201 protein-coding genes (2 of these 201 only partly in view) are annotated in these 230686 nt (G+C 46.0%); 19 read left to right on the top strand and 182 right to left on the bottom strand.

The genetic code is table 11. The annotated features are described in order from the left end of the window. The 78 genes from MKY28_RS14485 to MKY28_RS14870 all read right to left on the bottom strand — a co-directional run. Positions 1-69 carry the beginning of an FtsK/SpoIIIE family DNA translocase gene (locus MKY28_RS14485; protein WP_340936270.1) on the bottom strand. Its footprint begins 2670 nt before the window's first position, so the window shows 69 of its 2739 coding nt (coding positions 1-69); its start codon is at positions 67-69; its stop codon lies beyond the left edge, outside the window. Positions 70-159: 90 nt separating this feature from the next. Next, complete coding sequence (locus tag MKY28_RS14490) at positions 160-390, bottom strand: YlzJ-like family protein (RefSeq protein WP_036609282.1); 231 nt, start codon at positions 388-390, stop codon at positions 160-162. Then, a complete protein-coding gene (locus tag MKY28_RS14495) occupies positions 387-1148 on the bottom strand; it encodes a ClpP family protease (RefSeq protein ID WP_036609439.1) in 762 nt (253 codons plus the stop codon). Before MKY28_RS14495 ends, MKY28_RS14490 begins: the two co-directional genes overlap by 4 nt. Before the next feature lie 233 nt (positions 1149-1381). Next, the gene (locus tag MKY28_RS14500; protein ID WP_036609284.1) at positions 1382-3061 is read right to left on the bottom strand and encodes a ribonuclease J; all 1680 of its coding nucleotides are present in this window, start codon (positions 3059-3061) and stop codon (positions 1382-1384) included. Positions 3062-3537: 476 nt separating this feature from the next. Next, positions 3538-4416 (bottom strand): 4-hydroxy-tetrahydrodipicolinate synthase, encoded by an 879-nt coding sequence (gene dapA / locus MKY28_RS14505; protein WP_036670403.1) that lies wholly within the window; start codon positions 4414-4416, stop codon positions 3538-3540. A 47-nt stretch (positions 4417-4463) separates the two neighbouring features. After that, complete coding sequence (gene dapG, locus MKY28_RS14510) at positions 4464-5684, bottom strand: aspartate kinase (protein WP_340936272.1); 1221 nt, start codon at positions 5682-5684, stop codon at positions 4464-4466. A 377-nt stretch (positions 5685-6061) separates the two neighbouring features. Continuing rightward, positions 6062-6658, bottom strand: coding sequence for a dipicolinate synthase subunit B (locus MKY28_RS14515; RefSeq protein WP_017689130.1), 597 nt, complete (start codon positions 6656-6658; stop codon positions 6062-6064). Beyond that, entirely contained in the window at positions 6655-7554 is a 900-nt protein-coding gene (dpsA, locus tag MKY28_RS14520) for a dipicolinate synthase subunit DpsA (RefSeq protein ID WP_338708487.1), read from the bottom strand. Before dpsA ends, MKY28_RS14515 begins: the two co-directional genes overlap by 4 nt. A 157-nt stretch (positions 7555-7711) precedes the next feature. Beyond that, a complete protein-coding gene (gene dut / locus MKY28_RS14525; protein ID WP_017689132.1) occupies positions 7712-8158 on the bottom strand; it encodes a dUTP diphosphatase in 447 nt (148 codons plus the stop codon). After that, a complete protein-coding gene (locus MKY28_RS14530) occupies positions 8118-9401 on the bottom strand; it encodes a M16 family metallopeptidase (protein ID WP_339188203.1) in 1284 nt (427 codons plus the stop codon). The genes dut and MKY28_RS14530 overlap by 41 nt, the downstream gene beginning before the upstream one ends. A 99-nt stretch (positions 9402-9500) precedes the next feature. Beyond that, the gene (locus MKY28_RS14535; protein WP_100529409.1) at positions 9501-10496 is read right to left on the bottom strand and encodes a polysaccharide deacetylase family protein; all 996 of its coding nucleotides are present in this window, start codon (positions 10494-10496) and stop codon (positions 9501-9503) included. Positions 10497-10671: 175 nt separating this feature from the next. After that, positions 10672-12774, bottom strand: coding sequence for a polyribonucleotide nucleotidyltransferase (gene pnp, locus MKY28_RS14540; protein ID WP_340936274.1), 2103 nt, complete (start codon positions 12772-12774; stop codon positions 10672-10674). A 259-nt stretch (positions 12775-13033) separates the two neighbouring features. Next, the gene (gene rpsO, locus MKY28_RS14545) at positions 13034-13303 is read right to left on the bottom strand and encodes a 30S ribosomal protein S15 (protein WP_017689136.1); all 270 of its coding nucleotides are present in this window, start codon (positions 13301-13303) and stop codon (positions 13034-13036) included. Then, entirely contained in the window at positions 13281-13415 is a 135-nt protein-coding gene (locus tag MKY28_RS14550) for a hypothetical protein (protein WP_268745224.1), read from the bottom strand. Before MKY28_RS14550 ends, rpsO begins: the two co-directional genes overlap by 23 nt. 47 nt (positions 13416-13462) lie before the next feature. After that, positions 13463-14401, bottom strand: a complete 939-nt coding sequence (locus MKY28_RS14555) for a bifunctional riboflavin kinase/FAD synthetase (protein ID WP_445670897.1) — start codon at positions 14399-14401, stop codon at positions 13463-13465. A 70-nt stretch (positions 14402-14471) separates the two neighbouring features. Then, positions 14472-15395 (bottom strand): tRNA pseudouridine(55) synthase TruB, encoded by a 924-nt coding sequence (gene truB, locus MKY28_RS14560; RefSeq protein ID WP_036670396.1) that lies wholly within the window; start codon positions 15393-15395, stop codon positions 14472-14474. Continuing rightward, positions 15389-16366 (bottom strand): DHH family phosphoesterase, encoded by a 978-nt coding sequence (locus tag MKY28_RS14565; protein WP_340936275.1) that lies wholly within the window; start codon positions 16364-16366, stop codon positions 15389-15391. Before MKY28_RS14565 ends, truB begins: the two co-directional genes overlap by 7 nt. 19 nt (positions 16367-16385) lie before the next feature. Then, positions 16386-16745, bottom strand: coding sequence for a 30S ribosome-binding factor RbfA (gene rbfA / locus MKY28_RS14570; protein ID WP_017689140.1), 360 nt, complete (start codon positions 16743-16745; stop codon positions 16386-16388). Between the two features lie 25 nt (positions 16746-16770). After that, positions 16771-19356 (bottom strand): translation initiation factor IF-2, encoded by a 2586-nt coding sequence (infB, locus tag MKY28_RS14575; RefSeq protein WP_338708480.1) that lies wholly within the window; start codon positions 19354-19356, stop codon positions 16771-16773. After that, complete coding sequence (locus tag MKY28_RS14580; RefSeq protein ID WP_017689142.1) at positions 19349-19678, bottom strand: L7Ae/L30e/S12e/Gadd45 family ribosomal protein; 330 nt, start codon at positions 19676-19678, stop codon at positions 19349-19351. The genes infB and MKY28_RS14580 overlap by 8 nt, the downstream gene beginning before the upstream one ends. After that, positions 19671-19976, bottom strand: coding sequence for an RNase P modulator RnpM (gene rnpM, locus MKY28_RS14585; RefSeq protein WP_036609307.1), 306 nt, complete (start codon positions 19974-19976; stop codon positions 19671-19673). Before rnpM ends, MKY28_RS14580 begins: the two co-directional genes overlap by 8 nt. A gap of 25 nt (positions 19977-20001) precedes the next feature. Continuing rightward, positions 20002-21099 (bottom strand): transcription termination factor NusA, encoded by a 1098-nt coding sequence (gene nusA / locus MKY28_RS14590; protein ID WP_338708478.1) that lies wholly within the window; start codon positions 21097-21099, stop codon positions 20002-20004. A gap of 123 nt (positions 21100-21222) precedes the next feature. Further along, complete coding sequence (rimP, locus tag MKY28_RS14595; protein WP_036609311.1) at positions 21223-21684, bottom strand: ribosome maturation factor RimP; 462 nt, start codon at positions 21682-21684, stop codon at positions 21223-21225. Between the two features lie 256 nt (positions 21685-21940). Continuing rightward, on the bottom strand, positions 21941-26260 hold the full coding sequence (locus MKY28_RS14600; protein ID WP_340936276.1) for a PolC-type DNA polymerase III: 4320 nt from the start codon (positions 26258-26260) through the stop codon (positions 21941-21943). A gap of 152 nt (positions 26261-26412) precedes the next feature. Beyond that, the gene (proS, locus tag MKY28_RS14605; protein ID WP_036670387.1) at positions 26413-27867 is read right to left on the bottom strand and encodes a proline--tRNA ligase; all 1455 of its coding nucleotides are present in this window, start codon (positions 27865-27867) and stop codon (positions 26413-26415) included. Positions 27868-27929: 62 nt separating this feature from the next. Next, entirely contained in the window at positions 27930-29201 is a 1272-nt protein-coding gene (gene rseP / locus MKY28_RS14610) for an RIP metalloprotease RseP (RefSeq protein ID WP_036609317.1), read from the bottom strand. A 113-nt stretch (positions 29202-29314) separates the two neighbouring features. Next, entirely contained in the window at positions 29315-30454 is a 1140-nt protein-coding gene (locus MKY28_RS14615) for a 1-deoxy-D-xylulose-5-phosphate reductoisomerase (RefSeq protein WP_338708476.1), read from the bottom strand. Between the two features lie 70 nt (positions 30455-30524). After that, positions 30525-31319 (bottom strand): phosphatidate cytidylyltransferase, encoded by a 795-nt coding sequence (locus MKY28_RS14620; RefSeq protein WP_340936280.1) that lies wholly within the window; start codon positions 31317-31319, stop codon positions 30525-30527. Between the two features lie 16 nt (positions 31320-31335). Next, entirely contained in the window at positions 31336-32103 is a 768-nt protein-coding gene (locus tag MKY28_RS14625; RefSeq protein WP_017689151.1) for an isoprenyl transferase, read from the bottom strand. Between the two features lie 89 nt (positions 32104-32192). Continuing rightward, the gene (frr, locus tag MKY28_RS14630; protein WP_100529402.1) at positions 32193-32747 is read right to left on the bottom strand and encodes a ribosome recycling factor; all 555 of its coding nucleotides are present in this window, start codon (positions 32745-32747) and stop codon (positions 32193-32195) included. Continuing rightward, entirely contained in the window at positions 32747-33475 is a 729-nt protein-coding gene (gene pyrH / locus MKY28_RS14635; RefSeq protein ID WP_211081635.1) for a UMP kinase, read from the bottom strand. Before pyrH ends, frr begins: the two co-directional genes overlap by 1 nt. 232 nt (positions 33476-33707) lie before the next feature. Then, the gene (tsf, locus tag MKY28_RS14640) at positions 33708-34358 is read right to left on the bottom strand and encodes a translation elongation factor Ts (protein WP_036609326.1); all 651 of its coding nucleotides are present in this window, start codon (positions 34356-34358) and stop codon (positions 33708-33710) included. A gap of 115 nt (positions 34359-34473) precedes the next feature. Further along, positions 34474-35172, bottom strand: coding sequence for a 30S ribosomal protein S2 (gene rpsB / locus MKY28_RS14645; protein WP_017689155.1), 699 nt, complete (start codon positions 35170-35172; stop codon positions 34474-34476). A 296-nt stretch (positions 35173-35468) separates the two neighbouring features. Continuing rightward, on the bottom strand, positions 35469-36095 hold the full coding sequence (locus MKY28_RS14650; protein ID WP_036670382.1) for an endolytic transglycosylase MltG: 627 nt from the start codon (positions 36093-36095) through the stop codon (positions 35469-35471). Between the two features lie 3 nt (positions 36096-36098). Further along, entirely contained in the window at positions 36099-36683 is a 585-nt protein-coding gene (locus tag MKY28_RS14655; RefSeq protein WP_036670381.1) for a hypothetical protein, read from the bottom strand. Between the two features lie 65 nt (positions 36684-36748). Further along, the gene (locus tag MKY28_RS14660; protein ID WP_036670379.1) at positions 36749-37069 is read right to left on the bottom strand and encodes a hypothetical protein; all 321 of its coding nucleotides are present in this window, start codon (positions 37067-37069) and stop codon (positions 36749-36751) included. A 52-nt stretch (positions 37070-37121) separates the two neighbouring features. Beyond that, complete coding sequence (locus MKY28_RS14665) at positions 37122-38531, bottom strand: DUF342 domain-containing protein (RefSeq protein WP_036609334.1); 1410 nt, start codon at positions 38529-38531, stop codon at positions 37122-37124. Between the two features lie 62 nt (positions 38532-38593). Further along, complete coding sequence (locus MKY28_RS14670; RefSeq protein WP_017689160.1) at positions 38594-39382, bottom strand: FliA/WhiG family RNA polymerase sigma factor; 789 nt, start codon at positions 39380-39382, stop codon at positions 38594-38596. Positions 39383-39397: 15 nt separating this feature from the next. Continuing rightward, entirely contained in the window at positions 39398-39841 is a 444-nt protein-coding gene (locus MKY28_RS14675; protein ID WP_253507499.1) for a hypothetical protein, read from the bottom strand. A 4-nt stretch (positions 39842-39845) separates the two neighbouring features. After that, a complete protein-coding gene (locus tag MKY28_RS14680) occupies positions 39846-40343 on the bottom strand; it encodes a chemotaxis protein CheD (protein ID WP_091031874.1) in 498 nt (165 codons plus the stop codon). Then, positions 40336-40956: a chemotaxis protein CheC gene (locus MKY28_RS14685; protein WP_100529443.1), complete on the bottom strand. Its 621-nt coding sequence runs from the start codon at positions 40954-40956 to the stop codon at positions 40336-40338. Before MKY28_RS14685 ends, MKY28_RS14680 begins: the two co-directional genes overlap by 8 nt. Positions 40957-40966: 10 nt before the next feature. Continuing rightward, entirely contained in the window at positions 40967-41428 is a 462-nt protein-coding gene (locus tag MKY28_RS14690) for a chemotaxis protein CheW (RefSeq protein WP_036609340.1), read from the bottom strand. Between the two features lie 41 nt (positions 41429-41469). Continuing rightward, on the bottom strand, positions 41470-43542 hold the full coding sequence (locus tag MKY28_RS14695; protein ID WP_036609342.1) for a chemotaxis protein CheA: 2073 nt from the start codon (positions 43540-43542) through the stop codon (positions 41470-41472). Positions 43543-43574: 32 nt separating this feature from the next. Next, positions 43575-45017 carry a chemotaxis-specific protein-glutamate methyltransferase CheB gene (gene cheB / locus MKY28_RS14700; protein ID WP_047842490.1) on the bottom strand — a complete coding sequence of 481 codons (1443 nt, stop codon included), beginning with the start codon at positions 45015-45017 and terminating at the stop codon, positions 43575-43577. A gap of 32 nt (positions 45018-45049) precedes the next feature. Continuing rightward, positions 45050-45937, bottom strand: coding sequence for a MinD/ParA family protein (locus MKY28_RS14705; protein ID WP_340020009.1), 888 nt, complete (start codon positions 45935-45937; stop codon positions 45050-45052). Further along, positions 45934-47286 carry a flagellar biosynthesis protein FlhF gene (gene flhF / locus MKY28_RS14710; RefSeq protein ID WP_076326818.1) on the bottom strand — a complete coding sequence of 451 codons (1353 nt, stop codon included), beginning with the start codon at positions 47284-47286 and terminating at the stop codon, positions 45934-45936. Before flhF ends, MKY28_RS14705 begins: the two co-directional genes overlap by 4 nt. Then, a complete protein-coding gene (flhA, locus tag MKY28_RS14715) occupies positions 47283-49316 on the bottom strand; it encodes a flagellar biosynthesis protein FlhA (protein WP_036609349.1) in 2034 nt (677 codons plus the stop codon). Before flhA ends, flhF begins: the two co-directional genes overlap by 4 nt. A 25-nt stretch (positions 49317-49341) precedes the next feature. Further along, positions 49342-50424, bottom strand: coding sequence for a flagellar biosynthesis protein FlhB (gene flhB / locus MKY28_RS14720; protein ID WP_179086416.1), 1083 nt, complete (start codon positions 50422-50424; stop codon positions 49342-49344). 23 nt (positions 50425-50447) lie between these two features. Continuing rightward, a complete protein-coding gene (gene fliR / locus MKY28_RS14725) occupies positions 50448-51236 on the bottom strand; it encodes a flagellar biosynthetic protein FliR (RefSeq protein WP_036609353.1) in 789 nt (262 codons plus the stop codon). 10 nt (positions 51237-51246) lie between these two features. Beyond that, positions 51247-51516, bottom strand: a complete 270-nt coding sequence (gene fliQ / locus MKY28_RS14730; RefSeq protein ID WP_017689172.1) for a flagellar biosynthesis protein FliQ — start codon at positions 51514-51516, stop codon at positions 51247-51249. Positions 51517-51541: 25 nt separating this feature from the next. Then, a complete protein-coding gene (fliP, locus tag MKY28_RS14735) occupies positions 51542-52297 on the bottom strand; it encodes a flagellar type III secretion system pore protein FliP (RefSeq protein WP_036609355.1) in 756 nt (251 codons plus the stop codon). Further along, positions 52294-52830, bottom strand: a complete 537-nt coding sequence (locus tag MKY28_RS14740; RefSeq protein WP_100529395.1) for a flagellar biosynthetic protein FliO — start codon at positions 52828-52830, stop codon at positions 52294-52296. Before MKY28_RS14740 ends, fliP begins: the two co-directional genes overlap by 4 nt. 11 nt (positions 52831-52841) lie before the next feature. Next, positions 52842-53207: a response regulator gene (locus MKY28_RS14745; RefSeq protein ID WP_017689175.1), complete on the bottom strand. Its 366-nt coding sequence runs from the start codon at positions 53205-53207 to the stop codon at positions 52842-52844. Positions 53208-53235: 28 nt separating this feature from the next. Further along, positions 53236-54510: a flagellar motor switch phosphatase FliY gene (gene fliY, locus MKY28_RS14750; RefSeq protein WP_036609358.1), complete on the bottom strand. Its 1275-nt coding sequence runs from the start codon at positions 54508-54510 to the stop codon at positions 53236-53238. After that, positions 54500-55498 (bottom strand): flagellar motor switch protein FliM, encoded by a 999-nt coding sequence (gene fliM / locus MKY28_RS14755; RefSeq protein WP_036609359.1) that lies wholly within the window; start codon positions 55496-55498, stop codon positions 54500-54502. Before fliM ends, fliY begins: the two co-directional genes overlap by 11 nt. Before the next feature lie 40 nt (positions 55499-55538). Further along, positions 55539-56000 carry a flagellar basal body-associated FliL family protein gene (locus MKY28_RS14760; RefSeq protein WP_036609360.1) on the bottom strand — a complete coding sequence of 154 codons (462 nt, stop codon included), beginning with the start codon at positions 55998-56000 and terminating at the stop codon, positions 55539-55541. Beyond that, complete coding sequence (locus tag MKY28_RS14765) at positions 56000-56221, bottom strand: flagellar FlbD family protein (protein WP_017689179.1); 222 nt, start codon at positions 56219-56221, stop codon at positions 56000-56002. Before MKY28_RS14765 ends, MKY28_RS14760 begins: the two co-directional genes overlap by 1 nt. 68 nt (positions 56222-56289) lie before the next feature. Then, positions 56290-57105: a flagellar basal body rod protein FlgG gene (flgG, locus tag MKY28_RS14770; protein ID WP_237175959.1), complete on the bottom strand. Its 816-nt coding sequence runs from the start codon at positions 57103-57105 to the stop codon at positions 56290-56292. Positions 57106-57186: 81 nt separating this feature from the next. Continuing rightward, complete coding sequence (locus tag MKY28_RS14775; RefSeq protein WP_370511413.1) at positions 57187-57516, bottom strand: TIGR02530 family flagellar biosynthesis protein; 330 nt, start codon at positions 57514-57516, stop codon at positions 57187-57189. A gap of 50 nt (positions 57517-57566) precedes the next feature. Further along, positions 57567-58124, bottom strand: coding sequence for a flagellar hook capping FlgD N-terminal domain-containing protein (locus MKY28_RS14780; RefSeq protein WP_047842480.1), 558 nt, complete (start codon positions 58122-58124; stop codon positions 57567-57569). Positions 58125-58143: 19 nt separating this feature from the next. Next, positions 58144-59532, bottom strand: coding sequence for a flagellar hook-length control protein FliK (locus tag MKY28_RS14785; RefSeq protein WP_340936281.1), 1389 nt, complete (start codon positions 59530-59532; stop codon positions 58144-58146). A gap of 39 nt (positions 59533-59571) precedes the next feature. Next, positions 59572-60513, bottom strand: coding sequence for a MotE family protein (locus MKY28_RS14790; RefSeq protein ID WP_340029919.1), 942 nt, complete (start codon positions 60511-60513; stop codon positions 59572-59574). A 43-nt stretch (positions 60514-60556) separates the two neighbouring features. Continuing rightward, positions 60557-61009: a flagellar export protein FliJ gene (gene fliJ, locus MKY28_RS14795; protein ID WP_036609364.1), complete on the bottom strand. Its 453-nt coding sequence runs from the start codon at positions 61007-61009 to the stop codon at positions 60557-60559. A gap of 11 nt (positions 61010-61020) precedes the next feature. Continuing rightward, positions 61021-62340 (bottom strand): flagellar protein export ATPase FliI, encoded by a 1320-nt coding sequence (fliI, locus tag MKY28_RS14800; protein ID WP_036609365.1) that lies wholly within the window; start codon positions 62338-62340, stop codon positions 61021-61023. Further along, positions 62327-63190, bottom strand: coding sequence for a FliH/SctL family protein (locus MKY28_RS14805; protein WP_036609366.1), 864 nt, complete (start codon positions 63188-63190; stop codon positions 62327-62329). Before MKY28_RS14805 ends, fliI begins: the two co-directional genes overlap by 14 nt. Further along, complete coding sequence (gene fliG, locus MKY28_RS14810) at positions 63183-64199, bottom strand: flagellar motor switch protein FliG (RefSeq protein ID WP_036609368.1); 1017 nt, start codon at positions 64197-64199, stop codon at positions 63183-63185. The genes MKY28_RS14805 and fliG overlap by 8 nt, the downstream gene beginning before the upstream one ends. Positions 64200-64210: 11 nt before the next feature. Next, positions 64211-65794, bottom strand: a complete 1584-nt coding sequence (gene fliF / locus MKY28_RS14815; protein ID WP_282321925.1) for a flagellar basal-body MS-ring/collar protein FliF — start codon at positions 65792-65794, stop codon at positions 64211-64213. Between the two features lie 137 nt (positions 65795-65931). Then, the gene (gene fliE, locus MKY28_RS14820; protein ID WP_282321926.1) at positions 65932-66243 is read right to left on the bottom strand and encodes a flagellar hook-basal body complex protein FliE; all 312 of its coding nucleotides are present in this window, start codon (positions 66241-66243) and stop codon (positions 65932-65934) included. Between the two features lie 58 nt (positions 66244-66301). Continuing rightward, positions 66302-66751, bottom strand: coding sequence for a flagellar basal body rod protein FlgC (flgC, locus tag MKY28_RS14825; RefSeq protein ID WP_017689191.1), 450 nt, complete (start codon positions 66749-66751; stop codon positions 66302-66304). A gap of 6 nt (positions 66752-66757) precedes the next feature. Then, on the bottom strand, positions 66758-67165 hold the full coding sequence (gene flgB / locus MKY28_RS14830) for a flagellar basal body rod protein FlgB (protein ID WP_036670359.1): 408 nt from the start codon (positions 67163-67165) through the stop codon (positions 66758-66760). Between the two features lie 981 nt (positions 67166-68146). After that, the gene (hslU, locus tag MKY28_RS14835) at positions 68147-69547 is read right to left on the bottom strand and encodes an ATP-dependent protease ATPase subunit HslU (protein ID WP_036609375.1); all 1401 of its coding nucleotides are present in this window, start codon (positions 69545-69547) and stop codon (positions 68147-68149) included. A 116-nt stretch (positions 69548-69663) separates the two neighbouring features. Further along, complete coding sequence (gene hslV, locus MKY28_RS14840) at positions 69664-70206, bottom strand: ATP-dependent protease subunit HslV (protein WP_017689194.1); 543 nt, start codon at positions 70204-70206, stop codon at positions 69664-69666. A gap of 26 nt (positions 70207-70232) precedes the next feature. Further along, positions 70233-71576, bottom strand: coding sequence for an FADH(2)-oxidizing methylenetetrahydrofolate--tRNA-(uracil(54)-C(5))-methyltransferase TrmFO (gene trmFO, locus MKY28_RS14845; protein ID WP_435303335.1), 1344 nt, complete (start codon positions 71574-71576; stop codon positions 70233-70235). A 56-nt stretch (positions 71577-71632) separates the two neighbouring features. Then, positions 71633-73732, bottom strand: a complete 2100-nt coding sequence (gene topA, locus MKY28_RS14850; RefSeq protein ID WP_036609379.1) for a type I DNA topoisomerase — start codon at positions 73730-73732, stop codon at positions 71633-71635. Positions 73733-73848: 116 nt separating this feature from the next. After that, positions 73849-74979, bottom strand: coding sequence for a DNA-processing protein DprA (gene dprA, locus MKY28_RS14855; RefSeq protein WP_340936285.1), 1131 nt, complete (start codon positions 74977-74979; stop codon positions 73849-73851). A gap of 244 nt (positions 74980-75223) precedes the next feature. Continuing rightward, positions 75224-76153, bottom strand: coding sequence for a succinate--CoA ligase subunit alpha (gene sucD / locus MKY28_RS14860; protein ID WP_074094556.1), 930 nt, complete (start codon positions 76151-76153; stop codon positions 75224-75226). A 63-nt stretch (positions 76154-76216) separates the two neighbouring features. Then, positions 76217-77377 carry an ADP-forming succinate--CoA ligase subunit beta gene (sucC, locus tag MKY28_RS14865; RefSeq protein WP_036609384.1) on the bottom strand — a complete coding sequence of 387 codons (1161 nt, stop codon included), beginning with the start codon at positions 77375-77377 and terminating at the stop codon, positions 76217-76219. Positions 77378-77620: 243 nt separating this feature from the next. Continuing rightward, positions 77621-78076: a MarR family winged helix-turn-helix transcriptional regulator gene (locus MKY28_RS14870; protein ID WP_036609387.1), complete on the bottom strand. Its 456-nt coding sequence runs from the start codon at positions 78074-78076 to the stop codon at positions 77621-77623. Positions 78077-78555: 479 nt separating this feature from the next. Between MKY28_RS14870 and MKY28_RS14875 the strand changes: the two genes are divergently transcribed. Next, positions 78556-80166, top strand: a complete 1611-nt coding sequence (locus MKY28_RS14875; RefSeq protein WP_338708463.1) for a YifB family Mg chelatase-like AAA ATPase — start codon at positions 78556-78558, stop codon at positions 80164-80166. A gap of 234 nt (positions 80167-80400) precedes the next feature. On the opposite strand, the gene MKY28_RS14880 is transcribed toward MKY28_RS14875, so the two are convergent. From MKY28_RS14880 to rplS, 10 genes are all read right to left on the bottom strand, one after another. Then, positions 80401-80952, bottom strand: coding sequence for a nitroreductase family protein (locus MKY28_RS14880; RefSeq protein ID WP_338708461.1), 552 nt, complete (start codon positions 80950-80952; stop codon positions 80401-80403). Positions 80953-81233: 281 nt separating this feature from the next. After that, the gene (locus MKY28_RS14885) at positions 81234-82430 is read right to left on the bottom strand and encodes a carboxypeptidase-like regulatory domain-containing protein (protein ID WP_340936286.1); all 1197 of its coding nucleotides are present in this window, start codon (positions 82428-82430) and stop codon (positions 81234-81236) included. Between the two features lie 60 nt (positions 82431-82490). After that, positions 82491-82652, bottom strand: a complete 162-nt coding sequence (locus MKY28_RS14890) for a paeninodin family lasso peptide (protein WP_133120486.1) — start codon at positions 82650-82652, stop codon at positions 82491-82493. Positions 82653-82972: 320 nt separating this feature from the next. Continuing rightward, complete coding sequence (locus MKY28_RS14895; RefSeq protein ID WP_100529387.1) at positions 82973-83371, bottom strand: YraN family protein; 399 nt, start codon at positions 83369-83371, stop codon at positions 82973-82975. Further along, entirely contained in the window at positions 83365-83676 is a 312-nt protein-coding gene (locus tag MKY28_RS14900) for an EscU/YscU/HrcU family type III secretion system export apparatus switch protein (protein WP_036609395.1), read from the bottom strand. Before MKY28_RS14900 ends, MKY28_RS14895 begins: the two co-directional genes overlap by 7 nt. After that, complete coding sequence (locus MKY28_RS14905; RefSeq protein ID WP_340936288.1) at positions 83673-85715, bottom strand: DNA ligase; 2043 nt, start codon at positions 85713-85715, stop codon at positions 83673-83675. The genes MKY28_RS14900 and MKY28_RS14905 overlap by 4 nt, the downstream gene beginning before the upstream one ends. A gap of 45 nt (positions 85716-85760) precedes the next feature. Next, entirely contained in the window at positions 85761-86462 is a 702-nt protein-coding gene (locus tag MKY28_RS14910) for a ribonuclease HII (RefSeq protein WP_340936289.1), read from the bottom strand. Positions 86463-86924: 462 nt separating this feature from the next. Continuing rightward, positions 86925-87788 carry a ribosome biogenesis GTPase YlqF gene (gene ylqF / locus MKY28_RS14915; RefSeq protein WP_047842466.1) on the bottom strand — a complete coding sequence of 288 codons (864 nt, stop codon included), beginning with the start codon at positions 87786-87788 and terminating at the stop codon, positions 86925-86927. A gap of 30 nt (positions 87789-87818) precedes the next feature. After that, complete coding sequence (gene lepB, locus MKY28_RS14920; RefSeq protein ID WP_047842465.1) at positions 87819-88439, bottom strand: signal peptidase I; 621 nt, start codon at positions 88437-88439, stop codon at positions 87819-87821. A gap of 304 nt (positions 88440-88743) precedes the next feature. Next, the gene (gene rplS / locus MKY28_RS14925; RefSeq protein ID WP_017689212.1) at positions 88744-89085 is read right to left on the bottom strand and encodes a 50S ribosomal protein L19; all 342 of its coding nucleotides are present in this window, start codon (positions 89083-89085) and stop codon (positions 88744-88746) included. Positions 89086-89434: 349 nt separating this feature from the next. On the opposite strand from rplS, the gene MKY28_RS14930 reads away from it, so the two are divergent. After that, complete coding sequence (locus MKY28_RS14930; protein ID WP_340936290.1) at positions 89435-90400, top strand: polysaccharide deacetylase family protein; 966 nt, start codon at positions 89435-89437, stop codon at positions 90398-90400. A gap of 3 nt (positions 90401-90403) precedes the next feature. Here MKY28_RS14930 and MKY28_RS14935 read toward each other — a convergent pair whose 3' ends face one another. The 21 genes from MKY28_RS14935 to MKY28_RS15035 form a co-directional block, all read right to left on the bottom strand. Further along, positions 90404-91651 (bottom strand): hypothetical protein, encoded by a 1248-nt coding sequence (locus tag MKY28_RS14935; protein WP_340936291.1) that lies wholly within the window; start codon positions 91649-91651, stop codon positions 90404-90406. A gap of 154 nt (positions 91652-91805) precedes the next feature. Next, positions 91806-92180 (bottom strand): VOC family protein, encoded by a 375-nt coding sequence (locus MKY28_RS14940; protein ID WP_340936292.1) that lies wholly within the window; start codon positions 92178-92180, stop codon positions 91806-91808. A gap of 187 nt (positions 92181-92367) precedes the next feature. Continuing rightward, complete coding sequence (gene trmD / locus MKY28_RS14945) at positions 92368-93135, bottom strand: tRNA (guanosine(37)-N1)-methyltransferase TrmD (protein WP_340936294.1); 768 nt, start codon at positions 93133-93135, stop codon at positions 92368-92370. Between the two features lies 1 nt (position 93136). Continuing rightward, positions 93137-93649 (bottom strand): ribosome maturation factor RimM, encoded by a 513-nt coding sequence (rimM, locus tag MKY28_RS14950; RefSeq protein ID WP_036609454.1) that lies wholly within the window; start codon positions 93647-93649, stop codon positions 93137-93139. Positions 93650-93950: 301 nt separating this feature from the next. Beyond that, positions 93951-94181 (bottom strand): KH domain-containing protein, encoded by a 231-nt coding sequence (locus MKY28_RS14955; protein ID WP_017689218.1) that lies wholly within the window; start codon positions 94179-94181, stop codon positions 93951-93953. 23 nt (positions 94182-94204) lie between these two features. Beyond that, complete coding sequence (gene rpsP, locus MKY28_RS14960; RefSeq protein ID WP_017689219.1) at positions 94205-94477, bottom strand: 30S ribosomal protein S16; 273 nt, start codon at positions 94475-94477, stop codon at positions 94205-94207. Between the two features lie 53 nt (positions 94478-94530). Next, positions 94531-95910: a signal recognition particle protein gene (gene ffh / locus MKY28_RS14965; RefSeq protein WP_017689220.1), complete on the bottom strand. Its 1380-nt coding sequence runs from the start codon at positions 95908-95910 to the stop codon at positions 94531-94533. A gap of 62 nt (positions 95911-95972) precedes the next feature. Beyond that, positions 95973-96323, bottom strand: coding sequence for a putative DNA-binding protein (locus MKY28_RS14970; RefSeq protein ID WP_340936295.1), 351 nt, complete (start codon positions 96321-96323; stop codon positions 95973-95975). A 262-nt stretch (positions 96324-96585) separates the two neighbouring features. Further along, a complete protein-coding gene (gene trhA / locus MKY28_RS14975; RefSeq protein ID WP_017689222.1) occupies positions 96586-97233 on the bottom strand; it encodes a PAQR family membrane homeostasis protein TrhA in 648 nt (215 codons plus the stop codon). A gap of 146 nt (positions 97234-97379) precedes the next feature. Further along, positions 97380-98393, bottom strand: coding sequence for a signal recognition particle-docking protein FtsY (gene ftsY, locus MKY28_RS14980; RefSeq protein WP_036609455.1), 1014 nt, complete (start codon positions 98391-98393; stop codon positions 97380-97382). Positions 98394-98500: 107 nt separating this feature from the next. Continuing rightward, positions 98501-102070: a chromosome segregation protein SMC gene (gene smc / locus MKY28_RS14985; RefSeq protein ID WP_340936296.1), complete on the bottom strand. Its 3570-nt coding sequence runs from the start codon at positions 102068-102070 to the stop codon at positions 98501-98503. 218 nt (positions 102071-102288) lie between these two features. Beyond that, a complete protein-coding gene (gene rnc, locus MKY28_RS14990; protein WP_036670338.1) occupies positions 102289-102993 on the bottom strand; it encodes a ribonuclease III in 705 nt (234 codons plus the stop codon). A 13-nt stretch (positions 102994-103006) separates the two neighbouring features. Continuing rightward, on the bottom strand, positions 103007-104245 hold the full coding sequence (fabF, locus tag MKY28_RS14995) for a beta-ketoacyl-ACP synthase II (RefSeq protein ID WP_036609459.1): 1239 nt from the start codon (positions 104243-104245) through the stop codon (positions 103007-103009). 177 nt (positions 104246-104422) lie between these two features. Continuing rightward, on the bottom strand, positions 104423-104656 hold the full coding sequence (acpP, locus tag MKY28_RS15000) for an acyl carrier protein (protein ID WP_024630176.1): 234 nt from the start codon (positions 104654-104656) through the stop codon (positions 104423-104425). Positions 104657-104808: 152 nt separating this feature from the next. Next, positions 104809-105558 (bottom strand): 3-oxoacyl-[acyl-carrier-protein] reductase, encoded by a 750-nt coding sequence (gene fabG, locus MKY28_RS15005; RefSeq protein ID WP_017689228.1) that lies wholly within the window; start codon positions 105556-105558, stop codon positions 104809-104811. A 249-nt stretch (positions 105559-105807) separates the two neighbouring features. Then, positions 105808-106749, bottom strand: a complete 942-nt coding sequence (gene fabD / locus MKY28_RS15010) for an ACP S-malonyltransferase (RefSeq protein WP_076249833.1) — start codon at positions 106747-106749, stop codon at positions 105808-105810. A gap of 25 nt (positions 106750-106774) precedes the next feature. Then, on the bottom strand, positions 106775-107764 hold the full coding sequence (locus MKY28_RS15015; RefSeq protein WP_036610885.1) for a beta-ketoacyl-ACP synthase III: 990 nt from the start codon (positions 107762-107764) through the stop codon (positions 106775-106777). A gap of 8 nt (positions 107765-107772) precedes the next feature. Next, positions 107773-108768 carry a phosphate acyltransferase PlsX gene (gene plsX / locus MKY28_RS15020; RefSeq protein WP_047842458.1) on the bottom strand — a complete coding sequence of 332 codons (996 nt, stop codon included), beginning with the start codon at positions 108766-108768 and terminating at the stop codon, positions 107773-107775. Continuing rightward, on the bottom strand, positions 108765-109313 hold the full coding sequence (fapR, locus tag MKY28_RS15025; protein ID WP_047842457.1) for a transcription factor FapR: 549 nt from the start codon (positions 109311-109313) through the stop codon (positions 108765-108767). Before fapR ends, plsX begins: the two co-directional genes overlap by 4 nt. Positions 109314-109685: 372 nt before the next feature. Then, positions 109686-109859 (bottom strand): 50S ribosomal protein L32, encoded by a 174-nt coding sequence (gene rpmF, locus MKY28_RS15030; protein ID WP_017689233.1) that lies wholly within the window; start codon positions 109857-109859, stop codon positions 109686-109688. A 67-nt stretch (positions 109860-109926) separates the two neighbouring features. Then, positions 109927-110433 (bottom strand): YceD family protein, encoded by a 507-nt coding sequence (locus MKY28_RS15035; RefSeq protein ID WP_339198889.1) that lies wholly within the window; start codon positions 110431-110433, stop codon positions 109927-109929. 463 nt (positions 110434-110896) lie between these two features. Between MKY28_RS15035 and hmpA the strand changes: the two genes are divergently transcribed. Both hmpA and MKY28_RS15045 read left to right on the top strand, forming a co-directional pair. Continuing rightward, on the top strand, positions 110897-112132 hold the full coding sequence (gene hmpA / locus MKY28_RS15040) for an NO-inducible flavohemoprotein (RefSeq protein ID WP_340936297.1): 1236 nt from the start codon (positions 110897-110899) through the stop codon (positions 112130-112132). A 290-nt stretch (positions 112133-112422) separates the two neighbouring features. Next, a complete protein-coding gene (locus MKY28_RS15045; RefSeq protein WP_340936298.1) occupies positions 112423-113655 on the top strand; it encodes a nucleotidyltransferase in 1233 nt (410 codons plus the stop codon). A 351-nt stretch (positions 113656-114006) separates the two neighbouring features. Here the strand turns inward: MKY28_RS15045 and MKY28_RS15050 are convergent, their stop codons facing one another. Continuing rightward, complete coding sequence (locus MKY28_RS15050; protein WP_340936299.1) at positions 114007-115047, bottom strand: SepM family pheromone-processing serine protease; 1041 nt, start codon at positions 115045-115047, stop codon at positions 114007-114009. Between the two features lie 314 nt (positions 115048-115361). Between MKY28_RS15050 and MKY28_RS15055 the strand changes: the two genes are divergently transcribed. Beyond that, positions 115362-116699, top strand: coding sequence for a nucleoside recognition domain-containing protein (locus MKY28_RS15055; protein ID WP_340936301.1), 1338 nt, complete (start codon positions 115362-115364; stop codon positions 116697-116699). Here the strand turns inward: MKY28_RS15055 and coaD are convergent. The 16 genes from coaD to MKY28_RS15135 form a co-directional block, all read right to left on the bottom strand. Beyond that, positions 116677-117183: a pantetheine-phosphate adenylyltransferase gene (gene coaD, locus MKY28_RS15060; RefSeq protein WP_085981453.1), complete on the bottom strand. Its 507-nt coding sequence runs from the start codon at positions 117181-117183 to the stop codon at positions 116677-116679. The two genes, MKY28_RS15055 and coaD, sit on opposite strands and share 23 nt — an antisense overlap. A 1-nt stretch (position 117184) precedes the next feature. Beyond that, positions 117185-117793, bottom strand: coding sequence for a 16S rRNA (guanine(966)-N(2))-methyltransferase RsmD (gene rsmD / locus MKY28_RS15065; protein ID WP_036609474.1), 609 nt, complete (start codon positions 117791-117793; stop codon positions 117185-117187). 302 nt (positions 117794-118095) lie between these two features. After that, entirely contained in the window at positions 118096-118530 is a 435-nt protein-coding gene (locus MKY28_RS15070; protein WP_100529374.1) for a hypothetical protein, read from the bottom strand. A gap of 129 nt (positions 118531-118659) precedes the next feature. Further along, positions 118660-118908 carry a hypothetical protein gene (locus tag MKY28_RS15075; protein WP_340936302.1) on the bottom strand — a complete coding sequence of 83 codons (249 nt, stop codon included), beginning with the start codon at positions 118906-118908 and terminating at the stop codon, positions 118660-118662. A 78-nt stretch (positions 118909-118986) separates the two neighbouring features. Further along, positions 118987-119292 carry a hypothetical protein gene (locus MKY28_RS15080; RefSeq protein WP_017689244.1) on the bottom strand — a complete coding sequence of 102 codons (306 nt, stop codon included), beginning with the start codon at positions 119290-119292 and terminating at the stop codon, positions 118987-118989. 170 nt (positions 119293-119462) lie between these two features. Next, complete coding sequence (locus MKY28_RS15085) at positions 119463-122510, bottom strand: glycoside hydrolase family 2 TIM barrel-domain containing protein (RefSeq protein WP_340936303.1); 3048 nt, start codon at positions 122508-122510, stop codon at positions 119463-119465. A gap of 157 nt (positions 122511-122667) precedes the next feature. Further along, positions 122668-123498 (bottom strand): carbohydrate ABC transporter permease, encoded by an 831-nt coding sequence (locus tag MKY28_RS15090; protein ID WP_036609483.1) that lies wholly within the window; start codon positions 123496-123498, stop codon positions 122668-122670. Next, positions 123491-124381, bottom strand: coding sequence for a carbohydrate ABC transporter permease (locus MKY28_RS15095; RefSeq protein WP_036610887.1), 891 nt, complete (start codon positions 124379-124381; stop codon positions 123491-123493). Before MKY28_RS15095 ends, MKY28_RS15090 begins: the two co-directional genes overlap by 8 nt. 141 nt (positions 124382-124522) lie before the next feature. Then, positions 124523-125806 carry an extracellular solute-binding protein gene (locus MKY28_RS15100; protein WP_340033018.1) on the bottom strand — a complete coding sequence of 428 codons (1284 nt, stop codon included), beginning with the start codon at positions 125804-125806 and terminating at the stop codon, positions 124523-124525. Between the two features lie 352 nt (positions 125807-126158). Then, the gene (locus MKY28_RS15105; RefSeq protein ID WP_101313428.1) at positions 126159-127928 is read right to left on the bottom strand and encodes a cache domain-containing sensor histidine kinase; all 1770 of its coding nucleotides are present in this window, start codon (positions 127926-127928) and stop codon (positions 126159-126161) included. A gap of 18 nt (positions 127929-127946) precedes the next feature. Then, positions 127947-129494, bottom strand: coding sequence for a response regulator transcription factor (locus MKY28_RS15110; RefSeq protein WP_127543821.1), 1548 nt, complete (start codon positions 129492-129494; stop codon positions 127947-127949). A gap of 271 nt (positions 129495-129765) precedes the next feature. Further along, positions 129766-132834, bottom strand: a complete 3069-nt coding sequence (locus MKY28_RS15115; RefSeq protein WP_445670898.1) for a X2-like carbohydrate binding domain-containing protein — start codon at positions 132832-132834, stop codon at positions 129766-129768. A gap of 404 nt (positions 132835-133238) precedes the next feature. Beyond that, positions 133239-134120 carry an SMP-30/gluconolactonase/LRE family protein gene (locus MKY28_RS15120; RefSeq protein ID WP_340936305.1) on the bottom strand — a complete coding sequence of 294 codons (882 nt, stop codon included), beginning with the start codon at positions 134118-134120 and terminating at the stop codon, positions 133239-133241. 12 nt (positions 134121-134132) lie between these two features. Further along, complete coding sequence (locus MKY28_RS15125; protein ID WP_036609492.1) at positions 134133-134798, bottom strand: SGNH/GDSL hydrolase family protein; 666 nt, start codon at positions 134796-134798, stop codon at positions 134133-134135. A gap of 84 nt (positions 134799-134882) precedes the next feature. Further along, positions 134883-135671 carry an alpha/beta hydrolase gene (locus tag MKY28_RS15130; RefSeq protein WP_036609494.1) on the bottom strand — a complete coding sequence of 263 codons (789 nt, stop codon included), beginning with the start codon at positions 135669-135671 and terminating at the stop codon, positions 134883-134885. Between the two features lie 143 nt (positions 135672-135814). After that, the gene (locus MKY28_RS15135; protein WP_101313423.1) at positions 135815-136648 is read right to left on the bottom strand and encodes an AraC family transcriptional regulator; all 834 of its coding nucleotides are present in this window, start codon (positions 136646-136648) and stop codon (positions 135815-135817) included. A 128-nt stretch (positions 136649-136776) separates the two neighbouring features. On the opposite strand from MKY28_RS15135, the gene MKY28_RS15140 reads away from it, so the two are divergent. From MKY28_RS15140 to MKY28_RS15150, 3 genes are all read left to right on the top strand, one after another. Beyond that, positions 136777-138804, top strand: coding sequence for a beta-galactosidase (locus MKY28_RS15140; RefSeq protein ID WP_340936306.1), 2028 nt, complete (start codon positions 136777-136779; stop codon positions 138802-138804). Between the two features lie 438 nt (positions 138805-139242). Next, positions 139243-140199: a helix-turn-helix transcriptional regulator gene (locus MKY28_RS15145; protein WP_047842441.1), complete on the top strand. Its 957-nt coding sequence runs from the start codon at positions 139243-139245 to the stop codon at positions 140197-140199. A 34-nt stretch (positions 140200-140233) separates the two neighbouring features. Next, complete coding sequence (locus MKY28_RS15150; RefSeq protein WP_340936307.1) at positions 140234-140920, top strand: AlkZ-related protein; 687 nt, start codon at positions 140234-140236, stop codon at positions 140918-140920. A 101-nt stretch (positions 140921-141021) separates the two neighbouring features. Here the strand turns inward: MKY28_RS15150 and MKY28_RS15155 are convergent, their stop codons facing one another. After that, positions 141022-142536, bottom strand: coding sequence for a UxaA family hydrolase (locus MKY28_RS15155; protein WP_340936308.1), 1515 nt, complete (start codon positions 142534-142536; stop codon positions 141022-141024). Continuing rightward, positions 142533-144050 carry a tagaturonate reductase gene (locus MKY28_RS15160; protein ID WP_340936309.1) on the bottom strand — a complete coding sequence of 506 codons (1518 nt, stop codon included), beginning with the start codon at positions 144048-144050 and terminating at the stop codon, positions 142533-142535. The genes MKY28_RS15155 and MKY28_RS15160 overlap by 4 nt, the downstream gene beginning before the upstream one ends. Before the next feature lie 141 nt (positions 144051-144191). Between MKY28_RS15160 and MKY28_RS15165 the strand changes: the two genes are divergently transcribed. The 3 genes from MKY28_RS15165 (at position 144192) to MKY28_RS15175 (ending at position 147941) form a co-directional block, all read left to right on the top strand. After that, complete coding sequence (locus MKY28_RS15165) at positions 144192-145118, top strand: helix-turn-helix domain-containing protein (RefSeq protein ID WP_083669770.1); 927 nt, start codon at positions 144192-144194, stop codon at positions 145116-145118. Between the two features lie 142 nt (positions 145119-145260). Further along, on the top strand, positions 145261-147249 hold the full coding sequence (locus MKY28_RS15170; protein ID WP_340936311.1) for a translation factor GTPase family protein: 1989 nt from the start codon (positions 145261-145263) through the stop codon (positions 147247-147249). Positions 147250-147263: 14 nt separating this feature from the next. Then, on the top strand, positions 147264-147941 hold the full coding sequence (locus tag MKY28_RS15175) for a tetratricopeptide repeat protein (protein WP_076326845.1): 678 nt from the start codon (positions 147264-147266) through the stop codon (positions 147939-147941). Positions 147942-148054: 113 nt separating this feature from the next. On the opposite strand, the gene MKY28_RS15180 is transcribed toward MKY28_RS15175, so the two are convergent. From MKY28_RS15180 to rpiA, 13 genes are all read right to left on the bottom strand, one after another. Further along, positions 148055-149116 carry a phosphotransferase gene (locus tag MKY28_RS15180; protein ID WP_340936312.1) on the bottom strand — a complete coding sequence of 354 codons (1062 nt, stop codon included), beginning with the start codon at positions 149114-149116 and terminating at the stop codon, positions 148055-148057. Positions 149117-149208: 92 nt separating this feature from the next. Beyond that, on the bottom strand, positions 149209-149835 hold the full coding sequence (locus tag MKY28_RS15185; protein WP_340936313.1) for a GDSL-type esterase/lipase family protein: 627 nt from the start codon (positions 149833-149835) through the stop codon (positions 149209-149211). A 204-nt stretch (positions 149836-150039) separates the two neighbouring features. Continuing rightward, a complete protein-coding gene (locus MKY28_RS15190) occupies positions 150040-153207 on the bottom strand; it encodes an MMPL/RND family transporter (protein WP_340019991.1) in 3168 nt (1055 codons plus the stop codon). After that, positions 153204-153662, bottom strand: a complete 459-nt coding sequence (locus MKY28_RS15195; protein WP_036609512.1) for a MarR family winged helix-turn-helix transcriptional regulator — start codon at positions 153660-153662, stop codon at positions 153204-153206. Before MKY28_RS15195 ends, MKY28_RS15190 begins: the two co-directional genes overlap by 4 nt. 219 nt (positions 153663-153881) lie before the next feature. Further along, positions 153882-154319 (bottom strand): GNAT family N-acetyltransferase, encoded by a 438-nt coding sequence (locus MKY28_RS15200; protein ID WP_036609514.1) that lies wholly within the window; start codon positions 154317-154319, stop codon positions 153882-153884. Between the two features lie 55 nt (positions 154320-154374). Continuing rightward, positions 154375-154560 carry a hypothetical protein gene (locus tag MKY28_RS15205; protein ID WP_211081698.1) on the bottom strand — a complete coding sequence of 62 codons (186 nt, stop codon included), beginning with the start codon at positions 154558-154560 and terminating at the stop codon, positions 154375-154377. A gap of 68 nt (positions 154561-154628) precedes the next feature. Next, a complete protein-coding gene (locus MKY28_RS15210; RefSeq protein WP_340019989.1) occupies positions 154629-155342 on the bottom strand; it encodes a class I SAM-dependent methyltransferase in 714 nt (237 codons plus the stop codon). 68 nt (positions 155343-155410) lie between these two features. After that, positions 155411-156364 carry an alpha/beta hydrolase gene (locus tag MKY28_RS15215; protein ID WP_340019988.1) on the bottom strand — a complete coding sequence of 318 codons (954 nt, stop codon included), beginning with the start codon at positions 156362-156364 and terminating at the stop codon, positions 155411-155413. A 36-nt stretch (positions 156365-156400) separates the two neighbouring features. Next, positions 156401-158098, bottom strand: coding sequence for an ATP-binding protein (locus MKY28_RS15220; protein ID WP_076326897.1), 1698 nt, complete (start codon positions 158096-158098; stop codon positions 156401-156403). Between the two features lie 15 nt (positions 158099-158113). Further along, positions 158114-159202, bottom strand: a complete 1089-nt coding sequence (locus MKY28_RS15225) for a cobalamin B12-binding domain-containing protein (RefSeq protein ID WP_076318470.1) — start codon at positions 159200-159202, stop codon at positions 158114-158116. A gap of 286 nt (positions 159203-159488) precedes the next feature. Then, the gene (locus tag MKY28_RS15230; protein WP_036670259.1) at positions 159489-159950 is read right to left on the bottom strand and encodes a MarR family winged helix-turn-helix transcriptional regulator; all 462 of its coding nucleotides are present in this window, start codon (positions 159948-159950) and stop codon (positions 159489-159491) included. Between the two features lie 15 nt (positions 159951-159965). Continuing rightward, positions 159966-160565, bottom strand: a complete 600-nt coding sequence (locus MKY28_RS15235) for a GNAT family N-acetyltransferase (protein ID WP_076318719.1) — start codon at positions 160563-160565, stop codon at positions 159966-159968. Between the two features lie 25 nt (positions 160566-160590). Next, a complete protein-coding gene (gene rpiA, locus MKY28_RS15240; RefSeq protein WP_047842431.1) occupies positions 160591-161262 on the bottom strand; it encodes a ribose-5-phosphate isomerase RpiA in 672 nt (223 codons plus the stop codon). Between the two features lie 510 nt (positions 161263-161772). On the opposite strand from rpiA, the gene MKY28_RS15245 reads away from it, so the two are divergent. Then, complete coding sequence (locus tag MKY28_RS15245) at positions 161773-163515, top strand: methyl-accepting chemotaxis protein (protein ID WP_036610901.1); 1743 nt, start codon at positions 161773-161775, stop codon at positions 163513-163515. 79 nt (positions 163516-163594) lie between these two features. Continuing rightward, entirely contained in the window at positions 163595-167269 is a 3675-nt protein-coding gene (locus MKY28_RS15250) for a non-ribosomal peptide synthetase family protein (RefSeq protein ID WP_445670923.1), read from the top strand. A gap of 115 nt (positions 167270-167384) precedes the next feature. Here the strand turns inward: MKY28_RS15250 and MKY28_RS15255 are convergent, their stop codons facing one another. The 3 genes from MKY28_RS15255 to MKY28_RS15265 all read right to left on the bottom strand — a co-directional run bounded on the left by MKY28_RS15255 (position 167385) and on the right by MKY28_RS15265 (position 169324). Further along, positions 167385-168005, bottom strand: coding sequence for a TraX family protein (locus tag MKY28_RS15255; RefSeq protein ID WP_340936315.1), 621 nt, complete (start codon positions 168003-168005; stop codon positions 167385-167387). Between the two features lie 77 nt (positions 168006-168082). Next, positions 168083-168613 (bottom strand): GNAT family N-acetyltransferase, encoded by a 531-nt coding sequence (locus tag MKY28_RS15260; protein ID WP_445670924.1) that lies wholly within the window; start codon positions 168611-168613, stop codon positions 168083-168085. 237 nt (positions 168614-168850) lie between these two features. After that, positions 168851-169324: an RbsD/FucU family protein gene (locus MKY28_RS15265; protein WP_036609525.1), complete on the bottom strand. Its 474-nt coding sequence runs from the start codon at positions 169322-169324 to the stop codon at positions 168851-168853. Positions 169325-169579: 255 nt separating this feature from the next. Between MKY28_RS15265 and MKY28_RS15270 the strand changes: the two genes are divergently transcribed. Together MKY28_RS15270 and MKY28_RS15275 are read left to right on the top strand one after the other, a co-directional pair. Beyond that, the gene (locus MKY28_RS15270; RefSeq protein ID WP_017689281.1) at positions 169580-170002 is read left to right on the top strand and encodes a MarR family winged helix-turn-helix transcriptional regulator; all 423 of its coding nucleotides are present in this window, start codon (positions 169580-169582) and stop codon (positions 170000-170002) included. Between the two features lie 30 nt (positions 170003-170032). Further along, complete coding sequence (locus MKY28_RS15275) at positions 170033-171373, top strand: MFS transporter (protein WP_340936316.1); 1341 nt, start codon at positions 170033-170035, stop codon at positions 171371-171373. 162 nt (positions 171374-171535) lie between these two features. On the opposite strand, the gene MKY28_RS15280 is transcribed toward MKY28_RS15275, so the two are convergent. The 4 genes from MKY28_RS15280 to yicI all read right to left on the bottom strand — a co-directional run bounded on the left by MKY28_RS15280 (position 171536) and on the right by yicI (position 179295). Continuing rightward, on the bottom strand, positions 171536-172837 hold the full coding sequence (locus tag MKY28_RS15280) for an MFS transporter (protein WP_340019982.1): 1302 nt from the start codon (positions 172835-172837) through the stop codon (positions 171536-171538). A gap of 82 nt (positions 172838-172919) precedes the next feature. Continuing rightward, positions 172920-175871: a glycoside hydrolase family 3 C-terminal domain-containing protein gene (locus MKY28_RS15285; protein ID WP_340019981.1), complete on the bottom strand. Its 2952-nt coding sequence runs from the start codon at positions 175869-175871 to the stop codon at positions 172920-172922. Between the two features lie 19 nt (positions 175872-175890). Then, complete coding sequence (locus MKY28_RS15290; RefSeq protein WP_340019980.1) at positions 175891-176901, bottom strand: phosphotransferase family protein; 1011 nt, start codon at positions 176899-176901, stop codon at positions 175891-175893. A 75-nt stretch (positions 176902-176976) separates the two neighbouring features. Then, a complete protein-coding gene (gene yicI / locus MKY28_RS15295) occupies positions 176977-179295 on the bottom strand; it encodes an alpha-xylosidase (RefSeq protein WP_340936317.1) in 2319 nt (772 codons plus the stop codon). A 172-nt stretch (positions 179296-179467) separates the two neighbouring features. Here yicI and MKY28_RS15300 point away from each other — a divergent pair, with 172 nt between their 5' ends. Further along, positions 179468-180388, top strand: a complete 921-nt coding sequence (locus MKY28_RS15300; RefSeq protein WP_340936318.1) for an AraC family transcriptional regulator — start codon at positions 179468-179470, stop codon at positions 180386-180388. 167 nt (positions 180389-180555) lie between these two features. On the opposite strand, the gene MKY28_RS15305 is transcribed toward MKY28_RS15300, so the two are convergent. The 20 genes from MKY28_RS15305 to MKY28_RS15400 form a co-directional block, all read right to left on the bottom strand. Further along, entirely contained in the window at positions 180556-181476 is a 921-nt protein-coding gene (locus tag MKY28_RS15305; RefSeq protein WP_340029990.1) for a hypothetical protein, read from the bottom strand. A gap of 386 nt (positions 181477-181862) precedes the next feature. Then, complete coding sequence (locus MKY28_RS15310) at positions 181863-183722, bottom strand: adenine deaminase (RefSeq protein WP_340936320.1); 1860 nt, start codon at positions 183720-183722, stop codon at positions 181863-181865. A gap of 309 nt (positions 183723-184031) precedes the next feature. Further along, positions 184032-186407: an RNA polymerase recycling motor HelD gene (gene helD, locus MKY28_RS15315; protein WP_340936321.1), complete on the bottom strand. Its 2376-nt coding sequence runs from the start codon at positions 186405-186407 to the stop codon at positions 184032-184034. Between the two features lie 244 nt (positions 186408-186651). Further along, a complete protein-coding gene (locus MKY28_RS15320; RefSeq protein WP_036670231.1) occupies positions 186652-187113 on the bottom strand; it encodes a hypothetical protein in 462 nt (153 codons plus the stop codon). A 180-nt stretch (positions 187114-187293) separates the two neighbouring features. Next, positions 187294-188361, bottom strand: a complete 1068-nt coding sequence (locus MKY28_RS15325; RefSeq protein ID WP_017689291.1) for an FUSC family protein — start codon at positions 188359-188361, stop codon at positions 187294-187296. A gap of 300 nt (positions 188362-188661) precedes the next feature. Continuing rightward, positions 188662-189333 carry an HD domain-containing protein gene (locus tag MKY28_RS15330; RefSeq protein ID WP_143781049.1) on the bottom strand — a complete coding sequence of 224 codons (672 nt, stop codon included), beginning with the start codon at positions 189331-189333 and terminating at the stop codon, positions 188662-188664. A gap of 52 nt (positions 189334-189385) precedes the next feature. Beyond that, entirely contained in the window at positions 189386-190825 is a 1440-nt protein-coding gene (locus MKY28_RS15335; RefSeq protein WP_036670229.1) for an NAD-dependent malic enzyme, read from the bottom strand. Positions 190826-191033: 208 nt separating this feature from the next. Then, positions 191034-193106 carry a beta-galactosidase gene (locus MKY28_RS15340; protein ID WP_036670227.1) on the bottom strand — a complete coding sequence of 691 codons (2073 nt, stop codon included), beginning with the start codon at positions 193104-193106 and terminating at the stop codon, positions 191034-191036. Between the two features lie 91 nt (positions 193107-193197). Further along, entirely contained in the window at positions 193198-194283 is a 1086-nt protein-coding gene (locus tag MKY28_RS15345; protein WP_081745916.1) for a glycoside hydrolase family 53 protein, read from the bottom strand. A gap of 32 nt (positions 194284-194315) precedes the next feature. Next, positions 194316-195194 carry a carbohydrate ABC transporter permease gene (locus tag MKY28_RS15350; protein WP_036670224.1) on the bottom strand — a complete coding sequence of 293 codons (879 nt, stop codon included), beginning with the start codon at positions 195192-195194 and terminating at the stop codon, positions 194316-194318. 29 nt (positions 195195-195223) lie between these two features. Then, positions 195224-196114 carry an ABC transporter permease gene (locus MKY28_RS15355; protein WP_017689297.1) on the bottom strand — a complete coding sequence of 297 codons (891 nt, stop codon included), beginning with the start codon at positions 196112-196114 and terminating at the stop codon, positions 195224-195226. 189 nt (positions 196115-196303) lie between these two features. After that, positions 196304-197989, bottom strand: a complete 1686-nt coding sequence (locus tag MKY28_RS15360) for an extracellular solute-binding protein (protein ID WP_076318458.1) — start codon at positions 197987-197989, stop codon at positions 196304-196306. Positions 197990-198112: 123 nt separating this feature from the next. After that, positions 198113-199741: a response regulator gene (locus MKY28_RS15365; RefSeq protein ID WP_076208977.1), complete on the bottom strand. Its 1629-nt coding sequence runs from the start codon at positions 199739-199741 to the stop codon at positions 198113-198115. A 73-nt stretch (positions 199742-199814) separates the two neighbouring features. Continuing rightward, on the bottom strand, positions 199815-201569 hold the full coding sequence (locus tag MKY28_RS15370; RefSeq protein WP_036609555.1) for a sensor histidine kinase: 1755 nt from the start codon (positions 201567-201569) through the stop codon (positions 199815-199817). Between the two features lie 300 nt (positions 201570-201869). Continuing rightward, positions 201870-202568, bottom strand: coding sequence for a hypothetical protein (locus MKY28_RS15375; protein ID WP_340936322.1), 699 nt, complete (start codon positions 202566-202568; stop codon positions 201870-201872). Between the two features lie 181 nt (positions 202569-202749). Beyond that, a complete protein-coding gene (locus tag MKY28_RS15380; protein WP_340019971.1) occupies positions 202750-204279 on the bottom strand; it encodes an ABC transporter substrate-binding protein in 1530 nt (509 codons plus the stop codon). Positions 204280-204412: 133 nt separating this feature from the next. Next, the gene (locus MKY28_RS15385; RefSeq protein WP_017689303.1) at positions 204413-205321 is read right to left on the bottom strand and encodes a carbohydrate ABC transporter permease; all 909 of its coding nucleotides are present in this window, start codon (positions 205319-205321) and stop codon (positions 204413-204415) included. 17 nt (positions 205322-205338) lie between these two features. Beyond that, the gene (locus MKY28_RS15390) at positions 205339-206325 is read right to left on the bottom strand and encodes an ABC transporter permease (RefSeq protein WP_036670214.1); all 987 of its coding nucleotides are present in this window, start codon (positions 206323-206325) and stop codon (positions 205339-205341) included. A gap of 180 nt (positions 206326-206505) precedes the next feature. Beyond that, on the bottom strand, positions 206506-208101 hold the full coding sequence (locus tag MKY28_RS15395) for a response regulator transcription factor (RefSeq protein ID WP_340936323.1): 1596 nt from the start codon (positions 208099-208101) through the stop codon (positions 206506-206508). After that, entirely contained in the window at positions 208094-209893 is a 1800-nt protein-coding gene (locus tag MKY28_RS15400) for a sensor histidine kinase (RefSeq protein ID WP_340936324.1), read from the bottom strand. The genes MKY28_RS15395 and MKY28_RS15400 overlap by 8 nt, the downstream gene beginning before the upstream one ends. 399 nt (positions 209894-210292) lie before the next feature. On the opposite strand from MKY28_RS15400, the gene MKY28_RS15405 reads away from it, so the two are divergent. Continuing rightward, a complete protein-coding gene (locus MKY28_RS15405; protein ID WP_340936325.1) occupies positions 210293-211735 on the top strand; it encodes a hypothetical protein in 1443 nt (480 codons plus the stop codon). A 219-nt stretch (positions 211736-211954) separates the two neighbouring features. On the opposite strand, the gene MKY28_RS15410 is transcribed toward MKY28_RS15405, so the two are convergent. The 5 genes from MKY28_RS15410 to MKY28_RS15430 all read right to left on the bottom strand — a co-directional run bounded on the left by MKY28_RS15410 (position 211955) and on the right by MKY28_RS15430 (position 216905). Next, positions 211955-212536 carry a DUF4269 domain-containing protein gene (locus MKY28_RS15410; protein ID WP_340936326.1) on the bottom strand — a complete coding sequence of 194 codons (582 nt, stop codon included), beginning with the start codon at positions 212534-212536 and terminating at the stop codon, positions 211955-211957. Between the two features lie 20 nt (positions 212537-212556). After that, positions 212557-212763, bottom strand: coding sequence for a YwbE family protein (locus tag MKY28_RS15415; RefSeq protein ID WP_026081155.1), 207 nt, complete (start codon positions 212761-212763; stop codon positions 212557-212559). A gap of 214 nt (positions 212764-212977) precedes the next feature. After that, complete coding sequence (locus MKY28_RS15420; RefSeq protein ID WP_051449686.1) at positions 212978-213766, bottom strand: polysaccharide deacetylase family protein; 789 nt, start codon at positions 213764-213766, stop codon at positions 212978-212980. A 66-nt stretch (positions 213767-213832) separates the two neighbouring features. Continuing rightward, positions 213833-214771: an aldo/keto reductase gene (locus tag MKY28_RS15425; protein WP_340936327.1), complete on the bottom strand. Its 939-nt coding sequence runs from the start codon at positions 214769-214771 to the stop codon at positions 213833-213835. Between the two features lie 109 nt (positions 214772-214880). After that, positions 214881-216905 (bottom strand): Na+/H+ antiporter, encoded by a 2025-nt coding sequence (locus MKY28_RS15430; protein WP_340936328.1) that lies wholly within the window; start codon positions 216903-216905, stop codon positions 214881-214883. A gap of 214 nt (positions 216906-217119) precedes the next feature. Here MKY28_RS15430 and MKY28_RS15435 point away from each other — a divergent pair, with 214 nt between their 5' ends. Further along, positions 217120-217419 carry a hypothetical protein gene (locus tag MKY28_RS15435; protein WP_047842412.1) on the top strand — a complete coding sequence of 100 codons (300 nt, stop codon included), beginning with the start codon at positions 217120-217122 and terminating at the stop codon, positions 217417-217419. A 98-nt stretch (positions 217420-217517) separates the two neighbouring features. Here MKY28_RS15435 and MKY28_RS15440 read toward each other — a convergent pair whose 3' ends face one another. Beyond that, entirely contained in the window at positions 217518-218000 is a 483-nt protein-coding gene (locus MKY28_RS15440; RefSeq protein ID WP_091032120.1) for a MarR family winged helix-turn-helix transcriptional regulator, read from the bottom strand. 271 nt (positions 218001-218271) lie between these two features. Here MKY28_RS15440 and MKY28_RS15445 point away from each other — a divergent pair, with 271 nt between their 5' ends. Then, positions 218272-219387, top strand: a complete 1116-nt coding sequence (locus tag MKY28_RS15445) for an FAD-dependent monooxygenase (RefSeq protein ID WP_340936330.1) — start codon at positions 218272-218274, stop codon at positions 219385-219387. Positions 219388-219504: 117 nt separating this feature from the next. Here the strand turns inward: MKY28_RS15445 and MKY28_RS15450 are convergent, their stop codons facing one another. From MKY28_RS15450 to MKY28_RS15485, 8 genes are all read right to left on the bottom strand, one after another. Next, entirely contained in the window at positions 219505-219732 is a 228-nt protein-coding gene (locus tag MKY28_RS15450; RefSeq protein ID WP_036670197.1) for a hypothetical protein, read from the bottom strand. Positions 219733-219947: 215 nt separating this feature from the next. Further along, a complete protein-coding gene (locus tag MKY28_RS15455; RefSeq protein WP_340936332.1) occupies positions 219948-222524 on the bottom strand; it encodes a beta-mannosidase in 2577 nt (858 codons plus the stop codon). A gap of 90 nt (positions 222525-222614) precedes the next feature. Continuing rightward, positions 222615-224201 (bottom strand): helix-turn-helix domain-containing protein, encoded by a 1587-nt coding sequence (locus MKY28_RS15460; protein ID WP_340936333.1) that lies wholly within the window; start codon positions 224199-224201, stop codon positions 222615-222617. Beyond that, positions 224198-225979 (bottom strand): cache domain-containing sensor histidine kinase, encoded by a 1782-nt coding sequence (locus MKY28_RS15465; protein WP_100529328.1) that lies wholly within the window; start codon positions 225977-225979, stop codon positions 224198-224200. The genes MKY28_RS15460 and MKY28_RS15465 overlap by 4 nt, the downstream gene beginning before the upstream one ends. A 30-nt stretch (positions 225980-226009) precedes the next feature. Continuing rightward, positions 226010-226864, bottom strand: coding sequence for a carbohydrate ABC transporter permease (locus MKY28_RS15470; RefSeq protein WP_340937946.1), 855 nt, complete (start codon positions 226862-226864; stop codon positions 226010-226012). A 36-nt stretch (positions 226865-226900) separates the two neighbouring features. Further along, complete coding sequence (locus MKY28_RS15475; RefSeq protein WP_036609591.1) at positions 226901-227782, bottom strand: carbohydrate ABC transporter permease; 882 nt, start codon at positions 227780-227782, stop codon at positions 226901-226903. Positions 227783-227883: 101 nt separating this feature from the next. Then, positions 227884-229197, bottom strand: coding sequence for an extracellular solute-binding protein (locus MKY28_RS15480; RefSeq protein WP_340936335.1), 1314 nt, complete (start codon positions 229195-229197; stop codon positions 227884-227886). A 257-nt stretch (positions 229198-229454) separates the two neighbouring features. Beyond that, positions 229455-230686 carry the 3' portion of an acyltransferase family protein gene (locus MKY28_RS15485; protein ID WP_340936336.1) on the bottom strand. The gene runs 862 nt beyond the window's last position, so only the last 1232 of its 2094 coding nucleotides appear in the window; the start codon falls outside the window, past its right edge; its stop codon occupies positions 229455-229457.

The raw sequence follows: 230686 nt of genomic DNA on the forward strand, positions 1-230686 counted from the left end.
GTAAATTTCATATTTTAAAACGCCACTAAAACCAGCGCCCTTTTTTTTCCTCTTTTTTCTTCTGGCCAAAATCAGGTCACCCCCAGAAGAATATTATACCATACAAATATAATCCGTACATATGTTCTTTTTCTGCTCAATTTGTCTGAATTCGTCGCGTTATGCTGATCCCAAGTTACCCGAAAGCGGAATGGTCGAACCGGGCATATTAGCAGGATTGAGATAGGCTTCAAGTGGACAATCCAGCAAACGTACGATAACGGCTTCATTGTCATTAACAGGTCTCACCTGCATCAATAAACCATTCATTTTGATCTCCCTCGTATCTTCGCCCTCTTTCCACATTCCCGACCAGAGTTGTTCCGGGGGCATCACTGTATATAATGTCATTGGGTATAACCTCCCGCTTGCAGAGTCTGTCTCTTGTCTCCTATGAGCTGATTTAACTGAGCAATAGCCTGTCCAATCCCGCCCACTGCATCCATTAATCCATGTTTCACTGCATCTGCGCTTCCTACAGCTGTACCAATATCCCGATTCAACTCACCAGTCTTAAACATCAGTTCTTTGAACATCTCTTCAGAGATATTCGAATGAGAAGTCACGAACCGAACAACCCTTTCCTGCATTTTCTCCATATACTCAAACGTTTGAGGTACACCAATGACAAGGCCGTTCATTCGAATCGGATGGATCGTCATCGTTGCACTTCCGGCAATCAGGGAATATGTTGAAGCTACAGCAATCGGTACTCCAATGCTATGCCCGCCTCCAATGACCACAGTAACCGTAGGTTTGCTTAGAGAAGCAATCATCTCTGCAATGGCTAGACCCGCCTCTACATCTCCACCTACCGTGTTCAAAATGATCAGAATACCTTCAATACGCTGATTTTGTTCTGCGGCCACCAGCTGTGGAATGATATGCTCATACTTTGTTGTTTTATTTTGTGGCGGCAAAATCAAATGCCCTTCGACCTGTCCAATAATGGTCATACAGAAAATATTCGACTCACCTGCCGGCGACTGTGTCTGCCCAAATTGCTGAATAGTCTCTGTCACGGGAGAGATGGCCTTTTCCTCCTGAATCGGAATTTCCGGTGCTTCAACTTCCGGTTGATTGGATCTTGACGCCTGCTTGTCATTCATACGTTCATTCATTTCAATAATCCCCTTCTCCAGAAACATTTAATGTATTTCCTTAGTATGGGGATTTTTCCAACTGCCTTATACCCGCTGCATCAAATTGCTTCACATATTGACGCTATTGCAGATCTTCCTGAAAACGCAAAAAAAGCCCCTTCTCTACGAGGAACCGTCCAATATTACTCGTAGAGAAGGGGCGACTGTGTGCCTGAATATATGTTTTTGTTTAGCTTATTTTAAACTTCCATAATGATTGGCAAAATCATCGGTCTACGACGAGTTTGCTCATACAGGAAGCGTCCCAGTGCATCTTTAACATTTGTTTTGAGTGAAGCCCACTCGTTAACGTTCTCACTCATCAACTTCTGCAATGTGCTGCTAACGATCCGGTTGGCCTCATCAAGTAGTCCTTCCGATTCACGTACATACACAAATCCACGAGAGATGATGTCAGGACCGGAAACAATTTTTCCATCCTGTTTGCTCAGTGTTACCACAACAACAAGGATACCATCTTGTGACAACAATTTGCGGTCACGAAGTACAATGTTACCCACATCGCCTACACCCAAGCCATCGATCAACACATTACCTGCAGTAACTTTACCTGCTCTACGTGCTGCTCCACCTTGAATTTCAATCACTTCACCGATATCCGTGATGAAAATGTTCTCAGGTTCTACCCCTACAGATTCAGCAAGAACCGCGTGGCGACGCTGCATACGGAATTCACCGTGGATTGGCAAGAAGAATTTCGGTTTCATCAGGTTGAGCATCAGTTTCAGCTCTTCTTGGCTACCGTGACCAGATACGTGGACGCCACTGTTAGCACCGCTGTAATGCACGTTAGCACCCAGACGGAACAGTTCATCAATCGTACGGCCTACATATTTTTCATTACCTGGAACCGGAGTTGCTGCGATAATAACAGTGTCACCTGGCAGGATGTCCACTTTACGGTGTGTGGAACGAGCCATACGTGTCAGTGCTGACATTGGCTCTCCTTGACTTCCTGTGCAGAGAATCACAACACGATCAGCTGCCATCTTGCCTACTTCTTCAGGTTCAATGATCATGCCATCCGGAATCTCAAGATAACCCAGTTCTGAAGCAATACCAACCACGTTCACCATGCTGCGTCCGATAACTGCAACTTTACGTCCAGTCACTTCTGCTGCATTAATCACCTGTTGGATACGGTGTACGTTGGAAGCAAATGTCGCTACAACAACACGTTGACTTGCTTTACGGAAGATATCTTCCAGAACGATACCCACATTTTTCTCCGATGGTGTGAATCCAGGTTTCTCAGCATTCGTACTGTCGGACAATAGCGCTAACACGCCATTTGTTCCAATCTGTGCCATACGCTGAAGATCTGCATATTGACCATTGACTGGAGTATGGTCGAATTTGAAGTCACCCGTGTGAACAACTGCACCTTCCGGTGTTTCGACACATACACCAACAGAATCCGGAATACTATGGTTAGTAGCGAAGAACGATGCTTTCAGAACAGATCCAAGTTGGATCTCGGAATCAGCATCAATCAGAATACGTTTTGTATCACCCAGCAAATTCGCTTCTTTCAACTTGTTTTCTACAAGTCCAAGCGTAAGTCTTGTTCCGTATACAGGAACATTCAGATGTTTGAGAACATATGGCAGACCACCAATGTGATCCTCATGTCCGTGAGTAAGAATGATTCCTCTTACTTTGTCACGGTTCTCAGTCAGGTAAGAAATGTCAGGGATGACAATATCAATACCAAGCATATCTTCTTCCGGGAATTTAAGACCAGCATCTACGACTACAATGTCGTTGGCGTATTGGATGACGTACATGTTTTTACCAATCTCGCCTACGCCGCCCAAAGCAAAAATCATCAGTTTATCGTTATTATTTTTCTTAGACAAATGAATCTAAACCTCCTATGGTAGTTGGACGTCGTACCTTATTATTTATTGTAAGTTAAGAAAAGTAGTCCATACATCACATACCCACCTATCGGGATGAATGCAAAAGAACACCTTTATTCACGATATTTGGAAGAAGTTCTTCGAAGTTATTCCCTTTGACCAACAAGTTGGAGTTGAAATTCCCTCTTAGCCGTTCCTTCCTTTTTCACCGCAAAGCTACACCACGAAGCGATGTCGCTTTCAATTTCAAAAAAATACCGCACCCAGTCACTTGACATCATTATACATGATTAAAAACAAAAAAAACAAGTCACTCTCTCGTTAACCTGTAGGTTTCCCCTTAGCAGTGGAAAAGAAACCTCACATTACTCGTAAAAAAAAGAACCGCAGCCTCTAGGAAGAGGAGCGGTTCTTTTGCTGATCTGAAGGATATTCCCATGATTAATAAAATAGTCCATATACAACCAAAATGATTACAAATTAAGCAAACCTTTGATATAAACCTGCTCCTCTTCCGTTGGCGGAATAAGGGGCAACCGTACGGAACCAACGTCTAGACCACGCAATGTCAGCGCATATTTCACCGCTACGGGGTTTGGTAGAGGCTGTGGACACTCAAACAGGCCTTTGAATACTGGGAACAACTGCTGATGAATCTGAGCAGCCTGAAGAGGTGCTCCGCCATAGAAGGCGTCAATCATTTTCTTCATTTCTGCCCCTACGACATGACTGGCCACGCTGACAATTCCATGTGCTCCAACCGCAATCGCTGGTAAGCCTGAAGCATCATCACCGGAATAAACTCTAAAATTTTCTGGAGCACTTGCTGCAATCAGCGTAACCTGCTCCATAGACGCACATTCCTTCGTAGCGACGATGTTAGGAATCTGTGCAAGACGAAGCGTTGTCTCTGCTGACAGGCTGGTTACTGTACGTCCAGGCACGTTGTAGAGCATAATTGGCAGCTTGGTGGAGCCTGCAATCGCTTCAAAATGTTTAAACAAACCTTCTTGGCTAGGTTTGTTGTAATACGGAACAACCAACAAAATGCCATCCACTCCGGCACGTTCAGCTTCCTGTGTCAAATGGATGGAATGTGCCGTGTTATTGCTTCCCGTTCCGGCTATAATTTTGCACCGACCGGCCGCATGTTTCACTGCAAATTCGAATAATTGAACTTTCTCAGTATCACTAAGTGTTGGAGACTCCCCTGTTGTTCCAGAAACCACAAGCGTCTCCGACTTTTGATCTACAATTAGATAGTCGATTAGACGTGCCGTTTCCTCCCAATGAATCTCTCCTTGTTCATTGAACGGAGTGACCATTGCTGTAATCAATCTTCCAAAGTCCAATTCGATTCCTCCTTCAAAACAGGTTTGGCTCCTCTAACTTCAGTTATTTACAAATGAAGTTCGAATGAGGCGTGAAGTGCCCTCAGGGCCTGAACCATATCTTCTTTTTTTACGAGTATCCAGATCGTTGTATTCGAATCTGCCGATTGCAGGATCTGAATGTCTGCCAGTGTCAAGGACTCCACGATTCGAGCCATGATTCCAGGTACACCATTAATGCCTCCGCCAATGACGGACACTTTGGCACAACCGGACAGGCTTTGTGGCTTGAGACCTATCTCCTGCAATACCTGTATGGCTTTCTCGGAATCACTGTCAAAAACCGTATAGACAACTCCCGAGGGGGTAACATTAATAAAATCAACGCTGATTGAATTCTCAGCCATGGTTTTGAACACTTTTAGTTGCAATCGATCTGCACCACCACCAGGCACATCCACCGTAATTTGCGTTACATTGCTCACGTAGGCGATGCCTGTTACATAACGGTCAACAATGCCTGTCTGCACATCCTGGAATCCTTCCGGATGCGTAACCAGCGTTCCCTCCGTGTCTGCAAAAGTAGATCTTACCCGCACTGGAATCTGGGATTGCATCGCAATCTCAACCGCACGTGGATGGATTACCTTGGCCCCGTGGTGGGCCATGTTACAGATCTCTGCATAACTCACAACAGTCAGTGGACGTGCATCCTCAACAATTCGCGGATCAGCGGTGAGTATCCCGTTCACATCTGTGTAGATATCCACCATTTCAGCACGTAATGCTGCACCGAGAGCTGTAGCAGACGTATCGCTTCCCCCACGACCCAATGTCGTGAAGTCTCCGTTCTCTGTCTGCCCCTGGAATCCGGTTACAACAACGACACGGCCAAGCTGAAGCTGCTCCAACACACGAACAGGACGGACATCCAATATCCGGGCATTCCCGAAATTGTCGTCCGTCACAAAACCTGCTTGTGCACCGGTCAGCACTGTAGTTGGAATGCCTTCATGTTCGAGTAAACTGCTCAACGTTGTCGCCGATATGATTTCACCACAGCACAGCAGTAAATCCTTTTCGCGTGCGGATAGTGCGTTTCCGTTCTGTGCAGCCCAGTCCAGCAACGTATCGGTCGCATATGGCTCGCCGCGGCGCCCCATCGCAGACACAACGATGACCAGACTCAATCCTGCTTCAAGTTCACGTTTAACATGACGGAGCACATGCTCTCTCGCCTGAACAGTGGAGAGAGACGTGCCTCCGAATTTCTGTACCATGATACGCATCTTTATTCCTCCATTTGTGTACGCAAGAAGACTGGACACGGGTCAAATCAACAAATGGATCACTCTAGGGAGCGTTCTGATGCGATAATTTCAGCATTTTATACGGCATTCCATGCCGCTCCTTATTTTCTGTAATTGTCTGGGACAATCGCAAATCAAAGGTCGCGGTTGTTATCGAGGTCATGATGCATACATTCACAATAGACCTCTCCCGCTTGCTTAACCTGTACTGCCCGCAAGCAGGAATGCCTTATAGACAGGAACGTGGACATAGTAGCTGTTCAATCCAGCATATTGTCCCCCATGATTTTCTTTGTCTCTAGAACCCTTCTTCATTTCTCCAAGCGTATAAACGTTGTCACCGAATCATTGTTCCATCAAGCCTGTGAAGAACGCTCCACAATCATCGGCTGCAACTGTTTGCCCTCAAGAGCACTCCAGCAAGCCTCTGGAATCAATTCCATTTTGGCGACTAACGAGTTTGGTTTTTTCACTGGATCGTCTTGCCCAAATGGCACAAAATACAAGTATTTAGCCACAAGCAATTTGGCGATATTCGCAGCATTCAAGCCCAGACCGTCATTCGTGGAAATCGCGAGCACAAGTGGACGCTGATTGCGCATCTGCGCTTTGGCTGCCATTAGCACTGGACTGTCGGTCATCGCATTAGCCAGCTTGCTTGTTGTATTCCCTGTGCATGGAGCAATAACCAGCACATCAAGCAGCTTGGAAGGCCCTAAAGGCTCCGCTTCAACAATTGTAGAAATGATATCATTACCTGTTATATCTTTCAACTGTTTTTGCCAATTTTGCGCCGTACCGAAGCGTGTATCCGTCGTCAGAACCGAATTCGAAATAATCGGAACGACGTTGGCACCTTCAGCTACGAAGCGGCTAATTACCGGCATAACCTCTTCAAACGTACAATGAGAACCCGTAATTGCATAACCTACCGTTTTTCCCTGCCAGTTCATGATTTAACCTCCCGTGCGTTCTGTTCTTCCAAAAGCAAACGGATCAACGCGTCGGCAATAATGCCGCCAGCCGTTTTGGGAGCAACAATGCCGGGGAGGCCTGGCGCAAGTAGCGCTTTGATACCGCGTTTGTCGGCATACCTGAAATCACAACCGCCAGGAGCGGATGCGAGGTCGATAATGACAGCCTTTTGCGGCATTCTGGACAGGATTTGTGCTGTGATTATCATAGTCGGTATCGTATTAAAAAGCAAGTCAACTTCCCCGGTCTGAGCGGCCAAATCCGTTGTCATGAAAGGCTTCCAGCCCATTATTGTAGCGCGGGCAGCATCCTCTTCCCGCCTGATTCCCACCCGTACATTTGCTCCAAGTCCCTGCAGTGTTTTGGCCATTGTGAATCCTGTTCGACCAATGCCAAGCACAATGCATTCCGAACCATGGATTGTGAAGTCCGTCTCCCGAATAGCTATGGCGATGGCTCCCTCAGCTGTTGGAATAGAGTTATAAAGTGCAATATCATCACGATCAAGTACTTCAACAAGTCGCAGCCCATTTTCAAGACTAAGTTCGCGCAAGAACGGCTTTGCCATACCTGTGAACACAATACAATGCTCTGGTAATGCTGCAATATGTTCCTTTTTCAAATAGATCGGTGTGTCACTGAATGAAGTACTTACTTTTCCCTGCTCATCGCAACCGACAACAGGCAGTACGAGTACATCTGCGGAAGCAAACACTTCATCCTCCAGTTCCTGGTGCTCGATCCCTGGAATGGAACGCTCTATTTTATCGAAACCCACCACACTTACCGTTGCATCCAGCTCAGCGCACTTTTGAATGACTTCAAGCTGCCGCGCATCTCCGCCCAGGACTACAATCCGGACTCCGGTCAGCATCGGGACGTCACTCCTTTCACCACATGTATGCCTTATCGTATGCAGGGGCCCACAGGGGGGTGAAAACAATAATTGCATTCCACCGTCCGTTTCTCAAATGTAAAAAAGAGCCGCCCCTGTCAGGGACGACTCTAAAGAATAGGTATATTTACGCTGCTTATTTCCCGGTATGACCGAATCCACCTTCGCCACGTACCGTTTCCGAAAGTTCATTCACTTCAGTCAATTCAACCGCAGGCACGGTCTGGAAGACGATCTGTGCGATGCGCTCTCCCCGTACAATTGTGAACGGTTCCTGACCCAAATTAATCAACAGAACTTTAACTTCTCCGCGATAATCCGCATCAATGGTCCCCGGTGTGTTGAGGCAAGTAATACCATGTTTGAAAGCCAGTCCGCTCCGAGGACGAATCTGTGCTTCCAATCCAGCTGGCATTGCCATCGCAAGTCCGGTAGGAATCAGCGTACGCTGACCCGGCTGCAATACAACATCTTCCTGAAGTGCAGCTACTACATCAAAGCCGGATGCCAGCTCCGACATTTTTTGAGGCAGTTTAATATCTTCATTGCCCGGCAGTTTCTGTATTTGAACGTAATGCAACAAAATCATCCCTTCTCAATCCAGCGATCGTCTTATCTGAAGCGCCAACCATAGCAAGTGCAAAAGGTTCAGCAAACATCAGATCAAGTACCGCGTTAATATCGTCCATGGTAACTTGCTCAATTTTGGCAATCATCTCATCCAGTGTATGGTGTCTGCCCAGCATGAGCTCGTTTTTACCCAGACGATTCATGCGACTGCCTGTGCTTTCCAAGCTCAGAATCAAGCTACCTTTCAGCTGTTCTTTTCCTTTACGAAGTTCATCTTCGGACAAGCCGTTAACAGCCAAGTCGCGTAGAACCTCTTTGGTCAGATCGAGCACTTCTTTGGTCTGTTTCGGTGCTGTACCCGCGTATATCGTGAAAAGTCCGCTGTCCGCATGAGAGCTATGATAGGAATACACGGAGTACGCAAGACCCCGTTTCTCACGAATTTCCTGGAACAGTCTGGAGCTCATGCCTCCACCAATGGCGTTATTCAGAACAACCATAGCGAATTGCAGCGGATCTCCGATTTTACAGCCCGGGAACGAGATACAGATATGATTCTGTTCCGTTTTCTTTTTGTGAAAGAGCTGTCCGCTTTGGAAGGCTGGCATCGTGACTGCTTCCGATACTCCATTTACATCAAAAGCACCAAAATGCTTCTCCATCAGATCGATTACACTGTCATCAATATTACCCGCGATACTAATGACCGTGTTCTCAATCGTGTAGTGCTCCTTCATATATGCACGCAGATGGCTGGAATCCATCACTTTGAGACGTTCTTCCGTACCCAGGATTGGGTATGCGAGTGGATGCTCACCATAAGCGGCCAAGGCCATCAGATCATGAACCATATCATCAGGCGTATCTTCATACATCGAGATTTCTTCCAGAATGACGTTTTTCTCCTTGATCAATTCACCATCATCCATTTTGGAGCGGAAAAACATATCAGACAATACATCAACCGCAATCGGCAAATGTTCATCCAACACTTTAGCATAATAACACGTATATTCTTTGGAAGTGAATGCATTCACGTTACCGCCAATCGCATCGAACTGCTCCGCAATCGCCTTGGCATCATAACGATCTGTTCCCTTGAATAACATGTGTTCAATAAAATGTGATACTCCGTTACTTGCAGGTTGCTCATTACGCGAACCTGTCTTGACCCATATTCCGAAAGACACAGAACGGCAGGTCGGTATCTGTTCCATGACAACTCTGAGGCCATTGCCCAGCTGAATTTTTTTCATGGTTGGCCCTCCTACATCTCTATAATTGCCTTGATCTCAAACTTGAAATTGAAATCGACATTTGGTTCCAACTGTTTGATATTAACAAAAAAACAACGTTCACTCAACCGTAGAGGTATTTACACGTTCCGAAGACAGCGTCTCACTTACTGTTCCGAGCACCAGACCTTTGGCCCGTATGGATTGAATCATGCCCTTTAAAGCTCCCGAAGAAGCAGCTGTAGGGTGCATTAGAATTAACGTTCCAGCCTCAGTATTTTTAGCAATTTTGGCAACAACGGCATCCGGGCTTGGCTTACGCCAATCCACAGTATCTACTGTCCATAACACGGTTTTCAGTCCCATGGATGAAGCAATGTCAACGGTCTTCTGATTAAAGTCACCGGATGGCGGAGCAAACCAACGATTCTCTACGCCCAGTGTTTTATGGAGCAGATCCTGGGTTTTGCTAATTTCCAGCTTGGCCCGTTCTGCGCTCAATCGACTCATATTAGGGTGAGAATATGCATGGTTGGACATCTCATGCCCACGTTTCTGAATTTCTTTGGCCAGTTCAACATTTTTGCTTAACCAACTTCCATCCAGAAAAAAAGTAGCCTTCACTTTCTCGGCATCGAGCGTATCCAGCATCGGTTTGATGTATTCGTTCCCCCAGGCCACATTAATCATAAAAGAAACCATCGGTTTGTTTGCATTCCCCCGATAGATCGGATGTGCACCCAAATCCTTAAGCTGAATCTCCGGCTCAATCTGACGGTAGACATACGCTATTTTGGTATTCAATGTTCCACTCAGCGCCTTACGGTATGTCGCTTCCACATCAATCTCCATGCCATTATAACCAGGAATCGCTTTCCATACCCGATCCACTCTGGCATTTACCGGAGCAATTTTCGTTTCAGCCGCTTTATCCCGAATCGCAGACAACAGCGCATCTTCTCCAGTTGCCTCCTTAAACATGTCAAAAGCATTTTGCGTACCTGGCCCATCACGGATCTCCGTAATGTATGTACGTACACTGCCAACTTGTCCGATCAATATGACCGCAGTCACACCCGCCAGAACAGCCGCCAGCTTTTTGGATTGGTTTCCCACAGCTCCATCCTCCCGCCGTCTTTGTCCCCATCATATGAGGACAAGGGCAAAAATATGAATGCTGAGCCATGGTTTCATCCTTGCTTTACGTATTTAAACGTTAAAAAAAGAGCCAGAAATTCACATTCTGTCTCTTCATTCAATCTATCCATTTATAACCTGTCGCTTCGGTATCCTAGGATTGAGCCGGAGCTTCAGCAGTCAAAACTGCTTTACGGGACAAGTTGATTCGACCTTGTGGGTCAATTTCTGTTACTTTTACCGTAATGGAATCACCGATAGCTACAACATCTTCCACTTTGGCAACACGTTCAGTTGACAGTTGCGAGATGTGTACCAGACCTTCTTTGTTCGGAAGTACTTCAACAAATGCACCGAATTTCTCTACGCGTTTTACTTTGCCGACATAAATCTCGCCGACCAATACTTCGCGCACAATACCTTCGATGATCGCTTTGGCTTTATCATTCATCTCTTGGTTAGAAGAAGCGATAAAGACACGTCCATCCTGTTCAATATCAATTTTAACACCGGTTTCTTCGATGATTTTATTGATAATTTTACCACCTGCACCGATAACATCACGGATTTTGTCCGGATTGATATGCATCGTTGTAATTTTAGGTGCATATTGTGATAACTGCTCACGTGGAGTTTTCAAAATTTCGTTCATTTTGCCCAAAATGTGCATACGGCCTTCTTTGGCTTGCGCCAATGCATCAGACAAAATTTGACGATTAATACCAGCAATTTTGATGTCCATTTGGATTGCAGTTACACCTTCAGGTGTTCCAGCTACTTTAAAGTCCATGTCACCGAGGTGATCTTCCATACCTTGAATATCACTCAGAATGGATACATGATCTCCATCTTTGATCAGACCCATAGCTACACCCGCAACTGGAGCTTTGATTGGTACACCTGCATCCATCATAGCTAAAGTGCTGGCACAGATACTTGCCTGAGATGATGAGCCGTTGGATTCCAGAACTTCAGATACCAAACGAATCGTGTATGGGAAATCCGTTTCGGAAGGAATCACTTTGGAAAGCGCGCGCTCACCCAGAGCACCATGTCCGATTTCGCGACGGCCTGGAGCACGCAATGGACGCGCTTCGCCTACGCTGAATGGTGGGAAATTATAGTGATGCATGAATCGTTTCGTTTCTTCAAGACTGATTCCGTCCAAAATCTGAACATCACCCAGTGCACCAAGTGTACAAACACTAAGTGCTTGCGTTTGACCACGCGTAAACAGTCCTGTACCATGTGCACGTGGCAACAGAGATGTATCACATTCAATTGGGCGAATTTCAGCAAGTCCACGTCCATCCGGACGAACTTTATCATGCGTGATCAGACGACGCACTTCTTCTTTGACGATATCGTGCAGAACTTCCTTCACGTCTTTGAACAATTCCGGACTTTCAATATATTTCTCTTCAAAGTGAGCAACGGTTTCGTCATTCACTACATCGATTGCATCTTGACGAGCATGTTTCTCGGCGATTTTAACCGCTTCGACCAGACGAGCGCTGGCGAATTCACGCACACTGCTGTTAACTTCAGCATTAACGGTACGCAACTTAACAGCCATTTTTTCTTTTCCAGCAACTTGCACAAGTTGTTCGATTACAGCAATAATATTTTGGATCTCATCATGTCCAAACATGATTGCTTCGAGCATCACTTCTTCCGGCACTTCGTTTGCTTCGGCCTCAACCATCATGATGGCATCTTTGGTTCCTGCAACGACCAGTTCAATATCACTGACTTCAAGCTGTGCAATCGTTGGATTAATGATGAACTCACCATTAATACGTCCAACTTTCACGCCACCAATCGGTCCGCTGAATGGAACATCCGAAATGCTCAATGCTGCTGATGTACCAATCATTGCAGCGATTTGCGGTTCGCAATCCTGATCCACACTCATAACGATATTCAGAACTTGTACATCATTCCGGAAGCCTTCCGGGAACAAAGGACGAATTGGACGGTCTGTCAGACGGCTTGAAAGAATCGCTTTCTCACTCGGTCTGCCTTCACGTTTAATAAATCCTCCCGGGATTTTACCTACGGCGTACAATCTTTCTTCATAGTTCACCGTTAATGGGAAAAAGTCCAGATCTTTCGGCTCACTTGATGCTGTCACGGTACACAATACCACGGTATCTCCGTATGTTACCTTAACGGCAGCATTAGCCTGCTTGGCCAAACGCCCGGTCTCAAGCGTAAGTTTTCTTCCACCAAGCTGCATTTCAACACGCTGTTCCATGAAACCCCTCCTTTTATTCGTTCCTAATTCAATGGATTCTGCATATTCACAGTATTTCCTGCTTGTCCTGCATTCATTAGCTATGTATGGATCTTTCAACATGCTAACCTGCACAACAAAAGCTCCTCACGGAGCCCCATCTACAAATATATGGCAACATGTTCATCTACAAAACAACCCGGCTGTAAGTTCCGCTTGTCCTTTTAGACAAAAGAATGACGGATAACAGCCAGGTTGATTTTGAAAACATGTACGATAATTAACGACGCAATCCGAGTTTTTCGATCAGTGCGCTGTAACGTTTAACATCTTTGTTTTTCACGTAAGCCAAAAGCTTACGACGTTGACCTACCATTTTCAAAAGTCCACGACGTGAGTGGTGGTCTTTCTTATGCGTACGCAAGTGGTCTGTCAAACTTGTGATGTTTTCCGTAAGGATAGCAACTTGCACCTCTGGAGATCCTGTATCGGACTCGTGAGTTTTGTGCTCGTCGATCAGTTGTTGTTTACGTTCTTGAGTCAATGCCATCCTGTTCACCTCCTTCAATATAATCGCCATTAGCCTCGTCACCGCCGGTGAGAGCAAGCAACCAAGCCAAGGTTAATGTTGCCTCAATCGACAACGTAGTACAGTATATCATAATTGCCTAGTTAAAGTAAATGTAAACATGCATTTAATCCTGAACCTTTAAGATAACAGGCGGCCGGCAGTTAATGCATCTTCACGAATCTGGCTAATCAATGCCTCAATGGAGTCAAACTTTCGTTCTGCACGAATATAGTGAACGAGCTCAACCTTTAGTTCCTGGTCATATAAGTGTCCATCAAAATCAAGCAGGTGCACTTCAAACGTAGGTTTCATCCCGCTTTCGTGAAACGTAGGTTTCACACCGAGATTCATTACCCCACGCAGTTCCTGTTCGCCATACTGCACACGAACAGCGTAAACACCCTTCGACGGGGTAACGTAATGATCCGTGAGTTCAAGGTTGGCTGTAGGAAATCCAATCGTTCGTCCACGCTTCTCCCCGTGAATGACGGTTCCTCTGATGCTGTAAGGTCGGCCAAGCCAATGACTGGCCTCATCCATCTCCCCACGCTTCAACAGGCCACGAATGAGAGAACTGCTCACTTTTTCACCATTTAACAAGAAAGGAGGAACGGTTTCCACCGTCATCTCTCCTTCTCCCAAAGTACGAAGAAGTTGTTCATCCCCTGCACCCTTGTGACCAAAACGGAAGTCAAAACCCACCACCGCTGTTCGTGTCTGAAGAGGAATCAACAAGTCGTGTACGAATTGTTGCGGCGTCAACCGTGAGAAATCCTCATTGAACTCCACCACATAGAGTACATCAACGCCCATTCCTGCCAAGATCTCTTCTTTATCTCTCAAGGGAGTTAAATAACCCTCGTAATCCCCTTTGCGCATAACTTCCTTCGGATGTGGATGAAAGGTCATGACCGCTGCCTGCATGCCCGTTTCCCGCGCAATGCGGACAGCTGATAAAATGACACTTGCATGTCCGAGATGCAGTCCGTCGAATTGACCAATCGCAAGCACTTGGGGCAGTGTGCTCAGCTCAGTCGAATGTAACGTCTGCGGATAGGTTAGCATTACGGTTTTCACAATCATTCACCTGCATTTCACTAGATAGGCCAAGCTAGAGCATCACCACAACTCCAAGCCCGAAACCTCTTTATTCCGGCAAAAAGACTTTAACTGCCCTCACCGTTGGTTTTAGTTCATCCCGCTCAAATATCCCCAGAAACGTACCATCCTGAGCATACAACCGCAGCAAACCAGGTTGCTCCACAGGCGGTTCCAGAAGACGTGCAGACAGTTTCTGACCTTGAAGTGCTCCTTTGGTCTGTTCTTCTCCAACCTTATGGGCCGGAATTGAAGCAATAGCCTCGTCAACAGGAATCAACGCCTCCGCCAAAGTCCCATCAGCCATAAGTTGTTCCACTTCTTCAATTCGAAGACAACGATCTGCAGAGATACCTGCCGATATCGTACGCTCCAGTTGAACCATGGTTGATGGATATCCAAGTTGCCGGCCAATGTCTACACACAATGTCCGAATATAAGTACCTTTTGAACATAAGGCCCGGAAGGATATATCGGTGGTCTCACCCTGAGTCTCAATCCCTGTAAGTTCGAGCTCATAGATTGTGACCTCACGGCTCTTACGCTCTACCGTCTTACCTTCACGAGCAAGTTCATAAAGACGTTTGCCGTCTACCTTTACCGCAGAATACATGGGTGGTACCTGAGAGATCGTGCCCAGGAACTGCTCAAGCACCTGTTGAACCTGTTCCTGTGTTACTTCCACAGTCGTTTCAGCCCGCTCAATAACTTCCCCTGTCATATCCTCTGTATCAGTAGACAGTCCCAATCTGAGCGTAGCCAGATATTCCTTCGGAAGCTCCTGCATATACTCCACCACACGTGTCGCTCGTCCAAGACAGAGCGGCAGAACGCCTGTAACTTGTGGGTCAAGTGTGCCCGTATGCCCAATGCGTTTCATTTTGAGAATGCGACGCATTTTGGCTACAACATCATGAGAAGTAAATCCCGCCGGTTTATAAACCGGAAGTACACCTTCAAATGGCTTTACCATTGTGAATTCACCTGCTTCAGTACTTTTGCGACAATATCATCAAGTCTGCCTTCCAGACGACATCCGGCTGCGAGCACATGCCCGCCTCCGCCAAAGGTCTGTGCTAGTGCAGCAACATCAATTTTACCAGCTGAACGCAAAGAAACCTTGACTGCATTCTCGTTGATGACTTTGAAAAAGATACCAACTTCCACGCCCTGAATGTTGCGTGGATAGTTCACTACCCCTTCAAGATCTTCATTAGCTGCTCCACAAGCCACCATATCATCTGGTGTAATAACAACCCAGGCTATCTTTCCATCATCTGTCATCTGCAGGCTTGATAGTGCCTGATTCAAAATCCGAACTTGCGGAAGAGTCACCTGTTCCAACAAGGTCTGGGCGAGATAGGGTCCATCCACGCCATGTTCAAGCAGTCTGGAGGCCGTTGTCATAACATTTGGGCTGGTGTTGGCATAGCGGAATCCACCTGTATCGGTAAGCAATCCTGTATAAACTGCCGTCGCAACATCTTTATCCCATGTTACTTGGAACAGGTTAAGAAAATCGAACAAGATTTCAGCCGTAGCAGCAGCATCTGACTTAATGATGTTGACTGTACCATAACCGTCATTTGTAGGGTGATGATCAATATTCAAGATAACAGCATCTTCTTCGAAATAATGACGTGTCAAACCTACTCTGGCAAAGTCTGCACAATCCACACAGATAACAGCTTTATATTTTCGCTGCGGTGGTTGTTCGGTCATGTTCACAATGTTGCCTGCTTCCCACAAAAATTGCATACGCCCGGGGATTTCACCTTCATTAATCATCGTGAATGTCTTACCCAGACATGACAGCAGCCAGCCCACCGTTACCGTCGAGCTGACTGCGTCACCGTCCGGCTGTACATGCGACACGACCAGGTAATCATCATGCTCCAGCAGAAATTGCTTTCCGGCCTGGAGCGCCTGTTCATAAGTGTGCATTGCCGTCTCCTCTATTCTGTTACTGGGATTCGTTCTTGTCGGAACCAATATCGCCAAGCAGCTTCTCAATTCGGCTGCCATAAGCGATGGATTCGTCAATCTTAAATATCAACTCGGGGACATGCCGGAACCGGATACGTTTGCCCAGCTCGGAACGCAAAAATCCATTTGCTTTTGCCAGAGCTTTGAGCGTGTTATCTTTTTGTTCCTGTTCACCGAAGACACTCAGATAAACTTTGGCTTGCGACAAGTCTCCTGTCACTTCGACTCCCGTTACCGTAATAAAGCCGATACGTGGATCTTTCAGTTCAGACTGGATGAGCAGACTTATTTCTTTCTTGATCTGCTCGCCCACTCTACCTGTACGAATCTTAGCCATTGTTGTTCACCTCATGCTTCCTTGCTTATCGTTGTACTGTCTCCATAATGAAAGCTTCGATAACGTCGCCTTCTTTGAGATCATTATATTTATCAAGTGTGATACCGCACTCGTAACCTTGTGCTACTTCTTTGGCATCATCTTTATAACGTTTCAGGGAATCCAGCTTACCTTCGTAAAGGACAATGCCATCACGAATCAGGCGTGCTTCCGCAGAACGCGTAATTTTACCCGAGGTAACCATACAACCAGCGATGGTACCCACTTTACTGATGGAGAACGTGCTCCGAACTTCAGCATGACCGATAACTTTTTCTTTGTAGATCGGATCAAGCATACCTTTCATCGCTTGTTCAATTTCTTCGATAACACTGTAGATCACGCGATGCAGACGAATGTCTACTTGCTCTTGATCTGCAGTTGATTTCGCCTGGTTATCAGGACGAACGTTGAAACCGATCACGATAGCATTGGATGCTGCAGCTAAAATGATGTCGGATTCTGTGATTGCACCAGCGCCGCTATGAATGATTTTCACGCGTACACCTTCAACTTCGATCTTCGCAAGGGAACCTTTCAATGCTTCAACCGAACCTTGTACATCACCTTTGATGATTACGTTCAGATCTTTGATCTCGCCATCTTTGATGTGCTGGAACAGATCGTCCAACGTCACACGAGTATGCGTACCCAGATCGGATTCACGTTGCGTGATCGAACGTTTGTCAGCGATGGAACGCGCTTTGCGCTCATCTTCAAACACCATGAATGGATCTCCCGCACCTGGAACTTCAGTCAGACCTGTGATTTCTACAGGTGTTGAAGGTCCAGCTTCTTTCAATTTGCGACCTTTGTCATTGACCATCGCACGAACACGACCGAAGCAGTTACCTGCAACGAAAGCATCGCCGACTTTCAATGTACCGTGCTGTACGAGGATACGTGCAACTGGGCCACGTCCTTTATCCAGCTCGGCTTCAATCACTGTACCACGGGCACGTTTGTCCGGGTTCGCTTTGTATTCGTTCACTTCTGCAACGAGCAGAATCATTTCAAGCAGACCTTCCAGACCCATTCTTTGTTTCGCTGACACGTTAACAAAGATGGTATCTCCGCCCCACTCTTCCGGAACGAGTTCATAGCTGGTTAATTCTTGTTTCACTTTATCTGGATCAGCGCCCGGCTTGTCAATTTTGTTGACAGCAACGATGATTGGTAGCCCAGCAGCTTTGGCATGGTTAATCGCCTCAATGGTCTGTGGCATAACACCGTCATCCGCAGCTACGACAATAATCGTCATATCCGTAACTTGTGCGCCACGTGCACGCATCGCTGTAAACGCTTCGTGACCCGGAGTATCCAGGAACGTGATTTTTTTGTTGTTAATTTCAACTTGATAAGCACCGATATGTTGCGTGATTCCGCCTGCTTCGCCATCGGATACATTCGTAGAACGAATCGCATCCAGCAAAGTAGTTTTACCATGGTCAACGTGACCCATGATCGTAACTACTGGTGGACGAGCCTGCAAGTCAGCAGCATCATCATTCTCTTCCAGTGTTTCGAAACGGTCATCTTCAAGCACAATCTTCACTTCAACCTCAACACCGAATTCACCTGAAAGCAGAAGGATCGTTTCGATATCAAGCTCTTGGTTGATTGTTGCCATAACACCCATAGCGATGAGCTTTTTGATAACTTCGGAAGCATCCTTATGGAGCAACTTCGCTGTTTCACCAACGGTCATATCACCACGAACGATGATTTTCTTAGGTGTGTTATCAATTTTCTCACGTTGTTGGTACTGTTGTTGATTTCTGTTGCGGTTGTTCTTGCCACCACGGTTACCACGGAAGTTACCGCCACGGTTGTCATCATAACGACGTCCACCGCCACCGCTGTTCGAACGGTTACCACTATTGTTGTTGCTGCCAGTAGTACCACCTGGGCCGCTTCTACGTTGGCCTTGTCCTTGGCTCTGACCTTGGCCACCGCTACGGTTGCCAGCAGTACCTGTATTACCACCGCTGTTAGGGCCTGAAGTTCTTACTTGACCGCCACCGCTGTTATTCGGACGTTGACCCGTTCCTTGCGGACGGGATGCAGTACTGCTTTGTCCACCTTGAGCTGGTTTTGGACGGTTAGTTGATTGTCCCCCTTGGCTTGAGCCTTGGGAAGAGTTCGTTCTGTTGCGACTGTCTTGGCCGCTGGGTCTTTGAGTGCCATTGTTATTGTTGGAATTTGGTCTATTGTTCATACCTACCTGCTTTTCCTGTTGTATTTTTGTTTGTACGGGACTACCGGATGGGTTGCTGCTAATCGGCGTGTTCACTCCGCCGGCCGGCTTGTTGCTGTCCACTGGTTTGTCACTGCGCACTGCCGAAGTAGCAACTGGTTTTGCATCGTTGCCTTGTTTCGAAGCAGCAGTGGATTTTATATCTTTAAAAAATTGTTCCACCTTACCGACTGAACCATTCTCCATGACACTCATATGATTGTTTACGGGAATTTCCAGCTTTTTAAGAATGGTTATAATTTCTTTACTACTCATATTAAGGGACTTCGCATATTCATAAACCCGCAATTTATCCTTGTTTTCCTGTTTACTCAATATACTCCACCTCCGACATTATACCGACTTGCTTGGAGATCATTTTTGCAAACCCTCGATCCGTTACTGCAAGAACAACACGCGTGTCTTTACCGATACTTGAACCCAGACTATCCCGGTCAAATCCGATCAACAGAGGAACCTTATAAGTTCCGCATTTATCGCGAAATTTCTTTTGTGTATTGGCTGAGGCGTCACCCGCAACAATAACCATTTTAGCTTCGGAAGAACGGATCGCTTTAAGTACAATTTCTTCACCTGTTACAAGTTTACCTGCACGCATAGAGAGTCCCAAATAAGACAGCGTTTTAATATTAGTCATGTTCACGCTCCTGTGCTGCTATGAATTCATCCTCAACCGCGATGAAGTCAGCTGCTAATTGCTCGTAAATTTCAGGTGAGACTTTGCCTTTTAACGCCCGATCCAAAGCCCGGTTTTTGAGTGCGAGCTTAAAACAGGACTCTTTGCCGCATAAATAGGCACCACGTCCGGATTTTTTGCCAGTCAAATCGATCAGCACTTCATCCTCTGGCGTTTTAACAATGCGAATCAGCTGCTTTTTGGGCATCATTTCTTGGCATGCCACACATTTGCGCAGCGGCACTTTTTTTGGTTTCATACGTCAGCGCCCCCCGTACTTTACTTTAGTCGACGGAGACGGAATCCTGATGCATTTCAGAAGAAGAATCTTTTTCTCTGCCGAATTCCTGTTCCGCCTGGCTCTCGCTCTTAATGTCGATTTTCCAGCCGGTTAATTTGGCTGCCAATCTGGCATTTTGGCCTTTGATACCAATTGCGAGGGACAGTTGATAGTCCGGAACGATAACCCGAGCCATCTTTTCTTCCTCAAATACATGAACTTCCAATACTTTGGAAGGACTCAGTGCATTAGCAACATATTCGTCTACCTTATCGGAGAAACGAACGATGTCGATTTTTTCACCGCGCAGCTCACCCACAATGGTCTGCACGCGCATTCCCCTAGGACCTACACAAGATCCAACTGGATCAACTTCCTCGTTGCGGGAATGAACGGCAATCTTGGAGCGGAACCCTGCTTCGCGAGCGACGGAGCGAATTTCAACTACACCGTCAAAGATCTCAGGCACTTCCAGTTCAAAGAGACGTTTCAAGAGGCCCGGATGGGTACGGGACAAAATGATTTGCGGCCCTTTCGTCGTATTCTCGACCTTGGTGATATACGCCTTAATACGGTCACCATGAACAAACTTCTCGTTCGGCATCAATTCGGTCAGCGGTAAAGCCGCTTCGATTTTGCCCAGATCGATGTAGATATTGCGCAAATCCTGACGCTGCACCACTCCCGTAACGATATCTTCTTCCTTATCTACGAAAGCGTTGTAGATCAGGCCGCGTTCGGCTTCACGAATCCGCTGGGTCACTACCTGTTTGGCAGTTTGTGCCGCGATACGTCCGAAATCACGCGGCGTAACTTCAATCTCCGCAATATCTTCCAGCTGGAAGTGTGGGTTGATTTCTCGTGCAGCAGGCAATGAAATTTCGGTACGTGAATCCAGGACTTCTTCCACGATCAATTTACGGGCATACACCCGAATAACTCCCGTATTACGGTTCATGTCAACACGCACATTCTGGGCCGTGTTGAAATTCCGCTTGTAGCTGGAAATTAGTGCAGCCTCGATCGCTTCAAACAGCACATCCTTGCTGATCCCTTTTTCCCGTTCCAATTCATTCATTGCTTCAATAAAATCCGTACTCATGAATGTTGATCCCCCTTTCAAACATGGCATCTCATACGTAAAACGGCGAAAGGCTCTGAACTCATGAGCACCTTGCCGTTATCGTGAGATGTGTCTTTTTCATTAATAAAGTGAACAAGGCACTTAAAACAAAATAGCTAGGCGCGCACTGGCAACCTTATCATAAGAAATGGCATGCTGTTTTTTGCCTGCTTCGATCACGAGTTCATCGTCATCAAAGGAAAGCAGCTTGCCTTCAAATTCCTTCAATCCGTTCACCGGCTCGTAGGTTGTAACAAAAACATTTTTGCCTACAGCTTTGGTAACGTCCTCAGGTTTTTTCAGTGGACGCTCCGCACCGGGAGAAGACACTTCAAGGAAATAGATGGTTGGAATCGGATCGTTCTCATCCAGCTTGGCGCTCAGCTTTTCGCTGATCAAGACACAATCGTCGATGTCGATGCCACCCTCTTTGTCGACATACACCCGTAAAAACCAGTTGCTGCCTTCTTTGACGTATTCGATGTCAACCAGCTCGAAGCCTTGTTCGTTCAAGTAGGGTTGGATCATTTCTTCCACGGTAGATTTAATGTTCGTTGTGCTCAAAACCAATAACCTCCAACTTAGGTTACACCAGCAAAAAAGCACTGGCAGATTATTCAATACCCAAGATTCTTGTATACCAAAGACTAAAGAGTGGGTTTCCCCACTCTTTAGAAATTCGTACTATCTCGTTCACTTCAAAAATTATAACATAGTCTGGTAATAGTGACAAGTAAGCGATGCTTCAGGCAGTTTACTTACTAATGAAGGAAAAATTACGTTCCCCCAACAATCGCTATGGCTAGATCCAAATTCAATCCTAGAAAAGGGAAAGCTGATTGCTCTCTGGCAAGCCACGGAAACATCCCATATTCGACAGGAGTTCAACAATGGTCTTACTTGCTTTCGACTTCTGCTGGAAGTCTTCCACTGACAGGAATTCACCATGATCTCTTGCCGCAGCAATATTGCGAGCTGCATTATCCCCGATTCCTGCCAAAGCTGAAAATGGAGGGATTAGTGTTTTTCCGTCAACGATGAACTTTGTCGCTTCTGAACGGTATAAGTCAATGGATTTCAGCGAGAATCCGCGTGCTGCCATTTCCAGACCCATTTCCAGGACAGGTAACATGTTTTTCTCTTTTGGAGGTGCCTGGAAACCTAATTGCTCAATTTCCGTAATTTTGCGATAGATCGCGTCATATCCCTGACACATCAGTTCGATATCAATCTCATCAGCTCGAACAGTAAAGTAAGTTGCGTAATATTCAATCGGATGATACAGCTTGAAGAACGCCGTACGTACTGCCGAAATAACATAAGCGGCCGCGTGAGCCTTCGGGAACATGTACTGGATTTTGAGACACGAATCAATGTACCATTGAGGCACTTTACAATTCTTCATCTCGTCAATCCATTCCTGTGGTAGGCCCCGTCCTTTACGAACACTCTCGGTAATCTTAAATGCCAGACTTGCGTCCATTCCCGTTTTATAGATCAGAAATAACATGATATCATCCCGACAACCAATTACCGTCTTAATGTTACACGTTCCGTTCTTAATCAGATCCTGAGCGTTTCCAAGCCATACCCCTGTACCATGGGACAATCCGGAAATCTGCAGCAAATCGGCAAAAGACGTCGGCTGGGATTCAACAAGCATCTGACGTACAAACTTCGTTCCCATCTCCGGCACGCCAAACGTTGCGACTGGCGACCTAATCTGTTCCGGTGTAACACCCAAAGCTTCGGTTGAGTTAAACATGCTCATAACTTTCGGATCATTCATCGGAATGGTCGTTGGATCGACCCCTGTCAAATCCTGCAACATCCGCATCATAGTTGGATCATCGTGCCCCAGAATATCAAGTTTCAGCAAGTTTTCTTCAAAAGCATGATAATCAAAGTGTGTCGTTTTCCACTCCGCATTAACGTCGTCAGCCGGAAACTGAACAGGTGTAACGTCTTCGACCTCGATATAATCAGGTACTACGACAATACCACCGGGATGCTGACCAGTACTCCGTTTCACCCCAGTACAGCCAGAGGCCAAACGATTCAATTCAGCTCCACGCCATTTCTTCTGATGATGTTCCTCGTACTTCTTGGCAAAACCAAATGCTGTTTTCTCAGCCACCGTACCGATGGTCCCCGCACGGAAAACACTCTTCTCACTAAATAGTACTTTCGTATAGTTATGAGCATGAGGCTGATAATCACCAGAGAAGTTCAAGTCAATATCGGGAACTTTATCTCCTTTAAATCCAAGGAAGGTCTCAAACGGAATATCCTGGCCTTCTCCTTTAAGTGTGCCACCACAATCCGGACACTCTTTCTCTGGAAGGTCAAATCCACTCCGAACACTGCCGTCCAGGAACCACTCGCTGTGTTTGCATTCTGAATTCACACAAATATAATGAGCAGGTAGTGGATTAACCTCGGATATACCCAGGAATGTAGCAACAACAGAGGAGCCAACCGATCCCCGCGAACCTACGAGGTAACCATCCTGATTCGATTTTTTAACCAAGCGTTCCGAGATCAGATAGTTGGCAGAAAAACCGTATTTAATAATTGGAATGAGCTCTTTCTCTAGTCGTGCAACGATTACTTCTGGTAATTCCTCGCCATAGATAGACTTGGCAGTGTCATAGCAGGTATTACGGATTTCTTCGTCCGCACCTTCCAGAATTGGAGTAAACAGTTTGTCCGGGAATAACTTAATTTCCTCAAAGCGGTCAGATAACTCTACCGTATTTGTAACAACGACTTCGTAAGCTTTATCTTGGCCCAGGAACTGGAACTCTTCCAGCATTTCCTCTGTCGTTCTGAAATGTGCATCCGGTTTACGTTGATCTTTGAGTGGACTAAAACCTGTAATTCCGTGAATGGTAATATCCCGATATAACTTGTCACGCGGTTCCAAATAGTGCACGTTACCTGTGGCTATGACTGGTTTATTAAATTTTGCACCTATATCGATGACTTTACGGATCGCTGTTTTGATTTCTTCGGGTGTAGCCACCAACCCTTTATCCACCAAATGCATATACATGGTAAGTGGTTGGATCTCCAGTATGTCATAGAACTCAGCGATCTCTTCCGCTTCTTCGAGCGATTTGTTAAGCACCGCTTCGAAAAACTCCCCTTTTTCACAGCCCGATATAATAACAAGGCCTTCACGCAAATTAATCAGTTTTGATTTGGGAATGCACGGTACCCGCTTGAAATGTTCCGTATGAGAGAGAGATACCAGCTTGTATAGATTTTTCTTACCGACATCATTCAATGCATAGATTCCACAATGGAAAGGTCTTGTATTCGACAAGTCGACACCTACATAATCGTTCAAGCGATCAAGCCTCGTTAACCCTTTCATCTGAGCAGCATCATTTAATAATCCGATCAGTATACCCGCGAGTGCAATCGTATCATCAATGGCACGGTGATGACTTTCAAGTCCAACCTTATATTTATCTGCCATCGTATTCAGACGGTGGTTCTTATTTTTTGGAAATAACAATCGCGCCAGTTCCAATGTATCAAGGACAGGGTTAGGTAGCTCTGGCAATCCAATTTGTTTCAGGGAAGCCTGAATAAAACCCATATCAAAACGTGCATTATGCGCAACAAGTACACCATCTCCGGCAAACTGTACAAACTCTCGGATAACAGGCTCCAGCTCAGGTGCATCTTTCACCATTTCATCATTAATATTTGTCAATTGCTGAATGTTGTAAGGAATGCGTTCATGTGGATTTACAAACGTCGCATACCGGTCGATTTCTTTACCATCTTGCATCTTCACAGCGGCAATCTCAATAATTTTGTTCTGCGTAACCGAAAGACCCGTGGTCTCGATATCAAATACAATGTATGTCGCTGTTTGCAGATCCAATGGCTGTGGAGCCAATACGACCGCAACGGAGTCATTCACTACATTGGCCTCAAGGCCGTAGATCATTTTAATCCCATTTTTCTTAGCAGCCTTGGAAGCCTCGGGATATACCTGCACCCCACCATGATCAGTGACTGCAATCGCCTTATGTCCCCACTCTGCTGCCATTTTCACGTATTTGTCGATTGAAGTTACAGCATCCATCGTACTCATCGTAGAGTGCAAATGGAACTCCACCCGCTTCTCTGGTGCACTATCTTTACGAGACGGCGGTGCTTTAACTTCAATCAGGTCCGAAGGAATCATAGCCAGTTCAGGAATTTGCATAAACCGGTCATATTCTACACGACCACGCACTTTCACCCATTTACCATTAGCCAACAAACTGAGAATTTTTACATCCTCTTTTGTTTTGGCAAACATCTTCATTTGCATGGAGTCCGTGAAGTCGGTCAGGTAGAAGGTAAACAACGTATTTCCGTTTCGCAATTCTTTACGATCCAGACCAAAGACCGAACCTTGAAGCGTGACCTTTTTCTCTTCATCCTGGATTTCCTGCATGGGTACTGCAGGTTCCTTAATGTCATAACCCATTTGTAAACGCAGATCACCCTGCTCCTCATCCACCGGGATTTCTGTGTCCACTTCACTCATCATCTTCTCGATGACTTCAAGTTCTTCTACACGTTTTTGGGCCTGGAACTGTTCCATGGCCTCTTTATTACTTCCCACTTCACCCACTTGCATCTTGATGCGAAGAGGTAGATGAAAGTATTTTTCATAGAATTTCGTAATAGCCTGATCAATCTGTTTTTTACGAGCCAATTCCATTGATGTTGCGTCGCTCATTGTCAGTTGTAGGAGATCCTCTTCACATTCAAAGGTTGTCCGGTTCATCCAACCATTTACAGATGGAATCTCACGGGTAACCCACTCCAGAAACAGATTCCAATATTCACTAACGATATCACCATTTTGTACTTGATCCGTGTATTTGAAGCCAAATGAAATTTTGGCGATATGATTCATTTTCTCTTGGATATGCAGGCAAAATGTGCGATAGATTGGAGCGGGTACCAACGTATCCTTTGCAATCAGAATATTCCAATCCCGATTACTTCGATTGGTCTCTACTTGTTCAATCCATCCATCCAAAAAATAGGGCTCTAACAGACCAGCCGGAAGCTCTGCCTGTTTCATCAACAACTCAAACCGTTTTCTTTTCTCCTCGAATCCGCTCATCGTGTTCCTCCTTGTACCCCCTTAAAGCATGAAAAGCCCCTGCATTCAAAAATGTCACCGATCCGAACTCGCACCGACTCATTTTATCCGACAGAAGCTCTCCATTCATTACTTAAACGGTGAATAAGTGCTTTTCGTCAAGTGATCCTGACTTAATACGCTCTTGCAAACACAACCGTGTGTTCTGCCTGTTCACCACAAGCCAGGCACGTATGCTTTTCTTCAGCAGGCTGGAACGGAATGTTCCGGCTTGTTGCACCTGTGACTTCTCTTACTTTATCTTCGCAAGTTTCCGAACCGCACCATCCGGCCAGTGTAAACCCGCGTTTATTTTCCATCAGTTCTTTCATCTCATCGAGTGTATCCACGGAGTAGAAGTTATCCGACATAAATGTGCGGGCACGCTCTAACATATCTACCTGGATCTGTGTCAGCATAGCCTGGATCTCTTCTACCAGGTTTGCTTGTTCTACCACTTTCTTCTCACCTGTGATCCGTGATACGAGTACACAAACGCCATTTTCCATATCACGTGGACCAATCTCTAGACGAATCGGAACACCGCGCATCTCGTATTCATTGAATTTCCAACCTGGGCGAACATCGCTACGATCATCCATTTTCACACGGACTCCAGCTTTTTTCAACTCAGTGAACAACTCATCTGCACGCCCAACAACAGCATCACGTGTTTTAGGAGGCCCAATTGGAATCATGACCACTTGAGTCGGTGCGACTTTAGGAGGAAGTACGAGACCACGGTCATCTCCATGAACCATAATTAATGCACCGATTAAACGTGTGCTTACTCCCCATGAAGTAGTGTAAGCCAGCTCCAGCACATTATTCCGGCTAAGATACTGGATTTCAAATGCTTTTGCAAAGTTCGTCCCCATGTAGTGAGATGTACCTGCTTGTACTGCACGTCCATCCTTCATCATGGCTTCGATCGAATAGGTATCCACCGCACCCGCAAACTTCTCGGACTTGGTTTTCTGACCCACAATTACAGGAATAGCCAAGTATTCCTCAACCACTTCACGATAAATCTGAAGCATTTTCATCGTTTCTTCACGTGCTTCTTCTTCCGTCTCATGCGCTGTATGACCTTCCTGCCACAGGAACTCACTTGTGCGAAGGAAAGGCAATGTTCTTTTTTCCCAACGAACTACGTTAGCCCACTGGTTGATCAGTACCGGAAGATCCCGATAAGACTGAATCCACTTGGAATACATGTGACCAATAATCGTTTCGGATGTAGGACGGATTGCCAGACGTTCTTCCAGCTTCTCTCCGCCAGCTTCCGTAACCCATGGTAATTCAGGGTTAAAACCTTCCACGTGCTCTTTTTCCTTTTGAAAGAAGCTCTCAGGAATGAACATCGGGAAGTATGCGTTGCGATGACCCGTTTCCCGGAAACGACGATCCAACTCATCCTTAATATGTTCCCAGATTTCAAATCCGTCTGGTTTGAACACAATACAACCGCGTACGGGTGCATAGTCCATGAGATCAGCTTTTTTGATAACATCAATGTACCAGCGTGAGAAATCCTCACCCTGTGGTGTGATTTCAGTCACGAACTGTTTATCATTTTCCTTTGACATAAGACTCCAGCGTCCTCCCATAACGACTATCTCTGAATGTCCAGAGCGTAGTCCAACCGTAATTATCCGTTAATTAAACGTAATATATCATTGTAAGTTACTGCCAGCATCAACACAAACAACATCGCAAATCCGACGAAATGCACCATGCCTTCGCGATTGGGATCAACAGGTCTGCCGCGCAGCGCTTCAATTCCCAAAAATACCAGACGACTGCCGTCCAGTGCAGGTATTGGTAGCAGGTTGAAAATCCCAAGGTACAGACTCAAAATCGCTGCCCATCTCGTTAACTGTTCAATCCCTTGTTTAGCAATTTGTCCTGTCACTTCAAATGTGCGAACTGGACCACCGATATCATCCATGTTGAACTGATTGATCAGATGTTTAAAACCTTCAAATATTATTTTGGTTGTATCAACCATGGCCACGCCTGAGACTTTAAATGTCTCTACAAATCCAACAGATCGGGTTGGTAACGTAGGTACAATTCCCACTTTACCGCCCTCTTGTCCTTCTACAGCACGTGGAGTAATCGTTATATTAAACGTATCCGAACCCCGGCGTAGCGTCCATTCCATCGGCTTGTCTTTGGAATCGGCAATCATCGACACCATTTTTTGTGAATCCGTACCAATTGCAGTACCATTGATGGTTTCGATAATATCGCCCTTTTGCAGGTTCGCCTCATCGGCTGCCCCACCTTCAAGCACTTCACCAATTACAAGATTTTTTGGATTTTCCACTGGAACTCCTGCCATCTGCGCATATACAGCAAACAGCACAAAGGCCAAAATAAAGTTCATGAGTGGGCCCGCAAAAATAGCCAATGCACGCTGTCCAACAGTTTTGCTGCCGAATTGACGATCTTTCGGTGCAATCTGCGTTTGTTTACCACGACTTACCAACATTGCTTGAGGATGAATACGATACTCCTGAATCTCTCCATCTACATCGAGTTGAAGCTTCAGCGCTCTCTCCATATCAATGGAGATGACTTCACCACGTATTACATTTTTACGGTTATCCAGCTGGTCCAGATAGATCATCTTCACCTGGTCATCCGCTGATCTTACCGCAATGGTCTGTCCTTCCTGGATCTCTACCAGTTCCGGATCTTCCCCTGCCATCCGTGCATATCCACCAAAAGGCAACAAACGCAATGTAAACTGGGTCTCGTTTCTTTTATATGAGAACAATTTGGGACCAAAACCGATCGCAAACTCCCGTACAAGAATACCGGCGCGTTTGGCAAAATAATAATGCCCCCATTCATGAACCGTCACGATGACAAAGAACATGAGCACCGTTAGAAATACCACTTGTATGGTTTCCAATCCCTATCCATCCTCCTTCACGGCACATACCGCAGTCTGTCCCTCTAGATTATCATTATTCTCTGATGCCGCACAAGAGAATCACTTCTTCCAATTTGTAATGAAAAAAGAGATTACAGACTGGCCGCAAGCTTACGGCTCTCCTGATCACAACGTGCGATCTCCTGCAGATCAGGCTCGTCCACATTGTGGTGTGCTTCCAGCACAGAAGCAATAATATCTTCTATTTTAAGGAATGAAATCTCTTTACGCAAGAAACGGGCTACAGCAACCTCGTTGGCTGCATTAAACGCCGTTGTTGCGGTTCCTCCCATTTTACCACACTCATACGCCATTCTTAAACACGGGAACCGTTCCATATCCATATCACGGAAATGTAATTTCCCAGCTTGAGCGAGAGACAGACGCTGTGCCGGTGATGGCAAGCGGTCAGGGTAAGTCAGTGCATATTGAATTGGAACTCGCATATCCGGATTCCCCAGTTGTGCGATGATGCTGGTGTCATCAAATTCCACATAAGAATGAATAACACTCTCTGGGTGAAGCAATACATTAATCTGATCATATCGAAGACCAAATAACCAATGTGCTTCAATGACCTCAAGACCCTTGTTAACCATCGTTGCCGAGTCTATCGTGATTTTGGAGCCCATTGACCAATTCGGATGTTTAAGCGCATCCTCTATAGTCACGTTCTTCAACTGTTCACGGGTAAGATCACGGAATGATCCACCTGAAGCGGTGAGCGTGATGCCTGTCAGGCGTTCTCTGTTTTCACCATTTAAACATTGGAATATCGCAGAGTGCTCACTATCAACGGGCAGTAAAGAGACTCCTTTGGCAGCCGCTCTTGTCGTAACGATATGCCCCGCTGTAACCAATGTCTCCTTATTGGCCAGTCCGATCTGTTTGCCTGCATCTATGGCAGCAAGCGTTGACTCCAATCCAACACTGCCCACCACCGCTGTAACAACCGTATGCGCATCGGTTCCTGCCGCAACTTCTACGAGTCCTTCGTTGCCATAAAATAGTTGCGTTCCTGCTGGCAAATGTGGAGCTATCTTCTCCGCCAGTTCTTTGGACCCCACTGATACTTTCTTCGGCCGGTAACGTTTGGCTTGTTCGATCAGCAGGTCTGTATTGCCTCCGGCAGCCAGTCCCTCCACTTGAAAGAGTTCTGGATGCATGTCAACTACATCCAGTGTCTGGGTTCCAATGGAACCGGTTGACCCAAGAATCGCAATTTTTTTCATGCTGCACCTCATCTTTAATTATCCAATGCCTACGGCGAACAATGCTGTTATCTCAGACTCATGTTCTTCTTTAGTAGGGCAGTAGCATTAGTATATGTACGAATGGAAAAACAACAATCCAGCTGTCGCACCGATCAAGAATGCCTCCATGCCCTGGGAGAAGACTGCCTGAATCCTTGATATTATATACACGTTTGTATGCAGACTGGATCAAGTCACCCATCTGACCTACAACTGCACAGGCAATTCCGATCACAATCGCTCTCTGCCAGGTAAGCAAACCATCTGATACTAATGCAAAAATAACAGAAGTAACAATTGCAATTACGATGCCACCCAGTGCACCCTCTATAGTCTTGTTTGGACTGATGGAAGGCCACAGTTTGTTTTTACCAATGAGTTTCCCTACAAAATAAGCTCCTGCATCACTGGCCCATATGGAGCCCAGCAACAGGAACGTCCAGAACAACCCATGATGCAGATGTCTGGATTCTGCAATGTAATAGAAACCGATCCCTATATACAACACGCCGAGGAAAAGCATGGCCACTGTATTCACGGGAACCTTATTTTTGGTGACAACCGAAGCTGTCATCAGTACAAGCATTACTATCCAGATGACCTGAAATAAGGATAGCGGTCTTGCCTCCCAAAGCATTTCCCAAGGAAACACAATGGCAAAAACACCAGCATATCCAATCAGGGCTACACCTGAAAAAGGCATCACCCCGGTCATTTTAACAAATTCATAATAACCGATGAGAGCCATAAGCAATACCAAACCATGGTACCAGGGTCCGCCCAGCATGCAAAAACCTAAAAACAACACACCTGCTATGATTCCTGTCGTTAGTCGCTGTTTCAACGGCTTCATCCTCCATCTATTTCAAACCGCCGTAACGCCTTGTTCTGCGCTGATATTCGGCTACTGCTTCAAGCAAATGCTTTTTGCCAAATTCGGGCCAGTATATATCCGTAAACCATAATTCACTATATGCAAGCTGCCAAAGCATAAAGTTGCTTAATCTCAACTCTCCGCTCGTCCGGATCAGCAGATCCGGATCAGGCATGTCAACCGTCAGCATATGTCTATCAATGAGTTCAGGTGTTATGTCCTCTGCCGATAGTTCCCCCGATTTCACCTGCAGAGCGATCTGTTTAACACAGTCCGTCATTTCACGACGACTTCCATAGTTCATTGCAAAGTTCAAAACGAGACCTGTATTATGTTCCGTAAGACGAATGGCTTCCCGCAAGGCATTAATGGTATGAGAAGGTAAATGTTCCTCTTGACCCATCATGCGAATGCGCACATTTTTTTCTATAAGTTCATCCAGCTCTATAGCTAGAAATTCTTGCGGAAGTCGCATCAGAAAATCCACTTCTTCTTTTGGACGCGTCCAGTTTTCTGTCGAAAAAGCGTACATCGTCAGATATTTGATGCCCAGTTCATCCGCCGCGATGGTCGCACGTTTGACCGCCTTCATGCCATTTTGGTGCCCGGCTATACGCGGGAGTCCCAAACGTTTGGCCCATCGTCCATTGCCGTCCATGATGATGGCGACGTGCTGCGGGATATTGTCCTCGGATATAGTCAGCGTTTCCTGCTTGTCAGCCCCATTCCACCACGACCGAACCCGTTTGATCATTCCTGTTCCTCCAAAATCCCTGAAGTTTCTTTATCTGAAGCTTGGAAAAAGAGACAAAACCCCACCGTATTGGAGGGGCTGCGCTTGTCTTACACTTCCATGATTTCTTTTTCTTTGGCAGCGAGTACCTTATCGACTTCAGCAATAAACTTGTCGGTCGATTTTTGGATATCATCTTGATGTCTCCGGGATTCATCCTCGGAAATATCTGACTTTTCCATTTTCTTAATGTCATCATTCGCATCACGGCGAATGTTACGAATCGCTACTTTACCTTCTTCACCGAACTTCTTCGTCAGCTTAACAAGTTCCGCTCTACGTTCTTCCGTCAATGCCGGAATAGACAAACGGATCATGCTGCCATCATTGGCTGGAGTAAGACCCAGATCCGATTTCATGATGGCACGCTCGATGTCACCCATGGAGGATTTGTCCCAAGGCTGAATCATCAGTGTACGGGAATCCGGAGTACTGATATTAGCGAGTTGATTCAATGGCGTCATTGCTCCATAATACTCTACCTGAATTCGGTCCAGAAGAGCTGGAGTTGCGCGGCCTGCACGCAAACTAGCCAGGTCACGACGCAATGCTTGAATTGCTTTTTCCATACGCTCTTCGGCATGTTGTTTAACCGCTTGTGGCATTAATCTACACTCCCTTTAACGATTGTTCCGATACGTTCGCCCAGAACAACACGTTTGATGTTACCTTGTTCCGTAATGGCAAATACGATCAACGGGATGTTGTTGTCCTTACAAAGCGAGGATGCCGTCGAATCCATTACACCAAGGTCTTTGTTAAGAATATCCATGTAAGTCAACTGATCAAATTTCACAGCCGTACTGTCCTTAAACGGATCTGCTGAGTATACACCATCAACTTTATTTTTGGCCATCAAGATAACTTCTGCTTCAATCTCCGCTGCGCGCAGTGCTGCTGTTGTATCCGTGGAAAAGAACGGGTTACCTGTACCTGCTGCAAAAATAACGACCCGGCCTTTCTCCAGATGGCGAATAGCTCTACGACGAATATAAGGCTCTGCAATCTGTTGCATTGCAATAGATGTCTGTACACGCGTAGGCACTTCAATCTGTTCCAAAGCATCCTGCAGTGCCAGCGAGTTCATTACTGTCGCCAGCATACCCATATAATCGGCAGTTGCACGATCGATGCCGTTTTCACTACCGGCAATTCCACGCCAGATGTTTCCGCCGCCACATACAATAGCAACCTGTACACCAAGTGCAACAACCTCTTTTACCTGTTGGGCAATCGACGAGATCGTAGCTGCATCAATACCGTAGCCGTTTTGACCGGAAAGAGACTCTCCGCTGACCTTTAAGACAACACGTTTAAATACTGGCTGTTCCAATTATTCACCCTCCACTTTGAATCGAACACGCTTGGTGTTCAACCAACAAAACTTCTCGCGCATGGCCTCCTGCTTAAAAAGAAAGGAACACAGTTGTGTTCCGCTCTTTTAGGAAAAACGTTTAACCGGTAAGGCACTGTTTTCCTGAGATATAAGGGAGTTTACGCTTCGAAGTTTCATCATTCTTATATCTTCGAAAATCAATTCTGCTCGCCGGTTTATAAAAACCGTCTTATTTGTTTACTTGGGACATAACTTCTTCTACGAAGTTGTCTACTTTTTTCTCAAGACCTTCACCCAGTTCGTAACGAACGAAACGACGGATGGAGATGTTTTCACCAATTTGGCTGATTTTTTCGTTCAGCAATTGAGAGATCGTTTTGTCTGGATCTTTAACGAAAGTTTGTTCCAGCAGGCAGTACTCTTCGTAGTATTTACCGATACGGCCTTCAACCATTTTTTCAATGATTTTTTCTGGTTTGCCTTCGTTAAGAGCTTGAGCTTTCAGGATTTCTTTTTCTTTTTCCAGCTCATCTGCAGGAACTTCTTCACGTGTAACGAATTTAGGATTAGCTGCAGCGATTTGCATAGCTACATCTTTAACGAAATCCTTAAATTGATCCGTTTTACCAACGAAGTCAGTTTCACAGTTAACTTCAACCAAGACACCAATGCGTCCACCAGCGTGGATGTAAGATTCTACAACGCCTTCAGTTGCTGCACGGCCTGCTTTGCTTGCTGCTGCAGAAAGACCTTTCTCACGCAACAATTCAGCCGCTTTTGTTACATCACCGTTTGCTTCTTCCAGTGCTTTTTTGCAATCGAGCATACCAGCGCCCGTTCTTTCGCGAAGTTCTTTTACTGCACTCGCATTAACTGCCATTATAAATTCCCTCCAACATTAAGTATTGTACGTTCACTCTAAAAAAAGGGCAGTGAGAGGTTATCCACCTGCCAACCACCCTTTTAATTTAGTTTATAACATATGTTCGAATCTATTAAGCGGAAGTTTCTTCGCCTTGGTTAGCTTCGATTACAGCATCAGCCATTTTACCTGTCAGCAATTTAACAGCGCGGATCGCGTCGTCATTACCTGGGATAACATAATCGATCTCATCCGGATCGCAGTTAGTATCAACGATACCAACAATTGGGATACCCAATTTGCGAGCTTCCGCAACAGCGATACGCTCTTTGCGTGGATCGATGATGAACAGGGCGCTTGGCAGGCCTTTCATATTTTTAATACCGCCCAAGAATTTCTCCAGACGATCTTTTTCTTTGCGAAGCAAGATTACTTCTTTTTTAGGCAATACAGCGAATGTACCGTCTTCTTCCCAAGCTTCCAACTGTTTCAAACGATCAATACGTTTTTGAATAGTTTGGAAGTTAGTCAGGGTACCGCCGAGCCAGCGTTGGTTAATGTAGAATTGACCAGCACGTTCAGCTTCTTCTTTAACAGAATCTTGAGCTTGTTTCTTAGTGCCCACGAAAAGAATTTTACCATTCTCTCCTGCGATTCCTTTAACGAAATTGTAAGCCTCTTCGACTTTTTTCACCGTTTTTTGCAAATCGATGATGTAAATTCCGTTTCTTTCAGTGAAGATATAACGATCCATTTTTGGGTTCCAACGACGAGTTTGGTGACCGAAGTGTACCCCAGCTTCGAGAAGCTGCTTCATGGAGATTACTGCCATCTTCACACACCTCCTAATATGGTTTTTATTGTGTCCTCCGCCGGCATCATTTTTCGCCAAGACTCTCCATAAGGAAAGCACCCTCAACAAAATTAGCACATGCGTGTGTTTTAACACCGTTATCTAATATAGCATAACTGACTGTCCGATGCAACAGTCTTTGAAGCTAAAATCTACTTTTCGTTTTTTTGCTAGTATCGAATCCTTTAAACTTGATATGTAACTCAGGCGCTAATTATTATCAAGCTTTGAAAATGTACCGTTTAATACGCAAAAACCGTCCTGTCCGAGCATGCTCAGTTTGACGGTTCTTTCGTGATTTTTGCGATAATGGATTTGAAACTTTCGCCTTTTTCAAGCGCATAGGTACCCACCTGGATTTTGGTATTGATTCGCTCAGCCTTGCCAGCCTTTATGAATGCTTGAGCATCATCTACGATTCCCGCAGTTTTTAGGTTTGCTGCAACGATCGCCAGACTGTTGCCTGAACGTACTTTAAATGATACTGTTGCGCCTTTCGGATTGCTTGGCGTTACAGGTTCTGTTGTCTTCGGCTCAGTTATCTCTTTCTGCCCTTCACCTTCACTTGCAGCAGGCTCTTGTGGCTTCTCAGGCTCGGTAGGTGTTTCCGTAGAGGTTGCTGTCTCTGGCGGTGTTGCTGTACTCCCCTGCAACTCACTGCTCTCCTGCTTTTTCTTTGCCACCCACTCTGCTTCTGTGTATAGTTCCTCTTCAGAACCGACCAACTTCATATCCAAGGTTTTCGCGGCCGTTTCAAGCTGTTCTTTGGTCATATTGGCAGTCTGCTCGGGGTCCAGATTACTATCCGACAATGCATTTTGTCCAACTGTGGCCAGTTGAAGCAAAACCGCACCAATAATCATGCCGCTCCCCAGACCAATCCATAAGGATCGCTTGTCCATGACTTAGCTTTCCTCCCGTTCTGCCAGTTGCAGTATTAACTGTACCTCACCTCGCTGAATGCCTGTCTGCTTGGATATGGCATCCATCGACTTACCTTCAGCATGTAGATTAAAGAGTTCTGCATATCGATCTTTAATCGATTCACGCCCAGGCAAAGATTCGACTTCACTAGTCTGTTGGTCTGCTTCTAACGCCTGCTGGGCCGCCTCTGCTTGTACACTTTTCACGAGCGCTTGTGCTTGCAAACCTTCGGAAGATTGTACGGATACATTACCGGAGTGTGGAACAGGTGATGCGACAGCTTCATTCTTTTTGCTCTGTTCCAGCTGATCCAACCGCTGCTGTAATTCCTGAAGTTGCAATTGCATACGTTGATCGGCTGCTGTCGCTTCTCCCTTCATTTCAGCCACACGTTGAATAAGAGCATCATTATCATTTTCGATCTCGGTCATGTAGTGCTCAAGCGTAGATTCCATCTCCTGCACCAGTTGATGCCCAGGCTCTTGCACCTTGTTTTTCCGTGGCATAATACAAGCGTAGGCGATGGCGCAGGCCCCTAATATGACAATAATGATCCATGGTGACAAATTGGGTTCTCTCCTTCTGATTCAACCATCGGTGCGCAAGACTGCATGTCCATAACAACCATTTATTATAAAGACAGATCTATGTGTTTTCCCTTGTAAGGGTGCTCTGCAGGTTTCACAGTTTCTTGAGCTTGAGACTGAACCGTCTCCTGTCCATCGGAACCACTCTGCTGATCTCCATCATGGTTATGCCCATCACGCACCGAAGTCTGTGAAGTTTCGTCCATTGCTTCACTTCGTTGCCTTGCTTCATTTGCTTCTTTCGACGTTTGCTCTGCCAAAAGATTCTGATCCGTAATCGGTCGCTGCTGGGCTTCACTTTGATAACGTCCCGCTTCACTTGTTCGTGGTACCGCAATCTGCAACTCCACTGCTTTGAAACTCATACGCTCACCTCACGGTTTCGAATGGATTTCTTCCTGTGCCTGAATGCTGTACTTAAACGTATGGAACCATCGTAATATCACCATCGTGATAATAAAATGAAATTCGACTCACTGGATCTTTAATAAATTTCGTGTATCTGCCGATAACTATTTTAGAGCCTCCATAAATCATCTTCAGAATATCAACACGAGCATTACTTGTATCTTCAAGTGCCTTTTCAATTTCAAAGATACGCATTTTCGTTTCTTCACTTATACGAAGAGCAGATTTCTGCGTAGCATTCAGCTTGATTCGCATCGACATCTTATCTGGAGTTAGTTGTCCAGCGGCAGCTAATTGATCCAGCAATGTCAAAGCTTTCTTCGTTTTGTCCAAGGAATCCATCTGCTCTCTGACTTCCTTGCGCAAATCATTGAGTTCGTTACGCAGCTTTGGTAGCACACCAACTTCAATGGAAGTGACCGTGGACATGCTGTTGCCCACAACACGCGCTGAGACGTTCTGGCCAGCCTGGATCGAGCCACCAACAATAAGACCCTTGGTTCCCGCACAGATGACACCGTGGCCAGCACGAATATTAGAATGCATAATACTTTGGGAAACCAGAACATCTTCACCGGCATCTACGTTGCCTTCTTGAATGAAAGTACATTTAACATTATGGCCTGCTTGTACCAGTCCTTTGTTATAACCAATAATACCACCGGTAATTTCGATTGAGCCGCCTGCTTCCAGTTCAGCTCCTTCGACACCTCCGACGACACGAATGTCACCTGCTGCTTTTACTTTAAATCCGGTAAGTACATTGCCTCGTATGACAACTGTGCCTACAAAGTCGATATTACCGTTATTGTAGTCAACGTCACCATTGACTTCATAAACCGGAAACACATTCAGTTTGTTACCGTCCGTTTTGGTAACCAGCCCATCTAGTGCAGCATACATCGCAGAACCATCCGGGTTAATCACAACGTTTTTCCCAACTTTAAACCGAGCTTCTTTTCCCGGACGATAAGGAATTTCCTCACCCGTTACTGCCCTGCCTGGTATGCCATCGCTAGGAGCGATCCGCTCTGCAATGATCTGACCACTACGGACATTGTTTAACCGGGTCACTTCTTTGTAATCGACAGTTCCATCTTCCGATTCCAGTGGTCGTCGTTCATTCGAATCGTCCATTCCAACCAGAACCTTAATGAAGCCATCTGTTCCTTGAATGGGAGCGACACCTTCTGCGATCTTGTATTTATCTTTCAAATAGGTTTCAGGGTTGTTCACAAAAAGTAATAATGCCTCTCGCGATACACCTTGTTTGATGCCCTTGTTTGCCACAAATTGTTCAAGTTCATCGATCGTGCAGGCAAAGCCTTCTTCCTCTTTGGAAAATTCAAGGTAGGCTGTGCATTTGTCGTCCGATAAAACAATGTTTAAACATTGTTCCAAAGCAGTCCGCTGTATCACCGCAATTCTTCCCCCTTTTAGACTTTCCACTCCCCAAACTCCAATGATATTACTTCTCTCTATTAATCTTTACGCATCAACAAATCTTTCTGTTTGTCCAACGTGCCGCGTAATCGTAATATTGCCTTGGAATGTAACTGGGATATACGAGACGGAGAAAGAGACATAACCTCAGCAATTTCACTAAGAGAAAGATCTTCGTAATACAAGAGTGAAACAACCGTTCTCTCTTTTACCGTCAACTTGTCAAGCCCTTGCACCAAAGCTTCCTTCAAATAAAACTCATTCACTTTATAATCCGGATTTTTGGCTTTCTCATCCACCATCAAAGACAGACGAGTCTCAGACTCTTCCTCACGAATTGGGTCCTCCAACGAGCAAAGTGACATGACTGCCACTTCCTGAAGCATATGTTGAAAATCTTTAGTGGATACGTCCAAGTACTCGCTCATTTCCTCATCACTAACAGACCTGAGATAACTTTGTTCCAGCTGTTGGTAGGCGTCTTCAATTCGCTTGGCCTTCTCACGCACAGAACGCGGAACCCAATCACCTTGACGCAGACCGTCAAGAATGGCTCCGCGGACCCTCCATGATGCATAAGTTTCAAATTGCAGACCACGTTCATAGTCGAACTTCTCCAATGCATCAATTAACCCCATAACGCCATTGCTCTCCAAGTCATCCTTGGGAACATTTTTGGGTAAACCAACAGCCAGTCGACCGGATACATAATTTACAATATGAAGATACTTTTCAATCAACGTTTTCTTGGCTTCAAGATCTCCATGTTCTTTCCACTTTTCCCACAGATCAGAATGGTTCAAATGTGAAGCTTTACGCTCGTTCAATTACTTTCACCCTCCTTATTTGTCTGTCAGGTGACGAACGGCCTGCGCCAATTCCTCCGGATCCTTGGTCCGGACAAGTTTAGGCGGATCCAAAGGGGCGAATCCCGTTGGAGCTTTCGTCTCAGATGGCGGAAGATCGTCCCCAGATGAAGCGTTCTGTCCACTCTTGAGCAAATCATTCAGCTCTTGTCCATCGTCTTCGATTTTAATGTCCACCTGTGAACCTCTTTGATCTTGAGCACTTGATGAATCATAACCATACCCATTTCCCTCGATCTGAGGGTTCAGCAGCAATCCCAATCCCCAGCGTAAACCATATGCAAGGACAAACCAGGCTACGAATCCGATCAATCCGCGAATTAAACTGGTCATCAGCACATTGCTGCTGTATGCTACAAAAAAAGTAAGAATAAACCCAACGATGCCTGCTCCAAGATTAATGCGGTAGTTTCCTATCATAGTCTTATAGTTCCTTTACACCCATTTGTACGCTTCGAATAGTCAAAAGTCCAGTTTCACAATCCATCTCAATCGTTCGTCCATAATTCCCACCCGTATCTTCTGCTAGAAGAGGGATATTGAGTTTTTGAAGCCACTCTCGACAAGAATCTGCATTCCTTGGTCCAATACGCATTGTATCTCCAGCGCCAGCAAAGGCAAACATCTGAGAGCCTCCGGCCATTTTAGACACAATACGTGAGCGAGAAGCGCCTAGTTTAATCATCTTTTCCAAAAGCTCAGGCAACGCCGTGTCCGCATATTTCGCAGTGTTCAGTTTCCCTTCACGGGCGATCTCTGAAGTAGGAAGCATGACATGCGCCATTCCAGCCAGCTTCAAATGTGGGTCATACATTGTTAATCCCACACACGAACCCAAGCCAGTCGTACGGATTACACCAGGAAGATGAGCGATGTTTAAATCCGCCATACCGACTTTAACGACGCTTTTGTCCTCAATCATAGCTCAGTGGCACCCCTAGCGATTCAAATATCTTTGCAAAGGATGGTGGATCCGGAATGAGGAAAAACTGACCCTCAACTTGATCTTCACCTTCAAAGAAAGATGTGTCAATCAACAATGCAGCGTCACCCATCTCGCCAAATTGCAGCAAGCCATAACTTAGAATGGCACCTGCCATGTCGATGGCAAGTCCAGGAACAGTTGGATACATAGACAACTTCGTGAAATCTGCCAGAGAAGAAAGATAGGATCCAGCCAAAATATTTCCAATCTCGGAAAGCGCTGATTGTTCCATATCTGTAAAATCAAGTCCTTCTTTCAGATCAAACCCGGCAAGTCTATTTAACAACATTTTAGCAGCCTCTGGTGTCATCATAAAGAAAAGATTTCCCGGTGCCTCGCCTTCTACACGAAGAAACACGGTAACCACGATGCGTTCATCTCCGCCCACTTTTTCGGCAACTTCTTCAAAAGGGAGCATTTGTACTGTAGGTACACCCATGTCAATCGGTCTGTTGAGGAGTTGAGACAACGCCGTTGCGGCGTTGCCTGCTCCAATGTTACCGACCTCTTTGAGCACATCCATCTGGAATACCTCAAATCGGTTGAACATCTCCACGGTACTAGCCCTCAACACTTTCCAGCTGTACAATCTCGCTTTTATTTAATACTTCGTTTAGGTTGAGCATGATCAACAAGCGTGAATCTTCCAATTTAGCAACACCTCGCAGGTATCTCGCTTTGACGCCGCCAACCACTTCTGGTGGGCTATCGATCGCACTGCTCTTGATATCAATAACATCATTGGCAGAATCTACGATAAAGCCAACTTGCATGTCGTCTACACCTACGATAACAATACGAGTCTGATCCGTGTATTCCGTTTCCGGAAGGGAGAAACGACCGCGTAGATCAATGACCGGAATTACAACACCGCGTAGATTAATAACTCCTTTTACAAAGGAAAGTGTCTTGGGAACACGGGTAATTGGCATCATGCGCTCAATCGTCTGAACCTTGTCTACCTCAATACCATACTCTTCGGAACCCAATTTAAAGACGATGACTTTCAACTCTTCTTCCATGTAAAAAACCTCCCTATTAAATGTAAGACTTAGCTCTATGCTTATTTAATAAATGCATTAGGATCAAGAATCAGGGCTACTTGCCCATCTCCGAGAATGGTTGCTCCAGAGATTCCTTCAATAGCAGGAAGATAGGTTCCCATTGATTTGAGAACAATCTCACTTTGTCCAATAAATTCTTCAACAGCTACGGCTGCAAGACGGTCGCCTTTGCGAATCACGACAATTTCTGTTTCCTGCTCATCAGCATCATTGAAATCCGGTACAGAGAATACTTCGCTCAAAGACAAGTACGGAATCAGTGACTCACGGAATGTGATCATTTTATTGCCGTGAATATTACGAACTTGCTCACGTTGTACAATGGCCGTCTCTACAATGGAGGACAACGGAACAGCATATTTCTCAGAACCAAGTCGTACAAGCATTGCAGCAATAATGGATAGTGTCAACGGAAGCTGAACAGAGAAGTTCGTGCCTTTGCCTGGAGTTGAATGAATCGTTACATTACCCCCAAGCGAAGTGATCTTCGATTTTACTACATCCAAGCCAACGCCCCGGCCAGAGATATCCGAGATAATATCAGCAGTACTAAAACCAGGTGCGAACAACAGCTGATTCACTTCATCATCACTCATTTTGGCACCTTGTTCTTCGGTTACAACACCACGTTTGATCGCGGTTTTCAAAAGCTTGTCGCGATAGATCCCTTTACCATCATCTTCAATTTCGATAAATACGTGATTTCCACTGTGGAAGGCACGCAGGTTTACTGTACCCATCTCTGGTTTACCTGCAGCTACACGCTCTGCAATGGATTCCACACCATGGTCAACCGCGTTACGCAGTAAATGCACAAGCGGATCACCAATCTCATCAATTACCGTACGATCCAGTTCCGTCTCAGCACCTGTAATCACCAGATCGATTTTTTTATCAAGTGTCTTAGCCAGATCACGGATCATGCGCGGGAATCGATTAAATACGGTATCTACCGGAACCATTCGCAATTTCAGTACAATATTTTGCAAATCTGTGCTAACTCGACTTAAATGAGCTACTGTATCGGATAAATCATTGTTGCCTGTTTCACTGGCCAGTTGCTCCAGACGTGAACGGTCAATCAACAATTCACTGAACAGGTTCATCAATACGTCGAGACGTTCAATATCCACACGAATGGTACGTGAAGGTGCAGCAGCTTGCTTCGGTGCAGCTGTTTTAGCTGGTGCCGTTGTGGTTTCTTCTTTGGGTACAGAATTCTTATCCGGCGAAGCAACCTCAGCTACAGCTGTTGGTGCGGGTGGCGCTTCAACTGTAGCTGCTACCTGATTGGCCATCTGCTGAAGAGTCTCCTGATCCAGTTGAATGAGCTTTGCACTTTCAATTTCAGAGATACTCATGATGCCTTCTTCCAGTTCGTGCGCTTCTTTAGTTGTTATGTAATACAACGAGAAACTGCGCTCAAACTTCTCCTGCTCGATATCCTGAACGGATGGGTAAGCCTTAACGACTTCACCTGAACGTTCCAGCATATCAAAGACCATATAAGCCCGTACACCTTTTAACTGGCTATGCTCGCTAACAAGCACATCCACGTAGAACACACGATGACCTTCGGCGATCGACTGATCCAGCACTGAATATTGGAATTCATCCAGCTCCACAGCCGAAGAGATTGAAGCGTTAGCCGGCTTGTTTGTTTCTGTAGCAGGTCCATTTCCGTTTGTCATTTCACCATTTTCAATGGCTTGAAGTGAAGCTACGATCGACGATACATCTGCTTTACCTTGTCCACCTTCGGTAATATCCTGAACCATAGTTTCCAAAGCGTCCAGACTCTTGAACATGGTATCAAAAATGTAATCCTGCATTTTCAACTTCTCATTACGAACCAGATCCAACACATTTTCCATTTTATGTGTCAGTGATGCCAAATCTTCAAAGCCCATAGTTGCTGCCATACCCTTCAAGGTATGAGCAGAGCGGAATATAACCTGAACTATGCCCAGGTCTTCCGGATTGCCTTCAAGTTGAAGCATGTTTTCGTTAAGCGATTGCAGATGATCATTAGACTCATCAATAAACATGGATAAATATTGGTTCATGTCCATTGTGAGGCACCTCCTCCGTGAGTTACACTCCGTTATTTCACTGCTTGAACAAGTTTAGAAGCAATCTCCTGCAATGGCAGAAGATGACGAACGCATTGCAGCTCTACAGCAGAACGCGGCATACCATATACAACACATGTTTCTTCATTCTCGGCAAAGGTTGATGTAACTCCGGCTTCGTATAATCTCTTCATCATACGTGCTCCATCACTTCCCATTCCCGTTAGCAAAACAAGATGCCTTTGTAAAGATGTAAACGGCAGAAGTGACTCAAACATCGTATCCACTGAAGGTCTATGGCCATTCACTGGTTGATCTTCAGTCAACTTCACGATAAACTTCCCGTCTGCTGTTTTGTTAACTTTCACATGGAATCCGCCGGGTGCTATATAGGCGGTTCCTTTTTTCAGAACCATGCCCTCTTCAGCTTCAACCACATGCAGTGGACTGAATGTATTCAATCGTTGAGCCAGAGAACGTGTGAAATTGGGCGGCATATGCTGCACAATAATGACCGGTGCAGGCAAATCAGCAGGCAACTGCTCGAGCAATGTCTTGAGAGCCCTCGGTCCACCCGTAGAACAACCTATTGCCACAAGTTTGTTGAATGGTCCTTCCAGCCCTCCTCCACCTTTGGGAACAGGATTAGGCTTGATTACATCCTTGGCTTTTGCAGAGGCAGAAGTTGCCGCTATTTGATCAGCTGCCACTCTAGCTGCATTAGGTAGTCGAACTTCCTTTGGAGTCTGTACTGGATTAGCTGACCTCACTGCTTTTTCTGCCTTCGTCCCCAAATTACGCTCAGCCTTTGGCAAAGGCTCCGGTTTATTCTCTACGCGACCTGGTTTTGAAGGTGACAATGGTTCAATTGGTTTCTTGGCTTTGGCCTGAAAGGCTTCAGTGCGCTCTCGAAGAGAGCGTTGAATCGTCTCGACAGGTTCGATCGTTTTTTTCACAGGCTCCGCTCGATCCCTAGCCGGCAGTTCTTTCTGTACTGGCTGAGTTGGGGGAGCAACTGCTCCTCGCAACATGTCTCTATTTTTCATGGATAACTCACGATCAGCTTTTCTTTTGATCTCATTCATCGCAGCACGCATGCGCTCAACCAAGGCTTTACCAACTTGAGCAATATCCTGGTCATGTGAAATAGATGGTTTGCGAATGAAGTCAAATGCCCCGGCTTCAAGCGCCATAATGGTTTCTTTCATACCTTGTTCATTGATACCAGAGAGCATAATCACAGGAACGAAAGATTCCTTCATAATTGATTTTAATGCATCCAACCCATTCATTTCGGGCATCTCAACGTCCATTGTAATAATATCGGGTTTCAATTCTAGTGATTTTTGAATCGCTTCTCTACCGTTTGATGCCGTTGCCGTAACCTTGAATTCCGGATCCGCTTGGATCAAATCCGTAACAATCTTACGCATAAAAGCGGAATCATCGACAACCAATACTTGATACGCCGCCATGTTGTGTCACCCCTGTTTCCTTTATTCAGAAATCATGTTGTTCGTTTAAGCCACTTATTCATAAATCCCCTGATTCCTGTCAAGGTTCCGGATCCCGGAGTTGCAGGTACAGCCAGATAACGAAGAGCAAGTTTCTCTATATCTTTAGAGGCTTTGGCATTCGGATAAGCCAGACTATAGGGCATTTGCCTTTTAACCGCCTTGACTACCTGGGCGTCTTCTGAAATATACCCAAGCAGCGGAATATCCGTCTGCAAAAACCGCCTCGCCACTCCAGCTATTTTTTCTGCCACCCGTTCCGCTTCTCGTTCGTCTTCCACCCGGTTAACGATCATCCGAAAGGGTGTAGCATTTTCCTGGCCGTGCATAACTTTGACTAAAGCATAAGCATCGGTTATTGAAGTCGGTTCAGGTGTAGTTATAATCAGGCATTCATCAGCAGCACCGATGAACTTCATATTCTCTCTGGAGAGTCCTGCCCCAGTGTCAAAGATGACATAATCCATTTCCTGGGCAATATCCTCGACTTGACTGGCGAAAAACTCCAGATCACGATCAGACAATGAGAACAACTCTTTCATGCCCGATCCTCCAGCAATGTAAGGCAAGCCACTGGCACCCAGTTGTATGATTTCCCTTATGGATTTTTGTCGGTACAACAGGTGGTAAAGATTATAGGAAGAAGACGTACCCATAAGAACATCAATATTAGCCATTCCAATATCGGCATCAAATACAAGTACCTTTTGCCCCAAAGCCTGCAATGCCAAGGCAAAGTTCAGTGTGAAATTGGATTTGCCAACACCTCCCTTACCACTGGCCACAGTAATGATTTTCGAGGATCGAATATCTCGCTCAATGCCTTCCATTTCCATTGGCGCGGAGACCATACTTCGAAGTGTAGCTGCCTGATCCTTCATTGTGACCATTCTCCCAGCAACTGTTTGGACAACGAATCTGCATCTGGTTTCAACAAATCATCCGGAACATTTTGTCCATTTGCCACATATGCGAGCTTGAGTGGAAAACGGTGTAACAAGTTAAATAGCGGACCGCAGCTCCCAGTCTCATCCATTTTGGTGAAAATCACCTTATCCAGTCCATATTTACTGAAATGTTCCGTGATCTGCACCATATCAGCACTTTTGGAAGTCATACTCATGACCAGAAAGGTTTCGCTATTCTCTACAGGAGCAAGCAAACTTTGCAGTTCTGAAACAAGTAATTCATTTCTGTAGTTTCTACCCGCTGTATCCATAAAGATCAAATCACAATTCTCTAATCGAGAAATGGCACGTTGTGTATCACCAGGCGATTGCACCACCTCAAGTGGAACATTCAGTATAGATGCATACGTTCTAAGCTGTTCTACCGCCGAGATCCGATACGTATCTGATGTAATGAATCCAACTTTACGCTGTTTTTTGAACATTTGTTCAGCAGCCAATTTTGCAATTGTCGTAGTTTTCCCTACACCGGTTGGTCCAGCTACATAGACGATTCGCGTGGTAGGAAGAATGCCTTCTTCAATACGTTGCTCCAAAAAGTGCATAACCTCAAGCTTCACTATTTGCTCTACATCTTGTTCTTTTAATCCATTCTCAGACCATTTTGCTTGAATTGAATCAAACCAGGATTCCCATACTTCAGGCCAAACATCTTGTTCTGTCAAACGTTCTCGGATCGTATGCAGTTCCTCTGGCACAGGGTCCGCAGAAGTACCTTGCTTTGAAAGCCTGGTCACCATCTGTTTAAGATCCTGCAATTCAGTCATTAACTTATCCTGCTGCAGGTCTGAACCTGTTGGCTTCGGAGCAGTTGTTGAACCCGAAAAATCCGCCCCTTGCGGTCGCGGTTTATGATCCGTGCTCGAAGAACCTGAGCCGCTGTCTATGTTTGAACCGATATTACGCGATTCAAACACAGACGGTGCAGCCGCAGATTGGTCCTGTACACTTTGATCAGCTGTATTCGTTGTCACCGACTCATCAGAAGCCGCAACAAACGAACGAGCTGTTTGCCGATAAGCCTCAGGTACAAATGCACGAGGTACAGGCGTGAATTGATTTTGTACTGGCTTTGTTGTTTGCTTGTTTTCTTCCTTATCCACTGCAGCTACAACTTCGATCCGTTTTTTGCGAAACATTCCCATTACACCGCCCACCTTAATCTCTTTGGTGGACAGAATAACGGCATCACTTCCCAGGTCTTTGCGAATTTGAAGCATAGCTTCGGGCATGGTCTCAACAACGTATTGTTTTACTCTCATAAGTTCACCACCCCGATACTTTGAATTTCAACATTCGGCTCCAACTCGCTGTAGGATAGCACAGGAATGTCCTGCATAGTACGTTCAATAACCTGACGCAGATACATCCGAATGGTTGGAGAAGTTAATACAACAGGTTGTTGACCTGATTGAATCAAACGGTTCACTTGTTCACTGAGCTTCTGATATACACTTTGTGTAGATACAGGGTCTAGCGCAAGATAACTGCCTTGATCCGATTGTTGCACACTTTCAGCAATTTTCTTCTCAAGACCAGGTCCAACCGTGATCACTCGAAGTGTCTCACCTTTCTGTGAGAACTGCTGAGTAATCTGACGTGAGAGGGATTGTCTGACGTATTCAGTCAGCACATCAGGATCTTTCGTATACGTACCATAGTCAGCCAGTGTCTCGAAGATGGTAACCATATCTCGAATAGATATTTTCTCACGCAATAACTTGGCAAGCACTTTCTGTACATCACCAATGGAAAGTAGAGAAGGGATCAGTTCATCCACAAGGGCAGAATAGTTCTCTCTGAGATTATCCACAAGTGCTTTTGTTTCTTGTCTTCCAAGTAACTCATGCGCATGTTTCTTAATCAGTTCCGTCAGATGTGTAGCCACAACGGAAGGCGGATCAACGACCGTATATCCTGCAAGTTCGGCTCTGTCTTTGGTTACTTCATCAATCCATAGTGCCGGAAGTCCAAAAGCAGGTTCCGTCGTTTCAATACCTGTCACAGACTCCTCATCATAGCCAGGACTCATGGCAAGGTAATGATTCAACAACAGTTCTCCGCCACCTACCACATTACCCTTGATTTTGATAACATACTCATTGGGTCTGAGCTGGATATTATCTCGAATCCGTATAACCGGAACGACCAACCCCAGTTCAAGAGCACACTGCCTCCGAATCATAATGATCCGATCCAATAAGTCCCCACCCTGCTGATTATCAGCAAGCGGGATTAAACCATAACCAAATTCAAACTCAATAGGGTCCACCTGAAGCAGGTTAATTACACTTTCAGGACTTCTAACCTCTTCAATCTGCTGTTCTTCTTCCAACTGTTCTTCCGCTACTTGTTTCAAATTCAGATTATTCTGCATACGCCACGCGGCATATGCCAACACACCTGCCAACGGAAGCGTAGTAATAACATGAATTGGTGTGAAGAAACCGAGCATGGCAATAACGAAAGCTACGATATAAATTAGTATTGGATATGTAAACAGTTGCCCCGTAATATCATCTGCCAGGTTTCCTTCTGATGACGCTCTGGTGACGATAAGTCCTGCTGCTGTGGAAATAAGCAGAGCCGGGATTTGGCTTACCAATCCATCTCCGATAGTCAGTACAGAGTACGTTGCCATCGCATCTGCGAAAGCCATCCCATGCACAGTCATACCGATAATAAATCCACCAATGAGATTGATCAGGAGGATGATAATACTTGCAATTGCGTCACCTTTTACGAATTTACTTGCTCCATCCATCGCTCCATAGAAATCGGCTTCACGTTCAATTTTGGAACGACGCTCACGAGCTTGTTGCTCGTTGATCAGACCCGCATTCAGATCCGCATCAATACTCATTTGTTTACCAGGCATCGCATCAAGGGTGAATCGGGCAGCAACTTCAGCTACGCGCTCAGACCCCTTTGTAATAACGATAAACTGAACGACAACGAGGATCAAAAACACGATAAATCCAATTGCAATTTGCCCTCCAGCAATCCAGCTACCAAAGGTAGCAACTACAGCTCCAGCATCCCCTTCACCAAGAATTAGCTTGGTAGTCGAAATGTTCAGAGCCAGTCGGAATAGTGTAGTGATCAACAGCAAAGCTGGAAAAATAGAAAACTGTAACGCTTCTTTGCTGTTCATTGCAACAAGGAGTATCATCAGTGCAATTGAAATATTGACGACCAGCAACAAGTCCAACAGCCAGGTTGGGATCGGAAGAATCATCATCAACACAATGCCAATGATACCCGCAAGGACAGCTATATCTTTAATCTTCAATGAATGTACGGCCTCCGATCCCCTTTTATTTCGTTCTGCCCTTTAGTTTATATACATAAGCCAGCACTTCAGCTACCGCTTGAAACAAATCGGCCGGTATAGCGTCACCAATCTCGGCTCTCTGGAACAATGCCCGTGCCAGCGGCTTGTTTTCCATCGTAATAACACCGTTTTCTTTGGCTATTTCCTTAATACGCAAGGCGACATAATCCTGACCTTTGGCAATAATCTGTGGTGCCTCCATCTCGGAACCTTCATACTTTAGCGCAACCGCAAAGTGGGTCGGGTTCGTGATGATCACATCCGCATTTGGCACTTCCTGCATCATGCGCTGCATAGCCATACGACGCTGGCGTTCCCGGATTTTACCTTTGATCAGCGGATCACCTTCCATTTTCTTGTACTCGTCTTTGATGTCTTGCTTGGACATACGAATCTTCTTCTCATGGTCATACTTTTGATACATGTAATCAAATATCGCAAGTATCATTAATGCCACTGCAATCTTGATACCAAGACTTAAAGTAATCGACGCAGCGAAATGTAAAATAGCATCCAATGAAAAATGAGAAAGTGAAGCAATATCTGACTGGTAGCCTTTAATTGTACTGTAAACGAGATAACCGATAAGCGACATTTTCAAAATGGATTTAGCAAATTCCACTAATGAGCGGAGAGAGAATATATTTTTGAAACCTTTAATCGGGTCCAGTTTCTCAAGTTTTGGCTTCAAACCTTCCCCTACAAGAAGAAAACCAACTTGCATGTAGTTAACGATCAAAGCAACCAGGAACGCACCCAGCAAAACGGGAGCGATCAATAACAAAACTTCAATGCCATAGCGCATCATAAGCGCCATCACATTCTCTCCGGTGATATCCATACTCAATCGATTGATGAAGATATCTGTAAACAGACGAACTATACGTTCTTTATAGAAATTGCTGAATACCATCATGATCAAAAACACGATTAGGAGAATGGATGCGCCAGATAGTTCAGCGCTTTTTACAACCTGTCCTTTTTTTCGTGTATCCTGTCTCTTTTTCGGGGTAGCTTTCTCCGTCTTCTCCCCTGAAAACAACTGGAGGTCGAGTTGAAGTTTCATCCGTGTCTTTTCCTCCGTTTCACTCAGCCGGGCCTTTGTCCAATGGTTCCAAGCAATTTTTCCATCGATCTGAATATCGCTTCGAACAATTGACTAAATACAAAGGAGAAACTGGGAACCAGCAAAAGCAAAATAGCAAGACCAACGAGTAACTTAAGCGGCAACCCAACTGCAAATACATTAAATTGAGGAGCAGTTTTGGCCAAAAAACCCAATCCAACATCCGTCAAAAACAACGCAACTACAATCGGAGCCGACATCTGAAAAGCCAGCATAAATGATTGACCTAAGGTCTGAATCAAAAATTCAGCAATACTTCCATCTGCCAACCGTAGGAAAAACACATTAGATAATGGTACCCACCGGTAACTGTAAACTATCGCATCCAGCAAATAATGGTGACCATTCATCGTTAGAAACAGAAGCATAGCAAATGCATACTTCAAGTTACCCGTAAGTGGAGCGGAAGCACCTGTCATTGGATCGTATACATTGGCCATACCAAAACCGATCTGTAGATCGATAAAGGTCCCCGCAGTCTGAACAGCCGTCATCAACAGATAAGCCACAAAACCTAAAAGCAGGCCAATTAGAATCTCTCTGATGATCAATAAGACATAACTCAGGTCTGTGGGTACGGTCTGGTCTATTCCGTAAATCAGATAGACAGATAATGTGACAAATGCAGAGATACCTATTTTAACTGAAGCCGGCACATTTCGAGCCGAAAAAACTGGCGCAGTTACAAAAAATGATGTGATTCGACAAAACATAAGCAGAGCGACAGGGAAACTTTGCAACAATGTCTCCATCTGCTAAAGCCTACCCTATGTATCTGTATAGATTATCGAGAATGTTAAACGTGAAATCGACCAAGATATTTAAGATCCAAGGTCCAAACAAAAGTACTGACAGAAGTACGGCAACAATCTTGGGCACAAAAGCTAATGTTTGTTCCTGAATTTGAGTTGTCGCTTGAAAAATACTGATTGCAAGTCCTACAACCAGAGCTAGTATAAGCATAGGTGCGCTGGCCAGCAATGACGTGTATACCGCTTTCCCGGCCAGACCGATAATAAATTCCGAAGTCATGACCGTCCTCCTTTAACTTTCCGGATCAAGTGTTAAAACTCAGTAACAGTGACTTGACAACCAGATACCACCCGTCCACAAGGACAAAGAGCAGTATTTTGAAAGGTAATGAGATCATGACCGGCGGAAGCATCATCATCCCCATTGCCATGAGTGTACTCGCGACAACAATGTCTATAACCAGAAACGGAATAAAAATCATAAACCCCATCTGGAATGCTGTCTTCAACTCACTGATTACATATGCCGGCACCATAACAGTAATTGGGATATCCTGATAGGTCTTTGGTTGTTCAGTCTGATTGTACTTCATAAACAGCAGAAGATCTTTTTCTCTGGTGTGACTAAACATAAATTTCTTCATGGGATCCGCTGCTTTTTCAAGTGCCTCGGTTTGCGTAAGCTCTCCCTGGAGATAGGGCTGAAGCGCTACCTGATTTATGGAAGACAACGTCGGCGACATAATGAAAAGTGTCAGAAATAGCGCCAAACCGACCAGCACCTGATTGGGTGGCATTTGTTGTGTACCCAAAGATGTACGTATAAAACCGAGCACAATTACAATCCGGGTAAAACTGGTCATCAGTACAAGCATTGCTGGAGCAATACTAAGCACTGTAATTAACAGAATGATGGACAGTGAACTCGTGCTTGGTGTCCCTCCATCACCGTTTCCAATCTGAATATCAATATTCGGAATGGGTTCGGCAAAGGCAACCGTTACAGATGCCAGACTGATAAGTCCTAATAAACAACACGCTAACCAAATCTTTTTCTTCATGAATCCCTCGACCGATCTGTAGTATTGTCTTTATCCAGGAGCTTTTCCATCTTCTCTTTACGGTTAGGCATCTGCCGAAGTTTGGATTCAAACATTTCGTGAAAAGAAGTTGTGTCCTCTAGTTCCATTTCCCGCGGCGGTTCTTCTTTACGGAAACGTTTTGTGAGCTTGGCAATGAGAGGTGAGAGATTTCCTTGTTGTGCAGCAGCATCTCGTTCGAAGGAATCAATGATTCTTTGGGCCTCTTCCAAATCCGAAACCTTATCTATCAACTGGATGTCTTCACCTACACCAAGCAGATATACACACCCACCAATTTCCATAATTTGCAACGACTTGTTTTGCCCCAGTCCAACTCCGCCCAGGGTACGAATTGTGCCGTGCCGGAACATTTGCTGATTCCTTTTGTTTAGAAAACGGATCAGATAAACAATAAGGGCCAGGATGACGGCCAGGACAACAATCACCCATACAAGCTGTAAATAATAATTACTTCCCACGCCAGCTCCTCCTGGAATATCACCCTGAGCCATCATCATGTCTCTTAAACGCCCAGTGTCTTGCTGATCGCTTCGATAACCCGGTCAGATTGGAACGGTTTAACGATAAAGTCTTTAGCACCTGCTTGAATAGCGTCGATTACCATCGCTTGTTGACCCATCGCGGAGCACATAATTACTTTAGCGTTAGCATCAATCTTCTTGATTTCTTTCAAAGCTGCAATGCCGTCCATCTCAGGCATCGTAATATCCATTGTGATTAGATCCGGACGAAGCTCTTTAAATTTCTCAATTGCTTGTGAGCCATCCTGTGCCTCACCAACAACCTCATATCCATTTTTGGACAAAATGTCCCGGATCATCATTCTCATAAATGCAGCGTCGTCTACGACTAAAATTCGGTTTGCCATCTTGATTCAAGTCCTCCCTAAATTGTGCTTATTGTAATTTCTGAATACGGTCCCATTGGCTAACGATATCTATAACACGAACACCAAAGTTTTCGTCAATAACGACAACTTCTCCCTTGGCGATCAGTTTGTTATTCACCAAAATATCGACAGGTTCCCCGGCTAACTTATCCAGTTCGACAATCGAACCCTGTGACAGTTCCAAAATATCTTTAATTTGCTTCTGGGTCCTTCCTAATTCTACGGTGACCTTAAGGGGAATGTCCATCAATAAATTCAAATTGTTTTCGTCTACCTGACCATACGCCCCATTTTGCAAATTGGCGAATTGAACTGGTTGTACGTTAACATTCCTATTTGGCATTCCACCGTAATGTTGAGGTGCACCATAAGGTTGCTGCGGTGGCATGCCATACGGCTGCTGTGGCGGCATTCCTTGAGGCATACCCATCGGGGCCTGTCCATATCCGTTATAGTCCTGAGCAGGCTGTTGTGGAGCCTGTGGAGCCTGTTGGTGCTGAACGGGCGGCTGCTCCGCAACCGGTGGTGGCGTTGCTGGTACAGCTGCTGGCGCAGGTTCAGGTGTTGATGCCACTGGTGCGCTGGCAGTTGACTCCTGAGCGCCTCCAATCAGCATATCTACCATGCTTTTGGCAAAATGTACTGGAAGCAACTGCATCAGATTGGAATCGATCAGATCCCCGATTAACAAACGAAATGAAACTTGGATAAGTGTCTCATCTGCTGGAAGATTACTTACACCCTCTCCACTCTCCAGATTGAGAATATCGATTCCCGGAGGGGAAATATTCACAAAACGATTAAAAATCGTGGACATTGAGGTTGCAGAGGAACCCATCATCTGGTTCATCGCTTCCTGTACTGCACTAATATGGATTTCATTCAGTTCTTCATCGACCGGATTTCCTTCTCCACCCAACATCAAATCAGCGATGACTTGGGCATCTCTCTTCTTGATAACAAGTGAGTTAATACCTTCGAATCCATCCACGTAATTCACATGAACGGCAACATGTGGCTTAGGAAAAGCTTCTTCAAACTGCGTTCGACTAATGATAGAAACTTTAGGTGTTGTAATATCTACTTTGAGGCCTAATAGCGTGGATAAGGCTGTTGCCGCGCTACCAAATGTAATGTTACCAATCTCCCCCAAGGCATCCTGCTCCAGCTCGGTCAAAAAATCATCAACCGTCTTTTCAGCGGGTTCCGAGCTGTTTATCGATTCCGATTGCCTGAGCAAAGCATCGATTTCTTCTTGGGATAAATAATCCTTACTCGTCAAATTCTTCAACTCCTTCGGTGACAATCTTGTCTATTTGCACAGCCACACGGTCTTTGATTGTCCCCGGACTGCCCATGTATTTCAGTTTGTCACCCACTTTTATGGAAAGTCCCTCATCAACTGGTTTGTTCAACGTAATGACATCGCCAACGGACAGACCCAGAAATTCTGCAATTGAAATTCTCGATTCTCCCAATTCCGCAACGATTGGTAACTTGGCTTTGTTTACACGCTCTTTTAGAGCATCATACTCCTCCGGAGCTCTCGTTTTCTTCTCCGAAACAAACCACTGATGAGTTGACAACCGTGACATAATAGGTTCAAGAACGACATGCGGTATACATAGATTGATCATGCCTGTCGTGTCACCAATTTTGGTACTGAGCGAGATCAGAGCAATGGTCTCATTGGGAGATACAATCTGCATAAATTGCGGATTGGTCTCGAGCGCTTCCATCCTTGGGGAGATATCCAACACAGTTTTCCATGCTTCCTGCAAACTTTCAAATGCTCGGCTGAATATCCGCTCCATGATGGTCGTCTCAATCTCCGTCATGGATGCGATCTTGGTTGGAGCAATTCCGGTTCCACCAAGCAGGCGATCCAACATCGCATATCCCACGTTTGGATGGACTTCCATCACCATTCGTCCCTGTAGTGGCTCCGCTTCAAAAATGTTCAATATCGTCATCTTAGGAATAGAACGGATAAACTCATCATAAGGCAACTGTTCGACCTGAACGACATTGATTTGAACGAACGTCCGCAGTTGGGCTGAAAAATAAGTGGTGAGAAAGCGTGCAAAGTTTTCGTGAATACGAGTCAAGCTTCTGATATGGTCTTTGGAAAAACGCACTGCCCGCTTAAAATCGTACGATCTGATTTTCTTCTGAGTTTCTTCCTTCTTCAATTCTTCTGCGTCCATTTCACCAGAAGAAAGGGCTGCTAATAGGGCGTCAATCTCATTTTGTGATAATACATCCACCATGTTCTCACCCCCTTACAGGTCTACAGCGTGTTCTGTTCATTTACATTGGCGCCATTACAAAAGCTGAAAAACTGGTGCTGCTCAACTTACCTTCAGGTAAAGCTTCATTAATTAGTCCCGTCAATCTCTCATTAAATTGTACGCGGCCCTTCGCTGTAGCCAGCTCCTCAGACTTTGTATCCGCAAACGTCTGAATGATAATAGGCTTCACTGTAATTTCTTTGATTTTCTCGAAATCTTCTTTGGCTGTTTTGTCTGACAACTTGAATGAGAAGCTGACAACTACAACATGATCCGTATCAGCCAAATTGGTTTTAATTTCTCCAAGCTCAGAGGAAACCTCTACAATCTCATCCGCAGTCATCTTCTTAGCTTCTGAGGCTGCCGCCGTATGTGTGTCGTCCTTATTCCCGTTCTGTCCTTGCATAAATACAAACACAACCACCACAATGAGTGTTATCGCCAGCAACATTGTTGCAAGCCAGGGCATCATTTTTTTCATCAGGATTCCTCCGTTTGCTGCACTTTAATAGTGGCTGCCTGAACCCCGATTTCACGGTTGTAATCTTTAATCTTGGAAATAACGTCAGCGGCTTTTTCAAGCACAATCAGTCTCTTTCCAGTTACCAGAGTAATATACGTATCCGGCGTCTCTTCCACAATTTCAACCATCAGCGCATTTAACCACATGGGAGAACCATTTAACCGCGTAACCGAAATCATGCTAAGCCCCCTTAATCAGAGTGGGAGGAGCAAGCTCCCCCACGTTTTAAAAATTCATTAATCAGTTATTAACGTTTCAGGTTAACAACTTCCTGAAGTATTTCATCCGACGTTGTAATGATTCGGGAGTTTGCCTGGAATCCACGTTGAGCTACGATCATCTCAGTAAACTCTCCTGTCAGATCCACGTTAGACATCTCGAGCTGTCCAGCAATGATTGCTCCTGTTCCGTCCTCAGCACTGTTCGCTGTTAATGGTTCCAGCGCCCCATCCGGATTCGCGTTTGCTGTCATACGGTACAAGTTGCCCCCAATTTTCTCAAGGCCTTCTGGATTGACAACTTTACCTATTCCAATCTGTGGACCCGCTTCGATGGTTCCGTCTGCCATGGTTTGGTTAATTGTTCCATCCTGACCTATCGTGAAGGAAACAACATCATCCGGTATCGTAATATTTCCACCACCGTTATCCAGAACAAACAATCCATCCGAAGTCAAAAGGTTACGTGCAGCATCCACATGGAAATCCCCTGCACGAGTCAGGTAAGGTACTTCCTGATCTTCACTCAAACGTACCAAGAAGAATCCATCTCCATTAATCCGAAGATCTGTTGGATTATTCGTTGTCATTGGGCTACCTGCCAGATGCAGCGTATCAATTGAACCTACCGTTACACCAAGACCGATTTGTTTCGCATTGACACCACCACTTGCATCGCCAGGAGCAGTTACCCCTGCCGTTGTTTGGCTCATAATATCTTTGAACATAACCCGACTGCCTTTGAAGCCAACCGTGTTTACGTTCGCAATATTGTTACCAATTACGTCGAGTTTTGTTTGGAAACCCCGCATCCCGGAAACGCCTGAGTACATTGATTTTATCATTTTTAAAAATCCTCCCAGTCTTCATTTGGTTACCGCATCAGTCGGTCAGCGGCATTCCGGCTCCCGAGAAGGGCCAGCCGGTTAAGAAATGATTACGGCACTATCAATCTGAGTGAACACATTATCCTTCATGCTCTCACTATCCATAGCTGTAACCACAGTACGATTTTTGACATTGACGATAAAAGCCATATCCTGCATTAAAATCAATGACTCTTTGGCTCCTTTGGCAGCAGCTTTGTCCAAAGCAGAACCAATCTGTTCCATTTGCTCAGTCTTGAGTTCAATACCACGCTGTTCCAATCGTTTGGCAGCATGATTGCTCAATTTCAGAAGGTTATCTTCCAGCACTTTTGCAAAAGGTTTTTCGGGTATAGCCAAAGCTTCTCCCGTTTTGGGTCTTTGAAGCATATTCGGTGTAATCGGGCCTGCGTATAATTGTCCAACCGTTATGCGATCACTCATATCGTTTTCCCGCTATCTTCCGTATCACCCGTTTCAGCGGATGATTCAACTTCCTGGCTCTCGTTCGTTTCAGGAGTTACATCCTGAACGTTCTGTACCGGAGTTTGACTCTCTTCTGCCTGTTTTGGATAATTCACCTGAATGATCTCATCCAGCTTAATCTCGTCGTTGCCCACTTTTGCGTATTGAACGCTATCTCTTACAATGATGGAATCTACAATACCCTGACGAAGAGTTCCGTTATCATCTTTATTAGAAGAAAGCCAACTTACCTCCATGCCAATCATACCGGATACAGCACCAAGGGACTGGTTCAATGTTTTAAGCTGCGTAGAAATATTGACCAGTTGTTCCACTGAGCTGAACTGTGCCATTTGAGCGATAAATTCCTTATCCTCCATCGGCTGCATCGGGTCTTGATTTTGCAGCTGGGTAATCAGGATTTTTAGAAACTGATCTTTACCCAATTCCTTTGTTGCGGCACTTGTGGTTGCTTTATTGGCTGCCGAATAGTTCGGCCAGGTATTATTCGTTGAAACAATTTCATTAGCCATATGCTCACCTCATTTCTGTTTAAGCCTCAGCACTAAACGTATCTCTCTGTAATTCATTTCCTTCGACTTGCTCGCTACGCCAGTTACGCAACTCTTCTTGAATCCCTGCTGTAGCTATAGCATCATCCGATTGTTCCTCACGCTCACGCGAACGGCGTTGTTGTTGAGAGTTACTTCCCGGCTGACGGCCTCCGTCCTGATACATCTGTGATCCGATTGAACTGTTCTGGGTAACCTCAAGTCGTTCCACTTGAATTCCCTGGGCTTGAAGTGAAGAACGCAGCTGCGTCATTTGTTGTTCAAGCATGTCTTTAGCCATCGTATGCTCAGTCATAAACCGTGCAACCAACTGCCCGTTCTGTAAGGTAATTTGAACATCCAACTTACCTAGATGCTCAGGCCGAAGTGAGATGGTCGCCTCGGAAAATCCTTTTTGCTGGACAATATCCAGCTTGTTAACAACAAACTGTGTCATTTCCTTCGCAAACTGTGATGTTTGCATTACAGGTTCAGCCGGTTTTCCTGCTGTTGTACCTGATGAACGCAAGGACAGCTCTCCTGCAGTAATGATGGTTGAGTGTTCCACTTCTCCACCTGCATTTGAAGCAGATGTTGTCTCAGCTTCAGCTTTCACCTGGGTTCCAGAATTCGCCACTGCCGCAACAAGAACTTGTGGTACGACCGAATCCTGTTTGGATGTTTGAAGCGAAGTACTTGGAGCAACTTGTGCAGTCTGATCCTTAACTGCAGTCAATGTATCCAGTATGGATTTCAGTTCAGTCCATCCTTTGTTACTAGTGGTATCCACTCCAGACTCTTGAAGCTGACTCTGCAGAGATTGTAACAAATGTTTGAATTCAGGAGCGTTCTTCGCAACGTTACTCTCAGGATCATTCATTCCAGCTACTAATTGTGTAAGCATATCTTGCAGAACAAAACGTACTGCTGCAGGATGCTGCGACAGTTCAATTGCGGGTACTGTTTTTACACTTTCCGCTCCGTTCGAAGACTCGTCGGAACCTTCTGCATTAGTACCTGAAGGATCACTTAATTGTGTATACATCTGTTGAATCAGAGTTTGCAAACCTGCAAGTAGAGCTGGGTCATTTTCCAAAGCTTCGTCAAGTGAATCCAAGTCCGTGAACAACGAATTCAGTATAGCCGTGATTGATGCCGCTTCTCCTTCTTCACTTGTAGCAAAGGAAAACACCAACGGATTGGCAGTTAAACTTCCAGTAGCGCTTGAACTATCACCTTCTGTGTTTCCTCCAGATAGCGATTGTGCAAGAGTTTGGAGAAATTCACCGCTAGCACCTACAGCTGAACCTTTCGATTGTGCTCCGGTTGTCTGACCTGTCCCCGTTGCTTTTGCAGATGCTGTGGATGCCATTTGATATACAATCGACATTTATTTTCACCTCCTCTCGGTTATACAGAGTAATCAGTTCTACTTGTTACCCATTAATCTGTTCAAAATTTTTGCAGTTTCAACCGAATCCTCTGAAGACATGTTCTCAAGCAATTGAGAGCGTGTTGCATCATCTACTGAATTCAGGATGGTCAATGTTTTGTCAGGACTTAACTTGTATGTTTCCAATAATAGCTTGGCACCACTTGAAGCAGACATCGAAGCAAATGTTTGACTAAGCTGGTTTTTATCCAGGTTTTTGCTTGTGGTTGTGGATGCAGTTGAAGTTGCTGTGGTTTCTTTCTTCAATCTGGATTGCAGCGCATCCAGCGCCAGATCCCCGGACGGTTTGGCATCCTTCATCATCATGGTGACATCGGCTGCCGTTTTCGGGTCCATCTTTTCAAGCACCTTGGTCCGAGCAGATGACTGCATGGCATTCAACAACAATACCATTTCCTCATTCGTCATATTTTGCAAAATCGGTGCAGCTTTGCTTGGGCTCATGTCAGCATACATTTTAGCCAAATCTTTGATTTGTTTCTGATAATCAGATTCCGTTTCGGGCGTTGCTGCTGTAGCCGTTTCATCCGCTTTTTCCGCATCATCCAACTTCTTCTGAAGGTCCGTGGCCTTCTTTGCTTCAGTTGTTGTCGCTTCCTGTGCTGCCTTGAGCTCTGTTTCTTTGGCAGTTACTTGGGATTTCAGCTTTTCGATTGTGGCTTCAGCACTTTCAACCTGCTGCTCACTCTTCTCCAGCTTCTCCTTCTCCGGATCCAGTACAGGATCAGGTACCCATTCCTTAACTACCGGTATCTTGTTGGCAAATTCAAACAAATTATTACGAATATCTACATTAAATAGCGTAAGTAGTACACCTAGCAATACCACGGTGAATACAATCGGGATAGAAATCATGAGAAACTTTTCCCAACCGCCTCCCGACTCTTTTTCCATGTCGCTATCATCTTTAACAGCCATCGTTTATTCCTCCTTCACGAGACAACTTCGCGTCCGGCTCACATCAATTCGCGCGTCCGGCTTTGGCAGCGAAGCGTACAGTAGCCATCTCGTCCAGATCGTTCTGTTCCCGGAGGAGCATCTCCTGCTGAAATTTGATTTTTGCCTTGTCTCTCGCTCCAAGCCATACTTTTTCATCAACCATCTTACCGTTCAGAAACGTCTGATTCCGTTGCACATTGACCTGAGCATGTTTAACATCACTGTTTTTGCGTGAAATGCACTCGTCAAGGTGATGTACATAACGCTGCATCTCCTGCAGACTGTTTACAGACGCTGTATTTTCCGTAGCAGATTGGATAATGCCGATCAGATTACTTCTATCATTAAGAAGTTGTATCAGATGATCTTCCTCCGTCTGAAGTTTACCGATCGCTGTGGATAACATCCACTCTGCCTGTGTTTTTTCATTACTCTTCAGGTCAACAACTTTCTGGAAATGATATCGAAATTTCATCGTTTACCCATTCATCTCCTTGCAAATTCAAGAATCAAACGTTCCTGTACTTCACTTAAAGTGACTTTCTCGTCGACTTTCTGCTTGGTAAAGTTCCATATACTATCAATCTGGTCTATCGATTCATCTATGGCTGCATTTGATCCCCGCTGGTAAGCTCCAATATTGATCAAATCTTCCGATTCTTTGTACACAGCCATCAAACGTTTCATATTATTAACGGCTTCCAACTGCTCTTCCGGAGCAATATCCTTCATAACACGGCTTATGCTGGCTAACACATCAATCGCTGGAAAATGACCTTTATTTGCAATGGATCGATTTAACACAATGTGTCCATCCAGAATGCCCCTTACCGCATCCGCGATTGGTTCATTCATGTCATCCCCATCGACCAAAACGGTGTAAAAGGCTGTAATCGAACCGGTAGGTCCTGTACCCGCCCGTTCAAGCAGTTTGGGCAAACTTGCAAAAACCGATGGCGTATATCCTCTCATTGCCGGAGGTTCACCTACGGCCAGACCCACTTCCCTTTGTGCCATCGCATATCGAGTTACCGAATCCATCATGAGCATCACGTTCATTCCACGATCTCGGAAATACTCTGCAATAGTGGTCGCAATAACTGCTCCCTTAATCCGAATCAGGGCAGGCTGATCTGAAGTTGCAACAATGACTACGGAGCGTTCCAGTCCTTCCGGACCCAGATCCCGTTCAATAAAGTCGCGCACCTCACGTCCACGCTCACCCACAAGCGCGATGACATTGACATCTGCTGCTGTATTACGAGCAATCATGCCCATCAATGTACTCTTACCAACACCAGAACCGGCAAAAATACCTACACGCTGTCCCTTACCTACGGTCAACAATCCGTCGATAGCTCTTACACCAACACCCATCGTTTCAAGTACACGCGGACGATCCATTGGATTAACCGGTGTATTGGAGGTAGAGTACATCGGCATTCTGGATGGAAGGAGGGAACCGTCCAGCGGTTGTCCAAGTCCGTCCAATACTTTACCGAGCAATTCGGAGCCTACCTGAACGCCGAGTGGTTTACCCGTACCTACTACATCGCAACCAGGACCGATGGATTGAAGTTCACCCAGTGGCATAAGCAGCACTTTGTTATCTCGAAACCCAACAACTTCGGCCTGAAGAGGCTTAGCCGATTTACCAGGATAGATATAACATACGTCACCGATACTTGCATCTGGCCCTTCTGACTCCACCATAAGACCAATGACCTGAGTAACTTTGCCGTTAATACGAACAGGATCGAATTGGCGCAAATGTTCCATATATCGCTGTGAACTAAGAACCTTCATGTTGATTTTTTCGCTCCTCATCCTCAAGTGCTATGCGGACCAGTTCTTTTTTAATCTCTGCAAGCTGTGTATCAATTCTCGCATCTACACTTCCAAACGAAGAACGAATGACACATCCCTTATCTTTGACCGTTGAATCAGGCAAAATCTGCAATTCTGCCTGAGAGTCAATGGACAGAGATAATTCTTCACGAGCTGCCTGTACAAATGTAAACTGATCAGGTGCCACACAGAGTGTGATCAAACCCTGCTCCCGTTTACGTGACAAACTCTGACGAATCAGTTCCAATGTATGATCGGGTTCAATGGTAAGTTGCTTATCAATGACTTTCTCAGCGATCCCGCAAGCGAGCTCCACGAGGAACGGTTCGGCTTCCTGAATGATCTGATCTTTAGCTACATAAGCTTCCTTGAGCACTTCCTGGGCTTCAATCATCATCTTTTCGATCTGCACCTGGAGATCCAGTTCAGCTTGTACTTTGCCTTCTTCAAAACCCTGTTGGAAACCTTGTGAACGAAGTGCTTCGGTCAGATGTTCATCCTGTTGCCGTTGTTCCTGCCACCAGCTGTCGATCTGTTCACGGGCCTCTTGAAGCATGCGCTCTGCCTCTTCTGAAGCTTCACGTACTTGCTTTTCTGCAAACTCCTTGGCATCTTCCAGCATTTCTGCGGTGAGACGTTGTGTTTCTTCGTCCACGCGTGCTTGAAGCGTTTCTGCCTCAGAACCTTCAGCACTATCACCGTATAATTCCGTTTCAGACTCCTCAGCACCACCATAATGATGATGATTTTCAAGTTTTTTACGGTCATCAACGGGTACATACTGGAAAGATTTAATCAAATTAGACAATGATATCATCTCCTCCACCGCGTGCGATAATGATCTCACCGGCTTCTTCCAATCTGCGTATCGTTCCTACGATACGTGTCTGAGCTTCCTCAACATCACGCAATCGCACAGGTCCCATAAATTCCATCTCTTCTTTGAATGTCTCGGACATCCGTTTCGACATATTCCGGAACACGGCATCCCGAACTTCTTCGCTTGCCACTTTGAGTGCCAGCTGCAAATCTGCGTTGTCGATATCCCGAATAATGCGCTGAATCGAACGATCATCCACATTGACGATATCTTCGAATACAAACATGCGTTTTTTGATTTCCTCTGCAAGCTCTGGATCCTGAATCTCGAGCGAGTCCAAAATGGTACGCTCTGTCCCCCGATCGACTCCGTTCAGAATCTGAACGATCGATTCGATACCACCCGCATTCGTGTAATCCTGCGTTACGGTAGAAGATAGTTTCTGTTCCAGAACCCGCTCCACTTGAGAGATAACTTCTGGCGAAGTACTATCCATAACAGCCACCCGGCGAGCGACATCTGCCTGTTTCTCTTGTGGCAAGGATGATAGAATCGCTGCTGCCTGTTCGAATTGCAGGTAAGACAGAACCAGGGCAATCGTTTGCGGGCTTTCATTCTGAATAAAGTTCAAAATTTGATTCGGATCTGCTTTGCGCGCAAAGTCAAATGGTCTGACTTGCAGCGTAGCTGTCAAACGATTAATGACTTCAAGTGCTTTTGATGAACCCAGAGCTTTTTCCAGGATTTCTCTGGCGTAATTGATACCGCCCTGAGAGATATATTCCTGCGCCAGACAGATCTGGTGAAACTCGGCCATGATCATATCCTTTTCAGAAGAATCAACTTTGCGAACGTTGGCAATCTCCAACGTAAGTTGCTCAATCTCCTCATCACGCAGATGTTTGAATATCTGAGCCGATACTTCCGGACCTAATGTAATCAACAATATTGCTGCTTTTTGTTTGCCAGTCAAACCTTGACTGCTTGCCTTTGCCAATGCGCTCACCTCTATTCGTCAGCCAGCCATGTACGCAGCAGATTGACGAATTCGTCTGGCTTTTTCTTGGCCAAACTCTCCAATTGTTTGCGCACCTGACTTTCGTTCGTTACACTGTCCAGCGTAATGGACGGGAACTCTGTTGCTATTGGAAGAGGAATCTCTTCTTCTTCGACTTCGTTTTGTTTGCGGCGACGGCGTACTAACAAAATAACTACCGCTGCGATCAATGCCGCTATGAGTGCGCCTCCACCCCACATCATCGTTGAGGAAAGCTGGAAACCTGTATTGTCTGCAGAGGCAGTCTGGAAGCCTTGTGACATAACTGAAACTTTCTTTGTCAGATCGGCGTCACTTATTATAGTGCCTGAGTCTGCCAGTGAAGCACGAACAATGTTAACCAAAATATTCTCAATTGCGTCCTGAACCGGTCCCTGTAATTCTGTTTCTCCATTCGGTGGTTCAACTGCAACGTTAATGGTTAAGTCTTTTACAGTATACGGACTGGAAATAATATCCTTGGCGATTCGATTAACATCGTAGTTTATAGTGCTTGATGATTCTTCGGAGGTAGAGTTACCGGTTGCATCAGATGATGGGTAACCCGGAACTTCCTCTTGCCCTGTGCCAGCAACACCACCTGTTGGATTGCTTGCGCCAGTGTAGCTCTTTTGAATCTCCTGCACACTGATCTCGATGCCTTTCATATTATCTACATCAACAGGTGTAACCAGATTTTCCTTACGTGTTTCTTTGTCAAAATTAAGTTTGGAGGCTACCAAAACATTAACTTTGTCTTCGCCTACAATCTGGGAAAGGAACTGCTTTACGTTATTACGGACATCGTTTTCAAACTTTTTCTGTAGTGCCATGTTCTCTTGAACTTCGGAAGACAACCCGCCACTGCCACCTCGGGCAGTTGGAATCAATTCTGCTTCATCTGTGTTTGTAATCGTGATGTTCTCAACAGGCAGATTAGGAATTGCAGTCTTAACCAAGTTAAAGTAGCCATCTACCGCTGCCTGATTTGGATGATAACCCGGTTTGAATTGGAGAGCTACCGATGCTGATGCTTTGTCTTGTTCTTCTAAACCAGCAAAGATGTTATCTTTCGGCATATTCACGAGTACTTTAGCATCCTGTATCCCTTGCATCCGCTGAAGTAACTGTTCAACTTCTCCGTTTATAGCATTGTTGTACTTTACATCAAACTCTTTATCCGTCATCCCGATGGGGGATGATGACTCCTCGAATGACTTATACCCTAATGAACCATTCTGAATAATCCCTTGAGATCCAACATTCACCTTTGCAATTGCAACACTTGTACTCGGTACGGATATGGTCTTGCCATCTGAACTTAATTTGTATGGAATGCTAGATGAATCGAGATAACTGATCACGCCCGCTGAATCACTTGCATTCAAATCTGTAAAAGCAACTTCATATTCCGTTTTGGACAATTGCATCGTGAGTACAACTGCAGCCAAAATCAGGAACAGGAAGGTGGATATAAATAATACTTTTTGCTTTTTGCTAAAACTATTCCAATACTGGGATGCCTTATCCCTGTACTGGGCGATTCTCTCATTCACTCTGTCACCCCATCCGAAACTTTGCTTAGTCTGTCCTTACTCAACCCTAGCCGTTTCATAGGTTGACGATCAGGAGCAGCATCGCAGCTGCTTTGTTGTAATGATCAGCGCTATTATCGAAGCGCAAGTAGGTTATTTTATAACTGCGTTCGCATAACTTCTTGGTATGCTTCGACCACTTTGTTTCGGACTTGAGTTGTGAGTTGTAGGCTTAACAAGGCCTGTTCTGAAGCAATCATCACTTGATCCACATTCGCTTTGCCGACCAAAAATTGATTCGACATTTCATGCGATTGAGCCTCCTGTGCTGCAACGGACCCTAATGCATTCTGTAAGTATGTACCGAAGCTCTGAATGGTTTCGGCTGGTGTAGAAGGCTTACTTTCGGTTGCACTCTTCATCTGTAGCGGTTGTATCCCCTGTATGCTAAACATGTTGTTCTGAATCATTAATGTCCCTCCCCTTCATTCCTGGTTTGTATTTTTCTTATTTTCATTTTTAAGCAGATTATCTTCCAATCTCCAAAGCTTTGGAGATCATCGCTTTGGTTGAATTCAGTGCTGTTACGTTTGCTTCATATGAACGCGAAGCAGAGATCATGTCGACCATTTCTTTCGCAATATCCACATTAGGCATAAATACATATCCTTCTGCGTTTGCATCCGGATGAGAAGGGTCATACACAGGCTTCAGAGGTGACTGATCCTCGCGAATCTCCGTTACTCTTACGCCATCTCCTGAACCGCTACCTCTCATCTGATTTTGCAGCATCGTACCAAATGACGTTTTATTCGGCTCAAGCACAACCATTTTACGTTTGTAAGGGACCGCTTCACCATTGGATACGCTCGCGCGCGTAGTCTCTGCGTTGGCAATGTTGGAAGATATTACGTCCATCCGCAACCGTTGGGCTGTCAGAGCTGAGCTACTGATACTAAAACTATTACTAATGTTCAATTTAGGTTATCTCCCTTCCACGCCAACACGCATGATTTTAATTTGTTCGTTCACTTGCTGAATATAAGCGTTATAACGTAACTGATTCTCCGCCAGAAGACTCATTTCTCTGTCTATATCGACATTGTTTTCGTTGTTATTCATGGAGGTTGACTGGTCCATATTAACTACTGGCGTGGGTACGGAAGAGGAAGGACCTATGACAAAATGCCTTGCATCAGTTACTTTACCCTTAAGAACAGGCATATCTCCATTCATTTGCCCTTGCAACATTTCTTCAAAAGAAACGTCCGAGCGCTTGAAATACGGGGTGTCGGCGTTCGCGATGTTGTCAGCAATTGTTCGTTGTCTGATATTGGACGCATCGAGTGCACCTTGTAATCTTTTAAAGCTGATATCGTTTAAAAGATTCACAATCTCCCTCCTCTCTTTAGAAGTTATGGAAAAAGATTGTATCTTTTCCCTTAAAAATTCTTATGTTTTTTTCGACAAAAACATTCGTCTTTACACGGTTTTCTAGGACTTAAGTAGAATTAACTCTGATGTTGTCGTATAACATAAGTTTCTTCGAGTTTGGGATTTATTACAATAAGAAAAAAGCCCTATCTTTTCTGAAAGACGGGGCTTTTTGTGTATTTTCTGCAAATTATGAATTTTTTCGTAAATGTTCGGGCCCAAAACAAAAGTATGTTAATACTCTCCCTTATTGTTCTTTAACATTCTTAAAATAAAAAAAAAAATTCGAGTCTCAGCATGAGCTTATAACGCCCGTAATTATGTATATTTCCGAATATTTCATAGTTGATAATGTTAGAATTTTTTGCTGTTATACTAAGGGTTTAAGGACAATATGATAGGTATACATACAAAGCTGTATATTAATCAATTGACAAATTATCTTTCAAGACTAAAGAAAACTCGTCTTGCCCACACAACACTTTCTTAACAATTAAGTGGGGTCTATATATTTTAATTTTAAGAAAACAATTAGTGGCTTCAAACTTTTCAACAATTCATCATTTTGCGCATTTACGCAACATTTACCAATCTGTCGACTAAACCGATGACCAGACTTGGAATAAGGAAAATTCATTTAATGGGAATCATTGGGTTTGGAATGGAAGAATAACTACCACTCCGATAGGTTTTAACTCCGGATACATGCGGCACAAGTCCTAGGTTTTGTCGATCCGTATAACAACCACACATCTTTTATCGGTTGTAACATCAAAATCCTTTAGATAGAAACAAAAATAAACGATATGCGTTAAGTAAGAGGGCCTTTGTGATTCGTTAAAGGATCGCTTCCCTTTGTCGATCACACAAATGTTCTCTACTCTCTTGCATACCGTTCATTTATAGCATCATCTTAACAACTACATTACTAGCCGCATGTTACAGGATATACTGGCTCAAATCACGATCAAGCGCAATATCATTTAATTTCTCCCGGACATACTCCGGAGTGATCACCATACGCTCCAGTGTAAGCTCAGGTGCCTCAAAGGATAAATCCTCCAAAAGCTTTTCAAGAATCGTATGCAATCGACGAGCACCTATATTTTCTGTATTTTGATTGACGGATTCAGCCAATTTGGCAATCTCGCGAATGGCCTCATCCGAGAACTCAATCTCAATATTCTCTGTGCGCAACAGATCAACATACTGCTTGGTCAGTGCATTTTGGGGTTCAGTCAGAATGGAAACAAACTCCTCCAGTGTTAGACTGCTTAGTTCCACACGAATTGGGAAGCGTCCCTGAAGCTCAGGAATCAAATCAGAGGGTTTGGCGACATGGAATGCGCCAGCTGCCATAAACAGAATATAATCCGTTTTGACAGGACCATATTTCGTCATTACTGTAGAGCCCTCTACGATAGGCAGTATGTCACGTTGCACACCTTCACGGGATACATCAGGACCACTACCGCGCCCTTGACTGGCGACCTTGTCAATTTCATCTATGAAAATGATACCTGTCTGCTCTGCTCGACGAATGGATTCTTGTGTAACATCATCCATATCGATCAATTTGCCTGCTTCTTCCTGGGTCAACACTTTGCGCGCTTCTTTGATGGCGAGCTTGCGCTTTTTCGTACGACGAGGTAAGAGGCTACCAAACATCTCCTGCATATTCATGCCCATCTGATCATTACCTTGTCCAGCAAACATGTCCATCATGTTAGGCGCAGTGTCTTCGACATCAATCTCAATGATGTCATCCTCCAGCTTGCCGGACAACAGATCAAACTTGATCTTACGGCGGCGTTCGGCAACCCCAGTATCCGGTTCTGGCTCATCCTGTTCCTGAACGTTGTTGCCATTATTACCAAAGATCATCTCAAAGGGATTACGCTGACTCTTGGACTTAGACTGTGAAGGAGCCAAAATATGTACAATTCGCTCATTGGCAGCTTCTTCAGCTTTGTCCTTCACTTTTTCAGTCCGCTCCAACTTCACCATCCGCAGTGATGTCTCAATCAGATCACGCACCATCGATTCAACGTCACGGCCAACGTAACCTACTTCAGTGAACTTGGTAGCTTCCACTTTCACAAATGGCGCACCTACCAGTTTAGCAAGGCGACGGGCGATTTCCGTTTTACCCACACCGGTAGGTCCAATCATCAAGATATTTTTAGGCACAATGTCGTCCTGAGTGTGCTCAGGCAAAAGGCTACGCCGATAACGATTACGAAGAGCTACCGCTACCGATTTTTTAGCTTTCTTTTGACCTACAATATACTTGTCAAGCTCTGCAACAATCTGTCTCGGTGTTAACGCTTGAGTATTCATATTGCTTCCCTCCTACCAGTATGTTGAATTTATTTTTCCTAACAAGGACAAAGAATCCCCTAGACGTCCTGGAGCAGATTACAGAATCATGCTCCACTACGGGAGATTTCTTTGGCTTATAACTCTTCTACAATAATATTATTATTGGTATATACACATAGCTCCGAGGCAATCTGAAGTGATTCACGCGCAATATCTTTCGCTTCCAGATTTACTGCATGACGTTTCAACGCACGCGCAGCAGATAAGGCAAAGTTTCCACCTGATCCGATAGCAATAACGTCATCATCCGGTTCAATTATCTCCCCGCCGCCTGAAATGAGCAGCATACCTGATTTGTCCATCACAATCAAGAGTGCCTCAAGCTTACGCAAGATCCGATCCTGACGCCAATCCTTGGCAAGCTCTACAGCAGCACGTTGCAAGTTACCATGGTGCTCCTCGAGCTTACCTTCGAATTTCTCAAACAGGGTGATCGCATCCGCCACAGAACCAGCAAAGCCAGCAACAACCTGTCCGCGGTACAAACGTCTTACCTTCTTGGCTGTATTCTTCATCACAACACTTTGGCCCATGGTCACCTGACCATCTCCTGCGATTGCAGCCTTACCATTATGACGAACAGCACAGATCGTTGTAGCATGAAATGACATATCCATGATATCAGCATCCTCCCACGAATAATTTATACGCGTTCCGGAACAGTTAGACCTTCTGCCGCAGCAAAACTGGTGATGCCATCCAGGGCACGCTGTGCAAGAGCTTCATTTTTTTCCTTTTTGTTACGAATCTTCGTTTCAAGCTTCGGCAACAAACCAAAGTTTGCATTCATTGGTTGGAAGTGCTTGAAGTCAGCCGTTGTAATATACTGAGCCATACTGCCAAGTGTTGTTTCTACCGGCAATACCACCAGTTCCTGCCCAAGTGCTGCTTTGGCTGCGTTCATGCCGGCAATAAGCCCTGATGCAGCAGATTCCACATATCCTTCTACACCCGTCATCTGACCTGCAAAGAACAGGTTTGGACGCTCTTTAAACTGATACGTCGGAAGAAGCAGTTTAGGAGAGTTAATAAATGTATTACGGTGCATTACGCCATAACGAACGAACTCTGCATTTTCAAGTCCAGGAATAAGGGAAAAGACACGTTTCTGTTCTCCCCATTTCAGATGCGTCTGGAAGCCCACCAAGTTATACAGGGTTCCAGCTGCATTGTCCTGTCTAAGCTGAACAACCGCATGTGGCAACTCTCCTGTATGAGGGTTAACCAGACCTACCGGTTTCATTGGACCAAACAGAGCCGTCTGTTTTCCGCGTTTCATCATCACTTCGATTGGCATACAGCCTTCAAAGTAAATTTCTTTCTCGAACTCTTTCAATTGAGCGACTTCAGCAGTAATGAGAGCTTCATAGAAGACATCAAACTCTTCTTCTGTCATCGGACAGTTCAGATATGCCGCTTCACCCTTATCATAACGGGAAGCCAGATACACTTTATTCATATCAATTGAATCTTTTTCGATGATCGGTGCAGCTGCATCATAGAAGTAGAAATACTCTTCCCCCATTAGTGCCTTGATTTGCTCAGACAATGCAGGTGAGGTCAACGGCCCCGTTGCAACAACAACGATGCCATCTTCCGGCAGAGAAGTTAATTCCTCATTCACCACTTCGATGAGCGGATGCTGGTGCAACGTGGATGTAATCTCACCTGAAAATCCATCCCGGTCCACAGCAAGCGCCCCACCTGCGGGAACTGCATGTTTGTCTGCTGATGACAATACGAGAGAATTGAGCATTCTCATTTCTTCTTTTAACACACCCACTGCATTGGTCAATCCATTCGCACGAAGCGAGTTGCTACATACCAGTTCTGCAAATTTATCCGTATGATGGGCTGGCGTTTTCACAACAGGTCTCATCTCGTATAATTTCACGCGTACGCCGCGACTTGCAATCTGCCAGGCCGCTTCTGTTCCTGCCAGCCCGGCACCAATAACGGTTACTTGTTGTTCATTCGTCAAAATCATTTACCCCCATAAAGCAATTTCATATTTCACTATAATTGTATTGATTCACATATATACTAATCTGCTGATTCGTCATCCGGTTCATCCACCGGCTCCTGATGATCACATGAAGTACACTGCAATCGTGCTCCCTTTTTGTTCCGCTTTTCAATCATTAGCGATCCGCAACTTGGACATGGTTTGGCTGAAGGTCTGTCCCATGAGACAAAATCACATTCAGGATATTTGTCACAACCGTAGAAAATACGTCCTTTTTTGCTACGACGCTCAACAACATGACCTTCCTTACACTTCGGACAAGTCACGCCGATATCCTTGATAATCGGTTTGGTATTCCGGCAATCAGGGAAGCCTGAGCACGCAAGAAACTTGCCAAAACGTCCGAGTTTATAAACCAGCGGTTTGCCGCACTTCTCACAGATCTCATCGGATACTTCGTCTTCAATCTCGATTTCTTTCATTTCTTCTTCCGCAAACTCAAGGCGTTTCTCAAAAGATTCATAGAATTCTGCGAGTACTTTGACCCAATCCTCGGAACCTTCCTCCACATGGTCAAGATCACCTTCCATGTTCGCGGTGAACTCTACATTCAGAATTTCCGGGAAAAACTCTTCCATCTGTTCGATGACCAGTTCACCCAGCTCAGTCGGCATGAATTTCTTTTCCTCTATCGCAACATATCCGCGCTTCTGAATGGTCTCCAGTGTTGGCGCATATGTACTCGGACGCCCTATACCCAATTCCTCAAGCGTCTTAACCAACCTTGCCTCCGTATATCGGGGTGGCGGTTGTGTAAAATGCTGTTTTGGCTCAATCTCCTGCTTCTCAAGCACATCTCCACTTTTCAACGGAGGCAGCAGACGATCTTCATCAGTTGTACCATCGTCGTTTCCTTCAACATATACCTTCATGAAACCTTGGAATCGTACCTTCGAACCTGCTGCACGGAAAATGGTGTCCCCCGCAGCAATATCTACAGAGAGTGTATCCAGAATAGCCGAAGACATTTGGCTCGCTACAAAACGTTCCCATACCAGTTTATACAACCGGAACTGATCGCGACTCATGAATGACTTGATTGAGTCAGGGTCACGCAGAATTGAAGTTGGACGAATCGCTTCATGCGCATCCTGAGCATTAGCTGCTTTTTTGGAATAGTTTCGTGGAGTCTCAGGTGCAAATGGCTCACCATACTTACCAACGATATATTCTTTGGCTTCTTCTTGTGCAGATGCCGCAATTCGTGTGGAGTCCGTACGCATATACGTGATGAGACCTACTGTGCCTTCTTTTCCAAGGTCTACACCTTCATATAGTTGTTGGGCGACCGACATCGTCTTGGAAGCTCTGAAATTCAATTTACGCGCCGCTTCCTGTTGCAGAGAACTTGTCGTAAACGGGGCGGAGGGGTTACGGCTCCGTTCTTTCTCTTTAACTTCCTTGATCGTAAAGTCTGCACCTTCGATCTGTTTCAGGATCGCTTGCACTTCCTCTTCACTGCCCAGCTCTGTTTTGGCCCCGTTCAGTTTATGAAACTTGGCTTCAAACGGATTGCCGTCTGCTGTCAGCTTGGCGGTAATGCTCCAGTATTCTTCCGGCTCAAAATCATCAATTTCATTTTCACGATCTAAAATGATTTTAACAGCCACGGACTGAACCCGGCCTGCAGACAAACCTTTTTTCACTTTCTTCCATAATAACGGACTAATTTTATATCCAACGAGCCGATCCAGAATACGTCTTGCCTGCTGCGCGTTAACCAAATCCATATTGATTTTCCGCGGCGTTTTGAACGCATCTTTGACCGCCTGTTTTGTAATTTCATTAAATACTACCCGGCAATCTGCCGTATCGTCCAGTTCAAGGGCATGGGCCAAATGCCATGCGATAGCCTCACCTTCGCGATCCGGGTCAGCTGCGAGATACACTTTTTTCACTTTCTTCCGTGCATCCTTCAGTTCTTTCAAAATTGAACCTTTGCCGCGGATCGTAATATACTTCGGATTAAAATCATTCTCTACCTCAACGCCGATCTGACTCTTTGGCAAATCGCGAATATGCCCCATCGAAGCTTTTACGATGAACTTGCTGCCTAAATATTTGCCTATCGTCTTCGCCTTTGAGGGCGACTCCACGATTACGAGTGCATCCGCCATAGGTTCATCCTCCTCTCAGTCATGAAACTGTCATGAAACTGTTTCTGTAAGCTTATGCATAGTTAATAACTTCTGCTAATTATATATTTCCACGCACTACGTAAGTTGTAGCTTCGTCATACCCTCGCGTATTTAGTGCCTGGTAATTGGCTAATCTGCTTTTTTATGATTAAAGATAACAGAACTGAATGCAAATGTCCAAAATCCCAACCAAGCAGCTCAACCAGTTGATCCAATGATTGTTCTCCCTGTTCCAACAGATAAATCACACGTTGTTCATCTGGAGAGAGCTTAACCTCAGCGAATATCCCTCGCCCGGAAGGCTCGGTTGTTTCGGTCGAACGTCCTCTATTGTAAGGAAGTTGTTCTGCATTTGGCAAGCCCAATCGATACTCTTCCAACACATCTGCTGCACAAGTGACCAATTTGGCCCCTTGACGGATAAGATTGTGTGCTCCCCGACTTTTCGGCGATGTAATAGGTCCAGGGACTGCAAATACATCCCTGCCTGCTTCAAGCGCAGCATCTGCTGTAATGAGTGAACCACTGCGAATGTCAGCCTCAACAACCAATGTTCCCAGTGTCAGACCGGCAATGATTCGATTCCGTTCCGGAAATAATCCCTGGCGCGCTCGCGTACCTGGTGGATATTCCGATAAAAGCAGCCCCGTCTCCGCGATTCGCTCAGCGAGACTTGTATTTTCGGGTGGGTATATATTATCAATCCCTGTTCCGAATACTGCAATCGTTTTTCCTTTTGCACGTAGTACTGCCTCATGACATACGCTATCAATACCGCGGGCAAGCCCGCTTACAATCGTCAGTCCTGCATTGCATAATTGCTCTGCCAGCTTTTCTCCAACTTTGCGCCCATACACGGTTGGCATACGAGTTCCCACCATGGCAATAGACGAATTGTGAAGCAAACTAACATCCCCTCGAGCATACATTACCCAGGGAGGCTGAACGGTTTCCTTCATTAATATGGGATATTTCTGATCCAGATAAGTAATAACCTCTATCCCCTGATTGTAAACGTGTTCTCTTTTACTCTCGATCCAGTCGATAGTAAATTGGCTAGCCAAGCGTGCAGCTTGATCTTTGCGCAAGCCTGCTGCGACCCAGTCGCTTTCCCCATAATTCAATAGTTCGGGTAGTTCATGTTGTCCCAGAATCAGTTTCGAGATTGTTTTCTTGCCAATGCCCTCCATCTCATGTAACCCAAACAAGATCCATCTTTCTTCCATACCATAAACCTCCCAAAGCGGGAAGAGATCTTCCCTCATATTGTGTGTTAAGTGACCACGGAATGCAAGCGTTTACGCAGATGAGAGACAATTCCTCCCCCTTTTCCCGTAAAAAAAACGCAAAAAAGCAACCCTTCGCCCTGTTCAAGGACAAAAGGTTGCTTACCTTTTCCGTAACCATAATAGTCGGTCTACCAGAAATAAATCATTTCCGAGCCGTTTCTTCTATTATAACGAAAAAGAATTAATGTGTCGTGCACAAATTCAAAATACCGCGTTCCTCAAGTACACTCACCAAAGTCGAACCCATCTCAGCAGGAGTTGGTGCTACTTTGATTCCACATGATTCCAGCTTAGCAATTTTCTCTTTGGCTGTACCTTTACCGCCAGAGATAATAGCGCCAGCATGGCCCATCCGTTTGCCTGGAGGCGCTGTTACGCCACCGATAAAGCCAACAACCGGTTTGGTCATGTTTTCACGTACCCAATCTGCAGCATCCTCTTCAGCTGTACCACCAATCTCACCAATCATGATGACCGCATGAGTCTGTGGATCTTCATTGAACCGTTTGAGGATATCAATGAACTCCGAGCCTTTTACCGGGTCTCCCCCGATTCCTACAGCTGAAGATTGTCCAATACCACGTGTCGTCAGTTGATGAACGGCTTCATAGGTAAGTGTTCCACTACGGGAAACAACGCCTACGTGCCCTGCCATATGGATGTAACCAGGCATGATACCGATTTTACATTCTCCTGGTGTAATGACACCTGGACAGTTTGGTCCGATCAGGACAGTATCTTTACCTTCCATGAAGCGGTCAACCTTGATCATGTCAAGAACCGGAATACCTTCTGTAATACAGATCACGAGGTCCAGCTCAGCATCAACAGCTTCCATAATGGAATCTGCTGCAAATGCAGGAGGAACGTAAATGACGCTCGCTGTTGCGCCTGTAGCTTCCTTCGCTTCCTGCACAGTGTTGAACACCGGCAGACTAGCTACTGTGCCGTCTTCCAACGTGATATCCACATTAGTTCCGCCTTTACCCGGTGTAACTCCGCCTACCATCTGGGTTCCGTAGTCCAATGCGCCCTTCGTGTGGAACATTCCCGTTGAACCCGTAATGCCTTGCGTAATGACTTTTGTATTTTTATCGATCAAAATACTCACGTTGCTTCACATCCTTACGGTTATTTTTCAATTCCCGGACAGCTCCGGTACTAAGGAATGAACTTATTTTACGAGGGCAACAATTTTCTGTGCACCATCGGCCATGGAATCAGCAGGAACGATATTCAGGCCAGATTCACCCAGAATACGTTTGCCAAGCTCCACGTTAGTTCCTTCAAGACGAACAACCAGCGGTTTGGTCAGGCCAAGCTGCTTCGCGGCTTCAACAACACCATTGGCGATAACATCACAGCGCATGATGCCACCGAAGATGTTAACAAAGATCCCAGCTACTTTGGCATCGGACAAGATGATCTTAAATGCTTCAGTCACCTTCTCCGTTGTCGCACCGCCCCCAACGTCAAGGAAGTTGGCGGGGTCTCCACCGTAGTATTTAATAATATCCATCGTTGCCATCGCAAGTCCCGCACCATTGACCATACAGCCGATGTTGCCATCAAGTGCTATGTAGCTGAGGTCGTATTTGGAAGCTTCGATTTCTTTTTCATCCTCTTCATCCAGGTCACGCAGTTCCAAAATGTCTTTGTGACGGAACAGGGCGTTGGAGTCAAAGTTTAATTTCGCATCTAGCGCGATAACGTTTCCATCTCCGGTAACAACGAGAGGATTAATCTCGGCAATAGAGCAATCTTTTTCGACAAATGCAGTGTACAGCGCGAGCATGAACTTAACAGCTTTGTTCACCAGTTCATTCGGAATCTTAATGCTGTAGGCCAGTTTACGGGCCTGGAACACTTGCAATCCAATGGCAGGGTCAATGATTTCTTTGAAAATTTTCTCAGGTGTAGCTTCAGCTACTTCTTCAATCTCAGTACCGCCTTCTTCGGAAGCCATCATAACTACACGGCCTGTGGCACGGTCCACAACAACACCCACATAATACTCTTTGCGGATATCGCATCCTTCTTCAATCAGAAGACGTTTCACTTCTTTACCTTCTGGTCCAGTCTGGTGTGTTACCAATACTTTTCCCAGAATTTCGGAAGCATAGGCACGAACTTCATCCGTACTCTTTGCCACTTTTACGCCGCCGGCTTTACCCCGGCCACCTGCGTGAATCTGTGCTTTGACAACAGTCACTGGACTGCCCAATGCCTCAGCGGCCGCGACCGCTTCATCGACTGTATAAGCAACCTTTCCGTTTGGAACGGTAACTCCATACTGTTTCAGTACTTCTTTTCCTTGATATTCATGGATATTCATTCTCGAATCCTCCTATCAACATGACTGCAACAAGGCGGGTTGGTAGACTAACAAAAGACAAATGTTGACTATTTTCACTCAAGCCCAATTCATTGTAACACGTTTTTAAAACGCTTTCCTTAAAAAACTAATGGTTAATAGACAGTATTTTGATATGAGTATGATCCCATATTGTGAATGCTTGGGTATATATGGAAAAAACCTCAGCTAAAAACTGAGGTTTCCTTGATGTAAAACTACATTTTATTTTTTGGCTGCGTTAGTGTTGGTTTCGTGAACTTTCTCCAGCAATCCTTTGAACTGACCCAGCAATGTTTCAAACTCTGTACTGTTCAAACACGCATCTCCCTGAATGGATTCAGGTATGGATAATGCCTTGTTCCGCAACTCACGACCCGAGTCGGTTAGTGTAATTAATACTTTTCGTTCGTCCTGAGCCGAGCGTTCGCGATTAATAAGTCCTGCTGACTGCAAACGTTTGAGAAGTGGTGTCAACGTTCCCGAATCGAGATAGAGAGCCTCCCCGATCTCCTTAACCGTACATTCTTCACGTTCCCATAAAACCATCAACACCAAATACTGGGAATACGTTACGCCAAGTACCTCCAGATAAGGCTGGTACATCTTCGTAATCTCACGTGAACAAGCATATATGGCAAAGCATAATTGGTTATCCAGCTTCAAACTGTCAGTCTGCATATGTCTTTCTCACCTGCCTATTGTGCAATCTATTCCTAATAATACGGGAACTATAGATCTATACTATCACAAAATAGAAAAAAAACAGAATAATTGAGCACAAATGATTTTACTATTCAATTTAATTATGATAAATTAGATTGTGTAAAACATAAATATAATTAGATAATCAACAGTTCATCCCCATGATTTAACAACAATAATAGATAAGTCCATCGAACAGATTCACGCCTTCTCGGGCAAAATTTAATAAACATAATGAAATTTTATACGTAACCATTTTCACCAAAGCTATTTAATGTTTTCCTTCCAGAAATAAAATTCAGGGATCAGGAAAGATGACTACAGCAATGATAATGACAGGTTGACTCCATGATTCCTTTTATATAAAATGCTTAGTAGAAGCTGAGGAAGCACCTTAATTCGTAGACTGGCCCGTATTATGCGGAGTCAAGAATCGAGTGAGGTGTTTCTTTGTTATGTACGGAAAATTGCATAGTGCATGTTTGTACGGAATTGATGGCGTTCTGATCGAAGTGGAAACTGATTTATCCAATGGTCTGCCACAGACGTCCATCATTGGTTTACCGGATTCAGCCATTCGTGAGGCCGTTGAACGTGTTCGTGCAGCGATTAAAAATTGCGGATATCAGTACCCTTTACAGCGGATCACAATCAATCTGGCCCCCGCTGATCTGCGCAAGGAAGGATCTTCCTTTGATCTGGCCATTGCTATTGGTTTACTTATGACAAGCGGTCAGCTTGTACTTCCTCCCCAGGAACGGACACTCGTGGTTGGCGAACTGGCGTTGGACGGTTCGATCAGGTCCGTGCCCGGCATTTTATCCATGGTGGATCTGGCCAAACGACAAGGCTTTACGTCCGTGCTCCTACCTTTGGATAACGTGGAGGAAGCGTCACTGATTCGAGGTATCCAGGTTTTTGGCATTCGTCATTTACAGGATATTGCTCCGGAAAACCCAGATCAACCCTCTAGTTCAGTGGGAATACCAAACAAATCGAATGCAGGACCAGTCGTGTTGAAAAATTATGCACACCTTGCTGCTCCTATAACTGATAAGACTCATAAGATGGCGGATAGGAAGCCAAGACAAACACCATTATTTGCAGATGACTATAGCGATGTTCTGGGGCAGCATCATGTAAAACGCGCGCTTATGATTGCAGCAGCAGGCATGCATAACATATTGCTCGTTGGACCGCCAGGCACGGGCAAAACGATGTTAATCAAACGTCTGCCCTCCATCCTTCCTCCTTTGTCAGAAGATGAAGCGTTAGAAGTCACCAAAGTATTAAGTGCCGCAGGCAAATTGAAAGAAGCGCCTCAAGGCCTGATTGCAGATAGACCTTTTCGCTCGCCTCACCATACAATATCCACTTCTGGTCTGATTGGAGGCGGTGGTATCCCAAAACCGGGTGAAGTGAGCCTTGCCCACCGTGGCATATTGTTTCTGGATGAATTACCTGAATTCCAGCGTCAAGTGCTGGAGGTATTAAGGCAGCCGTTAGAGGATCGCACAGTGACAATTAGTCGGGCACGGGCTGCATTCACCTTTCCGGCCCAGTTTATGCTTGCATGTTCCATGAATCCCTGTCCCTGCGGTTATTTGTCCGCTCATTCGGAGGAGCAACGCTGCATATGTAGTCCAGCCCGTGTTGCCGCGTACCGAGCCAAAATTTCAGGACCACTGCTGGACCGCATTGATCTTCAGGTTGAAGTTCCTCCACCAGGCGAGTGGCGCAAGTCTGCTGCTTCCCCTTCCTCTGAAGAAATGCAGGCAAAAGTGATCCACGCTCATCAAATTCAGGCTACACGTTATGCCAAAAGTTCGGTTCGTTGGAATAGCCAGCTTTCGGGCACGCTTTTGCGACGAACGATCCATCTCCCCCAAGAGGCAGAGCAGCTGTTAGAGCAAACGCTGCAAACGTTAAACCTGAGCATGCGTGCACATGATCGGATAATCAAGATGGCACAGACAATTGCCGATCTGGACCATGAAGGTGAAATTGTGACAGCTCATGTGGCTGAAGCCATCCAGTATCGTCAATTGGATCTTAATCTATTTTAGAAGCATATGGAGGAAAGAACAGGCCGATTTACCCAAAGGCAGTGAAATGGGCATGAAACTGCAGACATCAGAGGAAAATCGAGAAGGATTCCTTATGCAGATTCTACAATGCGGATACACCAACATGACAAAAAAACGTACAAGCCCTTCTCTTCTGTGAAGAAAGGTACTTGTACGTGGATTTCCCCTGTAAACGTAAGGGGATCTTATATAGCTAAGGTCTACAATAATTTATTATTCAAAAAGAGTGAGTTTGTCCTTGGCTGGTGTGCGTTCTTTGGCAGAAGGAATAACATCAGGGTAACCCATATAAATCATGCCTACAATCTTCTCTCCCGCCTCTATTCCAAGCGATTTGCGGAATTTGGGAGCGTACAAAAATGGCTTGGTCACCCAGAACGTTCCAATGTCTTCACTCCAGGCTGCAAGCATAAAGTTTTGAACCAATGCACTAACCGCAGCGAAGTCTTCGTCCCAGATATTCTGTCTTGGATCTTCTTCCAGCACAACAAGCATAACGGATGGAACTTGCATAATATTGGGTGAGAATTTGTTGTCTTCTCCCATTTCTGCATCAATAGCCTCCGCCAGTTTCTTCCGTCCATTTCCGGTAAACAACAAAAATCTCCAAGGTTCACGCAGTTTATGGTTAGGAGCCCAGACTGCCGTATCCAGCAAATCTATAATCTGCTGTGTAGGAACAGCTTCTTTTTTGAATTTTTTCACCGTACGACGGTTTTGAATCGCATTTCTGACTTCATTTGTTGTTTTCGTAGCTTTACTCATCGGCCGTACCTCCTGTTTATAAAATCATTTGCAACCGCAATAGTGATTCGCGGCCTTGTACATTCAATATAATTTCTTTATGACATAATAAAATACCAGTTTACCTTCTTGATTATACACCCATCTGATCACGAGATTCAAAGGGGAGGCAAAGGTCAGTACCGTTAGGGTCATTCCAACAGAAAAGACGACTCTGAATCTTGATTCACCACGAGGGATCATAAAGTCAGAACCGTCTTTTATTCTCATGTTATTTATTCACATATCATATCAACGAGTAATCAATCGTCGTAACTCTCCCCTTCAAACGTGCCATTCCCTTCAAATGTGCCATTAATAAAATCCATTTTGTTGTACTTCTCCTGGTTACCTGCAACATCTGTACTATAGTACTCTACCACCTTGACATCAGGGGCATAAAACTTAACAGGTCCTTCATAGTTTTTCCATTCTCCCCCGTTAATTCGATATTGCGTTGTTTTTACGCCCGAACCTTTGACTTCGTCTGTTGCCTGAAGTCTGAATGTAAATCCTTTGATGTATATTTTCCCGTTCACAGTATCTGTAATAGGAACTAATCTGTACTTGGTTACTGGAGGTGTAATATCTGCATCCTTCTTAAGTACGATATTAAACGTATTATGATCTCCTTTTACAAGAGTAACGCTTAGGCTCGTTTTTAGATATCCTGCTGCTTCTCCCGTTATCGTTCTAGCCCCTGTTGGTACGCGCTTTATTAAATAGTTGCCTTGAGCATCTGTTGTTGCCGAACCTCCAGCATTAACTTTAGCCCCACTTACTGGATTGCCCGACTCATCTACAACTTTTCCCCGCACGTGTGCCGCCTCTGCCAAAACAACATCCATTCTCAAGGTTCCTCCCTCCCGGACACCCAAGCGATCCTGTTCATATAACATATAATCATCGGCATCTACCCATATTGCAATGTTCGGATTATAGGCGTAATCAATTCCTGTAACCGCATATCGACCTTGCTGATCAGTTTTCACTATACGATCAAAGACACTTGTTACTTTTATACGAGCATCTGGAACCGGTCTGCCTGCCTGATCTTTGACTGTTCCTACAATCGTGGATGGCTCATAAATATGAAAATCAAGCTTTATTTGCTCTCCACCGGACAATCCGTAGGAGCCATAGTGTCTGTACGTCACATAACCCTCTGCTTCAACTACAAAAGTAATGTCCGTATTGTCTTCAACGGACTCTATAATATGATACCGTCCATTCCCATCCGTCTTCACGCTTTTCTCTGACGTATCCCCACGATAATTAAGCCAATACTTGACAGTAGCGTTCTGGACAGGTAATCCCTGACGATCAATAACTTTACCTGATACACTTGCCTGTGTAGACGGATCGGCTGCATAAGAAACTCCGGAATACATGATTCCAAACAAAATGAAACATAAAGATAGTGTACTTAGTCGAATGATCCATTTGATACTTGTCTGCATCTTCTCACTACACCTCACCATTTATTTTATTGATCAAACATTCCTCTTTAACTTCTTAAATTAACTGACCATAAGCTCAAGCTTCCAGAATTCTCCGTCCCAAACATATTGCCAAATCCCCTGTCCACCGTTCATGGTCTCGCTGATATCCAGCACTTCCATCCGAGGGCACTCCCATACTTGTTTTACTGTGTTGTTCGAAGTATTCTGAAACTCTTTCATACATCCCACCAACCTCTCTTTAAATTTCAACTTTCTTATTTTATTACAAATGATACATTTTGTATCTATAAATTTCTGAAATACGATGATTTTATTATCAATGCTCTATCCTTTGTTTTGTGATTTCATAGTTAAATCAAAAAAATCCGCAATTCCTGTATAAATAGGAACTGCGGCTTTAGTATTTTAACTAATTTTAAAACTAAAACGAATGCAAAGATAAGACATAATTAAACTTGTACCTCGAAATCACTGACCAACTCATATTAAAAAGATACAATTCGTATCAATTAATACAGTAGTAACTTCGATTGTAATTCTTAAAAAGCATTAACAATATGATTCACAGAGACAATTTCTCCTGCTTGATCAAGCATTACGGCAATTACATCAAAACGGATCTGAAGTTCCGTCTCTCCCGTCATTTGCAAATATACGGATGCGGTTGAACGTACCTGCTGCATTTTACGCATATCAACCGATTCCTGAGGTGTACCGTACTGAGCGGCTCCACTTCTGCTTCTTACTTCCACAAAGACAATCAGGCCCTCGCAGGAAGCAATGATGTCAATCTCACCGCTACGGCAACGCCAGTTCTGTCTAATGATCCGATAATCGTGCTCTCGTAACCATTGACAGGCAGCCTCTTCACCTAATCGGCCTTTCTGCTGTCGTGTGAGCTTTAATCCTGGCTCCTGACCCAATCTACGTTCTACCATGACTCATTTTCCTCACGTCCTGAGGCCATGCGATCTGCACGGTAGACGTACGTTAGCACCTCTGCGACCAGTTGATACAGTTCTGCCGGAATCTGTTCATCCAGATCCAACTTGGAGAGCACCTCCACAAGTGCTGCATCCTCCTGAACAGCCACGCCGTTTTCTCTGGCTTTATCCAGAATGGCTTCTGCCACTTTGCCGCGCCCCTTGGCTACAACAACAGGTGCTTCACTCTCTCCAGGGACATACTTTAGGGCAACCGCCTTTTTGGAAAGTAGGTCCGGTTGTGACGACTCGTCTTTCATACCTTCAAGTCCACCCCTTTGTATCGTTCAGGACTATAGTCCGAGGCCCGCGTTTTTCGTTCCGCGCCCGGTTCCTGGCCCGCAGGCCACGGTTCCGCCTTGAAGGTCAGCAGTTGATAGCCCAGCTTGTCCAATGCCTGATGGATCACCTCTCGTCCGCTCTCCAGAAGCGGTCCCATTCCTTCGCGATCATTTAATACACGCAGACTGACAATGTTATTAACCACATGGACATCTACCAAAGTAGGCCCAAGACTTTTCATGTCAAGATCAAACCATAGACGGCAGTTGGACGCATCCAGCTCTCCACGAGATCCACGACGTGATTGAATCTGAACAGACGCCGTTTCTTCCCCGTCCGGTCCAGTGATCGGAATAAACCAGTGCATCTGTGCAAATGTAGCACTGCGATCTGTTGTCAGCAATAACTGCTGACCTGTCAGATACTGCACGGCCTGTCCGGCGGCATCCTTAAGCGCCGCCGGTGCACCTTCGCTGCTGGCAAGTTGCAGCAGCAAGCCCTTCAGCGTGTCCGCATTTGCCGGACTCGCCGCATCCCCCACGCGCGGCTGCACTGCCGCGCCGTGAACGGCCTGCTGCTCGTGCTCCGCACCGAGCAGCTTCAGCACGCGCCCCACCCACGGGTCCCCCTCGTGGGTGACAGGCGCGTGCACTGCCGCAGCTCCCGCAGGTGCTGCGGCATTACCGCCAGCCGGCGGCGCATCAGCGCCGGCTGGCAACGGCTGCGGCACGCCTCCGGCAGCCGCAGCCGCCTGGCCGCCCTGCGATGCAGGGGCGGCCAGTGCTGCCGCACCAGGCTGTGCCGGTGCGGCAGTGGACGCGCTGCGCAGGGCGTCCAGCAGCGCCAGCAGCTTGGGCGCCAGCTGCGCTGCCGTAGGCGCTGCTGGCGCCGCCTGGCCTGCTACGGACGGCGTCCCCGTAGCAGCAGGCGTTTCAGCGCGGCCGTCAGTCCGCCCGGCCGCGCCTGTTTCAGGCTGGCCTGCACTTACACGGCCAGCCACAGATTCTGCTGCCGCCCCCGATGTACCCGGGCGGCTCCCAGCCTGCCCCGCGTCAGCCCCGCGCGGGCTCTCTCCAGGTATTCCAGTTCCAGACGGAATACCTGCACCCCCTTTGCCAGCCGTTTCAACGTTGCTGGCAACTGCCTTTGCCCCGGCTTCAGCATTTCCTGTGCCTCCGCCGGTCTGCACATTTCCTTTCACCGCAGTACCTGCATCCTCTGCCCCGCCATCCGTCATGGATATAGATCCTGCCAATGCCGCTTGTCCTTGTTGCGTTGACAAAGCAGGTGTTCCGGTTCCAGTCACCTGACGACCATTGCCTGATGCAGCCAATCCTTCTTCCGTCTGTGAAGCATTCGGTACAACAGGTGCACCAGCCACGACTGCTGGTTTCAACGTAGCAGATTGTTCTCCAAGCAATAGTGGTTTACCTGTTGTTTGAGTCAGCATCGTTTCCAACTGGTCAGCCAACCCGCTTAACAACTGGTGCAGAGGGGGGCCAAACACCGTCTGGTGTAATCCTTTTACTGTTTCCGCCGTAACCGGAAGACCACGCTGAAAAGCAATTCCCGTCGCCTGCACCCATTCTTCCACAGGGACCTGTGCAGGTTTAGCAGTCATCATATTCTGGACCATAGCCACATTATCCTTCGTTAGCGGCAATCCGCTACGCTGCATGGCAAGTAACAGCTCCCGGTTCCCTTTTGTATCCGGCAGTCCTACATCCTTAAGCAGGTTGTTCAGCGAAGCTTGTGGCAGCTCAGCAAGTGTACCCGTCATAGGTTTCATTACCGTTATGCCATTTTCACCTGGAGGTTGCACTTGAAGCAACGTGGTCTCACCCGGACGGAGTGGAGTCTCCAACTTGGCGCGCACTTGCACACCTTGAATCTGCAGAACTGCTTCTCCCCCATCATCGGATACACTAACGACGGAGCCACGAACCACCTGACCTTCCTTTAATTCAAGCGGTTTGGCATTGCCGGGCTTACTGTCTCCCATTAACCCCTTTATCATGGAACCGATATTCAAATCTCTCCCCCTCCTTTCTTCAAACCTGTGTTAAAACAAAGATTGCTGCTCTCCAAGCAGGTTGCCCAGAAAACTGCGCCGATGCATCGGGGTTGCCCCCAATGCCATAATTTGCTCCCGATGAACTTTTGTTGCATATCCTTTATGTATCGACAAACCATATTCCGGATATAACGTATCCCATTCTTCCTTACACAGCCCATCTCGCGTAACCTTGGCAATAATAGATGCCGCTGCGATCGATTGACTATTAGCATCACCTTTAATAATGGACAGTTGAGGTATATTCACATCCACCTTCTCAGCATCCACCAGCATATAATCAGGAGTTTCTACCAATGCTTCAACCGCACGTTTCATCGCAAGTCTCGCAGCCTGCTTGATGTTAAGCCGATCAATTGTCTCTGCATCCGCGTACCCGATACCTACCGCCAGCGCTTTTTCCATAATGATGTCATATAATGCATCCCGTTTTTTCTCCGTTAATTTCTTGGAGTCATTCACGCCTTCCAGGATGAGATCCTTCGGTAAAATAACCGCCGCTGCGACAACATCCCCAAACAAACATCCCCGTCCCACCTCATCAATACCAGCAATATGTTCAAATCCACTGTCCCAATACTCCTGCTCATAGAGCAACAGATCTCGAGGTTCACTGACTTCTTTTTTCTTCTTTGGTCCAATCGGAGTATCCAGTAGATTCAACCCGATCTCTTCATTATTTTCAACCATAACGCTCATCTCCTCTACCCACGCTTTTTCAGCATGCGTATAACTTACAACTTTTTATAATATAGACGTAGATCCTCTGTCTTTTGTTCTGTACAACCTGTCTCTCTCAGTAAAACTTTTCCTTGAGATTTACAATATAAAGATAGTGATGTCTTCATTTATCGGTATTTGATGGTTTAAATTGAATATATCAGACCTCGTCTAATTTAAATTGCACCACCATTTATCATAGCACGATTTAGATGCACCTGATATATAGGTCAGCCAATTCCATAAAGCGTACTGTTCTTCAATCCTCTTCCATTTTATCGTTTTCGACGTATGTTCCAGCTCTACTTCCGCGTTTGTATACACAAAAAAACGACCGCTCCCGGTAATCCGGTAACGGCCGCTTCTTTCGGCACTTGTATATATGAAATGAACAAATGAAGATAATGATCTTCATCGTGTAGAGTCCATTTTTTAATAAGGAGCTTCCATAGAGAAACGTCCCATTTTACCCGCTCGCAGTTCACGCAGAAATGCTCGTGATGCCTTTTCCAGATCAATACGTCCACCGCTTACAATGCAACCACGTATACGGCCGACTTGTTCCATAATTGCAATAACACTATCTGAATCATCTGCATCCTTGGAGAAATCCTGAAGTCCGTATCTCTCTTCCAAAGCGTCCCAGTAATAACGCATCAGGTAACTGATTCCAAAAAAGGCGATATCCTCTGCATTCAAAATTTCCTCTTTGATCGCACCAGTTACGGCAAGACGATAACCTACATTTTGATCTTCGAACTTAGGCCAAAGAATACCTGGAGTATCCAATAACTCCATTTCTTTGCCTACCTTGATCCACTGTTGCCCCTTCGTCACACCAGGACGATCTCCTGTTAACGCAATACTCCGTCCAGCCAGTCGGTTAATCAGTGTTGATTTACCTACATTGGGAATCCCTACGATCAACCCGCGAACCGCACGAGGATTAATCCCTTTAGCAATTTGACGGTCAATTTTTTCTTTAAGAAGAAGCTTGGCCTGCACGGGAATATCTTTAACATTGGTTCCCGTCGAAGCATCTACAGGAAAAGCGGTAATTCCTTCTTTTTTGAAATATTCAATCCATTCTTGCGTCACTTTTGCATCTGCCAAATCCGATTTGTTCAACAAAATCATCCGGGGTTTATCCAGCAATATTTCGTCGATCATTGGATTACGGCTGGAGACAGGCAGACGGGCATCCAATAGTTCGATGACCACGTCGATGAGCTTTAACTTATCCTGAATCTGGCGTCTGGCTCGAGTCATATGACCTGGAAACCATTGTATCGTCAACTTGTCTTCACCTCATTATTTACTTCAATTTCAGTGGTTGATCCACTTAATCTCACCGATCGGCCAGAAAATCACATCTGCACGACCAATAATATCTTTTAACGAAACATAACCGATCATACGGCTGTCTGTACTATTTGGACGGTTATCTCCCATGACAAACACATGACCTGCCGGCACTTTGCCATCAGGGAACTGTTCATTCGGGAAATCCTTCACGTTATAGGTTCCACCATTTGCTTCAGCTGCATCAATGGCTCCTTGAATATACGTTTCATCAACCTTTTTACCGTTAACCATCACGGTATCGTCTTGAACCTCAACGGTATCACCTTCTACAGCAATAACACGTTTAATGAAATCTCGACCTTCGGATGGTACGTGGAAGACGATAACTTCACCGCGCTTCGGTTCTCTGATATCATATAAGATTTCGTTGACGATCACACGTTCACCCGTTTCAAAGTTCGGCTGCATGGACGGACCGTCCACAACAAACGGTTTGAAGAGCAACCACCGAATGAGAATGACGAGAACTAATGCGATAACAATGGCTTTAAGCCATTCAACAATTTCATTTTTGGCTTTTTTGGATCGACTGTTTTTCTCTTCGGCAGGATTGCCCTGGTCATGTTGAACTTCTTGTTCCATTCAAGATCTTCCTCTCTTCACAGTACATGTTTATAGCAGTACACACATCCAGCATTCTGTATCGTTCCAATAACTCAATGGATGGATACAAAACATTCACATCAGTTATGTAATCTTACACCAAGCATTACAGTACATTTAATCCACAATTCAAATGTTATCAATAACTGATTTTACAAGCCTCCCGGACTATTCCCCGCATGTGTTGCCATACCATTTTACTCGGAAGTGTACCTCCGGTTCAACTTTTCCCGGACAAAAACGAAAAGGGCTTGTCTCCAAGCCCTTCCCGGTATCCGTTATATTAACGAATTTCTTTAATTCTCGCTGCTTTACCGCGTAGTTCACGAAGATAATAAAGCTTCGCACGACGAACTTTACCACGGCGAGCCACTTCGATTCTATCGATTTTAGGGGAATGAAGCGGGAAAGCTCTTTCCACACCTACACCGTAAGAAATTTTACGAACTGTAAAAGTCTCACTGATTCCACCACCACGGCGTTTAATCACAACACCTTCGAACAATTGGATACGCTCGCGAGTTCCCTCGATTACCTTAACGTGCACTTTCAAAGTGTCACCAGGACGAAAACTCGGAAGATCCTTGCGAAGTTGTTCTTGTGTAATCGCTTGAACGATATTCATCTATGACTCCCTCCTTCCATACAGGCGTTCATACTTCTTCCAGAGATCACCTTGTCTCCTTCATCATCCATAGAGGACCGCCGTATTCCACATAACAGACTTATTGTATCACGCAGCATATCAAAACACAAGAGAAATTAAACAAATGCCTATTGTTCAATCTGCCACTCTGAAACTCATCCATCACATGTTAACTTCATTCTAAAATACATTCTCCCGTATGGAAAGTGAATCAACGCTCTCATCTGCAAGTCAACCTGATACAGGAAAAAATACTGTAACTTCCAGTGTAGTAATATCGTCTATGATATAACTTATTGACCACTTTAAAAGGAGAATCCCAAGACTTATGAAATATTGGAAAAAGATCACACTTGCCCTACTCGCCATGCTCACATGCTCCATTACACTATATTCATATGCCGTAACTCACCCAACGAATGCACTGTCACACAAAGCCTGCACATCCTGGGACATAGTCAAACGCAAAGCATTCGAGCTGTCACACACTGACTTCTCTAACCAATCTGCGCTGGATCGTTCTACCTTCAGGATTGAACAAGGTACCGCTACAGAAGTTCCTGTGCTGATGTATCATTACATAGAGCCCAAACTGAATAATCACGAGACAGATAATAAATCCATCATTAATCTGGAGGATTTTGAGCAAAATATGAAATACCTGCATGATGAAGGCTACCGCACGATTACATTGAATCAGCTTGAACAATATGTTAGCGGGAAGATTTCCCTGCCACAGAAGTCCATTGTGATTACCTTTGATGATGGATACCAGAACAATTATACATTAGCTTACCCTGTGCTTCAAAAATATAATTTTCATGCCTCGCTGTTTGTCATAGGCAGTAAAATTCAAGATCAACCTTCGGTATTTGAGCCCGCCATTAACAGTTTCATCTCCAAGCCAGAGATGCAGGCAGCAACCGACGTATTTGAGTTCAACAGCCATACCTATAACCTGCATCATAAGGGATTTATGCGCTGTGGGAACAGCGTACCTGTCGGTCTGGACACCAGTCTTCTGGATGATGATATCCAGCAAATGAAGGAAACCGGAATAGACACACCTTATTTGGCCTATCCTTTTGGTTATACCAGCACACAGATGATCTACAAGTTACAACAACATGGATATCGCATGGCCTTTACCGTAAAGTCTGGATTTGTGCATCCAGGAGATCATCCCATGAGGCTGCCTCGCTTGACGGTCACGACAGGTACTGATTTGGCGACGTTGCTTCAACCCAAATCCAATCCGCAGAACGAATTACCTGCATCGGAGAATGATCAGTAAAATCTAGATTTTAACTTCACCGCCCGGATACAGAGTCGAGCTATACAGCCTTTTGAGCTGAGGCTTGGCTCTTTTTGCATCGGTAAGTGATAATGTCATCGGAGAGCTGGAATAAATCACTGCTTCCTCTGCGTCATAGATGATGATCTGTTCTTTCCCCGTCTGAACCAGGTCTGCATGTACCGCATATCCCTCTTTCGGGAATTCAGTAACCGTTTTCATATCTCCATCTACCAAAGAAGGCAACACATCTCCACCTCGGCGATACGCCAAAATATAATCGAGTCCACCTTCATCCCAGTTACATACAGGCTCTATAATGGTTAACCAGCCAGGAGTCGTGCGGTTTTCTTTCCATATTTCTTGCCCTGCGCTATCCAACATGAACATTCCATCCTTACCATTCTCATCCCCACGGACAATCCGGTCCAGACCTGCAATCTGTAAACCTATCATTCCAGTACAAAAATGGCCTAATGCAATATGCTGTGATTCAATCGAATCTTCATAACGCCACTTCTCATTACCATAGCGGTCCATCATGACCGTAACACTGCCACCGATAACAATCTCGACTTCCCCATCACCATCAACGTCGCCAAACCATATACAGTCAGCATGATCATCGAGATTATGACAAGACCATAACAACGTCCCATCATGATCCAGCATGTCATATCCGGCCATCACTTCATCTTTCCCATCTCCATCGATGTCATATACCCATGGAAAATGTCCCGGATTCCCTTCATGCTTCCATAACAAATTAAAATCATGGTCGAGTGCCCATAACGTCTTATAGCGGTCTTTCAGTATAATGTCCATTTTCTGCTGGTTACCCGTCAGGTTGGTGAGAATAATGCAGTCATGTGCTTCATCACCTGGCAGATCACGTGTTTCTTTAATCTCTCCGGTCCGGCCATCCAACACGAGAAATTGTTTGTCCATGACACACAATACTTCATTATTTCCATCTCCATCCCAATCTGCGACCTGAGCGGGATAGTCTGAACCCGGACCCCCTGCATCGGGATCAGGAGTTCCGACCTGCCATAGTAATGTTCCTTCCAGATCAAATGCAGTCAAACAACATACCTGATGTGGAACATACCGATCGTCTATACCCCCATCTGCCTGTACCAGCAACATTTCAAGTCTGCCATCCCCGTTTAGATCTCCCAAAAGCATTTTGCAGCGTTCTCCGGCTTGGCTAATATTTAGTCTGGCGATTTCATAAGGCTGAATGCTCATCATCTTCCTCCTCAGCTTATCGTTGTTATTCAAATCCAGCTGAGTTCACCATAAAGAAAACCCCTGTTTTTTACAACCCTATTATGTGGTCATGCAAAAATGTTCAAAGCTGCAAAAAAGTGCCTACATAATTAAACGATTTAAACGAATGATTTTAAGCCCACTCTAAAAACTCAAGACGATTGCCAAAAGGATCATTTATATAAAAACGTCTTACACCTTCATCTGCCCTTGCTTCGTCATCGACAATATGAATTTGGTTATGAATGAGATGATCACGCAACTGATCCAAATGTTGTACATGAAATGCTGGATGAGCTTTTGTAGCGGGAATAAAATCTTTTTGTACGCCAATATGCACTTGGTATCTACCACACTCGAACCATACACCACCCCGTTTTCTCAGAATTTCAGGTTTGGGAATCTCCGTCCAGCCCAGAACTTTATTGAAAAAATGACGTGCCTCCTCTTCACAGCCTTCTGGTGCTGCGAGCTGAATATGATCAAGACCAATAATATTGTAAGTCATTCATACACCGCCTTTGGTTTCATTTAGTGAAACTGAGTTTTAAAATATACCTCCATTTTATAGAATAACCCATTGAATATCCAGCTTTCTTTACAAAACACATAAGAAAAGCCAACCTTTGGTATCAAGGTTGGCTTTTTCAAACTCTATAAAAAGAAATATTTACGTGTTTATACGTTGCATATATTTACTCTGTACTATTTTTACGGTTTGAGCGTATCTTTTTCAACCAAATGCGTTCTTTGTCCGTCAAGTCCGCCGTTTCCAACATCTCCGGTCTACGTTCTAACGTACGAAGCAAAGACTGCTCTCTGCGCCATGCCTCAATGTTCAGGTGATGTCCTGACAACAGCATATCCGGTACTTTCATGCCCCTAAACTCGGGTGGACGTGTGTAGTGTGGATATTCGAGGAGTCCAGTACTGAATGAATCCGTCACAGCACTTGTCTCATTGCCAAGCACACCGGGTATAAGACGTACGATGCTGTCGATCGCAACCATAGCAGGTAACTCCCCACCCGTGAGTACGTAATCACCAATGGATAGTTCATCCGTCACGAGAAATTCGCGAATGCGCTCATCGTAACCTTCATAATGTCCACATATAAAAATCAGATGATCTTCCTGTACAAGTTCTTCTGCTTTTTTCTGTGTAAACGTCTCACCTTGCGGACACATTAAAATGATACGTGGAGCTTTCATGGTTGCCGCGGCTTCTCCGCGTTGCCCCAGTACATCTTCAACGGCAGCAAAGATCGGATCTGGTTTTAGCACCATGCCTCCACCCCCACCGTAAGGAGCATCATCGACCGTATTATGTTTATTTGTGGCATAATTACGGAAGTTGGTTGCACCGAGGGACACCAGCCCCTTCGTTTGGGCTTTACCCAGAATGCTTGCTCCGAATACGCCATCAAACATCTCCGGGAATAGTGTTAATACATCCACTTTCATGTTACAGCAGCCCTTCCATCAGGTGAATCTTCACTTGCTGCTGTTCGATGTCCACATCAAGTACTACATCATCAATAACGGGAATCAGCACTTCTTTACCTGCTGGCGTTTTGACAACCCATACATCATTGGCACCCGGAGTCAAAATTTCAGAGATAGTTCCAAGCGTTTCACCCTCTTCGGTGATAACCGAACACCCAACGATTTGATGGAAGTAGTATTCACCTTCCTCCAGCTCAGCGAGGTTCTCTTTTAACACTTTGGCCATACCGCCTTTAAACTTCTCTACTTCATTAATATTGCCATACTCTTTCAGACGAAGAATATACATATTTTTATGCAAACGTGCAGATTCCACGTTAACCATGACTGGATGATTATCTGGTGTAAAGAAAAACAACTCTGCATTTTTCGCGAAACGCACTTCTGGGAAATCGGTTATAGGCATGATTCTCACCTCACCGCGAATTCCATGCGTATTAACGATTTTACCTACATTCATAAACTCTGCCATACGTTCCTCCTACGAAATTAAATCAAACTAAACAGCTACTTCGACTCTCGTACGGTCGTTCCGGCGACGGTTCGTTCTTTCGATCGCTGTTACCCCCTCATTTTTCGAACTTAATTTAAAAGGTGAAAATGAGGTGATAAAGGCGAACGCTAACGCTTCTCCAGAATCGATCCCGTCCCCTGCACTGCTCCGAAGTCACTCATACCCAAAATATTTTAATTCAATATCTAATTCAACATATTAAGTTCAGCATGCACGAAAAGGGGCTAGGACATGCATCCTAACCCCCTTTCGTATATCTTTAAGATATGATATCAACGGTAACCCGTTTATCCATCTTAACTGCTGCTGATGTGACGACCGTACGAAGTGATTTCGCGATTCGTCCCTGTTTACCAATTACCTTCCCGACATCGTCAGGATGAACGGTTAACTCATAAACGACAAGCCGGTCTTTCTCAACCGTCCGAACCGTCACATCTTCCGGATGATCGACTAAAGCCTTAGCAATTATGCTTACTAATTCTTCCATAGATGACCCTCCGAATCAGCACTTTATTTAGATAATTTAGACTCGTGGAACTTCTTCATCACGCCCGCTTTGCTAAGCAAGTTGCGGACAGTGTCAGATGCTTGTGCACCGTTTTGAAGCCATGCCAATGCTTTATCTTCATCGATCTTAACAACAGCCGGTTGTTCAACCGGGTTGTAGTAACCGATCTCCTCGATAAAACGACCGTCACGTGGGGAACGGGAATCCGATACCACTACGCGGTAGAAAGGAGCTTTGTGAGCACCCATACGTTTCAGACGAATACGAACTGCCATTTGAAAATTCACCTCCTTCAATGAAATCTGTATATGATCCAGCTTCGCTTAAATCAACGGAAAGGAAACTTCATTCCTTTACCCATACCTTTAAGCTGCTTCATCGCTTTATTTTTACCGCCGCCTTTAGGTCCCATCATATCCGAGAACTGTTTCATCATGCGGCGCATCTCATCAAATTGCTTGATCAGACGATTTACTTCAGCCAGAGATGTTCCGCTTCCGGTAGCAATACGCTTCCGGCGGCTATGGTTGATCATGTCCGGGTTACGTTTCTCTTCGGTCGTCATTGAGTAAACGATCGCTTCGATCCGGCCCATCTGTTTATCATCAACCTTCAGATCCTTGGCTTGTTTCATCTTGCCCATGCCGGGGATCATATCCATGATCTGATCGATTGGTCCCAGCTTTTTCACTTGATCCATCTGCTCCAGGAAATCTTCAAACGTGAATTCTGCATTACGCATCTTCCGTTCCATTTCCTTGGCTTTATCTGTATCAATGTTTAATTGTGCTTTCTCAATCAGAGATAACATATCACCCATACCGAGGATCCGTGAAGCCATACGTTCCGGGTGGAACGGCTCCAAAGCGTCAAGTTTCTCTCCAAGGGAAGCAAACTTGATTGGACAACCCGTAACTGCTTTGACGGAAAGCGCAGCACCACCACGAGTATCTCCATCCAGCTTTGTCAGGACAACCCCGGTCAGATTAAGCTGCTGGTTAAAGTGTTCTGCTACGTTAACCGCATCCTGACCTGTCATGCTGTCTACAACAAGCAGTACTTCATCCGGATTCACTACGCTGTGAATCTGGCGAAGTTCTTCCATCAGTTCTTCATCAACATGCAGACGTCCAGCTGTATCGATAATAACATAGTCATTACCGTTATCTTTGGCATGTTGTAGACCTTGACGTGCGATCTCAACAGGGCTTGTCTGATCTCCCAGTGTGAATACCGGCGCTTTGATCTGCTCGCCAAGTACTTGCAACTGTTTGATCGCTGCCGGACGATAAATATCTCCTGCAACAAGCAATGGTCTGCTGTTTTGCTTTTGCAGCATTTTAGCTAGTTTACCCGATGTGGTTGTTTTACCAGCACCCTGCAAACCAACCATCATCAGCACCGTAGGCGGTTTGTTCGCTTTAGCCAGTTTCGCTTGGCTTCCACCCATCAAATCCGTTAGTTCCTTGTTAACGATGTCGATGATGACCATCCCTGGCGTGAAGCTCTCCATCACTTCTTTGCCAACAGCCTTCTCTTTCACCTTGGCGATGAATTCCTTGACCACTTTGAAGTTTACATCCGCTTCGAGCAATGCCAGACGTACCTCGCGCATAGCCTCGGCTACATCTTCATCAGACACCTTGCCTTTGCCGCGCAGCTTGCTGAACACATTCTGTAATCGGGTCGTTAATCCTTCAAATGCCATGATCCCACCTCCTTAAGCTTTAATACTGTTTTCAAGACCGATACGTTCCGCTCAGCCAATTATCATTCACTAAGCTGAGCAACGATATCGTGTATTTGTTTGTTGTTATCAATGGAGACGCCTGCGCGTTCCAATGCATTTTGCAAATCTTCAATATTGCGATTACGCCGTTCATGCTTTTGCAGCAAGCCCAGCTTGCTTTCGTAATTTTCCAGCACTTGTTCGGCACGCTTGATATGCTCGTATACCGCCTGGCGGCTGATCTCAAACTCGGCTGCAATTTCACCAAGTGAGAAATCGTCATGAAAGTAATACTTTAGAAAAGTCTGCTGTTTCTCGGTAAGTAACAATTCATAAAAAGCAAACAGCAAGTTAATCCGGTTTGTCTTCTCAAGCCGATTTTCTTGACTCACATCGGGGCACTCCCTTCGTCAAGGAAAAACACTTTACACTCTTGCAACGTTCCTAATAATACCTAAAACAAATCAGGTTGTCAAGCAAAAATACTTGTCACAATAAAAACAGCACTGATGATATGTTATTTCGATGTTTAACGGTTGGTTTATACCCTTTTTTACAACAAGCAAATTCGATCTGTATCTCTGCGATCCACCTCTATGTAGAAGAAAAAACGAATGCGTCTCAGTCCGTGGAGATGCATCCGTTTATGGTGTTCTAACGAAGTGGTGTCAGGTACAGCAGTACCATAAAGAAATGAAGAATACTGCCTGCTAACACAAAGAGATGCCAAATCGCATGGTGGTACGGAAATCCACGCCATACATAAAAGAGCGTACCCAGTGTATACATCAGGCCTCCAGCAACCAGCAACACAATGCCGCCTGTAGGAATGGCAGCCATAAGAGGTTGCCAGGCAATAACGATCAGCCAGCCCATCGCAATATAGAAAATCGTGGACATGAATAGAAACTTTTTCGTAAAAAATGCCTTAAAGATCACGCCGAATAATGCGATTCCCCAGATTATACCAAACAGGGTCCATCCAAGTGTACCGCGAACAGCAATAAACAAAAGCGGAGTGTACGATCCCGCAATAAACAAATAAATGGAAGAATGGTCGAAAATCTCAAATAAATCTTTCACTTTTCCATCTTTCCATGCATGCACGAGTGTAGAGCTTGTATAGAGCAGCAGCATGGTGATCCCGTAGATCGTGAAACTGACCACATGCCAAGCCGTGCCTTTCATACTTGAAAATACAATCAATATCACCAGTGCAGCTACACTGAGTGCAGCGCCGATTCCATGTGTCACCGCATTGGCGACTTCTTCACGGCGAGAATAGGTATACGTATTGGCCATTTTCAACCGTCCTTTCTAACCCTTTAACATTGCCTGCTTTATTCCTCCATTATACACGTATTGCCAGTGACATTACACGTGACACTTATCACGTATATCACTGGCAATACGGTTAACATTATTAATTCATTCTATTATTAATGATTCTAGGAATTAGCTTCCTCTTCTTCAGCACTTTCCGCTGGCTGTTCCTGGATTAATCCGGCGAACAAAGCATGCACAAATTGCTCCGAGTCAAACGGCTGCAGATCATCAATTTTCTCACCCAGTCCTACGAGCTTCACAGGCAAGTCCAGCTCCTGACGGATCGCAACAACGATCCCCCCTTTGGCTGTTCCATCCAGTTTCGTCAGTACGAGGCCAGTTACGCCGCTTTTCTCACCGAAAAGTTTGGCTTGGTTCAAAGCATTTTGACCTGTTGTTGCATCCAGTACCATCAGTACTTCATGCGGAGCATCCGGAATTTCACGCTGAATGACACGATAGATCTTGTTAAGCTCGTCCATCAGGTTCGATTTATTTTGCAGACGACCTGCTGTATCACAGAGCAGAACATCCGCACCCCGTTGTTTCGCTGCTTGTACCGCATCATACATAACCGCTGCTGGATCAGAACCAGATTGCTGTTTGATCACATCGACACCGGCACGTTGCCCCCATACTTCCAGCTGTTCTATGGCTCCGGCACGGAACGTATCTCCAGCTGCCATGATGACTTTTTTACCTTGTTGTTTAAATCGATGTGCCAGCTTGCCAATCGTTGTTGTTTTACCAACACCGTTAACACCAACAAACAAAATGACGGTAATGCCATCCGGGTTCATTTTCAATTCGTTATTCTGTTCACCGCGAAGAAGACCCGTCAGTTTCTCGGACAATACAGGCTGCAACTCAGCCGCATCCTCAATTTTGCGTTTTTTCACCTCAACGCGCAGGTCTTCGATCAGATTCATGACTGTATTCACACCAACGTCTGCTCCGATCAAAATCTCTTCCAGTTCTTCATAGAACTCTTCATCGATTTTTTTGCGACGGATTACGAGATCCGACACTTTTTCCACTAACCCTTTACGTGTCTTTTCCAATCCATCCTTAAACTGTTTGGTGACCGACTCCGTTTTGCTTGCAATGCTGTCTCTAAGCTTTTTAAAAAAACTCATAAAGCCCCTCCATCGTGTACATAATCTAAGCGGTTTTGCAAAATGCTCAATCTGAATGATTTTCAATGATTACAATGAGTTCGTTTGTCTCGCAGGTTTGGATCAGATCAGGCAATTACTGCTTCCTCATCTTCCAGTTTAACCGAAACGAGCTTGGATACACCGCCCTCTTCCATTGTAACACCGTACAGCACATCTGCCTCTTCCATCGTACCTTTACGATGGGTAACAACGATAAACTGTGTCTGTTCGGAGAATTCACGCAAGTACTGGGCAAAACGTACCACGTTAGCTTCGTCCAGCGCTGCCTCAACTTCATCCAGCACGCAGAATGGTACCGGTTTGACATGCAGAATAGCAAATAATAAAGCCATCGCCGTCAAAGCCCGCTCCCCACCGGATAACAGTTGCAGGTTTTGCAGTTTCTTGCCTGGTGGCTGAGCCACGATATCTATTCCCGTTTCAAGCAAGCGCTCCGGGTCCATCAGAACAAGGTCAGCACGTCCCCCGCCAAACAGCTTGCTAAACACGGTACCGAACTCACGGCGGATGGCATCAAACGTAATCTTGAATCGCTTCGCCATCTCGTCTTCCATTTCCCGAATAACCTGATACAACGTTGTTTTAGCTTCCACCAGGTCATTCTTCTGTTCACTCAGGAATTCGTATCGCTCATTGACTCGCTGGAACTCCTCAATCGCTCCCAGGTTCACATCACCCAGGGCGGATATACTGCGCTTCAGCTTCTGTACCTCTGCCTGTGTATGCTCCACGTCTTCCGGTACAGGATAACGCTCTTTGGCCAGTTCATAGCCCAGTTCGTATTCATCCGTCAGCTTTCGCAGTATATTTTCCAGCTCAACATCCAGCCGGTTCACGGAAATTTCCGTCTGTCGCGTCTGTTCTTCCACAGCTTTTAACTGCGTGCGCTGTTCCTTCGTTTCGCTCTCGGCAAGCTCAAGCTTTTTCGACAACTCACTTCGGGCAGCACGTTTGAAGTCCAGCTCTTGGGAAGCTTCCGCTTTTTTCAGCTTGTACTGGTTCAGATCTTCAATCTGTTTAACACTCTCGGTCTGTGTTTTCTTGAGATCTGCTTCCATTGAAGCCAGCAACGTGCGATTCTGACGAAGATCTTTCACCAGCGACTCCACTTCCCGCTCCAGACGTCGCAATTGTTCTCCATTGGAGAATCGCTCCTGATCAAGCTTGCCTTCGCGCACTTTCAATTCGGTGAGTTGGCTCTGCAATTCTTCCTTCGCGGATTCATTGGCTTTCCGAGCAAACTCAGCTGCATGAATGGCACGATGAGTCGCTTTTTCTTCCTCTTCAAGCTGCTCCAGCTTCTTCACAGCGACGATCCGAGCCGTATCCAGCTCTTTGATCTCTTCGGTAAAGCCGCTCTTCTCCTGCCCGGCAACGGCAACCTGTTCAAGCACATGGCGAAGCTCATGCTCTACCTGTTTCATTTCCATCGAAGCCTGCTGTTCTGCATTTCGGGTATCATCACCGGACTGACGAAGTTCATCCAGTTTGTCCTGACACTGTTCCAGTTGGACTTTTACATCATCCACACTGCGATGCAGTTTCACGATTTGATTTTCCGTATCCAAAATATCCTGGTCGAGTTGGTCCAGCTGCCGTTTCCGGCTGAGCAGACTCACATTTTTCTTGTGCTGGCTACCACCTGTCATGGAACCACCCGCATTGACCACGTCACCTTCAAGTGTCACAACCCGGAAACGATACTGACAGCGAGCCGCAATTTTATTGGCGACCTCCAACGTTTCGGCAATAATAACATTACCGAGCAAGCTGCCAATGATTGAAGCATATTTGGATTCGAATTGTACAAGATCAGCACCGATCCCCACAAAACCCTCCATACCTTCAATCATAGAACGTTCAGCCGCTCCAATGGCACGAGGACGAATGACATCCAGAGGCAGGAACGTTGCACGCCCCAACTGGCGTTGCTTCAGAAAAGCAATTGCCTGTCTGGAAACTGATTCATTTTCCATGACCACATGCTGCAAGGATGCTCCCATTGCTGTTTCTACCGCAAGTTCGATCTTCTCGGGAACTTTGACGAGTTCAGCCACAGCTCCATGAACACCGCTCAGCGTACCTTTACGTGAAGCCTTGAGAACCTCCTTGACACCCAGCATGAATCCGTCAAAATCATCCTGCATCTCTTTCATCGTATCGCGGCGGGAAACTTGAGCTTCACGCTTCTGTTCCCATTTACGGACCGTACCCCGACTTTCTTCAAGCAGCTTCTGCAGCGACTGGAGTCGTTCACTTTCCGTAATGTATCCACCACGTAGATCACTGATTTCTTTGCCCAAGCGAACAACATTTTTCTCAATGTCCGTTTTGCGACTCTCCAGTGTCTCTTTCTGCTCTTCCCATTTGCCTGATTCTTCAGCCGCGCGATTCATTCTGCGCTCCAGCGTTTCTTTCTGCTGATCCACATAACGAATTTCATTGCGTGTCTGAGCCATCTGATTCATCAGTTCCAGCAAATTGCCTTTGAGGCTTTCCTCTTGCTGCTGACTAATGCCACCTGTGACACCGATGAGTTTGGCTTCTTCCTGAGACAACTGATTTCTCACATCATTCAGTTCATGCTCAAGCTTGCCAAACTTCTCACGCAGTGCAAGCAGCTCGGTTTCCCGTTCGCGATGTCTCTCTTCACTGGCGGCAAGCGTTACTTTGAGCTGCTCCTGATTTGTTTGCAGATGGTGCGAGCGCTCCTTGAGCAATTCTCCAAGTCCTTCACTTTTCTCTGTCGCTTCACTGAATTGCAATAAAGCGGCTTGCAGTTGCTCTGTCTCTGTTTCCAGGATACGCAGCGCATTCCGATCATTTTCCAGCTTGGCATCATGCGTAGAGACAATCGCCGCCAGTCCAACCTCTTCCTGTTTTAGCGATTGCAGGCGCTCATTTGCCTTACTCCAGGACGCATGAATCTGTTCGATCTGGTACACATACATGGAAATTTCCTGCGATTTGAGCTGAGAACGAAGTTCCTTATAGTGGATCGCTTTCTCCGATTGTTCCTTTAGCGGGCCAATCTGATCTTCCAGTTCAGTCACCAGATCATGAATACGCAGCAAATTTTGCTCTGTCTCATCCAGTTTGCGCGTCGCATCCCGCTTGCGGGATTTATATTTAACGATACCTGAAGCTTCTTCAAAGATACCTCTGCGATCCTCTGAACGGGTACTCAGAATCTCTTCGATTCGCCCCTGTCCAATAATCGAGTAGGCTTCCTTACCGATGCCGGTATCCATAAACAACTCCGTGATATCCTTCAAACGACAAGATTGCTTGTTGATAAAATATTCACTATCTCCGCTGCGATGTACACGACGAGTCACCGTCACCTCACCAAAATCCAATGCAAGTGCGTGATCCTCGTTATCAAGCGTTAGCGACACCTCACCGAAATTAACGGCTTTCCGTGCGTCACTGCCTGCAAAGATGATATCTTCCATCTTGCCACCACGCAGCGACTTGGCACTTTGTTCCCCCAGAACCCAGCGGATTCCGTCCGATATATTACTCTTGCCACTTCCGTTCGGACCTACAACAGCCGTAATGCCACGAACGAACTCCATCTCCGTTTTGTCGGCGAATGACTTGAATCCACCCAATTCAATCCGTTTTAAAAACATAGGGTTTCTCGTCACCTCCTCTTGCAAATTTCAAGTATTGCATTCCAGCGCCTAACTAAATTGAACCAAAATAAAGTTCACTTATTTAGTTAACGATCAGGTAACCTTCTCCTGAACCTCTTTACAAAAAAAAGAGCAAAAAGCAGTCCGGCCGATTACTTCCGCCGGGGCGGACCCGCGGGCTGCTCTTTGCTCTTCGTTTGTCTATGCGCTATCGGTTAAGCTCCGGCTTCCGGAAGCTTCAGTCGATCAAGTGCTGCAGATGCAGCCTGTTGTTCCGCTTCCTTTTTGGAACGTCCTGTACCTCTGCCAAGTCTTTCTTGACCCATATGGACCTCCGAGACAAACTCACGTTCATGGGCAGGTCCCCGTTCCTCAACGATACGGTATTCCAAAGCTCCCATATTGTGATGCTGAGTAAGTTCCTGCAGTTCCGTTTTGTAATCACTCATTTGCAGCTTGCTGCCCAATACAATTAATGGGAAGACATGCTGATCAAGAAATGTCCGAACAGGCGCAAGCCCCTGATCCAGATACAATGCACCAATGAAAGATTCAAACACATCTGCCAGCAGAGCCGGCCGTGTCCGTCCTCCAGTTAGTTCCTCACCTTTACCAAGAAGTACATACTGCCCAAAACCCAACGCTTCAGCAAATTTGACGAGGGAAGGCTCACAGACAATGGATGCCCGCAGCTTAGTTAATTCACCTTCCGGACGGTTAGGATACAAATGATACAAGTACTCCGATACAGTCAGTTCCAGCACGGCATCGCCCAGAAACTCCAGACGCTCGTTGTCCTGATGCTGACTGAACCGGTGTTCGTTTACATAAGAAGCATGGGTAAACGCTTGTTTTAAAAGCTGCCTGTTGTCAAATTTGATTTGAAGTTTATGTTGTAACTGCTTCAGATCTTCACTCAAACGAACTAGCCCCTTATGCTTCAAATTTTTTGAGAATAATGGTGGCATTGTGACCGCCGAATCCAAATGAATTGGACATGGCAATATTAACTTTGGTTTGACGTGGAACATTTGGTACATAATCCAGATCACATTCCGGGTCCTGATTTTCCAGGTTAATCGTTGGAGCCAGTGTCTGATGTGTCAGTGACAATCCGCAGATAACCGCTTCTACACCACCAGCAGCGCCAAGCATGTGGCCCGTCATGGATTTAGTGGAACTCACGGCGAGCTTGTACGCATGATCACCAAACGCCTTTTTGATCGCAAGCGTTTCGGATCTGTCGCCTACAGGCGTCGAAGTTCCGTGTGCATTAATGTAGTCCACTTCTTCAGGCTCAATGCCCGCATTACGAAGTGCCATCTTCATGCAACGTGCTGCTCCATCCGGATCTGGTTCTGTCATGTGATGTGCATCACCTGTCAGACCGTAACCGATCACTTCACCATAAATGCGTGCACCACGTTTTTGAGCATGTTCCAGGGATTCCAGAATCATAACACCAGCGCCTTCGCCCATAACAAAACCATCACGTTCTGTATCAAAAGGACGGCTTGACTTCGCAGGATCATCATTACGTGTAGACATTGCGCGCATCGCACAGAACCCTGCAAGACCCGTTGGTCTGATTGTTGCTTCTGCACCACCACAGATCATGGCATCTGCATCACCATTGGCAATAAGCTTGAAGGAATCTCCGATGGAGTGTGTACCTGTTGCACAAGCGGTAACAACGTTAATGTTAGGACCTTTGGCACCAAGAGAAATGGACATTTGGCCTGAAGCCATGTTGGAGATCATCATGGGAATAAAGAATGGGCTTACCCGTTTTGGACCTTTTTGCAACAATGCATTATGTTGGTCCTCCCACGTACCCAATCCACCAATACCTGATCCGATGGATACACCGAAACGCTCTGCATCAATATTCTCGTTAATTTTCAGACCACTGTCTTCAACAGCTTTGAAGCCGGCTGCCACAGCGAACTGTACAAAACGGTCCATTTTGCGAGCATCCTTGCGATCCATATATTCTTCCGGGTTGAAATCCTTGATCTCGGCTGCAATCTGTGTCGTGTATTCACTAACATCAAACGCCTCAATCTGAGAAATTCCGGACTTTCCTGCCATTAAACTGCCCCAGAACGTTTCCAAATCTTTTCCGAGCGATGTCATTACGCCCATTCCGGTAATTACTACTCTTTGTTTCAAACCGAGTCACCTCTATATCGACTGCATTACGCAAGTATTTTGTGGGAATATCCGCAAACAGACATCTACTCAACCAAGATAGGCCTGTTTGAGTAGAGCAGCTTGCGGAATGAGAAAAACCAATGAATGATGAGAAGTCCCGCCTGTTCGAAAACATGTGCGGGACTAAAAATGACTTTAGGTATGAGATTGTATGTAGTTTACAACTTCACCTACGGTCGTGATTTTTTCTGCATCTTCATCAGAGATTTCCAAATCAAATTCATCTTCCAATTCCATGACCAATTCCACTACATCCAAAGAATCAGCACCCAAATCTTCTTTGAAAGATGCTTCAAGTGTAACTTCAGCTTCGTCTGCGCCCAAGCGGTCGACGACGATGCGTTTTACACGCTCCAATACATCGGACATCCGGTTCACCTCCTTCTTTGGTATTATACGAGAATCGCAGGCAAAATGCCATAGAAGACATATGCGGCTCCCGGCCGGGGAACCCGGCCTTTTTCCGGCATTTCGGATCGTCCAGCGCCTGTTCCCCGACTATTGTTCAAGTCCGGGAAGAATTACATGTACATGCCACCATCGACATGTAGCGTCTGCCCTGTCATATAAGATGAAGCCTGTGAAGCCAGGAAAGTGACTACACCGGCGATTTCATCCGGCTGACCCAAACGGGACAACGGAATACCACTTAGCATACCGTCCACCAGCTCCTGGGACAACTCTTTTGTCATATCTGTCTCAATGAATCCTGGTGCAACACAGTTAACTGTGATTCCACGAGAAGCCAGTTCACGAGCAGATGCCTTTGTCAGGCCAATGACACCTGCCTTGGCAGCAACATAGTTCGCTTGTCCAGCATTACCGAGCACACCTACAACCGAGGAGATATTGATAATTCTTCCCGACCGTTGTTTCATCATTGGACGTGTAACCGCCTTAAGGCAGTTAAACACACCTTTGAGATTGGTTTCAATAACCTGATCGAATTCTTCCTCTTTCATACGCATGATCAGATTATCACGGGTAATTCCAGCATTGTTCACCAGAATATCAACGTTGCCCCATGCTTCGAGTGTAGCTTTGACCATTTGTTCAGCTTCATCCATCAGGCCAACATTGGCTTGAAGTGTAATCGCCTTGACTCCTTTGGCACGAATCGCTTCCGCTACTTCCTCAGCTGCCGCTTGGCTACCCGCATAATTCACGGCTACGTTCGCTCCAGCTTCTGCAAGTGCCAGTGCAATACTGCGCCCAATGCCCCGGGATGCCCCGGTAACGAGTGCATTTTTACCTTCTAATGGTTTAGACATAATCATTCCTCCTTTCCCCAAATCTATATCAGTTCAACCAAAGAATGTTTACACTTGCCACTCCGATGACAGAATAAACTTCCGATCGCTGTTATCCCCAGATTTTTTTGATTCCCTTTTATAAAGGGAAAATCCGGTGATAGCGTATGCTTCCGATGTAGCTTTCTTTCAGAAAGCTTTTAGGCGAACACTCCGCTTCTTCAGGTTTTTTCTGTCCTCTCCGTTCTCGTGTAAAAAGTTTAGTTTAACTCATATAATTCCTTCTAATTCACTTGCCGTTGCTTCGAGCGTTTCAAGACTGTTCACATTGTACAGTTTTACGGTTTTATCTGTTTTTTTAATCAAACCGGTCAATACACTGCCAGATCCAATCTCGATGAACGTATCCACACCTTGCTCAATAAGCCATGTCACACTGTCTTCCCATAATACAGGAGAATAGACCTGAGCTGTCAACAAATCCTGAACCTGTCCATCCTCTGCAGGTCTTGCAGTCACATTAGCGACTACAGGGACCGCTGCCGGTGAGAACGTAACGGTTTTCAGTTTCTCTGCCAGCTTCTCAGCCGCACCCTTCATCAATGAAGAGTGGAACGGACCACTTACTTCCAATGCAATGGCGCGTTTACCGCCTGCTTCTTTCACTCGTTCCGCAACAGCAGCTACGCCTTCCTTCACACCAGAAATGACGATTTGTCCCGGACAATTAATGTTGGCAAGTTCAACCGCATGACCACTTTCAGATACGTCACGGCAAAGCACCCCCAGCGCTTCCCGATCCGCACCCAACACAGCAGCCATCGCTCCTTGTCCACCCGGTACTGCCTGTTCCATATACTGACCACGTGCCCGCACAGTGCTCACTGCGTCAGCAAACGAAAGAACGCCCGCTGCCACCAGTGCACTATATTCTCCCAGACTGTGTCCAGCCGTATAGTCAGGCTGAATTCCTTTTTCTTTGAAAGCTTCTAGCAAGGCAATACTTGCTGTCAACAGAGCCGGTTGTGTATTTGATGTCTGTTTCAACTCGGTCTCCGGTCCTTCAAATACAAGGTTGCTCAGCGAGAAACCCAATGTTTCATCTGCTGTGCGAAAAATTTCGGTTGCCGCAGGCACGGACTCATACGCGTCCTTGGCCATGCCTACAGCCTGTGATCCCTGTCCGGGAAATACAAATGCTATTTTACCCATCTCATTCATCTCCCAGATGTCTATTTTACCAAACGAGTACCGATGCACCCCATGTCAAACCGCCACCGAATCCAACCATCAGAACGGTATCTCCGGCTTTCATGCGACCTTCCTCCGCTGCTTCTACCAGAGCAAGCGGTATGGAAGCAGCAGATGTGTTTGCATACTTATCCACGTTGACTACAACCTTTTCTTCAGGAAGTTCAAGTCGTTGCATCGCAGATTGGATAATCCGAATATTCGCTTGGTGAGGAACAAACAGATCCACATCCGTACGCTCCATACCAGCCTTGCGTAATACCTCAATGGTAGCCGTCCCCATGACACGTACCGCAAACTTAAACACTTCACGACCGTTCATGTTGATGTAATGTTTTTTATTTTCAACGGTCTCTGCAGTAGCAGGCAGACGGGAGCCGCCGCCTTCCATCTGAAGAAGACTACCGCCCGCACCTTCTGCGCCGAGATCAAATGCTTTGAATCCGCGACCTTCCGGAACTTCACCAACAACTACCGCCCCTGCTCCATCACCAAAGAGGACACAAGTGTTACGGTCTGTATAATCCGTAATACGAGACAAGCAGTCCGCACCAATGACAAGTGCATTGTTGTACATACCGCTTTGGATGAAGCTCGTAGCACTAGCCAAACCGTATACAAATCCGGAACAAGCAGCCGACAGATCAAATGCCGCGGCACCTTTTGCACCCAATTTGTCCTGCAAGATGCAGGCTGTCGATGGGAACGAAGAATCCGGAGTAATGGTTGCAACAATAATCAGATCAAGATCACTGCCTGTCATACCTGCAGATTCAAGGGCTTTAATAGCCGCTTCATATGCCAGATCAGAAGTTGCCTGATCGGGTGCAGCGATGTGACGCTCTTTGATTCCTGTACGACTGACGATCCACTCGTCATTGGTATCGACCATTTTCTCCAGATCGCTATTTGTCAAAATTTTCTCAGGCACATATTTCCCTGTACCAATAATCCCTACTGGGCGCAAATTATTCATATCGTCACTCACTTCCCGCTAATTTCCTTAGATATGCTCTCTACCAGCTGATTCTGCACTGCAATCCGAGCTTGGCGCACAGCATTTTTGATGGCATTGCCATCAGCAGATCCATGACTTTTCACAACCAGTCTGCTCAAACCGAGGAGTGGCGCTCCGCCATGCTCCGTATAATCCAGCTTTCGTTTCAACCCACGCAGCTCAGGCATTAGTACAGCTGCAGCCAGTTTACTTTTGAGAGAAGATGAAAATTGTTCCTTAAGCAAGGCGAAAATGGCACCTGCTGTGCCTTCCAGCGACTTCAGCAGGATATTTCCTGCAAAACCGTCACATACAAGCACATCACAAGCACCAGTCAGCACATCACGTGCCTCAACATTACCGACAAAACGAATTGGGAGTTGTTCCAGTAAAGGGTATGCATGTTTGGTCAACTCATTTCCCTTGCCTGGCTCTGTTCCTACATTGAGCAAGCCCACTCGTGGGGACTCAATGCCCTGTACTTTTTGCCGATACAAACTGCCCATCAAGCCATATTGTGCAAGGTGCTCCGGTTTGGCATCCATATTCGCTCCTAGATCCAGCGCAAGCACACCTACATCATCAATCGTTGGAATCATAGGCGCAAGCGCCGGGCGTTCAATGCCTGCCATGCGACCTACAACAAGCAAACCCGCTGTCATGAGCGCTCCAGTATTGCCCGCCGAGATCATCGCGTCCGCTTCGCCCTCTTTCAGCATGCGGCCTGCGACCACCATGGAGGCATCCTTTTTGCGACGCACTGCTTTGACGGGTTCATCATCCGAACCAATAACTTCGGAAGCATGCCGGACCGTAAGATTGGCAGGTCTAACACCTGACTGACTCAAAAGAGGTTCCAGCTTGGCTTCATCGCCGATCAGGACGATCTGTGTATCCGCCCATTCCGTGGCTGCGGCAATCGCACCTTCTACCGTTGATGCAGGTGCATTGTCGCCTCCCATGGCATCAATGACGATTTTCATTCCAAATGACCTCCTTCTCCGCTGTCTTCTCCACCTGAATGGTAGATTACAAAGTTGCCTTGAAACACCATTTCTTCACCTACATAAGTGAATACTTCCACTTTGGCTTTGCCCTTTTGACCCGGAATCGATCTCACATAAGCCTTTGCAATACATTTCTCTCCCAAATGAACCGAACGGACAAAGCGAATGTCTGCTGATGCAGTCAACGCGATCTCGTCATTAATAATCGCTACAGCCAAGGAGTTGGCCTGTGCAAAGACATAGTGTCCGCGTGCAATCCCTGTTCTGGAAAACACGTGTTCTTCCTTAATCTCAAACAGGGAAATCCCGCTCTTATCCAGTTGCAGATCCACAATATCACCGATAATCTCATGCAAGGGCAACGAGCGTACCTGATCATACGAGAGCTCTGCCATCAGTTTCATCCGCTCCCGAAGTTCGGGTATTCCAAGTTCCAGCCTGTCAAGACGAATCGTCTGAATACTCACCTTCAATTGGCGTGTAAGTTCCTGATCCGTCACAAACGGGTTCTCTTCTATCATTCTGGTTAACTGCTGTTGCCTCTGTCTCTTCGGTACACGTTCGATGCCTGACACCCCCCGCTGTATCGTTTACGGAACCGTCCCGTCCGGCCAGTTCAACCATTCTTTCGTGTTGCTTCTATAGTTGCATCCCTGGTCACCAGGGTCGTTCTCAAACGGATTGTGGTTCATCTATATGTAACGTCAAATCTTAGAACCTGGTACTAAACTATAGTATATCTCATCCCGTGTCAAAAAGAAAGACTGGCCTAACAAAAACAATTCACCCTTCTAGTGCAAGGATTTCATGCTTGTTAGCTCACTCTACCTACACTCTCTAATCCAAAAAAAGTAGCACCTCATCGAAATGAAGTGCTACTTAATGTCCAACTATTATTGAGAGATGATCTCTCTTGCTTTGTACGTTCCGCACACTTTGCACACGTGGTGACTAAGTTTAAGTTCGCCACATTGTTCACATTTCACCATGCCCGGTACAGCCAATTTAAAGTGAGTGCGACGTTTGTCGCGACGCGTCTTGGACGTTCTCCGTTGAGGTACTGCCATTATTCCCACCTCCTTATCAAAATCAACCTTTGCAGGTAGTCTTAAAATGTTCGATTTTCAATCATGCTCATTTAAAAAAATCCTTGAGCCCTGCAAGCCGCGGATCAATAACCTCGTTATCACAACCGCAGTCACCTTCGTTCAGCTCATGGCCACACTTGGGGCATAACCCTTTGCATGTATCGCTACATAGCGGTATAAACGGAAGATCCAGCAGAAAAGCTTCCTCGGCATAACCCTTCAGATCAACGGTATCTCCATCCACATAGAGCGTATCATCGTCTTCGTGTAATCCCTCTGGCTGTTTTCCCTGCTTGAATTGCTCATGAAAATCAATATGAAAATGTTCATTGATTGGCTTGAGACAACGGGAGCACAACATGTCCACTCCTACAGTCAGCTTGCCATGAACATCCACAACGTCACCTTCTCTGAATTCTGCAGATAAGTCCGCAGTCAGCGGGGTAACGGCTGTGATATCTTGTCGGTTAGAAACCAGTTCCTTGATCTCCCACTGTTCATTAAACTTCAGGGGACCATCACTGGTAGCCACTTTGCGAAATGGCATTAACATTTCCATCACTCCAAACGAAACCAATTTCATAATTCGTATCAAACGTATCACGACAGTTATACAGGTCAAGCCTGCTTTTGTAAAGCAATAAATCCTGACTGTATGTATTCTGACGAATCTTCGTTAAAAGTATTATGAAATTGACTTAACAAACAAAAATCATTATACCGATTTTTCAAGACGTTTGTCAACACTTTTAACTTTACACCCTTTTTAAAAACACTGACCGCACAGACGTTTACTCCATCTGGTCTATTATAGACTCACTTTAAGATAAATCACAAGTCGTCATTTTAGTTGTAGTTCCTTGCAAACACCGGTCACATTTCGTTAACGTTTAGTGTGATCTATATCACATAGACCCGCTTGTCCCCTATCTATACTTGCTATAAACCGAAGCACGATCAGCTCCATGACCGATTTATTATCCAACTATTTCATATTATATCGGGAGGGAAAATGTATGTTAAGCGAGCACACAATTAGAGTCATTAAATCTACAGTACCTGTACTTGAAGTCCACGGCGAAGCGATCACACGCCATTTCTATGAAACGATGTTCACAGCTCATCCGGAACTACTGAATATTTTCAATCACGCAAATCAGAAACAGGGACGACAGCAAGCCGCCCTCGCCAATATGGTATACACCGCTGCCCTGCATATCGATAATCTGTCCTCCATCCTGCCTGCCGTCCGGCAAGTTGCACATAAACATCGCAGCCTGGTTATCGTTCCCGAGCAATATGTGATTGTTGGCACCTATCTGCTTCAAGCCATCAAAGATGTACTTGGAGACGCGGCAACGGATGAAATTATCACGGCGTGGGGCGAAGCCTATAATGTCATTGCAGACGCCTTTATCGGGATTGAACAGGACATGTATACAGAAGCGGAAAACCAGACGGGTGGCTGGGAAGGATTTCGTACCTTCAAGGTTGCCAAGAAAGTGCAGGAAAGTGAAGTCATCACGTCCTTTTACCTCGTTCCAGACGATGGTCAGCCCATTGCCAGTTATGAACCGGGACAATACATCAGTATCAAAATCAAACCAGAGGCACAGTCATTTACCCAGATTCGTCAGTATAGCCTTTCAGATACCCCGGGTAAACCCTACTATCGCATTTCCGTTAAGCGTGAGCGAGGTGTATTAGAGCGTCCTGACGGAGTTATCTCTACGTATCTCCACGATCACATTGAAGAAGGCAGTCTGGTGGAGCTATCCGCTCCTGCTGGGGACTTCACGCTGAATGCAGACGATAAACGACCTGTTGTTCTCCTGAGTGGTGGTGTCGGTCTAACGCCCATGATCAGTATGTTAAATACGCTGGTTAACTTGAATGAAAATCGCAACATTACATTTTTGCATGCAAGTCCCAATGGTCAATCGCACGCGTTCCGTGATCATTTGAACAGTCTGGCCAAACGTAATCAGGGCGTTAAAGCTTATTATTGTTATACTCAACCTGAGAATGCTGATCGTGAAAATGAGTATTTTCATAAGGAAGGTTATATGGATGCGGTCTGGCTTCGTCAAGTGATTGATGAACTGGATTCCACTTATTATCTGTGCGGACCGGTTTCGTTCATGCGGGCAGTGTATACGGAACTTCAGGCGCTAGGTGTTGCAGCGGACAACATTCATTATGAATTTTTTGGGCCAAAAGCAAGTCTGTCTCCCGCGCCGGAAAGTGTCTAAGCGTGCTGAGATTGTGAGATGTGATTAGCCTAACTTCTTCCTACATGTATAAGTGTATAGGTAAGTGTACTACTACGATGATTTATTAAGATGAAGAAGCCGTTCTCCGATTATCGAAAATGTGTAATATACAATAGATTTGCAGGCACAGTCTGACATCTGCTGATGTTGGATTTGTGCCTTTTTCTTGTCTGAATTGGTGCATGATTTGATCTAATACATGACATCCCCTATGATGGAATGGATGTTATACATACTCGGTTATCCAATCGAAAGGAGTACGTCTAATCATGAAAGCCGTAGGCGTTATTGTTGAATATAACCCCTTGCACAATGGGCATGTCTATCATTTGCAGGAAGCACGGCGGCTAAGCGGAGCAGACGCCGTTGTCGCAGTTATGAGCGGCCCTTTTCTCCAGCGTGGCGAGCCCGCCATCGTGGGTAAAAGGGCACGCACCGAGATGGCGCTGCACGCAGGCGCGGATCTCGTGCTTGAACTGCCGGTTGCGTACGCGGTCCAACCGGCCGAGTGGTTTGCCTTCGGTGCGGTCTCGCTGCTGCACCGCACCGGCGTTGTGGACTCGCTCTGCTTTGGCAGCGAGTCCGGCGACCTGGACAGCCTGCAGCGCATTGCGCGCGTGCTGGCTGTGGAGCCCGCAGGGATGCGCGAGGACATCGCGCGCCGCCTGCGAGAAGGCGCCAGCTACCCCGCCGCGTACGCAGGCGCGGCGGCGGCGCTGGCGCCCGGCGGCGTCGATGCTCAGGACGCCGCTGCACTGCTGGAGCAGCCCAACAATTCGCTTGGGCTGCACTACCTGATCGCGCTGCAAAGACTTGGCAGCGCGATCCAGCCCTTTACGGCGGCGCGTACCGGTGCCGCGTATCATGAGGCGACGCCCGGGCCGGGGGCGATCGCCAGTGCAACAGCCGTCCGCCGCCTTCTGATGGCGGACGGCCCCAACGCCGCCGCGCCATACGTGCCGGCGGCAACCCTTGCCATTCTGCATCGCGAATGGCAGGAAGGGCGCGCTCCCATACACTGGGAGCGCTTTGCACAGCCGCTGTTGCACCTTGCGGCCACCCGCCGTGCCTCCGAGCTGGAACGCATCGCCGAAGTCACGGAAGGCCTGGAACACCGGCTGAGCCGTGCACTCGCTCAGCTCCCGGAGCCTTCAGTCGAAGCACTCCTGAATGCAATGAAGACCAAACGATACACACGCACCAAGCTCCAGCGTATGCTCGCACACCTGCTCCTGAATCACACCAAAGCCGAGTGTTCACCAGAGCAATTGGCTGCCGGACCCGGATATCTCCGAGTCCTCGGATTTAATGCTCAAGGGCAGAGCCTGCTTAAACAAATGAAGAAAACCGCCTCACTGCCTGTTGTACTGAAACCGTCGACGTTCACACACAATCAACTTGAACTGGATATACAAGCTCAGGTTGCGTATGGGCTCGCTTGCGAGCATAAGGACACACGCAAGATGTTTAGTGACTACTATGAGTCGCCTGTGAGACTGTAATCCGCTTTTGACCATAAGCTTCATCTCTATAGAGCTTTTTATTCCATCATCAACCAGATCATTGATATCCACTATTCGACACTCAACTATATAATTAAAAAATCCCCTTGCTGCGCGCCGCTCAGGGCACCTCGCAACAAGGGGATTTCCTTATTCACTTCTCTTGTTCTCTTAATTCTTTTTCTCTTAAATCTTTTGGGTATCTCTACCCCTTTGGGTCTAGTGAGTCTGTTGATCTTCTCAAATCTCTTGATCACACTTCATTCCACTGTAATCAATTATTCCGATTTTATCCGTTCTTTATCCATCCGGTTCAACGTTGGCTCGATCTCTTCCCGCCCGTTTAAAATCCTATGATTTTACGGACAAGGATTTCAAATAAGCCAGCGCATCATCCACCGTGCTTACAGGCACAAGTTTCATTTTGGTGCCGATCTGTTCAGCCTTGGCTGCTGCTTCTTTATAGTTATCCTTCGGTACAAAGAAGATCTCCGCTTCTTTTCGATCAGCGGCTACAATCTTGTGTACTACACCACCAATGGCACCCACCACACCCTCCTTGGTAATGGTACCTGTACCCGCTATTCGATGCCCCTTGGTCAGATCTCCAGGTGTTAACTGGTTATAGATCTCCAACGTAAACATCAAGCCGGCAGACGGACCACCAACCTGAGTATCGGTGAAGGAGATCTGTTTGTCTGGCTCTTCAGCTTTCACCTTCTGAACCGTACCAATCATTACTCCGAGTCCCGGGCGGGTTTCACCCGTTTTACTGTCTTTTACCTGAATCAGTTTCACGTCCCGGCTAATGGTCTCTCCACCACGTTCCAGTTGCATTTCAACCGTATCTCCGACCTTTTTATCTTTTAACTCGGCAGAAAGCACCGTATTATCCGGCGTAGCTGTTCCGTTCACTCCCAGAATGATATCTCCCGGAGCAATGTCTCCTTCCGGTTTTGGATCTTCGGACAGTCCAAATACAAAGATATGTTCAGGTACAATAGAGTAAGGCACACCAGCCTGCTCATATGCAGCCTCCATTGCGGAGGATTGTGAGTCACTCATGAACCACACCTGTTCGGCAGAGTATTCCGCTTCGCTTTTGCCGCGCAGTCGGTCTTCCTTTTTATCCACTTGAGCATTTTTATTGAACAGAGAGGTTCCTAGCAAAAACACGTTGGCATATGTTGCCGACACGGTTGTCATCATGAACACACCGTGTTCTTCCTGGTCTCCGCCCTTAACGGTTACCATTGGTTTTACTTCATCTGCACTGCCAGGCATATATATGATATACGGCGTTGGCATGTACACGGCAACATAGACGACCAGAGCCACCACGATCACAAAGATCGAAGCTCTGAATCCGCCAGATTTCCGAATCCGATTCATCGCATGAGCCTCCGTTCTTTGTATCTCTATATAAGCTGAACTCTACACTAATCAGCAATCGTAATTCCACCTTGTGAATACTTCCATTCGTCGGTTAGATTCACGCTCTTTGTAATGCAGATACTCAGCTCATCTTGTTTAATCATTTTTTTCAAGTCTAACACTCTGGTCCTTGTGCATACAATGGTACAGGCCGGATAGGCCGCTGTATACAATAGCCTGTCCGGTCAAGGCCGAACCGCCCTTCGGGCGTCATTCGGCCGTCCATAACGATTCAGATGCCAAATCGGCGTTATCTGATATGAGGTGAAACGATGACATTACAGAGCGAGGTTAGAGATTCTGGCCCGTTACGAACGATAATCCTAAGTACCGGCGCTTTAATGTTGGTCATTGCGGTAGTTGCGTCCCCCAAAGAAGCGTTTGATGCCTCTATTCAAGGTCTGGATATATGGTGGAAAATCATCTTCCCTGCCATGCTCCCGTTCCTCATGTTATCCCAAATGCTCACTGCGTTTGGCTTCACCCACGCGATCGGCGCCTTGCTTGGACCGTTAATGCAACGCTGGTTTAGACTCCCAGGCAACGCAGGTCTGGCAATTGCCGTTGGCATGTGCGGCGGATTCCCCGCAGGAGCAGATGCGGTATCCCGTTTATTTCAGGATAGACAAATTACCGCCAAGCAGGCGGTTGTCCTTGCGGCGGCATCTCATTTTGCCAATCCAATGATGATCATACTGGTCGTTGGTGCTGCTTTTCTCCACCAGCCAGCGGCCGGATATTTTCTACTCGTGGTCCACTGGATCAGCGGTTGGATTGCTGCCATTCTTGCCACGCGTCTCCTGCCAGCACCGGGTAAACAGAAAGACAGGGTTGGCTCGACAGCCTTACAAGCAGATAAGAACTCTCTTGATTCTCAGCCTGCAAGTCCTGCAAGTTCCACAAGTCGCTCATCTGCCCCCCACCATGCTACGAACAAACGACGCAGTATATGGTCTGATATGATGATTGCAGCGAGGGAAGCACATATTCGTGATGGAAGAGGATTTGGCAAACTGCTCGGTGACACCGTATCCCAAGCTGTGCAGACCTTAATGATGACTGGGGGATACATGATCGGTTTTGCCGTATTTATCCGGTTGGTCTCCCTTTATCTGACTCCCGGGTCCTCTGCTGCGCTGTGGCCAGCCTTCTTCGAGCTTCACCTCGGCACCTATCATTTGAGCCAGACTTCATTAACACCCATGCTGCTCATGTCTCTACTTGCAGCCGTTCTGGGATGGGGTGGTTTATGCTCCCATCTGCAAGTCTCTGCTGTCTTGAAAACAACTGGTCCGGGCAGCAAATCGATGTTGTACTTTGCCGGAGTTCGTCTGACTCATGGATTCATCGCCTTTTTCATCAGTCTGTTCCTATGGATGCCGTTCAGCCGTTATAGCACAGAAGTCTGGACCACATTACAGACGAATGCAGAGCAAGACCTCTCGACACCATTCGGTTGGCTACTCATACATAGTCCAGGTAACACATACACGATCACCACCATTTGGAGCATCTTCCCTGCTGCATGCATGGGACTTGCGTTACTTCTTGCAGTCATGATTAGTCTATCAGGTCTTACCTTCTGGTTTAACCGCCGGTTTTCTCGCTGATTTTCTGACGGAGCGCAGCTTCCACTTCAGGTGAGACAAGATCTGTAACATCTCCATGATAATGAGCGATTTCTTTGACGATGCTGGAACTTAAATAGGAATACTTCGGATTTGTCATCATAAATATGGTTTCCGCATCCGGGTTCAACTTGCTATTGGTCGACGCCAATTGCAACTCGTATTCAAAATCAGTTACCGAGCGTATACCACGAACGATGACCTGAGCTTCCTTTTGCCGGACGTAATTGGCTGTCAGATCGCGGAAACTGTCCACTTCGACATTCGGTAGATGGCGGGTTACTTCCGTAATCAGTTCCTTGCGTTCCTCCACCGTAAACAGCGGATTTTTGCTCATATTGTTCAACACAGCCACAATGACGCGATCAAATTGCTTCGACGCTCTGGCGATAATATCCAGATGCCCCATCGTTACGGGATCAAAACTTCCAGGATATACGGCGATCCGTTCCTGTCGATGTATCATTTCAGTCATGAGGAGCCTCCTCTTCCGGTGTAATGGATTCTCCATCTTCAACTGCTTCTGGCGCATAATAATAGATGGATACTGCCGTCTCCCCATACAAAGCCTTGCGCGTTTGTTCAAACGGGCCGAATTGCTCAGGGTAATCATGTTTGGATTCATATTCAAGCACGATGGTTGCTTCGGGTTCCAGAAGTTCCAGTTCGTGCATGGTTAACATCAACTCGTGCCCGTTCTTCATGCGATATGGCGGGTCGAGAAACACCAGATCAAATGTTGTGCCTCGCTTGGCGAGTGCCTTCAATGCTCGACCTGCATCATTACGATATACGGCCGCCTGGTCTTCCAGCTTGGTTGCCTTCAGATTCATGCGGATGACTTCAATACTTTTCGATTCCAAATCAACAAAAACAGCCTTGTCCATGCCGCGGCTCAGCGCCTCAATACCGAGACCTCCACTGCCTGCAAACAGATCCAATGCTGTGCCGCCCTCAAAATAAGGACCAACCATGCTAAATAACGCTTCCTTCACCTTGTCGGTGGTTGGCCGCGTACCCGTGCCAGGAACAGCCTTCAGCGGCCTGCCTTTTGCACTCCCAGATACCACTCTCACTTGACGAGTCACCTTTTCTCTATGTAAGTTTATTGATACGACTATCGTACCACATTCGGGTTCGGTTTGAAAAATGTGCGGTCTTCATTTCCCTTGGAAAATTGTTGACGAATTGTTGACGCATATGTATAAAAAGGAAACAATCGGGCGATTCTATAATTATCGACATCACAAGTGTCGTAGACAACCGCGGAGAAGACTTACGTTTCCCCATAAGCTCTTCGTCCGGTTTCTCCTCTCCCATGAAAAAGAAGCTCTCGAAAGAGGGCTTCTTTTTGTTGTTTATGTTTTAATTTATTTTGCTAGTTATATTTTTCGTCAAATTCACTTATTTCTGCTTCTTCTTCAGTCTGCAACCATCCGATCTCCCTCAGCCACATGCCCATATCTGCGATAAACTCATTCACTTTTAAATGTTCAATATTGTATTTCTGGATCTTTTCACTTAAAAAAGCATAAAACTCATGGCTTAAGACATACCGTTGTTTGCTTTTGCTTAATGTCTTATAACGATCCTCGCTGACCACCAGATCAAAATAGATGACATTCTCCTTCTTCACATGTCTGACCGTCGACTTCCTCTCATATTCTTCAGGAAGACACCTGAAAACAAAGAAGAGTTCAATATCAACTATTTTATATTTGCTTTCTGCTTGATCAAAAACAGACTGCAACTCATCCGAAAGATTGGCAACCTGCGTTACACCTGAAGTATCCGTTGATTTTCCGAAGATCATTATTGAAATCCTCCCGTTCATTTTCACCATTCATAATCATACAACTAGAAAAGGTTGACTAGTGATGTAATCTCCGTCAACCTTTCCTATGTTCATCCTTCTTGTACCTTACCCCAACGTAGCAAGAGCTTACGAGTTCAGCTCTCGATGTTTCCGATTAGACCTTCGCAAATTGATCAATGGAATGATAAGTAAAACAACCGGCAAGAGAAGATTTATCGAACCCGTCTTAATCATCATGAAGGTAATAAACAACACGGCGAGCCAAGTCATAATCTCCGTCATTTCATATTTGGTTAACGTCAGCTTGAATGCTTTTTTCGAAATGAAACGAATCAAGAAATAAGCGATCAAGCTATAGAACAGGATCATTCCCAAGATAGCAACTAGGATTATGAGGTACATATCCACCATAAAAATCTCACCCGACCCTTATATCATTTCCTTAATTTTGCTTTACTTCTCTTCAACAACAATCGTTGCATTATAGATCACAACACGTTTCCCATTGAGATCAAATAATACTTTATTGCCGTATTCCGTATCTTCCACGTCAATCTTGCCATCATAGGTCTGAATCAATTCACCATTATTGCTGTACACTTTAACAACCCTCTCCAGGCCACCCGAGTTATTGGACCTCATTGTTTTGAGTGCACGTTCACCTGAAGCGGTATTGAAATACCATATGAAACATCCAACTATGATGCCCAAGAAGACCAACACCGTCACCCATATACCTGTCTTTGCTTTTTTACTCATCTTGAACCCCCCTCTTATGTTTCCTGTCTCGTACATTACGAGGTTGGAGAGAGAACGGTTTCATACCAAGCCTCCCAAGCTGTTCGTTGACATAACAAAACAGAGGCCTCCGATAGCGAAGACCTCTGTTCTTTATAGAATACATTCTTTATTCTGTATGATCCTTTTACTTACAGTGCACGAATGACAAATTCAAATGTCAGTTCGCCGTCCGAAGGGATCAGGTATTCCGGATGAACTGGAGCACCCCAGCTGTCATCACCACCAACACCCATTTGTTTACCCGCTACAGTCACGACCGTATAGTGTACAGGAGGCAATTCGTACGCATGTTGTGCATTCTCCAGCTCAAATGCCGTATATGGTGAGACATTCAGCTCAACCGGAGTTCCGGATGCTTCAATTTTGAAGCCACGTCCCGCGTTGTCTGTCAATTTGGCCCAACGTACGCCCGTACGGTTGCCTGATTCCTGTGGTACCAGATATGGAGCCATAGTATCAGCTACCTTGCTGCCATGGATACCCAGACGTGCGCCAAATGCGCGGTCTGCATAATTTTCTTCGGGTCCCATCGCAAGCCATTCCACGTTTTCGAAGTCAGGTGATGTTCTGAAGGATAATGCATGAATTGGCAGGTTTGGCAATCCGGCTGTACCTTTGTACGTATTATGCACACGTACACTTCCATCTGCATGCACGGTATAAGCCACTTTTACTTGTACATCCTCTGAAATGTTGAGCTTGTACGTGAACTCGATCCGGTATTGATCCGTTTTCTGTTCCGCTTTCCACTCTACAGAACGTGGCATCAAGCTCGCTGCATACCAGGCGCCCAGTTCGAAGCCCATCGCCATACCTTTGTCATTATCCGTCATTGCACGCCAGAAGAGCGGTGCAGGTGGTACAGCAATCGTCTCGCGACCGGACAATTTCAGGGAAACCAGTGTCCCAAACTGTTTGGAGAACAGCGCATGTGTCTTGCCAGCTCGAACACCGATGTTAACGTCACCTTCAATAACCTGTACATCACTTACAAGGTTCAGGTCCGTCTCGGCTGCATCATTTACCTGATCCTGTGTGAAAATAAACTGTCCAAATGCCACTTCTTCGCCTTTGTCAGCCCATATTGTAGCTTCTTTTAACACAAATGCAGTGTTCACAGCGTACTCGCCGCCCGCCAGAGCTTCTGCACCAAGCGGAAGTTTCACTACCGTCTCGCTTTGGGCATCCACGTTGACTTCCAATGTTCCACGCAGCACTTCATGTCCCTCGCGCTCCAGGCTGTATACCAGTTCCAGCGCAGATGTATCTGCGAACAGATTACCGTTCACAATTTTAACACCTTCACGATCCGGGAACAGCTTGATGTTCTGGTAAAGGAATTTAACCTCCTGCATTTTCGCAGTTACTTTACGGTCAGCATGGACGATCCCGTTACCACAGAACGAATAGTCTGATGGACGATCACCAAAATCTCCGCCATAAGCGAGGAATTCTTTGCCGTAACGATCTTTTTTATAAATGGATTGGTCGATGTAATCCCAGATGAATCCACCTTGATACATCGGATATTTGTCTTCCAACTCCGTATATTTGTGCATACCGCCAATAGAGTTACCCATGGCATGCATGTACTCACAGCTAATATAAGGTTTCGTCGGGTTTGCATTCAGGAATTCCTCAATGTCCGCCGGTTTGGCATACATGCGAGTCTCCATATCACTTGTTTCATCGAAACGGCGATCATGGAATACACCTTCGTAATGTACCAGACGTGTTGGATCAGCTGATTTGAAGTATTGGGATACTTTGTAGATGACTTCACCACCGTGTGATTCATTACCACAAGACCAGATCAGAATAGACGGATGGTTTTTGTCACGCTCCACCATGGATACAGCGCGGTCCATAACGATATCATGCCATTCCGGTTTGTCACCTGGAATAACCCATGAAGGCTCAACAGCACCAAGTTTCTGCCAAGATCCGTGTGTCTCCAGGTTCATCTCGTCAATAACATATAGTCCGTATTCATCACACAACTCATACCAAAGACTTTGGTTTGGATAGTGTGACGTACGTACGGCATTCATGTTGTTCTGTTTGATCGTACGAACATCCCACAGCATGTCTTCCTTCGTAACTGCACGTCCACGACGCGGGTTGAACTCATGGCGGTTCACACCTTTGAATACGATACGTTTACCGTTGATGTGCATCACTTTATCGATCATTTCAAATGTACGGAAACCAACGGCTTGAGGAACAACCTCAACCAGTGCACCCGCAGCATCATATACACGAATATAGAGACGGTACAAGTATGGAATTTCTGCGCTCCACAGGTTCACTGTACCGATATCTTCACGAAGACTTACTTGCCCATCGTTAACTTTGGATTCAAACGTTTTAACGGTATTGCCTTCACGATCACGAAGTTCAGCCTCTACACGTGCTCCTGCAACAGCTTTTCCTTCCAGTTTCAAATCTAGTTGCAGTGTACCGTTCGTATAGGACTTGTCCAGATCAGTGCGCACATGAACATCACGTACGTGTGCAGCAGGGACCGTATACAGATACACGTCTCTGAAAATGCCGGAGAAACGCCAGAAATCCTGATCTTCCAGCCAGCTGCCTGTGCTGCGTTGATACACCTCAACTGCGAGTTTGTTCTCTCCATCCTTAAGGAATGGCGTCAGGTCAAAATCAGATGGCGTAAAGCTGTCTTCCCCGTATCCTACGAATTGTCCATTAAGCCATACATAGAATGCAGACTCTACACCTTGGAAAGAAATATATACCGGATTCGACTCCCAACCTGTCGGCAGGTGGAATGTGCGAATGTAACTTCCAACCGGATTTTTATCCTGCGGCAATGCCGGCGGACGAATTTCGTTCAGTCCATCCCAAGGATATTGTGTATTTACATATTGAATCTGTCCGTATCCTTGAAGTTGGATATGCCCCGGAACTTCAATATCATCCCAGCCTTCACTGGAGAAATCGGATGTATAGAAAAACTCAGAACGGCTGTCTGGACGAATTGCATAGTTGAATTTCCACGTACCATTCAGATCATAACGCATGGACATCGCGCCTGAACCTACAGCCTCGTCCATTGTTTGGTAGTAACGGTGATCGGAATAGGCATGAAGACGGTTCACCTCAAATACACTTACGTCCCCCAACCAGTTGATATCTGCCTTTGTTGCTTTCATCGGCTCTCTCTCCCTTTAAAACGTTATAGTTTGACTTATTCAAGGTTTACGCTGGATTTCCTTTTGCTTTACATAAACAAAAAAGACAGAGGTACGCCATAACAGCGCCCTCTCTTCTTTCCTGCATCCGTCATTTGCACGGATTATGCTGTTTTCATTACTTCACGGAACCTACCATACCTGCAACAAAATGTTTCTGCATGATGAAGAAAACGATTGCTGTAGGCAGTGTTGCAATCACGATTGCTGTCATGATTACTCCGTAATCCGGAGAATAACCAGCACCCAGATTTGAGATCAACAGTGGAATCGTTTGTTGGTCAGGTGTTTGCAATACAATGAGTGGCCACAGATAGTTGTTCCAGCTACTCATGAATGTAATGATTGCTGCCGCTGCATATGTTGTTTTCATGGTTGGCATATAGATCTTCAAGAAGATGCCCAGTTCACTCAAACCATCAATACGTCCAGCTTCCAGCAAGTCTTTCGGGAACATTTTGGTGTTCTGACGGAAGAAAAAGATCAGGAACGCTGTTGCGATGGTTGGCAGGATCACTGCTGCCATCGTGTTGATTCCGATAACCGGTGCAACTCCCGAGATTGTTGCGAACATACGATACAGTGGTACCATGATCGCTGCAAACGGGATCATCATGGATAACAACAGGATATTAAACACAATGTCACGAGACTTCGTGCGATATACCTCGAAACCATAACCTGCCATGGAACCAATAAACAGTGCCAAGAGAGTGGAGACCACAGAGATAATCGCCGAGTTTCCGAGAGCCTGTACCAGATTTGTCGAATCAATCAGTTTGTTGAAGTTATCAATAAAAGCTGAACCGGGCAGTAGTCTACCCTTGGTGACATCGACTGATGCATTTGTTGAACTGACCAGCATCCAGAAGAAAGGGAAAATGGATACAAAGGCGACGATGGATAGGAACACATACGTGAAAATCCGTTTTGCTTTAGCTTTAGCCATTTTTATTATCACCTGCCACTTTAAACTGGATGATGGACAATACAATAATCAAGATTACGATGGAATACGACACTGTTGCTGCATAACCGAAGTCCGGTGAATATTTGAACGAAAGGTTGTAGATGTATTGTGAAATCGACATGGTCGCATTACCTGGACCACCTTTGGTAATATTCATGATCTCATCGAAGATTTGCAATGTACCAATCGTTGATGTGATGGACGTGAAAAGGATAATCGGTTTAAGCAAAGGTACAGTGATTTTGAAGAATTGTGTAAAAGCATTCGCTCCGTCAATTCTTGCAGCTTCATAGATCGATTGATCGATGTTTTGCAGGGATGACAGATAGAAAATCATGTTATATCCGGTCCAACGCCAAGTAACGGCGATTATGATCGTAATTTTAGCCCAGAACGGGTCTGTGATCCATTGAATTGGATCGCCAATAATGTGCAAGCCCATCAGGAATTGATTCACCATTCCATCTGGTGCGAACAGATATTTGAATACAACAGAGTACGCTACCAATGAAGTTACACAAGGCAAGAAAATCGCTGTACGGAAGAAGCTCCGGAAACGTAGTGTGCTGTCATTCAGCAATACGGAAATAAACAAACCAAGGATAATCATTACAGGCACTTGAATAATCAAGTAGATAAATGTATTCGATAATGCTGTACGGAACGTTGTATCAACTAACAATCTTTTGTAGTTAGAAAGGCCCGAAAATTCAAGATTGGCTCCTACACCAGACTTGAACGATAAGAGCAGCGCTTGGATCATCGGGTAGAAGTAAAATGCAACAATCCCGACAACAGCCAGCAAAACAAAAGCCCATCCAGTCAAATTATTTTTCTTTTGGAGACTGTCTCCTGTATTCATGGCTTTCACAGTATGGCTCCTCTCTCTCCATGGAACATGGGTAGAACCCACGGAGCCCCTCGCCATATCCGGTTCGACTTGCGCCGGACATAGGAGATGGCTCCGATGTTTCCTAGGGTTCTATAAGTTACCTTGGGTATCTTAGTTTAATTGTGCTTCAGCTTGTTTTTGTGCATCAGCCAGAACGTCATCGATTGATTTACCGTTCAGGAATGCTTGCATTTCTACAACGAGAATATCTTCAATGGCATATGTGTTGATACCATAGTTTACGCTTGGAATTTCTTTCGTCCAATTTGCAAAGTCTGTGAAGATTTTTTGTCCGCCGAAGTACTCATCTGCTTTGGCATACGCGTCACCATCAACTGCTGGTTTGTACGTACCAATTGCGCCGATGTTGTTCAACAGATCTTGATACAATTGTTTGTCAGAACCAAATGTTTTTGCTACAAAATCAGCTGCTTGATCTGCACCAGGAACGTTGTTCATAACATACCAAGAGCTACCACCCAAGTTGGATGCGTGAACAGAGTTTGCTTGACCAGCCATTTTCGGTATTGGAGCTACAGCCCATTTACCGGATTGGGAAGCTTCTTGACGTACAGATGGTGAGAACCAGTTACCTGTAGGAATTGTTGCTACGCTACCGTTATTGGCGTTGGCAACGAATTGACTCCAGTCAGAGTGCAATTTAACAATGTTGGCATCCATCATTGCTTTGTAAGTAATAAACGCTTCTTTCAGAGCAGCATTATTAGCAATGTCAGGTGTTTTACCATCTTCTGCGGAATACCATTTACCTGCAGTTTGGATCATCATACGAATCAAACCAAGGTCATTCGGGTCAAGAGAAAGAAGCTCTTTACCTGTTTTAGCTTTTACGTCTTTACCAATTTGGATGTAGTCATCCCAAGTGATGTCTTGCAGGTCAGCTGATTTGTAGCCAGCTTGCTCCAGCAGATCTGTTCTGTAGTACAAACCAGCAACGCCGGAGTCAAATGGTACTCCGTATTGTTTGCCATCAAACGCTGTTGGTCCGAGTTTGTAATCTGCAAAATCGGAAGCCGTGATACTGGAAGACAGATCTTTGAACGCATCAGGATATGCATTCAGGAAGCTTTGTGAACGATAGTCTTCAATCAGTACTACGTTTGGAAGACCGCTGGCAGTTCCGGAGTTAAGCCCCGTGTTCAGTTTCTGAATGATATCAGCTTGAGCGTATTCAATGATGTTAATTTTCACATCAGGATTTGCTTTTTGATATGCTTCTTTTGCTGTTTCCATTGCAGCTACGTTAAAAGCTTTGTCCCAAGCCCAGACCGTAATTTCGTTTGTTTTTTCGTCACCACCACTAGCGGATTTACCTCCGCCACCGGATGAACATGCGGACAACAGCAGTACTGTAACGAGCATCAATACCCACATTTTTTTCAAAACATTCAACTCCCCTTCGACCTCTTTGTGTGTAATTTGTTTGCGTTTTCTGAAAGCGGTTGCTTTCGATGTATACATCTTATCATTCCCAAATCGCGTTTCGTTAGTAATAATTTTGTACGGATTTGTCATCTTATTGCCACAATGAAAACCTTTACAGAAACCGTTTGCATTAAATTTGGTTTTTTGTAATTTCTTTTGATTTTGTAATTTCTTGATCTTGAAATAGTACAAAAATGATTTCACCCGCTTTACCTCTGGCACGTAAAAATCCCCCGACTCTGTAGAAAACAGAAGCGAGGGATCTCGATTTTAAGTGTATTTAATCGAATCGGGGTTCGATTCAACTCGTGATTAAAGGCAGTGTAACAGTGACTCTCGTTCCTTCCCCAACCGTACTCATAATGGTGACACCATAAGGTGAACCATATAATAACTCAATACGGTCATGGACATTGCGAATACCGATACCACTGAATAGTTGACGATTGTTCTTTGGATTGGGCAACGTTTCTCCCATGACAAGTCCTTCAATTCCATCCCCGTTGTCCATAATCTCACAGATGAGTGATTCTCCCGCTCTGGAAACCATGACATGAATCGTACCCGTTTCTTTCTTGATGAATCCATGGAAAAATGCATTCTCGATAAACGGCTGGATCACCAGTTTGGGTACATGATAGTGTGTACAATCCGGAGCAACGTAGAAAGCTGCTTTAATCCGGCCACCATATCTGACGTGATTAATGAAGACATAATTTTTCAAATTCTCGACTTCTTGTTCCACTGTAACAGTCTGACTCACATCACTGATCGTATTTTGCAGCAATCCAATTAATGCATTAATCGTCTCCGCAGCCCTGTCTTTGTTGCCTTGTTGCACCAGAACTTTGACAGATGCAAGTGTATTGTACAAGAAGTGAGGATTAATCTGACTCTGTAATGCCGCAAGCTCTGCATTCCGTTGTTCATGCTGTGTCTGTACTAACTGATCCACATAATCATGCAGTTCATCAAGCATGTAATTGTAAGCATGACCAAGCTGCCTGCTCTCGTAGCTTCCGCTCACCGGAATATAGTTGTCCAGATCACTTTTTGTAATGTTGGACATCTGCTTCACAAGTCTGCGCAGTGACTTGGTAATCTGGCTGGTGATGAGAAACACAAGGATGAGTGCCCCCACAACGATAGCTGCACAGATCAGGGCAACCGTCTTCATGTCGATAAGTTGACCCATCGCCAGATCCTTATCCACTACATTGACAATATAAAACCGATAGAACGGTAAATACTCGGATAACACAACGCTATCCTGATCCATCACACGAGCATTAATACTTCTCGGAGAGTTGTTGTTCATATCCCGGGCATACGATAGCAAATCCAGCTGAGTTGTTCCGATCCAGTCTTCACGATTCGATGATACAATCTCACCTTTTTCATTCATAATGACCACATCATTGCCACGACTTGTAAAGCTGCTGTAAAATTGCCGGAATATGTCTTCTCTCATCGTGACATAGAGCGTACCGTATATCCGGCTGCGTGTTCGGTCCGTCAACGCTTTCGTCGCAGAGATCATCTGCTGACTCCCGAGCGTTGACTCGTTTTGGTAAACATCAAAGATAAGACGACTCGGCGTCTCAGCTGCTTCCATCGTAATTGGCTCCTGCTTCAATTCATCCACGGACAACTGAAGGTGAGCACGATTCGTGGAATAGCTCCGTCCATTAATCCCGATAATTGTTATCCCAACTTCGTAGGATTCTGTGATGGATTGAATTCGATCCATCGTTTCCCTCATATTATAGAAGGATTTGGCCATCGTGAGGGAATCGGCATCTCCTTCGGACAGGAATCCTCGGATCGATCCACTCTGCGTCACATTATTCGATACGGCAGCAATGGCCTCATTAAAGGATTCAAAATTTGTTTTGATCTGATTAAGCACCTTGGAGTTTGTGATACTGAACGTCTCAGTAAACAGATTGGTTGACATGTGAATGGTCGTCCATAAGATGAGTACAGAAACGAGGACAATACTGACCACCATAACCAGAAACAACTTAGGAAACAATCCGAGACGAGATAATTGGTTCATCCATTTCTTCATGATCTTATCCTTCTGACTTTATGCCCAGAATTTGCGCCGGTATCGGCTTGGTGATAATCCGGTGAATTTTTTGAACACTTTGCAAAAGTAACTATGATCGGAATAACCTACCATACTACTAATCTCAGAGATCGTTACATCATCGGATCGGAGCAATTCCTCGGCTTTTTCTATCCGAATTTTATTTAAGTATTCATTAAATCCTTCTTTTTTGTGAGATGAGAAATAACTGGATAAATACGATGGATTAAAATGAAAGTGCTTTGCTACTTCAGCAAGCCCGAGCGGCTGATCAAAGTGCTCATGCATGTAATCCAGCAACATCTTCATGTTGGGATCACTTCGTTTTCCACCCGCACCAACGGTGCACTCCTGAACTTCCGTCATGAATTGATCAAGCACGGTCATGACTTCGTCCAGACTCGAAGCGCCGTCCACATTTTTAAAATACGTATATTTGCTCTCTTCCAGCCCGGCAGACTGGACATCCATATCCGCGAGGGTAATGGTCACGTTAAAGATCAAGTTACCGAGAAATGATTTGATTTCAAAAACATCGGCAATATAATCCCGTCCAAGTGTTTTTGCATGATCCTGTAAATACTCCCTTGCCGCTTCGACCCGGTTACGCTTCACATGCTGCAAAAACATATTCACATTAAACTGGTAACCTGCGGAATGCATTGGAGGCAGTTCACCATACACCAGGATTGGTCGATCCTTATAATAGAAACGATATTCAATCAGCTTAATCAGGCGTTCCCGGTAAACAACACCCATCTGTTCAAATGAAGTAAAGCTTTCACTAAGCACCCAACCAGGACTGTCTTCTCCTGTTGCATTTTCACTGGCCAACTGTCTGATCCGTTCAAGCATCCATTCATCTCTCGCAGGATCGACATTAAGAAGCATCACAGGTAATGTACCCTCTGCGGGAACCATTGCACATTCTACTTCAGGCAGATCACAGCGGAGCTTGGACTCAATCTGCTCCTGATCCATCTTCAGTGGATTCCCTCCAGCACCCACGGGTTTATACACCAGCAAGCGAAAGGATTCATACGGAAAGGTATCTCGAATGATCGGCATTTCGCTATCTTCATCCAGTGTAAATCCGGACAGCATCTTCTCCATCAGTTGCCCAAGTCTCCAGCCATCGTGCGACGGCTCGAACTGTAGCTCCGGAATTTTACCCGCTGTTCGTTGAAGGACCTGCAATAATTCATTTGTATCCAGCTTGGGTTTCAGTATATAATCGGCTGCCCCGTGCTGAAGCGTTGAACGTACATACTCGAATTCACTGAAGCTGCTAAGTACAATAACTTCAATCTGCGGATTACTGGCTTTTAGTGTACGGACAAACGTTTCCCCATCCATGACAGGCATGACAATGTCGGTGATCACAATATCCGGTTTTAACAGGTTCACCTGCTGTAATCCTTCTTCACCGTTGGAAGCTTCACCCACAATGATAAATCCTTCCGCTTCCCAGTTCATATGGTGCTTTATGCCCTGTCTTACCAGAAACTCATCGTCAACAATCAGCACCTTGCACAACCGGTTCATGATCGCGACCCCCTTGTCTAATCTTTCCTCTATATCTGTACAGGCTATACCAACTATTATATATCGGTTATAAACACTTTCCAGTGTTAGCGGTTACATTAATTCTAAATTAATTGTACTTCTTTTTATATCCTAAAACGATCCTTTAAGCAATGGTAACTATCTATAGTTTACACTATATTTCGACAAAATAAGAAGCCCCGACTCGCCATTTGATCATCTGGCGAATCAGGACCCCTATTTCAATCCTTTATTTCGTTAAATCACTCACTTATGGTTCAATTCCCCATTGGAGATTTCCCGCGATATAACCGGTGACTTTGGACCAGTCCGTATAGGAAGTCTGACTACCTGCAAAAGAATAATCATCCGTTTGCGTATAGTTGGTCCAATTGTTCTTGGAGATGCGCGTATGGATTTCCGTACTTTGTCCTGCATTCAGAGTTCCAGCAGAAGCTGTGAATCCAATCTCAAGCACGTGGTCAGCACCTGTCCGAACCGGATTGAGTGCACTGAACGTGCCTGTTACATTCGCACTGCTAGCAGTCGCCCAGTCAGCGAAGAAGTTCTGAGGCTGTTCACCGTTTATCGTGTAATAATATCTGATTTTCACATCAGAAAGATTCAAGGCTGTAGTACCTGTGTTTGTCAGTTTAAATTTGGGACTAATCGAGCTGCCCGTCGCTGAAGTGTTGCTGTTAAACATCTCAATGCGTATGGTTCCAACAGGTGCAGCTGTCGTGTCTTTAATGAGCAGATTCAAGGTCGCAGGAGCACCTGCGCTGAATTGAAAGGTTAGCGTCGCTGCGCCATTGGGAAGTGAAGCCAAGTAGTTTTTACTTAATACGACCTCATTGCCTGTCAACGTGTAATCTGCACCTGAAACCAGCGTTGCATTCCCGTTGCGAATGGATGCAAGTGTATTGCCGTTAAGTGTTAACGTGACTGGAATATTAATCTGATTGCCTGCTTTGCGATCAAATTCGGCTGTAACCGGTGTAATCACAGAGTTGGTCACTGGAGTACCTCCGCCATTGTTACCTCCAACACGGTCAGCATACAAAATTCCGCGGCCATTTGTTCCGAGATATACTCTTCCATACAGACGCGGATCACCCGTAATTGTGGTTACACGAGCATACTGATGCTGATCATCATTGATACGAGCCCAATTGGCACCACCGTCATCGGAGCGGAAGAATCCACGTGTTCCATCGATCTGCGCAACCGTGTATAACGCAACAACGCTCTGCCCAGGGGCGGCTTTACCAAATCCGATACTGTCTGCTTCCTCTACATTGGCAAGCTTTGTGAATGTCGCTCCTGAATCCGTGGAATGCCATAATCCGTAAGGACCTTCTTCCTCACTACCACCTGCAAACCAGAGTTCGCCTTCAACACCTGGAACGGCATCCAGATCGACATTTCCTTCCATTGGAAGTCCGGTCGCAGATGATGCCGTGAAAGTAGCACCACCATTCACACTCACATAGATTTTACCCGCTGCAAATCCATAAAATTTGTTTGGATTGACACGATCCGAAATCACTTTTGCCTGTGCAGGTATCCCCGTACTTACCGTCCAGGAATTGCCGCCAGTCGAATAATGTACGCCTTTATCTGATGTGCTCCATACGAGTCGGTTACCATTCGCAGAGATGGCTACGGTCCCTCCTCCGGTTGTGCCGGCAGGTTCTGCATTGGCCTTATACCACGTAGTACCTCCGTCACTGGACAAACCCATGGATTTTGCATTGGGATCAGCAGCATAATCTGCTTTACCTACGCGAACCATCGTATTTGGACTTAACTCTGCAAAATCCAGACTTTCTGTGGAAGGATAGTTCGGGCTCGTAAAGATGGTAGCTGGAGCCTGGTCCAGATTGTTATGACGGAATCCGGAGACATCTCCCAATCCGCTTATCAAATGTGCACCACTTGGCGGGCTGACCAGATCCAGTACGGCAATCTCCTCAACCCCCTTCGCCATCACTGAAATATTGATTTTTTCATCATCATCCCAGTCTGTCAGATTCTTCGTTCCATAGATCGTAGCACCTGTTCCATACATCATGCGATCCGAATCAAACGGATCAATCTCCAGATCACCGATCATCCAGCCCAGTTTTGGGGTTGTTTCGGGTGGGGCAGGATTGGTGCCAAATGTGAGCCATGGCGCTGCCGAAATATCCTGTGTATAACGTAACTTCCGGTTCGGATATCCTTCAAATTCCCATATGCGTGTCCATGTCGCTCCGCCATCTGTACTCCGGAACAAGGTGGCATCCGGCCACCAGGAATTTAATGTCGCAACCATCAATGTACCGGGATTCTGTGCATCAACAGCCAATCCGCCATATCCAAAATAATTATCCGTGCTACTGCTTGGAACAGGGCTGATGTTGGTCCAGACACCTGTAGACGTATTCAGTTTCCACACGTCACCTTTTGCCCCATCATAGGGTCCAACACCATCGCTGTACGTAATATAGAGGCTTCCGTCTGAATCAAACACACCATGATGCGGAATATAACCTGTAGGTTGACCAGCAACAGCTGACCAAGTCAGGCCGCCATTTGTGCTGCGATATACGCTTTGATCTTTATCCGCAACACCCACATAGATTGTCTGGGTTGCTTGCCCTGCCGAACCTGTTGTTTTGTCAAATGTAATCCATGCCAGACCTACGATGTCACTGGTATATTCATTCGAAGGATCTTGCACATAATTTCCCGGATTCGGGAAGCTTGTGACTTCGTTCCAGGTCACACCGTAATCGGTACTTTTCCATAACCCATGACCACTTCGTGCACCGAAATACAGAATACTGTTATCATTTGGGTCCACGGTCAGGCGTTCTCCCATTGAACGTCCCGGCATGTTGCCGCCCACTTTGAACGGAAGTGTTGTGGTTTGCCATGTATCTCCCCGGTCCGTAGAGCGCAAGATGGAGCCATTATTTTGGTCCCACGAATTCGTATACGTCCCAACTGCCATATACACCCGATCGGGATCAACCGGGTCCGTAGCCAGTGCGTCCACACCATTCTTGTTCCAGTCATCCCAGCCGACAAAATCCGTTAAGGGTATCCACCTCTCGTCAGCCGCATTCCAGCGATAGGCTCCCCCGATATCTGTACGGGCATAGATCAGATCCTTTTCCGACTCGTTGAAAATAATGCCCGGTACAAACCCGCCTCCTGCACCCGTCACCACATTTTTCCACTCATAGGCTTCACTTGGTGCCGCCGCTGTTGTTCCAGCAAGTCCTCCCAGCGAGGCGGTTACTACAGCAACCGTCAGGCTCATCATTCGCAATTTCCCCATAAACGTTCTCATATTAACTTATCCTCCTCTTCTACTTCGTTACTGCATTTCGGTCTATCCCCGCTGTCTCATCGTGCTGATGATGGCGTGCCAGACGAATCAATGCATCCCTTGATACAAGAAGCCTCACCCCCTTCCAGTCATATTGTTAAGCGCTTACATAATTGTTCTTGATTCGCGGTTATCTGGATAATACTTTCAATAAATAACATTCGCTGGCAATCTCCAAACCCCTCTGTCGAAATTCCGATTTTTGTAAAATATTTTCAGTGTTTAAACAGGTTTATACAACAAAAAAAGATGCTGTTAGAACAGCACCTTTCGACATTTTATATAAGAGTAAAAAAATGGAATCGTTTCTTTCCTGGCAAACCAGGCAGAGGTTCACTAAGGTTCACTACATAATTGGCACCTGTTTATTGCTGGCTACCATAAGCGTGAGTCTCCTGCCCTTTAACGCCCGGTCTGATGACAAAAAGTGAGCCCGCATCCGGTGTCTCTTTTAAACGTTCTTCCTTAATCCCTATACGTGCTGTTGTAATGTATAACTCTTCGAGATCCGGTCCACCAAAACAGCAGGATGTTACCTGATCTGCCGGCACCTCGATCTGTTGCAACAATTCTGATGTATGCGGGTTCCAACGAGTGACTCTTCCTCCGCCCCAGTGCGCAACCCACAGCATGCCCTCACCATCAACCGTCATCCCATCCGGAAAACCGAATTCCTCCGGTATGTGAATGATACTTGTCCGATTTTGTATCGTACCTGCCGTCAGATCAAAATCAAACCGGTCAATAGAACGTGTCGGGGTATCAATGTAATACATGGTCTGCCGATCCGGACTCCAGCCCAGACCGTTGGATGTAGACACACCTTGTACCATTGTGCGAACGGGTTGCCCTTGCTCCAAACAATACAATGATCCGGCTTTGCTCTCATTATTCATGCTCATCGTGCCTGCCCAGAAGCGACCCTTCGCATCACATTTTCCATCATTAAAACGATTGGTATCCTTATCTTGTTCAGGGTCTTCAATAGCCTGCAGCTCACCCGTAAGCAAGTGATACGTATGGAATCCACTGCGTAAAGCAACCACAACTTCGTCACCACGATAGGGAACAACAGCCCCGACATGTTCACCGACATCATAAGCCTGATCCTGCCCTGTAGCTGGATCATACACATGCACCTTGAAGCTTTCAATATCTACCCACAACAATCGATTGTTCTCCGCATCCCAGCTTGGACCTTCCCCCAGTAATGCCGGGGTTTGTAGTGCTACAGTTACGTCGCTCATGCCCTCACGTCCTTATTCAGATTTGACGCCGCCTGACCATTCGAATCCGATGGCATCCAAGAATGCTTTGGACAATACCATATGGCCCGTTGCATCCGGATGTACCCGGTCATAAGTCAGCACAGACGTATAGAAATGATCCCAAAATGGAGCAAATGCAGCCTGTGTATCCACATACACCGCATCATACTCACTCGCTACCCTGCGTACCGCTTCTCCGTAGATATCCATCGTTGCCCGCATCGGGTCTTCCGGATTGGCCTCAAGATAATAAGGCGTCATTAGTACCAGACCTTTCAGGTTGGGACGAACCGAAGCCACCAGTTCACGCAATGTGGATTCGTATTCTTCAAGAAACACATGAGAGTCTGTTGACAATGGATTGTCGAACTGACGCCATACATCATTAATGCCGATCATGATCGTCAGCCAGTCCGGTTTAAGGTCAAGCACATCACGATCCCAACGCTGTTTCAGATCACGAATCGTATTTCCACCATTACCCACATTCTGGACACGCAACATCAATTCCGGATAGATGGACCGCAAGAGGGCATAGACTTGCGCTACGTAACCATGGCCCAGACCTGAACTGCCTTCGCCTACAGGATGTTCCCGACCACAATCTGTAATCGAATCCCCGATAAACAGAAGCTTGTCATTTTTTTGAAATTTCATCGTCATTTTCTCCTTCGCTCCAAGGCGCTAATATACGGATTACTCGATTGGTTAGGACCGTTCACTTGCTATCAGCCAAAAAAATTACCAGCCTTGATTCTTGAGCCATGTGAGACACAGATCTGACCATACCCGAACCGCGTGGTTGTCCTCAGCCAATCCAAGTCCATGTGAGCCTTTCTCAAAAACGTGCAAGTCATAGGGGATGCCATGCGCACCCAATGCAAGTGCGTAACGCAAGCTATTCTCTACAGGCACTGCCTGGTCATCGCTGGTATGCCAGATGAACGCTTCAGGAGCATCCGCTCTTACCTGTTGCTCCGCACTGAAAGCCTTGATCTGCTCGGCAGAGGCGTCCGACCCAAGCAAATTCTCACGGGAACCGGCATGTCCATAGGACTCCATCGTAATGACCGGATAACAGAGAATAACTCGGTCCGGGCGTGAACTCTGGCGTTCGATGAGGTCCTCATGATCCGGTTGTCCCTCGTCATACAGCGTTCCCAGTGTTGCTGTGAGATGTCCGCCTGCGGAGAAACCAAGTACTGCAATCTTGGCAGGGTTGATGCCATACTGCTCAGCATGAGCACGAACATAACGTATGGCACGCTGACCATCTGTTATCGGTGCAGGATGCTGGTGAGGCGCCACCCGATAATTCAGGACAAATGCACTTATACCTGCACGGTTCAACAATTCCGCTATTGGAGCACCTTCATGATCAGCCAAAAATCCATAGCCGCCCCCTGGACATACAATGACAGCGCTCTCGGAACCGGGCTGAATAAATGGAATCAAATGTGGCATCTCGTCTTCATGACCCTGGGCTGCATAAGGTGCAGCATGATCCCATAAGGGTATAGTTGTTGTCATCTTCAATCATCCTCTCCAAGTAGAACGGATACATGGGTCCGTTTAAACGTTTTCGAATCTCAGGAATCGATACCATCATAACGGTAATGACCCTAACGCATCAATACCTTCCTGGCATCACTTTTTGATCATTTGGGTACATGTTAGTACAAATTACGGAACTGTTCAGGAGTCACCCCCTCAATCCTGCGAAAAGTTGCTACAAAATGGCTTGCATCTCGAAACCCTACCCTAACTGCAGTCTCCCTAATCGTCAGGGCGGTATCCCCGGTCATGATTTCCTTGGCTTTGCGAATGCGCAGCAAAATGAAATAACTGTAGGCTGTCATGCCAAAGGACTGTTTGAACAAGGTGTTCAGATGTCTGGATGAGATCCCCGTGACGTCAGCCATATGTTCGAGACCAATCTCAGGATTCGCATAATGCTGTTCCATGAATGCAATGAGCGGAGCGAGTCTCTCCACGGCATGAGAGATCGAAGACCGATTGCCGGTCATGCCATGTTTTTTGAGCAAAATCAGAAATCGATATATATCCGCTGACGCCTCGAGTCCCGACAAATCCTGATCACTTCTGATCGAATCCAGCACTTCCTGGCCGTAATCATTGAACGGACTGCTCTGCTCCCACTGATGCAACGCTGCTTCACCCAAACTAAGTGACTCCAAGATTGCCGGACACTGGGAACCGCCAAATGTAATATAGAATGTCTCCCACTCTCCTTGGGCGCGCACATATTCATGCGGTTCATTTGGCGGCAGCAAAATACCTGATGCTTCCCCCAGTACGACCGTGGACCCGGCAAACTTGAATTCTCCGGCTCCCTTTACTGTCTGAAGCCAATGGTAACAGGGATACCCCACAGGTCTGGACACCTTCTCCTGATTGCCGTTATAACCTAGGCTCTCAATATAAAGGGGCAACGGCTGATCACGTGATGTCATGAAATATCGTTGATGTCGGGGGGAGATAAACATGGGATGCCTCCTTGGGTACAAGCTGAAATACACTTCCTTATTCTTATATGAGTCATTACTTTTATTATATTTTAAAAGTCATATGTATCATATAGTATAGGATTATTCTTATACAAGAGGTGAACACATTGATTAGTAACAAACTGCCCAAAATGTTCTACGGGGGCGATTATAACCCGGAACAGTGGGATCACGAAACCCACCTTGAAGACCTGCGCATGTTCCAATTGGCAGGCATTGATATTGCCACAATCAACGTATTTTCATGGGCACTGATTCAGCCTGATGAAGTTACTTACCGTTTTGAAGAACTCGACCAACTGATTAATCGTTTACATGAAAACGGTGTCTATATATGCCTTGCAACAAGCACTGCTGCCCATCCGGCCTGGATGGCGAAGAAATATCCAGACGTGCTTCGTGTAGATGCCGATGGACGCAAACGCAAATTCGGTGGGCGCCATAATTCCTGTCCCAACAGCCCGACCTATCGCAAATACGCTGAGAAGATTGCGGATAAACTGGCCGAACGATACAAGGATCACCCCGCGGTTCTCGTATGGCACATCTCCAATGAATATGGCGGTGAGTGCTACTGTGACAACTGTGAGAAAGCGTTCCGCGTGTATCTGAAAGAACGCTATCAGACTCTGGAACAGGTCAACAAAGCATGGAATACGAATTTCTGGGGGCATACCTTCTACGATTGGGACGAGATTGTATTACCGAGTAACCTGAGCGAACATTGGGGTAACAACAATTCAACGTTCCAGGGAATCTCGCTGGACTACTCTCGCTTCAACTCCGACAGCATGCTGGATTGTTATCTGTTGGAATACGATGCAATCAAAAAACATATTCCGGACTCCGTCGTTACTACCAATCTGATGGGATTCTTCAAGCAATTGGACTATTTCAAATGGGCAAAATATTTGGATATTGTCTCCTGGGACAGTTATCCTGGTCTCGCCACTCCTGTCAGCTTCACGGCAATGGCTCATGACCTTATGCGCGGACTGAAGGATGGTCAACCGTTCATGCTGATGGAGCAAACACCAAGTCAGCAGAACTGGCAGCCATATAACTCACTGAAACGTCCAGGTGTCATGCGTCTGTGGAGTTATCAATCTGTTGCGCACGGAGCCGATACCATCATGTTCTTCCAGCTTCGTCGCTCCATCGGTGCCTGTGAGAAGTATCATGGTGCAGTTATTGAGCATGCTGGGCATGAGAATACACGTGTATTCCGCGAAGTCGCTGAGCTGGGCAAGGAATTGCAGATCCTTGGTGATACCACGCTGGATGCATCTGTTGAATCCAAAGTAGCGATTGTGTTCGACTGGGATAACTGGTGGGCCATCGAAAAATCAAGCGGACCTACGGTTGCCCTGAACTATGTGGATCAGATCCATAAATACTACGCAGCCTTCTTCCGCCGCAACATACAAGTAGATATCATCAGTGTGGATACGGATATGAGCAAATACGACATTGTCCTTGCCCCTGTTCTTTACATGGTTAAACCAGGATTTGCCGCCAAACTGGAGAAGTATGTTGAAGCAGGTGGAACATTCCTGACGACCTTCTTCAGCGGCATTGTTAACGAGAACGATCTCGTGACCACAGGTGGATATCCGGGAGAACTTCGTAAACTGCTCGGAATCTGGGTGGAAGAGATTGATGCCCTGCTGCCTGAGCAAAAGAACCGCATTGTCCTCAAAGAAACCTACGGTGATCTTCAAGGAGAGTATGGCTGCGGCATGCTGTGTGACCTGCTGCACAGTGAAGGAGCCGAAGTCATCGCGGAGTATGGAGACGACTTTTATAAAGGCATGCCTGTTGTGACACGTAATACCTTTGGTCAAGGTGAAGCCTGGTACGTTGCATCCGACCCGGATGAGCGCTTCCTTGATGGTTTGCTGGGACAGCTTGCAGCAGCCAAGAACGTAGAATCCTTGCTTGAGACACCAGAAGGTGTTGAAGTAAGCGCACGAACCAAAGACGGCAGACCCTACCTGTTTGTCATGAACCATAACGCAACCACACAATCCTATGATCTGGGAACAACTAAGGCACATGATCTGCTCACCAATCGTGAGCTTTCGGGAAGTGTTGAGATTGAAGCCCGTGGAGTGCAATTGCTCGAAATGAAATAAGCGATTTCGCTTAATTGAAATCATTCGGAATAATATAATGTGATAGAAATTCCCGCGATACAAAGTGTCACATATTCATTCCTTTTATACTTGTTATTGTCTTCAGCGAGGATATTGGTATAGATTTCAGACCTTTATCGTCTTCTGTAAGCCAAAAGCTGCTACTTCCCGTATCCGTCTACACCGGATACGGGTTTTTGGCATGATCTGTGGTCTTTTTGATAGAAGGAAATATCAGTATGCAAAGCGAATTGGACGAGAAACACATTTTAACAAAGCCTGCCGGAACATGCTTGTGAATCTTGATGCTGATCCATTATAAAATAATGAACAGTTGAAAAATTGGTGACACTCATGATGTCACTTATTCGTTGTTACAATAGAAATATAACTACGACATCACTTTCCGGCGGCGCAGATCGAAACGGAGTGGCTGACATGAACAGAACAAATCGGCTTGCTGCCATTGTAATGGCATTACAGCATGGTCACGAAACGGCACACTCATTAGGTGAGAAATTTGAGGTTTCCCGTCGCACGATTCTTCGGGATATTCAATCCCTCTCCGAGATGAATGTGCCCATTATTGCCATTTCCGGTCCGGGAGGCGGTTTCAGTCTTATGGAGGGTTACGTATTACCCCCATTACAGCTGGACCCGGTAGAAGCAGCGACGCTCTTATTCGCTCTTGAAGGTCTAAGTCGCTACGCCGACACACCCTTTCATGAGAAACGCTGGACCCTGATGAACAAAGTTAAGGCTATCATTCCGGATGATATTATGTCGCGAATTGATCCCATGCTCAAACAACTGCATCATCATATTCCAGACCGCAATTACATTCTTCCTCATCTGGACGCACTGCTGGCATGTATACCCGAACACGGGTGGCTTAGTGTGCTGTATCGCTCCGCATCACGTCAGCGTTGGTTGCATATCTGTCCCACACGGGTATATGCTTCCTCTGGCTTCTGGTACTGTGAAGCATATTCCCTCGAACATGTTGAACAACGTCTGTTCCGGGTTGACCGAATTATCGAAGTCAAAGCGATCGAACCACAGGATGCACAGATGCTTAATGAACAGGCAGAGCAACAGCAGAGTAAGCCGATCCCTCCAGAACAGCCGCCAACCCTGGTTAAGGTACAACTGAGTTATCGGGGAATGATTGAAGCTGAACAGGACGAGCATATTGGTGAAAAGATGACTGAAATTGCCCCGGATCTCTGGGAATTATCATTCCTTTGTCCACCAGGGGAATGGGACTGGGCCGTACGATTCTTTTACCGATTAGGACGTGAAGCCGAAGTGATTGAACCTCTCCAACTTCGCAGTGAGATTCGTCAGCATGCCGAGGAAGTGAGCCGGAGATACCTTGCTTCAACCAAGTCGTAGCTTGACTACACACAAAAAGGAGCCTACTGATATCATGACATATGAAACCGTTATAACGTACGAAGAAGCAGTACAGCGTATCCAGTCTATAGGGCTGCTGCCTCTGGCACCACTATTTGCCGATTATCCTTCTCTGTCATCGTTAACCCCCAAAGAACATTGGCACAAGGATGATGAATTCGATCCTTGGTTATGGCGTTCACGCCTGGCTGAAGAGGGCATTGCTGCATATGGAAAATTTATCAAAAAGAAAGCGCTTCTTGTCTCATCTGAATACTTCCCTTGGGTACACCGACTGCTTGCCGATTCCAGAACTATCAAGGAACAGTATGAAGCGGGTCTACTCTCCCGTGAAGCGTTCAAACTTCATGCGTTAGTTGCAGAACAAGAAGGCATCGATGGACGTGCCTTGCGATCACAAGCCGGTTTCGGGGCAAAAGAGGACAAAAAAACATTTGACCGTGGACTTCTGGACCTTCAGGGCTGTGCAGCCATTGTGATCAGTGGCACCAAAGAAAAAGAAGGGCTCGCAGAAGGCAAAGTCGCCTGGAACAGCTCCGCATACGAGACTGCTGGTCACTGGATGGAACGTCACGGCATTAAGCCATATGAAGGCAGCATAGAAGAGGCACGTGAACTATTGATTGTGCAACTACAACAACATGCTTCACCTGCAGCATTATCAAGCATCTCCAAAGTGCTTGGCATCCATGGAATCTAAATAAAGCCAATCCCGGTTGTAGTGCAAATTTCAACCGGAATTGGCTGTGGTTCACCCTATAATGTAACCCAGACGATCAACAGCCCCCATCGACAATGGATTTAGAGAATTACGCCATCCTTGAATATGGCAATCTCCCGGAATCCATGCTGCTCACTAAGTGTGTGTGACCGTCCTGAAGCAATGTCAATCAGCTGGCTGAACAGCTGCACTTTCACCTCATCCATCGTCTGCCCCTCCAACAGCTGGCCTGCGTTGAAGTCAATCCAGTGTTTTTTGCGATTCGCCAGATCGGATTGGGTCGCAATCTTAACGGTAGGTACCGGACCTCCGAAGGGAGTCCCCCGCCCTGTTGTGAAGAGCACAATATGTGCACCCGCCGCAGACAGTGCCGTTACAGATACCAGGTCATTACCCGGTGCTTCTACAATGTTCAGACCGGTTTGAGTTACACGTTTGCCATAACGTAGAACGTCGACTACGGAAGAACGTCCTCCCTTTTGCGTACATCCAAGTGACTTTTCCTCTAGCGTTGTGATGCCACCAGCCTTATTCCCAGGTGAAGGATTCTCATAGATGTTCTGGCCATGGTTCACAAAATATTGCTTGAAGCCGTTCACGAGGTCCACCAAATCGTGAAACACCTGCTCATTGGCAGCCCGGTTCATTAAGATCGTCTCCGCACCAAACATCTCCGGAACTTCCGTCAGAATAGCCGTACCCCCGGCAGCAACCAGCATATCAGCAACTGCACCGACCAGTGGATTGGCTGTAATGCCAGATAAACCATCGGAACCGCCACACTTCAAACCAATTTTGAGTTTACTGAGCGGAAGCGGCTGCCGTTGTTCATGTTCAGCGATCTCCACAAGTTCTTCCATCAGTCGAAGCCCTTCCTCAAGCTCGTCATCCGTTTCCTGTGCTTTGAGAAACCGTACTTTGCCGCGGTATTCCGGAGCAATACACTCACGGAATTCATCGACCTGATTGTTCTCACAGCCCAGACCGATGACGAGCACGCCTCCTGCATTCGGATGCTCCACCAAGGAGGCCAGCAACTGCTGTGTATACTTCAGATCATCACCAAGCTGTGAACACCCGAATGGATGCGGAAAGTGAAATACACCATCTACCCGGCTTCCAAACTGGGACTGCCCCATACGTGCCAAAGCTTCACACACTTTATTGATACATCCAACCGTATTCACAATCCAGATCTCATTACGAATACCTGCGTCACCATTGGGGCGCAAATATCCATCAAATGAGCGCAGATGTTCCGGAGGCATGTCCGTCTGAACCTGCGCGCCCGGCTGATACTCATATTCAAGCAATCCGTGCAGACCCGTCTTCAGGTTGTGACTATGAATCCAGCTTCCCTGCTCAATCTGCTCTTGGGCAATCCCGATGGAGAAACCATACTTCATCACATCATCACCTGGTGCCAGCGTATGCACAGCAATCTTATGCCCCTTCGGCACGTCATCGAGCAATGTAAAGGAAACACCGTCTGGCAATGTAATACGTTCTCCTTTGGCATAATCCCGAAGCGCTATAATGACATCATCCTGTGGTTGAATGGCAATCCAGTCATTGATTGTACTTGTTGTGTTCATTTCCCTTCACCTTCCAACAATCCGATTTCACGAACAAGTGCTGCACGCAGCCCTTCTCTTGCATCCAGATTTTCGCCCCAGATCAGGGTATCCGACAACACAGCCGCTACTCGGTTATCCAGTTGCTTCTGATTCCTGTTAAGCGTGTCATAACCTTCCCAGTGTGCAGCCAAAGCAGCCAGGACATCCGGGTCATCCCGCAGCAAAATGTCGTCCCCATTCAGTCGTTGTGCCTTGTAACCTTCTGGCGTATTTACCGGACGGTAGAGACACAATAATCCAGCAAACCCTTGAATTAAACGTTCTGGCCACCTTCCCTGATTTTGCTCGTAAGACAAAAGTGTAGGCAACACACGAACCTTGAATTTACCAATCGTATTCAAAGCAATATCTTGCAATTTGTGATCAATATACGGGTTAAGGAACCGTTCGAACACTTCTTCCGCATACTGGTCCAGCTGATGATCGGGCATATCCAGAGCAGGGACGATCTCCTGATGTACCGCTTCCCTGATCCATGTGCCAAAATGTGGATCTTCCATCGTTTCTCTCACATGTTGCTTGCCTTGTAGAATGCCGAGGGATGACATTAAGGTATGTGCCCCATTCAAAATACGAACCTTGCGTACCTGAAAAGGCTTCAGATCTTTCACCCAATGTACATTGAGTCCTGCCTGTTTGAGTGGAAGTTTTTTGTCCAATGATTCATCACCCTGAATGGCCCAGAAATGATATGGCTCTGCCGTATTAATCAACTGGTCCTCATACCCCCAGCGATTCGTCAGGGAATCGGCTTCCTCCTGGGTCGGCGCACCTGTTACGATTCGATCTACCAGATTATTCAAGAAGTGATTATGGTTCTCGATCCATGAACGGAAGCCATCCGAATACCCATAATCCTCACTATGACGGAGGACACAACTGCGCAGCACATCCCCATTGCCTTCAAGCAGCTCGCATGGCAGATGAATCAAACCTCTGGATGGATCACCATCAAATTTCAAATATCGCTGATGCAGGAAAACTGTTAATTTCCCCGGAAATGATTGGACGGGTTCACCCTCGATATAGTCCGCATACGTATATTTCAATCCTGATTCGGTTGTATTGGAAATAACGAACTCAAGTGAAGGCAGTTCCGCCAAGTTCAGAAAGGCATCCCATTCCTCATACGGATTGATACACTGTGAGAAAATGGAGATCAACTCTGTCCGCTCAACCGGCTTCCCTTGAGACAGCCCTCGTGTAATCATCGTATATAATCCATCCTGATCACGAATCTGCTCCAGCTTGGCTTTGCCTCCCGGTCGTGGTTGGGTAACAGCTACACTTCCATGGAATTTGCCTTGTCTGGCACTCTCATGAAGCATCCAGTCTGCAAATCCCCGCAAGAAATTACCTTCTCCAATCTGCAAAACCTTCACGGGACGCTCCATAATCTCCTTGCACTTGCGCTGACCATCGCTCCCCAGTAAATTCAGCTTCAACCTTGGCCGTTTCGTGCTTGCCGACATGGACACTCACCTCATCGATTATTTGTACTGTCGGAATGCAGCTCGAAGGCTCTGCACCCTTTTATTGTAAACGCTTTAAATTCATTGTATCATCAATAAAAGGAAATTAAATTGCTTATATTGCGGTAAATATACTCTCTCATGACCAGGTATAACATCTCGTTGAAGACGATCGTCTGGAAAGGAGTCTTTATGGAACGTTCACCTGTTCGTACGACTATTCAAGCAGAATCCGGTATTCCGTTCCGCCTGGTGTACAGCGATACCAAATCCCCTCAGAACGAATTGCCAGATCACCTTCACGACTGGCATGAAATTATCTATGTATATCGGGGTCAGGGAAGCATCTTTATTGATACGGGACTTGAGAATATGCAAGAAGGAGATCTGTTCATCATTCCTGGCAGCACGGTTCATCGAGCCTTGCCGGATGCAGGCAATCCTGTCACATCTTCCGCATTGTTCTTCAGCCCGGGATTGCTGGCATCCACCGCCGGAGGTGCTGCTTCTTCTTTGCTAAGCCTGTTTGAACGTTGTCGTAAACAACGTGTGTATAAGAGGCATCTGAACACAGAGGAGCAATCACAGGTGGCTGCCCTCATTGATGATATTCAGACCGAATTCCAGCTCGGTCATCATCTAAGCGCACATGCGGCCCTGTTAAGGCTGCAACTGTTACTCATTTTTCTGGAACGTCTGGAAGCTGCAGGACCTGCGAATCCGGGTAAATCCGCTCCAGGTCCCTCATGGCTCTCTTCTACGATCTCTCATATTGACGATAACCTTCGGAATGGCCTGTCCCTCCCTGAACTGGCGCAGCACGCCTCTGTATCCCCTGCCCATTTCAGTCGTGCCTTCAAACGATACACGGGAATGACTCTAACGGATTACGCATTAGCACGAAGGGTCATTATGGCGAAAGAGCATCTGGTGCAAGGTGATGAGACGATGGCAGCCGTTGCTGATGCTTGCGGGTTCGACAGCCTGCCCCATTTTTACCGTCAATTCAAAAAATTAACCGGTACAACGCCCGCAGCATACCGCAGAACCATGAACAGTTCTCGTTAAAATAGAACCCGACTGGAACATAGGTGCCTGGGTCTAATCATATATATCCACATATTCTTCCATATGGAAGATGTGGTATGATAATCTGGATTATTACTTGTCGGAAACATTGCATTCCGTTGTCAGAGGAGCTTAGCATTCCATGTTAAACGAATTGAATCGCAGGAATATTGGTATCTTCGCCCATGTGGATGCGGGGAAAACAACCACCACCGAGCATATGTTATTTGAGAGTGGTGTCGTCCGCAGTCCGGGACGTGTAGATGACGGAACAACAGCCACAGACTCCCTGGACATTGAGAAAGAACGTGGCATATCCGTTCAGGCAGCCATGACCTCTCTGATCTGGAAGAACACCATCATTGACCTCATTGATACGCCTGGTCACATTGATTTTAGCTCCGAAGTAGAGCGAACGCTACGGGTAATGGATGGCGCTATTCTCATTCTGTCGGCAGTAGAAGGCATTCAGTCCCAGAGTGAAGCCATCTGGCATGCCCTTCGTTCACTTCGCATCCCAACCATCATTTATATTAATAAAATGGATCGGATTGGCGCGTCTGCCCCAGCGGTAATGGAGCAGATTCGTTCCACCCTGTCCCCTTTCGCATGCGAAATCCAAACGTATCAGTTCCACGAAGATTCATTTCATGGCATCGACTCGCTATGGAACCCGAATCAAGATTCTCTGTCAGATGGCACACCTTCCATTCCAGGTCTGGTCGAGATACTTGCCGAGCTGGACGAAAAGGTCATGGAAGCCTACATCCAGGAGACTCCGTTATCACAAAGGGATCTGAATGAAGCATTCCTGCGGTATGTGCATCAGGGTGAGATGTTCCCTGTGTGTTATGGGGCTTCCGGCAAAGGAATTGGCGTCACGGCATTGCTGGACACGGTCCTTGCATTTCTGCCTCCACCTGCACAACCAGTGGACTCTCCCGTATCCGGTGTTGTGTTCAAAATTGAACGTGACCGTACGATGGGCCGCACGGCATACGTCCGTATGTATGGTGGCAGCTTACACAATCGGGATACCATCCATAATTCGACGCGGGAGCTTGAAGAGAAAGTGACGCAGATTCGCCGTATGGATGGACGGAAATGGGCGGATACCGGTGCCGTTCACGCGGGGCAGATTGCTGCGCTGTATGGACTGAGTGACACACATGTGGGTGACATTATCGGCAATCCTGAAGGTGTACCTCCTCTGCCACAGATGGCTGTGCCTTTGCTGACCGTACAAGTACATGGCAAGGACCCGGCACGTTACCCCGATCTTGTCGCAGCATTGCAAGAGTTGACGGATGAAGACCCCTTACTCGACCTGCAATGGTTGCCGGAGGAACGAGAACTGCATCTCAAGGTCATGGGAACCATTCAGCTTGAGATTTTATCCAGCCTGTTGCTGAGTCGTTTCGGATTGGATGTCGTGTTTGATCCGCCATCCGTCATCTATAAGGAGACACCACGTACAGCCGGAGATGGTTACATCGCTTATACGATGCCTAAGCCCTGCTGGGCCATCCTTCGCTTCAAGATTGAACCTTTGCCTCGCGGAAGCGGTCTGATCTATGCCTCAACCGTAAGGACAGAAGATCTGCTGTTACGTTATCAGAATGAAGTTGAACGACGAATTCCGGAAGCCTTGTCTCAAGGTATGCTCGGTTGGGAAGTAACCGATCTGCGCATCACGCTGGTGGAAGGGGAACATCATGTCTGGCATACACATCCGCTGGATTTTGTTGTAGCCACGCCTATGGGAATCATGGATGGATTGTCGAGAACAGGTACCACGTTGCTGGAACCCCTTCTTCAGTTCCGGCTGACGGTCCCGGAGGAATACGGCGGTAAGGCCCTTAGTGATCTGGTACATATGCGGGCAACCTTCGAAGCCCCCGTCATTGGTAGCGGACGTTGTATTATTGAAGGAGTTATGCCTCTTGCCACCTCAATGGATTATCCGGTGAAACTGCGTTCCGAGACAAGCGGCCGCGGAGTGCTTACGACTTCGTTTGCCGGATACCAAGATTGTTCTGCGGATGTGAATCATACGCGCAAACGCAGAGGAGTTAACCCGCTGGATCAATCGAAATATATTTTAAGTGTACGAAACGCGATTACATCATAAATGGAGTTGAATCTGTGCTTATTAAATTTCTTATCTTTGGCCTTTTATGGCGGATTGTAGGTAATCCGTTCATTGCCATCCTCATTTTACTCGTTATACTGTATTTCCTGGATCGTCGTTACGTTGGGGTGTTCCCAAGCTTCACGAAACCTCTCAAACGTATGCGTAACATCTCCCGGCTTCGGCAACAGCTTGCCATGAGTCCCAATGAAGTTTCCTCCAAGCTGGAACTGGCTCGCCTGTTAATTGAGCGCAAGCGTTACAGCGAGGCACATGCGTTATTGCTTGAACTGGAACGCCCATACGAGCAATCGGCTGAGTACTGGGAGGCATTAGGGACGACTGAGCTTCATCTGGGTAACATCGAAAAAGGCGAACGTCATATTTTGCAAGCCCTCGAGATCAACCCCAGAGTTAAGTACGGACGCCCGTACCTAACCCTTGCTGGAGCTTTCAAAGATACGCATGAGGACAAAGCGCTGGATTATGTGCATCAGTTTCAGGAGATTCATTCCTCTTCCAGTGAAGCTTATTATCTGCTCGGCTCGGTTCACCGTTCCCTCGGACGCAATTCAGACGCGAAGCAGGCTTACGAGCAATCGTTAAACGTTTATCGTTCGTTGCCCAAATACAAAAAACGTCAGGAGCGCCGCTGGGCTGTCCGCAGTTGGTTCCGCAAACGTGGATTGTAATGTCATTCGCTATACGCTGTAATCTTCATATATCACTTTTCTAACCAATAAAAGTGCACTGATCTCTGCCCTCGTATGAGCAGTACCAGTGCACTTTATTCTTAATAACGATATTAATACACCAATATCTCACGCAGTCGTTCTTCATGAAGACGCATCCAGTCGATCCGCTGTTTGAGCTTCACAATCTGCTCCACAGCCACTTCCGGCTCATCTGTACCCTCGAACATCCGACTGATGAAATGCATGACCACATCCAGACTACGCAGTAAAATCAATCGAGGTATAGCCAGCAACTCTTCCGGTTTCAGGCTGACCTGTTCCCGAAATCCCCTGATCAGTCCCTCCTGTGCCTGCCACATCCAATCTTCACTCTTGTCCATGGTAAGGAAGTCAGACATCGGAACAGCCAGCTCCATTACCCGCAAATCCCATGTCGCAAATTCAAAATCCAAAATGGCACAGATTTCACCATCCTGCTGATCTACCAATACATTCGAGGCATTCACGTCCCCATGAACCAATTGATGCGGCAGATATTCCATACCCCGCAGGGCTTCAAACAGATCTGGCAGCGCCTCTCTCAGTTGCTTCAACTCATTTGCACATGCGGCCAATTGCTCCGGCGGCGATGTGCATAGCTGTAATAATCGTTCTGGTGAACAGAGCGGATACGCATCCTGAATTCGATAGTATGGTGGATACACAGGTTCAAGTGGTATATCCAGCGTAGCCATAACAGAAGACAGGGCCCCCGCCGCTTTACCGAGCCCTATCAAATGATCTGGTGTGTGCCAGATGGGATTGACGCCTTCCCTATAATGAAACAGAGTCACTATTTTGGTATGACCAGTGAGGGTATCTTTTACAGGAAGGAATGTACCTCCCTCACCAGATAACCGCCTTACAGGTGAAGGTGTATCAAGCTTAAAGTTCGAACGTTGAAGGGCTGCCAGCACCTCGTGTTCAAAGGTGATTTTCATCGGATCATTATGTGTTTCATATTGTCTCATGACGTAATTAGTCCCGTCTACATGGAGCATGTAAGTAGAATTATTCATCCCACCCTTTCCACGCTCGCCTTTCCAGTCCGATGTGAAACCATATAAGGCCAACACTTCGGATATACGCTGCTGCTCTGAAGGATGGAGGGAACCGGAATCGATGTTTTGCACCAAAAATTAACCCCTTTATCTCACAAAATGGAACTGTCTTTTATTTATCTTAAAGGAAGTCCATCGCTTGGTCTAGTTCTGTTCCAAAGTGATCAAGAGAACGGGTAATATCCCGTCCGATTAAGCTGCTCCGCAATGACACGATACCCTCTTGCATTAGGATGTACTCTATCCCAGAACAACAGTTCACGTTCACGACCTTCGAACCTGTCATAGACCTGAGCACACGCATAGTTGCCTGATCCCGCTCCATTCAGAAACGAATTATATTGGCGCACCCAGTACGCAGCTTCCGTCGCTTGTGGATACGGGTTGTACAATCCGATGGATCGGACCATATACTCATGGTTGCCCTTTAACTGCCGAATGTGCCGCATGATCTGAGATACATTACTGCGGGTTTCTCCAAGCACCTGTGTCATTTTGCTGGCATTTAGAATGCCATTACTTGCTTTGAACGTACGAATCAGATCATTCCCGCCAATGGATATGGTAATGATATCCGCTTCACGGAGCGATTGCCGCACTCGGGGATGCGAAGAGATCATCTGCAACATTTCCCCCGACGTCAGTCCATTCACGCCCATATTTTCCATGGATACAAACGTACGAACATTCATTTCTGCCATTCGCCGATATAAAGGAACAAAGCCGGTGCCCAGCAACGCTCCTGTACCTACCGTTAATGAATCTCCTATAGCCACATATCGATATACCATCCCGTCGCCCCTCTCTGCTGTGATTTCTCTGAACAATAATGAACTGCTCTATATCTTATGATGGGTGGCAAGACAAGGCGCGGGATGGTGTCCTTAGGCATGCACCTTTCTTTTGCATAAAACCATATTTCTTCTTCTGTAGAGGTAAAAAAAAGAAAAAAGCCCTGCCGCATAACGCGGCAGAGCCTGATTCATTGCAATGCATTACATGCCTATGGTCCGATCCGAATCAACGGAATCTGATTGTTCCTTGTTCGGGAACGGCCACCAGTTGGCCCGGCCAAACATCTTCACCATCACTGGGACGAAGAATGGCAGGAACAGCAGAGAGTACAAGATCAGTCCGCTAAGGACTACTGTGGCAATCTGCATCATCGAGAGAACACCGGATGGATACATCGCAGCAAATGTACCGCTCAGAATGACTGCGGCAGATAGAATAACGGTGCCCATGTTTTTCATCGCGTACAACATCGCATCCTGTACTTTCATACCTTTGTTCTCATTGAAACGGTCCATCAGGAAGATGCTATAATCCACACCAAGTGCAATCAGCATAACAAATCCGAAGAACGGAGTAACCCAGCTAATGCCTGCGAATCCGAGGATATTAACAAAGATCACTTCGGTTAACGCCATCGATGTGAAATAAGCCAGTAATAAGGAAACAATCAGATACAATGGCATAATGACCGAGCGAAGCAGTACGACCAGAATAATAAATGTGCCTGCCAGCATCAGCATTACAGTACGTGTATAGTCGTTATTCGAGATCTCCTGCAAATCTGCAAACGTGCTGGTAACGCCACCTATGGCGATATCTGCTTTTTCAAGTGTACTGCCTTGTACCGCGCGATGTACTGCCGCCTCAATGTCAGGAACACGATCAATGGCTTCTGTTCCGTATGGATTTTCGGCGAGAATAACATCAATCGTCATCGTTTTCCGATCTTCAGACAGATACGTATCAAATACCTGTGTGAAGTCTTTGCTGTTCAGTGCTTCTTCAGGAACGTACCAGCCTGCCAGATCGGAATCTGGTGAATTTTGCAATTGCGTCAGGTAGTCCTGCGCTGAATCCAGTCCACCGGATACCTGTTTAATACCATCGACACTTTGATTCAAGCCATCTGTCAGTTGTGTCAGCTGACCACTCAGATCCGAGAAGCCTTGCTGAATTTTCTCCTGACCACCCTGAAGCTGGCCAAGTCCATCCTGAATGGAAGGAATTTCACTAATCACTTTACCCTGACCATCCGCAGCCTGTTTGAGACCGGATTGCAACTGACCGATTCCCGTTACAATCTGGCCCAGGCCATCGGCAAGCGCCTTTTGTCCGGCTGCTGCGGAGGCAAACCCTTCATTGGCCTGATTAATTCCAGCAGCGGCTTCCCCAAGTTTGGTCTTAATCTGACCCAAACCTTGAGCAAGCTGCGCTGTGCCAGAACCTGTTTCTCCAATCGTACCTTTGATACGCTGGTAATCAGCATCTTGCTGCAATTCAGGATAACGCTCTTCAAGTGCTGTGAAGGATTCGGACAGACTGGTTAGAGCTGTTGAAACCCCGTTCAGCTGTTGTTCCAGTTCGCGGGTCCCATCCCCCAGTGCAGCGACCCCTGCTCCCGCCTGACGATAGGCTTCAAGCAACTGATTGTTCGCCTGCGCAAGCTGATCTGCACTCGTTTTGGCTTGCTGAAGTCCGGCTTTCAGATCACCCGCACCTGCGGAACCATCACGAATACCTTTTTCAATCTGCCCTAGTCCCTCACTGAGTTGCGTGATACCCGATTGCAACTGGGAGGTTCCTTTGGTAAGTTCACCTGCTCCATCAGCAGCTTCTTTTAACTGTGGTTCATTTTTACTTAGCTGACTGCTGGCTTCACTCAGTCCATCACGGATTTTGTCCAGACCCGTCTTGCCTTCACCCAGTCCATCCGATAATGTTCCCACTTGCTGTGTAACTTCAAAATCTTTAATCTCATCACCCGTAGGTCGTGTCATACTACGGACACCAGAGACTCCGGCTACTTTCTCTACTTCCCGGCTAATTTTCTCGGCAACGGCCATATACTTTGCATTATCCATCTCTTCATCGTTCTGGATGACGATCTGACCCGGCAGTGATTCACCCGGACCGAAGCTGTCAGAGATAATGTTAAATGCTTTTACGGAATCATATTTCTCGCCAATCTCATCGAGACTGTTGAACGACAGTTTGCCATCGTAGGTTGCCAGAAGAGGCACACAGACAGCTGCAACGATGAGCAGCGCAGCCCATGGACGTTTTAGTGAAAAGCGACCAGCTGCACCATAGATCTTGCTCTCGGCATGTTCAAGTGAACCCTTCGACGGCCAGAATAACTTCTTGCCTAACACCGCCATGAAGAATGGCACGATGGTCACCAAGGCAAGCATCATCACTGCAATACCTACAGCTACGGCAACCGCAGAACGGTACAACATAAACTGGGCAAATCCGATCGCAATGAATCCAACCAGCACAGCTAGTGCTGAGAAGAGTACCGTTTTACCGGCAGTACGATAGGTCGCAATGATGGCATCCCACGTATTCTCATGATGAGCCAGTTCTTCCTTGAACCGACTGATCAACAGGATGCAGTAATCCGTACCAATCCCAAACATGACGGCGACCATAAAGATCTGTGTAAACGTGGATATCGGGAAGTCCATCCCATCCACCAGAAATGCAACAATCTGTTGCGATACAATGTAACTGATCCCCACCGTCAGTAGCGGTACAAACGGAGCTACAAACGAACGGAAGACCAAGAACAGAATGAGTAAAATAAAGACAACGGTAATATATTCCGATTTCTTAAGCCCCTCTTGGGAACTTTCAATGGTGTCCTCATCAATCAGACCTTTACCGGTTATGTAGTGCTCCACATTGACGGACTTCAATGCTTCATTCAGGTCTTCCCGCATTTCCTTGACCGTACGATCTCCCTGATCAATGGATAGCGATGTTAGAATCGTTTTTCCGTCAGCTGAGATCATCTTCTCGGACAGTTCAGGCTGAGAGAAAGGTTCCAGAATGGACAGAATACCGAGCTTCTCCTTGTCGGCCTCCAATTGCTTAACGGCCTTCTCTGCCTCTTGTTTCCCCGTGGTGCCCAGCCCATCGGGATTATAGAATACAAGGGCGATCTGGCTCCCCTGTTGTTCTCCTTTTTGTGCTGCAGCTTCATTCAGAATCGCTGCTGCCTGGGTGGAAGAGTACCCTTCCGGAACCGAAAACTGTCCCTTTTCCCGAATCAGTTCACTCATGTTAGGGGCGGTAAACATCAACACGGCAGCTACAACAACCCATAGCCCCATTAACCACCATCTTGCTTTTAGTATCGTTCTCATTCGTTCTCCCGTCCTCCTTCATGCGATAGCAAAGCTGCAAGCTTCTCAAAAGATTCAATGAAAATTCGGACTTCTTCCGGTTTAAAATGAACCAGATACGGCTCCAGAATCTGCTGTATTTCCTGTTCTGTTTCCCTGTATACCTGTCGTCCGGTATCCGTCAGTGTCAGATATACAACGCGGCGGTCACGTTCATCCCCGGCCCGATGGACCAGATCGCGATCCACCAGCTTGTTGACCAAAGCGGTAATGCTACTCTTACCTATACACAGAAGCTCTGCAAGATCAGAGGGCGTGCAGAAAGGTTTCTCTTCAATCAGACGAAGTGCGCAGAACTGATCGGTCGTTATGGTCTGCCCCACTTGTTCGCGTATCCGCGTATCAAACCGCTTATTGACCATAAAGGAAGCATCCAAATAGCGGTTCACCAAACTTTTTGCATCCGGTGTACTCATTCTTCATTCTCCTTTCCCAAATCTATATAGTTCACTTAACGAACTATTCTTCTGTGAAACTATTCTATAATGAAACAATCTTACAAAGCAATACTTTTTTCCTGCTTTTTAGATGAAAACGACAAAAAAACAGGACGTCCGACTCAGCTCATTGCCAAATCCAACATCCTGTACTGATGATAATCCATATATTTCTTAAAGTAATAAAAGGTCTCTGTGCTACTCTTCGTCCGTATCTTCCTCTTTTTCAAGCACACAACGGAATCGCTCCACACCTGGGTATAATTCACCCAGACTATATACCACAAACCCCGTATTCCGATAAAACTCGACGGCTTCCAACTCGGTCTCCGCAATCAGTCTATCGGGATTGTATGTTGCCAACAGTTGTGAGATCATACCACGTCCATAATTTTTAAAGCGGTTTTCAGGCAAAACCGAGATATGATGAATGGTAACCTCACTTGTTCCTGTCTTCTCATATCCAATCAGACCGATCAATTGTCCCTCATCTTCGTAACCGCCCATTTGCAATTCGTCTTTCTCTACATATTGTTGCAACGCACGGTTCAAGTGATCCGGATCAGGAAAAACCGAGTAGGACAATAGTTCCTGTACTTCCGGCTCCTGTATGCGTGATTTCAGATTAATTAACACCTTGATTCCTCCTATACCTTGCTTGTTTCCGTTATCGTATTGTAGTCGTTAGCCTCTAAAAGTTCAAGTCGTGTGCCGATTCAGCTCCGATACCCTCCAGCACATTTTGCTCAGCATTGGTATCGTGATAACGGTTGCAACCATTCTTTTGCACATAGGATAAAATCTTCCCGTTCTGATCTGCGACAGCCACACGCGTGTGGCTCCCTCCTCCATCCATCCCTATTACATATGTATTCATCCTTAACCATCTCCCTTCCGACCACACATTAAGATTGCCGGGTCCATTGTCAGGTCCCGGCAGAGAATTTATTGCTTTTGCACAGCGAAACGAAGCAGTTCACAACGAAATTGTGTCGGTTCATCATACTTTTCCTCTTCAATCGTCTGTGTAACGTGTTCCTGAAGCAGAATATTCCAGCCTTTGTAGGCATCCTCCAGTATAGCAATCGCCTCGGCTGTGGGCAGGTTCAGTTCAATTAATGGTTTAATCTCCTTGCCTGTATTGATTTCTTTCTCCTCCACATTGGTACTCATCGTAATACAATGAATGCCCCCTGTACGAGTTCCGGCCTGTAACCGGTCTATCGCTTCCATGAAGGCTTGCTTATTTGAGACATGTTCCAGACAAGAACAAGCAGCGATATAGTCAAAATAGTTTGGTTCCACAGCATAATGTTCAACATCTGCTTTCACTGCCTGCACGATATGATCAACCTGATATTCTTTCGCATACTTGCGAAGTCCGTCTACGGCCTCATCCAGTAAATCCACACCGATGACTTCACTCTTCGTTTTTACAAGGCGCTGTGCAATCGGTATCGTATGCCTCCCCACTCCGCATCCCAGATCGAGGACACGCAACTCCTCCTTGTGAGCAAGTAAGCGTTCCAGCATATCCATCACCATAGGCACGGGCCTCGACATCCAGGTACCAGAGGCGAATAATTCATTATTCTGATAGAAATTGGAATGATAACCTTCCTCTGCTTTTCGTGCAGCCTCAAATTGTTCGTTTCCCATCAAGATACCCCCATCGTTTAGTAAATGATTTGCATCTTCTACTTAATACCCAGATTGTCACAAAAAAATCAATTAAAAGCAGGTGACAGATTTTTCTTCATAAAGGATTCCAGTGCCGCCTCATATCCGGTGCGATCGACTTGAAACGCTGTGCCATGACCGGCACGGGGGACGGTCAGCAATTCCTTTTTGGTTGGGCAGGCTTCATACAACCTGTACACCATTTCCGTTGGTACAAACGTATCAGCCTCTCCGTGGATGAATAACACGGGAATGTTAACTTTGGCAAGCTGCTTGAGAGCAGAAGCCTCTCTAAAGGAATACCCTGCTTTCCACCGGGAGATCAGACTTGTGACAGGTATAAACGGAAATGCAGGTAGCTTGTATAATTGCTTCAACTGGAACGTCAGTTCTTCTTCCACGGATGTATACGCACAATCAGATACAATCGCTTTAACCTGAATCGGCAGAACTTCACCACCTGTCATCAGTACGGTTGCTCCTCCCATGGATATGCCGTGCAATATGATTTCCCCTTGTGTACCCACTTTTTCAAGCACCCAGTTGGTCCACTGGACATAATCCTTCCGATCTAACCAACCAAAACCAATGATATCACCTTCACTCTGTCCATGACCTCGATCATCTGGCATGAGTACGTTATAACCATGCTTTTCCGCATAAAACCGGGCGAATCCAGCCATTTCTCTGCCTCTCCCCGAATAACCATGTGCCAGAATAACCGTCTGATTCGACCCTTTATTGGAACCGAGCCATGTACCATACAGTTTTAATCCATCATGTGATTGAAGAGATATCTCTTCTGTAGGCTGAGCATCCAGCCACTTCAGGTCAGAAGCACTGCTAATGATTTCATTGTCCGGTTCAGGCATCAGATTTGGATTATCTACCAAAAACGTTTTTGGCGTACGGCGAATGGCCGTTTTGAAAAAATAAAGCCCTCCTGTCCACAGAAGTGCAAGAACGATCAGTACCAGTACTGCAAGTACGTAGAATAACATGAACGAGCCCTACCCTCTTTCCTTATTAAGATATATTCAATCTTTACTTACTCGTTGCAGTGCTGCACATGCTGCTTGATAGGCGGGTAACAAAGCATCCAGCAAAGGTTCTGCTTTCCGTGATTGACCTTCCTTCGCGAACTGCTCTATCTGAGCAAACAAAGTTGATAAATAACGAATCCCTAGGCTCAAACTCCCTGATTTCAGATCATGGGCTACCTCGGTTGCAGCAACATGGTCACCGGACACAATATGTCTGCGCAGCACCTCAATCTTGCCAGGTGTATCGGTACGATACATGTCCAACAACATACCAAGGAGTGTACGATCGCCATCGGTGTTTAATTCCGCAATCTCATGTACGATGCTCATATTTAGTACCTCGGTCGGTTCGGAGGATTGCTGCCACTTCTCGATCATCTTACTCAAAATTTCCAGCGTGAAGGGTTTGCCAATAAAGTCATTCATCCCGGCTTCCATACACTTGTCTTTCTCTCCCTGCATGACATTACCTGTCATTGCAATGATTGGTGTGGTATGGCGCATTTCATCCATTTCTATCGAGCGGATTTTGCGTGTTGCCTCCAAACCGTCCATCACTGGCATCATATAATCCATGAGAATCAAACTGTATTTTTTGCTGAGAAAAGCAGCTATTGCCTCTTCCCCATTCACTACAGCGTCCACTTGGGTTATTCCCAGTTTTTTGAGCTGCAACATAACAAGCTGCCGGTTGATGACATTATCATCGGCCAGCAATACAGATACAGAAGGAGCTTCATCATCCATATCCTGCCCCTGATGCTCTTGAGCGGAAGCAACAGACTGGTTACCGTCTTTCTTACCAAGTGTAAGTTCGAACCAGAATGTTGATCCTTCACCCTCCTGACTGTCTACTCCAATCTGACCTTCCATCAGTGTAACGAGCGACTTGCAGATCGATAATCCAAGGCCCGTTCCTCCATACTCACTTGAGCGTCCTCGTTCAGTCTGCACGTAGGGTTGAAATAACTGGTTCTGATCTTCTTCCGAGATACCAATCCCCGTGTCTTCGACTTCAAATCGGATCATTTGTGTAATCTCATCATCTTTCATAAGGGCGACTCGTATCCGCACTGTACCTTCTGATGTGAATTTGTTCGCATTCTGAATTAGATTGATCAGTATCTGTGTAATCCTCGTTGAATCCCCTTCAAGAAGGGTAGAGATTCTGGGGTCACAGTCTATCGATAACTGATTTCCGTTCTTTCTGACTTGGGGTTCGAGCAAACGAACAATATAGTTTATCGTCTCTTGCAGATCCACTTCTCCCAGTTCAAGTCGCATCTGACCCGCCTCAAGTTTGGACAGATCCAGAAGATCCTCAATCAGCTTAAGCAACAGTTTGGTAGCATCCTGTATAACGGAAACGGAATTCTCCTGTTCTTCAGACAATGGAGACAGCTTCAGCATCTCAGCCATCCCCAATATGCCATTTAATGGCGTACGAAAATCATGACTGATGCCTGCAATAAATGCGATTTTTGAATCACCTGCGTCTACTGCTTGCTGACGTGCAGCTTCAAGACTGTTATTGTTCTTTGCAAGCAGACGCTGGAGTGTCACCAGTTCATTATTCATATCCGAGAATTCCGTAAGTATCCGTTCCTCTTGCTCTTTACTCCGGATCATCTGATCTGATAACTGCTTAATCGTTCTGCGTAGCCTCTGTATCTCTCCGCTCTCATTAGACATCACAACATCCCTCTCCTAATCCCTAACCATATCAAGATAATTACATGTAACTGGCTGAGACAGTAATTGTTCTGCAACCGCTATCGCTTCATCGGCTCCTGGAGCATAACCGTCAGCTCCTATCGTTTTCCACAACTCCTGATCAATATTAAAGGGATATCCCCCCACCATAATCTTCACATGTGCCGTTGCCGGATGATGACGGATCAGATGAATCAACTCTTTGGCCAGATGAAGGTGATACGTCATCGTAACTGAAATCGCAACAACATCGCCCTGATGCCGCTCTATAGCCTCTATGACACTTCCATTGGGAACATTGGCTCCCAGATAGTGCGTATCCCAACCTTCCATCTCGAACACATCTGTGAGCATACGCAGTCCGATCTCATGTTGCTCACTGCCTACACAGGTAGCCACTAGTTTTTTATCCTGACCCGTATGAATCAGCCAGCGGGAATAAAGACGTGATATGAATGACTGGGTCGTTGCCGTACAAAAGTGTTCTTGCCCCACACTGATACGATGGCATTGCCACAATCGTCCAATTTCATATTGGGTGGGCTGAAAGATATATCGATAAATATCTCGAATTGTCACCCCGGCTTCTAACTGGGCTTCAATGATCTCAAAGGCTTCTTTCCGTTTATTCTCAAGCAAGCACTGTAAGTACGATTGCGCGGCATCTCCATATGGCATGGATTCGTTGATGTAACCCGCTTGTGACTCCATATGTGTTGTTCTATATATTCCCATCTCCAGATACTCGAGCAGAAGTGCCTTTGACGGATGGTCAAATTCTTCTTCCAATGTCTCTTTGATCAGATTGAGATTAATCGCCAGGTCTTCTGGTGATACCTTATAACCCTCAAGTAGAACTTTCAGCCAGGCAATATAATGAGTAAACAGACCTGGACTCTGTACGAGCGTACTTTCTGCCAAATAGTTCAAGCTATACTCCGAATCCTGTTTGGTTCGCATTTTTCCATTCTCGCCAAATCGCTCAAGTAAATCGGGCTGTCTGAGATACTGTTTCTCCGTTATTTTATCAGCTAAGTTCGCAGATTCTTGGAGCAAACGTTCTCCTGCTTCTTGATGACTCATAGATGCACCCCTCCTCATACCCGCATCACACTCAATCTTCATTCGTGACTAATCCAGAATGAGATTGATGTTAGCTAACTTGCAATCGGGATAGGTTCTTCTACTTGATCCAATCCATCCATTCCGCTCTTAATCGTTATGTTCCATTATACATGAACTTTCGATAATCATGTTTTACACACGATGAATGTATAGAACAATCTTCCTATATTATGGAGGGCCTTGCAAGTCAGTCAGCCAGTATATACCTGTACTTTTCAAGATCCACAAAAAAAACTGACCTGCGTTATGAACGCAAGTCAGTTTTCCCTTCTGCCGCCAGTCCCAGCTTCTTCAACATCTTAATCGCAGCTACTTTCTCGGAAGGGTCAAGTCCTTCCAAAGCATCAATGATGACCTGATGGTGTTGAGGAAATATCTGTGTGAACAATTCTCTTCCTTCCTCGGTTAACTCAGCGTAAATGACACGCCGATCTTCCTTGGATGGTCGACGAAACAGCAGATTTTTATTTTGCAACTTATCTACAACATACGTAATATTACCACTAGACATTAACACCTTTTCACCAATCTTTTGCAATGCCTGTGGTCCCTTATGATATAACAAATCAAGCACACCAAATTCTGTCGTATTCAGTCCGTGACTCTGAATGTCCCGATTGGAACGTGAGGTCACAGAATTGTAGGCCCGAACAAGAACCACGAATAATTGTAAAGACAGTTCCCGGTTGTCCTCCGTGTTCAGCATTTCAATAATCCTCCATCAGTTGTTTACATTTCGGCTCGTATGAGGGGCCAGCTTCTGCTCCCACTCCTCACGGAGCATCCCCATACGAATTGAATCATAGTACTGTCCGCGAACGATACGACACTTCCGCATTCGCCCCTCCACCTGTAATCCGGCTTTCACAGCCGCACGCATCATACGTTCATTACCAGACCAAGTAGTCAATCCAACCCGAACCAAAGGCATCTGTTCGAACAAATGACTTGACCACATGACAAGTGAGCGTGTGCCAACCCCGCGTCCCCACTCGACAGATCTGTATATTACAATCCCCATTTCCAGCCACATGGATAACTCATCTTCTATGTAATAGCTGATTGTACCCACAATTTGTCTGTCGGATTCAATAATACGGATTGATACGGGTCTGGAATCGCCTGGATCTACGTCCATACGTTTGAGCATACCTTGTTCAAAACTTTCATAACTTTCGTGTTTAAGTGGGTAATAGGGTGCATCCCATTGCTTCCATTCAGGTACGTCATCACTGTAGATCAATTCATAGAGTTCTTTCAGATCCTGTTTCTCCACACACCTGAGTACAAGTTCACCATCAACGATTGGCAGTTCTTTCATACGATGAAAATCACCCTCTTCCATATTAAGAACGATGAAGCTCTTCGATACTTCCATCCGCATTGGCAAGAATGACTGTACTAGCCATATCAACAAATAGTCCGTTATCAACAACACCTGGTAACATATTCAATTGAACATTAAGGTCCGCAGCGTGATCAATCGCCTCCAAGTGGCAATCTGCTATCAGGTTTCCGTTGTCTGTCAGATAACGTTGCTGTCCATCCATCCGCCACTGTGGTTGACACCCCAATTTTTCGAGCGCCTGGAAGGTCCACTCAGAAGCAAATGGAACCACCTCAACTGGAAGCGGGAATTTCCCCAACTTTTGCACGGCTTTGCTGCCATCCGCTACAATAATCAATTTGTCACTATTGGCCGCCACGATTTTCTCACGCAAAAGAGCCCCGCCCCCCCCTTTAATCAGGTTAAATTCGGGATCAACTTCATCAGCACCATCAATGGTCAGATCCAGACGTCCAATCTGGTCAAATGGGACGATGGGAATCCCCCATTCACGGGCAAGCTTGTCCGAAGCCTCTGAAGTGGCAACCGCTTGAATGTTCAATCCATCACGTACCCGCTCACCGATCCGGCAGATGGCATAATAAGCTGTTGAACCTGTACCCAATCCAACCTTCATTCCATCTTCAACATATTCTGCCGCACGCTCTGCTGCTATCTGTTTAAGATTCATCTATAAACCCCCGCTGCTCATAATTTGAGAAATGCATATGTAGTTATTATAGATAAAACCGCTTCCGATGTATATCCGTGCCTTCTGTTGCATCTCTGCCATCATATTTTTGTTTTGTTGAAGGATGTATTTTTACCCACCATGTTATAGAATACAGAATGAAGCTAAAAAATGGGAAATTTTAAAATAAACAGTTCTAAATACCTATAAACCATCTGATATGTCCATAAATACGTAAAATATTAAAAAAAATTTAACGATACTATTCAATTTAACGACATTTTATACGACATATTAATTATAGATGTGTTTTAATAATTAGACACCTATGGTTCATACGGTACATAAGTCTCTACGAAAGCGACTGATAAACCAAGACCATGGTCGCATAAATTTCCTTTGGAGGGGATCACGGAATGATCTAGTTCACTGTACCAATGCAACCCTAAAGTTTCTTAATTTAAAGAAGATCAGGAGTGGAATTTAGTGAAATCATTAAGTTGGAAAAGCATGTCGTTTTTCTCCAAAAATTTGTTACTCTCATTTACCAATATCGTTATCATCGGGGTAGCACTTATCGCAAGCAGTTACTATTTTCAAAAAACAGTTCTTGTTGAACAGCTGCATGGACAGGTGGAACAAATTACCAAAAAATGGGCTGAAGATATCAATCCTGCCGAGGTACAAGCTGCTATTACGGAAGGTAGCTATGATGGAGCAACACAAACGAAATTACGAGCGTATTTCGATGAGATGCAAGAATATTATCCTAACATTGCACAAGCCTACATCTTCGGTGTTGAGCTCGGTGGCGATAACAAGAGATTAACTTCCCTTGTAGCGATGCCAACCAACCTAAGAGAGGCTTTTCAAAGTGAGAACGTAAATATTGGTGACATGTATGAGCAGCCGGTCGTTGTAGCCAATGCACTGAAAGAAATGCTTAATACGGATCGCCCAACATTCACAACATTTTATTCCGATGATTTCGGAACATGGACAACCATTGCATATCCAATCAAAGACAGCAACGGAAAGATTTTCTCATATTTTGCCGTTGATGCAGATGCATCAGCCGTACCCGCGGGACTAAACTCCTTGCTCAAAAACGGAATTATCATCCTTGTGGCCTTCTTGCTGTTATTCCTGATTATCCAATACCTTGTAGTTAAAAACACACTTTCCCCTATCCGTCACTTGATCAAAGGAATTGATGACGTAAGTCGGGGTAATTTGAATGTCAACATTCCGACAGGCAAAGACGATCTGGGACTCGTTAACGAGAAGTTCAACACCATGGTTCGCAAAATCAACGATACTATCGTTAAAGTGCAAATCACGTCACAAGAAGTAAATCAGTCTGCCAAAGAGCTATATGAAGTTTCCGAGCGCAACAGTGAGAATGCAGATTCTATCAATAATAATGTAACTCAAATCACTTCCAACATTCGTTCACAGGAACAGGCAACCCGGGATAGTGCACGTGCCATGTCCGAGATGGCTACCGTAATCCAGACGATTGCCAGCAGCTCGGCAAGTGTAGCGGATGAAGCCTATGAGATGGAACGTCGTTCGCAACAAGGTAACAGCGTTGTCCGTCAGGTGTCTGAACAGATGAATCTGATTACGGAATCGGTTAAGAATACCGCTTCTGCCATTGAGGTTCTGGAGAGTCGTTCACAGGAAATCGGCGATATTCTCAATATCATCTCGGGTATCTCCAGCCAGACCAACTTGCTTGCTCTTAATGCTTCCATTGAAGCAGCTCGTGTTGGTGAAGAAGGAAGAGGATTTGCAGTTGTTGCAGGTGAAGTACGCAAACTTGCCGAGCAGTCTGAACAAGCAACCAGCCAGGTTGGCGTATTGATCCAAGAGATTCAAGCTGGAATTAAACAAGCTGTACGTGCAATGGAACAAGGTACGTCAGAAGTAGATACAGGACTCAGCGTAGCCGATCAAACAGGACAACTGTTCGAAGATATTTTAGAAGCAGCGAAAAAAGTATCTAATCAGATTCAGGAAGTATCAAGCGCGACAGAAGAAATCTCTGCGGGTACGGAGGAAATGACCGCTACAGCGGACGACTTGTCTTCAAGCGTAAGCAAGACAGCAAACAGCAGTGAACAAATTTCCTCATCTGTTGATGAGCAAAAAGCATCTTTGATAACACTGGTAGACTCCTCCACACGCCTTAACAGTATGTCTGAGGAACTCCAAGAATTGATCTCTCATTTCAATGTAAGCAAACAATAATTCAAATCCACAAACATTCGGTTTGAACCAAGGAGGAATAACTGAAGTGATTGAAAACCAACCATCTTCTTCCCATTCCATGGAATCTAGCTTGCCAGTTTTGCAGATTCCACTGGATTTTGGGCGACGTCAACAATCATTCTCTTATCAGTCTGCTCAAATCACATTACATGCTTCTCTGAGCCGTGAACTTAAACAGAAGTATGGAGAACAGATGGTGTACCCGGTACTCCTCTCAGCTTATGCAGCCTTGTTATTCCGATTGTCAGCTGAACAGGAACTTGCCATAGGTATACTCTCCCCCGATCAGGCAGGTTCCTATCTTTCATTACAGATTCAGGGGAAATTGACCTTCAACCAACTATGTCATCAAGTTACAGAGCAGCTCAAGATTGAATACACGTTGCAAAACGGTGGATACCCTGAATCGTTTTTTATGCTGAATAGTGTACAGTTGCCTCAAGCTCCTCAAATATTAAATTGGAACGTTCGAGATGATCAGAACATGCTCATCCTCGATCTGTTCTATGATAGTTCATTATTGAAAGAGTCTACCGTGCTGAGATATGCAGAATATTATCAGACTCTTCTACTCGCTCTTGTGCGTGACGGTGAGAAAGCAATCGGTACGGTAGATATTCTTTCCGCCTCAGATCGATTGCTTTACCGTGAAATGAATGATACTTCTGTTCTCGAACCAGAGAATCAAACGGTTCATGGCTGGTTCGAAGCAACGGCAGCGGCATATCCGGATTCACCAGCGATAACATCGCCATCCAAAAGTTATACGTACAGGGAATTGAATGAACGAGCTAATCAGGTTGCACGTGTTCTGTTATCCAATGGATTGAAGAAAGGTGAATTCGTCAGTATCTTTATGGATCGAAGTCTGGAGACGATCATCTCCCTGCTTGGTATTCTGAAGGCAGGTGGTGCGTATGTTCCGATCGACCCTGAGCATCCACAAGAACGTAACAGTTATATCGTGGAAGATACGGCATCCTCCTTCGTGCTGACAACGGAGGCTTCTTATGCCCAAGCTTCCAGCTTGTTCTCCAGTATAGCTACGGTCCGTCAGATTCTCGCTGTGGATGGTCGTTTAGCCGGATTTGCTGCAAGTAACCCCAATCTGGATATTCAGCCCGATGATCTTGCGTATATTATCTACACGTCAGGGTCGACCGGTAAACCCAAAGGTGCACTGATTGCCCACCGGGGTGTAACCAATCTTGGCAGTGTGGTTCAGCGTGATTGTGACATTCAACCAGGTGATGTATTAACCCAGTTTGCTACATACAGCTTTGATGCATCCGTGTGGGATACCATTGGCGCCTTGTTCTATGGAGCAGAATTATATCTGTTGTCTGCGGAAGAACGTGTATCCGTTGAAGAATTCGCAAGTGCAATTGAACGGACAGGAACAACCATCATTACGATACTGCCTACGATTTTCTTCAATCAGCTTGCTTCCTACTTATCCGATGAAGGTTTCCACAAGCTGGCCAAAGTCAGGATCATTACTGTAGCCGGAGAAGCGTTATATGGTGAACAGGTTCGTGCCTTCCAGCGCAAATTCGGAAACCAGATTGATATTGTTAATGTGTACGGACCTACCGAATGTACAGTAGCCACAACTACTCACCGCATCAGTGAGCAGGTTCCCGAACATGTGGTGAACATCCCTATCGGTAAACCGATTCATAACTACAAAGTATACATTGTAAATGAAGAACAACAGCTCTGTCCGGCAGGTGTACCTGGTGAGGTATATATTGCTACCCCTGCATTGGCCAAAGGTTATCTGAATCAGCCAGAACGTACAGCGCAAGCATTCATTGAGAATCCGTTTGCGATAGGTGAGAAAATCTACAAGTCTGGCGATATTGCCAAATTGCTGGATACCGGGATGCTGGAATATGTTGGTCGCAGTGACTCTCAGTTAAAAATTCGTGGTCACCGGATTGAGATCGGGGAGATTGAAGATCACTTTGCACGGCTTGATCAGATCCAGAACGTTGCCATCATTCCGAAAAAAGAATCCGATGGACAAAATATGCTGGTTGGTTACTTTACATCGAAAGATGGCAGTACCCTCTCTGTTATGGACATCAAGGCAGAACTGACGGAGAAACTTCCTTCTTATTTTGTACCAAAGTGGATCTGTCAGCTGGATGAAATGCCGATTGCACCAACTGGAAAAATCAATCGCAAAGCGATGGTATCCCTGCCTCATGTGGAACGACATGAAGATCGCCCTGACCGGGTCATGCCTGAGACGGAGACGGAATCCATTATCCTGGACGCATGGAAAGAAATCCTTCAGCACGATGACTTCGGTGTCGAAGACAGTTTCTTCAATATCGGTGGGGATTCACTCCGGGTCATTCATGTACTGGTCATTCTGAAGCCACATTATCCGCAACTGAACATTGCCGACTTCTTTGCCGAGAAAACAGTCCGCGCTCTCGCTCGTCGTGTGGAAGTATTGTCTCTCAGTGCAGCAGTAGTTACGGATTCAGTGGTGACCGAAGGTATGATTACACAACTATCCGAACACCCTGTGGAGCTAACATCCCAGTTGGGTTATCCGCTCATTCGTGAACCTGAGCATGTGTTACTGACCGGAGCGACTGGTTATCTGGGCTCTCATGTGCTGCAACAGTTAATTCTGAATTCCAGTACACGAATCTACACCCTTGTTCGTCGACCTTCCAATGGAATAACTGCAATGGAACGTTTGACTAACGTGCTGGAAGGATATTTCGGCAAACAACTGACTGACCACCTCTCCACTCGCGTGGAGATTATTGAAGGGGATCTCGAACAACCTAATCTCGGTCTGTCCGATGAACAAAGGGCTTATGTTCAGGATCGAATTGACCGTGTCATCCACTGCGCTGCAGACGTACGTCATTTCGGCGATGCCGATCAGTTCGCCAAAACAAACGTGGAAGGAACGGTCGCATTGCTAGACTTGATTCGTAGCAAACCAGGTGCTTCCTTCCACCATGTATCCACGATGGGTATTCCGGAAGATCTGGCACTCAGCGGACAATGGGAATCTTCCCTGCAATATGATCGGTTCCCGGCTGACTTGCATGTGGACAACCTGTATTCGGACAGCAAGCTTGAAGCCGAGAAAGTGCTCATGATTGCGGCAGAGGAAGGTGTACCTGTCAGCATCTATCGTGCAGGTAATCTCACTTGCCACTCCGAAACTGGACGCTTCCAGTCCAATATTGATAGCAACGCCTTTTATCGTATGATCAAAGCGATGTTATTGCTCGGCAAGGCTCCTGCGGCTGACTGGATGGTTGATTTTACACCGATCAACTATGCAAGTGAAGCTATCGTTCATCTGGCCTTACGTCAGGATACCGCTGGTCGTGTATTCCACATCTGTAATCCGGAGCCCATCCGTTATGATGAGCTGATCCGTTCTGTGAATCGGGCTGGTTACGAAGTCGAGACGCTACCATTCGCGGATTACACACGTTGGTTGTTCGATGCGAGCATCAGCAAAGAGCCGGAAGCTCTTCAGTTGGCTATTGCACAGCTTGAAGGCGACGGTGCGAAGGATTCAGCATATGTCTATGCTTGCCCTGTCACCACGGCTTATGTGGAACCTGCCGGTATCTCATGTGCAAAAACAGATGATCGCTTCATCTCCGCCATGTTAGACTACGCCGTTCAGATTGGATATTTCCCGTCTGCAATCCGGCGCCATAACGGCACTTCTACAGCGATGGAGTAAGTTCACTTTATCATTAACATTTAATTAATAAATAAGGTCACACAAAGAGAAGCCATCTATCGTCATTCACTGACGATAAGATGGCTTCTTTTCTTCGCATTTTTAGGTCATTCTTTTAGACCCATCGGATAATTGCAATGATGGCAAGATGCGCTGGATAGAAATAACGCCAGACCCAACGTGGCCCCTTCATACGGAATCCCGCTTGGTAATACTGAGCAATAGCAATGCCGGCGGTTGCGAGCACACTATACATTTGCACAGAGCTGTTATGCAGCAGAAGATATAGTGCATTTAACAAGACATGTGCCACGACAAGTACAGGACCCTGGAAATAACGGAATAACAGAACCAATAACAACCCGTACATCCCGTAATCCATTTGGCTAATTTCCATGAACCACCCTGCTCCAATTACAATCGGAATCGCCAGTAGTTTGGATGGCAATTTATCAATAACGAATAATACCAACAGGGCTGACCACAATGTCCATACCACGTTCAGAGAATAATGATTAAACGCAGCCATGAACGGCACCTGTGATATGATCGCGATCCAGAACAGCCGCCATATGTATTTTTGTACGTCTCGTGTATGTTTATAACCGACATACACTGCAAAAGCATAGATTGGAAAAGCGATACGGCCTATGATCCTCAACTCTATAATATGTGGAAAAAAGACAGCCCCTATATGATCAATTAACATCGTGATCATGGCAATCCACTGCATCATGTTGCGACTCCCCTCCCTTGTTGCCGACGACACGAGTGTGCCATTCATTCATATAGTGAGTCTTTTCGAGCAACCTCTTATACATTAAGTTCATAATACATGAATTTGGTATCCTGTGCATATCCTTCGGATTCATATAAAGCTTGCGCTTGTTTGTTACTTAACTCAGTTGAGAGTGATATACGAAGAACTCCTCGCTCAGATGCCAATTGCTTGGCTGCTTGCAAGAGCTTCCTGGCAATGCCTTGCTGACGATAATCCGTATGCACATATAGATCATTAAGCACCCAGACAGGCCCCATCGATACCGAACTGAAACTGGGATACAGTTGAACGAATCCAGTACAAATAAAGCTATTCGAGAGTGATCTACCGTTATTTTCATCTGTCCTATGATCACTTTCCGCATCTGTTTCTGCTACCATAATCACCGATTCATGGCGTTCCATTCGTTCTCTAATATACTGACGTGCTGCCTCAATGTCAGCATTTTGATTGTAGAACATCCTGTATTCATTAAACAATTGTCCCACTTCGTTACTATCAAGAAGACCCGCTTGTCTGATTCGGTGTTGCATTTTACTCAACTCCTCTGGGATGGAGACCATCGTCTCCTCGTTTGTATTTCTTTCAATTGTAAAACAGTCCTTCCCTTTTCCCCATTCATCATCTGCATCAAAGTTTGTAGTATCTTGAGCAGTGAGCTGACATTCGTTCATGCGCGTTTCCAGATTGCATCCTGCTTATCTAGTCCATGCCAATTCTGTACGTTTTGTTATATTTACTTCGTATTGGCAAAAATAAAAAGGCGACCAAAGCATCCACTGCTCCGTCGCCGTAATTATTCAGTTCGATTCAGCATTCTGCTGTTCCTGACCAGGATCAGCATCGGGGAAAATGACACCTTTCTTCAAAATCAGATTGGCATATTGCGCTCGCTCACCAGTTGCAACAATCACATAGGCATTCGAAGCACGTTTATAAAAATCAAATCGCTCTTCATGATCAAAAGCATCCGTTATGCCTTCATATTCTTCAATCAACCGGCGATAGTCTTCCCATATGATCGGGATCACCTGATCCCCTTTCACGACCTGCATGACAGCAGCGGGACGCTCAGCATAGGTATCCAGTGGATATAATTGCAGGATGGCATCCAACAGTTCAACAACTCCCAGTGCATCACAGCGTACCAGTCGCTTGGCATGACTGGCTGCGGGGAAATTGCCATCCGCCAGAACCAACTCGTCTCCATGGCCCATTTCGGACATGATTTTGAGTAACTCTGGAGGTATTATTGCGGGTATATTCTTTAGCATACACAGCTCTCCTTGGTCATCTCCAACATTAGTTAGAGCAAATTGGTTTTCTCCATTCTTCAAGCACGCCAGATATCGATTTGATAAAAGCGGTTTCATCACTATTCTAACAGTATTTTTGGATCATTGTACAGCGCACACGTACGTTCGATATGAGAATATTTCATTTTGACAAAAATACTTGTTTGACATATAGTTGTTATAACAACTAATTTATTGGGACATTTTATTATGGAAGCGAGGTCTAGCAATCACATGGACTATACACTGGAACAATCTGTTGGATTCATGCTGGGTTTCACACATCGTAAAGCTGTAGCTTTACTTGCGACGCGATTCAAACCTTATGATATTACGACAGAGCAATTTTCTGTTCTCTTTAATGTTGACCGCGGTGAAGGTGTGAATCAGAAGGAGCTCGCTGCACGTGTCTTCAAAGACCAACCCACCACTGCGCGGATTATTGATCTGCTTGAGAAAAAAGGCTGGGTAGAACGCCGGACCAGCGAACAGGATCGCAGAGCCTATCTGTTATATCTCACCACGGAAGGCAAAGCGTTAATTGATATCCTCGTTCCGATTGAAAGAGAAATGAATAAAGAACTTGCTGAAGGTATATCCGAAGACCAGATGGAAGCTTTTAAACATACTCTTTCCCTCATTAACCGCAACTTGTAATGAATCACAACTCAGGGGGAATACATCATCATGAAAGAACAATCTACACAAGTTAGACTATGGACCACCGATTTTATTCTGCTGATGCTGTGCAACTTCTTGTTGTTCTTGCAACTGCACATGATTGTCTCTCCGCTTCCGTCCTACGTTCAGGAGCGATTTCACGCCAATGCATTTGAAGTAAGTTTATTCACCTGTCTGTTTGCATTAAGTGCCATAGCAGCCCGTCTCTATTCCGCGAAAGCACTGGAGAAGGGCCTTCGTAACGCCATGATCTATATAGGCCTGTCCGTAGCCCTACTGGCAACGCTCGGCTATTATTTTGCTGCTGGTATAGCTGTGCTCTTGTTGCTCAGAATGTTGTTTGGTATCGGGTTTGGTATGAGCAGTACCGCTTTTCCAACGATGGCCTCGGACATTGTGCCCGTCAAACGAATGGGTGAAGGTATGGGTTACTTTGGTCTATCGACTAGCCTGGCTATGTCTATGGGGCCAATCATTGGGGTTACTCTGCTCCAAGGTGCTGGATTTGTAACCCTGATGTTATGTACTGCGGGTGTACTCGCTGTGATCTATCCACTGAGTTATTCACTGACACGCAAAAAAGCAGTCAGAACCGATAACAGTACAACCATCATGCCACAAGCCACAACAAGTGCTTCAGGGTCCAACCCAAAGCAGAAGACACCTTTCAACCGCAAGCTGATTCTGCCCAGTGTGCTGAATTGCCTATTATCCATCACCTATGGCGGGCTTGTCGGATTCATCGTTTTGTATGGTAAGGAAGCCAATCTGGCCAACCCTGCGCTGTTCTTTTTGTTCAATGCACTCGCCGTGTTATTGGTTAGACCATTTGCAGGACGGATCTATGACAGTAAAGGGCCAAAAGCACTGCTCATTCCAGGGGCAATATTCGTTGCTGTCGGCCTCATTCTGCTCTCGTATGCAACCTCCATGTCCCTCCTGTTCATTGCTGCCTTTATCTACGGAGTCGGTTATGGTTCCATGCAGTCGTCTCTGCAGACCTGGATGATTCAAGTTGTATCTCCTACTCAACGGGGTATGGCTAATGGTATGTTTTTGAACTCGCTGGATCTGGGTATTGCGACCGGTGCTCTTCTTCTTGGCGCCATTGCGGCCATAACCAGTTATACCGATATGTATCGATACTCCGTGATGTTTATGATTCTGTTCTTGCTTATATATCTGATTCAGGGAAAACGAAGCGGCAGCTTCTCCATTGAACCTCATGCTCTGCTCGCTCATACTCATATCAATGCAACGGAACCACCTCAAGTTCAATCCAAGAATTCAGAATCTGGAGCCGGCAACACCGAAACTAACCAGTCGAATAAAAGCAAACACGAATGATTGGTTTAGGTCATTCTACTCATAGAAACGAGAAACGCGTTTACACCGAGAAAGCAAATTCATCCGCTTTCTTAGGCGTAAACGCGTTTTTTTATTGGCAACAGATCTGAATGTTAAACTTAAGACAGCATGGAAATGAACGCAGTGTACAGCACCGTCTATCTAAAATGGACTTTTCTTGCGACCTATGGGAGCATACCTTCTACTCGTCTCGATCACATCCATAGATGTTTCATCCTCTTTCTGCTTGCTTCCTGAAGTAGGCTGATCTCCCTTATCCGGTTTAACTGCAAATAAGGTGAGTAATCCGCCCACTGCGCCAGACGCAGCGAGCACACCAAAAAGCAGGAAATGATGAGAACCGATCAACAAAGAAACGACAGGGGGACCGAGAGATACCCCAATGAATCGCATGCTGCTGAACAGAGCCGTGATTGTGCCCCGCTGTTTTTTGTCCACGCCTTCTGTAATCAAGGCATCCAGACATGGTAACGTTGCACCTATTCCGGTACTTCCCAATGTGAAAAGACCTACTACAACATAGATATTATCGAATAAACCTATAATGCCCAGCGATACCGTCAGAAGCGCAAGTCCTGCGAAGCCAAGCCATTTCATTCGCGTTTTGTTCTTCCCAATCCACTTCCCTGCCAGGAAAGAAGACAGACATAACGCTGCCAACGGAATCGCAAGGACAAGTCCTTTAAGTACACCTTTCAGGGCAAATTCGCTCTCCAGCGTTTCGGATAGATAATATAACACACCAAAGATGACAAACATGCAAATACCGCCGATTGCAAACAACGCATACAACCAGCGTCCCTTTTCTTTTAATACGTCCCGAATGGATGCCACAAATTCCGTAAAGGTGGGAGGCTTTTCTTTTTTCCGGGGAGTCTTCACCAGGAAAATAACAAGGACCAGCGAAAGCACACAAAGTATAGGAATAGCCATGAATGGCGCATACCAGAACCAGACTGCCAGCGCTGCACCCAGAATCGGACTTATGACTTTACCAAACGTATTCGAGGTCTCAATGATACCCAGACTTTTACTTACTTCATTCTCATCATTAAACATGTCCCCAACCAACGGGATAACAATAGGAAATGCGCCGGCAGCACCTATTCCCTGCAATAACCTGCCACCCAGAATGGTCCAGTAGGCTATGTTTCCGTTCAGCATCCATGCTGCCACACCAGCGACAGCACCTCCGACGGCTGCAATAACGAGGCTGGGAATGATAACTGCTTTTCTGCCAAAACGATCCGACAAGTACCCTGCAAGAGGAATAAGCAGGATGGCAACCACAGCGTAGACTGTAATGAGCATACTGACCTTAAATGCAGATACCTTCAACTCACGTTCAATCTGTGGCAGGATCGGTATTAGCATGGAATTACCCAAGGTCATAATTAAAGGGATGGAAGCAAGTGCGACGAGGTCCCACTTTTTATCGTTCATACCACAACCACCTTTACAGATTCTACACACAACAGCATTATTGTGCTTGTTTCGGAGGTTGATTATTCAGGACATGCTACAACTACAACAATCTAAAGTGCCGTAACGCTGCTCCACCTTTGAAGATAATATATAGCGCATTCACCTTATGTGGCGCCTCAAGCAAACACTGAACTGTTGTCCACTTGATATCTTTCCCATTCACACTGCCTCCAGGTCCAGAAACTTCACACACACCGAGCAGTTCGCCCTCCAGTCCTTCGGAACGAATCTCCAATCTGCCCTCTTCCCCAAAAGCTGCCACTCTGGCTTCAAATCCTTGTATTTCTTGAACAGCATTATGGTTGAAAGCAATCCAAGACGACTGCTCCTCTCGATATAAAGCTTCCTCCGGAGTGATTGCCCGAACTGCCGAACGTCCTTCCAGACATTCATCCAGTAGAACACCTGCACAAGCATCGTAATTCTCGGCAAAGGTAAGCAAGTGCAGCGGGCGATCAGGAATCGTCTCACCTTCAATTTTAATATCAGCCGACTGACGTATATCTGCGGAAGAACGCCCTGCCAGGATGGCCCAGGTCGCGGTCTCCAGGCAGTATCGATCTCGGGTAACATCCCATAGCGCAAGCTTCTGAACAGGAACTTCGAAACTTATCGTAACACACGTCCCTGCTTTGACTTGAACACGACGGAAAGCAAGCAGTTGCTTCTGAGCACGTTTCACTCGGGAGGTATATGAAGATCCATAGATCTGAACAACTTCATCACTGTCACGTTCACCCTTATTGTGTACCTCCACCTCAATCTTCAATTGATCTGTGGTGGTGGATTCTCCCGAAGCACTGCGACTTACACGAATCGCTTCGTATTCGAATTCGGAATACGTCAGACCATGACCAAATGCATATTGAACCGGTCCTTCATGATACATATAAGTCATGCCATTCTGAATGATGTCATAATCCATCATGTCAGGAAGCTGTGATTCGTCTTCATACCATGTCATGTTTAATCTGCCTGCCGGGGCATAATGACCTAACAGCACATCTGCAAGCGCGTTCCCCAATTCCTGACCTGCATGTGTCATATAAACGATTGCGCGGGCAATACCTTTCAACTCCTGCAAGGCAAATGGATAACTGCCCATAATGACAACCACTGTATTGGGATTGGCTTCACACACGGCTTTGACAAGCTCGACCTGACTTTGCGGAAGCAGCAAACTTGGGCGGTCAATTTCTTCTTTGCCGTTGATATATGGGCTGTTGCCAACAACAACGACAGATGCCTGACTGCCACGTGCAGCTTCTACGGCTTGTTGTATTCCGCTGGTCACAATATCAATATTGAATGCAGAAGGTCTCTGTGTATTGCCTGGTGATTGACTTGCGTGTCCAGAGTCACCAACATCATTCGGATTTGTACCTGTAGCTGTAGTTTGTTCTCCTTGTGGCCGGAGTGGTGATACAGCAGATTGTCCCTGATATTCGCTCAGTCCAACAGGGATACCGTTCCACGTCCGCAAGGTGTTACTTCCATCCGTTAGAGGATCTATGCGAACAACTTCCTTTACAAACCAGCCACCAATCTCCGGTGCGTTTGCCTGATATATGCCTTGCTCGGTTAAGCTAACGTATCGATTATTGTTTACACTTCTCAGCGTATGACTTCCCCAACCCCAATCCTGATGTTCAAATTCGACGGCTGTAGGTGCACTGGCTTCCGGTACAGCGACGAGTGTACCTTGCGCACCAAGAGTTACAACTTGTCCGTTTGTTGTCTTCAGCTGAATACGGTCATTCCCATCCACATAGGTCACGTCTGCTTCAGGTAGGCGATTGCGCAATCCATCTAGGACGGATACTCGATAAGGCAATGTGCCACTGTACCAATCGGTATAGACAACATCCGCAAGTGGCCCAATCACACTGATTTTCTGCAACACTTCTGGCTGCAAGGGAAGTAATCCATCATTTTGGAGCAAAACAATCGATTCGGTAGCGGCACGATAACTAAGTTTGGCATGTTCCGGTGCACATAATACCGACTCGGGAATAGACGCATATGGATTGAGCCCGGACTGATCGAGTTGTCCAAGTCGCATTCGCACACCAAAGATGTTGCGGATCGCTCTGTCCAAATCAGCTATTTTCAACAGATTCTGGTCAAGAGCCTCCTCCAGAGCAGATACAACAAGATCAACTTCATCTGTAAGACAATCCACTCCTGCCTTCAACGCACCTGCTGCTGATTCGGCATGACTGGTATGATAACCATGATAATTCACAGTCTGTGACAGGTCTCCACCATCACATACAATGAAACCTGGCATCGCCCACTCACCCTTAACCACATCATTCACATATGGACTTTCAATGGCAGGTGTACCATTGATGGAATTGTAAGCTGTCATCATGGACAAGGCTCCACCTTCCACAAATGGTGTCTCAAATGCTTTCAAATAATATTCCCGCAGATTGCGCGGATCGATGCTGGATGAACAATTCAGCCGATCTTTCTCATTATTATTGGCAAAAAAGTGTTTCAATGTCGCGACCATTTTCAGATAAAAAGGATCATTTCCCTGCATGCCTTTGACGAGAGCCGCCGACATTTCTCCCGTGAGGACCGGGTCCTCGCCATATCCCTCTTCCGTTCTGCCCCAGCGTGGGTCACGTTCCAGATCAACCGTTGGTGCCCATAATGTTAACCCGTGAACTTCAGGATTACGGTGATGATATGCCCTCGCTTCATCGCCAATGACTGAACCAATCTCCCGCATGAGCCTTGTATTCCAGGTACTTGATAGACCGAGCGGTTGTGGAAATACCGTTGCCTCCCCTTTCCATGCAACCCCGTGGGCAGCTTCGCCCCCAACGTTGTAGGCTGGAATGCCCAGTCTTGGTACAGCTGCTTCGCGTGTAGGAATTAGTCGGATCTTCTCCTCCGTTGTCAATCGTGCAATCAGGTCATCCAACCTTTCCTCAAGTGAAAGTGACGCGTCCCACATCGGGTATTGATGATACTCCTTCATCCTTCATTCCCCCTGCGAATTAGTTAAGTCCAAGTTGCTTCCATTGCTGCAGTAAATCCAGCGTGCGCTGGCGATACTTCTGACCATCTTCAGGTTGGTTGACCTGATGTTCATGAACGTAGGCATTAAAATACGAAGACAGTATTCGGTACGCAAGCCTGCGTGCCTGTCCTTCAGCGGATGAGTCCAGTGGACGATCATATCCTTCATGAAAAGCCACCGATTCTGTCGACAATATGGCTTCAAACTCCCTGTCGGCAAACATGGAACGATCTCCGTCAATGATGGCCGCAATGTTCAGCTCACCATTTTCCTCATGAACAAGTACATTTGCTTCCCACAGGTCATTATGAACGAGTACCGGACGGGTCACTTGATCAAATAAGTCTTTATTTTTGATGAATATAGCTGCAATCTCTTCTCCCACACCTGACATATAATCGGCTTGTGCCGCTTTAAGTGCCGTTTCTTCTGCAAAAGAGTGCAGCACCTCGGACCATTGATCCGAGCCTTTAATCGTCCCATCACCCTGCGGCCAGCCAAACGAAGCACCCTCGACCTGATGCATGATGGCGGTATAGGCGCCAAGCTGATGGTACAATCGCTCTTTGTCTATATCTGAAATCGATGCGTGATCCAGCTGCTTACTCGGGATAAACTCCATAAACATGTACGTTCTTGGAATGATCGATCCGCTGTCATCACAAGCGATAATGTTGGGAGCAGGAATGCCTGCCTTACGGTAATATTCATACACAATCGGTTCAGCCGCCATCATCGTACGTTCAAACGAAAATAGGGGATCACTCGCAGAACCAGCCGTCATCTCACCCCGCTCTGGAGCCAAACGTAAAATCACATCCGTATAGGATGTATGTTCAAGGTGAATCCGATAGGTTGTATTAAAAAGTCCACCTTGCAGGAGACCAAACTCCTTTACTTTGGTATCGCTTCCAAAATTAATTTCTACCAGATGATGCAGCATCTCTGCTGATATCGTGCAGTGCAAACCGGAATTCATTGTACTCATTTCATTCAATCTCCTATCATCGTAGACAAACAGACGGCACCTTTCGGCACCGTCCTTTTCTTTTACTATATCATTTTACAGTTGGATTGTAAGCGCGTTTGCGCCTGTTGCTGCTGTAACAACAACACCATTTGCACCAGACACTTGGGAACCACCTTCAACGCTGGATACACTTTCAATACCGCGAAGCACGATGTTCCAAGATTTACCTGCACCTTCAGCACGAACATCCAGCACTGATCCATTACGTGTAACGTTAACTGTCAGCTCCTGTTCAGCCGCTTGGTTCACAACGACCGCTTGAGCCGTTTGACCATCAGCCAGTTCGAACAAGTGCAGGGACACATCATTTGCAAAGTCGTAATCCGGTTTACTATCCACAGCACCCACAGCGATCAGACTGTTTGGCTTAATCATCATTGGCAGTGTTTTGAAGTCATGGTTTTCACTGATCCAGCGTCCACCTTGTACTTTCGCTCCTGTCAGATAGTTCGTCCAAGTTCCTTCAGGCAGGTAGTAGCGCACATCGCCTTCCTTATTGAAGATTGGAGCCACCAGAATTGAATCACCGAACATGTATTGCGTATCCAGGCTGTATGTTGTTGGGTCCTCTGGGAAGTCCAGCAGCATCGCGCGCATCATCGGAATACCTTTTACCGTTGACTCCACCGCAGAATTGTACAGGTACGGCATCAGGCTGATTTTGAGTTTGGTAAAGTCACGAACAACGTCCACGGATTCCTCGTCAAACAGCCAAGGCACACGATACGAAGTGCTTCCGTGCAGGCGACTGTGTGAAGATAACAGTCCGAATTGTACCCAACGTTTGTAGACATCAGGGCTCGCTGTGCTTTCAAAACCACTGATATCATGGCTCCAGAATCCGAAACCGGAAAGCCCCAGTGAGAGGCCACCACGAAGTGATTCAGCCATGGATTCATACGTGGAGGAACAGTCACCGCCCCAGTGAACCGGGAACTGTTGACCACCTGCTGTTGCAGAGCGTGCAAACAGGGCAGCTTCGTTTTTGCCAATCTTCTCTTCAAGCAATTCAAATACAGCTTTGTTATAGAGCTGTGTATAATAGTTGTGCATTTTAACGGGATCAGAACCATCGAAGTACACAACATCTGTCGGAATTCTTTCGCCGAAGTCAGTCTTGAAGGAATCTACACCTTGATCCAGCAGGACTTCCAGCTTGCTCTTATACCAGTTCACAGCATCCGGATTCGTGAAGTCAACCAGAGCCATACCTGCTTGCCACATATCCCATTGCCATACGCTGCCATCCGCTGTTTTCACCAGATAACCGTTCTCCATACCTTCATCGAACAAGTATGATTTTTCTGCAATATATGGATTGATCCAAGCACAGATTTTAAGGCCCTTTTCTTTCAGACGTGCAAGCATGCCTTCCGGATCCGGGAACATCGCTTCATCCCATACAAAATCAGACCATTGGTATTCCTTCATCCAGAAGCAGTCAAAATGGAATACAGACAACGGAAGATCACGTTCAGCCATGCCATCTACAAAATGGTTAACCGTTGCTTCGTCGTAATCCGTTGTGAATGACGTTGTCAGCCACAGACCAAAAGTCCATGCCGGTGGAAGCGCTGGTTTACCTGTTAATTTCGTATAATTATCAAGTACATCCTTTGGATTGTCACCGCCGATAATGAAGTACTCCAACGTCTCGCCTTCTACGCTGAACTGAACTTTAGATACATTCTCGGATGCAATCTCATACGATACGCGTTCAGGATGGTTTACAAATACGCCATATCCTTTATTGGACAAATAAAACGGAATATTTTTATAGGACTGCTCACTGCTTGTACCGCCGTCCTCATTCCAGGTATCGACGATTTGACCATTCTTAACAAACGGTGTGAAGCGCTCACCGAGTCCGTAAACGTATTCACCAATACCTAGATCAAGCTGCTCCCGGAAGTACGCTTCCTTGCTTGGACCTGTAATATAACCGGCAGCTCTTTGACCGCTACCTGTAATCCGTTTTCCTCCATACAGGAAGCTAATATCCCAACCGTTTGTTTTGTCGATTTGAACTTCCAGGTTGCCACTTTTCAAAACAGCACCTTGTTCATTTTTTGAGATCTCAACGTTGGCTTCTTGTGTGTTAAGCTCAAATACAGGCCCTTTTTTCACTCCGCCTTTATGGTGATTCAAGGTTACACGAATAACGTTAGGCATTGGTGAGCTATACGTTGCTTTCAGCAATGTACCGTTCAACGTGTCGCCTTTGGAACGAATATATTTAGTTGCCGCATATACGGTTACAGAATTATCTTTTTGCACAATATCACGAATGTCAGTCGGGTTTTGAATCTGGTACCCTTCACGAGTCATCCAGAATCCATCAGTAAATTTCATGTTTTCTTTCCCCCTTTGGTTATATTATAATAATATTGATATTAATAACGAATTTCTTCTCTTATTTTGACCAAATATATCACAATTTTGATAATAAACATCCGATTCTTGAATATCATCACCAATCTATGGAAACGATTACATTAATAATGATACAAAAGGAGAATCTGATATGGAACGTGAACGATTACGGGAAGACCGGATTCACGGCAATGCCATGTATCCCGTCAGTGTGTACCCGGATATTCAACAACTGAACGGGGATAGCATTCTGGATTGCCATTGGCATGATGAGATGGAGTTCACCATGGTGACCCAGGGCTGCGCCGTCTTTCAGATCGATATGAACACTGTTGAGGTTCAAGCTGGAGAAGCGATCTTCATCAATCGAGGCGAGATTCATGCGGGGTATCTGAAGGGCGATGTGCCCTGCGTATTCTCTTCCATTGTATTTAATCCCGAGCTGCTTGGCAGCCGTACCTTCGATACGGTCCAAGAGAAATTCATCGGTCCACTGGTACGCAAAACGGTGATTCCCCCCAGTCATATCAAGGCAGATGAGAACTGGGGACAAGAAATTCTGGATCTCCTGAAACGCATATTTGTAGACCATGCTACCCGAACCGAAACGTGTGAAATGTCAACAAAAGCGTACCTGTACCTCATATTTGCCCGAATGTTCGAACATATGAGACCTGCTCCGCTCAAAGGCACTGTGGCTACAGGGAGTCATGACAAGGTAGAGCGCCTGAAATCCGTGCTCGGTTATATCCACAAACGTTATCCTGAACCATTAAAGCTGAAAGAACTGGCCGATGAAGCCAATATGAGCGAAGGACACTTCTGCCGTTTCTTCAAACAGATGGTACAGAAAACCCCGGTTGATTACATTAACTATTACCGCGTTCAACAGGCCTGCGTTCAGCTTGAGAATACGGATCACAAAATTGTTGATATCGCCATGGATGTGGGTTTCGAGCATCTAAGCTACTTCATCACTACATTCAAAAAGCATAAAGCTACTACACCTTCACAGTATCGCAAAATGTTCTATGAGAACGTAGGAATGGAATCTGCCCTGGTTCAGGTGTAATAGAAGAAGGTGCTCACAGCTATTCAGCTACAAACACCTTCTTTATCTTCTTTATCAACTTTACTGGGAACGAGTGAGGTAACGATCTGATCTGAGCCACACTGGCTCAGTTAGAACTCATCTCATTCGCTGCTATCAGCCTTACGCTTTGAAGCTTAACATTGGCCTCACTTTTTCAGTGTCTTCCATGAAGTGTACTCATGTACTGAGAAACCGTTAAAGGACGCATGTACTGAAGCCATTTTTTCGACCAACTTTAATTGTGCTTCCATATAAGCAGATCCCTCTTCATAAAAAGTAATGAAGTCACCTTCCTTGCTTTGCTTTGTTTCCACGGCGATTGAGATCGTCTTGCCAAGCAGAGCTGCTTCCGCAAGTTCATCCTTCGCTACACTATAGATTGCAGCAGCTGTATCGCGGTAAGCCATAATGGTGATCGAATCAAACTTGCGGATCATCCAGCTGCTAACCGCCATCGTTGAACCCGGAATTTTGTAGTTATCCAGCCAGAAAGGCAGATCAGCCGCAACCGGCATCTTCATCCGTGATGCTCGCTCAACAATGTACTCCACATTGCCTTGCCACTGGGTAATTACACTGGCTTGATTGATTTTCCATTGCGGGTGCACATGTGGTTCAATATCCAGATGAATACCAGCAAATTTCTCATTGGACAACGCCTGCGCCTGATATGCCTCGATCCAGTCCAGGAAAGATGCAATCTGCTCCCGACTTTCCGTCAACCCCCACGCTGATCTTCCATCCATGACGTCAACCGCAATGTTCTTGGCTCTGGCCTGACGGATAAAACTTTTATAATCAGGAATTTTTACATCCCGGTTCATCTGCAGATAGATCGTATTGATCTTATTCGCTGTAGCGTAATTTAACACCTCTTGAGGATTGCTTCGAATCTGGGTTGTGTCCCACACCCACGTCGCTCTTACCGGCACATCAAGGTTACCATGAATCGTTTCATAACTATCCACAGAACCAATGGCAACGGCTTTCGAAGAACAGGCTGTGCTCGCACACAAGATCAAACAACTCAGTAATAAGATAAAACGGTAACCCCTTTTGCTTTTCATATTTGTACACTCCCTCTGAAGTTATCAGCTCTGACGTGCAAATCTGGATGAAATTGTGTCGTTTCATATTCATTTAATGGATACTTATTAGGTACGACGAATTCGGATTGCTTTTATATGCAATATCATCTTTAAGACTTACGACGAAAGAATCATATAACTATATTTCGGGAATTCGCAGTTCTGTATGTATAGTTCAAAAGTCACAATTATTTATTATTTTCAAATTCAATCCTTATTCCAGCATGACTTCAGTCATTATTGCCATATGTACACCAAGCTCCAGAAGACCTAGAAAGCGTTTTCTCTCAAAACACACCAAAAAACCGCCCTAAGGCGGCTTTATATTGGAACCCTATTTAATGATGTCTAGTCGACATTCCCGTTCATTCATTACCCGATGGAGCTACAGGTGTATTATCAACCACTTCATCGAAAAGAGACACCAGTTCAATACCTTCTGCCGAGATCCGCACAAGCCCCTTGTCGGACAAACGTAATTCTGGAATCACAACCAGCGCGAGCAACGAAAGCGTCATGAACGCATTATTCAACGTACATCCTGCGGACTGTAAAGCTTCACTGACTGCTGCCGATTGGGCTGCAACGACTTCGAATGGCTCGGTTGACATCAAACCTGCAATCCGTAGCGGGAATTCGGTTACACCTGCTGCCGTTACCACGGCGACCCCGCCCTGCATACGAATGACGCGATTACCGGCTTCGGCCATTAGCGCATCATCATTACCGATAATCAACAGGTTGTGACTATCATGAGCAACCGTCATCGCAATCGCTGCAGGTGATGTGAAGCCGATGCCTCCTACAAGCGCTACCGCTCGATTCCCGGTTTGTTTGTGACGCTCCAATACCGCAATTTTGCATACTTCCCCTGAAGTTGAAACCACAACCTTGCCGTTCTCTACGGTAACAGGCAGGTGTTTCTCCTTTGTATCCACATGGTTCTCTGTCACATGAATGATTTTGGCACCAATGATCCCCTCTACAATCGGTGCAGCCAATTCCAGATCTTCTGGCTGAATATTAGCTTCTAACTTCACCGTGTTCAGCGCTTCCTCCGGGTAGGTGAAGCTGTCCCAGACCGCCGTCATTTTCCCATTCTCCGCTACAACTTGCCCGGCAGCAATCGTCATGCCCACACGTACATCCGCCAACCGGCCGTCCAGCAGAATAATATCGGCTATATTGCCCGGAATAATTGCACCAATGTCGCGCGCAACACCAAAGCGCTCAGCCGTGTTAATGGTTGCCATCTGGAAAGCCGTAACCGGCTTAACCCCTTGAGAGATTGCGAGACGAACAACAAAATCCATATGTCCTTCTTTGAGCAGCGATTCAGAACTTCGGTCATCGGTCACCAGCATCATCCGGCGTGTATCCAGACCAAGCTCAGTGCAGGCTTTGATCGTCTCAGCCACATCATGCCATGCCGAACCTTGACGCATCTTCGCGTACATTCCGAGTCGCAGACGTTCAACCACATCTTCCTTGGTCACACATTCATGATCCCCTGTAACGCCACTCGCTGCGTAGGCTGGCAGACGCCAGTCATCTGCAGCCCAGGTGAAATGACCGTCTGCCACTTTACCTGCCCGGAGGGTCGCCTGTATCTCACCTATCATCGTCTCATCCCCATAGACCACCCCAGGGAAGTTCATCACTTCACCAAGGCCAATCATGTCCGGACCCCAGGAAAGAGCCTCAGCTACCTCTTCAGGCCCGATATAAGCACCTGTTGTCTCCAATCCTGGATGCGTGGAAGGCACACAGGAAGCCACCTGCATATAAGCTGCCATCGGTGTGGTCCGCGCTTCATCCAGCATTAGTCTCAGACCTTTGAGTCCAAGTACGTTCGAGATCTCATGTGGGTCAAAGAAACCTCCGGTCGTGCCTGAAGGCAATACCGCTCTCGCAAACTCGGTTACTTTCATCTGTGTACTTTCGATATGGCAGTGTCCATCCAGCAGACCAGGAGCGATATACTTACCGTTTGCTTCAATAATCCGGGTATGTTCTCCGATGGTGTGGCTTACATCTTTACCGACATAAGCGATTCGAGCTCCCTGTACAGCTATGGACATCTCAGGCAAAATCTCACCCGATATCACGTTTACCAGCGTACCACCCCGAATGACCAAAGTCGCCGGCAAATCTCCCCGTGCTGTAGCGACCAGATCCGGTACACAATCGGCCATAAGTGGCCGTTCAAAAGATGATTTGTTCATTTTGTTGCCTCCTTTAATAAACGATCCAAAAAAATATATTGTTACGATTATATGAGTCCGGACCTCATGTGTAAAGAAAAATCACATCCATTGTCCTTGAATACAAATTATCAAGTCATTTTTATCCACGGGACCCAATCCTTACGAATTCACGTTAGGTATTTTTATCAATACAATCACTTATATGGCTGTAACCTCATCACGTATAATTCCCTCGCTAAGCTAGCTTCTTCCCGATATATGTATCATATACAGAAAAACTCCCGTTCCATTGAACGGAAGCCTTCTTTATGCATATGAAGTGTTATGTCAGTCCACTTGCGCAGTAGACACCTTGCCAAGATCATACTGTTCTTCCGACTGGGCGGTAATGAACGGACTTGGTGTGCCCACGCAGTAAACGTGCAGCAGATGCATCGCTCGTGTGCAAGCCGTATAGAACAACTTGCGTTCATGCTCCTGAGCATACTGCTCCGCAGAGCCGTCATAGATCAGGACAGCATCGAATTCCACACCTTTGGCCAGATACGCTGGGATGACATGAACACCCTGCTCAAAAGCCAGCGTCGTTTTTTTGATTAACTTCGGTGCTGTGGGCAGCACCTTACTCAATGCAGCATGTACGTCTCTGCTCTCTTCGGCGGTTTTACAGATAACTGCAACCGATTCGTACCCTTCCTTAATCAAGTGCTTGAGGTCTGTCGTGATGACATTCATATGACGCTCTGAATCAGAAGAAACGATCACTTTAGGTTTCTCACCGCTGCGGTTAAATGGAATAATCTCTTCCCCACCAGGCACCATGCCACGTGTAAACTCCACGATCTCCCGGGTAGATCGATAACTTCTGGTCAGCTCAATGACTTCCGTGTTGTCTGGTCCGTACAGGTTAGTCAAGGGTCCTGTTCCACTAAGTACTGAAGAGTGGGCATAGATTGCCTGATTAAAGTCACCAAGTGCTGTTATTTTCGCCCGTGGGAACAATCTCTTCATAAATGCCAACTGAAACGCAGAATAATCCTGGGCTTCATCAATAATGACATGACGAATATTCGAGTTAATATGGAATCCAAGCATAAGCTCACGCAAGTACAAGTATGGCGTAATATCTTCATATGCCAACTCCTGAAGCTTCAATCTGCGTAAAGTCATCTTACAGATTTCATCCCATTGAGCAGGCAGCGCTTCATCACCCAGTAATCGTTCCATCTGAGCCTGATCGTTGAATAGATGTGCATATAATTGTCTTATATCAACGAATCGTAAGGACTTAATCCATTTTCGCAACGGTTTGAGTCGGTCACTGACCACCATACGTGCCAGAATCCCTCTTTCCTGCTCGAAGTCATTAAACGTATGGGTCTTTCCTTTTTGCTTGCGCTTCAACCGTTGATACGCACGTTGCAGATCCTCCGGCTCCATCAGATCAAGCTGCTGATCAACCCAAGGCGCATCCAGTTCACCTTTTCCAAAGGCAGACAGTTCTTTCAGCATCCAGTCCCGTAACAGCTCCAGTCGACTCACCAGCTTAACGGATGACTCAAAACTGTAGAATTTCTCAGCCATAGCCTCTGACGTGACAATCGCTCGGCCCTGGAAGCGAACCGGCTTGAATTTCATGCCACCTGACAACATACTTTCCTTATAACGTGTAATCACCTTGAGGAACGTTTCGGACGACTTGAAGCGAATGCTGGACATGCGAACATCGTAATCGGGATCTTCCGTCCCCGTAAGTACATATTCAAGCTGAATAAACGGATCTTCCAGTTGATATTCACGACCCAAACGGCGCTCCAGATACTCCTGGAAGGTCGTTTGCAACATGTTTTCCTCCCCAAGCTCAGGCAGTACCGTGGAGACATAACTGTTGAACATTGGATTTGGTGAAAAAAGAACCATCTGATCCGCTTGCAGATGCTCGCGGTATTTATAGAGAAGATATGCCACACGCTGGAGCGCCGCGGATGTTTTGCCACTGCCGGCTGCGCCTTGCACAATGAGCATACGTGTCCGGTCATTACGGATAATCCGGTTTTGCTCCTTCTGAATGGTCGCTACAATACTCTTCATCTGTGCATCCGAAGTTCGACTGAGCACGGCCTGCAACAACTCATCACCAATCGTAACCCCTGTGTCAAACATAAACCGGATACGACCATCCCGAATGACAAACTGTCGCTTCATCTCTATATCACCGCTGATCTCCCCACTGGGTGTATGATACGTGATTGGACCCGGTGCTCCGTCATAATACAGGTTGGAGATTGGCGCACGCCAGTCGTAGACCAGAAAAGATTCTTCCTTCTCATCCAGCAACGATGCAATGCCGAGATAAATGCGTTCTGCATTTGCATATCCATCTTCTTTGAAATCAATGCGCCCAAAATACGGTGAATGATGCAGTCGTTTCATTTTATCCAACGCAGCCGCTGTATTGAGATGGCTACGCTCCCGATCGGACAATACCTGTGACTGCTGCCGCATGCTGGTTGAAGTCTCCCCGACATCATCCGCTTCGCTAAAGTTCATCGTGACTTCGTCCCAGAAGTCTTTTCTCATGCCAACCACTTCGTCACGAAAGGAACCAACTTCATCTTCCAGCGTTGTGATCTTGCGTTCAATCTGATCGGTCACGGTGTTGACCCGTTGTTGTTCCTCATTCCATTGCTGATCTGTACTCATATGTTAATAGCCCCTCTTTCCCCGGATTGTGTCCTCAAAATCCCATTTGACAAGCCCGAAAAGGCAATGGTATAATTATTAGAAAGTAAACATTTTAATTATATGTTAATTAGTTCTAATTTTCTGAAAACCATTTTTTATTGTACCAGTGACAACGTCCCGATGCAAGCGGAGGCGTTTTTTGTTGTTTTCTTCTTCATTATTACCCAATCACCGGGTCCTCAACTGACCTAGCTACTCCTGCCTACTTTCGTAATTCTTCAATTGTCTCTTTCCAGCGTGTAATTGCTCCAAGTTCATCCTTCAATTGAAAGGTTATTCCTGAAGTGATCTCCGCATATGGCGCGTGATCCACACGTACCTGAAGCACTTGTGCTCCAAAACGATCTCTCGGATGAACAGCCCCCTTCATCTCAGGCAGCCGTTCTACTTCTATACGGATATGCAGCAATCGATGTCCTTGAACCGCAATCAAGGTAGCCTTGCCTGTTTTGCTCATGTTCATACTGGTCTGTGTACCTGGCCATAGAGCCAGTCTAAGCTGATGCGGATTTATCGCAATCACTTCCCCCATACTGATCATCGCCTGATGCGGCCACTGATCCTCAGATACAGTTAGCAGTTGCATGGCTTCATGCTGTTTATGCTCCAGATTTGTCCCACTCAACCATTCCATTAGTTCAGCGTCCAATTCCTCTATAATCATGTCTCTATCCCTCAGTTCGTTAATATTCATTCATTCGCTTCAGCCGTATGTATGACAAAACAACCCGGACACGATTGTCCGGGCTATGTTGTAACTACATTGTATATGATCGCCAAGCAGGTACGCAATTCGCACGTAGAGAGGTTGTTCAAAAAGTCTACTTTTGATTACGAATCATGCCTAAGGCCACTTAAGCCAATTCAAAATTTTGTCCTGTGATTCTTTGTCTTCACTGGCGCTATGCACATGTTCGGCAAGTCGATTCAAACGTTCCAACTGATATCCATAATCATAAATGGCAGCAGCCACGATAGACAATCGTAACATCCCTTCCTTGTCGATATCAAACTGGGTGATCGCCTGCTCCATGAAACGGTCATTATCCAATACAAACTGTGCGGCCTCTTCCCCATTAGGTTTCAGCTTATCCTCGAACTTGAGCAGTGCATGCTCATGGAATTTGATAACCAGTTCAAGATGTGAGTCAAAAAACTGATCCATGGCCGTTGTCCGCGGTGCCTGGAAATAGTGGCGTTCCACCGAATCCAGCACCTCGTACCCTTTTTGCAAACTCAGCAGCATTTGTTTGTAGACCACCATCTGACGAGTTTCGCTGAATTTCGAACGTTTCATCTTTTTCTGTTCCTCTTCGAACAAGTTATACTTGTCGGACAAAGACTTAATGGAACCGCCCAGGTTACTTTTCTCCTCCCGGAATACAACTTCCTTGATCTCATCCGAGATCGAAGTTCGCAGAAGCAACGACATACCGCTGAATACACTATGGATCTGCTTCACGAACTGAACCTTCGGTTTCGGAGGAAATACCGTAATGTTGATGAGAAACGCCGATACAATACCAACCAATGTCAACAGAAAACGATTGAGTGCAAAATGCCAATCACCCGAGGCTTCCATAATGGATACAACCGTGACCAGTGTCAGGCCAACCGTCTCACCCATATTCAATTTAAGACAGATCATGATGACAAGTACAATAATTAATCCAACGGCGATTGGCTCATTGGACAACACCATGCCCCCCACCAGGGCGACAATAGCTCCCAGCGTGGTCGTTTGCAATTGATCCAGGAAGTATTTCCAGGAACGATAGATGGAAGGCTGCATGGCGAATATAGCCGCGATTGCGGCAGGCACGGGAGATTGCGGGTTCAAGAACAGGCTGCTTAGGTACAAGGCAAGCGTGACCGCGATCCCCGTCTTAAGTACACGTGCACCAAACGACATGGTGATGCCCCCTCCTCTTTACCGAACCTGAAATTTTACATTTGATAATCATGTTCATTATTACCCCATATTTCTTTTTTTGCCTGAATTCATTCAGGAGAACGATTTATTGTACCATGTAAGGTCTTCCGTTGCCATGTCATAAGTCAGAGGTATTATGAAATTGATTCCTTTATGTATGTTAATACACATTATTAACCCAAAAAGAAGCAAATCTTCAAAATGGATTTTCACCACTTCAAAGATTCGCCTCTGTTACTTATGATACCTCTGTGGAATGCTCATGCTTATTATGCCTGCCTAACGGTCCGTGCCCTCCCATTCCCTTTTGAACTGGTCCACAAACTGCACCATATAATCATGACGCTGTTCCGCCAGCTCCTTGCCATAGGAGGTATTCATCAGATCCTTGAGCTTGAACAACTTCTCGTAAAAGTGATTTATCGTTGTGCTACGCCCATTGCGATATTCCTCACGGGTCATCTGCTCCCGTGGGGGAAGGGAAGGATCGTACATCTCGCGCCCTCTGGCGCCTGAAAAGGCAAAGGTTCGCGCAATCCCAATCGCACCCAATGCATCCAGTCGATCCGCATCCTGTACAACCTGTGCTTCAAGCGAGCTGACTGCAGCACGCTGTCCTCCCGCATATGAGATGGTGCTAATAATACCCACAACCTTATTACGTATATCCGGGTCAAGAGGCTGGGTATCCAGCCAGTCATTCAGTTTGGCCATCCCGGCTTCCAAGCTCTCATTCAGCTTCTCATCCGGTACATCATGTAATAATGCAGCCAGTTCGCAGACAAATGGATCTGCACCCATACGGTGAGCGAGTTCAACCGCAAGTGCGGTTACCCGTTCAATGTGCGGCCAGTCATGACCATCACTATGCTTGGATGAGTCCCCTTGAACAAAGGATCGGGCGGCGCGCAGAACAGCCTCTCCTGCCGTTATTCCATCTATATTATGCATGTGCCCTAATTCTTGCAGATTCCCACCAGGTTGAAGAGGGTTCTCTGACATCTTACGATTCCCCGCCTTCACGGGCCTGTTCACGAGGAATACGTCGAGCTACACCCGTCTTAACAGCTGCTTCAATTACGCGACTGCGCATCGATTTGACTACTTTATCATTGAACACACTCGGAATAATGTAATAACGTGTACGCTCTTCGTCGGTAATGGCCGAAGCAATCGCTTGCGCGGCTGCCAGCTTCATTTCTTCATTAATTTCGGTGGCTCGGCAATCCAAAACTGCCCTGAACATACCCGGGAAACATAACACGTTGTTGATCTGATTCGGATAATCGGATCGTCCTGTTGCCATTACAGCCACAATGTCTTCCACCAAGGCAGGCATAATCTCAGGTACCGGGTTTGCCATTGCAAACACGATTGGATCTTCTGCCATGGTCTGCACATCTTCGCGAGTTAACAGATTCCCGCGGGACAGGCCAATGAACACATCGGCTCCACGAATGACATCACGCAGCGATCCAGTCTCCAGTTCGGGATTAGTACGAGCTGCATAATCACTCCAGACTTCATTCTCATAGGTTTGTGTCCGTACAATCGCACCCTCACGATCGACACCTATAAGCCGGCTGGCTCCCGCTGACAATAATATATTGCTGCACGCTACACCTGCTGCACCGATGCCACAGACCACAATCTTCACATCTTCAATGGACTTGCCCACCAGTTTGAGTGCATTGATCAGACCGGCATATAACACAACCGCTGTGCCATGCTGGTCATCATGAAATACAGGAATGTCCAATTCCTCATTCAGACGACGTTCAATTTCGAAACAACGCGGTGACGAGATATCCTCCAGATTAATGCCGCCAAAACCAGGTGATATCGCTTTCACAGTACGTATGATTTCCTCGGTATCCTGTGTGTCCAGGCAGATTGGGAAAGCATCCACACCAGCAAACTGTTTGAATAACATCGCTTTACCTTCCATGACAGGCATCGCTGCACGGGGACCAATGTTGCCCAGTCCAAGTACCGCACTGCCATCAGATACGACGGCTACTGTATTCCGTTTAATTGTCAATGAGAAGGCTTTGCCGGGTTCTTCTGAAATGGCTGAACACACACGAGCCACATCCGGAGTGTACACACGTGACAGATCTTCCCGGTTTTGAATCGGGGTCTTTGGTGTTACTTCGATCTTACCGCCCAGATGAAGCAGGAACGTCCGATCCGATACATTAATAATGGATACACCTTTAAGCTGGCGCACCCCTTCTATAATTTTACTGTTATCTTGTGCATCTGTAACTGCGACCGTCAAGTCGCGCACGCTTACATCCTGATTGGTGGAAATCACGTCGATGGCAATGATGTCTCCCCCAGCTTCCGAGATGACCGAAGCCACTTCGCCAAACTTGATATCCTTAGTTGTCATTTCCAGTCGAATAATAATGCTGTTACCATCCAGATTTCTTTGATTCATTTCCATTCCTCCCAGACTGAAAGTCTTGAGTTACATGTTACGTGTTTGTCTTCGCTACGCGGACACGTTTATCCTTTATCTTGTCCAGAAAAAGTGGTTCAACAGCCAAATGCATAAAATTAAAAAAGATGCCCTGAACACCAATGCAGGCGTTCAGGGCACTCTTTGTCTATCCTAACTCCGTTTATAAAGTAAGGATGAACCTATATTATTTTCGAGCAGTCGGTCTGCGCAGAACACAAATGTCATATGGCTTCAAGCTGAGACTTGCTTCCACAGCATCACCACTGAGCAGATCGGTATAGGACTGTCCATCTAGTTTAACCAGCTTCTCATCTGGCGTGTAGTTCTGTACAAACACATAATCTGCTGTACCATCTGTACGCGTATGTGCCGTTGTTCCGGCAGGCAGCTCGGTTTCAAGTCCACGCTCAATGTTCAGGTCAGCGATAAGCTTCGCATAGAAATCATCATAGAATGGTGCTTTCAGACGTGTCGCTACGTAATATGCTTTTCCTGAACCCAACTGGTTAACCGTCAATGCCGGACGTCCGGCATAAAAGTCAGAACGGTACGTAGCCAGGGACTTCGCGCCTTCGAGATGAATCAGATCACACAGTTCAATTGCATCATACGCTGTATTGAGCTGAAGCTCATTGCCCTTCTCAGGGATAATTCCGTTCAGATCACGATCATGCAGTCCGTCAATTTCCTCGGACCAGATGCCAAGTGTCTTACGCAGCGGGCCTGGGAATCCACCCAGGAAACACAGATCGTTTTCGTTAACAATACCAGACCAGTAAGTTGCTACAAACGTACCACCTTGTTCTACAAACTTCTCAATACGTTCCCCGACACCTTCACGTACCAGATAGAGCATTGGAGCAATCAGCAACTTATACTTGGACAGATCTGCATCCATATCAATTACGTCTACAGCGACTCCCTTTTTCCAAAACGCTTCGTAATGCTCTTCCACCGTCTGCTCATACTTCACACCGATATTACGCGGACCCTGGGAATCATTAACGGCCCAGCGGTTTTCCCAATCAAATATGATTGCAACTTCTGCCGGAACCGCTGTTCCTACAATAGCTTCCATGCCTTCAAGAGCCGTTCCTACGTCGGTGACATCTTGGAACACTCGAGTGTGTTCCGTTCCTACGTGGTCTACCACCGCACCATGAAGTTTCTCACTGGACCCACGGCTTTTTCTCCACTGGAAGTACTGAACACTATCGGAGCCGTGTGCCACAGCCTGGAGAGAAGAGAGCAGATGCATGCCAGGTTTCTTCAGTTTGCTGACATCTTGCCAATTCGTCGAACTTGGAGTACTCTCCATCAGCAAGAACGGCTGACCGCCTTTGATGGAACGAACGATATCATGCATCATCGCGATCCGGGATGCCTGTTTCGCGTCGTCATCTGCATCATGCCAAGTCGGATAACTGTCCCAAGAGAGGAAATCCAGAATATCAGCGAACTTCCAATAGTTCAGACCGCCATAGAATTCCATCAGGTTGGTTGTGACTGGCAGATCAGGATTCTGAGCTTTTAATGGTTTCGTTTCATGCACGATAAAATCAGCTGTCTGATCCGTAACGAAACGGCGCCAGTCCAGATTCATTGCGTGTACCTGTGTCTCACCGTGTGGCGCCGGAGATTCCACTTGACTCCAGTCTGTAACCGTATGGCTCCAGAATGTGGTCCACCACGAATGATTCAGTTCATCGAGTGTTTTATACTTCTTCTGAACCCAACCACGGAATGCTTCCTGACAATAATCACAATGACAGTCTCCGCCGAACTCGTTCGAGATATGCCAGCCAATTACAGCCGGATGATCCGAATAACGTTCTGCCAGTTTTGTGTTGATCGCAGTAACCTTCTCACGGTATACCGGGGAAGTATAACAGTGGTTGTGACGGAAACCATGCAGATTGCGGACACGCTTCTCGGATACACGGAGCACTTCCGGGTACTTCGCGGACATCCAAGCAGGTCTGGCACCACTTGGTGTAGCGAGGAATGCATAGATACCGTTTGCTGCAAAACGATCCAACACCTGATCCAGCCATTCAAACGTGTATACGCCCTCTTCCGGCTCAAGGGATACCCACGAGAAGATACCAATGGACATCACGTTACACTTGGCAAGCTTCATCAAGCGAATATCTTCTTCCAGAACTTCAGGATAGCGGAGCCATTGCTCCGGGTTATAGTCTGCGCCATGCAACATGTGCGGGGCTTTGGAACTTACAGGTGGAAATTTGTATGTCATAAGGACAACTCCCTTGCTTTAATTACTGTTTTTTTAGTTTATATACGATAACGATAACAACGACTTCACAGACGATACGTATTACGCTAGATTACACGTATGTCACGACATCTGATTCTTCAACAGTAGCAAGTGCTGTAAACGATTCCAACTTGCGACCTTTAAAATCAAACATGGTGAGGTTGCCCCAGTTATTCGGATGACCGACGGACCATTCTTCTTTACTTGGTATCCAGGCAGGTTCCCAATAATAGAATCCGTGACCCAAACCACCAGGAACTTCGCGAATAATCTGCAATAGATCCTTCAGATATTTGGTCTGTCCCTCTACACTTGCAGGGTATCCTGGTAACAACATATCTTCCTGATTCAAAATCCATTCAATGCCTTCCGGCTGCTCCAGCGTCCATGGATAAGCGGTTTCAACTACATTGATCGGTTTGCCATAACGCTCAGCCAGATCATGCAGATTGTCACGTAATGCGTCGAGTGTGCCATGCCACCAAGGGTAATACGAGAGACCAATGATATCAAACTCCACACCCAGTGCTTCAAAGCGATCGTAAAACTTGCGGCTCTCGGCGTTATCTCCACCACGATCAATATGTATCATAATCTGAATATCCGCGTCAACGGATTTGACCGCAGCAATTCCGTACTTCACAAGACCTGCAAAACGCTCCCACTGTTCATCCGTATCATGCTCTTCTCCACCGACACGTCCCTCATTCCATAACATGCCTGGTGTAATCTCGTTGCCCACCTGCACCATGTCCGGAAGCGCATCGTGTTCCTTCAACGTTCTCAGAACGTCAGCCGTATACATGCATACCGCACGTTGAAGCTCTTCATAGGACAGGTGCTCCCATGCTTTCGGCTTCCATTGATTGGCTGGATCAGCCCAGCGATCAGAATAATGGAAATCAAGCAAAAATTTCAAGCCCTGTTCCTTGATCCGTTTGGCTACCTCCACCGTCCGCTCCAGATTGCAGAATCCACCAACAGGATCATTCCAGATTCGAAGTCGTATCGCGTTAGCGTCATTAATCTTCAGGATGGACAGCAAGTCTTGTTCCTTGCCATCCACATCACTATAACTCCCGCCATGCTGTTCGATTTCATCCATAAAGGACACATCCATTCCCAGAATGAATGTCTTTTCCGTCAAGTTGCTCACTGTATCAACCTCCATTAATTTGGGGTACAGGCTCAGCCTTTAACTGAGCCCAACGTCATACCTTTGACAAAGAAACGTTGCAGGAAAGGATACACAATCAAGATCGGTGCACTTCCGATGAAGATCTGAGCTGCCCTTACCGTAGTTTGAGAGAGAGCTTCCATTTCTTTTGGATTCATGCTCATGCTACTCATATCACGTCCAATAATGACCGTTTGCATAAATGTAGCAAGTGGGTAATCCTTGGCGTTATTCATGTAGAGCAATCCATCAAACCAGGAATTCCAGTGGAACACCATACTGAACAATGCAATTGTTGCAATGGACGGCATCGAAATGGGAAGGAAGATCCTGAACAATGTTCTGAAATGGTTAGCTCCATCCATGAGCGCCGCTTCCTCCAGCTCTTTTGGAATACCGCGGAAGAAGTTCAGCATCAGAATGACAAGGAATGTGTTAACTGCTCCTGGGAGCACCAGTACCCAGAAGGAATCCATCAACCCGATCTTCTGGATAACCATGTAGAACGGCACCAGTCCCCCGTTGAAAATCATACTGAATACAAAAATCCAGGAGTAGATCGTTCTGCCTTTGAATTCACTATTCTCTTTGGACAACGGATACGCCGCCAGGAACGTAATCAGCAAGGTAATAGCTGTACCGATCACTGTACGTAGAAGTGAAATCCAGAGCGAGTTCAAGAAAATTGGATTGTTCATCGTTTTTTTGTAAGCCTCAAGTGAAAAACCTACGGGCCAGAGATTGACCAGATTGGCATCGGCAGCAGCCTTTGTACTAAAGGATACTGCCAGTACATGAATCATTGGTACGATACACATAATGGCGACCAAAATCAGAAAGCAGGTATTGACTATATTAAACACGCGATAAGGCAATGATTTATGATACATCGTGGTCCCTTCTTTCTCTGTTCATTCGTTTAGAATATGCGATATCCAGCGTATTTTTTGGCTAAGCTGTACGATACAAGAATCAAGATCATACTAATAACCGATTTGAATAATCCGATCGCGGTTGCAAAGCCCATCTCACCATTCTGCATTGCGGAACGATATACGAATGTATCAATGATGTCACCCGTTTGATATACGAGCGGGTTATACAAGTTGAATATCTGGTCAAATCCGGCATTCAGTACGTTACCAAGCGCCAGTGTTCCTACAACCATCAACATCGGCACAAGCGAAGGGATTGTAATGTGCAGTGTCTGTTTCCAGCGTCCTGCTCCGTCAATCTCCGCTGCTTCGTACAACGCTGGATTAATTCCGGCAAGGGCAGCCAGAAAGACAATCATGTTATAGCCAAATTCTTTCCACACATCTGTCAGAATGACCGTAGATCGGAACCAACTGTTGTCTCCCAGGAAGAAATATGGCCCAAGTCCAAAGGTTCCCAGAACCCGGTTAACCAAGCCGCCTGTTGACAACAGATCTATCAAAATCCCGCCCAGAATGACCCAGGACAAGAAGTGAGGTAAATATACGAGTGTTTGAATCGTTCGCTGTACAGCCATCTTGCGAACCTCATTCAAAAGAATGGCAAAAACAAATGGAACAAATAAATTGAAAATCAGTTTAAGTACAGCAATAATTAATGTGTTCCAGATGACCTGTAAGCTGTCTTCACGTTCAAACAAATATCTAAAGTTGTCCAGCCCAACCCATTCAGAACCGCTAATCCCAAGCCATGGCTTGTAGTTCTGGAACGCCATAATGATTCCGCCCATAGGCACATAACTGAAGATAATCAGAAAGATAATGGCTGGCAACAGCATAACGTGGAATGGCCAAGTGCGTTTCAAAGTTCTCATGATTGCTCCCCCTGTATTTCTTCCTACTCAAGTACTCCCTGAGTGGCTTATAATGCGATTATATCAACCTTTTACGGGGTCCAAACAGCACATAAAAGCAATATAAATGGCACAAATTCAACCACTTTGCCTCAGCTCTAATAAACAAAAAAAGCGCCCAGACGTTAGTCGTCTGGGCGCTCCTTGTAATTATTTTTTCACACTGTCATACCATTCGTTAACCTCTTGCGTAATTTGGTCACCGCCACCGGATTTCCACGTTTGTACAAAGGTATCAAACGCATCAACCGGATTTTTGCCATAGATAATTTCGTTAAATGCTTGATTCTCGATTTTGTTCAAATAGTCAAGCTTGGATTTCATCGTCTTTGTTGTCGGACCTGTGAACATGTTCTTGAAGGAAATTTCTTCTTGGCTCAGCAACACTTTCGCTGCTGCTGGAGTCTCTTTACCGTAGTTGACAGCAACATCTTTTTCAAGCTTGGTTTCCGGCTCTTTGCCATTGGCCAAATTCATCAGAGCTTTCATCTGTGCATCTGGAATACGAGCACCGTCACGAACAAGCAAATAACGTACAACGTTCACGTATCCACCTTCGATCTCGTCAATCGGCATTTGTTTCCCATCTGCATCCAATTGATAGTCATAGCCTGCAAACAGACCGTTGTCATACTGGCTACCCGGAGCCGGGTCAGCATAATTGTCGAACAGGTAGTTCTGATACGTAAAGAATGCTTCTGGGTGCGCCATATCTTTTTTGATCAACGTAACACCATTAACGAACTGTGTCCCGTGACGCATCGCTTTGCCTTCAGGACCAGACGGAATTTCAATTGGTTTCCATACGGCACTCGGTACATTTTTCACTGTATCGAGAAGTGGCCATCCACTCATCCAGTAAGGTCCTGGAATAATACCCGCAGTTCCTGCAACTGCTGGCTCTGCTGTTTTGTTCTCATCCCATAGAGCTGCTTCCTGCGGGATATATCCTTTTTTGAGCCATTCGCTCAATTTGGTCAGACCTTGCTTCATACCCGGATTGATGGAGCCATACTCCAGCTTGCCGTCTTCCCCCAGATTCCATTGGAACGGCAATGTTCCATATGCTCCGAAGATCCAAGATGGGTCTCCCATCCATGTATTCATGGAAGTTTTGAAACCAATGCTGAGCGGAGTGACTTTATCAGGAGCCAAGCCGTCAGGGTTATTATTTTTGAATGCTTCCATCACTGCTTCCAGTTCGTCGATGGTTTTTGGTGCCTTCATGTTCAGCTTATCCAGCCAATCCTGACGAATCCAGAGCAAGTAATCATTGTTGTAGGCATAGTCCAGAACAGGGATACCCATTCTTTTTCCATCACGACTATACTGGTTCCATACGTTTGGATCTTGTTCAATTGCTTTTTTCCATGTGTCCGAAGCATATTTATCGAACAGTGGCCCTACTTCTTGATACATTCCAGAATCAATCAGATCCTGAGCAAGCAGATTATCACCTACGTTTACAATATCAGGCATTTCCTGTCCTGATGACATCGCAAGACGAAGCTTGGTTGCAAATGCTCCATTTGTGTCTGTTACTGACCACAACGATTTGATTTCAATCCCGAATTGCTCTTTGGCCCACTTGGTTGCCACGTTATTTTCCATGGATTCGCCATTTTTAAATTTCAGCTCTGGATCGATTCCCCATGCTGTAGTAATAGTAACTGCCGGATCATATTTCTCTTTGTATTCGTTTTGGGTTCCAGATGTACTTGGTGTTGCACTATCTCCGCCCCCACTGCCTCCTGAACATCCTGCAAGAACGACAGTTAGACTCAGCGTTGTAGCGAGAAGCGTCAAGAATCTCTTTTTTGTTGATTGCGCTCTCATGTTGTTCCCCCTTAAATCGTTTTGGTTACCCTTTCATTATAGGCTGACCAGGCCTTTGAGCCTATGATACGAAATCAAGATTTCTGCACCTTTGCCAACCTATATTCTGGAATGTTGTTGAAATTATGCCTGATCCCGAAATTCATTTGGTGTCATACCATAATGTTTTTTGAACATTTTGCTGAAATATTGCGGATTTTGATAGCCAAGTTCACTCGTAATCTCGTATATTTTTTTGTTGCTATTCTTAAGCAGATATAGAGCACGTTCCATGCGCATACGAATCATGTAGTCCCCAAGACCTTCCCCAGTCTCTGCCTTGTAAATTTTCGATAGATATACAGGGTGTAAATATACCTTGTCCGCAATCATCTTCACCGACAGATCCTGTCCTGTATCTCTTGTCACCAGCTCCTGAACCTGCTTGATTACATGCCTGCGGCTCTGCACACCTTCCTGATCGGACAACTCTTCCTGAAGCTTCGCCAGCATCTCGGTAGCCCAACGCCGCAGCTTCTCGGGGGATTGAATCAACTGATGAGCAAGGAGCAGATCGAATCCCGCATGATCAATCTCATGCACCAGATGCCCCTGTTTATGGGCGATATACATAAATGCATTAGTTACCGACAGATACATCTCATACACATGTTCTCTGGACAATCGTACCTGTTCTGCCGCGTCAAAGACCGTGTTCAGCTTACGGGCTGCCGCTTCCCATTGCTTGGTCTCAAGCAATTGCGGAAGTACAGGCGGTTTGTACAGCTCTTCGAGCGCCTGCGTTGCATCATTCTCCGGTCTTTTGCTGAGTGCCTGATCCATGTCCATATATATAATTTTGTGTTCTTCCGGTCCTGAAAGGACAAGCGAACCCAGACTTTTTCGATAAGCTGCAGTCAACTCATTAAAGGGAAATGACGGTGTAACTACCATGGACAGATCTCCCTGTAAATATCGAATGACATGCTCACGGAAAGTTTCAGCTGAGATTCTCAACGTCTCCAAGTCCATCTGCGGAGCTTCGATCTGATCTTGATTCTGCAAGAACATAACCAGACACTCATGGGGTCCGCGACCAAACCACACGTTAAATTGCTCTCCAAGTACTTCCTCTGCAATATTACCTACCGCAAAATCCATCAGATCCAGAGACTGCTGGTCCATTGATGAGAAACGTCCTGTAAGGCGAATCAGCATCATCACAGCCGATTGTTCTGGATCGATATGAATCTCATATTGTTGCAGTTGTTCCCGAAGTGCCCGCGCCGTGATCTCACGCCCCAGCAGCAGATCATGCATGAGATTTTCTCGTAAAATTTTATAGTCAGACTTCCGACTGTATAAAAGCCGGTGATATTTATCGAATTCATCCCACTCATCGCGAAGAGACGTAATGGCTGCCGACACCGACCCCATAAACTCATCATCGTTTACGGGTTTCAGGATATAGTCCGCTGCCTGCAATTGAATGGCTTTTTTAGCATAATCAAAATCACTGTGACCCGTTAGTAAAATACAGCGGATATGAGACCAGCGCTTGCTTACCTCTGCAATGAGATCCAGTCCTGACATGCCAGGCATGCGAATATCGGTAACCACGATATCTACTGCATTTTCCTCCATAATCTCCAACGCTTCCTTACCGGATGCGGCACGCAGCACGGTCGTTACTCCAAGCTCTCCCCAGGGGATCGTAAGTTCCAGACTTTCTGTTACGTATGTCTCATCATCTACCAGTAATATATCAATCAAATGATTCACTCCCTATTTCGTTCATTCTGCAAATGGATTCCATCGTTCATCTTGCGCTACACATTCCAAGTGCTTATCCTTCATTCTCCAGAAGAAACTCCTGTTCGGCAGGCCATGACAGCGTAACGCGTAATCCACCAAGTTCCGATTCCGTTACATCCAGTCCTGCCTGCTCCCCATATCGAAGCTGGAGTCTCTGATTCACATTCCACAGGCCACAGCCCATCTCCTGATCCATCGTTCCCCTGAGCTTATTCAGAAGCGCCTCACGTGCCTCCTGTGTCATGCCTTGCCCATCATCTTCAACCACAAGAACCATGACACCGCCCTGTTTTTCCCCGGATACTCTTATTTCTCCAGCCTCCGCGTCCGCTTCGATACCGTGAATTACCGCATTCTCCACTAGGGGTTGCACGATGAGTGGCGGTACCTCCTGTCTTAACATCTCATCAGACAGATCAATCTTGTAATGAATGCGGTCCATACGCATCCGTTGGATCTCCAGATAACAGCTGACAAATTCAATCTCTTCTGTCAACGGTACCACGTCCCGCTCCTGTCTTGTCGTATACCGATAATAGCGCGATAGATTATGCGACATCGCTACAACAGCGTCCATACGCTTGAGTTTCGCCATACTCGTAATGAAGGAGAAACAATTATAGAAAAAGTGCGGGTTAATCTGCGATTGCAGCTGCTTCAACCGAGCTTCACGTACATGAATCTGTTCCAGGTAAACGTGTTCAAATAACTGCTGGATCTGCTCCACCATCAAGTTGAAACGTTCGGACAGGAAACTGAATTCATTGCGGCCCTTTGGCTTAATCCTCACGGAATAATCCTCCTGCTTCAACCGCTGGAACCCTCGAATGAGTTGTTTCACTGGTACCTGCACCTGTACATAGAACAAATACGCCACACCAAAACTCATTAACAACAAACAAATCATGGAAGAATAGAACAGCATATTGGATTGATGAATGGGCTTCAGAATATCTGATAGCGGCATATAGTCCACCAAATACCAGCCTGTTGTACTGGATTTCACAGTGTTGACCATATATGGCTCGTTCCCGATCACTACTGTACGATTATCAACGTCCTGAAGTTTATGGATGGACAGTTCTTCCATCAACTGATTCGTTAATGAACGATCTGAAGTCCGGTTATAGATAACACCCGATTCTTCACGGAAATAGAAGGGGTCATGCCTGCCATCGTCTTTGAATTTGTCGAGCATATCCCGGATGTTGTCACTATCAAACTCCAGTTTAATAATCGTTTCTGCATTATTAGCCGGGTCTTTAATACCGTATGGAGATACCGTAATCCAGCTAAACATGAACCGATCATCTTCCCCATCCTGAATTTTGCGTACATCCCAGCCGGAAATGATATTTTCCCTTAGCGCTTCTTTATCGTAAGAACGTGCGTCCCTTTCGGAAACCACCCTGCCCAGCGAAGGAGAATACAGATATAATTTCGTGGCCCAATTGGATGAGCTTTCCTGAATACTCAGCTTATTCTGAATACGTTTGACCAGGTTGATCGCATCCAGATCAAAGTAGTTACTGTCCGCATAGATTCGCCGGAAGCTGCCAATATCAGGATCATGTATGAGCAGATTCGGCCAAGAGGATAACAGTTCGATGTGTGTGTTCACTTGATTTTGGAAAAATTCAAGCTGGTTACTATTCGATCGATTCAACTCATCTCTGAGAACAGCTGTTGTTTTATGATTGGAGTACCAGTACAAAAGCACTACAGGAATCAGCATAATCAGAATAAGAATGACCATTTTGGAAAACAGGTTTGTCCGATATGACATCTTTTCATCTCACCTTGTCTTAATTTGTCGTGACATTAATTGTAATGATGTAAGCGCTAAAGACAAACTATTTTTTTTGAGACAAACCGATTCATTATCTAGCGTAAGCGTTACCAATTCAAGGGGGAAGGAGATAAAACCAATATTTCTGCACTAAATGCAACTTCCACGCACAAAAAGAGCCAGCGATTAGCCAGCTCTCTATCTAATTTCAGTATATATCTTTAATCGTTCTATTCAACTCAAACTTTATTCCACTTCTGTTTATGTAATTATTCTTTTTTTCTATGAAAATATCAACTATGGAATATCATAATCAAATACCGTATTCGCTCCATCCACGCCTACATCCAGCACAATATCCATAAGTTTCCCATTGACGAACAGAGGGGATTCCGCTTTCCCGTAAAACTCCAACTTGCCTGTAAACGTTCCATGGCGTTCAATCTCAACATGTACGGGCCTTAATTGGACAGACTGCAAGGCTTCCAATAGGGGATCGTCCTTAAACTTATAACTGCGTGCGAGATCAGGCAATAACACGGCGGATACGGAATCTCTGCCGTAATTTTTGAGTGTCAGATCACAGGTTGCTCGGGTCTCACCCGTTTTCAGCACGTTAAAGGTACAAGAGCTTGCATTCTGTACATAGGATACCGCATTAATGCCTGAAGCTCCCCACTTGGCTACATACATGAATTTATCTGTCATGTACGAATAACTGAGAACGATAGCGATAACTACGATCCATAACCCCTTTGCAAGACCGGGGAATGATTTTCCAATCTCTTTGCGAGTAAGGTAGAATCCACACGCGAATATCCCCAATCCGAGGAAAAGTGTGATATGAACTCCACTCAAGTAAGATGTAGTATACGGTGATATACCTATTGCTGACAGCATGGTATCTCCAACAGAAAAACCAAGATGATGGTTACATGTAAAGATGATAGCAAATAGCAATAAAGCCCCTGAGAACACAAGTCTGGTTCTCGACACACGAACACCCCCTAATCAACCACCTTATTATATCATATTTTTCCTATTTATGATTAACAATCCAAATCAAAAAACAACAATAAAAAGAACGTCTTCGGTTGTTCACCGAAAACGTCCTCCATTTTCACCGCTGACAAGAGCTTGTAATAACACAGGTCTCTCTGTCATGGCTAACGATCATTTATTGCTTAGACAAGAATGCATCGAGTTGTTCCTGTTTGGCTGCAATAATTTTATCGATTCCTGCTGCTTTCAATTTCTCCAGATATTTCGGAATCATCTCATTTGGATCAACTGCGCCCGATGTCATACCCGGCTTGAACTGTTTGTTCACGTTGTTGACAGCCGCAATTTCATTTTTGACAGATTGGCTGTTGAACGTAAAGCCCAGTGCTGGCGACTTCACACCTTTGGCGTTAAACTCTTTGAACTTCTCCCATTTCTGTGGATCTTCATTATCCCAGAGGAAGTTCAGGAATTGGTTACCCAGTTGCCATTGTGCACCTGGATTGTAGGTACGACTGTTGGCATCTACGCCATCAGGGAGAGCAATGATATTATCCTGTCCGTCTTTTTTCACATAATGTGTACCTTCAATTCCGAAGTTTAACAAGTTGTTAATTTCCTTGTCGGAATGCAGCAGGTTAATGACCTGCATCGCTTTCTCCGGTTGCTCTGAAGAACGGGAGATCGCGAGCATCGCTCCAGATGCATCACCCGTCGTGATTGTCGGCTGTGTCATTTCAATCTGAGTGAGTGGGAAACCCACATACCCTTCTTCTTCTTTATCCTTGCCTGGCTTCATGCCATCTGTCCAGAGAAACGCTTTTCCAGCCTTCGCCTGGTCTTTCGGGAACACATTGGACGTAGCAGCATCACTGTTGATATATCCCGCTTGATACCACTTGCGAGCGAGTTCAGCCGCTTCTTTGAATTCTGGGGTCTCCACTTCATTCAGCACCGTTGTTCCGCCTGCTGTTTTGGAGATAACTCCAGGTACGGAAGCATCACCGAGATAATCCCAATCCAGATTCTCTAACAGCCCATTACCATTGGTATTGGACATATAGAATGGTGTGATGGCTGGCTCGTTTTCCTTGATTGTTTTGAGAAGTGGCTCCAGATCAGCCCATGTCTTTACAGCTGTCAGGTCCAGCTTATACTTGTCAGCCAGATCTTTACGTACCAACACACCACGTGTGGCAGCAAGTTCCTTATTCGTAGGAACGCCGTAATTCACGCCGTCTACCTGGGAACCTTCCAGAAAGGCAGGGTCCAGGTTTTTCTTAATATCCTGACCATGTGCATCAAGCAGATCATTTAAGGGCAAGAATGCGCCTTTAGCTACATTCACCGTGTAGTTCTGCCATGCTGCTGTGAAGATAATGTCTGATTTTTCACCTGAGGAAATCATGAGATTCAGCTTGTTATCCCACTGTCCCCAGTCAATTGCATTGATCTTAAGCGTGGCTCCGATCTTTGGTTCCATCTTTTTGTTAATCTCGGCTTCCACCAGAGCGACATCCTTCTGTGGTGTCCCTGGGTAGAACAGTGTCACTTCATAGGGTTTGCCCCCACCTTCACTTGCTCCTCCGCCTTCTGCGCTAGGTGTTGTTGTTCCACCCTTGTCTGATGAGCAAGCTGCCAGCACCAGGCTCAGCGCCATAACCGTTGCCATCATGCGTGACCATACCTTTAATGATCTAACCAATTGAACCCCTCCTGTCATGTGTTGAACCATACAACCGAATTCCCCAATTCACAAATAAACCGATAACTACTTCTGTATATGCCCTTTCAGTCCATCTTCATTTACCTTGCCCACTCCGCTAACCGGTTCAGAGTTATCCCTTCACAGCGCCAACCGTAAGACCTTTGATGAAATAACGCTGGAAGAACGGATATGCCAGTACAATTGGACCAATACCGACCACAGCCATCGCCATTTGCAGAGTTTTGTTAGGCAGATTCAGCAATCCACCCTGCGACGAAATCTGTGAAGAGACGTTGGAGTTGGTTGTTAAATATTGAATATCGAGCAGCGTCCGGTACATAAGGTACTGAAGGCTGATCGTCCGGTTATCTGATATAAAAATCATACTAAGGTACCAGTCATTCCAGTAATTCAATGTACTGAACAACGCGACGGTTGCCATTACGGGAAGAGAGAGCGGAAGCACGATACGTGCAAACGTTCTCAATTCTCCCGCACCATCAATCCGAGCCGATTCCAGAATAGACACCGGAATGGAGTTCGCGAAGAATGTACGCATGACCAGTACAAAGAATGGGGATAGCAGTAGCGGCATAATGAGTGCCAGTAGGGAGTTTTTCAGATCCAATACGTTGACATAGACCAGGTACCAAGGTACCAGACCCCCGTTGAACAACATTGTGAAGAAGATGAAAAAGGCGAACCAGCCACGGTAAGGCAGATCTCTCCGTGAGAGCGGATACGCATACAATGCGGTCAGCGCAACACTTGTAATGGTACCTACAACGGTAACGATAAAGGATATACCATACGAGTGAATGATCTGATCCATATCTCTGAACAGAAACTCATAAGCCGTCAGGCTGAATTTCTCTGGAATAAGCTTATATCCATTGGCAATTACTGTTGTCTCGTCCGAAAATGAGATGGCGAAGACAAGCAGGATCGGCACGATACAGGCAATGGCATAGAATAGAAACATCGCATGAATAACGGATGCGGAACGCTTCGATACGGCTAGTGGATCACGTGATTTCACAGCTGACTTGCCTCCTCTCAAAATAATGCATTATCTTTATCTATTCGCCTTACGATGGTATTGGATACAAGAACCAGCACAAATCCAACGATTGCTTGGTATAGACCAGCTGCTGATGACATCCCGATATCTCCACCGATAAGGAACGTACGATATACGTAGGTATCCAGTACATTCGTTACAGGGAACAGCGCTCCCGATTCCAATGGAACCTGATAGAACAGACTGAAGTCTGCATAGAATATACGGCCAATTTGCAATAACGTCATAATGACGATTAATGGGACGAGAAACGGAATGGTGATGAAGCGTATCTGATGCCATTTGGTTGCGCCATCGAGCACAGCTGCTTCATAATATTCTTCATCGATACCCACGACAGCTGCCAGATAAATGACGGCATAATATCCAATATTTTTCCATGTGTTCACCAGTGGCAAAATATACGGCCAATACTTCGGCTCTGAATACCAGTCGATCGGCTGACCGCCGAACATCTGCAGAACCGTTGAGTTCATGAAGCCTGAATCCTTGCCCAGGAAAGCCAGTACCAGATAACTGACCACAATCATGGACAGGAAATACGGTAATAACATAAGTGATTGATATAACTTGGACATTGCCTTGTTCTTCACTTCATTGAGCAGAATAGCAAGCCCGACACCTACTAAGAGATTCAGTGCAATGAACACCGTGTTATACGCGAGTGTATTTCGGGTAATTTCCCATGCATCACTGGTTGAGAACAAATATTTAAAATTGTCCCATCCACTCCATGGGCTACCCCAAATACCATCAGCATAGTTTACATTTTTGAATGCGATCAGAACGCCGAACATCGGCATATAGTTGTTCACCAGTAGAAACAGGACACCTGGCAAGAACATGAGATACAGCACCTTGAATTTGCCAAGATTGTGCCACACAGACTTGCGCTTTCGGACTGTTTCTCCCGGTATTTCCGATATCCGTACTCCCTTACCCGCCTGGGGTTGTGTCTTCATAACTTGTTCTCCCTCACTCCTCTTGAATTCTTCCTCAGGATGAAGCTCCGTTGCGGCTCCTGTGGTTCAAGTATACGGCGGGGCGAGTAAGACCTCTATCTGCTGTGGTGACCTGTTGACTTATCAAATTATGACTTTAGATCCAGAAAAAACAAAAGACGCAGCATGCTGCGCCCTGAACTATACGGTACGTGACTGTTTTCGAAACTCCTGTGGCGTTATACCCGTGCACTTTTTGAACATTTTGGTGAAATGCGAGTAATTGTAGTACCCCACCTTGCCAGCGATATCCGTCACTTTGACGGTGGACTGGGACAACAATGTCTTCGCTTTGGCTACTCTGCCCTGCAGGATAAACTCAGATAGGGACATCCCCTTCTCTTTCCGAAACAGACGTGATAGATAAGCGGGATTGAATCCGGCAAAAGCTGCAAGTTCCTCTCGCATAAGTTCTTCACCAATATGAGTTTCAATATAAACGCACAACTGATCTACAATGGTCATAGGGCTATGATCGTCCGGGTACAACACCGGGATAACACGATCAATCAGATCAGCCGTCCACTGCTTCAACTGCGGCAACGACCTTGTCACCATACTCTCCTCCGGCTCCCGTTCACCCGGATACAGACTGCGTATGGACACGTTTTTCTGATGAAGCAGCGGATAGACCACATGCAGCATGGCATGATAGTAGAGATGCAGCATTTCAGGAGATAAACCCTCTTGGGCAGCAAGCAACTCAAAAATCTCATCCACACGTTCTCGCAAATCCCCTACTTTACCTGTCTCAAAAAGAATAGATAATTCCGAAAACCATGGAATAGGCAAAAAGCGATCTTCCTGATCTCTTCCCCGCTCATCATAGACAAAAACTTCTTCAAGCTCCTTAATATTGCGCCGCTCCATATCCATCAGTTCATTTAACATGCCTTGCAGCTCAGTCACAGCAACCGGGGCACCAACATAACAGGACAACCGACAATAGAAATACGTACCACATTCCTGAATATATCCCTGACAACGTTGTGCCACTTCGCTCGCACTCGGAATGATGCCATCTTGCTCATAAGCAAGCACAATATTTAATCCACTTTGATCCTGAAACACCTCACCGGGCTTGTCGCTAAGCAGCATCTCTTTGGCTGCATTACGAAGGGCATATTCCAATACCTCTTCGTCGCGCAAATCAAAATCACGCACCCATTCCTCTACTGAGATCACAATGGGTAACACACGAGCCTGCGGATCTATCTCGGCACCATATAGTTCTGCGAGCTCTTGCAACCGTTGTTCGGTTAACGTGATACGCTGAGAGATGGCATCTTTCCAGAAGCGTTCCGTCAGCAGCGGTTTATGGGTTTTCCAGCGTTTGTATACGGTCTCATAAACTTCGTTGGTACGGGTACGCTGCTCCCCATCCTTGATCTTCTCCACCGCCTGGGTTACTACCTTAATCAATTGATCCGCTGGAGCCGGCTTCAACACATAATCAAAACTGTTTAGCTTAATGGCTGTCTGAGCATAATCGAATAAAGCATGCCCTGTCAGGAAAATGGTCATTATACCTGGATCATGTTTTAACACCCAACTTTGCAGGTCAAGCCCTGTTTCACCAGGCATCTCGATATCACAGATCATGATATCAATAGCATTAGCCTTTAAAATCTTTCTTGCCTCTTCGGCATCACCAGCACTGTATACCTGGTCAATGCCTGCTGCTTGCCAATCGACTCCTTCCACCATTGCTTGTAATGCATACACTTCATCATCCACGATCAACAGGTTCCGCATAGGCTCCCCCTTCTTCCTCTTCGGTCTGAGCGGGTAAATCAATGATGACTTTGGCGCCATGATCCACCTCATTGCCAAACTGCAAACTGGCTTGATCACCATACTTCACTAAAAGCCGATGGGCCACGTTCCATATACCGATATGCTGTCCACTCGGGTCTTCAGCGTATTGTCCATGCTGTAGACGCCCCAACAATTCCTCTTCAAATCCGACACCATTGTCCACAATCATCAGTTGAAGCACCGTCCCATCGACCTGACCGGACGACTTCTCACCGAGGCGCGCCACGATCCGAATGACAAAGGCTTGTGTCCGGCGCTGAAATCCATGAATAATGGCATTCTCCACAAAAGGCTGAATGGTTAATGGCGGAATCACATAATGTCCCAGATTCGGCTCAACATCCAGTTCAAAATCGAATCTGCTAGGAAACCTCAGCTTTTGAATTTCTAAGTAATGACGAATGTGCTCGAGCTCTTCATCCAGACGAATAACACGTTTGCCTGCACGCAGACTGAATCGAAAATAATCGGCCAGATGACCAGCCATCTGCTGCACCAACTCATGTTTTTGCAAGGAAGCCAGACTATGAATAATATTGAGTGAATTCAGGTAAAAGTGAGGATTGATCTGCATCTGCAGTTGTTTGAACTCTGCCTCCCGCGTCCGGAGTTGTTCCTCATACACATCAATCTTCAGATGCCTGATCTCACTGGTCATTTGATTGAAACTTCGTGTCATAAATTCAAGCTCCGAAGAAGATGGCGGGTCCAGCTTCACATCGAGATCTCCACGGCTCACCCTTCTCATGCCTCGGATTAACGCATTCATCGGGCGGAATAACAGATGCCGCAAAAAGATCAGTGCAGTAACCAGAATTACTGCCGCACCAATAGGAAGCAGACGAATGATCTGCTGGAAAAACGGGAGGTTACGCATCATGTCTTCCTCAGGCAGCAGCACGATATAATTCATCTCGGACATGGCCGAGGCAATACCCAACATCAAATATTGACGTGCCTCTCCCTTGTTCACAACTTCAGAGATCACCTGATACGGATTCTTCAGGCCGGGAAGATGCGCTGCAGCCAGCTGAATCTGTGCAGTATTCAATGTGGAATCCGAGAGTGCCCCACCGTCTGTTCCAACAATGACTGCACCTCCCCGATCTCCGGATTCAGTGAATTGTTGTGTATGATTCAGTGCATTCATATCAACAAGTGCACCTGCATAGAACTGCTGGTTGATTCGCACCGTTTTCACCAGCGCATTCCACGTCCCGCCACGCACGATGCTCCATTCCGGCTTCTGGATATCCCCTTCCAATTGCTGCATCTGGACTGGCATACTCTCCTGCACAACCGACTTTTTGACATCATAATTGCCTGAAGTGGCGAGCAGCAGATCATCATTCACGGCATCATATAGAAAAAAAGAATCGATTAGATTATAAAAACCGATATCTGTCATGAATTTGTTCATAATCCGTTGCTTTGCAATGATATAATCGCCGCTGCCGTATTTCAGAAAAAACAGAGAGATAATATCCGGGTCCCGCTCGCCCAGACTATATAAATACCGATTCGTCTCCTGTAACACACGTTCATTCTGCTCCACACTCTTGGCGAGATGATTCATATTGGTGAGGGATACTTTGTCACGTACAACTTTCATGGCGTAGACGTTGTTGTAATAAAGCAGCATGAATAATGGCAGCATGATCAATGTAAGACCCACTATAAATTTAAAACGAAGTGAACGGATAAAGCTCATGGATTATGGATTCCCGCCCTTTTAGAGGTAGTTCAAAAAGTCCGCTGTACTGAAACCAGACTTATTGAACACACACTTTATTTCAACATAGTTTTTTTCTATTTTCTTCCTTATGATGGCATGTTTATTGTAATCACCCCTGCTTGCCACTGTCTATGGGGTCCCGTGACCTTCACATATCAATTCTGGTGACTTCCATCCGCTCCAATTTCAAGAGTAACAAGCTTCATGTAGTAATAAATTCTCCAGTTGTAAAAAAAATCCTTCATTATTACTCAGAAGCTTCTCCCTAAAAATAAATGCTGCGGCAAGCCCCGGACTCCACGAACGCCCGATCTTGACATGCATACGATATATCACTCCTCGGGTTAGTCACCAGGATGTAGGGAGGCCTGTTCGATGAATATTCAACTCACTGCGTTACACTATGTCTATCTGGCATTTATCGTCTTGATTATTGCGGTAATGATCCGGCGCAGGGATACTACCATCATCTGTGTCGCAGGTATTATGACCATTGGACTTCTGGCAACCGAAACCTTAAGCGGGTCAGTTGCCGGGATCTTCAGCAGTTTTATCTATGCAACAAAAGAATTGCTGAGTACGATCTTTATCATCTCGATTATTGTGGCGATGAGCCGTGTTCTAATCAGAACCGGCATTAATGAGGTCATGGTAACACCTGTCACCCGGTTTATCCGTTCTCCTCAGGTCGCGTATTGGGGTATCGGATTGATTATGATGGTAGTATCGCTATTTTTCTGGCCATCCCCGGCCGTAGCACTCGTTGGTGCAGTACTGCTTCCTGTAGCCGTGCGTGTAGGTCTTCCTCCGATTGGAGCTGCTATTGCCATGAACCTGTTCGGACATGGGATTGCACTGTCGGGAGATTACATTATTCAGGGGGCTCCCAAACTTACAGCCGATGCGGCGGGTATACCGGTTACTTCCGTCATGACGGCCAGCATTCCTTTGGTCATTGTCATGGGCACCGTATCTACACTTACAGCCTTCTGGATGCTGCGCAAAGAGATGAAATCAGGTTCACCTGTTCATTCCCCAAACGTTACATCAGGTACCGTGAGCACGGAACCTTCTTCTTCATCAGAGGCTGTGTCCACCTCCCTACCCACTGATCAGCCTGTTGAACGTCAAGCCATGTCAGCCCGTGTGCAAAAGGCGTTCGCTCTGCTTATCCCTCTGTTATTTGCAGTTGATGTGATTCTGATGTTTGTATTGAAATTGCAAGGCGGCGATGCAACAGCTCTGATTGGCGGAACCGCTGTGGTTATACTGATCGCCGTTACCCTTGCCGCACACCGACATGCGGGACCAGAGGAAACGACCAATTATTTAATAGAAGGATTTCAGTTTGGTTTCAAGGTGTTTGGACCGGTTATTCCCATAGCCGCATTTTTTTATCTGGGAGATGCTGCGATTACGGAGTTGTTCATCAACCCTCTTCCTGAAGGTTCACACGGGATTGTGAATGATCTCGGGGTCGCGCTTGCTGGACTGGTGCCATTAAATGATACGGTGGGCGCAATTACAATGACGGTGACCGGAGCAGTGACCGGAATGGATGGTTCGGGGTTCTCGGGGATATCCCTGGTTGGCTCGATTGCGTCCATGTTTGCAGGTTCGGCAGATTCCGCACCTGTACTGACAGCATTAGGTCAGGTTGCAGCTATATGGGTAGGTGGTGGAACCTTGATTCCATGGGCATTGATTCCTGCTGCTGCAATCTGCGGAGTCAATCCTTTTGAACTTGCAAGACGCAACCTGAAGCCTGTACTGCTGGGACTCACGGTAACAACAATTGTAGCCATCTTTCTGATCTGACCAAAGGTTATTTACACTGACACTACGATGACAGAAGCACCTTCCAATCGCTGTTATTCCCAGATTTTTTTGATCCCCTTTCTCAAGGGGAAATCCGGTAGCGTATGCTTCCGATGCAGCTTTCTTTCAGAAAGCTTTTAGGCGACCGCTTCGCTTTTTCAGGTTCTTTCTGTCCTCTCCGTTATCGTGTAAATGATTAGTTCATCTCAAATAGACATTTTAAAAAGACGTGCGCGAACGCGCCCAGTTCCAGAGATCTTCACGTTTCATCTCGGCCAGATACAGCATGTCCACATATGGATCTCCCTGTAATCCAAGTACAGAAGCAAATGCAGGCTCCGTCTTCCAACCTGCCTGTTTCAGTCTGCGGATCTCACGGTGTCCCGCGTCTCCCCACAGTTGTAACAATCTCCACTCAACGATCATATGTAGGTATGCATTCTGCCTGTAAACTGGCACGGATTGGGCAAAAATCTCCACAGGCCAATGTCCCACTTGCAAATTACAAGTCACATAAGGACGTTGGTCTGGAAGTTCCCCACCACGTACACATTGAAACTCAGCAACGGCTCCAATTCGACTGCGTATCTCGGCTTCAAACACGTCCAGATCCTCTACATAACACAGCAGATCCAGATCACTGCCCGGAATATCAATATCAATTGGTACCGTTCCTGCTGGATATGGGTGATAGTCAGCTAATATATCAAGTAATCCACTGCTCTGTAACACATGATAGGCGTCCTGCTGACGTGTATTACCCGATGCCAGATGTGCCATTACTTCTGCGGTAGTACTCATCTCCCCGCCTTGGACCACAGTTAGTTCGAGCCTCCTGTAATGACCTGTTTCACACGTCCCACTTGACCACTCGTTAGTCGTACTTTGATTCCGTGTGGATGCGTAGGTGATTTGGTTAACAGATCCTTCACAATGCCACGTGTCAGCTTACCTGTAGCTTGATCCTGCTTCAGCACAATGTCCACTTCCAGACCTGGCTTAATATTTACGCGTTGTTGTCCATTCATTATGTTCGCTCTCCTCTATGTCGTAATTCATATCTTGTATACTATATAACCCTTAAACACAAAGCTCCATCTATTGTAGACGTTTTGGTTTCAAAACAAAAGGGACACGGCAATAACCTCCTAAGGCTGGTTCCATGGTTGATATGAAGACCAAGATAAAGAAACCGCAGGTCTCTTCATCTGAGACCTACGGTTTCTAATTGGATTACCATGTTCAGGGCTGCACATGCTTCAAAATAGACGAGGGCGAAGTTCCATCCTTCGCGGCTTCGCGTGCCTTTACAGCAAGTAGCTCAGACACCGTAACGAATTGGTACCCCTGCTGCTGTAACTTCGGCAGGATCGTTTTGAGTGCTGCTACCGTATGCGACTTGCCTTCCACCTTATCGTGAAAAAGTACAATATCCCCATTACGTGCGTTCTTCAACACTTTGTTAACGATAGCCGATACACCTGGAGAAGCCCAGTCCCGTGTATCCTGATGCCAAGACCAGAGTACAATGGTATACCCTTTTTGTTTGGCAGCCTGGATGACCATGTCATTGTAATAGCCGCCCGGTGGTCTGAATAACAGGGGACGTTCCGCGCCAGCTTTAATAATGGAACTTTCTGCTTCGTTCATATCCTTCATGTACTTGTCCGCACGTGTTGATCGAACTGCATACGTGTGCGCATACGTATGGTTGGCGATTTCATGCCCTTCGAGCTGTTCCTGCTTAATCAGTTTAGGAAATTTATCTGCCCATTTGCCAAGTACAAAAAAAGTTCCTTTAGCATGATACTGCTGTAACAAAGCCAGGATCTGCGGAGTCTGAATCGGATCTGGTCCATCATCAAAGGTAAGGGCGATGAGTTTATCCTGCGTGGGAACCTCCCACACGATTTCTCCTCGTTCCTCATAATACTGACGGTTCTTCTGTACAGGCTTCGCATAGGCAGAACTGCTACCCAGCAAAATAATTAGCGTGAACATTCCGATGACTCGGGCTGCCTTCAGGTTCATGTGGTGTCCTCACTTTGTCTTCATACGTAAACTCCCTGTTAGCATTTCCCGATTCACCCGAACTCATTAACGAAAGATCTGATCCACGACTGCAATTTCCTCAGCAGTTAATTCCACATTTAATGTTTGCAGATTGTTAATGACCTGCTCTGGTCGCTTGGCACCCGGAATCAATGCATCAATAGAAGGCTGAGTCAGGTACCAGGCCAGAACCAGATGAGCGACCTCAACATCCTTGGATTGTGCTATGCTGCGCAATTGCTCAACTTTATCGAGATTTTCAATGAAAGCTTCACCTGTAAACAGCGGGTTCTTTGCCCGTCCATCCTGAAAGGTTGTATCACGATTATATTTCCCGCCCAGCAGTCCCGCTGCCAGAGGGAAGTAAGGAACAAAAGAAATGTTATGCTCAGCCGTATACGGCAACAGCTCTTTCTCCGCATCTCTTTTGAACAGATTATATTCAGATTGCAGTACGTCTACATGCCCGTCCTTGTTGGCTTCACGCAACTGATCAATGGAGAAATTAGATACGCCAATGGCACGAATTTTGCCAGCGTCTTTTAATTGTTTTAACGTATCTACCGCTTCATCCTTAGGCGTATTTTCATCCGGAAAGTGGATGTAGAACAGATCAATGTAATCGGTTTGCAGACGTTTCAACGCCTCATCCACGGCTATTTTCAGAAAAGCAGGTGAGTTATCTATGACAATCTTGCCATCCACAAATTTATGAGCTGCCTTGGTTGCAATGATGGTATTCTGCCGCTGACCAGTTTCCTTCAGTACTTCACCAATCAGTCGTTCGGAATGCTCCGGTCCATAGATGTATGCCGTATCCACAAAGTTAATGCCTTGTTTTAAAGCTGTACGAACTACTTCCTTACCCGTCTCATCATTCAGCATGTCCGGATAGATATTATGTCCGCCTACTGCATTCGCACCCAGTCCAATGGGATTCACGATCAGATCCGTCTTGCCCAACCGAATTTGTTGTTCTGCCATGTCTCATCTCTCCTTCACTGATCGAATAAGTATAATTTAGTTGTAACGTCTTTCTTGTCCCATATTATATCAAACCATTTAGCATATTTAAAATATCGGATTTATCGGATTAGGTGTTTTTCAGCGCAGTTGCTTCCACGTCGTTAATAAACCGGCGCAGTTTCGCAGCCACATCACGGGTGATTTCACCGTTTTCATACAGTTGTTGCACTGTATTACGCTGTTCCTGAATCGCCACCATCTGCAACTCCAATTTCTCCTGATTAAATGGATCTTCCGTTTTACCTTGGTTCCAGGTACGCAATTTGGCAATTACACGCTCATACTTGGCAATGACCGACAGTGCGACAACTCGATTCCCATCGTTCATATGGGCACGAATAGCCTTAATTGCCGCTTCAGAGGTGCGCAACTTCACCTGACGGAACAGTTCTGCATTTTCAAGCATAAATGGTTGATTCGGCTTCTGGGACCGGTTGGTGAAGAGATGTCCTAACACACGCCCGATCTCGCTGATCGAGGTCATGAACTGAGTGTTTGCACGATTCGCCAGCATCATTTCCTTGCGATCCAGCCAGCTGTCACATTTGAAGGCCGCATCAGAAGCAATTGCATTTTCGTCTAACATTACTTCCACTTCTTTACGCTCCGCCCGGGTGGCAATCAGGTTAATAGCCGTTTCTTGTTTCTGAATATCTTTGCGTTTATCGGCGGTAAGCTGACCTGCGGCCTGTCTGATGTACTTGGACAAGTCGGAGACAACCGCGAGTGCCGCAGCTTTGTTCTCATCGTTCATTTCGGATTTGACAGCTCGTATTGCCGCATTCAGCATAATGTCATGTGCTTTTCGTTCTGACTTCTGCGGTGTTTCTTCTGTAGATTTCCCATCGTCCTTGGCCAGAACTGGAAGAAACACGCTCGCCGCAATCAGGGAGAAGAGGATAACTCCTGCCGCGAGGAAAATAATCAGATCCCGTTCAGGGAAAGGTGATCCATCCTGAAGCACATAAGGAATGGAGAACGCACCCGCCAATGTTACAGCCCCCCGCACTCCAGAGAGGGAAATGATCGTAATATCCTTGAATCTGGGCCTGCCAATAGAGGATTTGGTACGCAACAATTCATTCCCTTGCCAGAACAGATAGATCCAGAGAAAACGCAGAACCAGCAGTAGCACCGAGATCAAGCCCACATATTCCAACACCTGCAGATTATTAAACGAAACATTTTCAAAGATGGTACTCAACACATCCGGTACCTGTACACCCAAAATAACAAACACCAGACCATTTAATATAAATAAAATGACTGACCATGTGCTCGCAGATACCACCTGCATTTTCAACTGAACCGATTCAGCGCGGTCACGCTCAATGGCGTGGATAATACCGCCTGCCACTACCGCAAGAATACCTGATACCCCAATTTCTTCACTCACCAGATAGATGATAAATGGCGTCAGGATTTGCAGCAACATGTGAATGGTCACATCTTCCATGCCCAATCTACGGATCCATACCCCTAGCCTGATTAACAGAAAAGATAACAATGCCCCGACAAGAAGTCCGCCAATCGCAATCAGAATAAAACTGAAGGTTGCATTCGCCAGGGAAAATACACCTGTAACTGTGGCTGCAATTGCGAATTTGAAGGCCACGAGGCCAGATGCATCATTCATTAATGCTTCACCTTCAAGAAGCCTATGTATGCCTTTGGGCAAATGTACCCGGCCCGCCATGGCGCCAACGGCCACAGCATCTGTCGGGGACAGTATGGCTGCAAGAGCAAAAGCAGCAGGTAACGGAATCGAAGGAATCAGCCAGTGAATGGCATATCCCGCCACGACCACCGTCACGAATACAAGCCCTAGTGCAAGCAGAAGTATCGGTGCACGCAGATTCCATAATTCATTCCTTGGCGTTCGCTTACCATCGTTGTATAACAAAGGTGCGATGAACAGTACAAAGAACAATTCCGGATTCAATGGCAGGTGAACACCTGCGGGAAGCAAAGCTATAGCTACACCAAGCACGATTTGAATGAGCGGAATGGGAATAAAGGGTACAAACCGGTTTAAAATATTGGATAAACCAATCAGTACCAGTAACACAAGTACGGCAATAAATATTTCCATGATGACAATCCCTTTCCGCTATAGAAGTGGTGAAACCTTTGTTGTATAGGTTTATTTTAACATAATCCAGACTTTATTATAAAAATGTTGTCATATTCATATACCCAATCAACTCGCCTCAGACTAGTCTTAATGAAAGATTTCTGATGGATTCTGTATATAAGATGTTACAATATGCTCAGGACAATACCCGTTTGGAAAGGAACTTGCATCTATGGCATTTGGAATTAAACGACAAGAGCTTGCTGCGTGGAAGGAACAAGTGGCTCGGGGTGAGATTGCGTACCTCACTCATTTCTGGATTGACAACCGATTCCCCGGTATCACCAGTGTCACCAAAGTTGGCTGTGCAGATCTGGAACGTCTCGAACGTTGGTGCAACGATCATGGTCTGGACCCGCGATACATTCATCGGCGGCAGCCCTTTCCCCACTTTGACCTGATGGGCAGCAAGCAAAAAGAAATTTTGATCCAAGAAGGCATGACAGATCATGTGGTTCGCTTTCATTTGTAAACCAACTCAAAAACGCCAGTCTTCAAGGTTCATCCCCCCGCAATTAGGGACGAACTCATGAGGACTGACGTCTTCAAGAAATCAAGTCATATTATGGACTACCGGTGGATCTGCTCAAACGACTTCATGTTCTCCAGCAGTTTCAGTTCAATTTTCTTCAGCATGCCAAACATCTGCTGTTGCTCCTCTTCGGAAAGTGCTTGCAACAATTCCCACGTCATTCGGCCGCGATTCGCATTAAGTGTCTTGGCAAGCTGCGCGCCTTCATCCGTTAAGGACAGCCACACAATTCTCCGGTCTTCTTCACTGCGCACCCGCTGGATCAACCCTTCCGTCTCCAGTTGATTCAGTACAATGGTCGTTGCGCCGGAAGACAAACTGAGTTGTCTGGCCACATCAACCGCCATACATTTTTTTTCACGTAAAATCATGCCCAATATATGACTTTTTGTCGGATTCAGTTTACAGTTGGTTTCGGTCTTCTGCTGCTGATCCAATACTTTATTTTTATATCTGAAGAAGGCCTCCAACAATTGATCTACATTTGCCAATTGAGAGTTTCGCTCCGTATCCGGGCTCATAAACGTTCCTCCTGCCTTTCATCATAACCTACCTTGTATTGTAACATATTTACACTATGATGTTTGTGAAAAATGCGCTTGTATCCGACACCTTATCGTTGACTGCAAGACTCTTGTTTTATTTTGGGTTTCGCCTATTGCATTATGGCAACGGGTTTGTTTATAATAACCTATATCTTTAAAGTTACTTTTAGTTACTTAATGATTTTAATAAATCTGTTGTTATAAAGTAAATAAAGCGTCACCATTATAATGCAAGGGACTTATGCACATGAATCAGTATACACAATCACAACTCAAAACGGATGTTTGCATCGTGGGCGCTGGACCTGGCGGTGCTTTGCTTTCTTATTTACTGAATCAAAAAGGAATCTCCACGATGCTCATTGAGCGGCAGCCCCACCTGCACAAGTCGTTTCGCGGGGAGTTGCTTAATGTGGATGGCGAAGCCATTTTGAATAAACACGCCCTCTATTCCCTCATTCAGGAACGAGGAGCGCTGCTCTTGGAACAGATTCAGTATTGGGAAAATGGGCAGATTATTCATACGGTATCACCGGGCAATGGAGAATCTCATGTTGGTATTCATGTACCCCAAGATCATCTCCTGGAAGCCATCGTGTCGCATGCTCAGCAGCACAATTCGAACGAACAAGTACTATTCAATACGATTATGACCGGTTTGTTACGAGACAAGAACGGCCAGGTCGTGGGTATTAACATTCGGCAGAAGGGTGTTCCTGCCTCCATTGAAGCATCTGTAATTGTGGGTGCTGATGGCAGATACTCTGCTGTACGCAAACATTCCGGTATGACCCCGGAGATTCGTAAGCATGGGTATGATCTGCTCTGGGCACGCATTCCGGCACCCGTAGGTTGGGAACCCGCTGTTCGAATGGCCAGCATGGATGGTCAACAGCTCGCACTGTTCTCACAGTTCGGCGGTTATGTTCAGATTGGATGGAACATTCCCGAAGGAGCTTACTCCAAGCTGCGAGAGCAGCCGATTGCTCCTTTTGTAGATAAACTTGTATCTGCTTTTCCTTGCCTGTCTGATTCTGTAGCTGCCAACATTCAGAGCTGGAGTGATTTTGTTCTGTTATCTGTCGAAAGCAGCTATTGCCCGTCGTGGGCACAGGACAATGTTGTACTCATCGGTGATGCCGCTCATACCATGACACCAACCGGTGCGTTTGGACTTAATGCGGCGCTCGAAGATGCGGATGTGCTCTCCCAATTACTTGTCCAAATGGCTGCAGATCAATTCAGTTCCACTGCACAACTTCAGGAACTTCAGACGATTCGCGGTGCAAAGGTACAGCAGCAACTTGCACGACAAGTGGAGATGGAATCCTCTTTCCAACAGCGGTATGAATCCTTTCTCTAAACCCAGTTAATACAGATAAAATGCCTATATACCCAAACAGCCGATCACTTCCTCATAGAGAAGAATCGGCTGTTTGGTTTGTTGGTTTATCTTTTTTATGTAATTCCGTATCCTTCTTCATTTTCGTTTGCGTGGAGCAAACGTGTCTTCTCTGGGTGCTTCTTGTACAGTATCAACGTCCTTCGGATAGGATGAGATGTTATCTTTTTCATATACTGCTTTCTCCAGATTGCTTAAGCGGCGCAATACTTGTTTGCTTTTATGAACGATATATACAATACCAATAATCAGCAGGATCAACATCAGAATGAATATAACCATCCCCGGGTAAAAGACAAATGACATGAATCCACCTCCTTTGAAAACGATTTCTCTATATCATTCTAACCTTAATGATTCAAGATGTGAACCCGATTGGAAGTTTCGCTTGTGGAATAAGGGCAAAATCACCTGACACGACGACATGAACTCCCCCTGTTGCAAAAGTAAAAAAGGTGGCATCCCTGATCAGGATGACCACCTTGAACCTCGAATAAGATTCGAAGTCTGTTATTAATATTTTATCCTTCTCTGCCGTTCATGGCACTGACCCGAAGTTCTGTCAAAGGCAGAGAAGAATGCTCCGGATGACGAAGTCTTACCGTCCGGCTCTCACCGGGGAGCAGATCGAAATAATTGTCACTGAATCGTACACGCCCAAGGGGAAGCTCCAGCTTCACCAATCGTGCAATCGCACCACTGGCCGTAACCGTAACAGACTGCTCCTCCTCGTTCACATGTACGCTCAATTGCGACTCAGGCAACGTCACATCCCTAGGATCACGCAAGAAGTACCGATTAATCGGCGCCGCGAACCCTTCGGATACCAGCTCAACCATTACTTCCTCCGCACGTCTGCCCTGTAACACCTCTACTTCAGTTAATTCAGCAATACACCGTGAGGATTGGGATGTTACTTCAACAGCATGTGAGCTGGAGTAGATCTTCTCTCCATTCAATGCATAGACATTGAGTCGAAGCTCCCCTTTCAAGACTTCACGTGTATCGTTCACAACCCACAACACAAGCGGCTCACATGGCTCATGCTCCAGTGACAACAGAACAGGATGAAAGAATATTTTCCCATAATAAAAGGATGCCTTCGGCAGCAGTTCATAATCAATCATGGACCAGCTTGTTCCTGGCCAACTATCGTTCAATTGCCATACAAGCGCTCCGCTGTTGCGGTGATTGATGCGCCGGAAATGTTCAATTCCATATCGTAACCCTTCTGCTTGAGTAAGCATGGAGTAGTTCATATACTCTTCTATATCTTGCGGAATCCCTGTGTAACCCTCCATCAGCAAAATACCTTTCTGGTGGTTGGTATCTTTGTTACGATAGGCCATCTCCGGACTGCCCCAGTAAAACTGCCCTGCGGGCATATTTTTCTCCAGTGTGTAACGATTGGCCGAGGCATGCATACCAAATTCACTGCTGAACAACGCATGATCCTTTTTATAATTTTTGAACGTTACACCTTCAATACTGTAGTCCAGCAGTGGTGGCTCTCCATGCTTCCTTGGATAGACCGAACCATGCCATACCTGCCAGTTGTGGCGATCCCCCACATCCGGGTCATTCGCATCCTGACCGTTGCTGTCTCCGAACGGCGAAGAAGGCCAGTACGGACGAGACAGATCCAATCGCTCTAGCACTTCAGGGATTAGCTCATGATAGATCTGTTCACCGTAGAACGGGCTGGTAATATCTCCACTTGCAGACTTCATATCATAGAGCCAATCTATTTCATTATTCCCACACCAGAGGGCAAGCGAGGCACGGTTACGCAGACGTAAGACATTGTTTTCTACCTCTTGCCGTACATTATCCATGAAATCACGATTGAAATCCGGGAACAGTGCATTCGCGAATGCAAAATCCTGCCACACCAACACCCCTTGCCGATCACACTCATCGTAGAAGACATCCTTCTCATATATACCACCAGCCCAGACACGCAGCATGTTCATATGCCCTTCCACCGACAGCTCGACAAGCTCACGATACCGAGAGTTCGGGATGGCGCCAATCAGATGATCAGCCGGAATCCAGTTGGCTCCCTTGGCGTAGATCTTGACTCCGTTCAGGATAAAAGCAAACGCATCTTCACCCCGTTCATTGTGAAGAGCCAGCTCAATCGTTCGTAACCCATAAGGCTCGTTATAACGATCCACTTCAACGCCATTTGCGAATAATGTAACCTCCAGCGTATACAGATAAGGTTCACCCAGATCATGAGTCCACCATAACTGAGGTGACGTAACGTTTAATGTGGTATCTGCTATACCACCCTCTACGGGTAGTTCAGTGACACTTGCCACCTCGTGTCCACTGCGATCCAACAGACGAACATTACAGGTCGCAACCACAGCCTGCTCACGTTTCTGTCTGCTACGGTAAGACAAGACCGACTTCACATCCGCTGTGACATGTAAGACTGCCAACTCTGAACTGACTGATTCCGTACGAGCATACACATTTTCCAGCTTGGCGATTGTTCGTTTTTCCAGCCTTACCGCACCCCAGATCCCCACCGTAACCATGCGTGGACCCCAGTCCCAGCCAAAATTCATCGCTGCTTTTCGCAACCATGGCCGTTCCTTCGTATACGAGGACCAGTCAAAGGTTTCTTTGTCCCGGTGATGCAGGTGAAGCGGATCAAACTTGACAGCAATCGCATTCCAGCCGCTGCGTACCAGAGACGTTACATTAAACGTATGTGACATAAGCATATTGGCCGTTTTCCCGACCTCATGGCCGTTGACATATACCGTTGCAAACGTATCCAATCCTTCGAACACTAATTCAAAGTGCTCCTCTGTCTCTGCATCGCTCACCAGATTGAAGGTTGTGCGGTACCACCATTCCTTTTGCTCAATCCAGCGACTTTTGGCATCATTATGTCCGTAATAGGGCGGATCAATGATACTGCGCTCAACCAGTGCAGCATGTACATCGCCAGGCACTTCAGCCCCAATCCAGAAACGGTCATCCAGCGCAGCTGCTGCCACATCCATTGCCCGCTTCTCTCCAACTTCAAAATGTTGTATCTTCCATTGTCCCGATAAATCCTGACTTGAACTATAGGTCTTCATCAGTATGCCCTCACTCTCCAATAACCCTGAGTAATACTATATCGAAAACGTTTGCAGAAAGGTAAAACATGTTTCCTAATCTGCTCATTTCTAACTTCCCGAAGGCTTGAACAACAACGCCTCTTCGCGATACTCACTCGGGGTCTTGCCCGTATGTTTTTTGAACAGTCTGCTAAAATATTTCACGTCCTCGTAGCCGCTGATTGCAGCGACTTCACTGACCTTCGCTGGAGACACCGCCAGCATATCCATCGCTCTTCGTATACGCATATCGGTGACAAAATCTCCGAAGGTCACACCCATTTCTTTTTTAAACAGCTCACTGAGGTGACCCGGATGCAAATGAACATGTCCAGCTACCTGCTGCAGATTAATATCCTGCGCCAATGATGATTCAATATAACCGATAGCCTTCTGCACATGGGCAGCCTGTCCCTGGCCCATTCGGCTATGATAGACATGCATCAGACCATACAGATGATGGAACAGCATATCCCCGAGCTCCACAGCTTCGGCATCCGGTTCCGGCAACCAGGGCTCGAGCCTTGCGGGTTCTTCACGCCCTGTGGCTCGCATTGTGCGAGTCAGCCAGCGATGACCTGCAATAACGGCCGAGTGTAGACAAGCACTGAACGATTCTGGTGTGACCTCCGGTTCTGTAATCAGATTAGCCACAAGTTCCCGCGTCCATGTCGTTAACGTGACTGAATCATTATCCAGCAATATTGTACCAAGTCTGGTCTCCTCTTCGTGCGTAAGTACAGTTTTACCACCTTGGCGATCCTGAACGTGCTCATAATGCCATACTTTATAATCCATCAAACCCCGATATCGGAAGGCAGCTGAAGCAGTTCTATAGCTTTCGTGCAGATCTGCATATCCACGCATAGGCAGACCTACCGCTGCGCGCAGGGTGCACTTCAGTAATTGCTCCACCCGACGTAATGCACTCTCCAGCCTGAACGTAGTTTCATGTTCCACAGGCGGCCATGAAACTACACAGATAATTTGCTGTTTCTCTACATGAGCAATGGCACCAGGTAACATATCCTCCAGGGTATTCTGCACCGCAAATCGTAATAGCGCATCCGAGGATTGATCCCACCCCTCTGCTCGAAGAATAATGACTTGTCTGAGAATCTGTTCATCATCAAGGCCAACAACCCCTGCCTCTTTTCCAGCATCAGATCGCAAAAATGAAGGGAAATGGCCCGAAGCGGTGTCACCATCAATGATCCATCCAGCAAATAACCGCTCTCGATTCTCCCGCATAAGCTGGCCCTCTCGGGACTTCTCTGCCCAACGTTCCGTGATTCGCTGTTTGGCCTGTAATACGGTTTTGATGATCTCTTCCGGCTTGCTTGTTTTGAGCAGATAATCTGTAACACCTTGGCGAATCGCCTGTTGGGCATAAGAAAAGTCATCGTATCCAGACAAAATAATGACCTCCAGCTCAGGTAGTAATCGCAGGCCCTCTTCTGCCAGTTCCAGCCCTGATCTGCCTGTCATCCGAATATCCGTCATCAGGATATTCGGACGTTCCTCAGCCATGCGTGTTAACGCCTCCTCTGCCGAGGCAGCAGGTTGAAGAAGTTCAATTCCGAGTTCATGCCAAGCGATAACGCTGGCAAGCCCTGTACGGATAATCACTTCATCATCAACAATTAATAGTCTCATGGTAAACCCTCCAAGATTGGAATGGAAAACGAAATCCGGGTACCTCCCCCAACCCTGCTGTCTACTTCAAGCTGTGCATCCGCTCCATAATGGAGCAGCAGTCTCTCATTCACATTGCAGAGCCCATAACCGCCTTGGTTCAGCTGTTTTTCCGGCTGTTTTCCCTTCCATTCCCTAATGCTTATCCTTAATTGCTCCAGTCTGTCCGGCTCCATGCCTACACCATCATCCAGCACCAGCACATTTATCTGTTCATTATCCGGGTCCTTGCGAATCATTATGGTGATGGTACCCACGCCTGCTTTGGGCTGAATGCCATGAATCATGGCGTTCTCAACAAGCGGTTGCAGCAATAGCTTCAGCATCATTCGCTTCTCAAGTGCTGGATCTACGATATAATGCAACACAAATTGATCAGGGAAACGAATCGACTGCACACGCACATAATGGCGAATATGAGCAATTTCCTGTTCCACAGGGCAGTAATCCTGACCATTATTCAAGCTGATACGTAGAAAATCACTCAGGCCCTCAACCATATCCGCAATTCTCTTCTCTTCAGACATTAATGCAATCCAGTGAATGGAAGAGAGCGTGTTATAGAGAAAGTGCGGGTTAATCTGCGCCTGAAGCACTCGAAGATCTGCCTCTTTTTTGCGAGCTTCACCTCGAATAACCTCTTCCTTCAATAACTGAATATGTGCACCGAGCAGATTGTAACTCTCCCCAAGCCTGCCAATCTCGTCATCACTTTCAGACCGGAACAGCGGAAGAGGACGCTCCGGATCAATTCGGGACAGATGTCTGGTAAGCACACGAAGCGGCCTCGTCACACGCCGCACCGTAAACCAGACCAAGGCAGCACTTATCGCAGCAGACATGGCAACGGCGCAACCGGTCAGAATAAGAATGTACCGATTCTCGGACTTGTACTGGTCGTAAGGGACTGTTCCAACCAACGTCCACCCCGTCAATTCTTCCGGATAATAGAGCAATGTCCGTTTATCTTCACCACTGCCATATGTGGTTGTTCCGCTACCGCCATCCTGAATTAACGTTGTGACACCTTGTTCAGCCTGCTCCAGTTTAAGTCCAAGCCGGGATTTGTCCATCGAAGACAGAATCTCTCCAGAACTGCCGATGAGCTCCAGTCTGCCTTGCCCTCTGCCTAATCCCAGAGCGGCCCATCCTTTGGATATGGCCTTCTCATCCAGACTAATGGCTAACCAGCCGATCGGTCGATAATCATGGATACTGCGAATCGGCCGAACCAATGTGATCACATTTTGAATACCCGCGTAATTCTGCACCGGGTATACCCCCGTCCATTGTTTGACTGCTTCACCGCTTGGAACAGAGGGATACGAAAGGTTGGATTCATTGGATTCATACCAGGTAGCGGTTGACAATGTGGCATCGAATCGGCTTGGATATATGGCGATGTTCGCAATATATTTCTTGGAAGCCGCCAGATTGGTCATCCTTCCCAGGATATCCACCCGGTCCAGCTCATGATCTTCATTGTGGCTAAGATACTGCTGGATGTCCCGTTCTCCAATCAGGAAAATGGAGAGATTCTCGGCATCCTGCAACATATAACGAAGATTTGCTTCCACCTGTTTCAGCGTATCCATGCCGGACAGTTTTGTTTTTTGCTCTGTAATGCGGGAAGAGATCAGAAAGGCGAACAGACCCAACGCCAGCAATGGCACAATCATTGAAGCCGTCACGACGACCGATAGCTTCCTTTGTAACGAAGATGTGAGCCAGCGTGCCAAACGTTTCTCCTCCTCTGGATGCGCTTTCGCTTATCCTTTGACAGCTCCGGCTGTCATGCCTTTCATAACTTGTTCCTGGAATACGAGATACAAGATAATGGTTGGAATAACCGACAGGGTCATGGCAGCAAGCGTTAATCCGTAATCCGTCTGATATCCATCCGCAAAGTTCGCAATGGCCAGCGGTAACGTTTTCAATCCGGTTTTGTTGATGAATACAAGCGCAAAAGAAAAGTCATTCCACGCATGCAAGAAACTCAGGATCGTAACCGTAGACAACGCAGGTACGGACATGGGTAACATGATCCGGGTAAACAGCCCCCAAAGTCCTGTTCCATCAATGAAAGCTGCCTCTTCAATATCACGTGGAACACTTGTCAGATAAGCAGTAAGCACAAAAATAGCCGTAGGCAATGCAAAAGCCGTATAAGGTAATATTAAGGCCCAGTACGTATTTAGCAAGGACATCTGTTTCATTAAAATAAATAAGGGGACAAGCGTACTATGGATCGGAATGAGCATACCAACAACAAAGAAGGTCATGATCAACCCTTTCCAGCGAAACTGGAAACGAGCCAGGATGAATGAAGCCAGCGCTGCAATAAACAGCGTCAGAATAAGTGATCCCACCGATACAATTAGTGAATTGCCAAAAGCGGTTCCCAGCCTGGAGCTTTCCCATGCATTGCTGAAATTGGCAACATTCCAGTTTTCCGGCAGACCAAAGGGCCTGCTATAGAAATCTTCATTTGTTTTGAATGCACTAATCACGAGCCAGTAGAACGGATACAATGTTAAAATACCATAGACCGTTAGCAGCGTCCAAACAATTCCGCTACGTAGACGGCGAATCGGATGGCCCGAGCTGCTTTGTGGTGATGGCATGGATACAGGTGTCACGCGCATGATAACTCCTCCTCTCTATTGATTCTCTTTTCGTTTGCGACTAGTTAGCCACTGGCTTGTTCCGATCAGCAGCAGGGAGATCAGTACGATGGTTGTGGAGATCGCACTACCAAAACCATATCGGTATGTTGTAAAGGTTGAATTGTACATATACGTTGCAAGCAGTTCCGTCGCATGTGCCGGACCACCCTTGGTCATGATGTAGACCAGATCAAATGATTTCAGACTACCCGAAATACATAGAATGATCGCTACCTGAACCGTACCCCAGATTATGGGCAAAGAGACCGATACCAGTTTCCGGATTCCTGAAGCACCGTCTATTTTGGCAGCATCATGAATCTCGCCTGGAATATTCTGTAGTGCCGAGATGAAGATAATCAGATACAACCCGACAAAGCTCCAGAGCAGCGGCGGTACCAATGAGAAAATGGCAATCTTGTCATCGGAAAGCCATTGCAGCTTCCAACTTTCCAGCCCCAGAGCGTCCAGCAGAAAGTTCAATATCCCGATCTGCGGATGATAGATATACTGCCAGATCATACCGATAACGACAGTGGATAACACCATCGGCAGAAATACGGCTGAGCGCAGAAACCGCTGTAATGGATTGCTTTTGTGTAATATGACCGCCAACATCAACGCTAACGGAATTTGTCCAAACACCGATGCCAACACAAAAATAACGTTATTTTTCAGTGCCCGCCAAAATACAGGATCATGCCAGATCTCCACGTAATTATCCATACCAATATATTTGGATGCGCCGATGCCGGACCAGTTGAAGAAACCGTAGTATGCCGACCACACGACCGGTACAAATACAAACAATGCATAAATGATGACTGCCGGGGCCAACCCCAGCATAATAAAACGCCGACTGCGCAGTGCGTTCATCTGTTCACTTCCCTTCGATAAATGCCTTTACCAACTTGCAACTGACTATCCCATTCATACTTAAAACCCCTCCCCTGCCGGGAAGGGGTTTTAACGAATGGTTACTGACTAACTGCATTGGCTTGAGCTGCCTGAATTTTGGCTGCAATGTCTTCAGCCTTGCCGCCCATTAGCAACTCTTGCAATGCATTATTAATAACCTCAACCGTTGCCGATCCCAGCTTGGAATCGTATACTGGCGTGATCTTCACTTCTTGCATCAGATCATATAATTCAACGAACAATGGATGTGCTTTGGTTTTGTCCAGATCAATCTTGTAACTCACCAATGTGCTGCTATCCAATGTGGCCTTCTGACCATCAGGTCCTGCCAGCGCGTAGAACAGCTCCATCGCTGCCTCTTTTTGTGCACCGCTCAGCTTTTTACTTACACCCAACCCGGTTCCTACTACACCGGATGTTGTTCTTGGTTCACCCTGACCTCCGTCCACTGGAGGAAGAATCGTAATATGTGTGTTGTTCAACACCTCTTCAGGTGCATTGTTCACCAGATTTGCCAAGGCCCATCCGCCGTTCATGACCATCGCTGCCTTACCTTGGAAATAAAGCTGCATCATCTGTGTCTCATCGATACTGTTGAATCCATCTTGGAATGCTTTGGTGTTGCCAAGCTCCTGCATCTTGTTCAAGGCTTCAATAAATTGTGGATCGGTAAAGCTTGCACCCTCTTGTGCTGTCGCTTTCAGGAACCAGTCCGTACCGGTAATCCGATCAGCCAGTGTACTGAATATCGTTGATTGAGCTACCCAGTTGGCCTTGTTGCCAAGTGCCATGGGAATGACTTTATTTTGATTAAAAGTAGCAATCGCCTGCTCCAATTCCGTCCAAGTTTCAGGCACTTTTACGTTGTACTGCTTGAAAAGAGCTTCATTGTAATAGATGAAGGAACTCGGCGCCAGATTCATGGGCACGGAGTAGATGTTCCCGTCTACGGTGTATCCGTCCAGTGCATTCGGGATAAAGTTATCTTTCCACTCCGGCTTTGCGTCCAGCTCTGCATTAATGGGCTGTAACAGATCCCCTTTGACAAATTCCTTCGTCATGGCATCCGGCCACATCACGAACAGGTCTGGCATCTCGTTAGCAGCTGCCACCGTACGAAGCCGGGTTTTGAGACCATCTGTTGGCAGGCCTTCATCCACAACTTCAATATCTGGATGCGCCGCGCGAAAATCTTCAATTATTTTGCGCATCGCAACCGCCTTTGCGTCCTGTCCGGTCCAGTTGTGCCAGAGTGTGACGGTTACTTTGTCGTTGCCGCTGCCTCCTTCTGAAGTGTCCCCGCCAGCACAGCCAGCCAGAATAATGGAGAACAATGTTATTGCCAGGAAACCTGAAAGCCATTTTTTCAACATCTCTATAATCCCCCTCGGCGATTTGAATACACTTATTGTAAATGTTAACGCTATCATACCGTAAGGTGACGATCCACGGATGCAGGGGTGAAAAATATCGGTTCCCCTGTTTGGAATTTACTTTGCTGGCTTATTGTTCATAACAACTAAAAAGAGCCCTCACAATGAGAGCTCTTTCTTGTTGCAGCCGTTGGCTGCTTCACCCCAGGCTATATATAATGAATAAGTGCTAAATCGTATTAAATATGGATTGCGTATTATTGGATACTGTTTTTCACCAGTTCTGCAAAAGCTTCGGACCCTTGCGTAGTGAGATGTACGCCATCTTTTTCAAAATATTCGTCATGTCCCTCACTTGCACTGTTCCAGTCAATCAACGAGACATTGCTGTATTTGGATGCTGCCTCATTCAACGCCCTGTTCACCGTTCGTTCCCACGGACGAGGTACGCGCACAGTAACCAGATATACCCGATCCTCATCTTTCAGATAATCAAGCACAGCATTCAAGTTTTTGGAGTTAAAGGAACCATTCGTCCCGAGCTCCAGCACCACTTTGCTGCCCATTTGGTTGTTTTGCTTCAGACCTTCCAATACATCGCCTGCCTGCCACATCTGACGACCAACATGTCCGTCCACATACACTCCCGATATACTTTGCTCCAGATACGGTTTTGCATCCAAAATCACCGAATCTCCAATAACGGTATAATGAACCTTTCCATCCTCGGCAGGAGGAGCCGTTTCTTCATTGTCCTGAGATGAATCAGGTGCATCATCCGCATGATCCGTATCATCGGATTGATTCGCTCCAGCGTCATCTGGTGTATCATTCTCGTTAGTCACGGAGTCATCAGTCGGCTTATCTTCAGACTGACCGTCCTTGCCAGCATTCACTGAATTGTCTTGTTCGTCAGGTTTTGAATCTGGAGCAGACTCTCCTGTTGGCTTCTCATTTTTCCCCGGATCATCTTTCGTTCCTGCTTCCGGTTTATGGGTATGAGCATCGTTCTTTTGGCCAGAGCCTGACGTTCCTGTAATAGCCGGCAACACATCCTGTCCCTGTTCCTCCGCTACGGAATTCTCTCCATTTAATGTGTTGGACATCGATACCGAATGGGAATCGGAGTTCGCTGCATGGGAGACCATCATCTGAGATACTGTATAGGACAACAGCAGAATCGTCATCAACAGACCTGCCCGCTTCCACCATACGTTACGTATACCGATTGATGACCGCCCTCTTCCCCATAATCGGGACCAAGAATCACGGAATCCATTGTCCCGAATCGGATTTTCAATATATTTAAGGGACAATGAGGCCAGTACAACCGTTGCAGCAACCTGTAAAATGATGCGTACAGGATGTGCTCCTCCCGTATCCACCGCGGGATTGGTTAAAATAATGACTGGATAATGCCACAGATATAATCCGTAGGATCGCTCTCCGATCCAGCGTAATGGCTTCGCACCAATGATACGTGCCAGGA

Source organism: Paenibacillus sp. FSL R5-0473, from assembly GCF_038004565.1.
In the GTDB taxonomy this organism is placed as follows: domain Bacteria; phylum Bacillota; class Bacilli; order Paenibacillales; family Paenibacillaceae; genus Paenibacillus; species Paenibacillus amylolyticus.

Coding starts and splice junctions, on each gene's coding strand:
- smc (WP_340936296.1), bottom strand. CDS start 102,070: ATGTTTTTAAAACGGATTGAATTGGGTGGATTCAAGTCATTCGCCGAC.
- MKY28_RS14955 (WP_017689218.1), bottom strand. CDS start 94,181: ATGGAAGAATTAGTAAGCATAATTGCTAAGGCTTTAGTCGATCATCCG.
- rpiA (WP_047842431.1), bottom strand. CDS start 161,262: ATGAATCTTAAACAGATAGCAGCAGAGCGTGCGGCAGAATATGTTGAA.
- MKY28_RS15420 (WP_051449686.1), bottom strand. CDS start 213,766: ATGAACCTGAAGGCAGCCCGAGTCATCGGAATGTTCACGCTAATTATT.
- truB (WP_036670396.1), bottom strand. CDS start 15,395: ATGGTAAAGCCATTTGAAGGTGTACTTCCGGTTTATAAACCGGCGGGA.
- fliP (WP_036609355.1), bottom strand. CDS start 52,297: ATGAAGAAAAAGATTTGGTTAGCGTGTTGTTTATTAGGACTTATCAGT.
- flhB (WP_179086416.1), bottom strand. CDS start 50,424: ATGAAACTTCAACTCGACCTCCAGTTGTTTTCAGGGGAGAAGACGGAG.
- MKY28_RS14685 (WP_100529443.1), bottom strand. CDS start 40,956: ATGTTCAACCGATTTGAGGTATTCCAGATGGATGTGCTCAAAGAGGTC.
- MKY28_RS15410 (WP_340936326.1), bottom strand. CDS start 212,536: ATGAGTACTACCGCAGAAGTAATGGCACATCTGGCATCGGGTAATACA.
- rimM (WP_036609454.1), bottom strand. CDS start 93,649: ATGGCAGAGTTTATGAATGTAGGTAAAATCGTTAATACGCATGGAATT.
- MKY28_RS15210 (WP_340019989.1), bottom strand. CDS start 155,342: ATGGGAAACGAACAATTTGAGGCTGCACGAAAAGCAGAGGAAGGTTAT.
- dpsA (WP_338708487.1), bottom strand. CDS start 7,554: ATGCTGACCGGAGTCCGGATTGTAGTCCTGGGCGGAGATGCGCGGCAG.
- MKY28_RS15480 (WP_340936335.1), bottom strand. CDS start 229,197: ATGTTGAAAAAATGGCTTTCAGGTTTCCTGGCAATAACATTGTTCTCC.
- rnpM (WP_036609307.1), bottom strand. CDS start 19,976: ATGAAACCAAAAAAAGTGCCGCTGCGCAAATGTGTGGCATGCCAAGAA.
- frr (WP_100529402.1), bottom strand. CDS start 32,747: ATGCCACAAGCGGTTAAACAACATGCCGAAGAGCGTATGGAAAAAGCA.
- MKY28_RS15450 (WP_036670197.1), bottom strand. CDS start 219,732: ATGTCATTTGTCTTTTACCCGGGGATGGTTATATTCATTCTGATGTTG.
- MKY28_RS14565 (WP_340936275.1), bottom strand. CDS start 16,366: ATGCACACTTATGAACAGGCGCTCCAGGCCGGAAAGCAATTTCTGCTG.
- MKY28_RS15195 (WP_036609512.1), bottom strand. CDS start 153,662: ATGAGTACACCGGATGCAAAAAGTTTGGTGAACCGCTATTTGGATGCT.
- MKY28_RS15185 (WP_340936313.1), bottom strand. CDS start 149,835: ATGGTATATCGATATGTGGCTATAGGAGATTCATTAACGGTAGGTACA.
- MKY28_RS15230 (WP_036670259.1), bottom strand. CDS start 159,950: ATGCTGAACACGGAGGACAACCGGGAACTGTCTTTACAATTATTCGTG.
- sucC (WP_036609384.1), bottom strand. CDS start 77,377: ATGAATATCCATGAATATCAAGGAAAAGAAGTACTGAAACAGTATGGA.
- MKY28_RS15225 (WP_076318470.1), bottom strand. CDS start 159,202: ATGAGTCATCAAGAAGCAGGAGAACGTTTGCTCCAAGAATCTGCGAAC.
- MKY28_RS14740 (WP_100529395.1), bottom strand. CDS start 52,830: ATGGCTCAGGGTGATATTCCAGGAGGAGCTGGCGTGGGAAGTAATTAT.
- MKY28_RS15280 (WP_340019982.1), bottom strand. CDS start 172,837: ATGAACGATAAAAAGTGGGACCTCGTCGCACTTGCTTCCATCCCTTTA.
- helD (WP_340936321.1), bottom strand. CDS start 186,407: ATGAGTACAGATCAGCAATGGAATGAGGAACAACAACGGGTCAACACC.
- MKY28_RS15350 (WP_036670224.1), bottom strand. CDS start 195,194: ATGTATCATAAATCATTGCCTTATCGCGTGTTTAATATAGTCAATACC.
- MKY28_RS15135 (WP_101313423.1), bottom strand. CDS start 136,648: ATGTTTATCTCCCCCCGACATCAACGATATTTCATGACATCACGTGAT.
- trmD (WP_340936294.1), bottom strand. CDS start 93,135: ATGAAAGTGGATGTATTAACACTATTCCCGGAGATGTTTGATGGCGTA.
- MKY28_RS15170 (WP_340936311.1), top strand. CDS start 145,261: ATGTTAAACGAATTGAATCGCAGGAATATTGGTATCTTCGCCCATGTG.
- MKY28_RS15165 (WP_083669770.1), top strand. CDS start 144,192: ATGACCAGGTATAACATCTCGTTGAAGACGATCGTCTGGAAAGGAGTC.
- acpP (WP_024630176.1), bottom strand. CDS start 104,656: ATGTCCGATGTATTGGAGCGTGTAAAACGCATCGTCGTCGACCGCTTG.
- MKY28_RS15265 (WP_036609525.1), bottom strand. CDS start 169,324: ATGCTAAAGAATATACCCGCAATAATACCTCCAGAGTTACTCAAAATC.
- MKY28_RS15015 (WP_036610885.1), bottom strand. CDS start 107,764: ATGAATAATTTGCGCCCAGTAGGGATTATTGGTACAGGGAAATATGTG.
- MKY28_RS14550 (WP_268745224.1), bottom strand. CDS start 13,415: ATGATATACTGTACTACGTTGTCGATTGAGGCAACATTAACCTTGGCT.
- fliM (WP_036609359.1), bottom strand. CDS start 55,498: ATGGTGGATGTATTATCACAAAATGAGATTGACGCCCTATTAGCAGCC.
- MKY28_RS15390 (WP_036670214.1), bottom strand. CDS start 206,325: ATGAAGACACAACCCCAGGCGGGTAAGGGAGTACGGATATCGGAAATA.
- rpsP (WP_017689219.1), bottom strand. CDS start 94,477: ATGGCAGTTCGTATTCGTCTGAAACGTATGGGTGCTCACAAAGCTCCT.
- MKY28_RS15245 (WP_036610901.1), top strand. CDS start 161,773: ATGTCGTTTTTCTCCAAAAATTTGTTACTCTCATTTACCAATATCGTT.
- MKY28_RS14935 (WP_340936291.1), bottom strand. CDS start 91,651: ATGAGCATTCAGCCTTATGAAATCGCCAGACTAAATATTAGCCAAGCC.
- MKY28_RS15260 (WP_445670924.1), bottom strand. CDS start 168,613: ATGGTCTCCATCCCAGAGGAGTTGAGTAAAATGCAACACCGAATCAGA.
- MKY28_RS15085 (WP_340936303.1), bottom strand. CDS start 122,510: ATGAAAGCAACAAAGGCAGATATCAACTGGTTGGGGGACGTAAGTGTA.
- MKY28_RS15370 (WP_036609555.1), bottom strand. CDS start 201,569: ATGTCATATCGGACAAACCTGTTTTCCAAAATGGTCATTCTTATTCTG.
- MKY28_RS14660 (WP_036670379.1), bottom strand. CDS start 37,069: ATGAGTTTCAAAGCAGTGGAGTTGCAGATTGCGGTACCACGAACAAGT.
- MKY28_RS14615 (WP_338708476.1), bottom strand. CDS start 30,454: ATGAAAAAAATTGCGATTCTTGGGTCAACCGGTTCCATTGGAACCCAG.
- MKY28_RS15400 (WP_340936324.1), bottom strand. CDS start 209,893: ATGAGCTTTATCCGTTCACTTCGTTTTAAATTTATAGTGGGTCTTACA.
- rplS (WP_017689212.1), bottom strand. CDS start 89,085: ATGAATATCGTTCAAGCGATTACACAAGAACAACTTCGCAAGGATCTT.
- MKY28_RS14680 (WP_091031874.1), bottom strand. CDS start 40,343: ATGATTGAGGACAAAAGCGTCGTTAAAGTCGGTATGGCGGATTTAAAC.
- MKY28_RS15445 (WP_340936330.1), top strand. CDS start 218,272: ATGAATCAGTATACACAATCACAACTCAAAACGGATGTTTGCATCGTG.
- MKY28_RS15080 (WP_017689244.1), bottom strand. CDS start 119,292: ATGAGTAAAAAAGCAAAGACAGGTATATGGGTGACGGTGTTGGTCTTC.
- MKY28_RS15220 (WP_076326897.1), bottom strand. CDS start 158,098: ATGTCTAATGAGAGCGGAGAGATACAGAGGCTACGCAGAACGATTAAG.
- fliE (WP_282321926.1), bottom strand. CDS start 66,243: ATGATTCAGAACAACATGTTTAGCATACAGGGGATACAACCGCTACAG.
- fliR (WP_036609353.1), bottom strand. CDS start 51,236: ATGGAGACATTGTTGCAAAGTTTCCCTGTCGCTCTGCTTATGTTTTGT.
- MKY28_RS15285 (WP_340019981.1), bottom strand. CDS start 175,871: ATGAAGGAGTATCATCAATACCCGATGTGGGACGCGTCACTTTCACTT.
- MKY28_RS14705 (WP_340020009.1), bottom strand. CDS start 45,937: ATGAAGGATCAGGCAGCTACACTTCGAAGTATGGTCTCCGCGCCAATG.
- MKY28_RS15455 (WP_340936332.1), bottom strand. CDS start 222,524: ATGAAGACCTATAGTTCAAGTCAGGATTTATCGGGACAATGGAAGATA.
- MKY28_RS15275 (WP_340936316.1), top strand. CDS start 170,033: ATGAAAGAACAATCTACACAAGTTAGACTATGGACCACCGATTTTATT.
- hslV (WP_017689194.1), bottom strand. CDS start 70,206: ATGGATATGTCATTTCATGCTACAACGATCTGTGCTGTTCGTCATAAT.
- MKY28_RS15190 (WP_340019991.1), bottom strand. CDS start 153,207: ATGAGAACGATACTAAAAGCAAGATGGTGGTTAATGGGGCTATGGGTT.
- ffh (WP_017689220.1), bottom strand. CDS start 95,910: ATGGCATTTGAAGGATTAACGACCCGATTACAGAATGTGTTCAGCAAG.
- MKY28_RS15425 (WP_340936327.1), bottom strand. CDS start 214,771: ATGGCAGAACAACAAATTCGGTTGGGCAAGACGGATCTGATCGTGAAT.
- hslU (WP_036609375.1), bottom strand. CDS start 69,547: ATGAATACTCAAGCGTTAACACCGAGACAGATTGTTGCAGAGCTTGAC.
- MKY28_RS15055 (WP_340936301.1), top strand. CDS start 115,362: ATGACATTACAGAGCGAGGTTAGAGATTCTGGCCCGTTACGAACGATA.
- MKY28_RS14890 (WP_133120486.1), bottom strand. CDS start 82,652: ATGAAAGAGTTTCAGAATACTTCGAACAACACAGTAAAACAAGTATGG.
- rpmF (WP_017689233.1), bottom strand. CDS start 109,859: ATGGCAGTACCTCAACGGAGAACGTCCAAGACGCGTCGCGACAAACGT.
- MKY28_RS14625 (WP_017689151.1), bottom strand. CDS start 32,103: ATGATCAAACGGGTTCGGTCGTGGTGGAATGGGGCTGACAAGCAGGAA.
- MKY28_RS15110 (WP_127543821.1), bottom strand. CDS start 129,494: ATGAACCGGTTGTGCAAGGTGCTGATTGTTGACGATGAGTTTCTGGTA.
- fapR (WP_047842457.1), bottom strand. CDS start 109,313: ATGATAGAAGAGAACCCGTTTGTGACGGATCAGGAACTTACACGCCAA.
- MKY28_RS14650 (WP_036670382.1), bottom strand. CDS start 36,095: ATGGACAAGCGATCCTTATGGATTGGTCTGGGGAGCGGCATGATTATT.
- cheB (WP_047842490.1), bottom strand. CDS start 45,017: ATGGCGGCGTATCAAGTATTGGTTGTCGATGATTCCGCTTTTATGCGT.
- MKY28_RS15475 (WP_036609591.1), bottom strand. CDS start 227,782: ATGAACGCACTGCGCAGTCGGCGTTTTATTATGCTGGGGTTGGCCCCG.
- MKY28_RS14880 (WP_338708461.1), bottom strand. CDS start 80,952: ATGAGTAAAGCTACGAAAACAACAAATGAAGTCAGAAATGCGATTCAA.
- MKY28_RS14775 (WP_370511413.1), bottom strand. CDS start 57,516: ATGCTTCAAAGACCCAAAACGGGAGAAGCTTTGGCTATACCCGAAAAA.
- MKY28_RS15305 (WP_340029990.1), bottom strand. CDS start 181,476: ATGAAAAGCAAAAGGGGTTACCGTTTTATCTTATTACTGAGTTGTTTG.
- pnp (WP_340936274.1), bottom strand. CDS start 12,774: ATGGAACAGCGTGTTGAAATGCAGCTTGGTGGAAGAAAACTTACGCTT.
- fabD (WP_076249833.1), bottom strand. CDS start 106,749: ATGGGTAAAATAGCATTTGTATTTCCCGGACAGGGATCACAGGCTGTA.
- MKY28_RS15320 (WP_036670231.1), bottom strand. CDS start 187,113: ATGATTATAGAGGAATTGGACGCTGAACTAATGGAATGGTTGAGTGGG.
- yicI (WP_340936317.1), bottom strand. CDS start 179,295: ATGAAATTTACTGATGGATTCTGGATGACTCGTGAAGGGTACCAGATT.
- MKY28_RS15435 (WP_047842412.1), top strand. CDS start 217,120: ATGGCATTTGGAATTAAACGACAAGAGCTTGCTGCGTGGAAGGAACAA.
- MKY28_RS14490 (WP_036609282.1), bottom strand. CDS start 390: ATGACATTATATACAGTGATGCCCCCGGAACAACTCTGGTCGGGAATG.
- trhA (WP_017689222.1), bottom strand. CDS start 97,233: ATGGCCAATACGTATACCTATTCTCGCCGTGAAGAAGTCGCCAATGCG.
- dapG (WP_340936272.1), bottom strand. CDS start 5,684: ATGCGTATCATGGTACAGAAATTCGGAGGCACGTCTCTCTCCACTGTT.
- MKY28_RS15470 (WP_340937946.1), bottom strand. CDS start 226,864: ATGCCATCACCACAAAGCAGCTCGGGCCATCCGATTCGCCGTCTACGT.
- MKY28_RS14895 (WP_100529387.1), bottom strand. CDS start 83,371: ATGGTAGAACGTAGATTGGGTCAGGAGCCAGGATTAAAGCTCACACGA.
- MKY28_RS15215 (WP_340019988.1), bottom strand. CDS start 156,364: ATGTTATTCTACGTACTTGCAGTACTGGTACTGATCGTTCTTGCACTT.
- MKY28_RS14745 (WP_017689175.1), bottom strand. CDS start 53,207: ATGGCAAACCGAATTTTAGTCGTAGACGACGCTGCATTTATGAGAATG.
- tsf (WP_036609326.1), bottom strand. CDS start 34,358: ATGGCAGTTAATGCGAGTGCAGTAAAAGAACTTCGCGAAAGAACGGGC.
- MKY28_RS14940 (WP_340936292.1), bottom strand. CDS start 92,180: ATGACTTACAATATTATTGGTCTTGATCATATTCAGCTCGCAGCACCA.
- MKY28_RS14495 (WP_036609439.1), bottom strand. CDS start 1,148: ATGAATGACAAGCAGGCGTCAAGATCCAATCAACCGGAAGTTGAAGCA.
- MKY28_RS15405 (WP_340936325.1), top strand. CDS start 210,293: ATGAATATTCAACTCACTGCGTTACACTATGTCTATCTGGCATTTATC.
- dprA (WP_340936285.1), bottom strand. CDS start 74,979: ATGGAAGAAAGATGGATCTTGTTTGGGTTACATGAGATGGAGGGCATT.
- MKY28_RS15150 (WP_340936307.1), top strand. CDS start 140,234: ATGACATATGAAACCGTTATAACGTACGAAGAAGCAGTACAGCGTATC.
- MKY28_RS15440 (WP_091032120.1), bottom strand. CDS start 218,000: ATGAGCCCGGATACGGAGCGAAACTCTCAATTGGCAAATGTAGATCAA.
- MKY28_RS15095 (WP_036610887.1), bottom strand. CDS start 124,381: ATGAATACAGGAGACAGTCTCCAAAAGAAAAATAATTTGACTGGATGG.
- MKY28_RS15250 (WP_445670923.1), top strand. CDS start 163,595: ATGGAATCTAGCTTGCCAGTTTTGCAGATTCCACTGGATTTTGGGCGA.
- trmFO (WP_435303335.1), bottom strand. CDS start 71,576: ATGATTTTGACGAATGAACAACAAGTAACCGTTATTGGTGCCGGGCTG.
- MKY28_RS14930 (WP_340936290.1), top strand. CDS start 89,435: ATGAAATATTGGAAAAAGATCACACTTGCCCTACTCGCCATGCTCACA.
- MKY28_RS15270 (WP_017689281.1), top strand. CDS start 169,580: ATGGACTATACACTGGAACAATCTGTTGGATTCATGCTGGGTTTCACA.
- MKY28_RS15035 (WP_339198889.1), bottom strand. CDS start 110,433: ATGTTAATGCCATTTCGCAAAGTGGCTACCAGTGATGGTCCCCTGAAG.
- fliJ (WP_036609364.1), bottom strand. CDS start 61,009: ATGAAATTTCGATATCATTTCCAGAAAGTTGTTGACCTGAAGAGTAAT.
- MKY28_RS15160 (WP_340936309.1), bottom strand. CDS start 144,050: ATGTCGGCAAGCACGAAACGGCCAAGGTTGAAGCTGAATTTACTGGGG.
- rbfA (WP_017689140.1), bottom strand. CDS start 16,745: ATGGCTAAGATTCGTACAGGTAGAGTGGGCGAGCAGATCAAGAAAGAA.
- MKY28_RS15205 (WP_211081698.1), bottom strand. CDS start 154,560: ATGAATACATATGTAATAGGGATGGATGGAGGAGGGAGCCACACGCGT.
- MKY28_RS15115 (WP_445670898.1), bottom strand. CDS start 132,834: ATGAGAACGTTTATGGGGAAATTGCGAATGATGAGCCTGACGGTTGCT.
- MKY28_RS15360 (WP_076318458.1), bottom strand. CDS start 197,989: ATGAGAGCGCAATCAACAAAAAAGAGATTCTTGACGCTTCTCGCTACA.
- flhF (WP_076326818.1), bottom strand. CDS start 47,286: ATGAGAGTAAAACAATACGTTGTTGAGACCATGCCCGAAGCTATGCTT.
- nusA (WP_338708478.1), bottom strand. CDS start 21,099: ATGAGTACGGATTTTATTGAAGCAATGAATGAATTGGAACGGGAAAAA.
- MKY28_RS14695 (WP_036609342.1), bottom strand. CDS start 43,542: ATGGACATGAACCAATATTTATCCATGTTTATTGATGAGTCTAATGAT.
- hmpA (WP_340936297.1), top strand. CDS start 110,897: ATGTTAAGCGAGCACACAATTAGAGTCATTAAATCTACAGTACCTGTA.
- MKY28_RS14875 (WP_338708463.1), top strand. CDS start 78,556: ATGTACGGAAAATTGCATAGTGCATGTTTGTACGGAATTGATGGCGTT.
- MKY28_RS14790 (WP_340029919.1), bottom strand. CDS start 60,513: ATGGCTGTTAAAGATGATAGCGACATGGAAAAAGAGTCGGGAGGCGGT.
- MKY28_RS14885 (WP_340936286.1), bottom strand. CDS start 82,430: ATGCAGACAAGTATCAAATGGATCATTCGACTAAGTACACTATCTTTA.
- MKY28_RS14910 (WP_340936289.1), bottom strand. CDS start 86,462: ATGGTTGAAAATAATGAAGAGATCGGGTTGAATCTACTGGATACTCCG.
- MKY28_RS15130 (WP_036609494.1), bottom strand. CDS start 135,671: ATGACAACAACTATACCCTTATGGGATCATGCTGCACCTTATGCAGCC.
- MKY28_RS14580 (WP_017689142.1), bottom strand. CDS start 19,678: ATGACTAATATTAAAACGCTGTCTTATTTGGGACTCTCTATGCGTGCA.
- MKY28_RS15145 (WP_047842441.1), top strand. CDS start 139,243: ATGAACAGAACAAATCGGCTTGCTGCCATTGTAATGGCATTACAGCAT.
- lepB (WP_047842465.1), bottom strand. CDS start 88,439: ATGGAACAAGAAGTTCAACATGACCAGGGCAATCCTGCCGAAGAGAAA.
- MKY28_RS15235 (WP_076318719.1), bottom strand. CDS start 160,565: ATGAAAGAACTGCCAATCGTTGATGGTGAACTTGTACTCAGGTGTGTG.
- MKY28_RS14760 (WP_036609360.1), bottom strand. CDS start 56,000: ATGAAAAAAATGATGCCCTGGCTTGCAACAATGTTGCTGGCGATAACA.
- MKY28_RS15090 (WP_036609483.1), bottom strand. CDS start 123,498: ATGGCTAAAGCTAAAGCAAAACGGATTTTCACGTATGTGTTCCTATCC.
- MKY28_RS15100 (WP_340033018.1), bottom strand. CDS start 125,806: ATGTGGGTATTGATGCTCGTTACAGTACTGCTGTTGTCCGCATGTTCA.
- MKY28_RS14785 (WP_340936281.1), bottom strand. CDS start 59,532: ATGTCGATTGTATATCAAATGGCATCCACAGCATCTGCAAAAGCAACG.
- MKY28_RS15290 (WP_340019980.1), bottom strand. CDS start 176,901: ATGAGTACAATGAATTCCGGTTTGCACTGCACGATATCAGCAGAGATG.
- MKY28_RS14765 (WP_017689179.1), bottom strand. CDS start 56,221: ATGATTTCGGTTACGCGGTTAAATGGTTCTCCCATGTGGTTAAATGCG.
- MKY28_RS15335 (WP_036670229.1), bottom strand. CDS start 190,825: ATGAATCAAAGAAATCTGGATGGTAACAGCATTATTATTCGACTGGAA.
- MKY28_RS15050 (WP_340936299.1), bottom strand. CDS start 115,047: ATGAATCGGATTCGGAAATCTGGCGGATTCAGAGCTTCGATCTTTGTG.
- MKY28_RS15415 (WP_026081155.1), bottom strand. CDS start 212,763: ATGAATGGACAACAACGCGTAAATATTAAGCCAGGTCTGGAAGTGGAC.
- MKY28_RS14515 (WP_017689130.1), bottom strand. CDS start 6,658: ATGAACTGGCAGGGAAAAACGGTAGGTTATGCAATTACGGGTTCTCAT.
- MKY28_RS14600 (WP_340936276.1), bottom strand. CDS start 26,260: ATGAGCGGATTCGAGGAGAAAAGAAAACGGTTTGAGTTGTTGATGAAA.
- MKY28_RS14900 (WP_036609395.1), bottom strand. CDS start 83,676: ATGAAAGACGAGTCGTCACAACCGGACCTACTTTCCAAAAAGGCGGTT.
- MKY28_RS15255 (WP_340936315.1), bottom strand. CDS start 168,005: ATGATGCAGTGGATTGCCATGATCACGATGTTAATTGATCATATAGGG.
- plsX (WP_047842458.1), bottom strand. CDS start 108,768: ATGAAAATCGTCATTGATGCCATGGGAGGCGACAATGCACCTGCATCA.
- MKY28_RS15355 (WP_017689297.1), bottom strand. CDS start 196,114: ATGAGAACTTTGAAACGCACTTGGCCATTCCACGTTATGCTGTTGCCA.
- MKY28_RS15325 (WP_017689291.1), bottom strand. CDS start 188,361: ATGTCGTTTGGTGCACGTGTACTTAAGACGGGGATCGCGGTCACGCTT.
- MKY28_RS15430 (WP_340936328.1), bottom strand. CDS start 216,905: ATGGAAATATTTATTGCCGTACTTGTGTTACTGGTACTGATTGGTTTA.
- flgG (WP_237175959.1), bottom strand. CDS start 57,105: ATGATAAAATCAATGTACTCAGGCGTTTCCGGGATGCGGGGTTTCCAA.
- MKY28_RS15310 (WP_340936320.1), bottom strand. CDS start 183,722: ATGAACAAATCATCTTTTGAACGGCCACTTATGGCCGATTGTGTACCG.
- fliQ (WP_017689172.1), bottom strand. CDS start 51,516: ATGACTTCGGAATTTATTATCGGTCTGGCCGGGAAAGCGGTATACACG.
- fliI (WP_036609365.1), bottom strand. CDS start 62,340: ATGAAGGTTCTTAGTTCACAGCGATATATGGAACATTTGCGCCAATTC.
- MKY28_RS15045 (WP_340936298.1), top strand. CDS start 112,423: ATGAAAGCCGTAGGCGTTATTGTTGAATATAACCCCTTGCACAATGGG.
- MKY28_RS15105 (WP_101313428.1), bottom strand. CDS start 127,928: ATGAAGAAATGGATGAACCAATTATCTCGTCTCGGATTGTTTCCTAAG.
- MKY28_RS15125 (WP_036609492.1), bottom strand. CDS start 134,798: ATGAAATTTCAAAAAAATGACAAGCTTCTGTTTATCGGGGATTCGATT.
- MKY28_RS14530 (WP_339188203.1), bottom strand. CDS start 9,401: ATGAAAAAAATTCAGCTGGGCAATGGCCTCAGAGTTGTCATGGAACAG.
- fabG (WP_017689228.1), bottom strand. CDS start 105,558: ATGTCTAAACCATTAGAAGGTAAAAATGCACTCGTTACCGGGGCATCC.
- MKY28_RS14905 (WP_340936288.1), bottom strand. CDS start 85,715: ATGATAAAGGGGTTAATGGGAGACAGTAAGCCCGGCAATGCCAAACCG.
- topA (WP_036609379.1), bottom strand. CDS start 73,732: ATGGCGGATGCACTCGTAATCGTGGAGTCGCCCTCAAAGGCGAAGACG.
- rpsB (WP_017689155.1), bottom strand. CDS start 35,172: ATGGCAGTAATCTCCATGAAGCAGCTTCTCGAAGCTGGGGTACACTTC.
- MKY28_RS15070 (WP_100529374.1), bottom strand. CDS start 118,530: ATGATCTTCGGAAAATCAACGGATACTTCAGGTGTAACGCAGGTTGCC.
- coaD (WP_085981453.1), bottom strand. CDS start 117,183: ATGATACATCGACAGGAACGGATCGCCGTATATCCTGGAAGTTTTGAT.
- MKY28_RS15460 (WP_340936333.1), bottom strand. CDS start 224,201: ATGAGACTATTAATTGTTGATGATGAAGTGATTATCCGTACAGGGCTT.
- MKY28_RS14780 (WP_047842480.1), bottom strand. CDS start 58,124: ATGGCTAATGAAATTGTTTCAACGAATAATACCTGGCCGAACTATTCG.
- proS (WP_036670387.1), bottom strand. CDS start 27,867: ATGTCAAAGGAAAATGATAAACAGTTCGTGACTGAAATCACACCACAG.
- MKY28_RS14675 (WP_253507499.1), bottom strand. CDS start 39,841: ATGATAGGAAACTACCGCATTAATCTTGGAGCAGGCATCGTTGGGTTT.
- MKY28_RS14690 (WP_036609340.1), bottom strand. CDS start 41,428: ATGGAAGAAGAGTTGAAAGTCATCGTCTTTAAATTGGGTTCCGAAGAG.
- MKY28_RS15300 (WP_340936318.1), top strand. CDS start 179,468: ATGGAACGTGAACGATTACGGGAAGACCGGATTCACGGCAATGCCATG.
- MKY28_RS15155 (WP_340936308.1), bottom strand. CDS start 142,536: ATGAACACAACAAGTACAATCAATGACTGGATTGCCATTCAACCACAG.
- ftsY (WP_036609455.1), bottom strand. CDS start 98,393: ATGAGTTTTTTTAAAAAGCTTAGAGACAGCATTGCAAGCAAAACGGAG.
- MKY28_RS15340 (WP_036670227.1), bottom strand. CDS start 193,106: ATGACATACAAATTTCCACCTGTAAGTTCCAAAGCCCCGCACATGTTG.
- MKY28_RS15120 (WP_340936305.1), bottom strand. CDS start 134,120: ATGAGCGACGTAACTGTAGCACTACAAACCCCGGCATTACTGGGGGAA.
- MKY28_RS15330 (WP_143781049.1), bottom strand. CDS start 189,333: ATGCATAATATAGATGGAATAACGGCAGGAGAGGCTGTTCTGCGCGCC.
- rpsO (WP_017689136.1), bottom strand. CDS start 13,303: ATGGCATTGACTCAAGAACGTAAACAACAACTGATCGACGAGCACAAA.
- MKY28_RS14870 (WP_036609387.1), bottom strand. CDS start 78,076: ATGCAGACTGACAGTTTGAAGCTGGATAACCAATTATGCTTTGCCATA.